Here is a 230686-nt window from a genome sequence, read left to right on the forward strand (position 1 = left end):
ACGTCGATAAATTTAAGCAAATCGCTCCTACTGTCACTTATACATATGGCAAGGTGGATTTCTTAACCCAGCAACGTGAAATCGGAAAATTGTTGAATAAAGAAAAAGAAGCACAAGCCTGGGCCGATGATTTTACAGCCCGTGCTCAAAAAGCCGGAAAAGAAATCAAGGCGAAAATCGGTGCAGATGCGACGGTTTCCGTTATCGAAACATTCAATAAGCAACTCTATGTCTATGGCGATAACTTTGGCCGCGGAACCGAAATTCTCTATCAGGAGTTCGGACTCGCCATGCCGAAGAAAGTCAAGGAGGCGACCCAGAAAGAAGGCTATCTTGCCTTATCGACGGAGGTTATGAAAGATTACCTAGGTGACTATGTCATTTTTAGTAAAAACGCGGATGAGGATAATTCGTTCCAGAATACCGAAACGTACAAGAATATTCCCGCTGTCAAGAATCAACGTGTCTTCGAGGCCGACGCGAAGGCGTTCTACTTTAACGATCCACTGAGTATGGAATACCAATTGAAATTTTTCATTCAACATTTTCTCGGTCAGTAAGAGTTGATTCCTATTTCGGGACTGCAACGCTTAGGGTCGCCTACGATTCAAATCATGGCAACGATTCGTCTTTCGTTGTAAACCAATTTACCCGATGCGAAGGAACTTGTTAACCAACAGTTTCTTCGCATATTTCATTAAAGAAGAGATGAGAGTCCGATGAAGATTAAACAACATGCTTTTCCCTTTGCATATAAGCTTCTTGGCAGCGTGCTGGCGCTCATTTTGTGTTTCATCATTTCAATGATATTCGGTGCAGCGGAAACGACGCTCCACGACCTGTGGCTTGCTCTCACCTCGGGTACCAAGGATGACAAGATTCTCATCCTGCGTGAGATTCGGCTACCCCGCGAGCTGGCGGCGATGCTGGTTGGTGCCGCTTTTGCTGTGTCCGGTGCTATTATGCAGGGAGTTACCCGCAATCCACTGGCTGATCCAGGCTTGCTGGGCCTGACTTCCGGCGCCAATATGGCACTCGCATTGGCTTTCGTATTCATCCCCGGGATCAACTACTTCGGTATCATGGTTGCCTGCTTTCTCGGTGCTGCTCTGGGAGCAGTGTTAGTCATTGTCCTTGGCTCAATGCGCCGAGGACACCTGTCCCCGATCCGAATCGTTCTGGCGGGAGCGGCTGTCTCTGCGTTTTTGTATGCCATCTCGGATGGCGTCAGCATCGCTTTCAAGATTTCAAAGGACGTATCCATGTGGACCGCCGGGGGCCTGATTGGAACGACATGGGGGCAAATACAGGCCATTGCGCCAGTGATCCTTATCGGAATTGTGGCAGCTCTGATACTCTCCAACCAATTGAGTATTCTCAGCCTGAGCGATGAGGTGGCGGCAGGATTAGGGCAAAATCTGTTAAGGATCAAATTCATCCTGTTCGTTCTTGTTATTGTGATTACGGGCGCATCGGTCGCGCTTGTTGGAAACATGGCATTTGTGGGGCTGATGATTCCTCACATCGTCCGCAAAATGGTTGGTACCGATTATCGGTATATCCTGCCTTTCTCGATTTTTGTAGGAGCTACGTTCTTGCTGCTTGCAGATACGCTGGGGCGCACGATTAATGCACCTTACGAGACTCCGGTGGCGGCCATCGTGGCGATGCTGGGCTTGCCCTTCTTTCTGCTCGTCGTGCGTAGAGGAGGTAAAGCTTTCTTATGATCCTATCCGCCCTTGTTCGAAAACAACGCCTGATTCTGCTCATCAGTTTAGGGCTAATCGTTCTAACCGCTATAGCCAGCATGGCTTGCGGGTATTCTTCATTATCGTTTGACAGGCTGATCCCTGTTTTGTTCGGTCAAGGCACCTTCAAAGAAGAGTTTGTTCTGTTCTCCGTCCGACTGCCACGGATTTTTATTACGTTGTTGTCGGGTATGGCGCTTGCGTTATCTGGTTCTATTCTACAAAGTATCACCCGTAACGATTTGGCTGACCCAGGCATCATCGGCATTAATTCTGGCGCGGGCGTAGCGATTGCGTGCTTCTTTCTGTATTTCCCGATTGATGTCGGATCTTTCGTCTATGTTCTGCCACTTGTCGCTTTTATGGGCGCATTAATAACAGCAGCTTTGATCTATGTTTTCTCGTATAGCCGAGCGAACGGACTTGATCCCATTCGGCTGGTGTTGGTCGGGGTTGGTTTCTCACTCGCGTTGTCGGGAATTATGATCGTAATCATCTCCTCGACGGAACGCTCGAAGGTTGATTTTATCGCAAAATGGATTGCGGGCAATATATGGGGCACGGACTGGCCGTTCATTTGGGCACTGCTTCCCTGGCTGATCCTGCTTATACCGTTTACCTTGTACAAATCTCAACGTCTCAATCTTCTTGCTTTGAGCGAACCGTCGGCGATTGGCGTCGGTCTGAGGCTTGAACGGGAACGCCTCGTTCTTATTCTGACGGCGGTCGCCGCGGCTGCATCTGCGGTATCCGTCACAGGCGGTATCGCGTTTATCGGGTTGATGGCCCCGCACATGGCCAAGTCACTGGTCGGCCCTCGTAATCAGTTGTTCATTCCCGTCGCGGTTCTGCTTGGCGGCTGGCTGCTCTTAACCGCGGACACGATTGGTCGCAATCTCACAGATCCCGACGGTATTCCAGCGGGCATCATGGTGTCGTTAATCGGTGTGCCTTATTTTGCTTATTTGCTGCTTAAAAAATAGCTCGCATTATTAAAAAGAAGGAGGAGGGATATCTCTAAACATTAAGAACTATCGCTGATAAGCATCAGGTCAAGGCTTTCATTCATGGTAATCCATATGTGTAGTCCGGGAGGGGAGCAGATCTGGGACTACACATGTGGATTATTTTATTTTCCTTTTCTCTAAATGGGGAAACATTTTAACGCCGAATGACGTAATCAGCAAGGATTTTTAGATACTCATCATTCACCAATTTTCGGGGGGCAAATACGGCAGTTAAGAAAGTGAGAGACTTGGAATGCGCGATTTTTTCATTCATCATGGAATGATCGGCTTCAGGTAAATGGATGACGGATAGCAACTGCGAAGGCACCTTCTGTCGATACACTCGTTCGGTATCTTTGACATCAACATTTATATCTTTACCAGCTAGAACCAATAGTACTGGAGAATGGAAGTAACCTAATTCTTCAGTAGAGTCAGACTGATAATTCTCACCTATAAAATACCATCTTTCTCTGGAAATTAAATTGTCAGAGTTAGCTATTTTCAGGTATTCTTCGTAAGAAGCATGTTTTTGCAGTAACTGCAAAATATGTTGATTATAGTCCAATCTCTTTGTAATTTCTTGCGGAGTAGCCCCAGCTTGTTCCATCTCTTTTCTGGTGTTAAATTGCCCTTGTGTAATCCAGTTCACTGCTGGTGATACTAGGATGCTGAAAGCAATGTTATGCTCCTCTTTCACGATCTTCGGAATGACCCAGCCTGCTTGACTTGCTCCCCATAGGCCGATTTTCTGCTTATCGATCATCGGCAAGGTTCTCGCCCAGGCTATTGCATATCGGATATCCTGTGCCCGGTCCTCCATGCTTTGGTCCAGCCAATTTCCAGGAGCGCCATTAATACCGGGCTTGTTCAGTGACAAAGAGGCATAACCCTTGGAAGCGAACCTTTCCCACAGTGGTTTGTATCCATCATCGTATGTGTCATTGATCGGACCATCTCCATGGACAAAAACAACCAGTCCAACCTTTCCTGAGTAGTCCTTAGGCAAAGCTAATGTACCCGTTAATATCCCTTTAGGAGTCTCAATTTGTACCTTTTCTTCCGTCATCTTGTAGGAATTTTGATATAAAATAAACAATATTAAGGCAGCGGCCAGAACTGCCGCAATACCAAGAGTAAGTGTTAATGTTTTTTTCAATGATGTTCTCTCCTCGAATGCAGTGTAGCTCCTTTCCAGCTCATCAGATGCCATACAGGCTCCTTAAACCAAAAATGCCGCAAACCATTATATTTGGATTGTTCTACTTCAAACGCTAGTTTGTGATACAAACGGATAGCCCCTTGATTCTTATACGCTACATGAAGCGTCAACACATCAAAACCGGATTCAACCGTAAATTGCTGTGCGAAAGTTAGAAAACGTCGTCCTATCCCCTGATTACGATGACTTGCGCGAATCGCCAAATGATCGATGTAACACTCATCTGGGGCAGGCTTATATTCCAACGCATGCATACCTGTCAAAAATTTAAATACATTGAAGCAGCCAAACTGTTTTATGAGCGGAACCCAAGAAATAGGTATTGTTTTAGGAAGCGAAGAGGAAGGTGCTTTCCATGTGAGGGAGAGGACACCGACAACTTCTTTGTTCTCTTTAACTACAAATTGCTTCATCGTTGAAGGATGAGGGTCTTGAACCCAGACCTTCATGAGTAGCTGCTGCATATCCTGATCCTCCAGTGTAACAAGAGCTTGAAATTTAGTTTTAAATGATTCCACTAAGAGCTTACATACAGCTTCATAGTCTTGTTTTTGATAAGCAACAATATCAATTGACTCTGGACTCATGTAACGGCCTCCCGCACTCCAAAAAGTTTATTTTACTTCAACTTGAATCTCATAATACAACCTGTTGTTGTCGAACATGGAAAGATAGGATTTTTCCACCAGAATAAATTTACTTTGGCACTTATATTGGTGCTGAGCAACATAGCGCTCCAGCTGTTGGATTTCATATTCAATCTCAGCGTCTTCAGTGACGGAAAAAGGCTTATAAAGATAGCTGCCTTCTTCCAGAATATAGTCAGCTGTATCTGTTATTTCTGTCGTTTCATAACATAGCTTCACCTGTCCAGAATCAGCTAGATAATGCAGATCATTTTCAAATAACTGGGGTGGAGCGGGCCGCTGTTCGAATAGATCTCTGGCAGTTAGCTCTTGACCCTCCTCCAATTCAAACCACAGCTTTAAATATCGGGGGCCAAGCAGCCTGATCTGATATCCATGGCCCTGCTGGGTGAGGTTATGATGTTCTTTTAGCACTTTGTGAATAAACTGCTCAAGCTGCTTCAAGTTAGCTATTTCATCCTGTACTTTCTGCAACGAATGCTCTAAAAGATGGTTATAGTCATCGGATGAGTAGGAAGTCATGCATTCTTCAATCTGACCCACAGAGACATTTAATTTACGTAGCATTAAAATATGGGAAAGCTGATAAATCTCATGAAGACCATACATTCGATATTGATTTTTTTCTGTGTATGACGGATACAGAATCCCCTTTTCTTCAAAATATCGCAGTTGATGTACAGATACATTCATAAGCTGTGAAAGCTGGCTGATCGTAATGTATTCTTTCAATGACAGGACTCCTTCTGTGTTGTTGAATAACACTACTATAAACCTTAGGTCTGACCTAAGGTCAATAGCAAATGGAGGACAGCAGAAGATGCGCAAGTGAACGAACATAAATGATTTACCTGTCCGCGATAACCCGGTATAATCATAGGAATTAGATTAATGAGCATAATAAGATGTTCAGGATGAAGATTAGAATGGGGAAATCATGTTGAAGACTTTTAAAAAGGTATATATTGAAATTACAAGTATCTGCAATCTCGCTTGCAGCTTTTGCCCTCAGACGCAGCGTGTGAAAAAATTTATTGATCCTGAAATCTTTCGGAATGTTCTTGATCAGGTCAAGCCGCATACGGATTTCATTTATTTGCATGTAAAAGGAGAGCCGTTGCTTCATCCGAAAATTGACCTTTTGCTGGAGAGCGCTCATGAAAAAGGGTTGAAGGTGAATATTACCACCAACGGCACTTTGCTGCCGAAAACCGGACATAAGCTGTTGGGTCAGCCTGCGCTACGACAGATGAATTTTTCGCTTCACAGCTTTGACGGGCATGAAGGCTCGGTAGACCGTGAAGGATATTTGGGCAATATTTTTACGTTTGCAAGAGAAGCTGTCAAGCATAATGTTATTATTTCGTTTCGTCTCTGGAACCTGACTCAAGATAATTTGACAAATGTGCAGCGTCAGCGCAATCGGGAGACACTTGAGCGATTGGAGCAAGAATTTGAGTTAGACTACCGGATTGAGGAAAAAGTGATACCGGGCAGTGGGGTCAAAATCGCACCAAACGTTTATTTAAATCAGGATCACGAATTTGAATGGCCAAGTCTCAGTGCCCCGGAGGATGATGGAAAAGGCTTTTGTCATGCGCTTCGCAGTCAGGCTGCGGTATTGGTCGATGGAACAGTCGTCCCTTGCTGTCTTGATGGGGAAGGCGTTATAAATTTAGGTAACGTGCATGAGCAATCTTTTACCGACATTGTTGAAGGGGAACGTGCAAATCGCTTGTACTTCGGATTCTCCAAGAGAGAAGCGGTGGAAGAGCTGTGCCGCAAGTGCGGGTACCGTAAACGATTTGGAACCTAACAGAGATTGGGCGGGTGGGACATGCAATCTCTGACAAATTGCCGTTCCCATATTGAGTTTAAACCCATAGGAAAAAGCCGCTAAATACCAAGGATTGATTGGTGTTTAGCGGCTTTTTTGCGTACGTGAAACATGTTCACATTCAACTGTTAGCCAGCGCTTTGGCGTATTGTTTGCCTGCCGAGAGAAGGCTGTCGCTCAGTTCAGGATCATTAACTGAACGTGCAAGCACTAGAGAACCGACCATACTGCTGAACAACGCGCTACCTTTGGACAGATCCATTCCCGCCATATAGGAGATAAACGTAATCATTCGTGTCAGCTCCTGCGTGAATATCTGCCGGATTTCTTCAGAAGAACGGGCTATGTCTACGGAAAGAGCAGGAATAATACAGCCCATTTCTGTTTGATCACGGTGATGGGTGCTTAAATAGTAGTCGATGATAACATTAATTTTGGGATCTTGCGATTCTTGGTCAACAGCCTTCTGAAGCAGTGCGAGGGTATCACTGACAGCATAGCGACAGGCTTCAGCGACTAGCTGTTCTTTGTTCTCAAAGTGTGAATAAAATCCGCCGTGAGTTAATCCAGCCCCTTTCATAATAAAGGGCACACTTACATCGTGGATACCGTTGGCGCGAAAAGCCTGGGCAGCACTTTCAACGATCTTGCTCCGTACTTTAATCTTGTGGCCTTTTGGATAAGGCATTGTAATCACTCCACGGCTTCATAATGCTAACTTCAAAATATTATAGTCATCATAATAAAACGTGTCAATTGGTCTTCTTGCAACGACAACTTCAGCATGGCTGATCACGACTATTGACGTATTTTAAATATGATGACTATAATATATTATGATCATCATATTTAAATCGGGCAATTTCAAAGGGAGGCATCAGGTATGAGCAAGCTTGAATCTGTAGATACACTGGTCATTGGATCAGGTCCAGGAGGTTATGTGGCGGCAGGGCGTTCTGCTCAGCTTGGAATGAAGACAGCCATTGTCGAACGCAGTCAGCTAGGTGGAGTCTGTACGCATGTGGGCTGCATTCCATCCAAAGCTTTGATTGCCGAAGCACATCGCTATGAGGTACTCAGGCAGTTCAATCAGGCCGATACAGCAGCGTCATTCGTGAATGCTCAAGCCTTCAAGCAGGGGATTGTGAACAAGCAGGCAGGCGGAGTCGGATATTTAATGAAAGCGGGAGGTGTGAGTATTCTGGAAGGGGAGGCAAGCCTGGTTGATGAGCATACAGCTATCATCAAGCAAAATGGAGCGGAACAAACGATATCCTTTAAGCATGCCATATTGGCAACCGGTTCCCGCCCAATCGAGCTGAAAGCATTTCCGTTTGGCGGACGTATTTTGTCCTCTACAGATGCGCTTTCGCTTCCAGAGGCTCCGACCAGTCTGGTCGTGATAGGCGGTGGATATATCGGCATCGAGCTTGGACAGATGTATGCCAAATTTGGAACTAAGGTAACAATTCTGGAGGGAGGGGAACGGATATTGCCGGGATTTGAGGCGGATCTTGTGGCCCCTGTTGTCAAGCAGTTGAAGACAGATGGCGTAAACATCGTAACTGGTGCGACAGCCGAAAAAGCCGTGCAGAATACGGATGCCATTACGCTGCATTATTCAAAAGATCAGGAGCAGCATCATGTTACCGCAGAGTTTGTATTAGTTACTGTAGGCAGAAAGCCCAATACAGATGGCACGTTAGGACTGGAGCACATTGGCTTGCCAGTGACGAGCAGAGGGCTGATTGAGACAGACGAGCAGTGTAGAACGGCTATACCCCATATTTTTGCCATTGGAGATATTACGGCGGGTCCAGCTCTTGCCCACAAAGCTTCCTATGAAGCGAAGATTGCGGCAGAAGCGATTGCAGGTCAAGCTGCCAAAGTGGATTATAAAGCCATACCGCTGGTTGTTTTTTCTGAACCGGAGCTGGCTAGTGTTGGCCTAAGTGAAACCGAAGCCAAGGAACAAGCATTACCGATTGTCATTGGCAGAGCCTCGTTTGGGATTAACGGCAGAGCACTGGCACTAAGGGCAGCAGACGGATATATCAAAATCGTAGCAAAAAAAGATTCGGGAATCGTACTGGGGGCGCAAATCGTGGGTGTTGAAGCCTCAACACTCATTTCGGAGCTTGCTCTAGCTATCGAGATGGGCGCAACCGTAGAAGACTTGGCTCTAACCATTCATCCCCATCCCACATTGGGAGAAGTAATTATGGAGGCTGCGGAGAACGCGGTCAAAAAAATGGACAGTGCAAAGTAGAGGCTCCGTACGAAATCAATTCATTGCCTGTGAGAATGATTATCAACTATAATATATTATAGTTGAATGTGAATGCGATCAGGTACGTGGATGGTTTGGATCGGGGGCTGGACAAAAGCAATGAAATTAAATGATCACATCTTGCTCTGGAATCATGTTTTTATACAAGTGTTGGATGTTCGTCATAAGAAAATGGGTAAAGAGGAGGAGTTGCGGAGCTATAGACTTCCGGCTAGTGCGTTCTTGTTTACTCTGCGCGGTAGTGCGCGAGTGCGGCTGGACGACAGCATTCATAGGGTGGAGCGTTTTCATGTGCTGCATGGGGGAAAAGGAATGTGCCTGAGCGTCATTACGGATGATGTGCTTGAATATTACATCATCCTGTACAAGGCAACGTTGGCCCTGACCTGTCGCAAGGAGATTGCACAATTGTTGGAAAAGGAAAATCCTTTTCAGAATCAGTATGCCTTCGCACCTCATTACCCGCTGCCCCTGTATGATAAAGTAAAGCTGTTGGAGCAAGAATGGCGTAAAGCTTCCGGACTTGGAAAACTGCATGTCAAAGTCTTATTTCAACAATTTGTATATGAGCTGTTGCAGCAGTTGTATCGACAAGGCATTGAACCCCTTAAGCCCGACCTGGTAGTGCAGGCTGTAGCATATATTCGTGAGTACTCCAGCCGCTCTATGACACTTGAGTCCATTGCAGAGGAACTGCAGTGTAGCACCGGGCATCTATCAAGGCTGTTCAAGAATAAAATGCATACCAGTCCGATTCATTATTTGGGTCAGGTACGGATAGATCGAGCAGCTCAGCTTTTAATGGAGACGGACGCCACTTTACAGGAAATTGCGGAGATTGTGGGGTATCTGGATGCTCATTCATTAAGCCGCAGCTTTAAGAAATATAAAGGACTTTCTCCTGTACGATTTAAAAATGAACGGCAGCATCATGTCAGGAAGCAAGATCAGGATATGCCCCAAAAGATGCTAACATATGCCCTTCAGCAGACTTCTTCCACACGTTATACTGATATTGATTATCAATATCAGTATAACGTGGAAGGAGATTTATTCATGCACGGAAGAGTCAAAATAACCGCCATGATGATTATGCTGTGTTTATCATTGATGCTGGGAGCTTGTTCAGCTCCTGCCAATACAAATGGAAGCTCGCAATCAGAGGCTAATTCTACAACGACAGCATCCAATGGCGATGGACAAGCGACAGTGCAAGCAAAGACAAGAACAGTATCGACACTAAAAGGAGATGTAGAAGTACCTGCAAACCCGAAACGAGTTGCATCTGATCAGTATATGGGTCATCTTTTGAAACTGGGAATTATTCCGGTAGGGGTCAGAAGCTTTATGCTGAATGAGGCCTGGATTGATAAATCAGGATATCCCAAAGAGAAGTTGGTCGGAATCAAGGATCTCGGCGAATTTCCTATGAATCTGGAGAAACTGACGGTTCTGCAACCGGATTTAATCATAGGTTCGATAGAAAAAAACATCGACAGCTACCAAAAGGTTGGAACAACTGTGTTCCTGCCATATTGGGAGGGCGAATCTACACCGGGGCCGCTGGATAAATTCCGAAGAATTAGTGAAATCTTTGGTAAGGAGAAAGAAGCCGAGCAGTGGATCACTGAATATGAGAATAAAGTCGCAGAGGCCAGAAAGAAAATTGACGGTATCGTTAAGGACGGAGAGACAGTTTCGATCGTGCAGGTTGCGAACAAATCAGTATATGTTTTAGCGGCAGAAGGCGGAAATTACGGAAGTCCAACCATTTATCAGATGTTAAAGCTGCCACCTACGAAGAAAGCATTGCGCATGAAAGAAGGATTTGAAAATATTTCGCTTGAGGTTTTGCCTGAGTATACAGGGGATCATATCTTTGTGTACGGTTCGGAAGATGATGGGGCCAATCAAGTTCTAAATAGTGAGCTATGGAAAGGCCTTCCGGCTGTAAAAAAAGGACAGGTTTATATGTACGGTTCATTCAGCGAAAAGGGCGATGAGTTTGTCATGGAAGATCCTTATTCGCTGGAGCTTCAACTTGACACGATTGTTAATATCTTATTAGCTCACAAAAAATAAAGTTTTATATAACTTTTAACAATCGGCTCTTGGCCTGATTCGTGCAGAACGTGTAACATACATTTCCGATAAATCATTTGGTCCAAAGAGAAATAAACCGCTAAATACGAGGGAAAACCCTGTGTTTGGCGGTTTTTGTATGATGAATTCCTCCATTCCTAATATTCCAGATATATCTCATAGTTTATGTGTATCATCTGGATAAGGATTGGATAGGGAAGAGTCTCTAATTACTGATTTTTTATCAAGCTTCTTGTGGCTCGGGTCACTATTCGTTTGGTTTCCTTCGTATCCGAAGTCTCCAGCCACGCATCACAAACTTGAAGCACCCATTCCGGCTTGGTTTTACTGGCATCATTCAGCCAATTACCTACCGAGTCCTGAACATATTTGGTCGAGTCGGATTGAACAGCTTCCAAAAGTGGAAGTGCCAGCTCTGGGTGTTCTTTCAATTCAGGAATGTGCTTGGCCCAGACACCTTGTGGCCGGGTCAATTCGATGGCAAAACGACGTATATTAGCATCCTGATCCCGTACCCAATCGTTTAAAAGTATGAGCGATTCCAGCAGTTGCATGGCTACGGGCCGTCTTACAGCCATCCAGGCAATTTCACGCACCCCAAAATGTGAATCCGCTGCAAAAGGGCGAATGCTCGCCAATTTCTGTTCTACACTTAAACGGGGATCAATCCCGATGATGTAGGCAGCCCAGCAGCGAATGCTGTCTGAAGGATGAGAGGCCATCGCATCAAAGATTCGAGTACGTTCTTGATGTGTTTGTTGCTCGAACAAGTTCAGCCATGCTTGGGCAATCGCGGGGATTATTTTCATGATCCTTTTTTCCCTCAGATGATCCAATTCGGACAAGAAGATTTCGGATGATCGCTGCAATCCAAACTCATCAAGTGCATTTTGTAGCAGTAAAGCATGATCGACAGCTAGCCATTCGGTGAGATTCACCGTCTGAAGCTGTCCCTGCTGTAGCAGGTGAAGCACATCATCAGGAATATCTGTTCCCTTGCGAGCCCCTTTTCGTTGTAATATCGAATCTGGAATTAAGAATTGTTTTTTAGGATTCATATATTGCCCCCATCAGTGCAGATAGATAAGAATTATTTTTTAATGGTAATTCTAGAGAGAGCGTAGAACTTGTAATACGTCAGCAGGCTCCATACGTTTTTTATAATCAGCATCAGCATATCCTGCACGAATGATACCTTCTTTATCAATTACATAGGTAGCGGGTACGGGGAGTTCCCAGGCACTGTTACCATGAAAAGTATCCAGAGAAATGTCTAATGATTTGTAAAGCTCATGTGCATATTCAGGAAGTTTGAATTTGAGATTGTATTTTTCTGCTATTTGATTATGCAGGTCACTTAAAACATGAAAGCTCAATTCATTCTTCTGTTGCATACTCATTGAATGTTCGGGAGTTTGCGGACTCACGGCAATCAGCTGAGCATGGAGCGACGTTATCTCATTCATGTACCGTTGGTAGGCTTGGAGCTCCAGATTGCAGAACGGACACCAGTGCCCTCTGTAAAAGATAAGAACAACAGGTCCCTTTGTCGTTTCTTCAGATAGTGTTATAACTTGGCCTGTATAATCGGGTAAGCTAAAATCAGGCGCTTTGGTTCCAAGGCTTAATCCATAAGTGGCATTCAAATTGCGAATATCCTGGATCGTCTTATCAAATATATCCAGTACTTCTGAAGGAAGCATTTTTTCCATGTCTGCTTTGGCTGCTTCCAGATCACTTTGTAATTTTTGATATTCCATTGCGTTCACTCCATATCGTATGTTTTTTCTGGTAGCTATACGATACTTCTTTTCTCTGAACTATAGATGTAATGTAGCTTACAACTTCGGCAGCTTTTCGCGATGGATATAAATGGTTTTAAATCCGGTCTTAATGACCTTTTCTTTTACAAGCTCCTGTAAAGCAGCAGTTACAGCTTCTCGGGTTGCACCGACCAAATGAGCGATTTCTTGATGGGATAGCGGGAAATTGATTTTATAATACTCATCTTCACTTTGGAGGGCGAACTGATCGGACAGTTTTATAAGAACATATAAAATTTTATCCTGTAAATTCCCCAAAGCCAGATGTTGGGCCAAACGGCTCATACCTGAGATTCGATCGCTTAACACTTTGATCAAGTTCATCATGAACCGGGGATGTTGGATTAAAAAATGCTCAAAACGGTCTTTGTCCATCCGGCAGATATCGCATTCTTCTATCGTTTCTATATACATATCCCTTGTCCCTAGTGAAATCATATCCATTTCACCAAATACATTCCCCTCGCTGAGGATATCCAAAGTAAATTGCTTTCCGTCAGCGTTTAGCTTATAAAGACGTACTTTTCCCTTCTTTACAAAATAAAGCCCTTCGGAAAAGGTATCCGGGGTTTGAATAAACGTATTTTTCGGTAGGGTCGTAATGGAAGTCATTTGATCCATTTCAACTAAATCCTCTAATGAGAGACTATCAAGCAGATTGAATTGGGATAGGTATTGAATGCTATTCATATGTTCTCCTTATGGTTGCTGGTGGTGTACAGAATCATAATACAATTATAGCTTGTCTAAGGAACTTTGGTCTCTTCTATTACTCACAGCCAGAAGTCTATCTGGAGAAGATTATGGAGGGGGGCTTCATTAATCTCCCCCTCAGGAGTTGCTGCGGATGAGCTGAATAAGGTTCAGGGCAGCGGCAGATAGAGGTTCATTTTTGCGGGTACAGATAGCGATTGAATTTTGAAGCTGGATGTCTTCGACGTATACCCGGCACAGCTCGCCGCGTTCTACATATTCGCGTACGACCAACGAAGACACAAAGTTCGCACCGTATCCGGCAATAACTGCGGTAATGGCCTCATGCAATCCCGTGAAGTTCAGGGTGATCTGGGGAACTGGAGCATTGTAGGTTCGACATAAGGAAAACAATCGCTCCCGTGTCGAGCTTCCCTTTTCACGCATAACAAAGGGTTCATGCATCATCTCTAATAAAGTGACCTGCTGATTAGCGTATCGGTGATCCGGTGCGACGACAAACCATAGCTCATCACGAAACAATTCTTCTGTCTCAATCGTATCCGGGTGTTGCTCTGGCAGTCCCCCATAGACGGCAAAGTCCACTTCTATATTTAATAGCTGCTTCAATGCATCATTGGAATTGGTTGTGTTAATCGTCATTTCAACGTGTTCATATTGTTGCTTGAACTTCGCAATCCAGGTCGGAATTAGAAAATGAGCCGGTAAATAAGTAGCAGCCAGCCGGATATGCCCATGGGTTCCATCACGATAATCCTGTGAAAATTGTTCGATTTGCTGTTCAACGGCAAAGAGCCGTTTGGCGAGTAAAGCAAGCTTTTCACCAGCATCGGTCAAGGCAATTCCTCTTCCCAGCGGCATGAGCAGTGTGAGGGATATTTCTTTTTCGAATTTTTTAATTTGAGCGGTAATAGCAGGTTGGCTGATATTTAATAGTTCAGAGGCTCGTGTCACACTTCCGGTGGAGGCGACCACATGGAATAAACGTAACGCATGCAGGTTCATTGTAGAACTCTCCTTTTTCGATTATTCATATATTTAGATTATAAATAACGCAAAAACATATATTATTTTTATAATAATAATTCATTTACAATCAAAGTGTAAGTTAATACAAAGGAGAGTGGAGCAAATGAATCAAACGAATCAAACGAACACATGGGATCAAGTAGACCAGTATATTTCGGATCGTCTCATTCCGCATGATGCTATTCTGGAACAGGTACTGGCTGCTAATCAAAAAGCGGGATTGCCTCCGTATGATGTATCACCCAATCAGGGAAAACTGTTAAATATCTTTGCTCAAATGCAAGGTGCACAACGCGTGCTGGAGATCGGTACTTTGGGAGGATATAGTACAATCTGGCTGGGAAGGGCGTTGCCGAAGGACGGAAAAATTGTTACGCTGGAAGCCAATCCGCTTCATGCTGAAACAGCCCGGTCCAACATAGCGTTGGCCCAATTGGATGGAATGGTCGAACTTCGTGAGGGAGACGCATTAAAACAGTTAGCACAGATGGAGGAAGAACGCGTTGCCCCTTTTGATCTAATCTTTATTGATGCAGATAAACCGAATAATCCATTGTATCTAGCTTGGGCACTCCGTTTGTCGCATCCTGGCACGGTGATTATTGGCGATAACGTCATTCGTGAAGGAGAAGTCATTCAAGCCTTAAGCACAGACCCTCGTATACAGGGGGTAAGAAAATTTTATGATTTGCTGGCTGAAGAATCGAGGATTACAGCTACAGCCATTCAGACGGTAGGAAGCAAAGGCTATGATGGTTTCGTCATCGGAATCGTAAATGGTTAAATGGCCGAAATCTGCTAAGCACAGAGGGGACCAACCCAGGTGTTTAGCTTTTTTGTTGTGGTAAAATGGTGCTGATGGAAGCAGTAGAACGTTTTTGAACGTTTACTGCTGAATTCCTATGTAAGAAGAATGTATTTACATAAAAATGGATGCCATTCCCTTTCAATGTAAACGCAACCATGGCGTTGGGGCTTGGAATTCACCATTTTGTAAAAAAATGAAGTTGGGATGAAGTTTTTTGAATCTTTTTGAATAAAAATGATTGTTTTTTGTGAGGTTTATGGTACGATATGAATAGTTGGGGGAATGAAGATGCTGACGGAAGAAAGATACAAGTTAATAATACAGCGCTTACAAGAGCGTGGTGTTGTAAAGTTGCAGGAATTGGTCGATCTGTTGGGCGCTTCTGAATCAACGATTCGACGTGATTTAATCGATCTTGAAGCCCGTCAGTTGCTAAAGCGGATTCATGGCGGGGCAGCCTTGCTGAATCAGAAAAGTCAAGAACCTGGCATGGAAGAAAAAGCATTCAAAAACGTTCAACAGAAAAACGCAGTCGCTCGTATGGCCGCCAAAGAAATTTTGGATGGCGAATGTATTTATCTGGATGCGGGAACAACAACGATGGCGATGATTCCTTACATTGAAGCTAAAGACGTGACGGTCGTGACAAATGGCCTATCCCACGTAGAAGCACTGGTAAGCAAACGAATCAGAAGCTATCTACTGGGAGGGATGATGAAAATTCATACCAAGGCCGTAATCGGGAGTATTGCCCTGCAGAATATGGATAATTTTCGGTTCGACAAATGCTTTTTAGGAACGAACGGTGTCGATGTGGAAATGGGATATACAACTCCTGATCCCGAAGAAGCGTTGGTTAAACGGCGTGCCCATCAGCTATCCGGCAAAACCTATGTGTTGGCCGATTCCAGCAAAATTGGTGAAGTTACCTTTGCGAAGCTGTTCGAACTGAAGGAAGCTATCCTTATTACAGAATCGGTGCCTGAACGCTCACGCCGATCTATTGCTCAGAAAACTAAGATAATCGAGGGATAACGATGATATATACAGTAACGCTTAACCCTTCCATTGATTATATCGTGGAAGTTGACGACTTGAAGCTTGGTGATTTGAACCGGATGAAACGTGATTTGAAACTGCCGGGCGGCAAAGGTATTAATGTATCGCGTTTGTTGAATCAGTTGGGAGCAGACAGCACGGCGATTGGTTTTCTCGGAGGATTCACAGGCAGGTTTATCAACGATACATTGCGGGAGGAATCCATCAAAACTGATTTTGTAATCATCGAAGATGATACACGGATCAACATTAAGCTCAAGCATGGTGATGAAACGGAAATTAACGGCTTGGGACCTGCTATACGTGAGCAAGAGGCAGATGCGCTGGTGCAAAAGCTGTCGGGTCTCCAGAAAAATGACATTGTCGTCTTGTCTGGAAGCATCCCGCCATCACTTGGGGGGGACTTCTATGATCGGCTGATTAACGTGTGCCAGCAGACTGGGGCTGAATTCGTCATTGATACCACAGGTGAAGCGCTGATGAAGTCACTCGTTCATAAGCCGCTGCTCGTCAAGCCGAATCACCATGAGTTGGCGGAGTTGTTTGGCGTAACCATTCATTCAAAGGAGGAAATCGTCACTTACGGCCGCAAGCTGCTGGAAACAGGCGCAAAAAATGTTCTGGTTTCCATGGCAGGAGATGGAGCTTTGCTCATTACGGCAGACGAAGTGTACCACGCAAATGTACCGGCAGGAACGGTTAAAAATTCTGTAGGCGCAGGTGATTCCATGATTGCTGGATTCGTGGGTACGTTAGCTCTTGTTGGCGATCCGATCGAAGCATTCCGTGCAGGAGTGGCATCCGGAAGTGCAACCGCGTTCTCTGATGATCTGGCTACCAGAGAGAAAATTGAACAATTACGGCCGCAAGTCACGATTACAAAATGGTAATTCCGCTGCATCATGAGCTTATTAGGCGTGTGTTGACACGCTGATCGAACATAGGAGAGTGAGAAAAATGAGAATAACAGACCTGATGATTAAAGAAACGATGATCATGGACTTGCAGGCAACGACAAAAGACGGGGCGATTGAGGAACTCATCGCCAGTCTCGAAGCCAGCGGACGCATTAATGACCGGGCATTGTTCAAAGAAATGATTTACAAACGCGAAGCAGAATCCAGCACCGGAATCGGCGGCGGCATTGCGATGCCGCATGCCAAGACCAAAGCTGTGAATGAAGCGACTGTTGTTTTTGCAAAAAGCAGTAAAGGCGTAGATTTCGAATCGTTGGACGGTGAGCCGGCGAAAGTCTTTTTCATGATTGCGGCTCCAGAAGGAGCAGCGAATACGCATCTTCGCACACTGGCGGCGCTTTCCCGGTTATTAATTGATACCGATTTCATCGGTAAACTTATGAATACGCAAACACCGGGTGAAGTATCCGAGCTGTTTGATACCAAGCAGGCGGAAGTAGAAGCAGCCAAGCAAGCAAAAGAGGCGAAGGAAGAAGCTGCCAAGGCACAGCAAACACCAGACGTTATCGTTGGCAACCCGGATTCTGACGAGTTTGTGGTTGCGGTTACCGCTTGCCCTACAGGTATCGCACACACGTTTATGGCTGAAGACGCTCTCATTAAGAAAGCGAAAGATATGGGTGTAAATATCCGGGTAGAAACGAACGGCTCGGAAGGTGCACAAAACGTACTGACCCCGGATGAAATTCGTCGTGCCAAAGGTGTAATCGTCGCAGCCGACAAGAAGGTCGAAATGGCCCGCTTCGACGGCAAGCCTGTATTGCAAAGACCGGTAAGTGACGGTATTCGTAAATCTGAAGAACTGATCCGCAAAGCGCTAAACGGCGATGCTCCAATTTACCGCAGCGAAGGTAAGGGGAACGCGGAGGAGACGAAAGCAGAAAAAACCAGCGTCGGCAGCAAAATTTACAAGGATCTAATGAACGGTATCTCTCATATGTTGCCGTTTGTTGTAGGCGGCGGGATTTTGCTGGCTATCTCCTTCCTGTTCGAACAGATAGCGGGAGCGGAGAATCCGATTGTCAAGCTGTTACAAACGATTGGTGGCGGAACAGGTGCGTTCCACTTCCTGATTCCGATACTGGCCGGATTTATCGCGATGAGTATTGGGGATCGTCCGGCATTGATGCCAGGTATGGTTGGTGGTCTGATGGCTGTAAACTCTAATGCAGGTTTCCTTGGCGGTCTGGCAGCAGGTTTCATGGCTGGTTATGTGGTTATCTTCCTGCGTAAAGCTTTTAAAGGTCTGCCGAAAGCGCTGGATGGTTTAAAACCAATCTTGTTATACCCGGTATTTGGACTCCTAATTACAGGTGCGATTATGTTCTACCTGTTCGATCCGATTTTCGGTGGTATTAATACGTGGCTTGTCAATGTTCTGAACAATTTGGGTACAGGTAATGCAGTGATTCTGGGTCTGATTCTTGGTGGAATGATGTCGATTGACATGGGTGGACCTTTCAACAAAGCGGCTTATGCATTTTCAATCGGTGTCTTTACTTCCAGTGGTAACACGAACGGGGCTATGATGGCTGCTGTTATGGCGGGCGGTATGGTACCTCCGCTGGCGATCGCATTGGCTTCGACGTTCTTCAAAAATAAATTTACTGAGCAGGAGCGTAAGTCTGGTTTGACGAACTATGTACTCGGTTTGTCCTTTATTACAGAAGGAGCAATCCCATTCGCAGCTGCTGACCCTCTGCGCGTCTTAACCTCTTGTATTGTAGGTTCAGCGATTGCTGGTGGTCTGACACAGTTCTGGAAAATCAATCTTCCAGCTCCACATGGCGGAATTTTTGTAGCAGCTCTTGCCAATCATGCTTTGCTGTTCTTGCTTGCGGTGGCGATTGGTTCTGTGATTTCCGCGCTCATTCTGGGACTGTGGAAAAAACCGCTCGAAACGAAATAACTGGCGTCACTTCCTCCAGTCTCCATAATAGTAAAGCCGCTAAACACTAGGTTTATGAGTGTTTGGCGGCTTTTTCTTTATGCAAAGGTGTCGGCTTGCGAACTAAAACGATTTGCGCCTAGCCTGAGCTATCGCCTACAAAGCTCCTTAACCAGTTGCATAAACAGTTTTCGGGCTGAGGACATATATTGCTGATGCTGGTTGCTCTGTAATAGTCCAATAGGAATATTAGGGTCTGTTAGCTGGAGGGGTAAGGTGACTAAATCATCCGGCAGAGGCAATGACGATAGAACCACTCCAACCGAAGGAATCGTTTTTACAAATAAAGGTATAGACGAGATTTGGCTTACGGTATAAAAAAACGGCATCGACGGAAAGCGGGAAAGCTCTTTTTCCAGCCGGATATGGTACAGGCAGTTCTTCCCTCCAACGATAAGCGGGTACTCATACAGATCTTCGAGATGAAGCTCGCTTTTTGCAGCGAAGGGATGATCACGGGATACAATAAAGGCGATTTGTTCGTGATACACAGGTTCAAAGTGCAGGGCGGGAACGGAGTGAGATTCCCCGCAAATTGCAAAATCAAGCGTGTTGTCCAGCAAAGCGTGCGAGAGCGTATCCGTGTTTCCAACTGTAAAATGGCACGTCATATTCGGTTTATGCTCCCGAAACTGAAGCAGAACCGCAGGTAGTACGGAAGCCGCCACCGTTTCGATCACACCGATGTGGAGGGTGCCGATTTCCTCCTTTTTCAGAGAGTTGGCCTGATCTAATACATAACTCCAATGCTGAATAAGCCCATTTACCTCGTCTGCATACACTTTTCCTGAGGCCGTTAATTCTGCATCCCATCCCCTTTTAAAAAGCTGAAATCCCAGCTCCTTCTCCAGTCGCTGAACTTGGCTGGTTACTGTAGACTGTGCGTAGTTTAATTTGGCGGCAGCCTTTGAGAAGGTTCCTTCTTCAATAATGGTACGAAACGTGGTTAGCTCTTTCAGATCCATGAACACTCATCTCCATCGATAAAAATGAATATATTTATGTTTATTTTCAATTATATAGATGAAAATAGATGGAGTACAATTAATTTATCCCAACGGACAGGAGAGATGAACATGCCATTTGTACGAGTAGGTTACATGGAGGATCAATACACAGAGAAGGAGCTGCCTTTAATTAGCCGCTGTATCCTGGACGCTTTGATCGAGCATTTTCAGGTACCGGAAAAGGACTACTTTCAGGTTTTTCATGCTCATAAGCAAAGCGAGTTTTATTATAGTCCGGATTATTTGGATATACCCAGAACAGATAAGCTGCTGTATATCCAAATTACGATGGGATTAGGTAGAACTACGGAGCAAAAAAAGAGCTTCTACCAAAGGTTATCCGAACTCTTATCCACCGAATGTAAGATCAGGCCGGAGGATGTATTTGTCACACTGGTGGAAACGGAATTTGAGGATTGGTCCTTTGGCAACGGACTTGCCCAGATGATTCTGTAGCTGGAAACTGCACATCTGCATACGATCTGCATAACTGCACATCAGGGACGAAGGGAAGTGTTGAATGAATGAAGCATAAATTAATCACGTCGAGTGTACGGGAAAAGGTTGGAGATTTTGCGCCCGCTTTTGTGAACTATACGGAGGATGTTCTTTTTGGGGATGTATGGAGAAGAAGTGAGCTATCTCTCAGAGAACGGAGTCTCATAACCGTTTCCGCATTGGTAGCGGGTGAGCATGGGGGGCAGCTTACCTATCATCTGAATTTGGCTAAGGATAACGGATTATCGGAAGAAGAACTGGTTGAGGTCATCACTCAGCTTGCCTTTTATGTAGGATGGCCCCGAGCCGCCTCAGCGATTCAAATCGCCAAAGACGTATTTAGGGAAGGAAAAGAGAGTTAGGCGTTCGATCATTCACGAATTTTATACCCAAAAGACCGCTAAGCACAAGGACTCCAAGTGTTTAGCGGTTTTTTGGCATGGCATAGAAATGGATAATAGAAAAGCCTATCTGATCAGATGCAGACAAAAATCCAAATCCGCTTGAAGATGCTCCTTCATCAGCCGTTCTGCCGTGTCACCATCATGCGCCCGAATCGCTTCGCAAATGTGCTGATGCTCGTCAATCAGAAAGGGGCGATGATAGTAAACGACCGTATGACGGAATAAATAAATGACGGATTGCATCCGGTCAAATAAATCAATCATCATCGAATTATTGCTGGCGCTCATAATGATTTCGTGAAACTCTTTATTCGCTTGCATCACCTCATCCAGCGAGCCGGAGCGCCCAATTTCCACACATTGCTCCAAAGCCAGCAGCTCTGTCTCGGACAGATAGGCCGCTGCACTTCGCGCCGCATGTCCTTCAAGCAGCATACGCAGCTCAAAGGTATTACGCAGGTCGGTTTCAGAGAGCTTGACTACACGCTTATTGACGATAAGCCCCTCCTGCTCCAATTTGCGGATGGATTCACGGATAGGTGTCCGGCTCACACCGAGCTGCGTAGCAAGCTTTTCCTCGACCAGCTTGGTTCCCTGAGGAATCGTTCCGTTCAGAATCATATCACGCAGCGTTTCATAGGATTGCTGGTGCGCCGTTCGGGAGTTATTGCTGCTGTACTGCATGTCATTCACCTCTACGTCTACTTTAGCGAAAAGACGGAGGTTAAACAACGTTTATCCTATGTGTTCGATAAAAATTGATACAAATTTTAATTTTTTGTATACAAAAATGAATTTATTGTGTACAATTTCAAATGTAAAGACAAATTAATAGCGCTTACATGTGATAAAAAGCGTTTACAAATGGATTTTTATAAAAATCCTGAATAGGAAATCGAATTTGAAAAGCTACGGAGGGACTTTAACATGGCAAAGAAAATTGGATTTATTGGATTAGGTATTATGGGTCGTCCGATGTCGTTGAATCTTTTGAAAGCAGATTACGAGCTAACCGTATTTGATATTAATCAGGAGGCAGTCGCTGCTTTGGTGGCATCAGGGGCGCATGCAGCCGCATCTCCCAAGGAAGTTGCCGAGGGCAGTGAGATTATTTTCACGATGCTGCCGAATTCCAACCATGTGAAGGAAGTGGTTTTGGGCGAGAACGGGATTTTAAAAGGGGCTAGTGTTGGAAGCGTTATTGTGGATATGAGTTCCATTTCCCCCGTTGTCTCCAAAGAGCTGTCGGTGAAAGCTGCTGACGCTGGTCTGCATATGCTGGATGCACCTGTTAGCGGTGGGGAGCCGAAAGCAATTGATGGGACATTGGCGATTATGGTTGGCGGCAGTGAGTTCGTGTTCGAGCAAGTTTCGGATGTTCTGCATGTGCTGGGTCAGGACGTCACCCTGGTTGGGGATAACGGCTGCGGTGCAACGGCAAAGCTTGCTAATCAGATTATGGTTAATCTGAACATCGCAGCCATGTCCGAAGCGCTCGTATTTGCAGCCAAGGCGGGTATTAATATCGAAAAAATGTACCAGGCTATTCGTGGTGGATTAGCAGGCAGTGCGGTACTGGACGCCAAAGTTCCTCTGATTTTGGAACGTAATTTTGTAGCTGGCGGACGGATAGATATTAATCTCAAGGACATCACGAATGTTATGGAAACGGCTCATGATATCGGGGCACCTTTGCCACTTAGCAGCCAACTGCTGGAGATATTTCACGCACTGAAAGTGGACGGAAAAGCGGCAGACGATCATGGTGGAATCGTGCAGTATTTTGAAAAACTTGCAGGTGTACAGGTAAAAGCAGAGTAGGTAGAGCATGCTAATCCAGAATTTGAATAAGGTGGAGATTACATGAATGTAAAAGCAGGATATACTTCGTTGTCAGCCCTTCAGGCAGAACTGCCTTCCGAATGGGAAAACAAAGGGATGCGTCAGGAGATTCAACGGATAAATGACTCCAGAGGCCGGAAAATTATCGTTTTGGACGATGACCCAACAGGTGTACAAACAGTTCATGATATCGACGTTTTGACGCAGTGGGATGAAGAATTGCTTCGTGAAGCGTTTGATTCCCCGGAAACACTCTTTTATATCCTGACCAATACTCGTGGGTTTGATGCGCAGACCGCAGAACGAATTAACCGCGAGATTGCTTGCAATGTGCAGGCTGTTGCATCCGAAAAGGGAAAATCATTTACCTTTGTGAGCCGTAGTGATTCCATGCTGCGTGGATATTACCCGCTGGAAACGGATGTACTGGTAGAAGAAATTTCACGCCAGAGCGGACGGAGCTACGATGGTCATCTGATCATTCCGGCCTTTTTCGAAGCTGGGCGCGTGACCGGAGGCAACACCCATTATATGGTGGAGGACGACACGCTGATTCCCGTACATGAGTCAGAGTTTGCCAAGGATAAAGTATTCGGCTATGAAAACGGTGATTTGACAGCATGGGTGGAAGAGAAGACAGAAGGCCGTATTCAAGCCTCGAAATGTCTCGTCATTTCACTGGAACAGATTCGCAAGGGACCGGACGCTGTTCAAGAGATATTGCTGCAAGCCAAAGATAATGTGCCGATCATCGTTAACGTGCTTTCGTATGCAGATATGGATGTGTTGTCAATGGGACTGCTGAAAGCAGAGGAGCAGGGGAAATCGTTCATTTTCCGTACAGCCGCTTCCTTTGTCAAATCATATGCCGGGATATCAGACCGGGATTACTTGCCTAAAGAACGTCTGATTGCAAGTGGACAGGAAGGCCATGGCGGTATTGTCGTCGTTGGCTCCTATGTTCAAAAAACAACACGCCAACTGGAGCAGCTACTGACGTATCCGGGTATTGTGGGTCTGGAAATTGATGTAGAGCGGGTGCTTGAGCCTGCGGGCTACAAACAGGAATTAAGCCGCGTCATAGAAGAAGCCAACAAACAATTGGCTGCGGGCAGTAATGTGGTTGTATACAGTAGCCGCAAGCTGATCGTAGTGAATAACAAAGCCGACAATTTCAAGATTAGCCAAACGGTATCCGGCGCATTGGTCGAGATCGTACAGTCGCTTGACATTGTGCCCAAGTTTATCATTGCCAAGGGCGGCATCACTTCCAGTGATGTAGCGACCAAGGGCCTTGCCATCCGCAAAGCGCGTGTACTTGGTCAGGTAACGGCAGGTATCCCGGTGTGGTTGACCGGAGACGAAGCCAAATTCAGCGGTATTCCGTATATCGTGTTCCCCGGGAATGTGGGCGGAGAACGGACATTGCTGGAAACCGTAGAGAAAATCGAAAACTAGCAGGGGGAACCCCTGTATTTTAACAACATAGAGAGCGCTTACTTAACTAAGGGGGTTATGTGATGTATTCCGTATTTGGACTCAGTCATGACGCAAGTTTGTTGTTGTATGCACTTATTTCTATTATCGGATTGATTGTACTGATTGCTAAAGTCAAAATGAACCCTTTTGTCGCGCTCATTGTCGGTGCTGTATTTATGGGTCTTATCGCAGGCATGCCGCTGAAAAGCATCGTAACGGCCTTTCAGGAGGGCGTAGCCAGTGTCCTAGGTTTTATTGCGATTGTGCTCGGTCTGGGTACGATGCTCGGTAAGCTGATGGCTGAGTCTGGTGGCGCGGAGCAGATTGCCAAAACGATGGTTCGGGTGTTCGGTGAGAAAAACGTCCATTGGGCCATGATGGTTGTCGCTGTTATCTGCGGTATCCCTGTGTTCATTCAGGTGGGTATCGTGCTGTTGTTCCCGCTTGTATTCGTGATTGCCAAGCATACGGGAACGTCGCTGATCAAAATCGGGATTTCCCTTGTAGCTGGATTGGCAGTCGTGCACAGTCTGATTCCACCACATCCGGCGGCGATGCTGGCCGTAGGTATTTTTAACGCCAACATCGGTAAAACGATCTTCCTTGCGCTCATCGTAGCGCTTCCTTCCGCAGCCATTGCGGGTCCGATCTACGGAAGCTGGATTTCCAAACGTATCAAGGTGGAAACCTCCAGTGAATTGATGGAGCAATTTACAGAAACGAGAGAAAGAAAGCTGCCAGGCTTCGGTATTACACTTTTCACCATTATGCTGCCTGTTATTCTGATGCTCATGGCGACGATTGTTGATCTGATTTTGCCAGAAGCCAACGGCTTTAGACAGGTCATTGATTTTATCGGCAGTCCGATCATTGCGTTGCTGCTTGCCTTGTTGTTCTCGCTCTACTCTTTTGGTTATGCACGTAATTTCGACAGCAAACAGCTATTGAAATTTACGAACGATTGTCTCGGTCCGGTTGCTTCCATTATCTTGCTGATCGGCGCGGGCGGCGGTTTCAACAAGATTTTGACCGCCAGTGGCGTGGGTGACGCGATTGCAGGTTTTGCCCAGCATGCACATTTATCACCGCTTGTGCTTGCCTTCGTCATTGCGGGTCTGATCCGTGCAGCCGTCGGTTCTGCCACGGTAGCCATGACGACAGCGGCGGGTATTGTTGCCCCGATTGCGGTCACCATGCCGGGGGTAAGCCCGGAACTGCTGGTACTGGCTACAGGGGCAGGCTCGATCATTTTGTCCCATGTCAATGACTCCGGCTTCTGGATTGTCAAAGAATACATGAACCTGTCCGTACCGCAAACCCTGAAAACGTGGACGGTGATGGAAACCATTCTCGGGTTCAGTGCTTTCGGTATCGTGATGGTACTGAGTATCTTTATCTGACTTATATCATAATCTATATTTACCAAACGACTTTTAATCACGATTGTATTGTTATTCTGGTTTGAAAGCGTTATAGTAAAAGTAATTGAATGAAGGGGCAAGTAACCTTCGGGATTGTTACTGGTTAGCAGGCGATACCCAAATAATGACTAATTATTTAGTCGTTATTTGGTTTTTTTTGTTATTACAAACTTTGTCATTACATCAATGAGGTGAGTAGATATATGATCATCCGGCAAATATTTAACAACAATGTTATTCGGGCCGAAAATCAGGTTGGTCATGAATTTGTTGTCATAGGGAATGGTCTGGGCTTTAAAAAGAAAAATGGTCAGAGGGTCGATGAGGAAAAAATAGAAAAAACTTTTGTATTAAAGTCCGATAAAATTCCGCAAAAATTAATTGATCTCATTGGAGAAACATCTGTAGAGTATTTAAAGGTGGCGGATGAAATTGTAGGGAACGCGAAAAAGGAAATGGGAGATATTTTTAGTGATAACATTTATATCTCTTTAATTGATCATATTCAATTTGCTATCTCTCGGTACAGGAAATCCGTGGGACTAAAAAATTCACTTTTGTGGCAAATTAAAAAATTTTACAAAAAAGAATTTATGATTGGTATGAATGCACTGGATATGATCCACGCTCAATTTGGTATTCACATGGACGAGCATGAAGCAAGCTTTATTGCCATGCATTTTGTCAATGCAAGGCAAGACGGTCAGGGAATGAAGCAAACAGTTGAGATTACGGAGGTCATTGATGACATTTTCAACATTGTAACCGATTACTATCAGCTGGCATTGGATGAAACTTCATTCAACTATTCCCGGTTTATTACTCATTTACAATACTTTGCTCAAAGAATGCTGAGTAACGAACAAGAGCAACGAGCTTCAGGCGACAACTTCTTGTATGAGCAGGTCAAAGATAAATACACGAAGGCTTTTCAATGTACCCATTTGATTAATCAATACCTGGAAAGCAAGCATGAAAGCGCTATGTCGATTGATGAAAAGGTGTACTTGACGATTCATATACAGCGTGTGACTTCCAGAACCGATATGGCTGGTTCCTAGAAAAAAAAGCTTGCAAACGATTTCTGAGTGATTTATAGTAGGCTCACAACTTAAATATAAGGATTGTTACTGGTTAAGCAGGCGATACCTAAATGAATGGCAGTGATCATTTTCTTTGATTACACAGGCCTTTCGTTTAGGTATTTTTTTGTTTTCAGACAATCTGCCCAGAAGGAGAATGAACATGGACCATAAGAAAATGGGCGATGACATCGTACGCCTCGTTGGAGGAGAAGAAAATATTAACGGGCTTGTGCATTGTGCGACACGGCTCAGATTTGACCTGAAAGATTCAAGAAAAGCCGAAAGAGAAACGCTAGAGAAGCATGAGGGCATCATCACTGTTGTCGAAAGCGGAGGGCAGTTTCAAGTGGTTATCGGGAGCCACGTTGCCTATGTATATACGGAGATCATGAAAAACAGGGATTTTGGATCGGACTCTCCTGCGGCTGGTGAATCAAGCGGAAAGAAGAGATCGGTCATATCTACAATCTTTGAAGTTATTTCCGGCAGTTTCTCTCCGTTGATTCCGGTGATGGCGGGCTCGGGTATGCTGAAAGCACTCCTGACGGTTTTGACCTTGCTGGGGTGGATGTCTGCGACAAGTGATACCTATCTGATCCTGTCCGCTGCGGGGAATGCTGTGTTTTACTTCTTGCCGATTTTGCTAGGGATCACGCTCGGTATAAAGCTGAAGGCGAATCCTTATGTAGCCGGTGTCATCGGTGCGGCCCTCATGGAACCCAACTTTACGGGGCTGATGGACAAAGGCTCTGATGTATCGTTTTTAGGAATACCGGTGGTCATGATGAACTACTCGGCCAGTGTTTTCCCGGTTTTCATATCCATCAGCATATATGCGTTGGTGGACAAGTTTTTGAAGAAGATCATTCTTAAGGATCTACAGCTTTTTTTAGTTCCGATGCTGGCTTTAATGATTATGGTTCCGCTATCTGCGATCGCATTCGGACCTTTCGGTACAGGGGTAGGAGATTGGATTTCTTCAGGTGTGACATGGTTAATCGGTGTAAGTGGCATTTTGTCAGGGATTGTTCTTGGCGGTTTTATGACCTTTATGGTCGTCTTCGGACTTCACTGGGGGTTTACACCCATCACGATTCAAAATATCGGTGTTGGCGGTGATCCGATTGAGGCGATGGCTGCAGCAGCAGTATTTGCTCAAATTGGTGTCGCATTTGGTATTTTCCTGAAGGCGAAAAAAGATAAAACACTTAGAACTCTTGCCGGTTCCACGAGTATTACAGGATTGCTGGCTGGTGTGACAGAACCGATTGTGTATGGTCTGGTGCTTCGCTTTAAACGTGTCATTCCCATTGTCATTATCGCAGGGGCTATAGGCGGAGCCATCAATGGACACTTTGGGGTAAAAATGACGGCTTATGTTTTTCATAATATTTTTGCTATTCCAGTGTATACGCCAACCTTGATTTACGTGATTGCCATTTCATGTTCATTTATAGTTGCAACGGTACTGACCCTTATTTTTGGGTATGAAAGTAAGGTTAAGGGGGGGACCCCGGAAATGGATGAATCCGTGAAAACAGAAGAACCCGTGGCCGTCGACATCAAGAAAGAAACGATATACAGCCCGATCACAGGCAAGACTATACCACTGAGCCAAGTGAATGATTCTGCATTTTCTACAGAGGCCATGGGAAAAGGGTTAGCCATTGAACCGTCTGTCGGTGAGGTCGTAGCGCCGATAGATGGAGTCGTAACCTCGCTGTTCCCCACAGGACACGCGATAGGCTTGACTTCAAATGGGGGTACAGAGATATTGATTCATATCGGAATTAACACGGTTGCGCTGAAAGGGAAGCATTTTAATCCAGTGGTTAAAGAGGGCGACAGTGTGAAACAAGGCGAATTGTTAATCCAATTCGACAGGGAACAGATTATAGAGGCAGGATACGAAATCGTGACGCCTGTCATCGTTACACTTACTAAAAATAAAGTGGACGTATTCGAGACAAATCAGGAGCAGATTCAGAAAAACGAAGTATTGTTAACTTTGGTTGTATGATATAGGAAAGCGTCATCATCACATACATGGATTGCGAACATCAGAAGGATATAACTATAACTGGAGGGACTATATCATGAAACATGATCAATTGAAGGCATTTCCCGAAGATTTTTTCTGGGGAGGTTCAACTTCCGCTTATCAAGTGGAGGGGGCATGGGACGAAGATGGAAAAGGCCCCTCTGTCATTGACATGGCTAATCACGTCGAAGGGGTCACTGATTTTAAGGTAACCAGTGATCACTACCATATGTTCAAAGAAGACGTAGCTTTGATGGCTGAAATGGGCTTTAAAGCGTACCGTTTCTCGATTGCCTGGACACGTATTTATCCACAGGGCGCAGGTGAAGTTAATCAGAAGGGAATCGCGTTTTACAGCTCATTAATTGACGAACTCATTAAATATGGTATTGAACCTATTGTTACCATGTATCATTTTGATCTGCCATATGCTCTTGAAAAACAAGGCGGATGGTCGAAGAGGGAGACGATTGACGCCTTCGAGCAGTATGCCAAAACGTTGTATGAGAACTTTGGAGATAGGGTGAAATACTGGTTAACCATCAATGAGCAAAATATGCTGATTCTCCATCCCGGCTCCATCGGAACTTTAGATACAAGCCTGGAAAATCCGCAAAAGGTACTGTACCAACAAAATCATCATATGTTAGTAGCGCAGGCGAAAGCGATGGTTTTGTGCCATGAGATGCTGCCTGATGCGAAAATAGGACCTGCGCCGAATATTGGGGTCATATATCCGGCCAGTTCCAAGCCAGAAGATATGCTGGCGGCTGATAACTATGCAGCCATTCGCAACTGGCTCTATCTGGATATGGCGGTATTTGGTCGATACAATCACATTGCCTGGAGCTATTTGATCGAAAAAGGATATGAGCCTGTCATTGAAGAAGGCGATATGGACATATTAGCGAAGGGAAATCCGGACTTTATCGCTTTTAATTATTACACCTCTCAAACCGTAGGAGAAAGCTTGGATGACGGAAATGATTTTTCACATACAGGAGATCAGCATGAAATTGTGGGTGAGCCTGGAGCATACAGAGGCTCGGTGAATCCCAATTTGCAAACGACGGAGTTTGGATGGGAGATTGATCCGGTCGGTTTTAGATCCACGTTACGCCAAATTTATTCTCGCTATCATTTACCTTTAATCGTGACAGAGAATGGCTTGGGAGCTTTTGACAAGCTTGAAGAAGGTGATGTCGTGAATGATCCTTATCGGATTGACTTTTTCAAGAAACATATTGATCAGATTCAACTGGCTATTACAGATGGCGTAGACATATTCGGCTTCTGTCCGTGGTCTGCGATTGATCTTGTCAGTACCCACCAAGGCTCCAGTAAGCGGTATGGGTTTATCTATGTGGATCGGGAAGAGTTTGATCTCAAAGATTTGCGCCGTATTCGTAAACAAAGCTTCTATTGGTATCAAAAACTGATCGCCACGAATGGTGAAGCCCGTTAATTAAAGCAATAATACAAGAGCACCTCCCTGAAATGGATATTACCATTTTGAGGAGGTGTTATTTTGGGTTTAGGGGTTTCTTAAACAGCAGTGTTATCATATGCTATATATATAGAAGAAACACAAACGGAAAGGACACCATGCATTGACCTTACAACAATTAAAATATGTCATCGAGGTTGCCAATCGTGGCTCCATGAATGAGGCGGCAAAGCGGTTGTTTATTTCCCAGCCCAGTCTGTCGAACGCGATTCGGGATCTGGAGGAAGAAATTCATATCACGATTTTTGATCGTACCAATAAGGGTATTTCTTTGTCCAAGGAGGGTGTGGAGTTTCTCGGTTATGCGCGTCAGGTCGTCGAACAGGCGGAGCTGCTGGAAAGTCGCTATCTGGATGCCAAGCCTTCACCGCAGCATTTTTCCGTATCCACGCAGCATTATGCTTTTGCTGTAAATGCATTTGTGAATCTGGTGAATCAATATGGACAGGACGAGTATGAGCTGGCTTTGCGGGAGACGAAAACCCATGAAATCATACAGGATGTCAAAAGCTTGCGCAGCGAAATCGGAATTTTATATCTGAACGAATTTAACGCCAAGGTCATTAACAAGCTGCTAAAGGATGCGAACCTGCAATTTAACAGCCTGTTTACCGCCAAGCCGCATATTTTTATCAGCACGAATAATCCGTTATCCCGGCAGTCCAGCGTGACCATCGACCAGCTTCATCCCTATCCGTATCTGTCCTTTGAGCAAGGGGAGTACAATTCCTTTCACTTCTCCGAGGAAATTCTCAGTACGTTGTCGCATCCCAAAAGCATTCGTGTCAATGACCGGGCAACTCTTTTCAATCTGCTGATTGGCCTGAATGGGTATACCATTTCTACCGGGGTGATCAGCGCGGACTTGAATGGTAATGAGATTATTTCCGTGCCTTTGGAATGTGAGGAATCTATTAATGTGGGATGGATTTGTCATAAAAATGCTTCGCTCTCCAAGCTGGCTTCCGTCTATGTAGAAGCGCTGCATGAGGCGATAGGCGAGTAAAAAGATTGGTATAGCTTTAGGCTATAACTAGCTATAGTTTATTGGATTTACATTATAACTGAAAATGTGTGTTATCTTTCTTACAAGAACTTCACTACAGAAGCGAAAAAGGAGATAACCCTAATGAGCAGCATCCTTGACAATGCATCCCAACGAAAAGTGACCCCTTTCAGACATGATATGGTCGGCAGCTTTCTGCGTCCACAAGCAATCAAAGACGCCAGAATCAAATTTCAAAACAACGAAATCTCTGCGGATGAACTGAGAAAGATTGAAGACAACGAAATTACAAAGCTGGTAGAAAAGCAAAAATCCGTAGGACTTAAAGCTGTGACAGACGGCGAATTCAGACGCTCTTGGTGGCATCTTGATTTTATGTGGGGGCTGGACGGCGTGGAAAAGGTACAGCTTTCGAACGGCTACCAATTCCAAGGTGTGGAAACAAGAGCGGAAACTGCACGCCTGACTGGTAAAATCGGTCACTCCCGTCACCCTTTCATTGAAGACTTCAAATTCTTGAAGCAAGTAGCAGGTGAGGATGCCATTGCACGTCAAACCATTCCGGCACCTGCGCAATTCCTGGCCGAGCTGCTGCGTGGAGAAAATAAAGAAACAACCGATACCTATTACAGTAATCTGGATGAGCTGGTGACGGATATTGCCAAAGCTTACAAATCCGTGATTCAAGCCTTGTATAATGAGGGCTGCCGCAGCTTGCAGCTGGATGATTGCACATGGGGCATGCTCTGCGATAAAAACTATTGGGAAGCCAGACAGCATGCGGGTGAGAATGTGGAAGATACCAAAAAGCTGTTCGCCCGCGTGAATCAGGAAACCGTAAATGATCTTCCAGCCGATTTGGTCGTTACAACCCACGTATGCCGTGGTAACTACCATTCCACCTGGGCATCCTCGGGTGGCTATGAGCCAGTTGCCGAAACTCTGTTCGGCATCGACAACATCGACGGCTACTACCTCGAATTTGATACTGACCGTGCAGGCGATTTCACACCGCTGAAGCATCTGAAAGGCCAGCAGCAGATCGTCCTGGGCCTCGTTTCCTCGAAAATAGGTGAGCTGGAAGATAAGCAGACGGTCATTAACCGCATTAAGGAAGCGACTCAATTCGTCGACATCAACCACATCTGCCTTAGCCCACAATGCGGCTTCGCTTCGACAGAAGAGGGCAATATTTTGACAGAAGAGCAGCAGTGGAAAAAGCTTGCCTTCATTAAAGAGATTGCGGACGAGATTTGGAAGTAAGGGTTTAGGGGAATTGATTGGGTAGGTTCTTTAAACTAAAGATCCCGTTATCATATAAAACACGCCACATGGGGCGTGTTTTTTTTATTATGGCTTTAGCCAGTTGAGTGCGTGAAACGCGCGAAACAAAAAACCACCCGCTATGCGGGTGGAGGAATCGAGGGTTTCACCACTAAGACCATTCCAATAAAATTGAGATGTTCAGGCTCAAAAGAAAGGAATGGTCTTAGATGGCAAACAAGAGCTACAGCCTAGCTCACACAAAGTGGATGTGCAAATACCACATTGTATTCACCCCGAAGTATAGACGGAAAGAAATCTATAATCAAGTGAGAAAAGATTTAATCGAAATCTTCAGACGTTTATGTAAGTACAAGGGAGTAGAAATTATAGAAGGTCACATGATGCTCGATCATGTTCACATGTGGGTAGCGATTCCACCGAAAATTGCTGTCTCAACGTTCATGGGATATCTAAAGGGAAAAAGTTCGCTAATGATATTCGAGAAGCATGCTCAGCTCAAGTATAAATACGGAAATCGAAAGTTTTGGGCAGAAGGGTATTATGTAAGTACAGTGGGCCTAAATGAAGCAACGGTAAGAAAGTATATTCGTGAACAAGAAGCACATGATCAAGCACTAGATAAGCTGAGTGTAAAAGAATACGAAGATCCATTTAGCAGTAACAAGAGCAAAAAGAAGTAAAACCAGTTTAACTGGTAAGTGAAAGTGACAAATAACACTGAGCCTGAACAGTTTTTCGGTCAGGCTAGCGTCTTTAGGCGCAGTTTGGTAACAGGGGGTTATACCCCAAGAGCAAACCACCCGTTGGACGGGTGGTCATGATTTGGCGTGTGACTTAGCTTGCGTTTGAGCGCACCCTGTAGAGGGCATACCTGTTTTGTAGAATTATTGCCTTCCCCTCTACAAGTCACGCTATTGATTTTACAGGAGCCTCTTGCCTTTCGCATGTAAGTAAAGGATGACATTTCAGTCCAATACACCTGCCAACATCACAACAAAGATTGGATTCAACAGCTATGATATGGCTCATAATTTTCATTTATAATAAGCACAAGGAGGCTCATAAGATGTTTGACCACAAGTCATTGCAATTGCTAACTCAGATGGTTAACTATCCGAAGTTGTCAATTCCGGAGTTGAGACTTCAATTGAATTTATCGCCTCGACAGTTTGAATATACGCTGAATAAATTAAATGCCGGACTAATTGAGTTGGAATTACCGAAGATTGAAGTAATTGAAATGGGGTTTAAGATTGACGAAAGAGTTAAGAAATACTGGAAAAATGAGGAGTTATCACTTGGTCGCAAGCAACTGGTTTTTCAAGAGAATGAACGACTGTATTTGATTTATTTATACACGTATATTCGGCGGGAGCCGATTTCGATCGTTCATTATCAGTCTTTGCTCCAGGTAAGCAGGAATACGGCCTTGGCAGATGTCAAAAAGCTACGTGCGCTTTGTCAGGGAGAAGGTGTCAAATTAGATTATAACCGAACGGACGGTTTTAAATTGGAGGGAGAAGAGCGTCACAAGCGGCGATTTGCATCGGTATGTATTGGGACACTATTACAGTTGCCGATGGGACGCCCGGGTATCAAGCAGGTGATGGATAGTTGGAAATATGAAGATGCGAGTACAACGATCAAGCAGCAATTAATCGATATGGCTCATGAGTATCAGGTCGTCTTTGTGGGCAACAGGCTGGATCAACTTATTTATGAGCTGTTGTTTCTGCAATTCCGCTATGGGCGTAATGAACTGTTTTTGCCCGTTAAGCAAACAGAGTTAATACAACAACAACCACTCTTTCTAATGGGTAAGAAATTATCCGCTTATTTGTTTAATGAAGTGCATGAGATGGAGATCGTATATCTAACGATTCAATTATTGTCAGCTACGCAGGGCGTGCCCCATATTTATCCCAGTGAAGAGCTGAATTATGTATCTGACGAAATTATCAGGGAAGTAGAACGCCTGACCCTAGTACCCTTTAAAGAAAAACCTATTTTGCAATCGATCTTGTACAAGCATCTGGTACCAGCTTACTTTAGGATTATGTGTGAAGTGCCTTTATCTAATCCTTTAATTGACACTATCAAAGCAGAACATGATGCCCTGTTCAAACTGGTCAAGCAAGCGTTGAAGCCATTGTCTGATTTTACAGGGGAGTGGATCTCGGATGAAGAGGTTGGATACTTTACCATTTTGTTTGGGGGGCATGTCCGCAGATTAGAACTTGAACCTAAAGTATACCGGGCTACAATTGTATGTCCAAACGGGATCAGTTCCTCCATGATGTTACGGACGCAATTGTGTCAGCTATTTCCGGGCGTGCATTTTACGGAATCACATTCGGTTGCAGAATTAAAAAAGATATCTCCGGATAGCTATGACATGATTTTTTCTACTATTTATTTGGAATCATCCAAACCTGTTTACTTGACTCGCCCATTATTAACCGCATTAGAAGAAGATTATTTGCAACAAGCTGTTGCTGCTGATTTTGATCTGCCCGTACCTTCTGCGGTGCCCATAGATGAATTAATGGCTACCATACGGAAACATGCCACGATTAAAAGCGAAAAAGCACTTTATACAGATTTAACAAATCATTTACGACAGATGCGTTCAATTGAAAGGAGTCATTCCCCTATGTTGTCCGAGCTTTTAACTGTAGATAAAATTCGATTCACGGATGCTCCCCTGGATTGGAAGGAAGCGATTCAACTAGCAGCCAAACCATTAGAGGAACAGAACTATATTACACCTGACTACACACAGGCAATGATTAACAGAGTTTTGGAAATCGGTGCTTTTATTCATGTCGGCAAAGGAATTGCTATCCCACATGCAAGGCCGGAACAAGGTGTGCAGAAATTGGGGATGTCGCTGTTGCGAGTGAAAAAACCGGTGTTGCTGCTTGATCAGCCGGAGCATGCGATTGATATGTTTATTTGCCTAGCGGCGATTGACAATAAGTTGCACTTAAAGGCGCTGACGGAATTGACTTCGTTTCTGGTCAACGACGATTCGTTAAACCGTTTGAAAGAAGCTACAACGGCGGACGAAATTATAGCCATGATGCAAAAAAAAGGAGACGATAAAAAATGAAAATTTTAACAGTTTGTGGTTCTGGTCTGGGAACAAGCTTTATGGTGGAAATGAATATTAAGCAGCTATTGAATGAGATGGGCGTAGAGGGTGTGGAAGTAGATCATTCCGATCTGGGTTCCGCTACGCCTGGGAGCGCAGATGTGTTTTTTCTTGCCAGAGACATTGCTGAAGGCGGAGCGAGCCTGGGTGATGTGGTCGTTCTGGAAAACATTATCGATCTTGAGGAATTACGCACAAAACTAACAGCAGTCTTACAAGATAAAAATCTATTGTAAGGAGAATTGGCCCATATGAATAAAGCTTTGAATATACTGATTAACGTTTTGAGTGAGCCTTCTGTGCTAGTTGCGTTGATTGCTTTGGTAGGGTTGCTGGCTCAGCGGAAAAATCTCTCGGATATCCTGAAGGGAACGACCAAAACGTTTGTAGGATTTCTTGTCATCAGCGCAGGCGCAGGTGTTTTGCAGCAAGCTCTTGCCCCTTTTGGCGATATGTTTAAAGCAGCGTTTCATGTAAGCGGTATCGTTCCAAATAATGAAGCTATTGTGGCTATTGCCGTGAGTAAGTATGGTTCCTCCACCGCATTGATTATGTTTTTTGGTATGATTGTGAACCTGTTGATTGCTCGTTTTACACGATTTAAGTACATTTTTTTAACAGGTCATATTACGCTATATATGTCATGTATGATTGCTATCATTTTATCAGTGAGTGGTTTCACATCCGTCTCCCTTATCCTTTTTGGAGCGCTGACTGTAGGTATTTTCATGTCGCTTTCTCCAGCCGTTGTGCAGCCATTTGTCCGTAAATTAACGGGCAATGACAATGTGGCTTTGGGGCATTCTGGCGCGGTCGGCTTTGCTATTGGCGGGCTGGTAGGTATGGCAGTGAAAGGCAAGAAAGACATTGTATCCACTGAACAAATCAATTTCCCTAAAGGACTCGGCTTTCTGCGGGACAGTACGGTCAGTATTGCGTTAACGATGGCGGTCTTCTACATCATTGTAGCCCTTTTTGCAGGTCCGGCTTATGTCGAAAGTCACTTGAGTAACGGGAAAAACTATATTTTATTTGCGCTACTTCAGGCAGGGTTGTTTTCTGCAGGCGTGTTTATCATCTTGTCGGGTGTACGTCTGGTCTTGGCTGAAATTGTACCGGCATTTAAAGGGATTTCCTCGAAAATTGTACCGAATTCCAAACCGGCGCTGGATGTCCCTATTGTTTATACCTATGCTCCGAACGCGGTACTGATAGGCTTTTTCTCCAGTTTTGTGGGGGGGATTGTCAGCATGCTCATTCTGGTTTTATCCGGCGGGACTGTTATTTTACCTGGGGTTGTCCCGCACTTCTTCACAGGAGCAGCAGCAGGAGTGTTTGGAAATACCATGGGCGGTGTGCGTGGCGCCATTTTAGGCGCATTTGTGAACGGAGTGCTCATCAGTTTCATGCCCATTCTATTAATACCTGTTTTAGGGGATCTCGGGTTAGCCAACGCAACCTTCTCCGATTCCGACTTTGGTGTAGTGGGGCTGTTCTTGAGCGGGCTAAACCAGATGGGTGGAAAAACGATAACGATGATCGGGATCGGTGTGGTGCTGCTCATTATGATTTTGGTAAGCCTGAAAAAGCCGAAAAGCAGTGCGCAATAAACAATATAAATGAACACTATAAAAAACGAGGATCAGGAAGAGAGGACAAACTTTATGAGATTTGACCAGCAAGACCTTCAAGCCGTTATGGCCATCCGAGCATTATCTTTAGACGCGATTGATGAAGCAAACTCCGGGCATCCCGGATTACCTTTAGGAGCAGCACCTATGGCTTATGCTCTTTGGTCACAGGCATTACTTGTAAATCCCAAAAATTCGCGATGGGAAAATCGGGATCGGTTCGTTCTGTCTGCTGGCCATGGATCCATGCTCCTTTACAGTTTGCTTCACTTATCCGGTTTTAATGTGACGATTGACGATTTGAAGAAATTTCGCCAGCTAGGTTCCCGAACGCCCGGGCATCCAGAAGTCGGACACACCGACGGTGTGGAAGCGACGACGGGACCCTTGGGACAAGGGGTGGCGATGGCTGTTGGCATGGCATTGGCAGAACGGCATTTAGCAGGTTTATATAATAAGGAGTCATTTCCGATTGTGGATCACTACACATATTGTTTGTGCGGAGATGGTGATTTAATGGAGGGCGTGGCTAATGAAGCGATCTCTCATGCCGGCCATGAGCAATTGGATAAATTAATCATGCTATACGATTCCAATGACATATCGCTGGATGGAGAACTGAGTCACTCTTTCTCAGAAAATATAAAACAGCGGTTTGAATCCAGTGGGTGGCAACATATCCTGGTTACAGAGGGCAATGATCTTACCGAGATTACTGCAGCGATTGACTTGGCACGAGAAAATCATACACAACCTACAATTATTGAAGTGAAGACTGTGATCGGGTATGGCTCACCGCATGCCGGTACGCATAAAGTTCATGGTTCACCTCTGGGAGAAGCAGGAACGGCTGCGGCAAAATTGAGCTATCAATGGGGACTACCGGCTTTTACCGTATCAGAGGAAGTATATACCCTTTTTCGTGAAAAAGTAGCAGCTCGTGGTGCCAAAGCCGAGGCTGAATGGCAGGCTCTAATGGTGAATTATACGGAAAGTTATCCAGAACTGGCTAAACAGTTTCATGACAGCTTTACCAATACACTGCCCGTAGATTGGGGAAAACCATTGGCTGATTACGAAGCAAGCTCAAGTAAAGCAGGACGAGATACCGGCAGTGACATCTTGAACTTGATTGCACAGCGGATCCCTTATTTCTTTGGAGGTTCAGCTGACTTAGCGAGCTCCAATAAGACATTAATTGCAGGAGATGAACGTTTTTCTAAAACAGCCCCAGCAGCACGTAACATTTGGTTTGGTGTACGTGAATTTGCGATGGCAGCTGAAATGAATGGCATAGCACTGCACGGTGGGTTAAAGATTTATGGAGGAACTTTCTTTGTATTTTCCGATTATTTAAAAGCAGCTATACGCTTGGCGGCCATTCAGCAACTTCCGGTGATTTACGTACTAACCCATGACTCTATTATCGTAGGAGAAGACGGACCTACCCATGAGCCGATTGAGCAACTGGCAGGATTGCGTGCGATGCCGAATTTAAATGTAATCCGTCCCGCAGACGGCAATGAAGTGATCGCTGCCTGGCATGTGGCGATCTCATCAGTTTCAACACCGACAGCACTTGTCCTTACACGTCAGGCTCTGCCGATCCTTGCAGGCAGCTCTGAAAAGGCGTTGGAAGGTGTGAAAAAAGGCGGATATGTTTTAGCGCCTGCTTTCAAAGAAGTACCAGATTTGCTGTTAATCGCAAGTGGTTCAGAGGTGAGGCTGGCTGTCGAAGCACAGAGTATCTTGGAAAACGAAGGCATTTCAGCATCTGTCGTAAGCTTGCCGAACACATCTGTTTTTGATCAGCAGGACGAAGCTTACAAAGAAAGAGTCTTGCCCAAAGCAATACGTGCCCGCGTTGGCATTGAAATGGGGGCAAGCTTTGGCTGGGAACGCTATATCGGACTGGACGGAAAGATGTTAGCCATTGATCGTTTTGGCGCATCCGGTAAAGGAACCGAAGTTGTAGAAGCCTTTGGCTTTAACGCACCCAATATTGTTGCTTTAGCGAAAGAGGTACTTGCTGAATTAAGGAAATGATAAGAAATTAGAAACACTGAAAAGACGTAAACACGCTACTAATCAGTACGCAAAAAAGTCGTTCATTAGATCAATCTGATGAGCGGCTTTTTTGATATGTTTCTACACGATGTAACTGAACCACGTATGCGTGCGTGTCATTATTCATTGTTTAAAATCTCTTTAACAATATTTTTCGCTAGCTTAATTTTTTGAGGGTTTGACTTTCTAAGCAATGTTAGTATTTCATTTAGTTCGGCTTCATGCTTTGTAACCTTAATTTCCTCATTTACATAAGCAAAAAGCTGAATCAAATTAACATCCAGTGCATCTGCAATTTTAGCTATATTCAATAACGATACGTTCTTTTCCCCACGTTCAATCTGCCCTATGTATGAAAAATGAAATCCATCTTTTTCTCCAAGCGATTCCTGAGACAAGCCCTTTTCTTTTCGCAAAGCACGTATCCTAGCACCCACTAATTTGAGAACTTCTTTATCGTCCATCTTCTACACCTCACTTATTCTAAAAGTGTAGACAAGATATCTAAAGGAAAACATTAAATGATGAATACAATAAACATTAATGATATCTATAAGTATTATTTTGGGGCATAATGAGACTAATATTGAAATTCTCTGGAGGAATAGATATGAAAAAAGAAGAAGTCCTACCATGCCAAATAAACGTTGCCAATGCGCCCTGTCGTAACCCGTTTTTCTTCATACGATAAGAGTATGCTTTAAAGCAAGGAGGGATTCAGACATGGGTGAAGTTGGTTACGGTGGAGCATGGACATCCACAGGCGCAATTCTGGTATTGTTTATTTTATTGGTTATTATTACTAAATCTTTTATGATCTAACAGCAGGTTAGCGTCGCTTAAATTCACAAAGCAGCCTTCTTTCACTATATAGTGAAAGAAGGCTTTTTTTGTGTAGAACGGATGCTAACCTAAGCATGTTGTCTGTCCCTGCAAGCATTGCTATACTTTATATACTGGGAAAATTCCCCTTAGCAATGTGACATACATGGATACGCAGAATACGCGAAAAAAACGGAGATTCGTTGACCAAAATCAAGAGGATTACACAATGAACGTAGCATGGCGAAGGCAGTAATAGCTTTACAAGTCTGATTCGATTGTAAAGACAGGATGAACCCTGTAACGACCCGGACAAGCCGCTTGAATATGCGGAAACCCTGAACAGGTGCAAACCTGAACTTATGAAAATGGAAAAAAGGCTACCCGCACGGCGTACACATCCGCGAAGACAGCCTTAAAATCTATTGATATTTTACAATTATTGCATTGCTGATCTGGCGGCCGGGTGTGGTGAGATAGGAACCGTTGTAATACAGCCCACTGGAAGCACCGCCATCCAAATTCATGGCCTGATAAGCACCAGCCTGCTTCATGATTTGAGCAAGCTGTGGAATAGTGGCTCCGCTTGTGGTCAGGAGAATTAGCTTATGATCCCGTGTAATCCCGAGGGCGCTTCTGGCCCCGCCGCCTGTTAATATTTTAGGGTCCTTGAAGCCTTCGGCTTTTATATTCAGGGAAACCTTTCCGTTCGTCACTAAACGAGGTCCGGCTTGAAGGGCGCCTTCGACGTTGCCTTGGCTTAAACGCTGCTCAAAGGCAGGACCTGAAACCAGCTCGGCCAAATGGTTAGCATCGTACGTGAAGACGGTTCGTTGGTCGCCAGAGCTTTTTTTCAACAATTTCCCGTGGCTGGCCAGGTAGCCATAAGGCGTTTTGTAGGAGTTTTTGGTATAGGCGTCAAAGTAGGTACCGTTGATAGCTACAACCGCTTGATTGCGTTTGGCGAGACCGCTTAAGTTCTCCACCTTGCCGATGCTATTCCCTGCCAGCGCCACGTCCAGACTCACCTTGGGATGAAGCATGGAGATGGTGACCACCTTAGCGGAGAAGGTGCGTGATCCGACCTTGAAGCTTTTATGAGCCTTCGTGATCGGTGTGGTACTGCCGGGCAGCTTGCCTGTGAGTACCGGAAGCGAGACAGACGCTGTGCCTTGACTGATATGTACCGATGAGGCTTCCTTTTGCCATGAGACTTGCAGGTTTAGATGCTGACTGATGAACTTCAGGGGAACGTAGGTGGAACCATTATCGGTAAAAGGAGCCTTTTGCAAACGGATCGTTTGATCATTAGCTTTGGCCACAGACTGTCCTGCAAATAACGTGAGCCGGGTATCGCCCTGGGCAATCTCAATCTTTTTGTCCTTAGTCGTCTTGTTGATGGTGACCCCTTCATAGCTGTTCAGGAGACGGAGTGGGATAAAAGAATGGTTACTCTGATCCACATAAACCAGCATGGGTACTGGTGCAGCAGCATAGATCGGGGTTACAAGGATCAGCAGGAACAAGATAACAAGTGCGGTAATTTTTTTCATGAATAGATCAATCTCCTTATGTAGTCTTGACACTTTACGAGGTGCTTGTACTTATATCGGTTTTATAAGCTATAAATGTATGTATCCATGAGCTTTGGACCATCTGGGTAACCATGAGCCTCTGCGCTGGTAATACTAATATTTTAAAAACGATGATAAAAGCAAAATCTGTTAAGCTGAACTTGAAAAAATGTTTAATGGCACATGATGCAGATCTGATATAGAAAGGAAAGAGGTGCGGGGACATGGACAAGAAGGCGGATATTCGCACATCCATGAAGGAGTTATTTGCACATATGGATGAGGCTTTTTTTATGGACTTGGTAGAAAATGTACCCTTCGAGATGCGTGACGGCAATGCCGATGAGGAAGGCTGGATCAAGTGGAAGCCTCTTCCTTCGCAGATCACAGAGCAGGAGGTTCGGGATCTTGAGGAAACCTATCATTTCGAGCTTCCTCCCTTGCTGAGAAGTTTCATCATGTCCTATCATTATGTGGCTTTGCAATTCGATAACGAATTCATTCCTGGAATATACTGGAGCGATTGTGCCTTTATTGAGTTTCCGCGACTGCCTGTGGGTCAAGGCTTGAAGGGATTTCACGATTTGCTCCGCGAATGGTCGCCCTTGCTATCGGCAGGCTATATTCCCTTTGCAATTGCAGAGGACGACCAGGGTCCCGTTTGTCTGAATGCAGGAAGCAGACATAAGGATGGGGACTATCCTGTCGTATGGTTCTTTCATGAGGATTTGAAGCATCTGGACGCGGATGAGTTGCGCATCAGGGATAACCTGATTCCCCATGTACAAGGGCTGTTTCCCTCTTCTGTCGAGATGTTTAACGTGATGTTTAAGCAGATCAGGCACTAACAATTTCGGAATTGGGACTGTATCATGCATCCATCGTATTGACATAAAAAATGAGGAATGTTATAAAAAAAGGTAGGCTGGCACTCAAATGAGGGGAGTGCTAACAGACTTTCCAGTTTGGACGGTTCCCCATGTGCAGCCTTACCTTACATAAGGTTCATATTCGAAAGGAGATATCAGAATGGAGAAAAAACAGTTTCAGGCTGAGTCCAAGCGTCTGCTCGAAATGATGATTAACTCGATTTACACGCAAAAGGAAATTTTTCTAAGAGAGCTGATCTCCAACGCAAGTGATGCAATTGACAAAATTTATTACAAAGCGTTGACGGATGATCAACTGGTCTTTGACAAAGAAAATTACTATATCAAAGTAACAGCCGACAAGGAGAACAGAACGCTCACTCTTCGTGATACCGGGATTGGTATGACCAAGGAAGAACTGGAAAACAATCTGGGTGTCATTGCTAAAAGCGGCTCGCTGGCGTTCAAAAATGAAAATGAATCCAAGGATGGACATGACATCATTGGACAATTCGGGGTCGGTTTCTATTCGGCATTTATGGTTGCGGATGTTGTTACAGTGACTACAAAGGCACTGGGCAGCGATACCGCTTATAAGTGGGAATCCACAGGTGCAGATGGATATACCATTGAACCGGCTGAAAAAGACGAGGTCGGATCTGTGATTGTTTTGAAAATCAAAGAAAACACCGAGGATGAGTCCTACGACGAATATTTGGACGAGTATCGTTTAAAAGCACTGATCAAGAAATACTCCGACTTTATCCGTTATCCGATCAAGATGGATGTTACAGGCAAACGTTTGAAAGAGGGCAGTGACAACGAGTTCGAAGATTACGAAGAAGAACAGCATATTAACAGTATGGTTCCTATCTGGAGAAAGAACAAAAGCGAGCTGACCGACGAGGATTATCAAAATTTTTATGCGGAAAAACGCTATGGCTACGACAAGCCACTCCAGCATATCCATGTCAGCGCGGACGGCGCGGTGGTGTACCAGGCTATTTTGTTTATTCCAGAAAATATCCCGTTTGATTTCTATTCCAAGGAGTATGAAAAAGGACTGGAGCTGTACGCTAACGGCGTGCTGATTATGGAAAAATCGCCTGACCTGCTGCCGGATTATTTCAGCTTTGTCAAAGGTATGGTGGACTCCGAAAGCTTATCGCTGAACATTTCCAGAGAAATGTTGCAGCATGACCGCCAGTTGAAGCTGATTGCCAAAAATATCGAAAGCAAAATCAAAGGCCAACTGCTGACCCTGCTCAAAAATGACCGGGAAAAGTACGATCAATTCTACAAATCATTTGGCAGACAATTGAAATTTGGTGTCTACAACAATTATGGCAGCCATAAAGAAACACTTCAGGACCTGCTGATGTTCTACTCTTCTACGGAGAAAAAGCAGGTTACACTGGACGAATATGTATCTCGTATGCCTGAGGATCAGAAGTATATTTACTATGCTTCCGGAGAGTCCAACGAGCGTATTGAGAAGCTGCCGCAGACCGAAATGGTGGCTGACAAGGGCTACGAAATTCTGTACTTCACCGATGATATTGATGAGTTCGCTATTAAAATGCTCATAAGCTACAAGGAGAAAGAATTCAAATCCGTATCCAGTGGCGATCTGGGCATTGAGGCTGACGAGAATGAGAAGGAAACAGAAGCGGAACAAAACGACAACAAAGAGCTGTTCGAGTACATGAAGGGCTTGCTGGAAGGCAAGGTATCCAGTGTTAAAGCCTCCAAGCGCTTGAAGACGCATCCGGTGTGTCTGTCCGCAGACGGCGAAGTGACGATTGAAATGGAGAAAATCTTAAATGCCATGCCGAACAACGCCGATGTCAAAGCGAATAAAGTGCTGGAAATCAACATCAACCATGCGGTGTTCAACTCTTTGAAAGAGGCTTTTGCCGAGGACAAGGAGAAGGTCAATCTCTATACGGCATTGCTGTATAATCAAGCTCTATTGATCGAAGGCTTGCCACTGCAAGACCCGGTTGAATTCACCAACGATATTTGCAAAATCATGGTTTAATAAGCTTTAATACTGTACAGAGCCGTTCCCGCATCGGGGGCGGCTTTATTCATGGATAAACAATCCTACAGTACCAGCCAATCATTTTCCCCCCTCTGAATCTTCTTCATAGGAAATAGCGGGTGGCCTTTTTACTAGAAATAAGATAATATTAGCTCTTTAAGGCTGTTTACTTTGAGTGCGAAAAAACTTCCTTTAAACGTGCACTGACTTCCCTGGAACGCCTTCGGAAGAGCTATTGTTTTCTTTATTTTATGGTGTTTTCATGCCTGAATTTGGGATTTGTAAAATTTTTGTGACATAGTGGTGTGAATTTTTACACTGCAAATTATCGTTTTTCTTGATTATTTGGTGGGATGTCATTATAATCATTTTGTTTGCAAGAATGATTAGCGATTAGCGTATGGAATAAGGAGGTTATTTATTTTGGGAAAAGCATTGATTATTGGCGCCGGTGGCGTGGCCAGCGTTGTGGTGCATAAATGTTGCCAAAACCCAGATGTATTTGAAGAAATTTGTATCGCGAGCAGAACTGTTGAGAAATGCGATGCGCTTAAAGAAAAGCTGGGTGGAGGCCGTACGAAGATACAAACGGCTCAGCTGGATGCTGACAACACCGACATGGTCATTGACCTGATTCGAAGCTTTCAACCGGATGTAGTTATCAATGTGGCTCTCCCTTATCAGGATTTGACGATTATGGATGCTTGCCTTGAGACAGGCGTTCATTACGTTGATACGGCGAATTATGAACCGCCGGATACGCCGAAGTTTGAATACAGCTGGCAATGGGCCTACAAAGAAAGATTTGAAAAAGCGGGCATTACAGCTCTGCTGGGCAGCGGTTTTGATCCAGGCGTGACTGGAGTATTTACGGCTTATGCTCAAAAGCATTATTTTGATGAAATTCATACAATTGATATTGTAGATGCGAATGCAGGGGACCACGGATACCCTTTTGCCACTAACTTTAATCCGGAAATTAATATTCGGGAAATTACGGCGAAGGGCCGTTACTTTGAAAATGGAGAGTGGATTGAAACTGAGCCCCTTTCCGAGAAAAAGGTATACGACCTTCCTGAAATCGGACCGAAAAATATATATCTTTTGTACCATGAAGAACTGGAATCTCTTGCAGTGAACATTAAAGGTGTGAAAAAAATCCGTTTCTGGATGACTTTCTCGGACAATTACCTGAATCATTTGAACGTGCTTCAAAACGTAGGCATGACTTCCATTGAGCCTATTGATTACGAAGGACAGCAAATCATTCCATTGCAATTCCTGAAAGCCATTTTGCCAGACCCGGCTTCCCTGGGACCTAGAACCAAGGGTAAAACGAACATTGGATGTATCATCCAAGGCGTTAAAGACGGAAAACCGAAAACGTATTATGTATACAATGTGTGTGATCATGAGGAATGTTATGCAGAGGTTGGCTCTCAAGCCATTTCCTACACGACAGGCGTTCCTGCCATGATTGGCGCAATGCTTATCATTAAAGGCATCTGGAAAAAACCAGGCGTATACAACGTTGAGGAATTTGATCCAGATCCATTCATGGAAGCACTGAATAAACACGGATTGCCATGGCAAGAGAGCTTCACGCCAACGTTGCTTGATTGAGGCCTGTGATGAATATTGATATTAGCGGACTTCCATCACCTTGTTACCTTGTTGACGAAAGACTTCTTGTGAAAAACCTTGAGGTTTTAAATTCTGTTCAAGAGCGAACAGGCTGCAAAATTTTGCTTGCTCTTAAGGGATTTTCGATGTTTTCGACATTTCCTCTGGTTGGTAAATATTTAAAAGGCGTAACTTCCAGTTCATTGTTTGAGGCGAGACTGGGTCGCGAAAAAATGGACAAGGAGGTTCACGTATACGCACCAGCTTATGTTGACAGTGAATTTGACGAGCTGCTGGAGTATGTTGACCACATCGTTTTCAACTCCTTCGATCAATTGAAACGGTTCAAAAGTAAGGTGCAAGGCGTGACTTCCAAAAAGATAGACATTGGAATTCGGGTGAATCCGGAATATTCGGAAATCGAAACTCCGCTGTATGATCCTTGCTACAACAACTCCAGAATGGGTGTGACCTTGGCTAACTTTAGACCTGAGGATCTGGATGGCGTGGATGGTATTCATTTTCATACGATGTGTGAACAGAATTCCGACACGCTGGAGCGCACCATTAAAGTCGTGGATGAGAAGTTCGGGCCATACATTAAGCAAATGAAATGGCTTAATTTTGGCGGCGGTCATCATATCACCAGAGAAGACTATGATCTGGACACGCTGGTACGCTGCATCCAATATTTTCAGGATAAATATGGTGTACAGGTTTACCTGGAGCCGGGCGAAGCTATCGCTTTGAATACCGGTTATCTGGTTGCTACAGTCCTGGATACGATGAAAAACGGAATGGATATTGCGATTCTGGATACTTCGGCTGAATGTCATATGCCTGATGTACTGGCTATGCCTTATCGTCCGAATATCATTGATGCAGGCAAGCCTGGTGAGTATGCGTACACCTACAGACTCGGTGGCCTTACTTGCCTAGCAGGAGATGTGATTGGCGACTATTCCTTTAAAGAGCCATTGAAGCCGGGAGACAAGCTTGTATTCTGCGACATGGCCCATTACACGATGGTCAAAAACCACATGTTTAACGGAGTCAACCTGCCAGCCATCGCCAGCTACAATGACGAAGAAGGCATTAAGGTAATCCGTCAATTCTCCTACGAGGACTTTAGCTCGCGTTTGTCGTAAGACTTACACAGGGGTAAAAGAACTGAGTGCACCGAATAGAATGACTGAACTACAAAAGCCTCGCCCCTTGAGATAGGGTCGAGGCTCTTGGTGTAGTTAGAGTTTTTTGATTTTTGTACGCGCCTTTTGTATGTATCCAACACAACAGCAGGCAGTAAATAATAATTTAACTATTTGGAAAGTTACATAAATTTATTTAGGCTACCTTATAACTTCAGTAGAGATTTTATAGTAAAATACGTTTCCTCCAGGTTGAAGTCCTGGTACATCGACAGCTAGGTAGTATTCCTTACCTTTTTCAAGATCAGCATTTAAAGAATATTGGGCGTTTTTTGAACGTTTAATTCGTTTACCATTACTATCGTAAAGAGTTAGTTCCATCCAAGAATCAGGGTATTTGTTGCCTTCAATTATAAACTGAACTTCGTTCGATCTAAAAGCCTTAATTTTAAATACATCGTAGGCTTCCCAGCCTCCTTGAACCTCTTTACCAAGGGTTCCGATGACAGCATCACCTATAAAAAAATAGTTAGCTTGTTCAAAACTATCATTTGGCTCCTGTTCATTATATTCAAGTACAGAGGTTAGAGTTGATTCCTTTGCTACTGGTACAGGATTTGCTTCTTCGGCCAAAGCGACACTGGCAGAAGTACTTAACATAAGTGTCAGACCTAATGAAGCTAACAACGTTTTTTTCATGAATAAACGACCTCTCTTTTTGGGATTTATATTCATTTATATGAATATATTAGTAATAGAACTCAGATTAATTTTATACTATTTACCAGTGAATTGGAACAATAAAAAGGAATATTTATCAATAAAATAAATATAATAGAACATTTTGTTACAAAGGTGTATTTTTTCATCCCTCAGAAGTAAAATCTAAGGAAGTTCTGTAGAAAAGGAAATGAAATATGTACTAACAGTTCAAAATGGAAAATATAATCAGAGCTTTTTTGCTGGAAATTCGGTGAATTTCTTGGCGGCCAACATTTATGATATACTCATTGGATTGGAAACCTATTGGAGTGTTAAATGTATGAAGCATATGGAATGACAGGCAGAGGTGAATTGAACATGTTTGACCCGACGGTTTTTGATAATTTAAAAGTAGCTATGGAAAATGCAGTATATGATCTGGATAATCTGGATTCACGTATTGAAATCACGCAACGGATCGACCGATTGGAAATGTCCGTGATGTCGCGTGAGTTCGCTATACAGTTTAGGCTGACGGAACGACCCGGTGTGACGGCAGAAATTCGCTTGAATGCAGATTTAAACAACCTGGCTGCGGAAATTTTGGGAATTGAAGATCAAATCCCCGGATGCGTGCTGCTGCTCAGCTTCTATATGGAGATTCGTGAGATTGAAACACAGTGCAGTCAGATTGAAGATTTATTGACGCAAATTTGGAAGCCGGATCTTAGGCCGCTCCAAACGCTCAGTTTTGTTTACGGGGAGAAGGCAGCTACATACCAAAACAAGATTGATCTTCGATTTTCCAGACAAATTAATGAAGATCAGATGGAGGATATCCCGGAGCTATTGGAGCATATTTTGCTGACGCTTACGGAATTACACAAGGTATGAAATAACATAATCATTAAAGGAGCAGGGAATATAAAATGAATGAACTTGAATTCTCACAAGTGTATGCGATTATGGAAGCCTCTTTTCCTGAAACGGAATGTAGAATCTTTGCGTCGCAAAAGGCTCTGCTTACTCATCCTTCTTATCGCTTAATCACTGAAAAGGATGAGCAAGGGCATACGATCGCTTTTCTGGCAGGCTGGGAATTTACACATTTTCGGTTTGTAGAGCATATTGCGGTAGATCAGGCTATACGTGGTGGCGGGTTAGGTAAAAAGCTCATGAGCAGATTTATTTCACAGTCCGATAAACTGGTAGTGCTGGAGGTTGAGCCACCTGAGGATGAATGGACTCGGAGAAGAATTGGTTTTTATGAACGTTTGGGATTCCATCTCAACGATTTTGAGTATGTACAGCCACCTTTGAGGGCAGGGCAGACCGATCTGAGGCTTCAAATTATGAGCTATCCGTATGCGCTGACAGAGCAGGATTTTGCGCCGTTTAGACAAATTCTATATACCGAGGTTTACGGGCTGGAATGAGAGAATATATATATTAGCGCAGGTAAAATATAAAAGGCTCTGCTTTTACCGTATTTATACGGGAGCAGAGCCTTTGACTTCATTGAGATAATATAACTTAATGTTACATGTGCTTTGTCCAAACCATTATAAATTCCTTTTCACGGGTTGCTGGATCAACGGATTCCTCTTGAATGATAAAGCCATTTTTGGTATAAAAGTTAAATGCCTTCGTGTTGGACTGGTATACTTTCAATTGGATCTGATCATATTGCTTCTTAACCCAATCTAGTAGTAACTTGCCATACCCTTTTCGTTGGGAATCTACTCGTATAAACAAGGCCGCTAAATATCCATCTATCATAGAAACGAAGCCACCAATAGTGTGATCGTCCTGTATAATAACGTAGTTTTGAGCTAGAGGAAGGTATTTGTCTTCCATTTCGCCAACCTGTGATGTCCAATATTGTGGATCAATAAAATGATGGGCCTCTATGGAAGCTTCCAGCCATATAGTTGCTAAATCTTTAAACTCTTCCACATTCCCCGGTCGAATAGACATAGAATGACCTCTTTTCCCAGTATGTAATCTTGTTACGATAGTGTGGTGTTTAACATAAAAAAGACCGTCCGAGGACGGTCTTTTTACCCGTAGCGCTTAATTAAAGCTTTGATCCGTATCCCGCGCCTCCGTCAACTCTGTAAATTAGAGAATAACGGACCGGGTAAGGGATACGCTCAACATATAATTATTAATGTTGACGCACCTCCTTTCCTGATGTACCCATTTTACCATATATGGTCTGTGATATCCAGTGATTTTCTTGTATTTATAGTAATGATTCATAGATATTATAATATAAAATTGGCTTTATTTTATGTTCAATGGGAGATACAATCCTAATCAACTAGCTCCTAGATTTGTCCTTGTGGCGATTTAGGAGTTTTTTTTGCATAAGGGATTTACAATGTATTGCCCTATCACTTGAGCCGAAGAAATTTTTGAGCTGTATTCAAGATGAACATAGATGTTGGTGGTCGTGGAATAATGACTATTCCCAAACTGTACCCGACTTTAATAATTAATCTTTTATAAGGCTAATTCATATACTTGATTAGAAATAAAGTATTGATAAATAGGTATTATTTACCAATACTTTATATTCCAATCCCCTCAAGCCCCCTTTTTTTCTACAAATATTTAATTTTTACAAAGACGAAAAAGGATAAATATGCCATACTATGGATGAACAAGGTAGAATCTGCAAGATCGTAGATAAACATAATCCGAAAGAGGGGAGGTTATTGTTTAGAAATTCAAAGGTACTGTTTAATGATAATGGGAATTTGCAAATAAGCGATTTGGAAACAGCAGAATGGTCGGAGAATGCCATAGTTTATATTGAAAACGGTTGCAAAATTACCGCTGATTTCAAAGGCTCCTCCAGCAATGCCAGCCGCATCCGGCTTTTGCCAGATAGAAGCAACTGGTGGCGGACAAGGAGCAGAAGGGGGAAGCAGACAACTTGTAGAGCCTATGACTAAGGCTACGAGGAGCGCACTTTCATGCTGGAGCCGGTAAAGGGAATGTAGAAGGTTACGTTCATATTTTTGCCAGGCTCTAATTTCGACTTCGGTTGGTTCTGGTTTAGTTGATTGTACTCCAGGGAGTAATGGTGTGTTCAAACACGCTCCTCACCAGCAGCATTGTCCTTATCCAACAATAAAAAGTAAAAGGAGACATTTCCATGAATGACAGTTTTTCAGGACTTACGCAGCAGGATGAGATGGAAGGCCCCAAGGCGCCTAAAGACCCGGTGACAAGACGAAGTGGATTTTCCGTTATGTATGAAACCATGATCGAGGGAACCGCTCGGCCAGACGGAAGCTTTGCCCAGGAGATTTATTTGGAGGGGAGGCTGGCTGATAAGGCCAAGTATACGGGAGGAGTTGGAGATGAGGACATACTGGAGCTACTAACCAATTGCGAAGGCTTGCGCCGATTGGTCCATAGTATCGGGATTACCGTGAAGGCGCATAATCCGGAAGTAGCTGACGTTCGGTTTGTGTACCATAACTGGGGTAAAACCAGCAAGTACGAATCCGGCACCCGCCTTGAGCTTATTTGTCCGGCAGATGGCTCTGAAACTATGCTGGTTATGGAGGAATACGACTGGTCTTTGGATGATGATGTTCCAGGAAGCTTCGTCTTTCTCTTCGACCGGGTGGGAGAACTGGCTACAGTCAACATTACGTTCTACCTGCACGACGGGTTCCATGTTCCCGAAGTTTCCATGGAGGAACCGGTGGATTTCGATTCGCAAGCCTATCGCGAGATGATCGCTAAATCAATTTTGAATAAAGGCAATAACAAAAGGCTCAAGGCTGCAATTGAAAAGGCCAAAAGAGGAGAACAGGTGACTGTGGCCTATATTGGAGGCTCCATTACACAGGGGGCCGGGGCCGTTCCGATTCATGAAAATTGCTATGCATACCAGTCCTATGCTCTTTTTAAGCAAAAATTCGGCAAAGACGGTGGGGAATCGGTTCAACTGGTAAAAGCAGGCGTAGGCGGTACCCCATCGGAATTGGGTATTGTCCGCTATGACCGGGATGTGCTTCGGGGAGGAACGGTAGAGCCGGATATTGTGGTAATCGAATTTGCCGTGAATGACGCGGGTGATGAGACAAAGGGAAATTGTTATGAAAGCCTGACATTGAAGGCCTTGAACGCATCCAATAAACCTGCGGTTATTTTACTGTTTAGTGTGTTTGTCAATGACTGGAACCTGCAGGAACGGCTGTCACCTGTGGGCTGGCATTATGATCTTCCTATGGTCAGCGTAAAGGATGCTGTAGAGGGGCAGTTTCGGCTTTCCAAGGCAAGAGGAAATGTGATTTCCAAACGACAGTTTTTCTTTGACATCTACCATCCGGCCAATGCCGGGCACCGGGTAATGGCTGATTGTTTGGGATGGCTGTTCGACATAGCAGATGAGGCATCACTCGATCAGACGGATGTGGATACCAGTAAGCCTCCTGTCATTGGTTGTGATTTTGCCGAAACAAAGCTGCTTGATCGCAGTAATTCGGAGCAAATTGCCACAATCAATATGGGTAGTTTCACCGAAACTGATACAGACCTGCAAATGGTGGAAATGGATGATCACCCGTACAGCTCTCCCCAGTTTCCTTATAACTGGATGAATAATCCAGAAAATGGTGTCTCCGAATTTAAAATAACCATTTGTTGCAAACGTCTTATCCTGGTGTTCAAGGACTCGGGGAATAGCGATTTTGGATGCGCGGATATTTGGGTGGATGAAAAATATATCAAGACAGCCGATCCCCATGAGAACAATTGGACACATTGCAATGCCGTAATATTGTACAACGAGCAGGTGTCCAAGGAGCATACGGTGGTGATCCGCATGGCTCCCGGACATGAAACAAAACGCTTTACTATACTTGGATTCGGATATATTTAAGAATTTTTCTATTTCAAAGTTCCTATTTTTTTCTTACTGAGGATGGTGAGTAACCCCTCATCATTTTAAACAGATTGCTGAAATAAGAAATATCGTGAAAGCCGCAGCGCTCGGCTGTTTCCGAAACGTTGAAGTCGCCTGAGGACAACATCATCTCCGCATTGTTGATGCGGATGCGATTGAGGTATTCCTTGCAGGTTGAGCCGGTGGTTTCTTTGAACAGCTTGCCAAAGTAAACCGTATTTAGATTTGCCTGTTCAGCCAGGATGCCAACTGTTATATTGTCCGAATAGTGCTCGTTAATGTAGTAGGTTGCGTTTTTGATTCTCGGATCAATTGTGGTCGCTGATAGCAGGTGATAATCGGAGAGCAGTCGGTGAAGAATCAATTCAAACAATGCACGGGTCTCGAAGGTGTAGAGCGGCTTCCTGTTCATCCATGCTTGTTTGAATTCACGAATATAGTCAAGGATCTCTTTAGTAATCATTTTCTTGCTTACGTATTCCAATGGAAGATGGACGTCATTATGCGGAGCAGCCCAATGAAAGTTAAAGGGATAGCAATGCATGGGCAACTCCTTGAAGGTATGAGCTTCCCGGGTGCAGCCTTCCGGAATGTACAACAAATCGCCTGCTTCAACGATGACCTCTTCATCATTGATGTAATAGCAGGCTTTTCCGCTAATAACGAAGGTGAGATCATGAAAGTCTATTTTTGCTTTTCTAATCGACCAATCTGCAAAGCATTTGCGGTCTACAAACAGGAATACTTGGGGGATCAGATGCTCGTGATAAGCCAAATTCAAATAATCTCCTCCTCATATGATGAAAGCGGTATCTTTGTATGGCATGTCAGAAGCGCATAACCAAGGTAGATTATGAACTAGAAAATGAAACGAAGGTGCTGTGATTATGAACGATACAAAGCAATACTCAAAGGAAGCGGCCGTTCTCGTACAGAAGGGCAAGGCGACCCCCATATACACCGATGCGAAGGGAAACGACTATGACGGTATTCGGCGCGTCTCGTTATCACTGGTCAAGGACATTGAGCTGGTTACCACCGTTTTGCCCAAGCTGATTACAGACAGGGCGCAGTTAAGCGGGATCGCGGTCATCGTCGGCTCCGCCGGACATAATGATATCATTGATTCCCTGATTGCGGAATACAGGCTTGATGTTTCAGATTTGCAGAATCGCCGGGAGACCTATATGATCCGGGTTTTAGAGCGTCCATGCCCGGAATTGGATAAAGCCATTGTTATTGTGGGCAGTGATAAGCGGGGAACGCTGTATGGGCTGTACCATATTTCGGAACTGATTGGAGTCAGTCCCTGGGTGTATTGGGCCGATGTACATCCCCCGAGGCGGCAGGAACTGGTCTTTACCAAGGAACAATTGGAATACACTTCTAAAGAGCCCTCCATTCGTTACCGAGGTTTTTTCCTGAACGACGAATGGCCTTCACTGGGATCATGGTCGAGGGATCATTGCGGGGGTTTTAACGAAGGGATGTATGAGAAAATATTCGAACTATTGCTGCGGCTGAAGGGCAACTATCTATGGCCGGCCATGTGGAGCGCTGTTTTCAGCGAGGATGGGAAAAGTCATCCACTGGCTAATGCTGAGCTTGCCGAGGCATACGGCATTGTGATGGGTACCTCCCACCATGAGCCCATGTTTCGAGCCGGCGAGGAATGGAGAAAGATTAATCAATATTATGGGGATAGCTGCTTGTGGGATTATTGGGCTAATACAGAGGCCATTACGAAATTTTGGGAGGATGGTGTCATCCGTAATAAGCATTTGTCCAATATGATTACGCTGGGAATGCGCGGCGAACAGGATTCGGCTCTTGGTGGCACCCTGGAGCAGAATATTCAGCGGCTGAAGGACATCATTTTGACCCAGAAGGCTTTGTTACACAAGCATGGCCTGGACAATGCACCGCAAGCATTGACGATCTACAAGGAAGTGGAGACATTCTGGCATGGGACAGATACGGTTCAGGGTCTGAAGCATTGGGAGGTGTTGGATGATGTGACCATCATTTTGTCTGATGATAACTTCGGCAATATGCGGAAGCTTCCTGAAGCCCCGGATCGGAAACGCAAAGCTGGCTGGGGGATGTACTACCATTTTGATTACCATGGTGGCCCCCGGTCTTATGAATGGGTTAATACGGTTCCGCTTGAGAAAACATGGGAGCAGATGTCTCTGGCCTATGACTATGGAATCCGAGACCTCTGGATTGTGAATGTCGGCGACTTGAAGCCGATGGAACTGCCCATTTCCTATTTCATGGAGCTAGCCTATGATTTCGAGACCTGGGGAACAGGAAATCCCAATCGTACGAGAGAATTTTTGCAGACATGGACGGAGCGACAGTTTGGTCATGCTGCTGATGAAGAGACCACCGAGGGCATTGCTCGGGTTTTGGCGGACTATACAAAAATGAACGGGAGCCGCAAGCCGGAAGTGACCTATGCTGACACATACAGCTTGCTTCACTACAACGAAGCGCAGCGGGTGTTAGAGAAAGCGATCCGGTTGGAGAAGGACGCCAAGGCATATTATGAGCTTGTGCAAAAAGAGCAGAAGGATGCCTACTATCAGCTTGTGTATTATCCGGCCGTAGCATCGGCCAATGTGACCAAAATGCAGATATACGCGAGCTTAAATCACAAATATAGCGGATTCCAACCTCAGAGCGTTCTTGCCAATCATTATGCGGCTTTGGTGGAGGAAGCCATTGCCAAAGATGTACAAATGCAAGAGGACTACAATAACAAAATTTCCAGCGGCAAATGGGAGGGAATGATGTCCTCTGCCCATATCGGCTATGTAAACTGGAATGACGAAGGCTGGCAGTATCCAGAGTTCAAGTATATCGAGCCTAAGGAAAAAGCGATGATGATTGTTGATGTAGAAGGGACAGACGGAGGGTTTACCGCTGGAACGGTAGCGCTCCCGCCATTCACTAGCTTGCAAAAGGAACGCTACCGTATAACCGTCAGCAATGCCGGAAAACAAGCGTTTGCTTATCATCTGGAGACTGACGCCGACTGGATCAAGACTGATCCAACGCATGGAAGCGTTTTGACCGGGGAAACCATTGAGGTGCATGTCGATTGGGGACGGCTTGACGCATCGGCAACGGGGGAAATTATGATTGTCTGCGGCGATCAGACGGTAAAGGCAACGGTCGTCGCAGAGGTTGTACACACCGATAATTTGCCCGATCTGACCTTTGCTGAAGCACATGGTGTGATTGCAATTGAAGCAGAGCACACTTGTGGCCGGGAAGCTGCTGGGGAGCTTCGTTGGGAGATAATCAAGGGATATGGACGCTCCTTGTCCTCCATGAAGCTGTTCCCCACAACAGCTCTTTTTGAGCGGATCGAAGACGCTCCATATCTGGAATATCGTATCTGCACCGCGGAAGAACAGATCTATAGCTTAACGGTTTATGCGGCCCCGACTAATCCTCTGGGGGAGGGTAGACGGCTGAAATATGCGGTGGCTTTTGATGGTCATCAACCGGTTTTGACAGATATGCTGCCTCTGGAGTTTGCTGCGGGCGAATCCCGGCATTGGTCTGAGTCCGTTATGAATAATATCCATACTTCCACAACGCAGCATTCATTGACCGCCGGCATGCACACCCTACGATTGTATGTGCTGGATGCGGGTCTGGTGCTACAGAAGCTGGTCTTGTCCCGCGAGCCGCTTCTCTGCTCCTATTTTGGCCCCGAGGAGAGCTTCTGTAAGGAAGATTAGTATCAATACCTATTTCTTCGTAAGCGGTATTGCCGACAGGCATACCGGAAAATATACAGCTGATCGGCTAAATGCTCTGCATTAAACGGTGGGAACGCTAGGCCGGGGACACTTCTACCCGTGGGGCAAATTTGATATCTGAACCGTAAATTGTAATTGCGCTTTCATGTATACAAGGCAAGGTTCATTTAACGAAGGGGGCGAAGGATAGATGATGAATGTGCTGTTGGTAGACGATGAACCGTGGGTTCTTGAGGGCTTGCGCACAATTGTGAACTGGGACAAATATGGCTTCCGGGTCTGTGGAGAGGCCTCGAACGGCAGCGCCGCCTGGTCTCTGATAGAGCGGCTTCAGCCCGAACTGGTGTTTACCGATATTCAAATGCCTTCCGTCAGCGGTCTGGAGCTGATCGACCGCTCACAGCATAAGCTGGCAAAGCCGCCGCGGTTTGTCATATTGAGCGGGTACAATAACTTCGAGTATGCAGTGACGGCGCTTGACCAACGTGTCGATGATTATCTGCTCAAGCCGATTGACGAGGATGAGATCGAGGCGGTGTTGGACCAGATGAGTCGCAAGATTCGGGAAGAGACGGCCCAAGAGGAGCTCCGCCGCCGCGACCGATCCCTGTACGTCAATAGTCTGCTCAATCGGCTGATTCAGGGCGAGGCGGGCACCGAGCTTGAAAAAGAAGCCGCGGCCTTGTTGAATATCGGAAGCAGTGAGGAGATCGGCTGCCTGCTGGTTGAAACGGAAATGAGCGAAGAAGAGTTGAAGCGTCAGATACCGGAGCTTGCCGGGCCGGAACCGCCGGAGCTGTTCACGGATCCCGAAGGAAGAGTGGGGCTGGTCGCTTCCGGGAAACCGCACGCTGCAGATCGGCTTGAGGCTCTTGGGCGTCGGCTGTGTGAAGAGTGGCCGGGCGAGGCTCCCTCTCCCGCAATTGCGGCGCTGAGTTATGGTACGGGAGGGGCGTCCGCACTTCGGCCTATTTACGAAAAAGCGCTGGCAGCGCTCAAATGGAAGCGCTATCACAATGAGGGAGGCATTATCGCCTGCAACGAGCTTCCGCGGAACGAACGCATGAAGGGAGTGAACAAAGCGGCCCTGGCTTCCTTGATCGAACGGGTCTCCTCGGACAGTCCCGAAGAGATTGAGGCTGCGGCGGACGCCCTGCTTGCTGCACCGCCCCCCGGGCTACCGGATATCGAATATGTGCGGATTCAGCTGTCCGCCCTCGAAATGGGCATCTCCAAGAAGCTGAAGGAGCTGGGTGGAGACGCCGATGCCTTCATGCGGGGCATACAGGGAGAGTTCGGTACGCTGACGGAGACAACCACTTTTCCGGCTTTTCGCCGGTATGCCCTGGCGCTATGCCTGAGCGGAGCGGCTGCCCTCCGCGAGCAGCGTGAACGCAGCGAGTGCCGCACGATCTTCCGGGTGGTGCAGCATGTGGACCAGGAATTTCGGAAGAAGCTGCAGCTTCAGGAGCTTGCCCAGATGTTCCATATGAATCCTATCTATTTGGGACAGCTGTTCAAGCAGCAGACCGGCAAGTCGTTCCGGGAATATCTGAACGACAAGCGGGTTGAAGAGGCGAAGCGGCTTCTGCGACAAGGCCGGCTGAGCATCGCCGAAGTGGCGGCGAATTCCGGTTATCCCAACACTGATTATTTTATAAGCCAGTTCAAACGGATAACAGGGATAGCGCCGTCTGCTTTCAGACGGCGGGAATAGAGACGGCTCAGGCCGAAAGAATGTTCAATGGGAGATGGTGGTGGAAGCCATGATTAGAAAGTTCAGATTTCGCAGTATAGTGAACGATATCCCGCTGAATTACAAATTCATGCTGATTTATGTAATCGGCATTTTGCTGCCTATTGTCATAATCAATTATTTGTTTATGGACCGGATGTCCGGGCTGATCAAGGAGCGGGAAGAGCAGAATCTGCAAATCTCGTTGGAGCGGGCGAGAAAGGATATCCACGGCATGATTGATGGCGGAGTTGCGGTCAGTCATGCCCTGATTACAGATAAGCTGCTGTACGAGACCCTGGACCGTGATTATAAGGATTCGCTGGATTTCTATAATACGTTCAACGAACAGCTCCGTCATCGGGTCACATCCTATATTCCGGTGAACAATCAGATCCAGCGGATCGGCATTTACACGGACAATCCGACGATCGTGCCCGGCAGCGACTATTATTACTTGAATGAATCGGTTTTTGCCAGCCCCTGGTATCAGGAGTGGAAGTCGTTCAACGGAACCGTGCTGGTGTCTGCGTATCTGGACATGGGGGCCAAACCCCCCGCAACTGCCACGCCTTATCTCAGCGTCGTTGAGAAAATGGATAATTACGACGTCAACAACTCTTACCAGAAGCTGGTGCGGATCGATTTCGATCTCAGCCGCTTTTACGATGTCATCGCCCGCGAGCGGGATTACCTGGATCTCTATCTGGTTAACGACCAGAACGAGATCATCGTATCTATGGACAGCGGATACCAGCGCGAGAATACCCCCAGTTTTCCTTTGTTCAAAATGGATAATGAGGCGGACAACGATCTGCACACCTTGCCAATTGGTAACGCCAGCTATGTGCGAGGGTGGAAGCTGATCGGCGTGCCCCAGGGGACGCGCGTTAGCAAGGCTATGCTGGATATGCGGATTTATTTTAGTATACTGGTCGGCCTGATTACATTGTTTACCTCGGTGTTCATTTACGTCATGCTGCGCTCGTATAATCATCGAGTCAAGCGCCTGGCCCGGCACATGCAAAAGGTAAGGAACGAGAAGTTCGACTTGATCAAAATGGATGAGGGGCGTGACGAAATTGGGCATCTGATCCGCAACTTTAACATGATGACCTCTCAGATCCATTCTTTGATTAATAATGTGTATAAGCTGGAGATTCAGCAAAAAAGCCAGGAAGCCGAGCGCGTCCGAGCTGAGCTCAATCTGCTTCAGAGTCAGATGAATCCCCATTTCCTGTTCAATACGCTGAATGCGCTTCTTGTGGTCAGTACCAAAAACAATTACACAGATGTTAAAGACATTATCAAGGATTTATCGAAGCTACTCCGCCGCTTGCTGAACTGGAAGGACGATCTAGTGCTGCTGGAGGAAGAGATAAATTTTACCGTGATGTATCTCGGCATCGAGAAATTCCGCTTCCAGGACAAATTCGAGTATTCCATCGAGATCACCGAGGAAGTGCGTCACTACAAGATACCGAAGATGAGTATTCAACAACTCGCGGAGAATGCCTGCAAGTATGGAATACAGGCTATTGAGGGGCTTGGAGTTGTCAAAATCCGCGTCGAAGTAGCCGATGAGCAGTTGCGCGTGGTTGTATCGGATAATGGCAAAGGTATTGACGAGGAGCGTTTAAAGGAGGTTTTGTACAACATGCGCAGCGAAAAGGAGACTATAGGAGGTAATATCGGTATCCGTAATGTATACCGACGGCTGGAGTTGTACTACAACGACAGGGTTAGTTTTAACCTGACTAGCAAGGTGGGAGAAGGTACCGAGGTGTCCTTCGAAATTCCGATGCAGTTGTTGAAATGTCAGGATGGAGAAGGAGGGAAGGGGAATGGGGTTTAAAGTGCTGCTGATTGACGATGAGCCTTGGGCACTGGAGGGCATGCAGATTTGTATAGATTGGGGAGAGATGGGCTTTGAGGTGTGTGGTATCTGCGGCAACGGAATGGATGGTTTGAGGCTAATGGAGGAATTGAGCCCAGACCTGGTGATGGTGGATATCCATATGCCGATAATGGATGGTTTGGAAATGATAAAGCAATGGCGGCAAAGAGGGAATGTCTCCACGAAATTTATCATTCTTACCGGGTACAGCGAATTTGATTACGCTCGAAAGGCTCTCAAATACAGAGTCTCCCGGTATTTGCTGAAGCCTTTGGATGAGGAGCAGACTGAACTGGAGATTCGGGCAATCCAGCGCGAATTGTTGGAGGAACAGGAGCTCATTTACATCGGGCAGATTGCTCGTCGGGAAGAGGTGCTGCAGATGATTAAGGAGGCACTACTGGGCAAATCGATGTCCGCGGAGGGTAACGATTTCATGGAATCTGTGTCCCAATCCGCCGATTTATGGAATGTATGTCTGGTGCAAGCGCATCGGGACCAGTCCGGACGACTGGGCGAGTTTGCACTTGAATTACTCGATGACTTAGAGACAGTATATTTGGTGCATCTGTCCATGGAACATTTCGTCATTGTGTTCGGCGACTCGGCGTATCAAGGTGATGGGCTCAGTGCTGAGAAGACTATAGAAGCACTGGCCCGTCGCTTGGCGGGTTTTCGTGCCTTCATGGCTGTTGGTGCCCCGGTAGGCTCATTAACTGGCATTGGAACCGCCTACAAAACGGCGTCCAAGGCGCTGCTGCATGCGTTTTATGAGTCGGAAAATAATGGAATTATTCACTATGACATAATTAAAGACAGCGTGTTTCAACATTGCTACAATCAGGTGGAACTTTTGGAACGCATATTGGAGACATTTGAAATCATCGACTATGCTGGCTATCGGTCAATTGTCGATTCGATGGAGCAAATGTTTTGGGAGACGCGAGTGTATCCTGATGAGGTCCAAAAATTTGTCGTCTTTATCCTTCACGAAATCAGGGCGTATATGAGTGTGCATTTTGCCGATGACAGGGAGCCTTCCGACTATCTGTTCGATATTCCCAATATGGACGAGGCATTGCTGACCTTTGACGATATGATTGGGATACTACGCTCTTGTGGACAGGTTTGCTTTGAACTTCTTCTCAAACAGAGCATGATTGAGCCTCAGGGGATCGTGCAGGATATCAATGACTACATCCGTAGTTATTTCCGGGAAAGTCTGACCATTAAACAGCTGGCAGAGCAATTTTTTCTGCATCCTACCTATCTGGGACAATTGTTGATACGCAAAAACGGTATCGGGTTCAATGAATTGCTCCATGATCTGAGGATTGAAGAGGCAAGTCGCCTGCTTCGTATGAACCAATATAAAAATAGCGAGCTATCAGAAATGGTAGGATATACTAATTATAACCATTTTCTGAAGCAATTTGAGAAGCGCTTAGGTATGTCACCAAACGAATATAAGAAAATCAAAGCTTTTCATGTGAAAAGCTTTAATTCGAATATAGTTTCCGATCAGATATAAATTTAAACTAAAATTAATTAAATGTAAGGGCTTTCATTGTTGGTATTACAAAACTATCGGAGGTGTCTTATGGGGGACAGAAAAAAATCGTTACTTCGTATTGGAGCGGTAGCACTTTTGTCACTGAGCGTTGTTCTGTCTGGCTGCTCAATCAGCGGCAGCAGCAAAGGTGGAAATTCCAATGCGGACAATGTCAACAGCGGAGAGGTTGGAGCGGCAAGTCCAATTGAAATCTCAGTCTTCTTGAATGAAGCTGGACAGCAGCCGACAGCGGACAACAAGCTTTACAAAATGATGAAGGATGAGCTTGGTGTTACCTTCAAATTTGAATTTCTTGCGGGCGATAAGAACCAGAAGCTCGGCGTTATGATTGCTGGCGGGGACTACCCGGACCTGATCTCGGCAGACACAAAGCTGACCGCTGCGGGAGGCGTCATCCCGTTGGAAGATTTGATCGAGAAACATGCGCCTAATCTGAAGAAACACTATGCAAAGTATTGGAACCAAATGAAGGACCCTAATGATGGACATATTTACTATTTGCCAAACTATGGTGTCTATAATGGTGAAGTTGCTGATACCTATTACGGTGGTCCTGCCTTCTGGATTCAAAAGGCTGTCCTCAAGGAGTTCAACTATCCGACTCCTAAAACATTGGATGAATACTTCGATCTGATTAAAAAGTACAAAGATAAATATCCAACGATTGATGGCAGCCCGACCCTTGGTTTTGAAGTCCTGAACTATGACTGGAAAACCTGGGGATTGCTGAATCCTCCACAACATTTGATTGGTCATCCAAACGATGGCGGTGTAGTTGTAAACAAAGGCGTGGCAGAAATTTTTGCTGATAAAGATTACGCTAAGAAGTACTACCAGAAGCTGAATGAAATTAATGCTCAAGACTTACTCGATAAGGAAACGTTTACACAGAACTATGATCAGTACTTGGCGAAGTTGTCTAACGGTAATGTTCTGGGGATGTTCGATCAGCACTGGAACTTTCTCAAAGCTGAGGATTCACTGAAGACGCAGAAGAAGCTGGAGCGGACATATGTAGGCTTCCCTCTGGTATATGATTCCAGCATTAAGGATTACTATCGGGACCGTCCAGCGCTTAATCTGAATAATGGTTTTGGTATTACTGTTAACGCTAAGGATCCGGTAAAAATCCTCAAAGTACTCGATAAACTAATGGATGAAAAATGGCAAAAGCTATTTACTTGGGGTGTTGAAGGCGAGGATTATTATGTTAATAAGCAAGGTCGCTTTATGAAAACACCAGAGCAGCGTACTAACGCTGATGATGCTGCCTGGAAGCTCGCCAATAAGGCAGAAGCTTTATACAATACCGCACCGAAGCTGGAGGGTTATTTTAGCGATGGCAACGCCACCTCGGCAACCAATCAGCCTGAAGAGTATCAAGCAAGCTTGAAGCCTTACGATAAGGAAGTTCTAAAGGCATACGGGTTTAATAGCTACGTTGACTTCTTCAGTGCTCCTCCTGAGAACCCGGTCTATTACCCGGCTTGGTCCGCCGATATCGTGGATGGTTCTCCGGCCAAGATTGCCAGCACAAAGCTGAACGAGCTTTCTACAAAGTATCTGCCTAAAGCAATCCTGTCGAGTCCGTCTAGCTTCGACTCCGTATGGAACGAATACACCTCCGAGATTCATAAGCTTGACATCAAGGCCTATGAAGACAAAATAAACGAAGTGCTGAAGTGGAGAATTGAGAATTGGACTGCTAAATAGAACTATTTCTAAACCGGAAAGGGAGCACTCCTCCCTTTCCGAAAAATATAAGAATGGATAGGGAGTTTGATACTATGGAGGAGATTGCAATTGGCGCCAAGTCAGTTAAACAGGCAGACCCGAAGAAGAAACGCAGCGACAAACGCGTGACCTGGGCTATTATCAAGGATCAGAGACAACTTATCTATATGTCAGTTCCTCTGCTTGCTTATATAGTCTTATTTGCTTATGTGCCGATCTGGGGCTGGTCGATGGCATTTCAAGATTACAAGCCCGCACGAAGCTTTGATGAACAAACTTGGGTTGGCTTCAAGCATTTTAAGTTCCTGTTTACAGATGATAATTTTTTACGTGTCCTTCGTAATACACTTGCTATGAGTATGATCAACCTGATTTTTGGGTTTGTCACTGCCATTATTTTGGCATTGCTGCTTAATGAAATTAAAAAGATTATCTGGAAGAGAGCCGTTCAGACCATTTCGTATTTGCCACACTTTTTGTCATGGATTATCGTTACGGGAATTGTTGCCACTTCTCTTGCCTCTGACGGCATTGTCAACGAAATGTTGATGAAGCTGCATTTGGTTGATAAACCAATTTTATGGTTGAGTGAAGGAAAGTATTTTTGGGGAGTAGTGGGAGCCTCACACGTTTGGAAAGAAGTTGGCTGGAATACAATTATTTATTTGGCCGCCATAGCCTCTATTGATCCGGCTTTGTATGAAGCCGCTGATATTGACGGGGCCAACAGATATCAAAAAATGTGGAGCGTTACTTTGCCAGGCATTAAGCCAACTATTGTTATTCTGTTGATTATGTCAATTGGACATATTTTAGAAGCTGGTTTTGAAGTACAGTATTTGCTAGGCAACGGACTTGTTGTGGATTGGTCAGAAACGATTGATATTTTCGTTCTTAAATATGGTATTGCGCAAAGTAACTATTCCTTGGCCACTGCGGGAGGCATATTCAAGACCATTGTCAGTATTACAATGTTGCTGCTCGCAAACTGGACAGCAAAGCGGCTTGGGGAAGAGAGGTTATTATAGTGATGAAGAAAACTCAGATGTCTGGCCTAGAGAGTACAATTGCAATCTCCAGACGCCGTCCAGGAAGCAGGGGATTAGAGCCGTTTGTTTTCAACACACTTAATACAATATTTATGATTATCCTGGTCATTGTTACCTTATATCCGTTCCTAAATACAATTGTAGTGTCGTTTAATGCGGGGAACGACACGATCAGAGGCGGTCTCTATCTGTGGCCTCGGCAGTTCACGTTGCAGAATTATAAAGCGGTATTCGTTTCGGGCACTATTTATAATGCATTCCTGATTTCGGTTGCACGTACCGTGCTTTCGACCTTGCTGAATATTTTCTTGACCACAATGCTGGCTTATGCACTTAGTCGGCGGAATTTTGTGTTCCGCAAGCCTATTACTACAGTTTTTGTCCTGACCATGTATTTTAATGCAGGTTTGATTCCTGGCTACTTCTTGATGAAGGACCTGAATTTAATTAATAATTTCTTCGTATATGTACTGCCGTCAATGATCAGCGCATTTAACCTAATTGTTATCCGTACCTATATCTATACAATTCCAGAGAGCTTGGTGGAATCGGCTAAAATAGATGGGGCAGGGGATTTTAAGATTTTTTGGAGAATTATTTTACCGCTCTGTAAGCCTGTGCTGGCTACTATTGCGTTGTTTGTTGCGGTAGGTGCCTGGAACTCTTGGTTCGACGCTTTTTTGTATACCTCGTCCCAACAGGAACTGAGCACACTGCAATATGAGTTAATGAAGCTGCTCTCCTCTAGTATGAACGCCAACAGCAATCCATCAGTGTCCAATGGTGTTGGAATGCAAAATGCTACCCAGGTTACACCCATTTCAATTCGCGCTGCTGTCACTGTAGTAGCTTCTATTCCAATCCTGGTAGTGTATCCGTTCATGCAAAAATATTTTGTTGTTGGGCTTAACGTTGGGAGTGTGAAGGAATAAATGAATAATCAATTGGTATCGCAAACCATTCGTTACTCAAATCCCATACTTCCCGGCTTTTATCCTGATCCTAGCATTACTAGAGCGGGAGAATACTTTTATTTGATTTGCAGTTCGTTTGAATATTTTCCCGGTGTTCCTATCTTCCGGAGTCGGGATCTGATTCAATGGGAACAAGTGGGTCATGTGCTGAACCGGCCCAATCAGCTTGATCTGACGGATCGCAAGAGCTCTGACGGCATTTATGCACCATCAATTCGTTATTTCGAGGGCACCTTCTACATGATTACAACCGATGTAGGAGGGATCGGGAATTTTTATGTTACAGCGACCGATCCGGCCGGACCTTGGTCGAATCCGATCCATGTTCCTTACGGTGGGATTGATCCTTCACTGTTTTTTGACGATGACGGCAAGGTGTACGTCACCGCGCAGCAGGGAGCAGACTACGACTCCCATGCCATCCAGTATGAAATTAATATTGTGACTGGAGAAGCGCTTTCGGAGCCGCAGGTGGTTTGGTACGGTGATGGAGGTCCATGGACAGAAGGTCCTCATCTATACAAGATTAATGGAATGTATTATATGATGTCCGCCTCTGGCGGAACAGCGAAGGAACACAGGGAGATTATCGGACGGAGCAACAATCCTTATGGTCCGTTTGAACGTTATCCGGAGCCGATCCTGACGCATCGGGGGGTTGATCATCCGATTCAATATTTGGGCCATGCCGACCTGGTAGAAGATGTACAAGGGAATTGGTGGGCTGTTTTTCTCGGCGTTCGGTTGACTGAGGATGGTTACAGCGTACTTGGTCGTGAAACCTTTCTGGCTCCGGTCATCTGGAAGGACGAATGGCCGTATATCGACAATAACGAGGGCTGTGTCAAGCTGAAAATGTCGGTTGCGCGTCTGCCCGCAGCGACACCCAACGCTACGGGCGTCACTGTGGGCGAAGGCCGGGACGATTTTGCCGCAGACCATCTCGGACCCGAGTGGATCTTTGTGCGAAATCCGGCCGAGGGTAGTTATTCGCTAGATGAAGCTCCTGGGTCTTTGACATTGCATGGACAGGCGACTGGACTCGGGGATGCCGGCCGGATTACTTTTGCAGGCAAAAGACAGCAGCATAAGCAGGCAAGCTTCACCACTTGCATGTCGTTTGCGCCAACCGCTGAAGGTGAAGAGGCCGGATTATGTGCACGCCGGGATGAGGATGCCCATTATGAGATCGGGGTGTTGCGTTCTGGTAACCGCAACCGAGTCATGGTCCGTCTGACCATTCGCGGAGAATCCCAGATCGTCTATGGGGCTGAGACAGAATCGGAGCGAGTTTTGCTAAGAATTGAAGCGGCTGAGGATGAATATGCTCTTTCATATTCGGAGGATGGCGAGAACTGGTCCAGTATAGCTACAGGTCCGGCACGGGCGTTGTCTCCGGAGGATTTTGTGAATAAAATGTGCTTCACTGGGGTAGTCATTGGGCTGTACGCAACAGGAAATGGCCGCTTAAGTGGGGTACCTGCGCACTTCGATTGGTTTAAGTATCAGGCTAAGTAGCAGTAAGTGTTTGCCGATAGCCTGCACAAGGAGGAAAAGGATGAATTTATCGACTCGGCAAGAAGCTTCACTAAAAGAATTATACAAAAACGATTTCCAGATCGGAGCGGCGGTCAATCCTCTAACCATTGAGATTCAGAAATCGTTACTTGCTTACCACTTTAACAGTATTACAGCGGAAAATGAAATGAAGTTCTCAAGCTTGCATCCAGAGGAGGAGGTGTATACCTTCGAGAATGCCGACCGACTAGCTGCATTTGCCAAGGAGCATGGGATGGCAATGCGCGGTCACACCCTGGTCTGGCATAATCAAACGCCAGATTGGCTGTTTGAGAATGAACAAGGCGGTCCAGCGGATCGTGTCTTGCTGCTGGAGCGGCTCCGTTCGCATATCCAAACGGTAGTTGGACGGTATAAGGATACTGTATACTGCTGGGATGTGGTGAATGAGGTCATCTCGGACGAGGAGTCAGACAAGGAGGAGTTCCTTCGCCCGTCGAAATGGCTGGACATCGTCGGACCTGATTTTATCGCCAAGGCTTTTGAATATGCGCATGAAGCAGATCCTAAGGCTCTGCTATTCTACAACGACTATAATGAGTCCCATCCTTATAAGCGGGATCGTATCTATCGGCTGGTCAGGTCGCTGCTGGACCAGGGAGTGCCGATTCACGGCGTGGGTCTTCAGGCGCATTGGAATTTGTTCGATCCTTCCCTAAACGACATTCGCGCAGCCATCGAAAAATATGCAGAGCTGGGACTTCAGCTCCAGCTAACTGAACTGGATCTGTCAGTTTTTCGCTTTGATGACAGACGTACCGACCTGCTTCATCCTTCGGAGGAAATGCTGGAACGGCAAGCGGAGCTTTACGAAGCGGTTTTCCGTCTCCTGCGGGAATACCGCAACTGTATCAGTGCAGTCACATTCTGGGGGGCTGCCGACGATTATACCTGGCTGGACGGCTTTCCGGTCAGAGGCCGGAAGAACTGGCCTTTGTTATTCGATCAATCGCACCGTCCGAAGCTGGCTTATGAGCGTGTTGCTGCGCTGGTGATTCAGCCATAGTCAAGCCACTCAAATAGATGTACAAAGATAAAGTTCTCTGTCTTAATAGTTGAAATATTTAAGCTTTAATGCAATAGCTCCTGAATTTGTCCTTGTGGCGATCAGGAGCTTTTTTGATATCATCGGAAATTGGAATGTATTGCTCTTCACCTGAGCACTTGGCGGGGATCATTTTCCCAAAGCTCCTCCTTATACGAGAGGTGAGTGGTTGTAACGTTCCGGTTGTCCTACCTCTTGTTGCAGTTGTAGTAAACAATTCCATTTAATTGGAAGAGGATTTAGGCGTGCTGAATATCCGGATAAGCTCTAAACAGCTTTGAATCAGGCGTAGAACAATGTAGAAACAAGGACTGGTTAGGTCTTTGTAGACAATATCCTTTTGAGAAAAAGAGAACCCGAGTCTTGGAAAAGACCCGGGTTCTTGAGTTTTTCGCCTGAATGCACCTACTCGGCTGAGACGCTTATACTTTCTATATTCGGTCCTTCCGCACCGGTAGTTACCACTTTAAAAGTATTGTTTCCGCTATTCATAGGTACCTGAATCGTTTTTTCGCCCCAGGTTGCCCAGCTACCGGTTGCTGTAAAGGCAGCATCGCTGATCACTTTCGTTCCGTTAACATAAACATCTAGATTTCGAGCCCCTGACTCCAGTGCATATCGGAATTTCACATTTTTAGTTCCAGAAACAGCGCAGTAGATTCTATTCCACTGTACGGTTGCATTTGTTGCAGCATTAAAGTTGACATATTGGATAGTGTCATCACCCGAATAGGTGGCTTCTACTACGGAGTGGGTCAATGTTGTATCCGCTTCCCCTCCATAAGTCGTGTTGCTGATGGTCTTGCCACCCAATTCACCTACAAAAGTTGTAACACTTTGGGCAGGGAGCTGGGCTGTAAAGGCACCGCCAGACAGATTAATGGCCGATCCTGCTGCCAGATTTCTGCTGCCGTCCGTTACCCATGAAGATACTCTCGATGCAGTCCCGTTCTGTAGGGCGAACCTTTGGTTTACTGCTGAAGTACCTCGATTAATTGCAACAATAACTACCTTGTTGTCACCTTTATATGCAGAGGTGTAGATGTTTGTATTTGGATTCTTCGTTGCATCTACTCGTACATATCCGGGACGAACAAATTTCGAGAAATGAGCCATATTATAACCACGTTTGCTTATTGTACCGTCCTCATTCATAGGACCGTATTGTCTACGAATGTACCACCATACATATGTCTGAAAATCTCCCTCTACCATAGCATTGTGCATATGATATGAAACATCCAATGCCTCGGGCCAGCGATCTGCCGAGTTATTGTCGCTATTTGGATAGTATACTTCCGTCATCCAAAGCTCTTTTCCCGCTCCTTTTTGTTTGAAAAGAGGATAAAGGAAATCACTAAATTTAGTACCATAAGTATGAGCACCAAGAATATCCATATTAGCAAGAGCCTGCGGATCGTTTAGAATTGGGTCTGACATATTTTTTAAGTATGAAAATGACTCAGGAGCGATAACTCTGCAGTTAATAGATCCAGCATTTTCTTTCATAAAACGAAGCATTTCTTGTGGAGTCCACCATGTCCAAGTATGTGCATAATCAGGTTCATTTTGAACGGAGATAGCATACAGATCCACGCCATTATTCTTCATGTAAGAAACGAAATCGTTAAGATGCTGCGCATATGCAGCGTACTTATCGTATTTAAGGCGTTTTGCTTTTGTATCACCTTCATGATTAAAGGTCTCAGTCATGTCACTTGGAGGATTCCATGGTGAAGCAAAAACGATTCCTCCGCTTTGAATTGCACGTTTTGCAGTTGGTATTTCTTTGTACCAGTTATTTTTATTGTCGTCTACATAAATTCTTAACACTGAAAAACCTAACTGATTATTTCCATTACCAAAAGCTGTTTCTCTTTGAGATGCTGTCAAATCTCCAATCCAAGCCGGATGGTTTATTCCTCCAAAACCGCGAATCACCTGTTTTTGTGCCGATAAGTTAATGGTTACATCACTTGCTGCTGAAACTTCTGCAGGTGCTGACATGCTGAACATGAGCGGCAGTGCAGTTACAAATGCCAATAATACGCAAATTGATTTTTTTACACGTGAAATCATTCTTTCATCTCCTAATAAAAATAATAATTTCCTAATCCTGTAGCTGTGGAAATATAATTTCTATTTTACGAATGTTCAAACGATCAGTCTATTCTGATCACCCCCTTTCGTATTGTGGAGCACAGGGTCACCCATTTCTTACCTTGTTTCATTGAAGTCCCCCATAAATGAGGTTTCGCTTGGAACTTATCCTACAAGATCAGCCCTCAAAGGACAGGTTTAGTCCAAGGGCAGCAAATAATAATAGTTAAAATAGATCTTTAATCATTGAGAGCGCTTTATAATTGATATAAAAGCACTTTAATCACAATCTCATCTGGATGTTGGATATTGAAGGGAATGGTCTTTATTTCCGAAAGGAAGCGTTTATTCGGTCTGATTGCGTAAAATCCTGGGGGCTTACTAATAAGGAGAATTGCTACTGTTCTGGTTGTTTTGCCCGAGATAACGTTCTAGCTCTTAAACACGAGTGGTGAGGCATTGAATTTAGTCTATTAAACAGATAATAAACTGTTATTTCATCTTATTTATATCATGAATTTGTTTTTTTGTGAATTTTTTTATTCACTAAAAATTATGATTATACACATATTTCGGTTTTTTTGTTAGGAGTATAAAGAGGCTCTTCGACATCTGCTGAACACCTAAATGGTTACGCCTGTTAATGACGGGCGAATTCATTATTACGGCTTGCATGGTAGTGCTATTGTCTCATAATATAATGAGATGCTAATTTTGTTGTTAGTGATATTTCATATGCTGTAGTCTAGGTTGAGCCGCAAGCTGATTTACTATATAGTTATGACTGGACAACGATTCCATCCATATTAAATGAATGCCAAAATAGGGGGACCCTTGCAATGATTATTAAACCGAAAATCCGTGGTTTCATATGTACGACTGCACATCCTGTAGGATGTGCGGCTCATGTTAATACTCAGATCAACTACATCAAAAACAGCACATCACTACAAGGAGCTAAAAAGGTACTTGTCATTGGGGCATCTACTGGATATGGGCTGGCTTCTCGTATTGCTGCGAGCTTCGGTATGGGAGCGGACACCATAGGTGTATCTTATGAACGTCCCGCATCAGAGGGGCGCACGGCTTCAGCAGGCTGGTATAATACCGTAGCCTTTGAAAGAGCAGCCAGAGCGGCTGGCTACATAGCAGAAAGCATTAATGGAGACGCTTTTTCCCATGAAATCAAGCAGGAGACGTTGAAACTGGTTAAGGAAAAGCTGGGTAAGGTAGATCTGATTGTGTATAGTGTTGCCTCACCACGACGGACGCATCCCGATACGGGTGAAACCTTCAACTCCGTTCTCAAGCCCATCGGGCAGCCCTTTTCTGATAAAACGGTGAATACCAATACTGGTGTCGTATCGGAGATTACGCTGGAACCGGCTACAGAGGAGGAAATCGAAAATACGATAACGGTAATGGGGGGCGAAGATTGGTCCTTATGGCTAAAAGCGCTGGAAGAAGCTGATCTGCTGGCTGAAGGGGTAACCACACTGGCTTACTCGTATATTGGTCCAGAGATCACAGAGGCCATTTACCGTAAAGGAACCATTGGCCAAGCCAAAAATGACTTGGAGGCCACAGCGCATACCTTAACGAAGCAACTGGAGCGTTATGATGGAAAAGCCTACGTTTCTGTAAATAAAGCTTTGGTTACACAGTCCAGCTCGGCTATTCCAGTTGTACCTCTGTATATTTCTTTGCTGTTTAAGGTTATGAAGGAAAAGGGTTTGCATGAGGGCTGTATCGAGCAAGCGCAGCGTCTGTTCGGGAAGCTATATAGTGGAGCGACAGTGGAAACCGATGAGGAAGGGCGCATTCGTCTGGACAACTGGGAAATGAGAGCCGATGTGCAGCAGGCTGTCCAAGAGGCTTGGTCCGGAATCACTACAGAAAATGTGTCTGAACGGGGCGACCTTGAACAATATCGTCTCGATTTCCTTCAGTTGTTTGGATTCGGGTTTGATGAAATTGATTATGAATTGGATGTAAATCCAGATATTCAGTAGCATCGTAGTCGATCCGAATTGTATGGCAAACATAATAAAAACGGGCTTTACAAGCGAAATAAATCGCTTGTGAGGCCCGCTTTTTTATATCAGGATTTTGAAAAATCCCTCATATGCTAGGCAAATGTATAGTGCTCTCATTTCAGTAGCTGAGACTATCGGGGATCTGACGTAGATACCGATTTGTGATGAAGCAGACGAAAAACAGCGATGGTAATCATGATCCCGGCAACGCCGAAGACAGCAACGGAGGTTAGAGCCTGGTAGGCTTGCCAGCCGAATAAAAAAGCAATACCACTGCCAAAGGTTGTGCCTGCCAGTAAACCGAGTGCGCAAGCGATGTCTGTTCTGAATTTCATAAGCATTTTTCCTTTCGGAATCAGTATTTGCAAAGCAACTTGTACTTTTCATCTGGACTTGGACAGGAACTTGTGCGTACAATTAAATAGAAATCGTTTTCAAAGAGAATCTTTTTAACAGTATGGATCATTCTTGTGCAAATTATTCCTTTTCTGGAGGTAGATGAAATGAATATGAATGAGCAGATCAAGCAGTGGAACGAAGAGGCACAAGCGAACAACACCGATCACCCTTATCGAAAGGTAGAATTGTTTATTGAGGTGCGTGATGGAGCACTTGAAGCCGTCGTCCCTTATTTGAAGCAACAGAATTACCATCATGTGACGCTGGTAGAGGATGAATACACTTCTGCGGCGGCAGGGAAAAAGGTGACGCAACGGATACGTGATGCAGGTTTGGTGGTCGATGTGGTTCGGTTGCCTCCCAATGCTGTGGGGGATGTGATTGCAGATGAAGGCTATATCGTAAAGGTGTTGTTGGGCGTGGCAGATGAGAGTCAGGCTGTACTGGCCGTAGGCTCCGGCACTATTCATGATCTGGTTCGCTTCGCATGCTATAAAATGAATCGTCCGTTTCTGTCGGTGCCGACGGCCGCTTCTGTGGATGGATTCACATCGGCAGGCGCGCCGTTGATTGTGGGCGGCAGCAAGCAGACATTCCAGGCTGTTCCGCCGGAAGCGATCTTTGCTGATCTATCCGTACTGGCGAATGCGCCACAAGCGATGACTGCCGCAGGCTTTGGCGATATGCTCGGCAAATTCACCTCATTAGCCGATTGGCAGGTGTCCAGAGATTTGGGGGGCGAGCCCTATTCGCCTCTAGCTAACCGAATCACGGAAGAGGCGCTGCGGGCCTGTGTAGAGCATGTTGATGAGATTGCGGCGGGTAGCCAGGCAGGTGTCGAAGTGCTGATGAACGCGCTGATCGCATCAGGCATTTCCATGCTGATGATTGATCATTCCCGTCCAGCATCGGGGGGAGAGCACCACATTTCTCACCGAATTGAAATGGATTTTATTGCAGAGGGGCGCAAGCAAGTTTTGCATGGTGCCAAAGTGGGCGTAGCTTCAACTTTACTGGCGGACTTGTACAGGGACCTGGCTGCGAGCCAAGCTGTGGATGCTTTGGAGGTATATCGAACCTTGCCAACGTCAGAGCAGATGCGTGCATGGCTGACTCAGGTCGGCGGTCCATCTACGATTGCCGAGCTGGGCGTAAGCGAGGAGCAGCTTGCGCGTGCACTTCGTACGGCTCATACTCTGCGTAATCGCTATACAGGGCTCAAGTATATGAACGATCATCAATTGCTTCGCTCATAAAATGCACATTTACAGAAGCGATATTTATACAGGATAACTAAGCACTTGTAACATGGAAGGGATTAGCGAATGGGTTTACGCCTCCGGCAGCTATACAACGATATCCTGCTCCTGTGACATTTGTATGTACAAATGAACGATATGCTATAATCGTGAAATACAAAAGGGTACACGATATTGCAAGTGACGGAGGAAATTATGGCGCCCAAATATATACAAGTTAAACAGGAAATTTTGTCATGGATTCATTCATCCAGGCTGGAGCCTCAAAGCCAGCTTCCATCTGAGCATGAAATGTCTGAGCAATTTGCGGTTAGTCGGCAAACCGTGCGTCAGGCGTTAGGTGAGCTGGTGCAGGAAGGTTGGCTGTTTCGCATGCAGGGCAAGGGGACCTTTGTCGCCACACGGGATAGCAAGCAGCCCGAGGACCCACGGACGATCGGGGTCGTTACGACCTATATATCCGATTATATTTTTCCGTCGATAGTGCAGGGAATTGAGTCCAAATTAAGTCGTCAGGGCTATAAGCTACTGCTGTCAAGCACAGGCAATGACCCCGAGCAGGAACGGCAGTGTTTGGAAATGCTGTTAAGTCAGCCCTTGAGCGGGATTATTATTGAGCCGACGAAAAGTGGGGAGCGCAATCCTAATCTGAATTATTACCTGACCTTGGAAAATCGCCAAATTCCTTATTTAATGATCAATGCGCGGTATGAGGAAATGGATGCGCCATGTCTGCGTGTAGATGATGAGAAGGGTGGATTTTTAGCGGCTGAGCATCTGATTAAGCTGGGACATCGGCGGTTAGCCGGGTTTTTCAAGACAGATGATATGCAGGGAATTCTTCGTATGAAGGGATTTGTGGCCGCCCACCGTAAATATGGGGTTACGCTGCATCCGAATGCAGTGACCACCTACCGGACAGAAGAAAAAAATGAGGTTCCGTTACAGCGTGCGTCTGCACTGTTGAGTATGGAGCCGGAAGAGCGCCCTACTGGATGGGTAACCTATAATGACGAGCTGGCTGTGCGTTTGTTGGACATTGTGCGTTCGGCGGGTCTGAGCATTCCGGGCGATTTGTCGCTGGTGGGGTTTGATGACTCTTTTTTGGCAACGGCAACGGAAATCAAGCTAACTACAATCCGCCATCCCAAAGAAGAACTGGGATTTCGCGCTGCTGATACAATATTGTCGATGATCGAAGAAAAGGGCTTCCGCGAAGAGGATCGCCAGTGGATTATTCCACCAGAGCTGATTATCCGTGAATCGACGGGTCCTGTTGCCAGTGACGTATAAGAACCCAATAAATATGGTCGAGTTTTTATTTGGATACATGTAAGGACAAGTTGGAGTAAATGTAGTTCTGACACCTCATAGCGTTTCGGCTTACCTACGTGCCTTATCGTACAGCCTGTTTTCTGTATTGCAGAAAATAGGCTGTTTTTGCTATATTTTTTCTGAAAACATAGACAGTTACGCAGTGAAAAAACGTATAAAAAAACACTGGCTAAGTTGTACGTACAAGTGTATAATGAAAGCGGAACCAAGGATAAGGGACGTTATGATCCTCTTGTGGTTTTCCATTTGAAGCTAGGTTTAGCACTTCCATTTCAGATTTCAGAAATGATAGTAAAAGGAGTGTCTTATACATGTTAGAACAATTAAAACAGGAAGTATGGGAGGCCAATCTGGCTCTTCCCAAGCATGGTCTGGTTACTTTTACGTGGGGAAATGTAAGCGGTATCGACCGTGAGCAGGGGCTGGTTGTAATTAAGCCAAGTGGTGTGGCCTATGAGGAGCTGAAAGCAGAGCAATTGGTCGTACTCAATTTGCAAGGCGATATTGTCGAAGGGGACCTTCGTCCTTCATCGGATACACCAACACATCTGGCACTGTACCGTGCTTTTCCACAAATAGGCGGTATTGTACACACGCATTCCTCTTGGGCCACAAGCTGGGCGCAGGCAGGACGCGCGATTCCTGCATTAGGGACAACACAGGGTGATTATTTTTATGGAGCGATTCCGTGTACTCGCGCGATGACTTCAGAGGAAATTGCCGGAGAGTATGAGCTGGAGACGGGACATGTGATCATTGAGACGTTTCAGGATATTAGTCCGGCGGATATTCCAGGTGTACTCGTTAATCAGCACGCACCGTTCGCTTGGGGGAAAAATGCCGATGATGCCGTTCATAATGCGGTGGTGCTGGAGGAAGTAGCCAAGATGGCGTACCGTTCCTTCGCGCTGAACCCGGAATTAACTTCCATGGATCAGGCGCTGCTGGATAAGCATTTTCTGCGCAAGCATGGAGCGAACGCTTACTACGGTCAAACGAAAAAGGAGGAGACACACAAATGAGCAAGTATACCATTGGTGTCGATTATGGAACAGAGTCCGGGCGTGCAGTCATTGTTGATCTATCTAACGGAGCTGAAATTGCCACACACGTAACACCTTATCGCCATGGGGTTATTGATGAAGTGCTACCTGGCAGCGGACGTAAGCTGGAAATGGACTGGGCGCTGGAGCATCCGGCTGACTATATTGAAGTGCTGACATCTTCTGTACCTGCTGTCATGAAGGAGACGGGAATTTCTCCGGACGACATCATCGGGATCGGCATTGATTTTACGGCATGTACGATGCTGCCAATCGATGCAGAAGGACAACCCTTGTGCTTTGACGAGAAGCTGAAGGATAACCCGCATAGCTGGGTAAAACTGTGGAAGCACCATGCAGCCCAGGATGAAGCGGATCGTCTGAATGAAATTGCCACACAACGTGGAGAGGCATTCCAGCCCCGTTATGGTGGTAAAATTTCATCTGAATGGATGATCGCAAAAATCTGGCAAATTCTGAACGAAGCGCCGGATATTTATGATCAGACAGATCGCTTTGTAGAAGCGACCGACTGGGTTATTTCCCAGCTTAGTGGAGAGCTGAGACGCAATCAATGTACAGCAGGCTACAAGTCCATTTACCATCATCGTGACGGTTATCCGGACCGTGAGTTTTTCAAAGCGCTCGATCCTCGTCTGGAAAATCTGACGGATACGAAGCTGCGTGGTGAGATTTATGACTTGGGTAGCCGTGCAGGTGGATTAACAGAGGACATGGCTGCAAAACTCGGGTTGAATCCGGGAACTGCGGTAGCCGTAGGTAACGTGGATGCACATGCGGCTGTTCCGGCGGTAGGTGTCGTGACACCAGGGAAGCTGGTTATGGCGATGGGAACCTCTATTTGTCATATGCTGCTCGGTGAGGAAGAAAAAGAAGTCGAAGGTATGTGCGGTGTTGTAGAAAACGGAATTATTCCGGGCTATTACGGCTATGAGGCTGGTCAGTCGGCGGTAGGAGATATTTTCGCATGGTTCGTTGAGCATGCTGTTCCCGGCGAGGTGAAGGAGCAGGCTGCGGCAGAAGGCGTGAACGTTCATGTGTGGCTGGAGCGCAAAGCGGCTGCGTACAAACCGGGCGAAACCGGATTGCTTGCACTGGATTGGTGGAACGGCAACCGTTCTGTGCTGGTGGATACGAACCTGACGGGTCTTATTGTCGGCTATACGCTGCTGACGAAGCCAGAGGAAGTGTATCGTACATTGCTGGAAGCAACAGCGTTCGGCACACGTAAAATCGTCGATGCGTTCCATCACAACGGCGTGCCGGTAGATGTATTGTACGCATGCGGTGGATTACCGCAGAAAAACCGTCTTTTGATGCAAATTTATGCGGATGTAACTGGACGGGAGATCAAAGTGGCGGCTTCTACTCAAACCCCTGCGCTGGGCGCAGCGATGTTCGCGGCAGTGGCTGCGGGAGCAGAAGCCGGAGGGTATGACGATATCGTCGAAGCAGCGCGCCATATGGCTCGTGTACGGGACGAGAGCTTCAAGCCGATCCCAGAGAACGCGGCCGTCTATGATAAGCTGTACGAGGAATACAGCCGTCTTCACGACTACTTTGGACGTGGAGGCAATCCGGTGATGAAGAAGCTGAAGGCGATTAAGGAAGAAGCCGGACGTTCTACACAAGCGGCAAGAACTCATTCTTAAAGAGATAAGATATCTAAAAAAGCACAGTGTGCCGAGAAAACGGCAGACTGTGCTTTCTTTGTTCTTATATTCCGTGATTTGCAGCAAGCGAAAGTCTTATGAAATGAAAGATGGTAATGCGTTCCTTTCATAGACTTTCAGGTAAAGTACAAAAGTTTAGTTTTAACGGACATTCTCACTTTTTCAGCATGGCATCAGCAAACAAAATGGATTTCGGAATACGGAAAAACTGTTCCGCCTGATCCTGGAAGGTTTGAGAAGGAACGGTACCCTGGTGCAACCATTTTCGGAATGTGCCGGGATGAACGCCAATCCAATGACTGACATCGGTCACCGAAATATCATGGACCATACATAGACCCGCCAAAATCCGGTTTTTGACCGGGGAACGAGTCACAGTCCGTTTCATAAAACGGGACGGTGATGGCTGACAGATGAGCGGTGAACGCCGGACAACCTCTTCATTAAACAGAATATGGTGTGGATACCCAAGTGTGTTACACGTTTTTTCCAGATTAGTGTTGCCGGGAATACGGCCCTCATATACCCACGCGCTGACGCTACGTGAGGAAATGGAAAGCTCCTCGGCAAGCTGAGACAGTTTAATGTCATTAGCCATCAAAACGGCTAGCAGAACACGGTTTCGTACTTGACAGCGTGTCGGCTTGCGAAAACGTTTGACGCGCACACCTTTTCCCAAATATTTGCGATTGATCAGAGACCACGCCTGAATGGAATGTTTATCTTGTTGTTTAGGCATATATCCTCCGATTTTTTTTAACCACATACTACTATACCCGAAGGGGGCTTTGCAAGTGACTCCCCTCCTGATTTTCTTTTAATCCCATGGGCTTAACCGGTTTATGGAAAATAAGGTCCATTTGACCTATGAAAAGAGGCGTTTAAGGGACCGATATATTAAATTATTATATTTATTGTGGAAATGGAGGAAATATGTTCTTTTTTTATGATTGTAAGGTTTATAAGAGAGAAATGGATAACTGTACTTCGCCCTTTGGAAAATATTTGATATACTATATATGTAATATGCTGTTGAAATCTATACATTACTGTGGAAGAACCGCGAAATGGAGAGACAGAACACATGGCTTATATGGTACCGGAGTATATACCGAAGAATGCGACAGCAGGAGAGCGACTTCTGTTTGAAACCTTAAAGAGATATTTACCTAGTGATTATATTGTTTATTATGAACCGGAAATTCGGGGACGACGACCTGATTTTGTTATTATCGGCCCGGATCTTGGACTCGTTGTTCTTGAAGTAAAGGATTATACGAAAAGCACGTTGCATCAAATTAATCAGGACGAATGGATGCTACATACCTCAGCCGGTGAGACACGAACGGTGAAAAGTCCGCTGAAACAGGCGCGGGACAATGCCCGACTTATTTCGGACCAATTGAAAAAAGACAAAAACTTACTTCAAGGTTTATCTGGTTATCTAAAGTTTTCCTATGGATACGGTACGGTATTTACACGTTTGAAGCAAGAGGATTTCATTAAATTAGGACTATACAATGTAATAGATCCTTCTTTTGTGCTGTGCAGAGATGAGATTGATACAGAAGACGAAGGATTTTCCAGCGAAACTTTGATGGAAAAGCTGTTTGGTATGTTCACGATTCAAAGCAAACGTCGTTATACCCTTACAGATGAGGACATTCAGGCTATCCGGTTTCATTTATTTCCCGAAGTACGGATTAGCGCAGAGTTCAAGGAACCTGTACCTTATCAGGATCAGTTGTTGCTATCTCTTCATAATATCAAAACCATGGATCTGCACCAGGAGAATATGGCTAAACAATTGGGAGACAGACATCGTCTTATTCGTGGCGTGGCAGGTAGTGGAAAAACGCTGGTTCTTGTCAGTCGGGCTAAGATGCTGGCTCAAGCCCATCCTGATTGGAAAATTCTTGTTCTTTGCTATGGTATCCCCCTATCTCGGACTCTCAAGCAGTGGATTGGCCAAAAAATGAGGGAGCCGGAAGATTTATTTGGTTTTGCTAATGCAGAATGTGAATGGGAATCTTCTAATATTGAAGTATATAACTTTCATGAATGGCTTGGTAGTCATATGCGGATCAAGGATAGTGCGATACCTGAGTTGCTAGAGAAATTGGACAAATCTGAAGCCATTGTTCCGATCTACGATGCCATACTCATTGATGAAGGACAGGACTTTGAACCAGATTGGTTGCGTTTGGTCAGTCATTGTCTCAATCCTGATACGAAGTCCCTACTGTTAGTAGAGGATCGGGCGCAATCTATTTTCAAAAGGAAGAATAGTCTTGTACAGGAAACGGGTCTCGATTTTCGGGGGAGATCGAAAATCCTTTCTATTAACTACCGAAATACGGCCCAAATTGTACAATTTGCTTGGGATTTTTATCGCAGCCATTCACAACTACAGAACAAGGTGCAAAGCGGCTCACTTGAAGGAGTTGAAATTATTCCCCCACAGTCAACCAAGCGCAAGGGACCTGAACCTATCTTCCGTAGATGCCGAAATATTCGCGAGGAGATGGATTTTATTATTAAATCTATTACATTTCTGCGTCAAGAAAAGGCTATTCCGCTTAATGATATAGCTATTTTATATAGGGTGCAGAACAGTTACAAAATCTCTTATATTAATGAGATCAAAAGCAGCTTACAGAAGCATCAGGTACCGTATACCTGGATGACTGAAAGCCGTGAATCCAAACGTAATTTTATAAGAGAAGAAGAGACGGTAAAAATATCTACTCTCGACAGTGCTAAAGGTCTGGATTTTCGTGCTGTCTTTATTGTGGCGATTGAGAACATGCCATTTAAGAGGGAAGAGGTTGAAGAAAGAGAGGTCTCTCTGCTATATATTGGCATGACCCGTGCGCTCGAATGGTTGTTTCTTACATATAGCGGAGAGTCCAAATATACCTTGTATCTGGATGAGATGTATAAGAGGAAAACGAAGAAAATCGCACCCAAGCAATCAGGTTGATGGGTCTCCAATTTATTCACAACTTTGTAACCTCGATGGTCGGGGAGATTGCGAGATTGTTGTCGAATTGTTTCACTATATTTACATACTATACTCTGGTAATCTATTAATATATATAGGTGGGACGGAAAGGCGTTCCGATTCAATCGGTTGAGATGCGTTTATGTTCTATATGTTTAGTGAATGTCTATATTGCCATGTCTATACCGTCATGTCTGTATAACTTCATAGACAAGCTAGAGATAGCTCCCGCACAATATAAAATACAGCACAGGATGGTGTAAGTAATGAAGTTTTTGAATGTAAAATGGATGGCTGTATGTTTGATGGCAATCTGTTGTTTGGGTCTGTTGGGCGTACATACGAATACGGCAAGTGCGCAAGCGAAGGCTCCTTTGCTGGGGGTCAATGATGTATTACTGGATTCGAATACGATTCGGCCAGTGATGGAAAATGACAAATTGTATGTACCTATCGTTACATTAGGTCAAAAGATGGGGATTTCCACTTCGGTCAGCGGTCGTACATTGCAGTTGACGGGACATAATCGCAGCTTTACGCTGGATCTGACCAAGGGTGATGTTTTTGAGCGCGGAGGACGTACGATGGTGCCGATTCGCACCTTGGCGGATGCCTTCGGTTTTACCATCACGATACCTTCAAGCAATCTATACCGAATTCAGAATGCGAATGCAAGCTTGTCTGATACACAATTTTTGAACAAATTTGCCGCAGAAATTAAACAGTATGTTGCTGTGAAGCCAGGGAAATCTGGCAATACAGGAACTAAGGGGAACGCTTCCCCATCAAGCCGTACGATTTATTTGAGCTTCGATGACGGTCCTACGGCACATACCTCACAACTGCTAGATATCTTGGATAAATATAATGCCAAGGCGACTTTCTTTATGTTGGGACCGGAAATTCGTCAACATAGTGCAGTTATGAAGAGAATGGTAGAAGCGGGTCATGGTTTGGGCTTGCACGGCATGACGCACCAGGTGAAGAAAATCTATGCTTCTCCGGCAGCGGCGCTTGGAGAAATGAATCAGGATAATGAGATTTTATTCCAGGCAACAGGACAACGCACTTCTTTAATTCGTACGCCTTATGGCAGCAAACCGTATTTGAATAAAGCATTTCGTGATCAACTGACGGGTGCAGGCTATCATATTTGGGATTGGAATGTAGATTCCAACGATTGGCGTTATACCAAAAATCCAGAGCATTTTGAACAGAGCGTTCTGCGTGATATTAAAAGATTGAAAAAACAAGGCAGAACACCTGTCGTTCTTATGCATGATAAGCCATCTACGATCAAGGTTCTTCCACAGATCATGGCAGCTTTGCAGAAAGAAGGCTATTCGTTCGAACCGTTAAATGGCAATTTGACTCCACTTAATTTTTGGAATGATCATCGTTAATTGAATAGCTGTCAGAAAAACAGGCTACCCTACTTTATTTTTTGAAGAGGGGGGTCTGTTTTTTTTCGTGTTTGCACAGAAAATCATGAGGTTTAACAGCTTGTTTTATATGAATCTATGAATTCTTATCCCTGTTCAGGTCATATGACTTTACGGGTTGCCACGTCGCTGCATATATTGCAGTAACCGTCCCGAGAGGAGGAACAGGTATGAATATTAACCCGGCAATGTTTAGTATGTTTTGTGCTACCACAGGTGCCATTATTACATTTGCATTTGGCGGCTGGAATCAGTTGATGGTGCTGTTCACAGTTGCGATGGCTGTTGATTATGTGACAGGAGTTGCCGCAGCGATTAAGACAGGACAAGGCTTGAGCAGCAAAGCCGGTTTTTGGGGGTTGATGAGAAAGGCTTTGATGCTGATGGTGATTTCTTTGGCACATCATATGGATCTTCTGATGGGCACCGAAATCATGAAAGGGGCGGCGACGTATTTTTATTTATCCAACGAATTAATCTCTATTACAGAAAACTGCTCACGCATGGGCTTGCCGCTTCCACCAAAGCTCAAGAATTTTTTTGCTTTGCTGAAGGACAAGGAGTCTGGTGGGAAAGATGGTGGGAAAGATCGCTAGAATTATAAAGCTTCTTTCCGTATGTGGGGCGTTATGATAAAATTTTGAAGAGAACATTTTAAAAGATAAGGAGCCTATACGTATGATTAAACATATTGTTTTGTTCAAATTGAAAGACCGCTCCCCTGAAAGCATTGAGCATACGGCATCCATTTTGCGGAGCATGAACGGTAAAATCAAAGAACTTCTGTCACTCGAAATAGGTACGGATGTGATTCGTTCGGAACGATCTTATGATATTTCCCTTACGGCTGTTGTCGAAACACTGGAGGACTTGCAAACGTATCAGGTACACCCTGTGCATCAGGAGATCATTGTACACATGAATGAAGTGAAGGATGTATCGATCGCAGTAGATTATGAAATTTGAAGCGGTTACGGGAGGTGCAGGACCTTGTATTATGTCAACCGGGAGCAAATTGAGCTTCGACTCGGTGCCGTTCCCGACATTGTTGCAGGACTCCGCCGCATAACGGCCGCTTGGAACGGAGATTTGTTGCAGGGGCTGGTGCAGGAGCGCTGTCTACATCTGGCGATTGAAACGGTAACAGATGTAGGGAGCTATATCATTGACGGATTTATTATGCGTGATGCGAGCAGCTATGAGGATATTATCGGTATCATTCATGAAGAGGGCGTGCTGAATGATACCGTGTTTAATCCGCTGTTGGAACTGGTAGCTTTGCGGAAACCCTTGGTGCAGGAGTATTTCGATTGGGACCGGACGAGCCTTCATCCGCTTACACCTGAGCTGCCTGAGCTATTGGAGTGTTTTGTATCCAGTGTGCATGACTATTTAAATAAGGAATTGGGTCCGCAGCCCGAGGGAGTGTAAAGGCTAAAGTGAGGGATAAGCATATCGTACCCGAAATGCCCACCAGGCGCATGATTATGACATTGTTGAAAACGAAGGGACCTGTGGGTGTCGGAAGCTTGGCGGCTCAATTGGGCATTACCGAAATGGGGGTGCGCAGACACCTCAAATTGATGGAGCAGGATGGTCTCATCGTCGCTACAGTAGTGCGGCAGGCGATGGGACGTCCGACGTTTTTATACAGTCTGAGTGAGCAGGGAAGTGAGCAGTTTCCTCGGAATTATGATCATTTGTTGCTGGAACTACTGGAGGAACTGGATGAAGAGCAGGGAATGGAAGCCGTTTACTCTCTGTTTGACGGTAGAAAACGCAAAATGATGAAGCGTTACGCTCCTCAGATCGAAAGTGAGACCACGCTGGCTTCACGTGTGGAAAAGCTTTCCGGTATTCAGAACGCCTCCGGTTATATGGCGGAGTGGCGGGAAGAAGAGGACGGGAGCTACTCTATTGTGGAATACAATTGTCCGATTTCTCAAATTGCAGGCCGTTACCGCAAGGCTTGTGAATGTGAGCAGCAAATGTTCGAGGAGCTGCTTGATGCCGAGGTTGTCCGTGAGGATTGCCTAGCGGATGGAGGACGTTGCTGCCTGTACCGTATCCGGTCCCGAAAAATGTAGGAACTTTCACGGCTTGTTCGCTGTGTCATGACAAGCTCCCCGTGCTTATAATGCATTAACAGATGGGCATTCGCCCGGGCACAAAGGGAGAGATGATGATGAAAGAAACCCACAAAAGCTTTATCCGTGGTGCGGTGGCAGGTAGCATTGTCGGTTCGCTGGCTGCGCTGCTGTTTGCCCCCAAGTCAGGTCGTGATCTGCGTCAGGACATAACGGAGCAGGCACGTCTTGTCAGTGATAAGGGGCAGGAACTGGCCGGTAAAATTACAGATGTCTCTATTGAGTATACGGATAAAATTAAGGATACGGCCTCAGCGGTCATTCATGAAATCGGGCAATTTCGCAAAAAAGGCGAAGTTCTTCCTGAGGTCAGCATTTCATCCGCCCCTGTTCAAGAAGATACGAAAAAGGATTCTCTGTAAGCAGCTTCTAAATGAATACATTATAACTGAATATGGATTCGCTTTGAGGCTTCTCCTGTTGGGATGGAGCCTCTTTGTTGATCGCTTTATCTTTTTCGGGTAATATTTGGGGGTACCTTTTTCTTGATTACAACATAAGGTAAGTAGCAACGGATCGCTTCCCGAGAGGGAACGACTCATACTTGAACAAAAAAGGAAGCGGTATGTACGTGCAGCAAGCGATTGCAATATTGGATTCCGGTGTAGGAGGTTTGACGGTTGTTAAAGAAGTTATGCGGCAGCTTCCACGGGAAAAAATCATTTATTTTGGAGACACTGCGCGCACCCCGTATGGACCTCGGCCATCGGAAGAAGTTAAGAAATTTACAGAGCAAATGGTTGATTTCCTGATTCAATTTGATCCGAAAGTCATTATTATTGCCTGCAACACGGCAACAGCCGCGGCATTGGATTATATTAGCCAAAAGGTATCCATTCCGGTGATCGGAGTGATCCACCCCGGGGCACGTGCTGCAATCAGCGCAACAGCCACCGGGCATGTCGGGGTGATTGGGACTGTCGGTACGATTCGAAGCGGAGCCTATACGGCTGCGCTGAAGCAACTATCCCCCTATGTAGACGTGGTGAGTCATGCTTGCCCTTCGCTTGTTCCTTTGGTGGAACAGGGATTGTTCCGTTCAGAGACAACAACAGAGGTTGTAGAGGAGACATTGAGACCGATTCAAGCGTACCCGATTGATTGTCTGATTCTTGGTTGTACGCATTATCCTTTTTTGAAGGAAACGATTCAGGAAGTGATGGGCCCCAACGTGAAGCTGATTAGCTCCGCAGACGAAACGGCTCGTGAGACGAGTACGATTTTGTATAACAAGGGCAAGTTGGAAGCCGGGGATGAGACACCAGTGCATCAGCTTTTTTGTTCTGGTGATCCAGAATTGTTCCAGAGTATTGCAGCACAGTGGCTCGGGGAGCAAATTCGTCAAACGCCTGTTGTTTGGCAGGTCACCCATCTGGATTGATGATACAGCCGATTTTTTTGTCATGGGACAAAAGAATCGGCTGTTTTGGTATTCGTTACATCAAGACACGCCGCGTCTGCATAACATGCAGTAAGACAGATGGAAGGGGCGTAGAAGATGAGGGAATATATCGTACAAAAAGGAGATACTTTGCACCGGGTCGCCTCGGCTTTTAAATTATCGGCAGATACATTGATGGCAGACAATCCGTGGGCTGCCGCGCAACCCTATCTGATTTGTGGTCAAGTGCTGTACATTCGTCCGCCAATGGATCGTAAATACGTTATTCAGCCCGATGAGCATGTCAGACAGATTGCCAAGCAGTTTGGTGTGGAGCTTGATGAACTGCGGCAGGCCAATCCCGAGCTTGCGGAGCATGATTTTGTGGAAGGAAAAACCATTATTATACCTGACAACCATCAGGATCAGATTGTACGCTTGCGTGGAGAGTATGGATACGAGGACTTGAGAGAAGATCTTGCGGCCCTGGCTCAAAGGTATCCGTTTATTGAAGTGGGTAGCATCGGCACCAGTGTCATGGGAAAAGATATCCCCTATGTACGCATTGGACAGGGACCGTTGAAAATTCACGCCAACGCCTCCGTACATGCCAATGAATGGCTGACGACGCCATGTTTGCTGCGTTTTGTTGAGCGATATGCGCAAGGGGTCGACAGTATGAATGGAAATGAAGGGGGGGAGCATCATGATGAACGAGAGGATCCAGGCGAGGCTCCTCTATGGATATATGGAGTTTCTCCACAGACTTGGCTAAACCGTACCTCCTTATGGGTAGTTCCCATGGTTAATCCGGACGGGGTGGAACTGGTTCAACAAGGTGTCCTTCCGTCTCATCCCCTGTACCATGACTTAAGAAAGTGGAATGAAGGCCGTGCTGATTATCGTGGATGGAAGGCTAACATTCGCGGTGTGGACCTTAACGATCAGTTTCCGGCGTATTGGGAGGAAGAGGTACGCAGACGTGGTAAAACAAGCCCGTCCAGAAGGGATTATGCGGGCCCTGCGCCTTTGTCTGAGCCGGAGGCTAAAGCGCTTGTCGATCTGACGGAGCGGGAACGGTTTGATATGGTGTTGTCCATACACAGTCAGGGACAGGAAATCTATTGGAATTACCGGGATTTGGAGCCAAAGGAGAGCCGGGACTGGGCATCACGGCTGGCGGCTGCGACAGGATACCGGGCGGTAAAGCTGGGGGGCAGTGATGCTGGGTATAAGGACTGGTTTATACAGCGCTTTGGTAAACCTGGTTTTACCGTTGAAGTCGGGCTTGGTGTAAATCCGCTGCCTATGCGTGATTACGACGATATTGCGGCAGAGGTGGGCATGTTAATGGCAACGGTACTGTCGTGGTAAAAGGGTCGACCTGAAACGCCATGGTTTATCAGTACGTATTAGGAGGAGCACGCACGTGTTTTTACAAGTGTTCCTCTTACATGTCCCTTTATTGGGGGATATATACTTAGGAGCATTGGAAATGGAGTGAACAACCTATGAAGTGGAAAAGATTACTGTCTCTCCGTCAATGGTCACATGTGTTTCGTCGCATGCCCCGATTGATTACTTCGTCGAAGATTCCAATAAGTGAAAAATTGCTGTTTTCCATCCCTGTATTGCTCTATTGGGTGTTGCCAGATGTCATGCCCTTTATGCCTATTGACGACATTGGGGTGACGCTGCTGCTGATGAACTGGTTTGTGACCCGCGCTGAACGTAAATATCCCGACGTGCTTGAGAAGCAGCACGTACGTGTCCGGTAGGAATAAAAGCTTATGAATTTCGTGATTGCGATTTTTCGCATTTTTCTTTACAATAGGAATATTGCCTTTCTAATATATAGAGGCTATTTTGTAGTTTATAGTTGTTGAATTTACCTGTTAATTGGTGTGGCACGGATATTCATACTCCAATGGACCACACTTCATTTGATTAATATCAAGGAGATGATAGTTGATGAATTGCAAAATTACTCGCAACGCAGCTAAAGTATTGAAGCTTGAATTGGATAAAGAAGAAAACCAAGGGAAGAGCCTGCGCGTTGTCATTACTCATTCCCATGGAGACCATGCTCATTACGGGCTGGATTTGGACACGCCTAAAGAAACGGATACCGTCGTATCAACGGATAAAGGCATTGATGTTATTTTGGAAAACGGCCAGCCGTTGCTGGATGGTGTAAAAATTGATTACTTGTACTTCCCCGAAGAAGGCTTTGTCATTACTAACCCTTCCCAAGGTAATCACGGCGATCACTAAGCCGGAGCACGGAGGGATGACAGATGGCCAATGATATTCGCGTATGTGATGAATGCAATCATATTCGCTTGAAAACGATCTTGCCCAAGCTGCAAAAGATGGCACCGGATGCGGAGATCAAAATCGGTTGCAAATCGTATTGCGGTCCTTGTGGAAAGCGGGCGTTTGTATATGTGAACGGACGTTATATAAGTGCAGCTACAGAGGATGAAGTATTGGAGAAGGCTGCGCGTTTTATAAAATAATTCCAGTGCGCAGCATTCACAGCTTTGTATAGTTCCCCTTCTTCTGATCCATGCTAATGGATGCAGACCACTGCCCAGAAGGAGGAGTGACTCATGGCCCAATATGATTCCAATCTCGACAATCACAGTGTCGAGGCCCAAACGCAAAACTCGGTGGACAAGCTTCACCATGCCGTATCACAGGCATTGTCACATCCGGCTGAGCAACTGATTGAGCAGGCGGAGCAGTCCCGTACTCATGCGGAGCATGCCATAGAGCAGGCGAAGGACAGCCTTGGCGACGATGCGGTAGAGGTTGCCGAGGAAATGCTTGGTGAAGAGACACAACGGCTGGAGCAAGCCAAAAAAGCGTTGCGCCCATAAGCATTCGTAAATGTAAATGAGCGCGGTTTACTAGCTCAAGAATACAAAAAGCCCGATCATCAGCATATTGCTGCTTGATCGGGCTTTTCTTGTTGGTATTAACTTTCCGGGAATCTGGGAAGAGTGCTGTGTAAACAACCTTCCTCAGAAAATTTAGTTGGATGTCGAAGGAGTCGCAGTGACTTCTTTGATTTCCGGTTCCCATTGGCGAATGAGATCATACGTGATCACCTGATCGGAAATGTTCAACCGATTGAGAGCTTCAGTATACCCCGGTCCGCAGGCGTTCACATCCGTAGGCTGGCCTGAGGTGAGGTTGTAACAGGTTCCTTTGGAGAATGTACCGTCCTCGGAAGGAATATAGTATAAACGACCATCAGTGAAAGCACCACTGCGCAGCACGACCATACGAGGCTTCCCGCTGAACAGATCATTTCCCATAAAGTGATACGGCTTCGTTGAAATGCCAAGCAGATGCATCACTGACGGTGTCAGATCAAGCTGTCCTGCCGGTTCGGTGTAAGTTCCCGCGTGGCTTCCATCGGGAAGATGCACAAGCAGCGGCACCTGGTTCATGATTTTCTGCATATCAAGATCTGTGAGTGGTTTACCCAAAAATTTCTCATACAGTGCCTTATCTTTAATAGAATTGTCATGATCCCCGTAGAACATGAGGATTGTATTATCCCACAATCCGTCTTTCTTCATTTGATCGACCAGCTCGCCCAGTGCTTCGTCCACATAATGGACGGATTTCAGATAGTCTCCGAACATGGTCCCTTCAAACTCACCAACGTCCAAATCCACGGCGTCTGGTGGCAGATTGTACGGGTGGTGGCTCGAAATTCCGACCATATAGGCGTAGAACGGCTGTTTGACCTCAGTGGTGAGATCATTGAGCGTTTGACGAAAGAAGGATTTGTCTCCCAGTGACCAGCCCAATGGCTCATCTATTTCAAAATCCTTTTTACTGTAGAACTTGTCATAGTTCATTGCCTTATACATTGTATAGCGATTCCAGAAGCTGCTGTCGTATACGTGAAATGCATTAGGGCTGTAGCCAGTATCTTTTAGAATAGAAGGCAACGTATCGAATTTATGGTCCGCATAACGGATGAAAACCGAGCCTGTAGGGAGCGGATGCAGAGAAGCATGTGTAGAGAAATCCGCATCCGAGGTACGACCCTGTGCAGTCTGGTGATAATAATTGTTAAAATACATGCTTTCCTTCGTCAGCTTGTCAAAGTTAGGCGTAATAGCCTGACCGTTGATTTTTTTGCCGATGAAAAAGTTCATATACGCTTCAGCTTGAATGACCATCACATTTTTGCCTTTATACTTGCCGGACAGGTCATTTTTCACCTGAAGCAGCTTTTGATGCTGATTAAACCATTCCTTATCCTTATCGGACTCTGCCTGAGCCAGCGTAGGCTGGGATCCCAGATGGTCCTGACTATAGCGGTAAATGTCGTACCCGTGAAATCCGATCAGCCCGGTTACATTGTACAGGGCCATCGACCACCAGTTACCGACGAAAATGCCGGTTGCCCACGTGGACGTATAATATTTAATCGGTCCAAAGGTAAAAATGTAGCCGATCAGGAAGGCCAGCGCGCCTTTGGAGAAGCGAAGCAGAAAGCTTTTAGTGAATGAGCGGCGGGACGTTTTAGAGTAAGGATCATTCGTTACATACCGACGCCGTAAGGAAGCTACGAACAGCACATACGGAATGAACAGAATCCAGTCTGCAAAAAAGAAAAGATCCCACCAATACATCAGAGATACGATACTTCCACCCAAGGAATCAACTTGTCCAGCTTGAAGCAAGACGGGGATCGTAATGAAATCCTGAAAGTACCGATAATAAACCATGTCAGAATAAATGAGAGCGGTAAGCAAAATATCGAGCACTACAAGAGCGACCAAGCGTCCGCGCCTTGACAGCCATAAGGTCCAAAAACTCACAAGCAAGAGCGAACCGATAGCGATGACATAATCAAGTATATTCATGTCAATATTTTGGGCATGCAGGTTATGGTGGATCAGAACGAGCTTGCCAATCATAAGTACAAAAAACAGACCAAACCCAAAATATCGGGACAGCAGCATTCTGCTGAACATGTTTCCAGTGCGATTTGCACCGGCCGTGCGAATAACCAACACTTTACCCCCTTCGGCATAAATATTCGGCTAGTTTAAACTACATATTAACTACATATTAACGTAATGTTAAAACCGAAATCGCCTTTAATTATTATAGCGCTCATCCCGCGCATTTCAATGATTAAGTAAAGAAAATACAGCATTTTCCTCCAGTACAACAGGGGAAAGCTACATTTTTATCCTATGAACAGCACAAATCAGGCCAGAAGGCGAACGGATGGTTCGCTTCCTGGCCTGAGCATCATCTATTTAAGACTGCGACGGCGGAGTATCTTTGCGGCGCGGAGGCAGAGGGCCCAGATACTGATAGTATTGGCACTCGATCCGTCCGTTAAACAGCTTGCGTCTCTTATCGGCTTTGCGTCCCCAATAGTGCTCGAATTGCTTGGTGGAGCTGATCGCAAAGAAGGACCATGTCTTCATTTCCGCTGCCGTGCGTGCGATTGACCGGATCAACTTCTCCACCTCGGCTTGCTCACTCAATCTTTCACCATAAGGTGGATTGGTAATCATCACACCATATTGGCCTTCAAGTCTGACTTTCGTTACAGGCATCACCTTTAATGAGATATCTTTAGCGAAGCCAGCTGCCTTTACAGCAGCCTCTGCGACTTCGATGGCACCCGGGTCAATATCGCTGCCTGCAATCTCGAAAGGAATGTCATCGCGGGTCAAATCCATCGCTTCGTCGCGAGCTTGATCCCATAGCTTGCGACCAATGACAGGCCAGTCTTCCGAGTTAAAGGTACGTCTCAATCCCGGGGCAATATTCCATGCCTGCATTGCTGCTTCTACCAGTAGAGTACCGGAACCGCAGCACGGGTCATAGAATGGTCGATCCGGGGTCCAGCGGCTAAGCTGAATAAGAGCCGAAGCCATAGTCTCTTTGAGAGGGGCCTCTGTCACGAGCTTGCGGTAGCCGCGCTTGTGCAGCCCCGGACCTGTCGTATCGAGCGTTAGCAATGCACGATCGTTTAAGAGAATGACCTCTATTACGTAACGAGGGCCATCCTCCTCAAACCAATCCGTGTGGTAAGTTTCCTTGAGCTTTTCTACAATTGCCTTCTTGACGATTCCCTGACTGGCTGGTACGCTACTAAGCTGTGATTTGTGCGAGCGTCCCTCTACAGGAAATTCACCATCCACAGGAATCCAATCCTGCCAAGGCAATGCTTTGGTGCCCTCGAACAGCTCGTCGAAGGTTGTGGCTGCAAATTCACCCATTTTAATAAGAACGCGGTCTGATGTGCGCAGCCACAGGTTACACCGGCATATATCCATATAATCCCCTGTAAAAACGACACGGCCATTCTCGACGGTCAGGTCCTCGTATCCGAGTTCTCTAAGCTCCCGAGCCACGATGGCTTCAAGTCCCATCGGCGCAGTTGCAATTAGTTGCAGTTGAGTCATTAAACGTATTCACTCCGTCCCCATAATCATATAAGCTTGGTTCAATCCCTATAGTATAGGTCATTGTACACCAAGAGACAAATCATTAAGCCAAATAATTTACGAAGGACACCGCGTCCAACCTGCGTTATGATAAAGCGAGAAGGAGAGATGAAACGTGGAAATTACACCCAATATGACACCTGAACAATATGTAGACCAACTGGTACAGGAAGATGAAGCGCTACGCGGCATCAGGGAGGCCATAGTTGCAGAGGGAATGCCTGAGGTATCGGTGGCTCATCCTTACGGGAAGCTGCTGACCTTTCTGATTGAGGTATCCGGCGCGCAGCAGGTACTGGAGATTGGCGTATTAGGCGGATACAGTGGATTATGTCTGGCCCGTGGGCTGGGAGAAAAGGGGCGCATTGTGTCACTGGAGCTGAAGGAAGCGTATGCGGCGCTGGCACATCGACATATGGAGGAAAACGGCTACGGTGACCGTGTCGAATATCGTATCGGACCCGCAGCGGACAGCCTGAAGAAGCTTCAGGAAGAGGGGAGAACATTCGATTTTTTCTTCATCGATGCGGATAAGGAAAATTACCCGGTGTATCTGGAATATGCGATTGCTCTGGCAAATCCAGGTGCCATTATTGCGGGAGATAACTGTTTCCTTCGTGGACGGACGCTGAATACGAACAAGAACGGTCCCGCCGTACAGGCCGTGAGACGCTTTAACGAAACGATAGCTACGGATCCACGGCTGGTCAGTACGCTTTTGCCAGCCTATGACGGATTGGCGTTGGCCCGAGTAAAATAGGCTGTAATGCCACTGATATAGTTTAAAAAAAGTAGCGATACAAAAAAGAACCTCCTTGTCCACAAAATTGTGGATCGGAGGTTCTTGTCTGATCTGGAAGGCTGACCTTACCAGAGGACTAGCTTACCTGAAATCAGGCGCAGGCTTACGATCGTAGAGCTTCATACGTACCCAGAATATGTTGACGATCAGCAGGACACCTGACATAATGAATAGTCCTTCGATGCCGATAAATCCGGACAGCACCCCGCCAATGACAGCGCCCAGCATATTCCCCAGTGCCAGCGAGCTGGTATTGAAGCCGAACGAACGGCTTTCCATGCCTTCCGGTGTATACGTGCGAATCAGCGCATTAACGCTCGGCAGCAGACCGCCCATAAACACGCCCATGAAAAAACGAATCGTGGCGAGCTGCCACACCTGATTGACAAAAGCTTGCGGAATGAGCATAAGTGCTGTTCCAAGCAGAGCGAGGGTCAAAATGCGGTGTGCCCCGATCTTGTCACTCAATCTTCCAAGCAGCGGCGCGGCGACCATATTGGATACGCCGGTAATAGCTGTAACAAAGCCAGCAATGAGCGCAATTCCTTCTGCAGACCCATACAGCTTTTGCACATATAACGGCAACAAAGATACCGTACTGATCATGGCAAACTGGAGCAGGAACGTTACGGTAAACAGAGCCGGAAGCTGGGGCGTATGGCTTAGCTCCTTTAATCCGGCAAGAACCGAAATTTGAGGTATTCGTGCAGCTTCGGCTTTGCTGAAATCTTCCTTAACCAGAAGCATTGCGATGAGAGAGGCTACAAGAATAAGAGCGCCTGTAATGTAGAAGATCGGTCTGAATCCAACCCAGTCAGCCAAAAAACCGCCCATTAGAGGGCCGAGAATCGTACCCGCCATCTGACCGGATTGCATAATCCCCATAGCGAAACCGGTCCGTTCTTTGGGTGTGGTACCCGACACCAGAGAAATCGAAGCTGGATTGAAGCCCGAAATCGTACCATTCAGCAGACGAAGCGCCAACAATTGCCACGGATGGGTGACCAAACCCATGCAGCCGATCACCAGAGCCATACCGAAACCCGAGCGAAGCAGCATTGCTTTGCGCCCATATCGGTCAGCCAGCTTGCCCCATAGAGGCTGGAACATAAATGAAGTCAAAAAGTTTGCGGCAAAAATAACTCCGGCCCACAGCCCGATATCATGTTCTCCCTTCACATGAAGGTCTTGAGCCAGATAGAGGGCGAGGAATGGAGTAATCATCGTAATACCCGCATTGACCAGAAACTGACCGAACCAAAGCACAATGAGATTGACTTTCCACGTCTCCCACGTTTTCAATGTGCTTTCACTTCCTTTCTGTCATTTCTTGCTGATGCAAAACTACTTATTCATGTAGAACTTCCCGGAGCTTTAAAAAAGCCATTTCTTTAGTATAGCACATTTCATTGAAACTTTATCCAAATGTCATGGGTTTGTCATGGATTGTCCGCCAGCGGCGGTTGTTACGACTCCTGAAAAAGGGCATAATAAAAAATAGTAGTTACGATTCGAACTGGAGGCTGAAGTCATGACCTACAACGATACCTTTATCCGCGCCTGCCGCAAGCAGGCTGTGGATCATATTCCCGTATGGTACATGCGGCAGGCCGGAAGGTATGATCCTGAATATCGCAAAATTAAAGAGAAATACACGTTGCTTGAAATTTGTCGTCAGCCCGAGCTGGCCGCAGAAGTGACCTTAATGCCCGTACGCAAGCTCGGGGTGGACGCTGCTATTTTATATTCTGATATTATGAATCCGGTAGCCTCGCTGGGGGTTGATTTTGATATTGTCAAAAATATTGGTCCGGTTATTGAACATCCGATTCGTACAGCGGCGGACGTGGACAAGCTGCGCCCGATTGATGTAGAACGAGATCTGGGCCATATTTTGGAAACGATCCGTATTTTAGACCGTGAGCTGGAAGTACCGCTGATTACGTTCGCCGGAGCTCCTTTTACAATTGCTAGTTATTTAATAGAAGGCAGACCGTCCAAGGGATATATCCGCACTAAGGCCATGATGTACGGAGAGCCTGAATTATGGCGTCGGCTGATGGACAAGCTTGGAGACATGGTTATTACATACGTGCGTGCCCATATCGCTAACGGTGGCAAGGCATTTCAACTGTTTGACAGCTGGGTAGGGGCGCTTTCGCCTCGTGATTTCCAAACGTTTGTGTTGCCGACGATTACACGTATTTTCCATGAGCTGTCCGATCTGGACGTACCGAAAATTTATTTTCCAGGTGTAAGCTCGGGTGAGTTGCTTCCGCTGCTGGGCGGGATAAAAGCCGATGTGATCGGACTGGACTGGCGGGTGAGTATACCTGAAGGACGCCGTCGTTTGGGTAATGCTTTTGGTGTGCAGGGAAATCTGGACCCTTATGTGCTCACAGCGCCGATAGATGTAATTAAACAGTATGCGAAAACGATTGTGGATGAAGGAATTTTGGAGCCAGGATATATTTTTAATCTGGGTCATGGTTTATTTCCAGAGGCTTCGTTAGATAAGCTGAGAGAGCTTACAGAGTATGTGCACGAGTATTCCCGATCCGTTTTGACAAAAAAGTAATCAATCCAAAATGTTAAGAGGTGTTGTGCTGATGAAAACCAAAGTGGGTGTACTGGTTATGTCCTACGGGACACCGGAAAGTTTGGATCAGGTGGAAGCCTATTATACGCATATTCGTCGTGGTAACCCTCCTTCCCCGGAGCAATTGAAAGAATTAAAGGACCGTTATGAAGCTATTGTGGGCGGTGTATTCCCGCTACGTCAAAATACGGATCGTCAGGTTCAAAATCTGCAAGAAACCTTAAATCGGGAAAATCGTAATCCAGATATTGAATTTATCTGCTATCAAGGACTCAAACATGCCAAGCCGTTCATCGAGGATGGCGTGGAGGCTATGGTGCAGGAAGGTATCCATACAGCGGTAGGTGTCGTACTGGCTCCGCATTATTCCGTGATGAGTGTAGGCACTTATATCAAGCGCGCACAGGCCAAGGCACAGGAATTGGATCTGGCTATATCGTTTGTGGAGAGCTATCATCTTCATCCAAAGCTGATCAAGACGTTAACTGAGCGTGTGAATACAAAACTGGCGCTTTTCGAAGAGGCAGGGGCGAATCGAGAAGAGGTACGTGTATTGTTCAGTGCGCACAGCTTGCCTGAGCGGATTTTGGCGATGGGTGATCCTTATGTAGAGCAATTGATGGCTACTTCGCAAGCAATTGCGGATAAGGCAGGAATTACCAACTGGCAGTTTACGTGGCAAAGTGCAGGCCGAACAGCAGAGCCTTGGCTCGGCCCTGACATCCTGGATACCATGCATAGTCTCAAGGAAGACCAGGTTGAATATGTGCTGGCTGCGCCAGTCGGCTTCGTTTCCGATCATCTGGAAGTACTGTACGATCTGGATATTGAGGGGCAGGCTTTGGCGAAAGAACTGGATATGCGTTTCCAGCGGATTGATTCGCTTAACAGTGATCCATTGTACATGGAGACGCTTAGCGATGTCATCATAGACCAATGGAAAAAGGAATGAGGACATAATGGAGCAAAAATTACGCAACATTGTGATTGTAGGCGGAGGATTGACCGGACTGAGCGCAGCTTTTTATACACGTAAAATGTACAAAGAAGCAGGCTACACACCACGGATTACGTTGGTGGAGAAGGCCCCGGTGCTGGGCGGGAAAATCGAAACGTTGCATAAAGACGGGTTTGTGATTGAAAAAGGGCCCGATTCCTTTCTGGCCCGTAAAACGGCTATGATCGATCTGGCGAAAGAGCTGGAGCTGGATCATGAGCTGGTAAGCACAAATCCTGAGGCAAAAAAAACATACATTTTGCATGAAGGACAGCTTCATCCGATGCCCCCCGGCCTGGTACTGGGGATTCCGACGGAGCTGAAACCGTTTCTGCAAAGCGGATTGATCTCGTTGGGCGGCAAGCTGCGGGCCATGATGGATTTTGTTATTCAACCCCGTCGTGTACCGGGGGATGAAGCCTTGGGTGATTTTATTGAACGCCGATTGGGCAAAGAAGTGCTGGAGAATGTAACCGAGCCGCTGCTGGCTGGCATATATGCTGCCAATATGAAGACGCTGAGCTTGCAAGCGACCTTCCCGCAATTTGCTGAAGTAGAGCAGCAATATGGGAGCCTCATTCACGGGATGATGACCGGAAGGAAGCCGGCAGAGACGCATACAGGTACGAAAAAAAGCGCCTTCTTGACCTTCCGTCAAGGGCTGCAAAGTTTGGTGCATGCGTTGCTGAATGATTTGCATGACTGTGATTTGCGCACGGGAATTGCTGTTACCGAATTCACAAAGACAGCAGACGGTGAAGGAAGCGTCTACCATGTTGTACTGGATAATGGGGAGACGTTGGAGGCGGACGATCTATTTGTCACGACTCCAAATTTTGCCGCTGCGCCGCTGTTGCGGGGACATGTGAATGTGGCAGCACTGGAAGCCGTTAATTATGTGTCCGTGGCAAATGTGGTCATGGCCTTTAATAAAAAAGACATCGAGAATGTCTTTGATGGTTCCGGTTTTCTGGTTCCGCGTAAAGAGGGACGCAGTGTGACGGCATGTACGTGGACGTCCGCTAAGTGGCTACATACCAGTCCAGACGATAAGGTACTGCTGCGCTGCTACGTGGGGCGTGCCGGAGCCGAAGAAACAGTAGAGCTACCCGATGATGGACTGACTGCGCTGGTACGCAAGGATTTGCAGGACATGATGGGCGTTACGGCGACTCCTCTATTTACGGAAATTACCCGTCTTCGCCACTCCATGCCGCAATATCCGGTAGGACACCCGCAGGCTATTGCTGATCTGCGTGAAGAACTGCGTACAACGATGCCGGGAGTGTATGTTTTGGGTGCTGGCTATGATGCCATCGGCTTGCCGGATTGTATCCGCCAAGCCAAGGAATGGGCCTCTGTCGCCGTCCAAGCTGCGGAACGGGAAGCGGTCGAGGTACAGGTATAATTAAATGAATGGAGCTACTTGAATAACGAACCCTTCGCGATCCCAAGCGAGGGGTTCTATTTATACCGAAATTTGATATATAATGGAGAGGGTGTCAAAATCGCCGGATCATTCAAGAATGTAATGCATATGCAATAGCATAGAAGGAGTGAAGAATGTACCCTCCCAGATCACAGAAAAATGAAGGTCGAAAGAAAGCAAGGAAGCGAAAAATAGGCAAGGCCTGGATTATTACAAATCTTGTCCTGCTGCTTATGATCGTAGGTCTTTTTGGATATTATTACATATTTGAACACAGGGAGAGCAGCTCTCTTGTGGAAAACGCCGGACTATTGCAACAGGAGAACAAGGCCAAAACGGATTCTGCGGGTGGAGGACAGTCTTCTAGTCCGATAAGGGAGAACGTTACAGCCGTTTCAAATGAACAACTGGACAATAACCCCAATGGCGACGAACAAGCTGCTGACGATAAAACGGAGCATCCTTCTGATACTACTAAAGACACAGCCCGCCCGCCCGCGACAACGTCTGACACAAATGTTGCCGAAGGCAACTCGTCAGAATCAGGAGAATCTTCGGAGAACACTGGGCAATCACCGGACAGATCTTCAAATAAGGATGTATCGAACAGTGGAAATTCTACTGACCCCAACGAATCGGAGCAGGGAAAGAACGTGGCATCGGATGGAACAGCTTCACAGACAGTCACCCTCCATTTTGTAGGGGATGTGCAGTTTTCCGGTAAGGTTGAGCAGCGGTTGGAAAAGAACGGATTTGATTTTCCATATCAATATCTCGGAAATCTGTTTCGCAAGGACGATCTGACGATAGCCAATCTGGAAACGCCGGTTACAAACGGGGGCGTGGGTGCGTTGAATAAAACGTATGTTTATAAGTCATCTCCCAAGGCGTTGACTGCGTTGGCTGCGGCAGGGATAGACGCTGTAAATTTGGCCAACAATCATATTTTGGATCAGGGCACAGCGGGATTACTGGATACGCTGAAATATTTGAAAGAAAATGATATAGCGTATACCGGAGCCGGACGCAATGCAAAAGAAGCGTATGCTCCGCACTATTTGGAACGTAAAGGGTTTAAAATTGCGTTGTTGGGGGCTACACGGGTTATGCCCGAGGCCCACTGGAATGCAGGCACCAAGCAGCCCGGTGTTGCAGGAGCCTACGATTCGACTGCAATCGTGAAGTCGATTCGCGAGGCGCGCAAGCAGGCTGATTTGGTTATTGTCATTGCCCATTGGGGCAAGGAGCGCGTGACTGTATTGGAGCCTCATCAAACCGAGCTATCGCACGCTTTTATTGATGCAGGGGCAGATCTCGTAATTGGAGGTCATCCGCATGTGCTACAGGGGATGGAGCAGTATAAAGGCAAATGGATTGCATACAGCACAGGTAATTTTATTTTTTCTAAATCTACAGTACCAGCCACCTGGGATACAGCGATATTTCAGGCAACCTGTACCCGGGCCGGGGCTTGCAGCATGAAGCTGACTCCTTACCGGGCGGAACTGGGTCAACCAGTTCCGATGAAGGATGCGGAGGCCAGCAAAATTTTGCAAGGAGTAGCGGCGATGTCACCGGCTAATGTTTCAGTAGGCGCAGACGGAACAGTAACCGCCCGATAATTGTGAAGAAAAGCTTTTACACGAGGCTGGTCTGTATGGAGGCTACCACTTGGGATGGAGAGGGATAACCGGAATGGATCATTTGTGCGTGGCTCACCGTGGTTTTTCAGGAATTGCTCCCGAGAACACGTTGGCGGCCTTTAAGCTTGCGATCGATCAGCCGTTTGTGCGCTGGATTGAGCTGGATGTGCAATTGTCGAAGGACGGCGTTCCGGTGGTCATTCATGATTTCACGCTGGAACGCACGACCAACGGCACAGGTAAAGTAAAGGATACGGACTGGAACGAGCTGAAGTGTCTGGATGCAGGTGGCTGGAAAGGTGTGGAATACCAAGGAGAAAGGATTCCTGCTCTCGCACAGGTGCTGGATTTGTGTCGTGGCCGCGTATCGCTCAATATTGAGCTAAAAACCGCAGGGGATATGTATCCGGGGCTGGAGAAGGCCGTACTCCGTGAAATTGTGGCGCGGGATATGGAGAATGAGGTGGTATTGACCTCTTTTGAGCGTTCGGCTTTACGTCGGGCCAAAGAGCTGGCGCCAGGTATCCGTACCGGACTGATTATCGATGCTCGTCCGGATGATCTGACAAAGCAGCTGGAAGGACTGCAATGCTCTTTTCTATCCATGGGCTACCCGCGTTTGGATCGAAAGCTGATGAAAGACTTGACCGGACGCGGTATCACTGTCATGGCGTGGACGGTGGATGACCGCAGCATAATGCGAAGATTGGCCTCGTTGCATCCTGAATTGATGATTTGTACCAATTGGCCGGATCGCTGGGAGCAGGTTTTTTTGCATTCCAAGCATCGGATGTGGCACTATATACGTAATCTATTTATTAAATAATTGGACTACACATGAGGGAAGGGTGACGGGGCGTAATGAACGTGGAAATTCGTAATGTTTACTGTGTCGGGCGCAATTATAAGCTGCATGCCGAGGAACTGGGAAATGAGGTTCCTACAGAACCGATGATTTTTTTAAAGCCTTCCCATGCGGTAGTACCGCTGGATGGAGAAACACTGGAGCTTCCTAAAGATCAAGGAGACATTCACTATGAGGTAGAGCTGGTTGTGGCGGTAGGCCGTAATTACGAACCGGGCATGTCTGCGGAAATGATTCTGAATGCATTTGCCTTTGGTATTGATTTTACCCTGCGTGATGTACAAAGCGTGCTCAAGAAAAAAGGTCATCCATGGACGGCGGCTAAAGGTTTCAAATTTTCTGCTCCCGTTACACCGTTCTTGCCTTTAGAAAAACTGGACACGCTGGAGCAGCAGGATTTTTCATTGCTCAAAAATGGACAGGAAGTACAGCGCGGCCATATCAAGGATATGATTTTTTCCATCGAGCATATCATTGACTACATAGGGAGCCATTATGGACTGGGTGAAGGCGATATTATTTTTACAGGCACTCCGGCAGGTGTAGGGCCTACAACAAGTGGAGATCGCTTCGAGCTATTTTGGGGAACTGACCGTCAAGGAAGCTGCACAATAGGTTAAGTTGATCCGTGTGATTGCATCAATTAAGTTGATTAAAAAGGGAGTTCTCTTGGCAGTTGGGCAGTATGGAGGGATTCCCACAGGCAAGAACGTAAGGGCCGTGTCCTGTGCCATATAGCATGGGACACGGCTTTTATATAAGTGTAGAGCGTTGTACAATAAAATACGAACTGAAAAATGAAAAACGAGAGATTCATTCAAAGTGGGGGTATATCATGGATTGGATCATCGGATTGCTTGGCGCTGGTATAGTGGCGGGAGCTGCTTTTTATAAAAAATCCTTAACCTTATCGGGCTTTGCGGCGGCTGTGCTGATGGGAATCGTGTATTATGGTGCAGGCAACCTGTTTTGGTTCGGGACCTTGCTTCTGTTCTTTATTACATCGACCTTGCTGTCGAGGTTCAAAAAGGAGCGCAAGGCAGAGCTTGAAAAATCATATGCCAAAACCGGAAATCGGGATGCTGGTCAGGTATGGGCCAACGGGGGATTAGGTATGCTGTTATGCCTGGGCTATGCAATCTGGCCTCATGTTGCCTGGCAGTTGGCTTTTGTTGGCGTCATGGCTACAGTCACGTCGGATACGTGGGCAACGGAATTTGGCAGCCTGAGCCGCAAGCCGCCCCGCTCAATACTGAATGGCAAGGTGCTGGCACCTGGAACCTCGGGAGGTGTATCTGTTTTGGGGACAGCTGCGGCCTTGGCTGGGGGAGTGCTGATTGGAATAGGCGCATGGGTCTTTGGATACGCCATAGGAATGCCAGGCTTGTCGCTATGGCTGTGGGCACTGATCGGAGGGGTATCTGGTAGTGCTGGGGCCTTTGTCGATTCCTATCTTGGTGCTACAGTGCAAATGATGCGTTCCTGCATGGTTTGCGGCCGAGAAGTAGAGGTAGACTCGCACTGTGGACAACCGACGGTTGATGTGCGGGGCTGGCGTTGGATGAGCAATGATAGAGTGAATAGCATCAGTTCGATTTTCGGGGGGCTGGTCGCTCTGGCAGGCATTCTGTTTATACTCTAGTACAGGGAGGTGCGAAGATGGGCGGTATACATGGAGATAAATATGAGGCCATTTTGGACGCCGCTTACACAGTCTTCGGCACCAAAGGCTTTTATGAAAGCAAAATTTCCGTGAATACGATGTGGATCAGACGGCTGGATTTGCGGCTAACTTGTTTATGTACGGCTGTAAGGCCGGGAGCGGGATACGCAGACCGTGATATTGTAAAGCCAGAAACCGTACTGACTTCGTTCAGATTACGGTTTTTTTAATCATTTGGTGTGACTGTGTTAAAATAAACAAGATGCATCACAAAATAGGGGAAGAGTAGGGAATCCGTATGAATATTATGACCATTGAACATATAACGAAAAGCTATGGCGAAAAAATGCTGTTTGAGGATGCTTCCTTTGGCATGGATGAACGTGACAAAATAGGAGTGGTCGGTGTGAACGGCACCGGGAAATCTACTTTTTTACGCGTGATTTCCGGCTTGGAGCCACCGGATGATGGTAATATTGCGGTCAACAACGATGTACGTATTCAATATTTAGCGCAAAATCCGGAGTTTGACCCCGAGGTGAAGGTACTCCAGCATATTTTCCACGGCAACCAGCCTGAAATGAAGGCAGTGCGCGAATATACGGAAACGATGGAGATGCTGGAGCTGAATCCGGGTAGCGAGGAGCTTCAAAACCGCCTGTTGCGGGCAAGCCAGCAGATGGATACGCTCCAGGCATGGCAACTGGAGAGTGAGGCCAAAAACGTGTTGACCCGACTGGGTATCACACAGTTTGAAGCACGTATGGGTGTGCTCTCTGGGGGACAGCGCAAGCGGGTTGCTTTGGCAGCAGCCTTGATCCAGCCCTGTGAGCTGCTCATTCTGGACGAGCCTACTAACCATATTGATAATGAGTCGGTGGAATGGCTGGAGCAGTATTTGCAGAAAAGACGCGGCGCGTTGCTGATGATTACGCATGATCGCTATTTTCTGGATAGAGTGGCGAATGTCATGCTGGAGCTGGATCATGGTCGACTTTTCCGGTATGAAGCTAACTATACTCGTTTTCTGGAGCTAAAGGCGGAACGCGAGGAACGGGAAGCGTCTTCGGAGCAGAAACGGCAAAACCTGTTGCGCAATGAACTAGCCTGGATTCGCCGGGGGGCAAAAGCCCGTTCGACCAAGCAGAAAGCGCGTATTGAACGATTTGAACAGCTTAAGGATCAGCAGCCGGAAGCCCGTTCCGGGTCTGTAGACATGTCGGTAGCCTCCACGCGTCTGGGTAAAAAAATACTGGAGCTGGAGCATCTGTCCAAATCGGTAGATTCCCGCAAGCTGATACAGGATTTGAGCTATATTGCTGTGCCCGGTGACCGAGTCGGGATTGTGGGTCCCAACGGTAGCGGAAAATCGACCCTGCTCCAAATGATTGCGCAGCGCGTAGAACCGGACTCAGGCAGCGTGGTATTGGGACCGACCGTGAAGCTCGGTTATTTTACCCAGGAACATCAGGAGATGAACGAATCGCTGCGTGTCATCGAGTATATTAAGGAAGAAGCAGAAGTCATCCGGACAGCAGATGGCTCGGCTATTACAGCCGCACAAATGCTAGAGCGGTTTCTGTTTGCGCCAAGCGCGCAATGGACGGTCATTTCCCGGTTGTCAGGGGGCGAGAAACGGCGCTTGTACCTGCTGCGCGTCCTGATGTCCGCACCGAATGTATTGTTACTGGATGAACCAACGAATGATCTGGATATTCAGACTCTTTCCGTGCTGGAGGACTATCTGGATGAATTTCCGGGTGTTGTTTTTATCGTTTCCCATGACCGGTATTTCCTGGACCGCACGATAGACAAGGTACTGGCATTTGAAGGAGAAGGTCAGGTACGTGTGCATGTGGGCGATTACAGCGAGTATGCAGAATGGATCAGTAAAAATGCTCCATCCGCTGCGAATTCGTCTGTCTCGGCGGGTACTTCTTCTGCTCAGTCTTCCACGTCTAAGTCTGCGGATGCTTTGGATTCAGTCAAGGAGACTACCAAAACCAAGCTTAAATTCACCTTTAAGGAACAGCGGGAATATGAGCAAATTGACGAATTGATCGAACAGGCTGAAGAGAAGTTGGCTAGCATCCAGCGACAGATGGAAGAGTCTTTCAATGATTCCGCACGACTACAAGAGCTTATGGCTGAGCAAACAAAGGCCGAACAGCATTTGGAGCATCAAATGGAGCGCTGGACCTATCTGAACGAGCTGGCCGAGCAAATCGAACAAAGTAAATCTTAAAATACGAAATAAGTATGATGCGTGAATCGTTTTTCCGTTGTTACTTAAACAAGCAGGTCTCCGTTAAGCACTGGAGACTTGCTTTTTCGTATTTATTCCAGTACATCGGTTGTGGAAATAACTCATATCCGGACTTGGAGACTCGAAGCTACCTATCATTATGCAAATGTATGAATTTATTAATATGTTTTTCATATTAATAATCAGTTTATTATATATTTCTAATATTAAAATTTGCTTGCTATAATCAAATTTATATGGAAGGGAGGCATTCAAAATGGAATATCGTAAACTTGGAAAAAGCGGTTTGAGGGTAAGCGAGATAGCATTGGGGAACTGGATAACCCACGGTGCACAAGTGGATGACACCACAGCGAAAGCATGTGTCCATGCTGCATTAGATTCAGGAATCACAACGTTTGATACTGCTGATGTTTATTCAGAAACGATGGCGGAAACGGTTTTAGGTCATTCTTTAAAGGGAATACGACGTGAAAGTATTGAACTTTGTACAAAGGTTTTTCATCCAACAGGTACCGGACAGAATGATAAAGGGCTATCCCGCAAGCATATTATGGAGGCCTGCCATGCTTCCCTTCGACGCTTGCAGACGGATTATATTGATGTTTATTATGCACATCGTTTTGATCCAAACGTATCGCTAGAAGAGACATTTTTGGCATTATCCGATTTGGTTCGTCAGGGGAAGGTTTTGTATGTAGGGGTGAGCGAGTGGACAGCAGACCAGATAAAGCAAGCTGCGGATTTAGCGAGAGAGCTAAAGATCCCCTTCGTGGCAAGTCAACCCCAATATTCCATGCTCTGGCGTATTATTGAAGCTGAAGTGATTCCCGCTTGCGAGCAGGAAGGAATTGGACAGGTCGTTTGGTCACCTCTGGCACAGGGTATTCTTTCTGGCAAATATGCAGCAGACAAGCCGCTTCCCGAGGGTTCACGTGCTTCTACGACAGCAGGTTCACCATTTTTCGAACGCTTGGCCGGGCAATGGTTGCGTAAAGAGGTCCTTCACGCAGTGGAGCAGATCCGACCAATTGCACAAGAAAATGGTTTGACGTTACCACAGCTTGCAGTGGCATGGGTTTTACAAAACCCGCAGGTGTCCTCAGCTATTATCGGTGCTTCCAAGCCAGAGCAGGTGAAAGAGAACGTAAAAGCTGCGGGTGTCCGTCTCGATGAAGAGGTTATGAGACAAATGGACAGTATTTTAAACGGTGTTGTTGAACTCGATCCGAGTAAAACGGGTTAAGACTAAGCATTGATGGTAGTTTACATGTCTAATGGCTCACTACAAGCTGTTTCTTCAACCACCTCCAGAAAATGAGTCAGAACAGCGTCATTCGCATCTGTTTTCCATGCAGCGTAAAGTGGGATGGACGGAGAATCTTCGTGAAAAGAACGAAATACGACATCATTACGTTGGAAAACAGAAACGGAAGAGGGAACAATGGAGATGCCTATACCAGCAGCTACCAAGTTAACGATTGTATACATTTGAACGGCTTCCTGTACGATTTGGGGATGGAAGCCGTATTGTCTGCAAAAGTCTAATATGAGGTCATGAAAAGACGCTCCCATATGAGGCGGAGACAGGATAAAAGATTCTTCCGCTAAAGAACGTAAAGACAAGGTTGGGTGGTGGGCTAGTGGATGTGTTGCGGAAAGCACGGCGATGAGTGATTCGTTGCTGTAGAGCTGGGAGGTGATATGTATAGATGGATCTGCCCAGCGCAGGAAGCCCACATGAACTTTACCGTCGTGTATGGCTTTCAGTTGTTGAACAGATGTCATTTCAAACAACGTGAGCTTCACGTCAGGAAAACGCTCCCGGAATTTCTTTAAGGCGTTAACCATCAGACCGCCAGATGCCGAATCAACAAAAGCGATGGATAAATGTCCGAATTTCCCCTGACTTGCAAGCTGTGTCGTTTTAATGGATTTTTCCAATTGAGAAACCATATTTCTGGATTCTTCTAAAAAGATGGCTCCTGCGGACGTAAGTCGAACTTGCCTTTTGGTTCGTTCCAATAGTTTCACGCCAAGCTCTTCCTCAAGGCTTTGGATTTGTTGGCTCAAGGGGGGCTGGGTGATATTCAGTTTTTTTGCAGCACGATTAAAATGTAGTTCTTCTGCGACTGCGATAAAATAACGTAGTTTCTTCAGATCCATAGTTGTGATTTCCTTTCGCCAAGCCTTCGCCGACCTATTCTCAGTGGAACGGGCCGGTCGTCATCGTTCGGATTAAACCGTCACATAAGCGGCAAGCAGACGAGCAGTGTTCACCACAGCCAGCTTGTGCGTACGCTCCATCGCATGGGAGGCGTGTACGCCAGGGCCGATCAGCGCAGCACGGATATTGTTGCCTGCTTTCAGCGCAGCCGAAGCGTCAGAACCATAGTGCGGATAAATATCAACCGCATACGGGATATTCAGCTCCTTGGCCAGCTCAATCAGACGAGTCGTCATGTCATAATCATAAGGCCCGGAAGAATCCTTGGCACAAATGGATACATCCGTCTCCTTGCAGCTCAGATCCTCGCCTATGCAACCCATATCGACAGCAATCATCTCGCTGACCCCTTCAGGGATGTAAGCAGCCCCGTGACCGACTTCCTCATAGTTGGAGATGAGCAGCTTAACAGTATGACGGGGCTTCCAGTCTTCGCGTACAGCGGATTCCAATAAACCAAACAGCGCAGCTACGCTGGCTTTATCATCCAGATGCCGCGACTTGATAAAGCCGCTGGGTGTCACGACCGGACGGGCGTCGAACGAAATAAAATCGCCTACCGCAATGCCGAGCTGGAGCACATCTTCTTTGGATTCAACAAGCTCGTCGATCCGCACCTCCATATGGCTTTCCTTGCGTTCAAAGCTGCGTGCATCATCATAGACATGCACAGACGGATGGCTCGACAAAATCGTGCCTGTATACGTTTGTCCGCTTCTGGTATGAATAAGGCAGTATTCGTTTTCGATGCTGTTCATCATGAAACCGCCGACAGATGTCAGCCGCAAGGTGCCGTGACTGGTAATCGAGCGTATCATTGCGCCTAATGTATCCACATGCGCGCTCAGTGCAATTGTAGGGCCTTTTTCATGGCCCTCCAGGGTCAAGATGGCACCGCCTTTGGCGTTCCATTCTATGGGCATCCCAAGGCTTGCGGCTTCCTTACGGATCAGTTCCATCACATGATGTGTGTAGCCGCTGGGACTAGGGGTGTTCAATAGTTGATTCAGAAAGCTCATTATATAATTCTCATTCAGGTGAATCGTCATGTTGTTGCTCCTCCTCATTTGGACAACCGGTCAGGCTCAGAGGACGTTTGCTCTGTAACCTTGTCGGATGTAGACACCACACTGGACGAACCAGACGTGTTATAGACGGTATCCGCATATGCTTCCACAGCGGGTGTGTGCTCTTCTTGTAGTGTATGAAGCTGGGTGGTCAGACGTTTGATTTCTCTCTGAAGCTTATATTGACGGAAAATACCGAAGGAACCGACGATAAGCCCTCCAAGAAGAGTGCAGCCGAGAATAAGTAAAATCAAAGGAACGTTGACCGTACGAAATAGTAGATTTACTTGGACCGATTTCACGTTAATGACAGCGAATACAGCCGTTAACAAAGCAATAACAAGAGCTGCAATCAAAGACCATTGTGTTTTCAAAATGCCACCTCCTTCCGCTACATTATAAAATCCCTTGCCCGTCATGGACAAGGGATTTATCCGTGCATCGTTTCAATGCCGGATTCTAATCGTGTATGGTTTTACTTTCCGGCGGTCAGCTTTTCCATTTCCGTAATAACTTCCTCGAATACGCTCATCGCTTCGCGAATGGGTTGTGGAGAAGACATATCCACGCCGGCCTTCTTCAAAATATTAATCGAATAATCGCTGCCGCCGCTCTTCAGGAATCCTAAATAACGGTCAACGGCTGGCTGGCCTTCTTCCAGAATCTGTTTCGAGAAGCTGGTTGCCGCAGAGAAGCCGGTAGCATATTTGTAGACATAAAAGCTGTTATAAAAATGGGGGATACGCGCCCATTCCATTTCAATGTCTTTGTCTACTTTCATGCCAGGGCCGTGATATTTCACATTCAGATCATAATAAATCTCTGATAGAAGCTGCGGTGTAAGGGACTCTCCCTGTTCTGCGCGTTCATGTACGATTTTCTCGAACTCCGCAAACATCGTTTGACGGAATACCGTCGTGCGGAATTGGTCCGCATAGTAGGTAAGGAGGTACATTTTCTCTTTTGCATCGGTAGATTTTTTCAGCAAGTAGTCCATCAGCAACGCTTCATTCGTTGTCGATGCTACTTCAGCCAGGAAAATGGTGTACTGGGCATCCCGATACTTTAACGCATTATCCGAGTAATACGAATGCAGCGCGTGTCCCATCTCGTGAGCGAGCGTGAACATGCTGTTCAGATTATCTTTATGGTTCAGCAGCACATAAGGGTGAGTGCCGTAAGCGCCCCAGCTGTATGCACCTGTACGTTTATTTTCATTTTCGTACACATCAATCCAGCGGTCATCGTAGCCTTTTTGCAACGAAGCCAGGTAGTCCTTGCCCAACGGCTTTAGACCTTCCTTCGTTTGCTTTTTAGCATCTTCAAATGAAATATCGAGCTTGTATTCGTCCACAAGCGGAGCGAACAGGTCATACATATGAAGCTCATCCACACCCAGCAGCTTTTTACGTAGCTTGATATAACGGTGCAGCAAAGGCAAGCTCTCGTGAATGGTATCAATCAGATTGGTGTACACTTCCTTCGGAATATTGTCACCGTATAATGACATTTCCAGTACGGAAGGGTACTTGCGAACACGAGAATAAAAAACATTTTTGTTCACATTGGCACTCAATGTGGAAGCAATCGTATTTTTATTTTTGGCATACGTATCATAGACCGCTTTAAAAGCACGCTCCCGTACTTCCCGGTGCGGGCTTTCAAGAAATTGAATATAGCTGCCATGTGTCAGCTCAGCCTCTTTGCCGTTTTCATCCTTGATTTTTGGGAATTTCATATCGGCATTGTTCAGCATACCGAAAATGGTTTGTGGTGCTTGAGCCAGGTTACCAACCTGTGCGAGCAGGGCTTCTTCCGACTTACCCAAAATATGCGCTTTCTCCCGTTTCATTTCTTGAAGCGTAAAGCGATAATCTGCCAGCTTCGGATCTCCAATCAATGCATCGAGCTGATTGTCGGGCAGCGCCAAAATTTCAGGTGTCACGAAAGACAGGGCTTCACTAACCTCAACGCCTAATTTTTTGGCTTTTTGTGAAAGGCCCTGATATGTAGGTTCAGCCGTATCCTCGTCATGATGTAGATGGGCGTATACGTATACACGCTCGGTTTTGAGTGATAGTTCATCTTCCAGCTTAAAGCAATTGACAATCACTTCGGCTGAATTGAGCTTGCCTTGGAATTGTGTAGCCTTTTTGGCTAATTGTTTGACTTCTTCGTACTCTTGATCCCATGCTTTACCGTCTGGAAACAGATCATCAAGCTTCCAGGTATTTTCCACAGGCGCATCTGCGCGTTTTACGATTTCACTCATGGAGAGCCTCCTCTTATCGAACGAAATGTGGGGTGGGGCTGCGGCGGAACGGGGCGGCTGCCAAAATGAAGAAACCGCCACGCTGACCGTGAGCAGCAGAGCAAGAGGTTTTGTGGCATGCATGAACGGCATATCCTCCTTATACCATGGCTTGTTATGCCATAGTATGACCTCTTGCGCCCAAAAGTATCATTTTCCTTACCTTGGGTCGGAACCTATATTTAATAAGCTGTATACAATAAGATAAAAGGCAAAGCAAACCATGATTACGGCAGTGAGGGCCATCCACTTTTTGAGAGGAGCCGGTAACGTATCACGTTTCATGATCAGCACTCCGCCCAGCGTAAAGGCCAGAATAATGAAGATGAGAAAGCTATTGGACACCATGAATGCGCTATACCTGTTTGAAAGCGTTCATGATCCGCTGCCACTCTTCCTCGTTATCTTGAAAGGACTGCTTGGGAAACCGATTTTGAGCCCAATGCATCAGCGCCGGACGGCTCAAAAACGTGTGGGCTTCTTCGCCCCAATCATCGGATATTTCCCGTAGAACGATGTAACGGCCCTGCACCTCGACAGTCATCATGTTCCAATTGTCTTTTTTGTATATTTCGTGTTTTTTCATCATATGCATGTCTCCGATTTTAAAGATGTTTTGGTTCATGATACCGCAGTTTCCGCGACAAAAGCAAATCATTCCAGCCTGTAAAAGCCCTCAAAACATCAATTGCATTGTGAAAAAGCATGAAGTATAATATGGATATTCGCCATAGATGGCGGTATTTTTAGGAGGTTGTTCACTTGAAAGGTACAGTAAAATGGTTTAACGCAGAAAAAGGTTATGGCTTCATCCAAGTGGATGGTGGCGAGGACGTATTTGTACATTTCTCCGCAATCCAAGGCGACGGCTTTAAGACTTTGGAAGAAGGTCAAGCGGTTGAATTCGAAATTACTGAAGGTAACCGTGGACCCCAAGCAGCTAACGTAAATAAACTGTAAGTGTAACTGAATTGTAAGAAATGTTCCGCTCATGCGGATGTCTTATATATTACGGTTAAACGATGAATTGAGAGCGCAGTTCCTTAAAATTTAAGGGACTGCGCTTTTTTGCGTAAAAAAGTTTATGATATGAGAAAGCTGAACTGGAATAGGGTATTATACCGTAATGGAAACAAAGCATTCGTTATTATTGAAGGAGTTGATAAGATGAGCGCAGCAGAGGCAAGTCGTAAACCTTCCTTGACCGAAGGTCCAATTGCCAAAACACTGTTTTTATTCTCCTTGCCAATGCTGTTCGGAAACGTGATACAGTCGCTGAATGGAACGATCAATTCGATCTGGGTCGGCAAGTTTCTGGGCGAGGCTGCATTGACCGCCGCTTCCAACGGAAACATTATTATGTTTTTTCTCATCAGCGCCATCTTTGGCGTCACCATGGCTGCCACCATCATGATCGGGCAGAAGATTGGTGCGGGAGATGTTGCTGAAACCAAGCGTATAGTAGGCACAAGTGCAGTCTTTTTTCTTGTACTTGCTCTGGCTGTGGGCATTATAGGATTTTTTGGATCTCCATGGATTCTTCGTGTGCTGAACACGCCCGCTGAGTCTGTGGATATGGCAATCACATATACGCGTATTATTTTTGCGGGTATGCCCTTTTTGTACGGTTATAACTATATTATGACCGTGATGAGAGGGGCGGGGGATTCCAAAACACCATTTTATTTTCTACTCATTTCTGTCGTACTGGATGTGCTGCTTAATCCATTGTTAATATTTGGATGGGGACCTATACCCGCGATGGGCATCGGGGGTTCTGCAGCGGCTACACTGATCGCTCAAGGGGTCAGCTTCGTGCTGATTCTCATTTATCTTTACCGTGTAAAATACTTTTTGCGTATTACATCCTCAGAGCTTCATTTGCTGAGATTTGATTGGGAAATTATTTGGGCCTTAATCCGTAAGGGAGTGCCTATGGGGCTGCAAATGATTGCTGTCTCCTCCAGTGCAATCGCGTTGATGAACCTGATTAACGGATACGGTACAGTGGCGGCAGCAGCTTATACTGCAGCAAATAACTTGTCCAGCTATGTGCAGATGCCAGCCATGGCACTAGGTGCTGCTGTGTCTTCCTTTGCGGCACAAAATATCGGGGCTGGGCGTTGGGATCGGGTGCGCAAGATTACATGGATTGGAATTGTGTACAATTTTGTACTGACTGGTGGATTAGTAGTATTGATTTACATCTTCAACCGGGAGGCCTTGCTGATGTTCCTTCCTTCTAGTGGCGGCGCTTTGGAACTGGGCATGCGGATTAATCTGATTACGTTGTGGTCTTTTGTCATATTCGGTATTACAAATGTCATTACAGGGGTTGTACGATCTACAGGTTCCGTAGTCGTACCACTTTTAATTACCATCATTTCATTATGGGGTATTCGTATTCCTCTGGCCTATGCGTTTGTCGATGAATACGGTCTGGATGCTGTATGGTGGAGCTTCCCTGTTGGTTTTGCCATCTCAGCAGTGGCAGTTATTTTCTATTATGCTTTTGGAAAATGGAAGCAGGCCAGCATGGATGGATTTCATGGCGTAAGGCCTGTAGAGGATGAGGGATAGGCAGGGCCTTAAGCCTATTTTAAATTAATAATTTTATCAGGGGAAATTTTGTTTAATTTCAATTTTTGTACATTTGATCAAGACAGGTAAAAAGATTTTTTATGAAAATGGTTCGTTTTTCTTAAATAATAAAGAAAAAGTGAGGTTGTTCATTTGTGCTAAAAGGACGATCATATTATAATGAGTATGGTTTGGATAGGTATAATTACGTAGACAACAATGTGGAGGCACCGTCATTTGAGTTATGTTGAGCAAGGACGTTATCAAGTTCCGAGAGGCCCCATAGGTCTAATGAGCCGAATGTACAAGCACATTCTCCCTGAAACGAAGCACGAATTGGCAAATTGGAAACATAAGGCTGAACAGATTCCGGATCCCGAGTTGAGAAGTCAGGCACTTGCAAGCATAGCAGAAAAGACATTTCACTGTGTAGGCGGAGCGGTGTATGCCGCAGGGAATATGTCTGCCCGGCAGACGTTAATTCCGCTTATTGTGGCGTATCAGACGATTAGCGATTATCTGGACAACCTGTGTGATCGCAGCACGTCCATGGATCCGGATGATTTCAGGCTGTTGCATCAGTCTATGCTGGATGCGGTCAACCCGGCAGCCAAGCCAGTGAATTATTACGCTTTGCGTCGTGAGCAGGAGGATGGCGGTTATTTGACCGGGCTGGTGACAACCTGTCAGTCTTGTATAAGCAGGCTTCCTGGCTATGAGGCGGCAATGCCTTACGTTCAGGATCTGGCGGGATTATACACGGATTTGCAAGTTTACAAGCATATTAAACCCGAATTGCGCGAACAAGCGCTACTGGATTGGTGGTCGGTTCATAAGGGCCGTACACCGGAGCTGCGCTGGAACGAATTTGCTGCTGCTACCGGTTCAACCCTGGGGGTATTTATGCTGTTTCTTGCTGCCAGCGACCGGCATCTCACGGATGCGGGGGCTGCCTCAATACATGCATCGTATTTTCCACATGTGTGCAGTCTTCATATTTTGCTGGATTATCTAATCGATCAAGACGAAGACCGGAAGGGCGGAGATCTTAACTTCTGCAATTATTATGAAGATACCGACATGATGCTGGACCGGATCGCCTATGTTGTGAATCGGGCGCGGGTTGATATTGCAGATGTCCCTGCCAGCTCCTTTCACCGGATGATTATCGAGGGATTGCTGGCGTTATATTTATCCGACCCCAAAGTTAGCGAGCAGCAGGAAGTGCGCTCGGTTTCGAAACGTTTAATGAAAAACAGTCCGCTCATGCGCTTGTTTTTCTTCTTAAACAGTCGATGGATAAGAAGGCTTTTATGAACATTTTGAGGAGGTCATAAATCATGACAGCAGTTAAGAAAATCGCAGTATTAACGAGTGGTGGAGATTCACAGGGGATGAACGCCGCAGTTCGCGCCGTTGTGCGCAGTGGCTTGTATTTTGGACTTGAAGTATTCGGGGTTCAACGCGGATATCAGGGCCTGTTGAATGATGATATTTTCCCGATGGATTTGAGAAGTGTCGGAGATATTATCCAACGTGGGGGTACTGTACTTCAATCTGCAAGATGCAAGGAATTTACGACTGAAGAAGGGCAGAAAAAAGGCGCACAAATTTTGCGTGACCGTGGAATTGATGGTGTAGTCGTGATTGGTGGAGACGGTTCCTATCAAGGGGCTAACAAACTGACCAAGCAAGGAATTAAAACCATGTGTCTTCCAGGTACGATTGACAATGACATTTCCTTCACTGACTACACGATTGGTTTTGATACGGCAGTTAGTATCGTAGTGGACGCCATCAACAAGCTGCGTGATACGATGTCATCGCATGAGCGTTCTTCTATTGTAGAAGTTATGGGACGTCATTGCGGCGATATTGCTTTGCATGCAGGTCTGGCTTCCGGTGCGGAAACGATTTTGGTACCCGAGGTAGAGTTTGACCTGAATGAAGTATCTGATCGGATGAAGCAAAACTTTAAGCACGGCAAACGCCATAGTATCATTATCGTTGCTGAAGGCGCAGGCAAAGGCGAGACCGTAGCACAGGTAATCCAGGAAAACTGTCCGGATTATGAGCCGCGTGTAACAGTGCTTGGGCACATTCAACGTGGAGGCACACCAACCGCATTTGACCGTAATCTGGCAAGCCGTTTGGGTGACTTTGCTGTTCGTCAATTGATTGAGGGCGTATCTGACAAGGCTTGTGGAACGATTGACGGCAAGCTGGTAGCCACAGATATTGACAAGGTCGTAAATACGAAAAAAGAATTCAATATGGAGCTTTACGAGCTGGCTTTGCGCTTGTCCCAGTAATGAAAGCTGTTTTATGTAACAAATTGATTCACATTTAGGAATTCTTAAATTCATGCGGATGACTCCAGTCATCCGCTTATTTTTTAACATTTAAAGCAGATCTGGAGGAAATAAACCATGTATTTGTTCAAAATCGAAGTGGACAGCTCGGAAGGAGCCTTAACGGTTATTCTCGTTGCGGAAAATGAGGAGCAGGCATTCCAGGCTGTGGATCAGCATGTGGAGAGACATTTTCTGTATCCTCCGAAACTGAACGAAGTAGCTATTGTGGAGAAAAAAAGAATAGCTTCGGGTACTGCCTATGTCATGGAAACACGCTGATACGCAAAGGCTAAACAGCCTCTGCGCGTCGTTTATTTTCGGTAAAACGTCGTTGTACAACCAGCAGGCGGAAGAGAAGTGCCACTGCTCCCGCGGCCAAACCTGTAATCAAGCCAATCCAGTAGCCGTAGGGACCAAATGATGTCCAACGTGCGATAATATACCCTACAGGAAGTCCGATAACCCAATAGGCCAGGAACGTAATCAGAAAGGCCGAATTGACATCCTTATACCCACGCAGTGCTCCTTGAGTAGGTGTAGCGATAGCGTCGGATATTTGAAAGAAAATCGCATAGAGCAGGAAATGTTGCGTTAACTGAATAACCTGTGGATCGGTGGAGTACAGCCGGGCGACCTGTTCGCCCCAGATCACAAGCACAACAGCCGTGATCAATGACAGACCAATCGCACTGCTGATCCCCATTACGCTGTATATTTTTGCATCCCGCGATCGTCCTGCCCCTGCCTCATACCCAACTAGAATCGTGAGTGCCATACAAATGCTGAGTGGAATCATGTACAGCGTGGATGCAAAGTTCATAGCTGCCTGATGAGCCCCAATTGTTGCCGTATTATAACTGCTCATGAAAAGGGTAACAGCTGAGAAGACAGCGGTCTCGAAAAAGATCGCAAAGCCGATGGGTACGCCGATTTTGATAAGCTCTTTCCAAGCGCTAGCAGCGATGCCGTATATCTTGCTGAAAACCCCGTACTCGGCAAATATCCTTCCCCAATGTACGGTGATGCCAGTAACAAGCATAACAATCCAGTACGTGGCGGCAGTTGCCACTCCGGAACCCACACCTCCCAGGCGCGGAAACCCCCAGTTTCCATAAATAAGTAAGTAATTCAACAAGACATTGATGGGCAACGACATCAGCGTGATGGTCATTGTAAACCGAGTTTGTCCCAGCGCATCCATAAAGCTCCGAAGGACCGTATAAGCAAAGAGCGGGGCAATGCCGAAGGCCATCGCACAAAGGTAGTACAAAGCCACATTATGAACCCTCAACTCCAGATTCATTCCGTGGAGAATGGGCTTAACGAGAAAAACACCTGCAATCAGAACAATCATGGATAGAGTGAGTGAAAGCCACAGCGCCTGAATGACATAGTAAGAAACCTTGTCCTTGCGCTGTGCTCCAACCAATTGCGATACAATAGGGGTAACGGCCATAAGTATTCCGTTTAGGCCTGTTTGCACGGGTACCCACAGACTCACACCGATGGCTACACCAGCCAAATCGGCAGAAGAAAAGTGTCCTGACATATTAGTATCAAAAAAAGTCATCGCGGATAGTGCAAGCTGTGTTACCAGAATAGGGAGCAAAATGTTAAAAAGCTGCTTCCATTTCTGGCTGTTAGTTAGAGTTGATTGCATTTTTATGTCCTCACTTACTTGGAGTTATCAATCGAATATATCATAACATGTCAAGTATTTATTGTAAGGGATGCGGCAGCATTTGAACAGCAACAAAAAAGACTGCACCCATGATCAAACGAATGGGGCAGCCTTCGAAACTTCTAAATCATTGAGTGTATTTCTTAAAAGTAATGATAAGACCGGGATATATGGATTATTTGTACGTTACTCCGCTCGTATAGCGGTTTGTAGCATTCCAGAGTAAATATTCATCCACTTTCATGTCCTTAAGCGCTCGAATTTGATCCTCAACCTGGGTTTTACCATATTTGGCATAATGGCCGCTTCCCAGCCAGCTTGCGGTAAAATCCTGAATCCATGGACGAATGATTGGTTTCAGCTTGCCTGTCGGGTCAAGCTTTTTGTGCGTATCTGCCATCGACCCTTTAATGGTCCGGTACGGATTTTTGTCAGGGTCCTTTACACCGAACCAGCCTGTTGTATAGTGACTTGGATAAACCATAGGAGAAATGACATCCACGTTTTCTGAAATTTTGGCGAAATCCTGTCCAATTCCTTCCGCAGCGGGAACGGATGCGGCATACCCGAAAATATCTACCGATACCCGCACACCCAGTGGAGCAAGCTCTTTACGGGCATATTGCACGAACTCAGCGACCGCATCCACACGTGATTGATCGGATTTGGTATATTTCAGCTTGTCCGCTCTTTTTTCAAAGCCTTCAGGGAAACGTACATAGTCAAACTGAATTTCCTTGAAGCCCAGCTTTGCCGCCTCCTTGGCGATAGCAATATTATAATCCCAAACTTCTTTATTATAGGGATTGACGAACCCATCGCCCTTGCCGTTTTTCCAGACAGAGCCGTCAGGATTGCGGAAGGACATTTCGGGATTTTTGTTGGCTAATACCGTATCTTTAAATACTACAATACGGGCAATCGGGTACACGTTGTGCTTTTTCAATCGGTCCATCAAACCGGAAATATCCCGAATGAATTTTTGCGGCTTGCCCAATTTCAGCAGCCCGGGATTGGTCGTTGGATAAGTAATGTAACCTGCATCATCTTTAATATCAATAACCATGGAATTGAGCTCTGTCTTGTCTAGCAGTTCAAGCAACTGGGTCATACGTGAACCGCCTGCGCTATAAGCCGTGACATAAATCCCCTTGATAGCAGGAGTCGTCGGCTGGGGGTCAATTTTAACTGGAGGATTGGATGCATCCACCTTCAGACCACTTTGTTGGGCCTGAATCATCGCGCTGTTGATTGTCGTTGCCACCGTATCTTTTACATTTGGGCCGTTGACTGATTGTGTCTCGTTTCCGCCCATTCCTATTGCCAATAGCATAATTGCCCAAATCATACTCATTTCTTAACTCTCTCCCTTATGTATGTCGCTTACCTGATTATACGTAAAGTTATGTATCGAAAAAACAACACGGTTGTAACCAATGCTGGAATCATCAGGGACAGTCTTACATGATTAACCCAACCCGTGTCCATTGAATCCGTAAAATGACATAAATAATGCCGCTTTCTTCGTGGCTGCGGACTGCAACCGGAAGGAGCGGCACTTGGTGGAGAGATTTAATGAAGATGTTTACTGAAGATACGTATTGTCCTGATGCTCACAAATACTGTACTGAATAATTTCGAGCGCATCCGTGGGCTTGAGAATGGCCATCCCGTCCCGAAGTACAATCATCGAGTTCAGCTCATTCTTTTTGAGAAACGGGAGCATTTCTGGATACCACCTCAAGACAATGTCGGACAGTTTTACCGTTTCCATTTCCACAAAAATCACCCTTTCCTGCTCGGAATCATTCCATCAGAATCATTCGGTACGAATCGGAAAAGCAAAGTGCCTGTGAAATAGCAGGTAAAGCTGGTCTTTATATAGTATGGGAACAGCGCACGTATAGTGTACCACAGAAACGACTTTTTGACACTTGGGTTCGTGCTTATCTTCGGCGGAAAGAGCCCATAACTCCTACTGTTTCCACGATATTAACGAAAGCAGAGGGATCCACTTGCTTAATAATGCGTTTCAGTTCTGCCAGCTCGTAGCGTGTTGTAACTGTCATCAGCATATCCTTTTCAGTATGAGAAAATGCACCTTCAATTTTAATTTTACTGACTCCACGTGGAGTCGTCAGCATTCGGCTGAGCAATTTCTCAGTATGCTCTGTGATGATGTAAACGGTTATTTTGGTGTGGCTCACATAAATCTGATCCAGCACCTTGCCGGTCACGAAAATGGATAACATGGATGCAAGGGCAATATTCCAGTCTTGATTCAGATATCCCGCTGCCAGAATAACCAGTCCATTCAAACCGACGATCACGGTCCCTACAGGGAAATCGCGGTAACGGGTGACAATGGAGCCGATAATGTCAAAGCCGCCAGTAGATCCTCCCACCCGAAAGGAGATCCCTGCTCCAACGCCAATCAACACTCCACCAAAAACGGAGGCAAGCAGCGTATCTTTAACGAGAGCTTGCACTGGAATCCAGGCCAAAATCCATGTTGTAGCGACAACAGATAAAATACTCATACTAATAAATCGCTTGCCTAAAATAAACCAGCCAGCAATAAGCATCGGGATGTTCAGAACAAAATACATCACGCTGATATCGAATTTTGTAAAGTAGCCAATTAACATGGAAAGCCCTGCTACTCCGCCGCTCAGCAGGTGGTGGGGCACGAGAAACAGATTAAAACCGCTTGCTATAGCAGCGGCCCCCAAAATGACAACAAAACAGTTTAACACTATTTTTAACAACGTTTTTTCACCTCATTTAAAATATACGGAAAGCAACTTGCTGGTATTCATGAATTGTTTTGTGCTATAATGCGATGTGGATATTCTTGAGTAGGGACCTTCTGTCCAGAGAAACACTTAAAATTTAAACTGTTTTAAAAAGGATAAATTCGTTTAAGATGTATCGGATAAGGTTACCCGAGTTTATACAGAATGATGCAGTTATAGGCCTAAATAAACTGTTACTGTATTGGGAAAACCTATACAATAATATCGCTACTTAAGAATACAGACAACATTGTGGATTGTCCACCACATCCACCATTATGAAGGAGTTTGAATAAATTTGACGACATTTGCAGAATTTAATCTTGAACCGAAAGTACTTGAGGCGATTACAGAGCTTGGTTTTGAAGAAGCGACGCCGATTCAATCCCAATCCATTCCTCTTGCGCTGCAAGGAAGAGACATGATTGGCCAAGCCCAAACAGGTACAGGTAAAACCGCAGCTTTTGGTATTCCATTGATCAGCAAAATCTCTAGAAACGATGACAAAATCAGAGCACTGATTATGGCACCTACACGTGAGCTTGCCATTCAGGTAGCTGAAGAAATCGAAAAGCTGTCCCGCTTCAAAGGCCTTCGCACCCTGCCGATCTATGGCGGTCAAGATATCGTGCGCCAGATTCGCGCTTTGAAAAAGAAACCTCAAATTATCATTGGTACACCAGGTCGCTTGCTCGACCATATTAACCGCAAAACCATCAAGCTGGAAGACGTAAACACCGTTGTTTTGGATGAAGCGGATGAAATGTTGGATATGGGCTTTATGGAAGATATCCAATCCATTCTGAAGCAGGTTCCGGACGAGCGTCAAACGATGCTTTTCTCGGCTACGATGCCTCCTAATATCAAAAGACTGGCTGAACAATTCCTCAAAAACCCTGAGCATGTTTCAGTTATCCCTAAACAAGTTAGTGCTCCACTGATTGATCAGGCCTACATTGAAGTTCCTGAACGTCAAAAATTCGAAGCTTTGAGCCGTTTGATCGACATGGAATCTCCAGAACTTGCTATCGTATTTGGTCGTACCAAGCGTCGGGTAGACGAGCTGGCTGAAGCTCTGCAAAAACGTGGATATTCCGCTGACGGTTTGCATGGTGACTTGTCTCAGAACCAACGTGATGCTGTAATGCGCAAATTCCGCGATGGAAGCATTGACGTGCTCGTAGCAACTGATGTAGCTGCCCGTGGTTTGGACGTTTCCGGTGTATCTCACGTTGTGAATTTTGACCTTCCGCAAGATCCGGAAAGCTATGTTCACCGTATTGGACGTACTGGACGTGCAGGTAAAGAAGGGGAAGCATGGTCTTTCGTAACGCCTCGTGAAATTGATCATTTGCATTTCATTGAACGCGTAACTCGTCACCGTATTGCGCGTAAGCCGCTTCCAACCTTGGCTGAAGCTTTGGAAGGCAAACAACGCATCATCGCAGAACGTCTCCTAGAGGCTGTAGAAAGCGGTGAGCTGAACGAATACAAAGGCTTGGCTATTCAAATGCTGGAGCAGTATGACTCCGTACAACTTCTCTCCGCAGCTTTGAAGCTGATGACTGGCGAGAAAAGAGAAGCGTCTATTGAACTGACTCCGGAAGATCCAATTCGTGCAAAACGTCGTAAACCGGATGTTCGTTCCGGCGGACGCAAGCCGTCTAACTACAGCGGACGCAGTAACGGTGGTTATAACTCCAATCGTACTGGCGGCAGCGGTAGCAAAGGTGGATATGGTGGCTACAACCGTGGCGGCAAAGAAGGCGGTAGCTACAACCGTGATTCCGCAAGCCGCAATAGCGGAGATCGCAGACCACGTCCAAGCAATAGCGGAGAAACTCGTCGTCCTGCAAGACGCGATGATTCCTCTTCTGAATAAGAATTGAATAACAGGAAAGCCGAAGTGAATTCTCGCTTCGGTTTTTTTGCTATGAACTCAAGGAGTATAAAATTTCTTAGCAATCTGCTTCGATTCCCGAAGTATTGATTTCACTGGCGCATTGGGGATGAAATACGGTATGATATAGTCAACAGCCGGAATTTACAGGCACAGCAACATGAGCCGTGGAACTGCCAAGGCTTGCGGAGGGAGAGGCTAACGTTGGAGTTTAAAGGAGCTATGGGTGGTATTTATCGCCTGACTGAATGGATTACCCGACTGGCGGCTACCAATTTGTTATGGGTGTTATGCTCGTCGCCTTTTATGTTCTGCCTCATACTCAAACTACTTGTGATGAATCAGAACTTGGTTAATGAATCTTTACAAATGAATTGGGCGATGGCTTTTTTGGCACCGCTTACTTTATTCCCGGCTACATCGGCCATGTTTAGCGTCGTTCGCAAATGGGTAATGGGCGATACGGATTTAGGTGTGTTTCGTACTTTTTTTAAAGGATACAAGGAAAACTACAAGCAGAGCCTGATTGGAGGCATCTTTTACACGCTGCTGTTTGTCATTATGTATGTGGATTATACCGTGTATATGACGCAGCTCAGCAATTTGCAAATTGTAGGCATTATCATGCTTATTCTCATCATTATTTTGCTCGTATCCATGTTTAACTTTTTCTCGATGGTTGCTCATTATCATATGTCCATCGGACAACTGATCAAAAATGCGGTCTTGCTGACGCTCATTCGACCGTTCCGCGTATTTTCTACTATGCTCGGTAGCGCGGTTGTTATCTTTATTGGGGCCAAATACCCTGTGCTGTTTTTGTTCTTCATTGGTAGTGTGGTGGCCTGGTTCGCATTCTTTAATTTTTATGGAACGTTCCTCAAAATGCAGGATCAGATGGAAAAGATGAAACAGAAAGACGAAGAGGAAGCAAGCACGAAAGACAAGAAAAGTGATAACCTCCAAAAATAAAACAGATTTCTCCTGGCATTTACTTTCCAAGTGAGAAGCGCTATAATAAGGTCACATCCTGCGATGCACGTTACGATCATTTGTTGTTTTGAACCAATGACAATGTCTAGGGAGATCAATACGGGTGGACAGCTGAAAAGCCCTGTCAATTTTGACAAGGGGACTTCAAAAGTTTGTCCTGCGGTCACCCACCTGCTAAAGCAGGTTCAGAAGACGCTATGGTCGGACGGCATCGGCGGGTACTCAATGACGTAATCAACACACCCTGATACTGCTCCGTGCAGAAATAGGGTGTTTTTTGTATGTAACAATGCTAAAATAAGAAATAAGGTACTCAATCGCATACTGCAAGTATGATCGGGTTCACTTTGTTGTTTTAACGTTTTTATAAAGCGCTTGCAGCAAAGGGGAGTCGGTGTGCTGTGTTCAGCAACGATTATCGTGAAGGAGGAAATGTCTTGTCGTTGAAGAGGACTCTGGTAGGGATTGTGCGCAGCCAAGAAAGTACAAGCGACCGGGTCAAAGACCCCCAAATGAAGACACGCTATTATAACTTATCGAGAGACAAGGCTTGGGAAGAGGTATCGTCCGTTTTAAAAAAAATTCCTGGTTACAAGGTGCTGCATGAGGTGCCATCCGTAGGTGAGATTACGCTTGAGAAGCGAACGGCATTCGGCAGAACTGTCGACATTACCGTTTCTATACTGTCCGTCTCGCCAGTTCGGAGTGCTGTGGATATTTATTCCGCATCACGTGGATCGCTGGGGGATCTGGGTGCAAATTATCGCATTATTTTGCAGTTGTTCGCTATGATTGACAAGAAACTGTCCGCTCATAAGGTTGTACAGTGATTGCAGCGTGTGAGCAGCAAAGTGGCAGATAAACGTCAAAAAAGCGAGGAAGGCAACCCTTCACTCGCTTTTTTAGTATTTGAATCAGTCCTTAACGCAAGCAGCGTGAATTAGACGAGCTTCTTCACTGCTGCAATCGCTTGGTCATAGTCAGGATGCTCGGACATTTCACTCAAGTATTCTACGTAAGCGATTTTATCGTTTTGATCAATAACGAAAATAGCGCGATGATCCAGATGGAATTCCTTAATGAACACGCCGTAGGACTCACCAAAGGAATGGTCCTTGTAATCGGATAGTGTCAATACACGGTCAATGCCCGCAGCGCCGCACCAACGAGCTTGGGCGAACGGCAGATCGACGCTGACAGTCAGTATCACGACTTGATCCCCAAGAGAATCCGCTTCTTGATTAAAACGACGGGTTTGTGCGTCACATACGCCTGTATCGAGAGAAGGAACAACGCTGATTAGCTTGACTTTACCTGCAAAGTCTTGAAGCGTAGTAGCTTCCAGTAGATTTTTTTGCAATTTAAAATCAGGTGCCTGATCACCAACTTTCAGTTCAGGACCCACGAGAGTCAAAGGATTGCCTTTAAAAGTAGCAACTTCTTTACGTTCTTGTGCCATATGTAATAGCCTCCTTGGTTTTTAGCATTGGTTATCGGTGCTGAAATCTATTATAATCTTTTATAAAAGACATTGTCCAATTTGAATAAGGTGGAGACACCTATGAAGGAAGGATTACATTGATTTTTTTACGTTATGAGAACTGGAAAAGTTATTTGCGTTTTTACCCGGTAACCTGTTTGATTTTATTTATCAATATCGTGATGTTTATTGTGCTGACTGTACATGGTGGATCGGAAAATAGTTTGACACTGATCCGGTATGGAGCCCTGATCAATGAGGAGCCCTTTACCGACCAGTTATGGCGGTATGTGTCAGCTATGTTTTTACACGCGGGGTTTGATCATCTTTTCTTTAATTCCTTTGCGATTCTCGTATTTGCTCCGCCGCTGGAACGTCTGCTCGGGTCCCTTCGCTACGTACTGTTGTACCTCGCTACAGGCATTGTAGGAAACTTACTATCCATTGCGCATTACAACATGGTGGCGGAAACCACAGTCTCTGTAGGGGCCTCAGGAGCGATATATGGCATCTACGGTGCATTTTTGTACGTTGCCCTGTTCCAGCGGACGCTTATGGATGAGGCCTCGCGCAAAACGTTGTACACGCTGCTCGGCTTTGGTATCCTGTTTTCGTTTGCTGTGGCGAACATTAACTGGACCGCCCATTTTGGAGGACTGCTCAGCGGGTTTTTCCTGTATGGATTAATGATCAGATTGACTGGCCAACGTAAACGTCACTAAAGACAGCTTTACCGTCAGTCAGCAGAGCGAGAAAGAGGGAGGGGTTCATCTAACCTCTTCTTCCTGATGTTGAAAAATAGATTGGAGCGAATAACGGAGTGGAACTACGACAGTTGCAATACTTCATGAAGGTAGCGCAAAAGGAACATGTCACTCAGGCAGCCGAGGAGATGCATGTGGCGCAATCTGCGGTCAGTCGGCAAATTCATCAGCTTGAAGAGGAGCTGGGGGTGAACCTTTTTATGCAGAAGGGTCGCAACTTGCAGCTTACACCGGTGGGGCAGTTATTTTGCAAGCGGGTTGAAACGATTATAAAGGATTTGGAGCGGGCTGTTCTGGAGGTCCATGAGTTTTTAGACCCCGAGGGTGGAGAAATTCGAATAGGCTTCCCGCATAGTTTAGGCATTCATCTTATTCCTACGGTTGTAGCTGAATTTCGCAAACGGTATCCGAATGTTAAATTCAGATTTAAACAGGGGATGTATCCGAGCCTGATCCGTGATGTGTTAGCGGGTGAGGTGGATTTGGCTTTTGTATCCCCTTTTCCAGATCGTCATGATCATGTCGAGGGAGATGTGGTGCTGACTGAGGAACTGTTTGCGGTACTACCTCCTAATCATCCCTTGGCTTCAGCCGGGCATATCACGCTGGATCAGCTTAAAGGAGAAAAGTTCATTCTGTTCAGAGATGGTTACTCCCTGCGCCCGATTGTCTGGCAGGCTTGTCTTGAGGCTGGATTTACGCCGGACATCGCTTTTGAAGGTGAGGAGACGGATACGATCCGCGGATTAGTTGCCGCAGGTATGGGGGTCAGCCTTTTACCGGAGATGGCGCTGTTCCAAACCAATCCGCTCCAACCTGCGAGAGTGTCGATTGTTGATCCCGAAGTGACGCGAACCATTGGCTTAATTCACCGTAGAGATGACAAGCTTCCATTAGTTGCCAAATCGTTCCGTACTTTTTTGTTGCAATATTTCGGCCTTCAAGGTAGCAGTACTGTGATGGATGGAAGTGTTAAAGCGGACTGACGGACAGGCGAGTATAGAGAATTGGATAGAACATAAAAAGGTTGTTCCTCTACCATCATCATGGCGGAGGAACAACCTTTTTTGCTACAAAAGCGATTAGTCACGGCTGTTGAAGATACCGATCAGGCGAATCAGCTCCAGCAAGGAAACGAGAGCGGCGGCCACGTATGTTAATGCAGCGGCATTCAATACTTTAGCTACACCTCGTTCTTCATCACTGCGGATAAATCCTTCAGACACCATAATTTCACGGGCGCGGTTGGAAGCATTAAATTCGACTGGCAATGTAATTAATTGAAAAGCGACAGTAGCCGAGAAAAAGATAATGCCCAAGCCGATCAGGTTAGTGTAGCTGAACAGGAACCCGGCAATCAGCAGAAACGGTGCAATACCGGATGCGAAGTTGACAATCGGGAAAATCCGGTGACGTAGGGCGAGCATAGGATAATGCTCTTTATGCTGAATCGCATGACCAACCTCGTGACAAGCCACAGCAACTGCGGAAATAGATTTTTCATAATATACAGGTTCGGACAAGCGTACTACGCGTTGCATCGGATCATAGTGGTCAGATAACGCACCGGGTACGGGTTCAATGGGCACATCATGCAAACCGTTGCGATCCAGCATGTGCCGGGCGGCATCGTAGCCTGTCATGCCGTTTTCATTGGGCACATCAGACCATTTGTTAAAGGTACCTTTAACGCGAAATTGCGCCCATAGGGATAAGCCGAACGCAAGAATAATCAATATATACATTCCCATCATAAAGCAACCCTCCATTATTATTTCATCATACAGCCCGGAAATCTACATCATGGAGCTATGCTCAAGCAAATACTTCAGAGCTTCGATACAAGCGGCGCTTTGTGGTAGTAGACCCGTAAGCAGCTTACGCGCTTGAACGGGCTTGAGCTGCCCCAAAAGAGGTTGTAGCTCATTGACTTCCCGCTCCAGGCGCTGCATGTGCATCTCCAGACTTGTCAGCTTGTCGGTGACGTGCTCTTCACCAGAAACCGAATTCCACTTCATTAAGGTCTGTTTGATTTCCTCAAGGCTATACTTCTCCTGTTTCATTTGGTTAATACGTTCAAGCCTTTTTAAAGTTTCATCATTGTATAGCCGATAATTTTTCAAAGACCGTTCTTCAGGTGTGATCAAACCAAGCTTCGTATAATAATCAATGGTCCGTTCGCTGACACCAGCCGTCTTGGCTAGCTCGCCAATTCGGTATAGCTTCATATCCCCATCTGTCCTCACCTCGCGCTCTTCATTCAGCCTTTCATATTACGCATCTGCAAACAGAGTGCTTATAAAAATATTTTACATGATTCCCAACCGTACAGTCAAACGTCATGCTTTTTTAAGGGTGAGAAACAAGCTACTTTTATAGTTAGTAAATATGACATATAAAGTTCGTAATTGATTTTTTTTCAGATAATAAAAAAAATCTTGTCAATTTTCATGTATTCTGATTATAATGACAATAAGAATTTCATGAAATGTAAAGAAACTTAACATTAGAGGGAGTGGGCTTCATGAGAAAAAAGTGGTTTGTTGCATTACTGGCCATGCTGACGGTACTGGCTTTTCCGGTAGGGGCGTTCGCTGCTGATGGTCCGACAAATATTCAGCTTCAAGCAGGATTAAACACGGTATTTACCTTCTTGGCATTTATTCTTGTGTTTTTCATGCAGGCGGGATTTGCGTTGCTGGAGGCTGGCTCCACACGAATGAAGAATGCAGGGCATGTCGCTGGTAAAACGATACTCACCACGGGCGTTGCTGCATTGTCTTTCTGGGCTCTCGGGTTCGGGCTAGGCTTTGGTAACGATGGCGGCAACGGATTTATGGGGCTAACGGGTTTCTTTATGAGCGGCACGGATGCTGCTGTATCTTTTGACTCCCTTTCAAGTCTGGATGTTCCGATTACAATCATGTTTTTGTTCCACTTTGCTTTTGCGGCGGTATCTCTTTCTATCGCATGCGGGGGAATGGCAGAGCGTGCAAAATTAAGTGTATACATCATTTTCGGTATTTTGTTCTCCATCGTAATCTATCCGGTTGTAGCTCACTGGGTATGGGGCGGCGGCTGGCTTAGCAAGCTGGGCATGCAGGATTATGCCGGCTCGACGGTAGTCCACCTGACAGGAGCTACGGCGGCACTTGTCGCTACATTGCTGCTGAAACCGAGACTGGGCAAGTTCAACAAGGACGGCAAGCCGAACAGTATACCTGGACATAATCAGGTATACTCCATTCTGGGGGTTATTATTCTCTGGTTTGGTTGGTTTGGATTTAACCCGGGTAGTGCTGTATCGGCTATGAATGACGGATTTTTCGGATATGTGGCATTGACTACGAATATTGCGGCTGCAGCAGGCGGAGTTTTCGCTCTACTCGTATCCTGGATGGTATATGGAAAAGCAGATATTCCGGCTATGCTGAATGGTGTGCTGGCGGCTTTGGTTGCCATTACTGGCTCTTGTGCTTTTGTAGCTCCTTGGGCTGCTCTGGTCATCGGTGCGGTAGCAGGGATTGTCACCTTCTTCACAGCACAATGGTTTGAGCGTGCAAGAGTAGATGATCCTGTATATGCATTCTCCGTGCATGGTGTTGCGGGGATGTGGGGTGCAGTATCCACGGGATTGTTCGCTACTCCTGAGCTGGTGAAAATAACAGGTGTCGGTCAAGCGGGGCTGTTCTATGGTGGTGGATTTACGCAATTGGGAGTGCAGCTGCTAGGCCTGATAGGCACTTTGGCTTTCGTGTTCGTCATTTCCTTCATTATTCTGGGTTCGATGAAAGCCATTATGGGTATTCGTGTTACAGAAGAGGAAGAAACGATGGGACTGGATATCAGCGAGCATGGTACGTACGGCTACCCTGAGCAAATGAAGTTGGTTGCCGAGGCTGAGAAGCGTTCTGGGACTGTAAGCTAATATGTAAAATATAAAAGCCAGTATGGATGAGCGGAGGAGATGGAAGTATGGAATTACAAAATACGGCACCTTGGGTGAGTTCAGCCGAAGCGATTGATCATGCAGATACGCCTGAATCGCTAAGGCTGGCCAGGGTCGATTCTCAGAAATGGCTGCTGGCTTCCCAAGCCTCCGCTCCGTTATCAGACTGGTTACAAACGGTGAATGATATGCATGACCGCATTGCGGCCAGTGCTGTGCAAATGTGCGAAAAAGGGATGGTTGAGGATGGCTTCGGCCCTCCTCCCGTCCCTTACGCATTTATTGCCTTCGGCAGCATGGCACGCTCGGAGTCGACGCTGTGGAGTGACCAGGATAACGGTATGATTATCAGTGATGCTGCATCTGCCGGGAAAGAAACATATTTTATGGAGTTCGGCCGGAGGGTGTCAGCAATGTTGGAATATTTGGGATATCCGAAATGTGAAGGGAAGGTGATGTGTTCAGAGCCGCTATGGCGACAAACATTATCTGAATGGCAGGAGCAGCTGGCAAAATGGTCGGATGATTTTGCCTGGGAGCCGATTCGGTATCTGATTATCTCGTCTGACATGAAGCATATCGCTGGAGATGAGCGATTGTCAGTACAATGGAAACGAAACTTTTATGCGTTGCTGCGCAAGCATCCCGATTTGCCGTCCGCGGTACTTAGGAACACCGTAAGGCATAAAGCGACACTTAATATTTTGGGTCAGATCGTTACCGAGCGCTTCGGGGAGCACGCGGGTGATTTTGATGTGAAATACGGTTTGTACATCCCGTTGGTAAATGCAGTACGGTTTTGGGCTTTGCAGCACGGGGTGGAGGAGACCTCTACGTTGAAAAGGCTCAGGCGGCTCGCGCTGCTGGAAGCAGCACCGTCTCCTTTGCTGGATGCTTGCGAGCGGGCCTTTCGGATCGCGCTTCAGCTTCGGATGGCTACTCCGGTTCAGGAGAAGAACGGACTCTTGGTTAGCAAGGGTTATCTTTCTGTCAAACCGTTGAAGCAAGGTAAGGGCTGGCATGAACTGCGCGAGGCGCTTTCAACGGTGCGACGGCTGCATCGTGCGCTGCAAAGACAGTTGCGGTTTACGGAAGGGAGAAGGTCATGAAGGAACCAGCGCAGGGAGGCGGCTTTTGGAACGCTCTTCGCAGAGGAGGGGTGCCGTCTGCCATCGCCTCTGTGATGGGAGCTCCTACGGCTCAGCAGATGGCCTTTATACGTTCCTTGACCCGGGAGCAACGGCGCTCTGAAGTATTACGGACCCCATTGGAGCGTTTGGAGACGGTTGTTTTTGATTTGGAAACCACGGGATTTTCAGCGCAGCACGGAGATGAGATTTTATCGTTCGGTGCGATTCGGGTTGTCGGGGATACGATTATGGAAAAAGAGCAATTTTACACGCTTGTCAATCCACGTACGGCAATTCCTGAACACATTACGGAGCTTACCGGAATTACCCGGGAAATGACAGATGAGGCTTTGCCGCTTATGGATGGGCTGCATGACTTTATGTCCTTTGTAGGAGGACGGGTGCTTGTAGCGCATGCCAGCGCTCATGACAAGGCTTTTTTGAATGCTGCGTTATGGAAAACATCTAAAGTGCAACTGACCCATCGTATTCTGGATACGATGATGCTCGCCAAATGGCTGGAGCCGCAGCAGCACCAAACGTATAGTTTGGATGAGTTGCTGACCTATCAGGGCATACAGATTCAGGGACGGCATCATGCGTTAGAGGACGCGAAAATGACGGCAAAGCTGTGGGTGGCGTACGTTCAGGAAATGCTGAAGCGTAATGTGACCAATTTGGCAGATGTGTATGCTCATTTAAGCCATGCCTGATTCAGTACAAGGCACAAGCTTCAATATAGAACAATATTACAGCAAGTCTGCGATCATTCGTGGGTTTGCTGTTTTTTGCCTCTGTATAGATTGGAAGGGTTAGAGGTGGGAGCAGAAGGGGCAACATATGGATAGGGTGAGAGTAATCCAGATGAAAGCCAGGGTGATTGGACTGTGAAAAAACTTGTTTTTATTAAATTCCTAATGGTTATGCTGGGTGTAGGAGTAGCTTCATGGGGAGTAGAAACAAACATGACTTATACTTATGCGACAAGCGTACCAGCTAAAAATGTGCAAACTCAGGAGGAAAATGAGGACGGAGAAAGACTTGAAGCTGGCAAAGGGGGAGATACAGAGTTAGATACTATAGAAGTGATGCAAAAGATACAGCCTGGTCAACCGCTTCCTTCCATGATTTTAAAAGGTTTGGACGGCAAATCCTACAATATGGGAGTCAAGCGCAACAAAGCGCTGATAATAAGCTTCTGGGCCTCATGGTGCGATCCGTGCCGTTTGGAGGCACCTGTACTGAATGAGCTATATAGCAAATACAAGCACGATGTGGACGTATATGGTATTAATGTAACACGCTATGATCGGTTGGAGGATGTGAAAAAGTTTTCCCGCTCGCTAAACCTTCAATTTCCGGTTTTGCTGGATGAGCAAGGGGCGCTGTTTGAACGGTTTGGGAGTGCTGCATTTCCGACGAATGTTATGGTTGACCGTGATGGTCAGGTGCGTGAAATCATAATCGGGATGATTAGCGAACGGGAACTGGAACGAAAAATCGAGTTACTGCAAAAAAAGACGGTGTCTTTAGGGGCCGAATAGACCGCAAAAGACACCGCTTATTAAATAAAAAGCATACATCAAAGAGCGACCATCCAATCAGTGATTTACCAGTCCTTGGGGCGATAGTTCGTTCTGCTGATTTTTCGGAGACGGAGCTTCCAGCAACGCATAGCGGAAGCTGTCCACCAGTGCTTCCCAACTGGCTTCAATTACATTTTCGGATACGCCCACGTTACTCCAGACGTCCTCGTAATTTTTGGATTCAATGAGCACGCGTACCTTGGCGGCGGTGGCATCCTTTTCGTCAAGTACACGTACTTTATAGTCGGCCAGATGCATGTCGCGCAGTGCCGGAAAATATTGAGAAAGAGCTTTACGCAGTGCGTTATCTAGCGCGTTGACCGGACCGTTGCCTTCAGCGGCAGTATAAACGCTTGTGCCTGCAACATTCAGCTTCAAGAACGCTTCGGATACAACCGGACGCCCCGCTGTTTTCTCCACCAGCACCTTGAAGGACTCAAATGTGAACATTTCCTTCACTTCGCCGCCTGCTTCACGAATGAGCAACTCCAGCGAAGCATCGGCCCCTTCAAACTGGTAGCCCTGATGCTCCAGCTCCTTGATGCGGCTAATGACCCCACGTGCCTCATTGCTGGACGGATCAAAGGTTATGCCCAGCTCCTGCGCCTTGGACACAACATTGCTTTGCCCGGCAAGTTCAGAGACAAGTACCCGTTGCTTGTTGCCTACCAGTTCGGGAGCGATGTGCTCATAGGTTCGCGAGTCGCGCAGAATAGCTGACACGTGGATACCACCTTTGTGGGCAAAGGCAGCATTGCCGACATAAGGCTGGTTCACTGGCAAATTCACGTTGGCAACTTCGCTGACAAAGCGGGCCGTGTTGTGAAGCTGCTTTAACTTGTCGGAGTCCAAACACCCGTAGCCGAGCTTGAGCTGCAAATTTGGAATGACGGAGCATAAATTAGCATTACCACAACGTTCGCCGTATCCGTTAATCGTACCTTGGATTTGTCTCGCGCCTGCTTGCACTGCACTCAGTGTATTGGCTACAGCCAATTCACAGTCATTGTGTGTGTGAATGCCCAGCTTTGACCTTGTGAGCTGGCTATGCAGTGTGGTGACAATTTCCTGTATCTCATGCGGCATGGTGCCGCCATTGGTATCGCACATGACAAGCCAGTCTGCGCCTGCTTCTTCCGCTTTTTTCATGACGGCGAGGGCATATTCGGGATTGTTTTTATATCCGTCAAAAAAATGCTCGGCATCAAAAATAACCTCCATACCCCCTTGCTTTAAAAAGGCGATAGAGTCGTAAATCATGGACAGATTTTCTTCGAGTGTCGTCTGTAAGGCTGTGTGTACATGAAAATCCCATGATTTGCCGACGAGAGTAGCCGCTTGGGCGCCGGATTCCAGAATCCGTTGTAGGTTGGCATCCTGTGCCGCTATGCTATCTTTACGGCGTGTGCTGCCAAAGGCAACAATCTTGGCCTTGAGTCCCAGTTCTTGCACCCGTTTAAAAAATTCGATATCCTTGCTGTTGCTCCCGGGAATCCCGCCTTCAATATAATGGACACCGAGATCATCGAGTTTTTTGGCGATTTTCAATTTGTCGTCAGCAGACAAGCTAATTCCTTCTCCTTGAGTTCCGTCGCGCAGTGTTGTATCGAAGATAGAGATAGCGGTGGACATGAGGACTCCTCCTTCGCGGATTGCATAGATTGGCAATGCTTTGCTTTTTTAAGCAGCTCATTTAATGATTTAACGCGTGAAAATAGAAAAGTGTCAACCTGCCTTGATTCGTATGATTTTTGATTATATCAACTTATGACTTCAAATGTAATATATAAATATCATTTTTGACCGCAAAACTTTTAATTTCATGTAAAATAGGGCATAGAATCATTTTATAATTTATAGTTAAAAGAAGGGTTGAGCGTGAGAGATGTCAGTGCTTATTATCCGGTTGGTGGGCGGGTTATTCTGCATGTCGATATGAACGCATTTTATTGTTCTGTTCATGCAGCAGAGGAACCGGAGAAATACAAGGGATTGCCTACTGCCGTCGCGGGCAGCAGTGAGCTGCGCAGAGGTGTAATCGTAACCTGCTCCTATGAAGCCCGGCGATTGGGCATCTCAACAGGGATGGTCGTCCAGCAAGCCCGGCGGATTTGTCCGCAGCTTATCGTGATTCAGCCTGATTTTCATCTGTATCGTAGCTATTCCAAAGCTTTTATGAGCATTGCTTATTCGTATACGCCTATGTTGGAGGCAACTTCAATTGATGAATGTTATCTGGACATTACAGGTTCCAAGCAGTTTGGAACACCCATGGAGATTGCGGAGGAAATTCAGCGCAGGGTAGCGGACGAATTGGGACTGCCCTGCTCTATCGGAGTGGCGCCCAACAAGCTGCTGGCCAAAATGGCCTCTGACCTGAAAAAGCCGAGCGGGATATCTGTTTTGCGCTTGCGTGATGTGCCAAAAATTTTGTGGAGTCTTCCCTGTGGTCAATTGTTTGGTGTGGGACGAAAAACGGCCGACAAGCTTCGGCAAATGAACATTCGCACCATTGGCCAATTGGCCAAGGCGGACGAGCATATGCTGATCGGCGTATTTGGCGTGACTGGCTCGTGGTTAAAGCTGGCTGCTAACGGGATTAATCATTCTCCAGTCAATACCGAGCGGGAGCCGAACAAGTCCATCGGACACACCACCACCTTGCCCTTGGATGTGGTGAAGCTGGAGGAAGTCCAACGGGTGCTTCTCAATATCAGTGATCAGGTAGCCCGCCGGCTTCGACGGCATGGCATGCTGGCAGGAGGTATCCAATTGACAATTCGGACGCCGGAGATGAAGACCTTTACGCGTTCTCAGGTAAGGAGTATTCCTACGGAAAGCGCAGAGGACATATATAAGGAAGCTTGTGCGCTGTATCGGCGGCATTGGGGAGAGGGCAAGCCTGTTCGCTTGCTGGGAATTACGCTTCAGCAGCTAATCCCGAAGGAAGAAGCTGCAGTTCAAATGGATCTATTTGAATACAAGGACCAGCCCAAAAAGGAAAGCTTGCTAAGAACGATGGATGCATTACGAGACAAGTTTGGCGAAAATGCAGTTCTGACCGCCGGGATGCTGGGAGATGACCCTTCGGTACTTCTTCGGAACTCCAAACTGCGCGGAACTTCGCTACAAAAAGACAATCTCCAGACGCCGGAATAAACTTTTTGGCGAGTTTATGTAAAGCAGCGGAGACGTACGCTATAAGTATTTTTTGCATAAAGGATCAATGAAAATAATTTGTAATAATTTTTTGTTTGTATTAATATGTGAATAGAATGCAAAAGCTGGTTTGTTTGATTGTATAGGAGGCAGAGAAAAGATATGGCTAAATACACTTGGGTAGAAAAAGATACATGCATCGCGTGCGGAGCTTGTGGTGCTACAGCACCGGACATTTATGATTATGACGATGAGGGCTTGGCTGAAGTGATCTTTGATGGAGATGGAAACCAAGGCATCAAAGCAATTTCAGACGACCTGTTTGATGATATGCAGGATGCTTGCGATGGTTGCCCTACAGACTCTATTAAAGTTGCAGACGAGCCTTTCAATAAAGAAGGTTAATTCTACTTGGATAGGTACAGCGCCGACAGCACTCTTTGCCGTACAACGGTAAGAAGGTGCTATCGGTGCTTTTTTTTTTCATGTGCTATCCATATGGCCTATTTTGGCCGATATACATAGTAAAGAATAGGGCAAGACTACACGATCAGGAGGATCCGATGAATCATTCGCCTCATCTTAAATCGTATGTAAAAATGCACCCTGATAATAAAATGGCTTGGTATTTGCTCGGCAAAGAGTATGAGAGCAGCGGTCAGGAGGGCAAAGCAAATTATTGCTTCAATCGTGCGGGGGAAGTGTTCGAGGCCTTCGAGCATAAACAGATTCCGGCAGACGTATGGATGGAGTATCAGGATAAACTGGTTCAGATGTCTAAGGAGAAGGCGCGGAGAACGGCCCGAACGCGTTATTTGCTAACTACGTTGATGGTACTTCTTCTGATATGGGTGCCTTCAGCCAATTCGCCGGGCCATTCGAGGGAAAGTACATCTTTTCCGTCAGGAACAGAGCGTGTGACAGCCGACAATGTCCAAGTGGCAGGAGTACAGATTTCTGACCCGAATGAAGTGGCTCAGATCGGTGGGCCTGGTGCTGGTGGTGTGTTTACGGCCCAAGCGCGCACAGGCAGTTCAGCAGGAACGGTACTTGCAGATATGTTGGCAAAGGCTAATCGTCTACCCGCCGAGACTACAGTGCTGGGCATGGAGCAAAGCGGTTCTTGGCTGCTCTGGAGAGATCGTATACAGCCGCTGCTTAGCTTGCAAAACAAAGGTAATGGTGGTTTGGCCGTCCAGTCTTACGACGCAGCAGCGTGTGCTTGTAAGCCGTCTGATCGTGAAACGCTTCGAAAAGCAGGTCTGCAATGGGCTACGGGACAGGAAGAACTGGCTGTGCTGAATAGCTCCATGCGTGCTTTTCGTACGCAGCATCAACGTCTCCCTCGAAGTCTCGATGAGCTGACCGGAAGCTTTCCAGATAATATGATGTACGGTACGACAGACGGAATGAAGAAGGCTTTTACACCTATGCGTAATTTACTCGTATCACAGGGGCAGAGGGCTAAAGGAGCAGCAAGTCAACAAGCTGGCTCGTCAGTTGAAAGCAGTCCTTTGCTGGCGTCGTCGCTGTATGGCCGGCCTTTTCTGGGGCAGCCGCTGCGGATTGTGGTAGACAAGTCAAAGCACCGGCTCGGGTTGGTGAGCGGCAATGTGCTGATCCGCAATTATCCTGTCGGATTGGGCGGAGAGCGAACCCCGGAAGGGAAGTTTGTGATTACGGATAAAGTCGTAAATCCGAACGGCAAGTCCAACGGTGAGTTTGGCAGCCGTGGTATGCAACTGTCTGCAACGAATTATGCCATCCACGGGACGAACGAGTCGGACAGCATTGGCAAAAATGAGTCACTTGGCTGCGTTCGCATGGGCAAAGAGGATGTGGAGGAGTTATTTGCTCTCGTACCTTCAGGTACGGAGGTGGTCATTGGTACCGGAGGACTGCCTGATCAAGTGCTTGTGCCTGGATCCCGATTTACGACTGAGCCGCAGCACGACCAGACCAATCCCCGCAAAACCTATCACTGGCTAAATTAGCTTTAGATGCCATTGCTACATGAAGCTTAACGATTTCCTGCTTGCGCCAAAACAACGACCAGAACAATTACAATGATGAGGAGAACAAAACTGATGGCGGTCCATACAATCGCCTTCTTGTTCACCTCGTCCTTTTTCTTTTGCAGACTTGGCGGCTTGCGCTTGGTCTTCATATCAGCACTCCCTCTTTTCTGACGGGCTATAACCCTGTCTTACTATGTCCATTGTAAATGGTTTGATTATACATTTTCAATGACATCTCCATGACAACCGAATTGTTCCTGATACTGCACCTCGCAAATTACTTTCTTTTTGGTATGGAAAAAGCTAAACTATTTTGTAGAGATGTTTTTTTAGGATTGCGCAAGGGCATAGAACGGAGTGGATGAATCGTGTTGTATCGAAGGATTGTGAAACCTGTTTTTTTCAAAATGAGTCCAGAGACGGCCCATCATGTCGTCATTGATGGCTTGAAGTATGCGGGCGCGCTTCCCGGTGGAGCAGCAACGCTGCGGGGAATGTACGGAGTCAAGGAAACGGAGGATCTTGCGGTTGATCTGTTCGGCCTTCATTTTCCCAACCCGATTGGACTTGCTGCGGGATTGGATAAAAATGCGGAAGCAGTTGCCGGCTTTTCCTCGATCGGGTTTGGGTTTATGGAAGTAGGCACGGTGACACCTGTGGGGCAGCCCGGCAATGACCGTCCTCGTTTGTTCCGGTTGCCTCCCGATGAGGCGTTAGTGAATCGGATGGGTTTTAACAATCTGGGGGCGGAAAGCATGGCTAAACGTCTGGCTGCGCTAAAACATCGACTTGTCCCGGTCGCTGTTAATATTGGTAAAAACAAAAACACGCCTAATGAGGATGCTCATAAGGATTATGAGAAGTGCATTTCTGCGCTGTACCCGTATGCGGACTTTTTTGTAGTGAATATTAGTTCACCGAATACGCCGGATTTACGAAAGCTCCAGCATGGCAGTGAGCTGAAATCGCTGCTGGAAGCTGTTCGAGCAGAGATGGGAGTGCAGGCGACGAAGTATGGCGGAGCCAAGTCTGTACTGGTCAAAATTGCGCCGGACGTATCAGATGAGGAACTGGAATATATGACAGATGCGATTGCGGCCAGTGGAGTAGACGGTATCATCGCGACGAATACGACAATTTCGAGGGCTGGCCTGACGCACCGAAATGCCAGTGAGACGGGCGGGCTGAGCGGTAAGCCGCTGCGTGACCGTTCTACAGAGGTCATCGGACGAGTGTATCGCCAAACAGATGGCAAGCTGCCGATTATCGGATCGGGTGGCATTTTCAGCAGTCGTGATGCTTACGACAAAATTAAAGCAGGTGCAAGCCTGATTGAAATTTATACATCATTGATCTATGAGGGACCGGAAGTGAACCGGACATTACATGCCGGTCTGCGTGAGCTGCTGCGAAAGGACGGCTTTAGACACATTACCGAGGCTGTTGGTGCAGATCACAGATAAAAAAGTGTTGTCGAAAGAGACAGGAGGTATGGGGATGGACGGAAGAGACTGGGGAACATTTTTGCTGCCATATGATCAGGCGGTGGAGGAGCTTAAGGTCAAGTTCAAAACAATGCGTGCGGAGCTGAAAAAGCGCGAGGAATACGCTCCTATCGAATTCGTAACCGGACGGGTGAAAAAAATATCAAGCATCCTCGATAAAGCGAAGAGATTACAGGTCCCTTCTGATCAACTGGAGACGGGAATCGAGGATATTGCAGGAATCCGCATCATGTGCCAATTTGTTGAGGATATCCGGCGGGTAGCAGAGTATATTCGAAGACGCAAGGATTTGACTGTACTGTATGAAAAGGACTATATCACCAATTATAAAGATAGCGGATATCGCAGCTTTCATATGATTGTGGAATATCCAGTGCAGACAGCGCTTGGATTAAAAATTGTGCTGGCAGAAATTCAGATTCGTACCTTGGCTATGAATTTTTGGGCAACCATCGAACATTCCCTCAGTTATAAGTATCGGGAAAGCTTGCCGGATAATATGCGGACACGGTTGAAAAAGGCAGCTGAGGCGGCCTTTGTACTGGATAATGAAATGTCTTCGATGCGTCTTGAAATATTGGAAGCGCAGAAGAAGTTCGAGGATGAAGCGAATATCGTATCCAAGGTGCTGACGGGTATGCACCGTCTGTATTTCTACCATAAGATCAGTGAAACGATTGATGCGCAGCGCAGGTTCAATGAGCTGTGGGAACGGCACGACATGGAAGGGATCAAGCTGCTCCATGATGAAGTCAGGGAATTGTTGGCAGCTTCTACCAAGGAAGACGACAGGGATGAGTATTAAATGGTGAACGTTTCCTATGAACCGTTATACGTGGCTTATTTGGTATATTTCAATCGGGATCGGGATTATTTTGAATGTCACGAGGTACTGGAAGAGCTGTGGATAAAGCTGGACCGTGACCCTGTATATAAAGGTTTGCTGCAAATTGCTGTAGGGCTGTATCATTTTCGCAACGGGAATTTCCGCGGCGGACATATGATGCTGGACAGCGCGGTACACAAGCTGGAGCATGCGTCTCCGCAGGCGCTGGGCATTAACATGGCGAAACTGGTGGACGAGGCGCGCGCTTGCGCCCGCCAGCTTGTCGAGGCCGTTGTAGCTGGCTCGGCAGATCTCCAGCGCCAGCCGCCGGGTTTTCGGGATTTGACGATTGAAATCGTCGATCCCGGGCTGCGCCAGGCTGTGGAGGACGCATCGCCGTCCATAGCAGCCAACATCCCGCAGCAGAGAGGCCCGCGGCGTGGGGAAAAGCATGAGCAGCGTCAGCAGGCGCTTGAGACTTCTGTGAGGCGCAGACAGGCGACTGACAGCTCCTGCTCTGCCTCGCCCGGTACGAAGGGCACGACGTAATCTGAGGCGTGTCCATGAAAGCAAGCAGCCCGATCCGTTTCAGGGGATCGGGCTGCTTTATCGTTCAGTAGCCTAAACCGTGTGAACGTCATTTAGGAGGTTGTTTAGGAAGTTACGTTCTTTTTATATTTTTCAAAAAAGGCTTTGAAATCGTCGAGTGTATAGCCGTTGTCGGAAGGGCTTTCCTTCAAACCACCCACCATACGCTCTTTTTCCACGCCTTTTTCGTAATAGATGAGCGTAGGGGTGTACTCAATTTTGTATTTGTCCCAGCCGTCCTCATACTCACGCAGGTTAAATTCGTGCATGGTGATGTTCTCCTGCTTGCTCAAAGGCATTAGCTTGGGGGTGGTGGCGCGGCAATGCACACAGTCGGATGCAAAATGATAGACGAAAAAGTTTTCCTTTTTGTCAATTTTGCTTTGCAGATCCTCCGGTTTAATAATCTGCTGATAGTTTGGATCATTCAGCAGCTCTTGGGTGGCAGGCTTTAACGAGGCTGTGGAAACGCCATACAGCTTGTTTTTAGTGCCTGAATTCAAAGCGAGCAGCACGCCAAGCAAAATGACGAGCACAACAAAAAAGCCAATGACAGGTATAAGCTTTTTTTTGTTGGATTTTTGGGTGTTCAATGCAATCTCTCCCATCAAAATACAAAATATGTAGCTACGAATCTCATTATTATACAACATTACAGCTTGTAGTGAAAGTTTGTAAATCACATGGATGTTGCAGCTTGACAGGTTGATTATGGTACAATGAATTTTATTTTAACAGGACAGGATGATTACATTTATGGGTGTACAGCTCCCTACTGCATTTGTGAAGCGCATGGAGCAACTGCTCGGTGACGAGTTTGAGGCTTTTATGGCTGCTTATGATCATACGCCTCATACCGGAATACGCGTCAATACGTTAAAAATTTCGGTGGAGGCGTTTAAGGCGATTTCGCCGTTTGAACTGCGGCCGATTCCTTGGTGTGATACAGGTTTTTATGTTCCGTACGGCACCAAGCCGGGGTTGCATCCTTATTATCACGCAGGACTGTACTATGTGCAGGAACCAAGTGCAATGTCTCCGGTAGAATTGCTGAATGTTGCTCAGGGTGAGGCTGTATTGGACTTGTGTGCTGCACCGGGCGGGAAATCGACCCAAATCGCGGCCAAGCTGCAAGGAAGCGGTCTGCTTGTGACGAATGATATTAGCGCAGATCGAACCAAGGCGTTGGCTAAAAATGTGGAATTATACGGTGTGCGAAATGCTGTGGTGCTGAATGAGAGCCCGGATCGGATCGCAGATGCCTTCCCTCATTTTTTTGACAAAATATTAATTGACGCACCTTGCTCGGGGGAAGGGATGTTTCGCAAGGATGAGGATATGGCGAAGCAATGGGAAAACCATTCGGTGGACAAATGTGTAGTTATGCAGCGGGATATTTTGCGAGTGGCAGCATCTATGTTAAGTGACGGAGGAAGAATTGTTTATTCGACCTGTACCTTTGCACCGGAAGAAAATGAAGGGATGATCGCGGAGTTCCTGGAGGCACATCCTGATTTTGACGTTGTTCCTGTTCCTTCAGGAACGGGCTTTGCTTCAGGTCACCCGGAATGGGTGAGTGAAGCGGTCGCGGAAGCCCATCCAGAGCTGCGTGGAACGGCACGCCTTTGGCCCCATCTTATAGAGGGTGAGGGTCATTTTATCGCTGTGTTGCAGCATCAAGGCAGTCGCACAGCTACAGCGGATAATCAGCAGGGAACAGTCGGTTCCTTTGAAATGGATGGGTCTGCCGACAGGGACGAAAGGGCTTTAAACATAGGTTCGGATCGTGCCCGTAAGAAGCAGCGGTTGTCCATCCAGGAAGCGCCAATGGCAAACGGACAGGGCAGGTCTGCAACTGGGGATCACAAACGGAATGGAAAAGGGATGCACGGGAAATCGAGTAAAGGAATGAATGCACGCGGTTTCGAGAACAACAAGTCTCGTTCTGGTAAAGATGCGGCAAAAAGAGATGGATGCGAACAACTTGATGTACTGGAGTCCTATCGCTCTTTTGTACAGGAGCAGCTTGAGGATGCATTTGCAGGCCATACAGTAGTCTACGGAGATCGGATTTATCAGTCGCCGCTGGAATCCTATCGTCTGGACGGGCTTAAGGTGGTCCGTCCGGGCTGGTTTATGGGAACTGACAAGAATGGTCGGTTTGTACCTTCGCATCCGCTGGCGGTGGCTTTGCGCCCTTCTGAGGCGGTCAGGAGCATAAACCTCTCCAGTTCAGACATAGAGGCCATTCGTTATTTGAAAGGTGAAACGTTATCCATCCCGGGCCAGCGAATAGCGCTGAGGAACGAAGCACAGCCCAAAGGCTACGCTCTCGTATGCATTGACGGATATTCTGCCGGATGGGGCAAATGGCAGGATGGTATGCTCAAAAATGAATACCCTGCAGGCTGGAGGTGGACATCGGTATGAGTGGAAAGGGAAGACAGACACAGCGTTTGGACAAGGTTCTGACCCATATGGGTTATGGTTCACGCAGTGATATCAAGAGACAGGTAAAGCAAGGGATAATTACCGTGAACGGTCGAACCACCAAGGATAGCGGCCTGCAGGTTCATCCGTACCACGATCAGATAGAAGTGAACGGGGAACGGGTTGTTTTTCGAGAATACATTTATATCATGTTGCATAAGCCGCCGGGCGTTATATCCGCAACCGAGGATACAAGGGAACGAACGGTGCTGGATTTGCTGAGTGCGGAGGAACGGCATTTTGAGCCTTTCCCGGTCGGACGACTGGATAAGGATACGGAAGGACTGCTATTGTTAACGAACGATGGCAAGCTGGCGCATGAACTTTTGTCTCCACGGCGACATGTTCCCAAAACGTATGAGGCTACGGTGTCGGGACATGTCACGGAGGAGGATATACGTCAATTTGCAGCAGGGGTGGAGTTGGATGACGGCTATGTTACCCTTTCGGCCCAATTGACCATTCTTCATCATGAAAAAGCGCAAGGGGCAGATGAAGAAGTCATTTCATACATTTCACTTGTGATCCATGAAGGAAAGTTTCATCAGGTGAAGCGTATGTTTGAGGCGGTTGGCAAAAAGGTTACGTATTTGAAAAGAACGGCGATGGGTCCGTTAACGCTGGATAATCAGCTACCCTTGGGCAGCTATCGTGAGCTGACAAACGAGGAACTGGCATGGATCGGCCGGGATTTGGCATCTGCAACGTCAGAGGCTTGATGGATAAGTAAATCACAGCAAGCATGCTAAAAATGTTAAGTATTTTCCGATAAAAATATCAATGACGCACAGGCTCATATGGGAGTTCCCTGTGCGTCATTTTTACTTTACAGACTATGATTTACAGCTAACATATGGCAGACTGCATGTTTATTGTGCGCGTGCTGCACGGCTTTTTTTCACTTCTGCTGCCATATAAGCTGTGACCTTGTTTTTGCCCGTTGTTTTGGATAGGTACATAGCCTGATCGGCCTGTTTAACCAATTCATCCGGGTTCATTTCCTTCTTTAACGTGCTGTGCCCGACGCTGATGGTTACGATGCTTTCATCGGCGACCCGTTCACGGATTCGTTCCGCGACCTGTCCGACCTTGGCCCGGCGATCAACGACCATCGCGACCAGCTCCTCGCCGCCGTATCTTCCGGTCAGCCCGATTTCATCCAGTTCTTCTTCCATAATCTGTGCAACTTGTTTAAGCACATCATCCGCGCGGGCATGGCCCTGTGTATCATTCAGCTTTTTGAAATTATCAATATCGCAAAAAATGACCGACACGCGGATTCCCTGCTCCATATATCGCCGCAATCGCCCCGAAAAGTATTTACGGTTATACAGGCCAGTCAAACCATCAGTAATGGAGGAACGGTAAATCCGTTGAAGCAGCTCCACAATCCGTTCGAACAGGATTAGAAACAACGTAGTGTAATACAGCAATGGCAAAAATGACATCCATAGGACTGTGCTTGTTGCACCTTTTTCTGCCGGAATGTCGCTTTGCAGCCACAGACATCCAAGCCAAAGTAAATAGAACAGTAAGCCCAGTGCAAACTTTTTGGGCTGACCGATTCGTGGGATGATGAACACAAGGCTTACAGTAAGCACAATGAGTCGATAAAGCAGGGTGAACCCGACGAGATTTGCTGCGTTGATCCAACTGGGGAGTATTCCGGCAGCCCATGCCCCAACCGGCAATATCAGTAGCGCTCCCAGCAACAGCAAAGACCATGCTCCTGAACGTTTTAGCTTCCGGTAGAGCTGAAATACGGCGGCATTGGTAAGCACAAAGGCAGCAGCCTCCAGCGTATTTTGCCACACGGTGCCTTGTAGCGGCATTCTGCCGCCACCTGCCGAATAGAGATTCATGGCTTCATATGTCATAATAAAAATAGCGGCAACCGAAAAAAGGATATAGGCTTTTTTTCGTTGTCTGCTATATATGATCACGCACATCAGCGCCATCATGAGTATAATATACAAACCGCAGGCGGCACTTACAGCCCCGGCCAGAGATGGGAAACCAAAAGTTCCCGATAAGGACAACACCGTCACCGTCACCGACTCCATCTGCATAGATAGTCAGTCTATTGAACGGGAATTATGCTTCCCATACAACAGACAGGATTTTTTCCTTTTAAGATGTTATAATTTTCTTTTGAACTTAACAATTATTCTCAATATATCATTTTTCAGAAAATCCGGAAACCTATACATACAACCTGTGTTCCGGGCAGTACAACGCTTGAAAGGGGAAGCACGTCATGAAATTGCTACAGGCTCTCTTTTTCCCACCCGAGCAACCGGGCGGCGTTTCATCTATGATTCCATATCTGCAAGAGCGATTTATGTCCCCTCGTTGGGAAATGGAGCTATTTTCAATCCCTAAACGGATTCGCAACAAGGGCAGGGAAGAAGTCATATTTGATACCTTTGACTGGACGCAATATGAACAATATCCGATTGTCCAAAAATATATACAGACGTACCGCGACTATTTGTGGTGGACCCGGCTGCGTATTCAGAAGCCCTTTGATCTCATTCATGCTCATCACCCGATTGCCGGGATTGCTATGAAAACTGTTTTTCCCGACATCCCGCTCGTTCAGACGATTCACTCTTCTTATGAGAGAGAGCTAATTCTAAACGATAAAATCGAGGAGAACGGGCCTGAGCATCAATTTCTGGTGTCCTTGTATCGGGAGTTGGAGCATAAGGCGGATCGCCTGATTGCAGTATCTCATTCTTTCCAGCATTACTTGACGCCTTATGTACAAAATCCGCAAGATATTGTGGTCATTCCGAATGGATATGATGAGAAGCGTTTTAAGCCCATACCACATGAAAATGAAGTGACGCAGCTTATAACTGTCTGTCGCCTTGTCCCTGCCAAAGGGCTGGATACTTTGTTACAGGCCTGTGCCGAGCTGAAAAAGAGAAATCAGAATTATGTGCTGCACATTATCGGAGATGGCCCCATTCGACCCGAGCTTGAAGAGATGGCAAGACAGTTGGATATTTACCATGAAACGATCTTTTATGGATACACCCTTCATCCGGAAGAATTTATGCCTTTCTTTGATGTGTTTGTTTTGCCTTCACGAGCGGAAGCCTTTGGTTCCGTATTTGCGGAGGCGGCTTTGAGTTGTTTAGCTTTGGTGGGTACAGAGGTCGGAGGAATACCGGAGCAAATTGAGGATGGGGTAAATGGTCTGCTTGTGCCACCCGACAGTCCGAGGGCACTGGCAGACGCATTGGAAAAGGTCATCGCAGACCCTGCCTATCGTTATGAGTTGGCGCGATCTGCCTGCGACAAGGCTAAATCGAGCTATTCCCTGAGCAGGGCTGTTAATGAGCTAAAGAAAATGTATTTGAAATTCCAGCACTAACCATGGCGTGTATCACCTGATTTCGAATCAGAATGTCGGAAGCTGGAGCGAGGACGCGAGGAACGAAAGGGTCCGCCACGTCCTGCCATGATCAGCTTGCCCACCCACACCAGACTAAGCATCCCGAAGATGGGATATAGAACAGACAGCAGTGAGCTGAAACCAAACTGACTGATTAAAAAACATGTGAGCATAATGAATAGTGTGATGAGTCTGGGCGAAATTTGGATATGCTGGCGGATTTGCAGACTGACACCGTAAATGTCGGCCACGAAGGTACTGAAAATTTCCATGAAAATGAGAAAAATATAAATGATTTCGACCAAGGCCCCCAGACGGTAAGCAATGCTTCCCATCGGGATCTCAAATTGCCGAATTCCCGGCATATGTGCCGACATGGCAAAGTGAGCAGACATCAGCATAAACCCGACGCCGATCCCGCCCAAAATCCCGCCCCAGCGGATCGTTTTGCGGGAGAAGGTTTGGCTGCCGAGTGGTACAAGCACAGCTTGGGCCATTGCCAGATTGAAGGAAGTATACAGCAGCGGAGAAATCCATGCTCGCAGCATGTTATGATCGGACGTATTTGTAATAAAGCTCTGCGGGTTTGGCATGGAGAGTGTACTGTGAATGAGCAGGATAGACATAATCATCATCATAGGGACAACAATGGTGTTCATATGCAGGATAGCCTTGATGCCTTTACTTAGGAGCAGATACGTTCCAATGAGTGTAATGAGCAGTCCAGTCTGGTAATGCAGGTGAAGGCGTTCCACGAAAACGGAGCCGGCGCCTGCCAGCATGACGCTGTTGACGCAGATTAATACAATGAGCGTGAACCAACTGATCCATTTTCCAACTTTGGTTCCAAAAAGGTGTCTGTTCAGATCCTCATAGGACCGGGCCGAAATATCATGAGCGATCAGCATCATTTTCGTACCCAACCATACAAATATGAGTGTGGACAGCATGATGGTGAGTGTAGCCCAACGTCCATACTGTGTAAAGAACTGTAATATTTCTTGTCCGGTAGCAAATCCGGCACCGACGACTGTTCCGATGTATGTAAAAGCAATCTGCAAAACATGAATATTACGTTTCATCCCCAGTCCCTCCTTGCCTGCTTGAATAACGCTGTAGCGAGCATATAATACAAACTATGTTTAACTGAAATGGGACATGACTCGATGAGACTGAAAATAATTATAGTGAGTTTAACGAATAGCTTGACGGGAGCGTAATTTATGGGTCAAATCCTTGCATGGATACTGGAATACGGATATTTGGCAATGTTCGGCTTGCTTGCCCTTGGAGTAGCTGGTATGCCGATCCCCGACGAAGTGCTGATGATCGCCTTCGGTGGGCTCGTGTCACAAGGACACTACAACTTTATTGCTGCGCTGGCGGTTACATTTTCCGGAAGTATGACGGGCATGATGGTCAGCTACACGCTAGGTCGTCTGCTGGGTAAGCCGCTGTTGTACCGATACGGTAAATGGGTGAGGCTTACACCCTCAAGAATCGCCTCTTCTGAAAATTGGTTCGGGCGCTATGGCACCTGGGGGATACTGTTCGGTTATTTTGTTCCCGGCTTGAGACATGTGTCCTCATATCTGGCAGGTACAACCCGTCTAGGTGTTTTTCGCTATATCATTTATGCATCAGCAGGAGCACTGCTGTGGTGCAGTACGTTTCTGGGGATTGGACATGCGGTGGGTATGCGCTGGGAACAGGTCGCAAGGCTGATGGAAAAGGTGACGCATCGGGTAGGGCTGGCGGTTATTCTTCTGATTATTTTGGGAGGAATCGTCGCGTGGTTTTGGAATAAGCGCAAAAAAAATGTCACATGACCGTATCGGAAAGCAAGCTATGGCTTGAAAGCGTCAGGTGATGTATGGTACTTTTACCGCATAGGATTGCCGTGGGAGGTCATGGAATGGAAGTATTAAAGGAACGAATTTTAAAAGAAGGCGTCGTTGCGTCGGATCAGGTGTTGAAGCTGGATGGTTTACTTAATCACCAGGTGGATCCGGAGTTGACGATGGAAATGGGACGAGAGTTCGCAGTCCGTTTCCGGGAAGAGAATATTACGAGAGTGGTAACCGTGGAATCCTCAGGTATTGCCATAGGATTCGCAACCGCATTGGAGCTGGGTGTACCGCTGGTGTTTGCCCGCCGCAAAAAGACTTTATTGGCCGACCCGGACGCATTATGCGAACGTGTACCTTCCTTTACGAAAGGCATTGTCACGGACATTATGCTGTCCCGTCAATTTATTCATGAGCATGACCGTGTTCTGTTCATTGATGATATTATCGCCAATGGTGATGCTGCAAGAGGTATGGTCAAAATCATTCAACGCTCCGGTGCGGAGTTGGTCGGATTCGGGGTGGCCGTGGAAAAATGTTTCCAAGCCGGGGCGAGAACGATCCGTGAGCAGGGGATACGGGTAGAGTCGCTTGTCAGAATTTCATCGTTAACTGACGGCAAGATCGAGTTTGCCGAATAGTAACAATTCAGAAAACGCTGCTCCTTATTTCTAATAATAACCTTTGCATGAGCTTCGATTTCGCTTATAATATAGATAAGGTTTTGGGAGAGGAGGCAGCAACATGGGGAAAGAGCAATTGACCGAACAGTTTTTTCTGGAAAAACTGGCAGCGGCTAAAGTACATTTTGAACGTGCCTTGGATTGTAAGCATACGGAATTTGACGATTTGTATCCCTATATGATTGAACATCCTCAGTTTTTTTGGTACAAACGCTATGTGGCCTGGTCTGAGTTGTTGACGTTGGTTAACTTATGCGAAGAATTGTCCTTCTCTTGGCAAGAAGAATTTACAGCCCACCAAGTGGAATACGTAGATCAGCGAGTGTTGTCTGCACAAGTGCTGGACTTTTGGTATGAGAAGAACGATACAAAAGAACATGATCACAGTGTAAATCAGTCGGGATAATTTGTCGCTCTGTTGGCAATCCATATAAGTAGTAAGCGGGAAGAGACCTAAATGATTTCGTTTAGGTCTCTTTTTAAACTTTTTAATGTGCATAAATGATAGCCACCGTGTTAGAAAAGATTGTATAAGGGGGGACAGGGATGATTAATGATGAAGAATTAGACGCCTATCGGCTCTCCGGTGAGAAGGTGCGTGTTGTGCGGGATGGGCTGGAGTCTAACGATGTGGTTGGCATTGTACTGGCGTGGGACGAGGAACAGGTGCTTATCCGCCGCCAGAATCGGCGTGTGGTCAAGCTGGATCGCAGCTATACATATCAGCCTTTCAGCGAGCCGCGTTACAATCCGGTAGAACTGGATTAGAGGCATGGGCTTCGGGTGAGCTCAGATAAAATATTTTGGTGCTCCATCAGGCATACAGAAACTCCAAACCGGACACAGTAATGAAGTAGAACTCAACTTGAGAGGACGTGCGTGTCAATGACGGTTATGGATGAAAAAATACATGCCTACAAGGATCAAATCAGCCATTTGGAAGATAAGTTGCCGGAGGTAGTTCATGCCTATCATCGTTTCACCGGAGAGTGCTTTCAAGCCGGGAGCTTAGACGAGAAAACCAAGCAACTGATTGCACTTGGCATTGGCTTATTTGCCAATAATGAGGTATGTACGTTTTATCATGTGGACGAGGCCCGATCCAAAGGAGCCAGTGATCAAGAGATTATGGAGACCATTGCTGTAGCTGCAGCGGTAGGCGGAGGACACGCTCTTAGCCAAGGGGTTACACGTGTACAGAAGGCACTGCGATAAAGCGAATTATTAATGAATATGCTTCATACTCCTTTCATAGCGGGTATTGATGGATATGTTAAAGAAGCTTCCGAGCACGGTTGGTGTCTGCGGAAGCTTCTTTAGTTTGCGGACTGTGCGGGGATTACGCACTTCCGCTTGCGGCAGAAGCAGCAGGGCGAAGCGATTTACGCTTATAGGCCGAGGAGGATGTAACCAGGCTTCGTTCAACAAACCGTAGGGGCTTGGAAGCTGAGCGGATGTTTGGTAACTCGGAACGTAAATTTTCGGGTAAAGGGAAGGAAGCTGTATGAGGCATAGAAGTAGAAAGCCCCAAATAGGCGCGCATACGTTCATACATTTCTTTGCGGAATGCAGGCATAGCCATACTGAACTGCTCTTTATTTCCTTTACTTATATAGGTGGCGTGAACGCTTGAGTGGTTTTGTTGTATGTCCAAAACACGAATATGACACTTATTGAATTCATGTTTTATTTCAGATAGTAAGATTCCGGTACGATCTACTCCTGCGTTAACCATTTCGACATAAAGCTCAGGCGTTTTCAGCATACCGCTTTCTTCAAAAATAAGACTGTCTCGCTCAAATACCTTTTGAATAAAGATAAGGAGCAGATAACTTTTCACAAGAGACAATTCATTCTGAGTAGTAACTGAAGAGATCATAACCATTCACCGCCTTAGGAAAATGTGATGATAATCCATATCTGATTGAACGAAGAGAATAAGCGTTCTCAAGAACCTATGTTCTTATTTTAGTGTGTTATTCCTAATTTATCAAGAGAGAATAAAAATATAAAAGGTTTGACTTCTTCTTATAAGCATGGTATGATCTATCTTGTCGCCAAGAGAGATTGATCTTTCGAGGACAAACGACAACATATATGCGGTCGTGGCGGAATTGGCAGACGCGCACGGTTCAGGTCCGTGTGGGCTAACCCCCGTGGAGGTTCGAGTCCTCTCGACCGCATCATCTTAAACAATGAACGCTCTTGAATTTCCTCCTGTGGAGATTCAGGAGCTTTTTGTATATTCGGGATATGCAAAATTTCCTGCTAAGATTTTTGGTGTTTAATGTTAACTGTCAGACGGACAGCAAGCGGCACATCATTTCCTTATATCGTCGTTCATATAATCTCTATCATGACGTGATATGGAGGTACAGGAAATGGGCGATGTACAGAGCGTGATCGATGAGGGGATCAGGAAGCTGAGAGACTTTTTTATACGACAGCAGCATCAAGACGGATCATGGCATTTTTGCTTTGAGAACGGGGTGACGATAGATGCTTATGTCATGATCCTCTTTCGGATATTGGATATACAGAATGAAGAGCTGATCCGGCGTCTGCATGATCGTATCCTTGCGGAGCAGCAGCCGGAAGGCTGTTGGCGTTGGTACCGGGACGAGCAAGAAGGTAATCTATCCGTTTCCATTGATGCCTATTATGCCCTGCTTTATTCCGGGTACAGTGAACCGACGGACGCGTCGATGGAGCGGGCCAGACGTTACATCCAGTCGCAAGGCGGACCGGGGAAATCGACCAGCATTCTGACAAAGGTGATTCTCGCTGCAACGGGGCAGCGCAAATGGCCAGCATCGATCTCGTTCATACCGCTGGAGATCATCCTTTTTCCTGCCTATATGCCTATCAATCTGTATGAATTCTCAGGTTATTCCCGTATCCATCTAATCCCTATGCTGATCATGGCGGACCGGAATTTCTCTATATCAACGGATAAGGCTCCCATTATGTCAGATTTGTTCGATTCACGCTATGATGACGATGAGCCGCAACCCCAGGAGCACCGGGAGATCGCGGAAAGCATACGTATCGGTCTCAGCAGACTTCTCGGAACTCCCAGATATATCCATGAAGCAGCTCTAAACAAGGCGGAGCAGTTTATGCTGGATCGAATCGAATCGGATGGCACCCTATACAGTTATGCGAGCAGCACCATTCTCATGGTTTTTGCCCTGCTTGCACTGGGCTATGATAAACGGCATCCGCTTATTTTAAAGGCCGTTCAAGGGTTGACAGAGATGCAGTACCGCTTTGACGGTAAAGCTACCATTCAGAATTCGCCCTCAACGATCTGGGATACGGCCTTGATCTCCTATGCGCTACAGGAGTCCGGCGTCCCCGGGGACCATGAGGCCATGCAGCGGTCGGCAGCCTATCTCTTATCCAGACAACAGGACAAAGCGGCAGATTGGAGTGTTCATAATCCGGATACGGTTCCTGGCGGCTGGGGATTCTCCGAGACCAATACCTTAAATCCCGATGTAGACGACACAACAGCCGCTTTAAGAGCGATTCATAGCCTGTCCCTTACGGATCCTAAATATCGTGACTCATCCACTCGGGGACTAAACTGGGTTATGTCCATGCAAAATAAGGACGGCGGTTGGCCTGCATTCGAAAAAAACACCAATAAGAAAATGCTCACATGGCTAGCCATAGACGGTGCCAAGTCCGCCGCCATCGACCCTTCGGGGGCCGACCTTACTGGACGCACATTGGATTACCTAGGAAATTGTTGCGGACTAGACACGAGGCACGATTTCATCAAACGGGGGGTCAACTGGTTGATCTCCCATCAGGAGAAAGATGGATCATGGTACGGAAGATGGGGGATTTGTTACATTTATGGCACTTGGGCGGCACTGACTGGTTTAGAGGCTTCCGGGCTCCCGGCAGACCATACTTCGATTCAAAAAGGAGCGGAATGGCTCTTGCAGATTCAGAATTCGGATGGGGGCTGGGGTGAATCCTGCACCAGCGACCGGGCGATGCAATACATGCCCTTAGGAGAAAGCACGCCATCCCAAACTGCGTGGGCACTCGATGCACTCATCGCGGTTCAGCCGCAGCCGTCTGCTGCCGTCAATAGAGGAATATACAAGTTGATGGAATTGCTGCAAAATGCCGATTGGCCGACCGCATATTCCACGGGCGCCGGGCTCCCGGGTAACTTCTATTCTCATTATCATAGCTATCGTTACATCTGGCCGCTTCTGACCCTAAGCCATTATAAGAAGAAATACGGGGGATAAGGAGCTACGATGCATCATGTGGCAAAGATGGTTATGGTGTGAGGGCTTAGCTCGTAAAGGATGATTTTGATCTTAAAGCGACTTCGGATGGCTAGATATGCTAAAATTAGCACACTTATAATGATGCTATTGAAAGGTTGGATGAAATGGAGAAGGCTACTTTTGCAGGTGGATGCTTCTGGTGTATGGTGACTCCGTTTGAGGAGCAGCCAGGCATTCATGGCATTGTCTCAGGATATATCGGAGGGACGGTTCCCAACCCGACCTACGAACAAGTCAAAACGGGGACTACAGGCCATTATGAGGTGGTGCAGATTACGTTTGGGCCTAAGTTGTTTCCTTACGAAAAGCTGCTGGAGTTGTATTGGCCCCAAACGGACCCCACAGACGGGGAAGGCCAATTTCAGGATCGGGGCACACAGTACAAACCCGCTATTTTTTACCACACGGAGCAGCAACGGGAACTCGCACTGCAATCCAAGGAACAATTGGCACAAAGCGGACGCTTTGATAAGCCCATCATGACAGAAATTCTTCCGGCCACCATATTTTATCCGGCAGAGGATTACCATCAGGATTACCACAAAAAGAACGTGAAGCATTATAAGGAAGACCGCGCCCAATCGGGTCGTGATGAGTTTATAAATCAGAACTGGTAAGCAAGTTCAGCATACGTTTTGCGTACGTAAGGCAGATCAGGGATGACCTCTTGGGTCTGCCCATACATATTTAGGCGACGTTACTCACACAATGAAGGGACAGAGAAGGAGGCTGACCTGTAATGAGTAAACGAATGAAACTGCATCTGAGAAACGTCATAAAGAAGGCTATACAGGCTACTCGCAGCCGTAAAGAGCCAAGCTGTGCACAGGTGGTTTGCCAAAATCCGAGAATGAAAAAAAACTTAGCTGCGTGTATTGTGGTGGGTCTTGTGTTTACGGTATGCGGTAATGTCTGGAGCATGGATGTAGCGAGCGCTACGGGTAAGCAGGATCAGCACCAAAAGATGGTGGCCGTCATTATTGACGACTTGGGCAACAACATGAAAGGGACAGAGCAAATTTTAAATTTACCTGTTAAAATTACGGTTGCCGTGATGCCGTTTTTGCCTTCCACCAAGCAGGATGCACTTGAAGCCCATAAGCGGGGTCATGATGTTATTGTGCATCTTCCAATGGAGCCAAAGCAGGGAAAACCCGAATGGCTTGGACCTGGAGCGATTAAGGCCAACATGTCGGATGAAGAAGTACGCGCCAAGGTGACAGCAGCCATTAAGGAAGTCCCTTTTGCGATAGGTATGAATAATCACATGGGCTCCAAGGTCACCTCAGACAAACGCATTATGTCCATTGTACTTGATGTTTGCAAGGAGCACGGACTATTTTTTGTCGACAGCCGTACGAACTATTGGTCTGTAGTGCCTGAGCTTGCTGTTGAAAAGGGAATGCCACCGGTGCGCAATGACATTTTTTTGGATGATACCCATACTCTCGCCCATGTGAATCGGCAACTGGCCAAGGTTGGAGAATGGCTGGATGAGCACGATACCTGTGTAACCATTGGCCATGTTGGTGTGGCTGGCATGCACACGTCCTCGGCACTTCATTCATCTGTTCCCGCGCTAAAAGATCGCGCCAAGTTTGTGGGCATTAGTGATTTGGTGCGTTCCGTATGGGGATGGAAGGGGGCTCCTACCACCCACACTACCATACCGTCAAATGAGCAATAATGCCTTCGGCTATTGCTTCTGCGACGTTTTTTTGACCGCGATCCCCGGAAAGAATGGCCCTGTCCTGTTCATTGCTGATGAATCCGGTTTCCACGATTACAGCGGGATGCTGGATTTTGTTCAGAAGATAGAAGGGCTTTCCGTAAACCGTTTCTCTATTCATGCAGAACAAGCGGTTCAATGAATGTTGAATCCGCTCTGCCAACAGATAGCTGCTGCCTTCATCCTGGTACAAAACAATTGGCCCCCGTTTTTCGGCACGTTTGGTCCAATTTACATGTAGACTGACGACCAAAGCGGTGGGCAGTTGTTCTGTCAGGCTCTTACGCTGGGCCAGGTCTTTCAGATGTCGGGATTTGGATTGCAGCCAACGGTTATCGTCGCTTAGAGCATAATCCTTGTCTCTGTTTAAGACCGCAGGATAGCCCTGTGAGCGTAAAATCAGGTATAGCTTTTGTCCAATTGCGAGATTGATATCTTTTTCCAAAAGTCCTTTGTGACTTGTTCCGCCATCCACACCTCCATGACCGACGTCTATGAGCACAACCGGTTTGGCAAAAGCGTGATAGGACGAATGTACGTTGGGTTGGCTTTTTGTGTCCTTGTTCGGGTTAGTGCTTGTTTCGCCAGGCTGGGCGTTTGCAAAGGCAAAGGAGGCAAATACAGCACTGCAAAGGATACTTAAACTCAATCCCATTCCTGTTAGCCATATAATGTTTAACTTTTCTTTTCGCACATCCCATTCCTCCAGTAGACGGATTGATTATTTGGTTACTCAGGTACTGCAAGACATAAATAACTATAACCAAAGCGGCATAGCTGCCTTAAAACTAAACAAGCAGCATAGCTGCCTTAAACAAAATTATTAGCCTTCAGGTAACGATTTTGTTTAAGATAGTATGTACCATTTAAGGGGAACCATGCATAGTTATTCCGCAGGGTTAGACTTCTTGGAAAATGAGCAAGCTAAGCTTATCTGCATCCAACGCGTGAATTTAATGTTTTCCTGCAATGCGAACAAAATATCAGGGATGCAGATTAAAGGAGGTCGCGGAGGATGGCCAAGGGTGACGAACTGGTGACCTACATTACGGAACAAATTGTTCGGTATATGGAAACGCCGCGCGATGTACGCCGTAGCCGCAAACAATCCAGAGAGCCATGGGTATACAAATGGTTCGGTATGCTGCCGCTCGCTTTGAATATGTGGATTAAATCTGCACGCAAAAGGCCAAAGGAACGTTAAACTCGCCAAAGAGACCACAAGAGGCATACGGAATGCCGTTTGAGGTCTCTTTTTGTGCTATACAGATCATTTAAAATGATTTCAAGAGTGGATACGATAAAATTCACCGCCAGATAACAGCCGGTCCAGTGGCACAAAGCGGAAAAGCCCGGTGCGGCAGGTTAACGCATACATAATAGGATGAGAGAGATCATGAGAAGGATTCCAGGATTGATATCCGTTAATAGCCAATGGGCCGCCAAAAGCGAAATTTATATCTGTAGCAGAAAATACGATACGTGATGATTCACTCAGTGTGTTGGTAAACTGCTGTACGTTATGGATGGAAAGCTTTTGGTTGGGTAGAAGCCAACTAAGATCGTCATAGGGGTCAAAAGGCTCAACCGAAAGGGTAATCGCCTGTGGCTCTGCTTTCAGAGAGAGAGCAGGTGAAGGGATTGTGCTGCTTTGGAGCTTGTTTTTCCAACTCCCATCAGCTACCTCCGCAGGCAATGGATCGCCCGTAAAAGCGTCGATGCACACTTCGCTGCCAGTGGAGGAACGCACCAGCCAGTAGGCTAATAGCGGTTCCTCATACATGGGGATAATTTGCAGCTTGTCGATGGATGAAAGTTTGGTTTCTGGGAGGGATTTAAGGGATTGATGGAGTAAATTCATACTGTACGGCCCGCCCGGTCCGTTACCGTATTCATTTAGCTGATAAGCGCCATTATGATCTGCCCCGATAATCAGGTAGCCAATATATTCACCTGCACGATTTACCTGCACGAGCCAGCTATGTGTTCCGGGACCGAGCGGGTGGTAGCTAAGCTCGGCATCTTTCCACTGGGCAAAAGGCGGCTGTGTGGATAGCGACTGCACCGTATCGGCGGAAACCCGCTTTACGTCCGTTGGCACCCCTTGCTCCTGAGCCGGAGGACTTTGGGAAGAGTTACCTGGAGACAGGGAAGGGCTTACAGGAATCGTCTCAAGTTGCCCCTGCTTCCCATCTTTGTTCTGATTCGTGGGTTCCGATGGGGAAACCAATGAACTTGCTTTGTAAAGGGAGGACGGGTTTGCATTGTGGTCTAGAGTTGCTGAGGGGGCTGCTTGAATGGAAGTAAATGGACAAACTGCGGACAGACCGATCAGAACAGCCGCAATCATACCAACACTATAATGCCCGGAATTTTTTTTCAATGGAATCCACCTTTCTGACGGCTAATGCACCGATGAAAGCTTTTTTTCAAGCATAAGGCTTGTCCGATAAAAAGACTGCTACACCTTGTCGGCACATCTGCCCTGACCGGGTTCGTTTTTTGCTGTCGATAAGTAGCGGCAGGCCTGGCAAAGCTTGTCGGTACAGCGATAAACCCGATATAGTCTGAAGCACGATGTTAAAAGCTGACGATACTTCTGCAACCAGCCTGCGAAGGAGCGTGAGATATTGGTTACCGCAGATGAAATATCCCGCAGTTAATGGCGGATACAAGCACCTTGGGTTCATATTGCCATACCATTTCTTTGCGGCGGGCTTGATGCTGCTCTTGTACGGCTTCTTTTTTTTCCTCTTCTTCTTTTTGTTCCTTGACCAAATCGTCGTAATAGTGATCAATAACCTCCAATTCCTCGCGCAGCCGTTCTCTGGCCTGCTCAGCCCACTCGTAATCCTGCTGGCTTAGCTGAACATTGAGGTAGTTTTCCAGCGAGGTAGAGGCCTCTGGAACAGATAGTTTTGCAGGCTGCACATGCATATTGCCTGCCAACAGCGGGCTGAGCAGCCGGGATTGGAGCATGCTGCCAAAGTCGGGTACGATGGTGCCGCTTTTGAGCGAAATTCCGAGCCAATGAAGCTCTTCCCGCTTCAAATCACAGGCAAATTCGATCTTGTAGCAGACGCCGAGCCAGGCTTCATACATTGCGGGAGAATGGGCGGATAATTGATGAGCATTGGGCTGCTCGAACAAATTGACATATTTTCCTCCATCCCGTGCTGCTTCAAAAATTTGATGCAGCCGACGACTCCCATAGCGAAGCTCCTCCTGCAAAATACGTCCAGGCCCCAGCTGTGGTAACGCTGGAACATGGCCGAAGTAACGGCCCATGACCTGATCCTGCGCCGGACTGCCGGACACTGGGGCTTGTTGTGGTCCTTGCCCCGGTTGTGCTTGTGACGGGGGGATCGACGTATTCTTGGTGGACGACATATTGTCCATTGAACTCTCCTGTGCTGTCCGGTAGGCTTCCCCATCGAAAATAAAGGTGAACGACATCGTTTGCGCCGGAACACCAGTACGCTCCACATAGCCCCAATAATAGGGGCGGTTTGTTAAGGCTTTATCCGCTTCAGGAGAAAGCTTGACGGTGACATGGTTTGGCGTTCTCTCGATCACGCTGCATCCGGTGGCTTCCAGATACGTGAGGACAAAGCGCTGTACCTGCTGTGAATTCATGGTCATATCAGCGGCCTCCTTTTGCGTCGCGTCGGGCTTTGGCTGGTGGAACAGCGCTGCCTGATAAGCCTAGCAAATCAGCGGTGCTTTGGCTTGTTCCCGTCAGGCGCCCGTTGATCTGATCTGTCTCAGAGGACATATCGATTGTCATGTTCGAAGTAGAGGGACTGTCCGTACGAAGCTGTTTCATTTCCTGCTTGATCGAATCCAGTGAATGGCCGAGCTTTTGCATTTTTTGGCGTATTTCATCGTCACTGCTGGATTCAAGCATGATTCTATACAGGCTCTTTTCAATGGATTCCTTCTTTTCAAGCCGTTCCAGAATGACGTCTAGCCCGCCAATGACCATTTCGAACATGTTGATTTTTTCATGCAGCAGATGGAGGATATGCTCTTCAATCGTTCCGGTTGTGGACAGGTTGAAAATATTGACATCATGCGTCTGTCCCAGCCGATGCACACGTCCAATCCGTTGTTCCACGCGCATGGGGTTCCATGGCAGGTCAAAGTTAATCATATGGTGGCAAAATTGCAAGTTAATGCCCTCGCCGCCCGCTTCGGTGGCAATCATCACCTGAATGCGTCCCCGGAACAAATCCATCATCCAATCCTTGCGTCCCCGGTTCATGCCGCCCCGGTAAGGAACAGCGGATAGCCCCCGGTCGCGAAAGTAGTTCAACAAATATTCCTGTGTAGCCCGGTATTCTGTAAAAATAATCACTTTTTCGTTCATTTGACGAATGAGTTCAAGCGCTTTTTCCGCCTTGGAATTGGCTTTAATCGCCTTGATGTGCGCGACCAATTCCCAGACGCGATCGCGTAGAGGGGAGTCGGGCGCCATCTTTTTAGATAAATTGACAAGTGTTACGAATACCGCATCCCGGCTGCTGCACACTTCCCGCTGAAGGGTAACGAGAGATAGCATACTGCTCAAATTCCCGCCATTCGCCTGGTATTGATCCTTGACAAAGGAAGTAACTCCATCGTATAGCGCTTGTTCTTCTGGCGAAAGTTCCAAGTGAATGTTGGAAACATTACGTTTGGTGAATTGGACCGGCCCTTCGCCGCGACGGTTGCGGATCATGACTTTGGACAGCTCATCCTTAAGCTGGTCCTCATTTTTGGGTAGACGTTTATCCACCACGAAGTTGGCTGAAAAATCCCCATGTCGTCCTAACTGACCAGGCTTGAGCAATGTAATGAGATTGAACAGCTCGGACAGATCGTTTTGGACAGGGGTGGCAGTCAGGAGCAAACAATATTTTTTACGCAGCTTCATAATAAACTGGTAGTTGGATGTTTTTTTATTTTTCAGCTTGTGCGCCTCGTCAATAATAAGCAGATCATAATCGGTGTCCAGCAGGATATTACTATGCGGTTCCCGCTTGGCCGTATCCATAGAGGCCACGACGACCTCGGACGACCAGGAATATGCCTTTTTCTGAGCGACAGCCGGAATGCCAAATTTGCTGTTCAGCTCACGGACCCATTGAAGCACCAGAGAAGCGGGGACAAGAATAAGCACTTTGGCGGCAAGCCCGCGAACCAGATATTCTTTTAGAATCATTCCGGCTTCGATCGTTTTACCCAAGCCGACTTCATCAGCGAGAATGGCGCGACCGGACATTTCAAACAATACCTTACGGGCCGTATCCAGCTGATGGGGTAGCGGAGTGAGGTCTTGCAAATGCTTCAGACATTGAAGCTCATCAAAGCTGGGGACCAGCTTGGCCTTTTCCGCCTCAATCGCCAACTGATAAAGACCCCAATCTCCCCAAGGGCCCCCTTTGCGGAGGCGCTGGTCCAGCTCATCCTGCCAGCTACGGTCAAATTGCACCGGAACAGGCAGTAGTGCCTGAGTTTGTGATTGTGAGGAACTTGTCGATTTGGCTTTCATGATGAATTCCCTCCCTCCTTTTTGCACAGATCGTAGATGTAGTATGGACGGAAAAAGGTATATTCATAACAGGAGGGGTGAAATCCTTTAGCTGTCTTCCATCAGCTTTTGGAGTTTGCTTTCTGTAGAGGTTTGTGCGTTCGGGGTGTAGATGCTGCAACGCAGATCGACGCTGCCTTGCACCTGGAGGGAGGTCAGGTCAAACAACATTTTGCCTGCCTTGGCATGACGAAATTCAATCAGCACCTCCGGCGCAGAGCTGACCTCACTCTGATTCCAAAGCTCATTAAACTCCGGATAAGCCCGGCTCATGTTCTGTATGAACTGTGCATACCAAGGGTCCGTCACATATTGTCCGTAATAAGCGCGGAAGATAGCTAGGAATCCTTTGACAAAATGCTCCCAGTTTACAGCGAGACTTTTAAACTCTTTTTTGGTAAACAGCAGCTCAATCATGTTGCGTTGTTCATGGGGCAGCTCAGCAAAATCCATAAACACATGAGCCGCGGCTGCATTCCAGCCGACAATATGGCAGCGCCGATCTGAAATAATAGCAGGGCAGTAGCGCAGCTCCTGTACTATTTTTTGCAGGGATGGGGAAATAACCGTTTGCTCTGCGAGAGCAGAAGGTGTGTGAAATCCGGTTTCAAGCGCTAAATCATACAAATACTTGCGTTCATCCGTGTTTAGCTGCAAGGCGGCGGCAATGGCATCCAGTACAGAGGCGGACACCTTGATATCGCGTCCCTGCTCCAGCCAGGTGTACCATGTGGTGCTGACACCTGCTAATTGAGCCACTTCTTCTCTGCGCAAGCCGGGTGTTCTGCGGCGTGATCCGTTCGGCAGACCGACCATATGCGGGTGTAAACGGGCTCTTTTGGTTTTGAGAAAAACAGATAGTGCTTCCAGACGTGCTTCCGGTTTCATAGTGAGTTCTCTCCATTCGATGGTGGATAAGTAATGAGCAGTTAAGGCTCTAACTATAGTAGTGTTCATTATACCAGGATAAACAAACACTTGTAATAGGATAATCTGAGGGTAAAATGAGGATTATAAGTAAGCAAACGAGCAGGAGGAATGAAGAGCGTATGCAAAGAGTTGTAATTACAGGTATGGGTGTGGTTTCGCCACTGGGCAATGACGTGGACACGCTGTGGAAGAATCTGCTGGAGGGTCGTTCAGGTATACGGAAAATAGACACGTTCGATGTGTCCGATTTGAAAGCACAGATCGCCGGACTGGTACAGGATTTTGATGCAGAAAAGCAATGGGGGCGTAAAGACGCCAGACGAATGGATCGCTTCACGCAGTTTGCGTTGTTTGCAGCAGAGCAAGCGCTGAAGAATTCCGGTCTGGAACTGGATAACACGAATCTGGAGCGTGTCGGTGTCTATGTAGGGTCAGGAGTCGGCGGTCTGGATACGTTGGTGGACAATGTGAATGTATTGCAGAATCGTGGGCCGGGCAGAGTTAGTCCGACACTGGTACCTATGATAATTTCAAATATGGCTGCGGCGCAAATTAGTATTGCGTTCGGAGCGATGGGGCCCACGCTTTCGCCGGTTACGGCCTGTTCCATTGGAAATACAGCGATTGGAGAGGCGTTTCGTACGATTCGCACAGGAGATGCGGATGTGATTTTTGCAGGTGGAGCGGAGGCAGCGGTGACCAGATTGGCCTTGGCGAGCTTCTCCAATGCAACGGCCTTATCGACTCGTAACGAGGCGCCTTCGATTGCGAGCCGACCGTTTGATAAGGACCGCGACGGCTTTGTTATGAGCGAAGGAGCGGGTATTCTGGTATTAGAGTCGCTGGAGCATGCTGTTCAGCGTGGCGCAGAAATAGTTGGCGAGGTCATCGGCTATGGGGCAAGCTCGGATGCCTACCATATGGTCGCACCGCACCCCGAAGGAACCGGTGCTTATCTGGCGATGAAAGCAGCCCTTCAATCCGCCCATATCACGCCTGAAGAGGTGGATGTAATCAGTGCGCATGCAACGAGTACGCCCCCAGGCGATCTGGCTGAGACTCTCGCGATACACAAACTGTTCGGTGAGCATGCCTATCAAATTCCGGTTACCGCGAATAAATCCATGCTTGGTCATATGCTGGGAGCCTCAGGTGGTGTCGAAGCCATTGCACTCGTACAGAGTCTAAGGGAAGGCATCATTCCGCCAACGGTTCATTTGGACAATCCGGACCCGGCCTGTGACCTGGATTATGTGCCTCACGAGGCACGCAAGTCCTCATTAAATATCGGGCTATCCAACTCCTTCGGCTTTGGCGGCCACAATGCGGTGATTGTGCTGAAGCGTTATGAGTCATAAGTGTAATAAGGAATTGAAACCTCAGGCATTCTATCCAGTTGGATGGGAACCTGAGGTTTTTTATTCGAGAAATAACAGATTCATTTTAGATAAGAGATAGAGTAAGATGGAGGAAAACATTCGGAGGCATAGGAAGTAATGATTGTAATCAGGAATATAGAATCAGCAGATGCTGAAACGTATTGGAATTTGAGGCTGGAAGCCCTTAAAATGAACCCGGAGGCTTTCGGAGCCTCTTATGAGGAATCTGTACGAATTCCGTTATCTGATATAGAGAAGCAGCTACAAAATGAGAGAGATCGTTACATACTTGGCGCGTTTACAAAGGATCATCAACTGGCGGGTATCACCGGATTTCAAAGAGAGCACAAAATAAAGACGCAGCATAAGGGGATGATTTGGGGAGTAGGGTGAGCATGTGGAAGCTTTGAAGCAATTGCACCTAAGTGTGGTTGCTACCAACCAAGCTGCTATTAAGCTGTACAGGAAATTAGGATTTGAAACCTATGGTATAGAGAAGAATGCTTTGGAGTATAACGGACAAGGGTATGATGAGGAGCTAATGGCTTATTTTTATTAATAGTGAAAGGTTTTGGAGAAATGAAAATTGATCGGTTGCTTTCTATCGTCATTTTGTTGTTGAAAAGAAATAGAATTCAGGCGAAGGAACTGGCAGATTTATATGAAGTTTCAATACGGACGATCTACAGAGATATCGAAGCGATTAGCCTGGCTGGTATTCCGGTGGTAACTTATCAGGGGGTGAACGGGGGAATCGGCCTGATGGATGGCTACCGTTTGGATCGAAGTGTGCTGACCGATGGCGATGTGAAGGACATTGTGATGGGCTTGCAGAGCTTGTCCTCGTCGTTAGGTGGACCGAATGTAACCCGGCTGCTCGATAAATTTGAAAGCATTATACCAGATTCGGGAAAAGCGAAATTCACTGTTAATACCACACAGTTCATCGTCGATCATTCGGGTTGGGGAAATCAGTCTGCGCAGGAGAGCAAGCTGCTGAAGGTGAAAGAGGCGCTGAGCCAATCGCGTACGATTGCTTTTACTTACAGGAATGCGCAGGGAGCCGTGACCACACGGAAGGTTGAACCGCACACACTCGTTTTGAAAGGACAGCAATGGTTTGTATATGCTTATTGTCTCGACAAGGAGCAATTTCGTCTGTTCAAACTATCCCGCATGAGTGATCCTGTCGTGATGGAGACGGCTTTCACTCGCCGGGACCTTTCCTATGAAGTGCTGCCATGGAATGAGGAACGGCTGGTGGCGGTCAGGGCGGTACAGCCTTTTACGCTGCAATTTAACCACAAATCCCGGCATCTGGCGGAAGACTGGTTTGGCGTGGAAGCATTGACTGAGCAGGAAGAAGGGGCGTATACAGTTTCGGTTCCTTTTCCCGAGGATGCGTGGATGTATGGATTTATTTTAAGTCTGGGGCCGGATGTGATCGTCAAGGAGCCCGCTCATTTACGGGAGAAGATTCGGGATATGGCGTTACGTATTGCATCCAATTATGGAGAGAGTCCTACAGAGAATCTTGAAAAACATAGCATATAACGAAACAAACCTGACTGATAGCTGTCAGGTTTGTTTCGTTATACTGGTGCCATACCAATCACGAAAGGGGATTTACGAAAATGGATAAAGCTTGTCAAAGTTGCGGGATGCCGCTGGAGCATGAGGAACAATACGGAACAGACGCACAACAGGTCAAAACAGATGAATATTGTAAGTATTGTTATAAGGAAGGTGCGTTTGTGCAGCCTGAGCTGACGATGGAGGAGATGATTCAGCAGTGCGCGCCTATTCTCGCAGAGCAAGGAATGCAAAAAGAAGAGGCCGTCGCGATGATGCGTAGTTATTTGCCGAATTTAAAACGCTGGCGTTCACAGGAGGATATGGGACATGAAGAAAATCTTGAGCCGATCCGGGAGGAAAGTCGGGGAGAGATTCGCCTGATCGGACTGGCAGCACGTACCAGCAACCGGAACGAACAAACATCCCAGGCGATCATTCCAGGCATGTGGGAACGTTTCTGGAGTGAGGGTGTGCCTGGACGGATAAGCGGGCATGAAGAACCCAGCTCTGTCTATGGTTGTTATACCAACTATGAAAATGGAGTTTTTGGCGACTATACCTTTTTTATCGGGAAGGAAGCTGCAGCAGATTTCCAGACTCCTGACGGTCTTGAACAACTCGTAATTCCAGCTGCGCGTTACGCTGTTTTTCAAGCTACATCCGAACCTTCCTCGGTCTTTCGGGTATGGCAAGCGATTTGGAACTGGGCTACCACGGGACAAGCAGAGCGGACGTACACAGGTGATTTTGAAGTGTATGGCAGTCCTGATGAGCCTGTGCTAATTTACATTGCAATCAAGTGATGATCTGCTTCATACTAGAAAAGATGAAACCTCTGTGTGCTACTCGGCATATAGAGGTTTTTTGCTGCTCCATCTTGAGAATTTCTTGATATTTCTGTTTTATAGTATAAAATGTCACAATTCAAAATAAGTAGGTGAATGACTATAAAAGTGTTATACGACCATACGGTCAGTTATGGTTCGTTTGCCGGTGTTGGAAAATCACAACGAGGTAGCTTCTTATGGTGGTGGGGGAGTACGCATCATAATACCCGTAAAAATAAACATGTCCTAAAAAATGGATATGTAGTCCGCTAAAAAGCGGACATTGTTTATCATGGAGCTGTTTTGGTTTTAGTGTGTGACAGTTGCTGATCTATAGATGCGTTACGGGTTACGGCCCAAAAAATAAGTGCCAAGGTGCTGACGCCAGCACCCAACAGACATACCCCATTCCAGCCGGCATAAGTGTACATATGAGTCGAGGCGATGGCTCCAGTGGCGCTGCCGATGGAATAAAATATCATATAGCCTGCGGTGAGTCGGCTACGCGCCTCAGGACGCACAGTGAAAATCATGCTCTGATTCGTCACATGCACAGCCTGTACCGCCAGATCCAGAAGGATGACGCCAAGGATCAAAGCAAACAGCGAGTGCTCGGTATAGCCGATAGGCAACCAGGATAGCAGCAGCAGAGCCAGCGCAATACCTGTCGTCCGCTGTCCTGAGCCTTGATCTGCAAGACGTCCTGCCCGCGCAGCCGCTAATGCTCCGGCGACTCCGGCCAGACCAAAGGCCCCGATGGCAGTGTGTGAAAGAGATAGCGGCGGGGCACTGAGAGGCAGTACCAGCGAAGTCCACAATATGCTGAACGCAGTAAAAATGAGCAAAGCCAGCACGGCTCGGACACGCAGAATCCGTTCTTGCACGAACAGGGTGAGAACCGAGCGAAGTAGCTGCGGATAGGATAGCGTTGCTCCTTTGGGTTCATTCTGTGGCAGTACCCGAAACAGCGCTACAGCCATGAATAGTGTCAATGCGGCGGAAATAAGGTATACCGAACGCCAACCTGCCAGATCGGTCAATATACCGGCAACGGTTCGTGCAAGCAGAATGCCGATAACGACTCCGCTGGTCACCAGACCTACGATACGTCCGCGTTCAGCCGGGGCGGCCAAGGTTGAGGCGAACGCGACAAGAGTCTGTGTGACGACAGCCAGCAGTCCAACCGCTGCCATGCCCATGAGCAGGATTGTACGCGTGGGGGCCAAGCTAACCGCGATTAACGCCAGCACGGATAACAGCATTTGTCCAGTAATCAGCCGCCGCCGATTCAAAAGATCGCCAAGCGGGACGAGCAGAAACAGTCCCAATGCATAACAAATCTGCGTGACTGTAATGACGATGCCCACCGATGAATGTGTGATGCCAAACTCGTGTGCCAGCGCGTCCAGTAATGGTTGCGCGTAATAAATGTTGGCGACAGCCAGCCCACAGGCGATGGCAAATAAGAGCGCTACAGACCGGGACATGGAATGAACGGGGGCTGTTTCGGCAGCGTTGGCTACAGTTTGATGGGGCAGGAGTACCGCTTTTTCTTCTGACGTCTTCATTTTCACATACCACATCACTTTCTGCGAGTTACATACCGATAAGTATAATATACCGATTGGTACGTAATGATTTTAGGTTAATATAACTTGCGTCCATAAGAGATGTCAAGAGTTTATCATGTACATATTTGACAGTTGCTTCTGATGATCATACAATCTTAATATACTGAACGATACGAAAAGAAGGGGTTATTTATGGTTCGACCACGGGAATTTGATGAGGAAAAGGCATTGGATGCAGCGATGCAACTTTTTTGGGAAAAAGGGTTCGAGGCTACGTCTTTAAGCAATTTAACCTCCAAAATGGGAATTCAGCGCCCCAGTATTTATGCTGCCTTTGGGGATAAAAAGCAATTATTCGAAGCCGCGCTGCGCAAATACACACAATCCCACGCTGCTAATGTACGGTCCAGACTGCTAAGTAGTGCTTCTGTCAAAGAAGCAATTTGCAGTTTTTTTGAAGGGGTAGTGGCAGAAGAATATGATGAAGGCCCTAACCTGGGGTGCTTTTGCATCAATACAATGGTAGAATTGGCCCCACATGATGAGAAGTTTGAAATTTTGACGAGGGAACATCAGATGTATCTTTCTACTGTATTTCAAGAAACCATCGAGCGTGGTATACGGTCAGGGGAGCTTGAGGCTACTACGGACGCGCGAGCTCTGGCTCATACGATGATCTCGTTGTTAATCGGGATTACCGTAATGATGAAGTCACGCCCGGAGCGATCTTTTGTAGATCATGCGGTTGCGACTACACTTATGTTATTGAAGTGATTTTATTCCTTTTAAATAAAATTATATTACCCAACGAGAGAGGGGGTTCTTCATTGCTTAATACAATGAAAGTTATTATAACAGGCGCTGCTTCCGGCATTGGAAAGGAAATTACTCAGCAATGTTTAAGGGAAGGTGCAAGTGTTATTGCGTGTGATATGAATAAACATTCTTTAAATGAACTTGAGGCTGAACTGAAATCACCAAGTTTGTACACCTATCTGATAGATATAAGTAACTATACGGAAGTAACTCATTTCTTTACATACATTAAGGAAGAACATACGGACATAACAGCTTTAGTCAATAATGCAGGTGTTTATAGAGGAAAGAGTATACTCGACTATCGTATGGAAGAAATAGAGCAGGTGCTGGACATAAATATTAAGGGATGTGTGTATTTCTCGCAATTTTTTGGAAAGTTCATGGTTGAGAAGAAACATAAGGGGATTATCGTAAATATGTCTTCTGTTTCTGGAATGGAAGGAAGCTCGGATGCGATCTATGGATTATCAAAAGCTGCAATATTGGGCTTTACTAAAAGCTGTGCCATGAATTTTTCACCTTATGTAAGAGTTAATGCTGTGGCACCAACGATGGTAAGTACTCCAATGATGGATCATATTCCTGAATGGAGAAAGGAGGAATATACAAATCATCAGCTAATTCCAGAGCCTTTAAATGCAGAAGATGTTGCTTATACTGTCCTGTTTCTGCTATCGGAAAGATCCAGACATTATACGGGAGCGACCTTTGATATTAATAATGGGTGTTATCTAAGATGATTTTTAATCGTAAACATAAATTTCAAAGAAGTAAGGATGGACTTTTTGTTTGTTTTGATGCGGATAATGCTCAGTTATACAGCCGTAAGTTGCAAGATGAAGTAAAGGATATTAAAAAAGATATGGTTGAATGAGAGAATGCATGAGTGGAGATAAGGAGGATAAGGTATGCATGAGGAGCAAAATCAGGAACATTGGCCGGTGTGGGCTACGGAGCCTGTAAAAATAGTGAATCCTGATCCTGACTGGTCAGAGCAGGGCTTGCAGGTTATTCACGAGTTGCGGGAGCTGCTACTGCCGTTTAAGGTGACGGAAATGGAGCACATAGGAAGCACGGCAATTCCCAATCTTTCCGCCAAGCCCATTATAGACATTATGGCAAAATTGGAATCCTGGGATAGGCTGGAACAGATTGTATTTGCTTTGCAACCAGCAGGTTGGAGCTATGTTCCGCCTGAGCTGGATGGTCGGGAATGGAGAAGATTTTTGGTTAAAGTGGAACAGGATCAAAGAAAGGGACATCTGCATCTCATGCTGAAACATGAGGAGCACTGGGATCAACAATTGTTGTTTCGGAACCGTCTTCGTGAACGGCCTGAGCTGGTTCAGCAATATGATGCATTAAAAAGGAAGCTGGCGATGGAAAATCAGCATGATCGTGAAGCGTACACGGACGCTAAAACCGATTTTGTGCACAACGTTCTGGATACCGGACCATCCTAAAGATTAGGACGGCCGAACATCCCGGGTTTTCACATTGTTACTATAGAAGGTAGAATCGCTGGATAGTTTATAAGAAGGGAACTTCTCGTCTGCATCAAGGCGCATGGATTCCTCAAAATAAATCGCCTGCTGCCCGCTAACGAGAAAAGGCAAGCTTCCCGCCTGTACTTCTATATCGCCGTTGTCCGGTGCGTTGACGATCTTTAGTACCGTAATACCATCACAGCCGCAGCCCTCTGTGTCGTAAAAAAGCTTGATATAGCCCGGTTGATCACCGAGAATTTGTGTAAGCCGCTGTTCAGCCAGTGGACTGATTTGAATGTTCATGATGTCATTTCGCTCCTTTGTGTATCGGGCGCAACACAAATTTCTGGTTGCTGTGTTGGGCATTTTTACGAATGATGCCGGGGAAGTGCTACTATTAAAGCACGTATACCGGAAGCAGCCGTGGGGGATTCCCGGTGGCTGGATGGAGCTGGAGCAGCCGGAAGCCGCACTGCGGCGTGAAGTCCGGGAAGAAACTGGGCTGGAGGTACAGATCACCTCACTGGCGCGAGCCAGATTTGGCCAGACGCCGAACCGTGTGATCTCATTTTTACAGGCCGGGTTATTCCCGGTATTTTCCAACCAAGCTCCGAAATCTCTGACATTTGTTATTGTCGTGTAGGGGAATGGCCGGAAGGTTTGCCAGCACACCAGAAAACGCTTATTCAGGAGCTGCTAAAGTAGTCATTATCCAGTGCTCGTTCATTTCACGATATGGAGAGCTGATTACAGACGTTTCAAGAATACGCTGATGCGCTCCAAGGCAATTTCCAGTTGTTCCTGCGACGATGCGTACGAGCAGCGGATAAAGCCCTCGCCGCCCGGTCCGAATGCGGAGCCGGGTACGGTAATGACACCCTCTTCTTCCAGCAATCGTTTGGCAAACTGCTCCGAGCTTAACCCCGTGTGCATAATGGAAGGAAAGGTGTAAAAGGCACCATTCGGTTCATGACAGGGGAGTCCGGTCTGACGCAAGCCTTCAACAAACCATTTTCTACGTTGATTGTACGATTCTATCATACGGTCTTTTTCCTCCAGCCCGTGGCGCAGGGACTCAATAGCGGCAATTTGCCCGATAATAGGAGCGCACATCACGGTATATTGATGGATTTTCAGCATGGCTGCAATTAGCTCCTGTGGACCGCATACATAGCCGACTCTCCAACCCGTCATCGCAAAGGCTTTGGAAAAGCCGCTGATGAGCAGGGTTCGTTCTTTCATGCCCGGCAACGAAGCGAAGCTTACATGCTTTTGCCCGTAGGTCAGTTCACCATAAATTTCATCGGAGATCACGACTAGATTATGCTCCTCCACCAAGCGGGCAATCGGTAGCCAGTCCTCATAGGTCATCACTCCACCTGTCGGGTTGTTCGGATAACAGAGAATAAGTACTTTGGATCGTGGAGTCAGCTTGGCTTTGAGCGCTTCAGCCGTCAGCTTGAACTGCTGATTAGCAGAGGTTTCAACCGTTCTGGTATGCCCTCCATTCAGGAACGTGATCGGTGAATACGAAATATAGCAGGGAGCCGGAATAAGAATTTCATCGTGTTCCGTAATCAGGGCACGAAGCGCCAAATCCAGTGCTTCACTGCTACCGATTGTTACCATGATTTCATTTGCCGGATTGTAGGACGTGTTAAAGTTGCTCTCCAGATACCCGGCAATCTCCTCACGCAGCTCGGGAAGGCCAGCATTCGGTGTGTACGAGGTCTTGCCATTTTCCAGTGCTTGGATACAAGCCTTTCTGACATGCTGAGGGGTCACAAAGTCCGGTTCACCGACACCAAGCGAAACGATATCTTTTCTGCCCGTACTATATTCAAAAAACTTACGGATGCCTGAAGGCGGCATTTCCCGTACAGCTGGAGTTAAAAAATCGCTTATAGATACTGTGGTCGATACGTTTGTCATATTGATTTCCTCCTTTTTGAAAAACAAAAAAACCCGCCCCTGTAAAGGGACGAGTTTATACCCGTGTTACCACCCTAGTTTCATTCCATAAGAAATGACACTCTGTTCACGTATCCATCAATACGTGTTCCGGTTAACGCTGGAAAGGCGGCAGAGCTTACTTCAGGTTCAGCCCGCTTCTCGGAGATGGCGTTCGGCTACCCTCGGAATGTTGGCTTTCACCTGCCCCAACTCTCTGCAAATCCGCTGTATAGCTTACTCGTTCTCGTCATTGAAATTTGTTGCCGTATCAAGTTAGGTGTAATTATAAGCACAACATTTCAGGATGGCAAGTCTTTTTTTATAAACTTTAAAGACAGGAGCTTCATCATTGACGACTGGAAGATAACGTATATAGTGGTATCAAGGGGGATTGTCCCCCAAATTTCACTGTGCTATTTGCACTATATTGGCTAGAGAGGGATGGTGTCTATATGAACGTATTTGAACGTTTTAGTGGTAAAGCTTTGCCTGCGGAATGGAGCTGGATGCATGAGCCGGCTGTATGGGGGACTGATGATTCTAATTTTTTACATGTGTCTGCACCACCACAGGCTGATTTTTTTAGAGATCCGTCCGGCGCAGCCATAAAATCGTCCGCTCCTTTTTTGCATACCACCCTTGAGGGAGATTTTACAATCTGGACAAGAGTTCGTGTCGATATGAAGCAGCCTTATGATTCAGGATGCCTGATGATTATGGCAGATGATGCTCATTGGGCCAAGGTGTGCTTTGAATATTTTGAAAACACTCCCTCTATCCTTAGTGTGGTCACACGGAATACGTCCGATGATTGTATATCTGGGACGATGGACGTTTCCAATCCGTATTTGCGAGTGGCAAGAGCCGGGAATTGCTTTGCCTTTCATTATTCATCAGACGGTCAGCATTGGAAGCTGGCGAGATATTTTGGCTTGGAAGTTCCAAAGGAGCTAAAGGTCGGGGTCGTTGCACAATCTCCGGTCGGAGAAGGTTGTGATGTTATTTTTGAAGCCCTGACTGTGGAGAATCATGTATCCGGGGACATACGAACTGTGTAATAAACGGGGTGAGCATTTCCATAAACAAGTATGGCAGCATAACAATTGTGAGCTTCATTTTTAACATGTGATATGATTATAAAAGGACGTATATACGTATATTCAGATGGAGGTTGTACGAGAGTTTGCTGTTTAAAGGGAAGAAATATAAGCTGCTCGGCTTATTGGGTGTGCTGCTTGTAGCTACGTTGGGCTGTTATGGATTGATTATGTATGTGCAGTCCACAAGTGGGACGAAAATGTATCAATTTTTGTACTGGGATATATTTCTGGCGTGGGTTCCAGTCTTCATTTCTCTGGGAATGATCATCTTATCCAGACTGGGAAACATCCAAGTGAGAAGAGGGCTTTTATTAATTGCCGGATTCGTATGGTTGTTTTTTCTGCCCAATGCACTCTATTTGCTGACTGAATTACTGCATGCGTTCCGTTTTTATGATGTGAAACCTGACTCGCTTTTTTGGCTGAATACTCAATTTTGGTTGATCTTATTTACGTCTTTTTCGGCAGCAGGGATGGGTCTTTTTCTTACTTCCATTTGTATATTTATGATCCACCATATGCTGAAAGAGGTTTGTTCCGGCTGGCTTGCGTGGGCTATCGTTTGTATGTTCCTGTGGCTGTCCAGTGTGGGTGTATATATCGGCAGATTTGCTCGCTGGAATAGCTGGGATATGGCGTTGCAACCCATAGTGATCGTGATGGAGGTTTGGAAATGGGTGGTACATGCCGGAGCAAGGCTTCATTTGTTGTCATTTAGCTGGCTGGTGTTTGGAATCGCGGTCATTTTTTATCTGTTGATCTATATCTCTTTAAGTGAGGAGAAGCACGCTTAGGCCGAGGATATGTATTCCATGAATACGGCTTCGGCCTTTTTACATATGGGGGAATCATTAGCTATCGTTGTCCTCCCCGGGCTCTTCATAAAGCACACGCACCAGCAGATCCTGATTGAAATTGCCAAATCCTTTGCCGAAAATGGTGAGCCCCCCTTTGTGCGGCGGCTGATCGGATACGGATACACGTAGTGTAATATCGCTTTTATAGTTAAGCCCGATATCGTCTATCGTGACTTCGGATATACGACATCCGTCAATGAAGCTTCCATGTTGATTGATGCGGATTAATTTGAGCATGCCATATTGGTTCAAATGTGGTGGCCACCAATCCGGATTTAGGACCCCGGAAACTTCTCCAAAGTCTCCGGCGCTGGTCCAGTGACCGATGGGAATGCCATTCACATGAAAACAAATATCGGACGGGTATTCCTCACAATAACCCGGTGCTTCCGAACCCAACTCTGCGGAAAATTGAATTTCGGTAAAGGATTGGTTCTCTTTCAGATAGTTGGGAATCCGATATTCCAGAAACCCGTCTGCCATCCATATCATTTCCGAGTCCAGCCGTCCGGGATCTGCAAAATAACGGGGATCATCAAAATCGCCAATAATGCTGTCTCTGGTCACCAAACCGCAGGTAGGTACTGCCTGATAGTTACTATAATGGCCGATGCGAATTTCAACCTCGTACACATTTTTCTGCTCTCTGCTGCGCAAGTCCACCATCAGCTTTTCCTTGTTCAGATAGCACATTTTTCGGGTTCCGTGCTTGCCGCTCACGGTATTGATCTCGACAAGTCCACATTCCTCCAGCTTGCGAATATGCATTGTAATTGTACCGTTGCTCAGATCAAGCTTATTAGCGATGTCATTCATACTTTGTCCTTGATGGGCGGCGAGTAATTCCAGAATTTGGATGCGGATTTCCGAACCGAGCGCTTTGAATATATCTAGCCCTGACATTAAGTCCTTAATATAAATCATATCTATATACCTTCCTTATCTATAAAAAATGTAATGTAAGCGCTTATATATTTGTTTTGACTTATGTTAAAATAAAATCAGAAAGAAGTAAACTACTTTGCTGTAAATTACTTTCACAACAATAAAAAAAGGAGTGAAATCAACCACAGGCTAGTATTTTCTTTTATTTAAAACGTGTTTAAGTTTTTTTATTGGGTTATATTGCTATAATGAACTTAAATACGATTCAATTTCGCTTTTTGTGCTATTTAAATCTATGCTTTATATTTGTTTAAAAAGATTTAGAAATACATTGACGAACCGCTAAACGGCATGCTATATTTTGTTTGTAAACGAATACATTATTGATAAAGAAAAATGTTAATTATATGGTGCATGAGAGGGATGATGATCACAGGCTGGAGTGAACAACAGGATGATGTACCGCACAGGTGAATAGAGGCCAAGTGGTATGAGTTTATTTTAACACTATATGTATGCGGTTTCATTTCAATTTTAGGAGGGGTCGCTTTGATGAAGAAAAAATGGTTTGCACTGACAATGGTTGTGCTGTTGTTGATGGTTGCTGCACTGGCTGGTTGTAGTGGAGGAAGCTCCAGTAGTGATGGAAGCAAGGAGCTGACATTCATGTTCCGTGGTGGAACGGATGAGCAGAAGGCTTATAAGGAGGTAATCAAGAAATTTGAAGAGGAGCATCCCGGCGTCAAGGTTAAAATGGTCGTGACGGCCGCGGATCAATATGCTACAAAGCTCAGAGCTGCGATCACAGGAAATAATCTTCCAGATGTCTTTTATTTTAACCCTGGAGATGTGAAAGCCTATGTAAACAGTGGGGTACTGAAGGACCTCACCCCTTACATTGAGAAGAACAAGGATATAAATCTGGATAACATTTGGAAATACGGTGTGGATTTGTATCGCTATGATGGCAAAATGGCCGGTCAAGGAGATATTTACGGTATGCCGAAGGACTTGGGTCCATTCGCACTCGGCTACAACAAGACAATGTTCGAAAAAGCGGGCGTTCCCTTGCCTGATAAAGACAAACCGTATACATGGGATGAATTCATCAAGGTCAGCCAAGAGTTGACCAAAGATACAAATGGTGACGGCAAGCCAGATCAATACGGTACAGGCTTTAACGTTCAGTGGGCATTACAAGCCTTTGTATGGAGCAATGGGGCAGATTGGCTGGATGAGAGCAAAACCAAAGTAACGATTGATGATCCGAAATTTGCGGAAGCGCTTCAGTACTTTGCTGATATGCAAAACAAATATAAAATTACACCTGGTATTGAACAATCACAAACACTGGATACCTATCAACGCTGGATGAAGGGCGAAATGGCATTCTTCCCGGTAGGTCCTTGGGATATGAGTACATTTGAAAAACTGCCATTTGAATATGATCTGTTGCCTTTCCCGGCAGGATCGACTGGCAAATCGGCAACTTGGATTGGTTCTCTGGGTATCGGTGTTTCCTCTAAAACAAAGTACCCGGATGAAGCTGTAGCTCTGGTCAACTATCTGACGACTTCCAAAGAAGGAATGAAGCAGCTCGTAGACGCAAAGGTACAAATTCCGAATCTGCTGGATATGGCGGATGAGTGGGCCAAAGATACGAAATCCAAGCCTGTTAACAAACAAGAATTTATTGATATTGTGAATGACTATGGTCGCTCGTTGCCAGGCAACTATACGTATAACGCCGAATGGTATGATATTTTCTTCACTGATATCCAGCCTGTGCTGGATGGTAAGATTACGGCAGCGGATTATGTGAAACAGGAACAACCAAAGATGCAGAAACTGCTGGATAAAGCGGTGGAGCAAGAAAAAAAATCACAGAAATAATGCGTAAATAGCGGATAAGGGATGATGTTAGTGGCTGATATCATGCTGCTGACATCATCTTCATTCCAAATTAGAAACAGAGGTGAGCCCTGTGATAACCAAATCTAATCTCTACCGCAAAGAGAAGATATATGGATACTTATTTATCCTTCCTCCTATTCTCGGTCTGCTAATCTTTACGTTGTTCCCGTTTCTCTATTCTTTATACGGCTCTTTTACAGATTGGGACGGATTGGGACAAATGAACTTTATTGGTCTCGACAATTTTAGGGATTTATTTAGCGATGAGCTCTTTTACAAATCTATGTACAATACTTTTTTCTTAATGCTTGGTATTCCGATTGGTCTAGTACTAGCTTTACTGCTGGCGCTGGGGTTGAATCGCAAGATTCCAGGCACGACGACATTTCGTGTGATCTACTATATTCCGGTTATTTCTTCGTTGGCTGCCGTTTCCATAATGTGGAATTGGGCATATAACGGAGACTATGGTCTGGTGAACCAATTCCTTGAACTGTTCGGCATTAAAGGTCCGAACTGGCTGATGGATAAGGATACAGTCAAGCCAGCTTTGATTCTCATGACAGTTTGGAAAGGACTTGGCTACACCATGTTGCTGTATCTGGCGGCATTGCAAAGTGTATCTCGCTCCTATTATGAAGCGGCAGAGCTGGATGGAGCCAGCGGATTCCAAATGTTCCGCAACATTACATGGCCAATGGTGAAGCCAGTAACTTTTTTCCTGGTCGTAACCAATATCATTGGCGGTTCGCAAATTTTTACCGAAATGAACATTATGACACCAACGGGTGGTCCAGAATACTCCTCCGCCTCAATTGTCTTCTATATTTGGGATAAGGCATTCAAAAACCTGCAAATGGGCTATGCCTCCGCGATGGCTATGATTCTCGGCATCTTCATTTTTATCGTAACGTTGATTCAATTCAAAATGAATGAAAAGTCATCCTTTGATGGGGATTGATTTTCGCGGAAAGGAGTGAGTCTGATTATGTCCCATAGTCAAAGAACAAAAGTAACCAATACGATTATCTTTATTGCCCTGGCCATTGGAGCTATCGTGATGATCGCACCGTTGCTCTGGATGCTGTCCACCTCGGTTAAGGAAAAGCAGGATGTTTTTGCTCTTCCGCCAGTGTGGATCCCAGAAGTGTTCCAGTTCAGTAAATACAAGGAGATTTGGGAAGCAGGGCCCTTGCTCAGCGGGATTAAAAACAGTGTGATTGTGGCTGTAAGTGTTACCGTTATTGGTACTTTTACATCCAGTGTGGCCGCTTTTGCTTTCGCAAAGCTGAGATTTCCTCATAAAAACAAGCTGTTTCTGGCCCTGATCGCATCCATGATGATTCCGTATCCGACGGTAATGATTCCACAGTTTATGATGTTTTCCAAGCTCGGTTGGGTAGACACGCTTCTGCCGCTGATTGTTCCGGGGCTGTTTGGGAATGTGGTCATGATCTTTTTCCTGCGGCAGTATTTACTTAGCATACCTGATGCCATTATCGAAGCTGCCAAAATTGACGGAAGCTCTTATTTCCGACTCTACTCGTCGATCACGTTCCCGCTCATTAAGCCAGCTATCGCCGCGCAGCTTATTTTATGGTTCATGGGGATTTGGAACGATTATCTGGCACCTATTATTTATTTGAATTCACCGGAAACGCAAACATTGCAGCTGGTCATAGCGAACTTTAATGCGACCTATGCCATTCAGACGGATTATCCGCTCATTATGGCAGCTTCTATAGTCGCTTTGTTACCTGTGCTGATTATATTCCTGATCTTCCAGAAACAGATTATTGAGTCGGTTGCTATTTCCGGTGTCAAAGGTTAAGTGTAGCCACTGGAGGGCACGGATGAATGATGCAAGGCAATCACAAATCTAAAGGAAGGAGGGAGATAACAGTTATGGTGATGCTGCTTATGCTGGGCCTATCCGGCTGTGAGAATAAAACCCCGGACCCTGTGTATCCGCAGGCTCCGCCTCCCGATCACTTGTATGATCCAAGTACGATAAATGATGAGCAGCGCTGGACGATTAACAATGCGCATGATCCTGCGATTATCAAAACAGATCAGGGCTATTATGTCTACTCCACGGATGTAAAGGCAGGCGGAGAGCTAAGACCGGGGGTCATGGTGCGTAAATCAACCGACCTGATCCACTGGAACTGGGTGCAGTATGCGCTGCCTGGCATTCCAAAAGAAGCAGAGGCATGGTCGTCAGCAACCAATCTGTGGGCACCGGACGTTATTAAAATGGGTGATATCTATCGGATGTATTATTCAGCTTCTACTTTTGGCAGCACACGGTCAGCCATCGGATTGCAGACATCAAGCTCGCCGGAAGGCCCGTGGAAGGATGAAGGGCTGGTCGTTAAAACGAAGGAGCATGACAAGCTGAATGCAATTGATGCCAATCCGGTGCTGGATGCGGAGGGGAATCCGTGGATGGTATACGGCTCGTTTTTTGGAGGCATTTATATTACGCCACTTGATCCCCAGACTGGAAAGCTGAAGGAGTCTAGCTACGGGAAAAATATTGCCGCCAGAGATCGAGCAACAGAGGATGGTGCTGTGGAAGGGCCATACATTGTGTACAATCCCGCATTCCGCAAATATTACTTGTTTGTCTCATATGATTCTTTGTTCGAGGACTATAATGTACGCGTTGCCCGCTCGGATTCGATTACAGGTCCGTATGTGGATATCAATGGACATGATATGGCAGATACCAGCTATTTGCCCCAATATGAGATCGGAAACAAGGTATTGGGTGGCTATCGGTTCAGCGAAGGAGAAGGCTGGGTTGCGCCAGGTCACAATTCCGTTCTGAAGGACGGAGAGGATTATTATATCGTGCATCATGCACGGGGAGAGACGGATAAGCGATGGCCGTATCTGCATGTACGTAAAATATCATGGACCGCTGAGGGCTGGCCTGTCGTATCGCCGGAACGGTATGCGGGCGAGCAGGAGCAGGATATACCTCAAAGATTATTATCCGGCAGTTGGGAACGCATCGTGATGAAGCAGGAAGTGGACGGTCAAGTGGAAGCTGAACCGCTTCGTCTGGAAGATGGAGGTCGGGCAACCAGCGGAATGCTTGAAGGCCAGTGGAGCTTTGACGGCAAGCGTACTTTAACAATGGATTGGAGCGATACGTCCGTTGGGACCAAGGAGCAACTGTTATTGCTTCCTTCATGGGACTGGGAGTTGGGTCGTCACACTCTAGTTTTTACAGGTATGGACGACAAGGGGATTTCCATTTGGGGTAAGCGTATCGGCGATTAATTGTATGAACTACATACTTATATATAGAGGAGAGAAGAACTATGAATCAACCTATACCTTTTATTAATCCGGTTATTGAGCAACGGGCAGACCCTTGGATTTACAAGCATAGTGACGGATATTATTACTTTACCGGGTCCGTACCCGAGTATGATCGTATTGAGGTTCGGCGGGCACTTACTATACAGGGACTAAATAAAGCAGAGCCTGTCGCCGTGTGGCATAAATATGAAACAGGTCCGTTAAGCGCCAACATTTGGGCACCGGAAATTCATTTTATTGATGGTAAATGGTACATTTATTTTGCAGCAGCTCGCACTACTGAAACGAAGGAAGGTCTGTTTGACCACCGTATGTTCGTGCTGGAAAATGCTTCGGCCAACCCACTGGAAGGAGAATGGGTGGAAAAGGGGCAGATCAAAACCCGTTGGGAAACATTCTCGCTTGATGGAACAGCCTTCCAGCATCATGGAGTTTTGTATTATGTATGGGCACAGAAGGACCCGGACATTGTCGGCAATTCCAATCTGTACATTTCTGAAATGAGCAATCCGTGGACGCTGCGCGGTGAGCAGGTAATGATCTCGACCCCTGAATATGATTGGGAAGTCATCGGTTTTAAGGTAAATGAAGGAGCGGCAGTTCTGAAACGGAACGGACGAATCTTTATCAGCTATTCAGCCAGCGCGACTGACTACAATTATTGCATGGGACTGCTGACTGCAGACGAGAATGCAGACCTGCTCGACCCGAAATCATGGGCGAAATCACCTGAGCCGGTATTCTGCACGAATGAGGAAACGGGCCAGTTTGGACCGGGTCATAACAGCTTTACGGTTGGGGCTGACGGTAATGATGTCATCGTGTATCATGCACGGAACTACAAGGAAATTACGGGTGACCCGCTATATGACCCGAATCGCCATACACGTGTACAGCCGTTGAATTGGCACGAGGATGGGACGCCTCATTTTGGCATTCCGGTATCGGATGGAGTTCCTGTCGGTAAATAAGCGATACGAATGTTACAGGAGTGGCGTGTTGTATAACAGCGACGCAGTTTTCTGAACAATGCAGGAAATGATAGATTCACTACGCATAACAAGGGTGATTAGATATCTTCTAAGCCGTAAGGCTGGGAGATATCTTTTTTTTCGTGGCAGCGGAAAAACCCTTTTCAAAAACTCGGTTTATGATTGTTAAAAAAGTTTAATATTTTCCACGGGATGTAAACAATAAATGTATGGTAAAGTGTATTTTATACAAGGCTCTTATCTACACGTATTTACCGAATCCGAATCAATCGAGGTGAGGAAAAATGCTGCAATCGTTAAAAGCCATTGCCAACTATCGGAAAGAAAACGATCTGGCCTGGGATACGCCGACTTGGCTCAAGCTGCTCGTTTCGGCTGAGGAGCGCATTGTGAACCTGGAACGAATCCACTCTATAGGGGAGTTAAAGGAAGCTAATCCTGTACTGGATTATGTGGAGCGTACGTTGCTTATTTTGGACGGGCTTCCATTGTCTTTCTGGATTAAGGAGCTACTGGAAGACGTGCTGGTATGGTCTGAGACGGCCAAAGGAGGCACAGTCCGCGAACGGCTGCGTTGGCAGCAGGAGGGCATCAATTTATTTGTGCATAATATTGGTTCCGCCCAGCTGTACGTCAGACAGGCTCAAGCGGAGAAACCGGTGTTCCCCCGCAACACTATGACTCGGATTCTGATAGAGACCCATGGATTAATCGGACAGTATATACGGGGTGAAATTCCTTTTGCGGAAAATCGGGCGCTGCTGGAAATTACCCGTAAGGGCTGGTTAAGCCACGAAGAACTGGAGCTTGCCTTACGTGCGCTAAATGAGTGCATTATCGCCGGGGTAGACCCTGAGTTATGGGAGCAGGTACGGAGTGAAGTGGAGCAACTGATTGGCTGGATCGCCTGGGATAACGCGCCTGTGGCCTGGAGTGTGAAGGAACGATTGGAGAGATTACGGTCGGTTTCTATTCATGAAGGGGAACCCTTCGAGCAGGCTTACGCCGAGCTGGAGCGCGAGTTGAATGTAGATAAGGCGTTGGCTCCGTTGGAGAATCGAACGCTTTGGTATGTGGAGTCGGCTTTACAGGATTTTTCGCTTCCGGAGCTGGTGAAGGTATTTTTACTTGCGTTACGGGATGGTACGGGACAGGAATTGCCTGCAACGGTGCGACATATCAGCTTTGAATCCCTCATGAACACGATGCATTATGACTATCGAGGTATCAAGAAAATTAATATATACAAAAAACGAATGATTGAGAAATATTTACATGCGCTATCCTGGCAGGATATCTTGCAAGGAAAACGGAAGCAGAATCCTCATTTGAATGTGATCGTGGAGCATAAAGAGGAACTGCCGAGTACCGTATTTTTCAATTTTCATTTTTCATCTGCGGCTGAGAAGCTGATCGACTTTTGCATCGAGGCGGAAAAAACGCCTTTGTATGACAAAGCTATATTATTACTGTTTGACCTGTTCGGCTTGCGTCGTGATGCTTATGATCGTTTTCACAATGAGGAAACATACCTTACGGATATGAATCAAACTGTGGATTACAAAAAGGTCATTCTGGATTATGTGACGGGGACTCGTGTACTGGATATCGGACCTGGCGGGGGGGTGCTGCTGGATCTGATTGAACAGGAGATACCGGACGTGAAGCCGCTGGGACTCGATATTTCTGTGAATGTTATTGAAGCACTCAAACGTAAAAAGCAATTGGAGGGCCACCGCTGGGATGTGATTAAAGGAGATGCTCTCCAACTGGAGGAATTTATAGAACCGGGGAGCATGGACACGGTCATTTTTTCTTCCATTCTCCACGAGCTGTATTCTTACATTGAACGGGATGGAGCCCGGTTCAATCTGCATACGGTGGAGGCTGCTTTGCAAAGCGCCTATCATGTGCTGGCACCGGGCGGACGTATCATTATCCGTGACGGCATTATGACCGAACCGGCAGAACAGCGCAGACGAATCCGGTTCCTGGAGCCGGACGGAATGGAATGGTTGCTGCGATATGCCGAGGATTTTGCAGGTCGCCACATTGAAGTCGAGCGTGTGAGTGAGCATGAGGCTATTTTGCCTGTGAACGATGCGATGGAATTTCTGTACACCTACACGTGGGGAGCGGAAGCCTATGTGCATGAAGTGCAGGAGCAGTTTGGGTATTTTACCCCTTCACAGTATGAAGAGTGTATTCGTCGCACGCTTGGATCGCAGGCAATAATCCGGGAGAGCCGTCATTATCTGCAGGAGGGCTATGCGGAAGCGCTGGCCGGGCGTATTGAATTTACCGATGAGCAGGGTCAGCCTGTTCCCCTGCCGGATAGCACCTGTCTGATTGTGATTGAGAAGCCGCAATAGAGTAGGTTAGTATGCTTTGTTTTGTTATCGAGTGAGACTGATAAAATGTAAGAAAGCCTTCTGATTTGCGTCTAATGCGGTCAGAAGGCTTTTTACATTTTATTAGACAATTGATTCATTTGTAAAAGAAACAGACATCCTGTCTGTTCGTTCACAAGTTACTTCCGATTTAATGTACCATAATTATGGAAAAAGTGATTTTGAAAATGATATACTAAGAGAGAACATTCTATGAATATTGGGTATACCTTTTTTTGCTACCAATGAAGGGAGGCGTGTTCGTGATGTCCTCGCATGTGGAGATATCGCAATATGACCCGCAGTGGGTAAAAGAGTATTCATATGAGCGGACAAAAATCGCAGAGACTCTCGGAGATATTAGTATGGGCATAGAGCATATTGGGAGCACATCCGTTCCTGGCCTTGGAGCCAAGGCGATTATTGATATTATGGTTGGGGTAGAAGATTTGGCAAGGGTTCAGTCCGAACATCGGGAGCGCTTGCTTCGTATTCAGTATGAATATGTACATAAGCCTGATTTTCCGGAGAGAGCTTTTTTTCGTCGTGGAGAATGGGGAGTAGGAACCCATCATTTACATATTTACAAGTATCAAGGGGAGCACTGGGTGAACCATCTATTGTTTCGGAATTACTTAAAAACGCACCCGGAGAGCTTGTCGGGGTATGATGCTCTGAAAAAAGAATTGGTGCAGCAGTTCAAATATGATCGTCAAGCGTATACCGAGGCCAAAGGGCCGTTCATTCGGCAGGTGATTAAGCAGGCGAAGCTTGAAAAATTTAAGAAGGAGGAATGACGAAAGAACTGGAGCAGCTTGGCGTATCGGTAGAAGAAAGATAACAAACAACTCTGTTTTCTTAACACTTTTTGCATATAATACAGGTGAAATGACAGGATAGCTTTAAAAATGAAGGAGTTGTGTTGAAAATGTCAAAACGTTTGATTCCTTACATCACGATGGATGGAAATGCAAAAGAAGCAATCGAATTTTATGAAAAGGCATTGGATGCCCAACTGCTTTTTATCCAAACCTTCGGTGAAATGCCTGAAAATCCGGAATTCCCCATTCCCGCAGAGGTCAAGGAACGTGTGGGACATGCCACTCTCAAAGTCGGTGAGACGGAGCTTATGTTTTCCGACACCTTTCCTGGTTCGCCGTTTAACAGCGGGAATCAGGTGAGCATCTGTATTACCACCGACAGTGTCGAGCAATCCCAAAAAATGTTTGACGCTCTCCAGCAAGGGGGACAGGTGGGGATGGCTTTGCAAGAAACCCATTTTAGTCCTGCTTATGGGAATGTAACAGACAAGTTTGGTATTACCTTTCAAATTTTCACGGAGGGTCGGCCTTAAACAATGGAAAACGGCCTGATTTCGCTACCTTGGCGATCTGGCTGTTTTTTGTATGAATCCTCGTTCAAGAGGTTTCTCCATTAACAGGCGAATGATTTCCGGTTGATCGTGATGATATGCAGCCATATGCAGACAAGTATGACCATCGCTATCCTGAATGGCGGTTCTGGCCTGGTGGGACACAAGGAGAAAGGATTTATCCCCTCGTTAGTTTTAAATAAAAATACTTATCGCTGAGTATATCAACAACAAACACATAATTAATCGAAATGACTTGTCATGTTTAGCAAAGAACTTTTGAAAATCGAGCCGAACCCTGACCATAAAAGTAACGCCAGCCATCCTAAAAAAATGGGCAAAGCCAAATAAAAAACGATGGATTCAAACGAATGATTAAACGGCAAGATAAAAGCACTCATGACCGTTAAAAAAAACAATGTGGAACCCTGTATGTTTAACTATCGTTTCCCGTTACTTGAATAATTCATTTCTGAATCTGACCATCGTCTGTTTGGAAAAATCCCCACAGAAAAAGCACCGGCTCACGATGTTATCATGAACCGGTGCTTATTCGATCATTTCTACATATACGTTCAAATGGAGTCTCTGTCAGGAAGCCCCGTTAATGGATGAAATGGAACTGCTTTAACAACCGTTCCAAGAGAACCGCCGCTTCCACCCGGGTCGTATGCGCCAAGGGTGCAAATTGATTAGCGATGCGTCCCTGGGCCTACTCAGCCCCATTGGACACCGCGGGACTCCGGCTGGTTGCTATTCAGGAAGCACGTGTTAATTGCGACGAGCTGTTCGCTCTATGCCATCAGCGATTACTTTGTACAGTTGGTGCGGCAGATCGTGTCCCATGCCGTCAACCAACATTAGCTCGGCGCCCGGGATGGCAGAAGCCGTGTCCTCGCCACATGCTGGGACGAACAGGGGATCGTCCACCCCATGAATGACAAGTGCTGGTACTTTTATGGTCGCCAGCCGCGGACGTCGGTCACCGGAGACAGCGATCGCAGCAATTTGTCGTCCGACACTGCCTGGATCGTAGGCTCGCTGGACTTCCTCCAGAATGAGCGCCCGATAAGCGTCCTCTTCAAACGGATAGCCGGTGCCGGCGATGCGTTTGGCAAAAGCGAGGCTGTGCGTCAAAAATCCTGCTTCATTCTCAAATGGGTTCGGCGCCGGTGTAGTCATCATCGCCATGACTTCCGGGGAAGATTGCGGAAGGGCAGCATTACCGGAACTGGACATGATGGAAGTGAGTGATAAAACCCGTTCAGGGTATTCACTGGCTGCAATCTGGGCGATCATTCCGCCCATCGACCTGCCAACGAAATGTGCCTGGTCAATTGAAAGGGCGTTTAGCAGTTCGATAGCGTCGTTGGACATGTCATCGAGAGTGTAAGGGATGTCCGGTCGCTGTCCCGACATGAGAGCAGTCGCCAGTGCGTCAAAATCTAGCGTCTGATAATGGCTAAAGTGCGTCGAGCAACCTACGTCGCGATTGTCAAAGCGAATCACGCGAAAGCCCCGCGCTGCTAATATCCGACAAAACGAAACCGTCCATCGGATCATCTGGGTTCCAAGCCCGGCGATTAGGATAATAGCCTCGTCATTTTCGTTACCGAAACTGTCATAGGCCAAATTGATGCCGTTTACTTTCAGGATGTTCATGATCGTCTTCTCCTCCAATTAATTCGATATCGGAAATTCTGTCATAGGCAGAAGGCGTGAATCTTCGACCGCTGCAGTCCGATGCCCGATACCAGCCAGGTAGTCTTGATGACTTGAAAAAGCAAGAAAAGACTGCGCGCTGCTCTGGCGGATCAGCATAACAAGATCCCATCTTTCGTCTTCGGGTCCGATAAGAAACTCTCCGCCATCGCCAAGAAACAGCACTTCACCTCCGCTTTCACGGAGAAATGGGAGGGTGTGCTCAATGTAGCGGTTGAAAGCTTCGGCACCGCTGATTGGGACCTCCGGTGTTAGTTCGGGATTGGCTGTGTAATCGGCAACATCACGAAAACGCAGCAGGTTCAACATGACGATGCTGCCCTCAATGCCTCGTTGCATAAACCTCATGCCAGCGCGTTGCGATGGTTCGATGTAACGAATAGATTCAAACTCTTTCATAGCGGCTCCTTTCGTAGTTCCTTTTTTAAATATTTACGCCTCCATATGCTCTCATTCATAAGTTCCCTTCAGGGAATGCATTAGCGGATAATTTTTTGACATGGTTTCTGATATCAGGTGCCCAGTCATCAATGAAGTGGTAAAAACGACCCAAATCACCAGCATACAGTGCCCGCAGAGCTTCTTCGTATTGATGGAAGTTCCCGGCCATAGCTGTCATGAAGTTATATGTTGCTTCTTGTGACTCTCGGATATTGCTCTGTTTTTCTCCAGCACGGCGAGCCTCATCAATGAGTTTTCGTAATGTTACCGACGCCCCTCCAGGTTGACTCTTGAGCCATTCCCAATGCCGTGGCAATAACGTAACCTCACCGGATACAACCCCCAGCTTGGGTCGACCGACCCGCCGTATAGGCTGGTGATTCACTTCCGTACCGGGTAGGTCACCTAACTGTTCTCCTAATCGTTTGAGCACATCATCTGTCTTCTCACGAAAATCAACATCTATTGGCTTCCCTGTGGAATCGTCAAATATAAGCAACTGTGTGAGGTCTCTGTCATCCAGAGCATCCTTCACTGTAGTAACAACGTGCTGTAACGAACCACTGGCGACGACTCCCACACCCAAAAATGCCGTGCAGTAAAAGTGCGTTAGGGCATTACTCATGCTGACCTCCTCTCTGATTGCCTCACCAATTATACCCGGGTAAAAATAAAAAATCAATATTACCCGGGTAATATTGATTTTGCCGTTCGTTATGGAGGAAATAAATGCAAAAGACGCGGCCTAAGAGGACCGCGCTGTTGAGGGCTAAGTGAAATACTGTTTTAATGCATAGCAATAAGTCTTTAGTGTGTTGTTGCTTTTACAGGAACAACTGAAACTCCTACCTCATCCAACATCATTAAGAATTACTTCTTGTACTCTCATAACGCCACTCCCAATGAAAAACTTTAAAGCTATAGTTAATATTTCTTTTAAACAAAAAATAGAGGAGATTAGTTCATATAATGAACTAACCATCCTCTATTTACGTTACTACAATTAACACGATCTAATTACCTACACTCCAAAATTAAAATCATCATCAGTCAGCGGCTCCACATTCATTGCACGCACGTAGCCGTTTCCTTTTTTAGAAAAGAAATCATGCTGCTTGGTGTGAGTGCTGATGCCGTTGATTACAATTGGATTGACTTCTTCTTCTTCAAACAGTGGATCAAAGCCCAGGTTCATCATAGCCTTATTGGCGTTGTAGCGTAAAAAGACTTTGACATCGTCCACCAGCCCGATGGGAGCATAAATTTGCTCGGTGTATTGTTCCTCGTTATTGTGCAAGTAGCGCAGCAACCCTACCAGCGTCTGGTACAGATCCCGTTGCTCTTCCTCGTCCAGCTCTGCATAAATCTCCTGTGCCAGCACACCCACATAAACACCGTGAATACTTTCGTCCCGTAAAATCAAGTCGATAATTTCTCCGCTGCATGTCATCTTGCCCTGACCCGCCAGATAGAGAGGATAGAAGAAGCCGCTATAAAATAAATAGCTTTCTAACAGCACAGACGCTGCCATAGCGAGATACAAGTCTTTTGGTGCATGAATATTCAAATAATACTGACGAATGGTTTCCGCCTTGGTCTGAAGATACGGATTTTCCTCTACCCAACGGAATATATCATCGATCTCTTCCGTAGAAGCTAGGGTTGTAAAAATGCTGCTGTACGACTTCGCATGAATTTGCTCCATCATCGCCATAAAGCTTAGTACAGCTTTGCGTTGCAGCCCGTCCACATGCTCCATAATTTGCGGCATACCTACGCCGCCTTGAATCGTATCCAGCAACGTTAAGCCGCCTAATACTTTCATATAGGCTTCTTTTTCAATATCACTGAGGGTTACCCAACTCATTTTATCGTCGGACAGCGGAATTTCATCATCCGTCCAAAATTGCATAATGTTCTGATTCCAGAACATCAGTGTAAAATCATCGTCCGAGCGATTCCAGTTTACAGCTTGTATACCTGTCATTGTTTAGCATTCTCCCTTCAGCTTCCGAGATTTCCTAGAGTCATAACGAAATGACATAGGCGAATCATCGTTTGCTTGACATACGGAAGCTGCATCCGCGAGGCCGTGTCCCAACCCATAAAGGGCAGAACATCACGCTGGATACAGCTTCTAATGAAAAGCATCGATATATATGAGGACTTCTAATGTTAATTTATGAGTACGGTCTTAGACCGAGCAGGTGAGGCACTCTTCTACAGACAGCTTTTTGGTACGTGTGTAGTACAACGATTTGAGTCCTTTGTGAGCAGCATACAGATAGCAACGTGCCAATTGGCGTGTAGTCACGTCACTGTTCACATGAAGCACGGTTGAAATTCCTTGATCCACGTGAGGCTGAATTTCTGCAATCAGGTCAAGCACTTTGAATTGATCCATTTGATACGCGGATTTATAAAAGAACACATTATCTCTTTGCAAGTAAGGCATTGGATAATAGGTCGTCGAGTTCGCATAGGTACGTGTTTCAATTTGTTCCACGATAGGCATTACGCTGGACGTCGCATTTTGAATATATGAAATGCTGGCCGTCGGCGCAATCGCCATACGGTACGCGTGATACAGGCCGTTCTTCTGCACATCTGCTTTCAGCTTGTCCCAATCCTCTGGAGAAGGAATATAAATACCGCCAAATAGCTCTTGTACGCGTTCCGTTGTCGGACGGTAATCGGTGTTCAGATAACGGTCAAAATACACCCCAGTCGCGTAATCCGATTCCTCAAAGCCATAAAAGCTTTGTCCGGCCGCTTGCGCGATCTCCATGCTCTTCTCCAGCGAGTGATAGTTCATCGTCATAAAGAAGGTACGGACAAAATCCTTCGCTTCGTTGCTTTCATAAGCAATTTTGTTCTTGGCAAGGTAGCCGTGCAGGTTCATGACACCCAGACCGACAGAATGCATCTCACGGTTTGCCTTGGCAACACCCGGCGCGTTTGCGACTTGAGTCATATCGCTGACCGAGGTCAGGGCAATCATTCCCTCGTGAACGGATTCGCGGATTTTGCCATGCTCCATCACATTTACAATGTTGAGAGAAGCCAGATTACAGCTGATATCCCGACGGATTGTATCCTGTTGGCCGTAATTTGTAATTTCAGAGGTTTCCTGTAATTGGAAAATTTCTGTGCACAGGTTCGACATTTTAACCTGACCTACGTTTTTAAGGGCATGTGCTTGATTCGCGTTACTTTTGTTCATCATGTATGGATAGCCGGATTCCAGCTGGATCATGGCAATTTTGGTCAACATGTCACGCGCGCTCATCGCAACCTTTTTCTTCACCCGGTCGTCAGCGAGCAATGTATCGTACATTTCATCCAGATCCATATCGTCCAGATGCGTACCGTAAGCCTTGTACACACTATAAGGAGCGAATACATGCAGCGGCTCATTATCCTGAGCCAGCTTATAAAAGCGGTTCGGAACAATCAGTCCGATGGAGAGTGTCTTGAGGCGTACTCTTTCGTCGGCATTGATTTTTTTACTATCCAGGAACTCCAGTACATCCCAACCGAAAATGTTGTAGTATGCAGCGCCGGAACCTTTACGTTGACCCATCTGATCCGCGTAGGAGAAGCCGTCCTCCATCAGTTTCAGCACAGGCATAATGCCTTTAGCCGCGCCCTCCACACCTTTAATCGCTTCGCCACGTGACCGCAGTTTCGACAGGTTGACCGCGACACCGCCGCCGATTTTGGACAACTGCATGCAAGTGTTCAGCACGTAGTTGATCGAGTTGAGAGAGTCGTCCATTTCGAGCAGGAAGCAGGATACCAATTCCCCACGACGGCTTTTGCCTGCATTCAGGAAGGTTGGTGTTGCCGGCTGGAGACGCTGCTCCATCATCGAGCGGGACAACAAGCGCGCTGTATCGGCGTTACCGCGTCCCAAATGCAGGGCGACGACCGCCACCCGGTCAGGATAGTGCTCCAGATAAACCTTACGGTCATTGCTTTTCACTGCATAATCCGTATAAAACTTGGATGCTGCCATATAGGAAGGGAATTTAAAATGATAACTATGAGTGATATGGAAAATATCCTTAATTTCGTCAGATGTATAGCTACTATAGAAATTTTCGTAATAATCATTCTCAATCATGTAGAGCACTTGAGCCGCTGTATCTGCAAACTTCAAGCTCCGTTCTTCGACTTCCTTCATAAATTCGTCTACAGCCTCTTGGTCCTTTTCCAATTGGAAAAAGCCATCTGTATCGCGTTTCATCAACATGTTGTTCAGTTCAATATGCCGCAACTCGGCTCACCCCCTGTTTGAAACGCTCTACATCGCCGAACGTTCCGGATAATTCAAATTTACTGATGACAGGCACGTTGTAATGGTCGGAGATCAAATCCGCGCTTTTGGCAAAGCTCTCGCCCCAATTACGGTTGCCGCTGGCAGCTACACCCACGAGGTTTTGAGCATTTTTTTGCAAAAAGGAAGATACCCTCTCAGGTATCTGTCCAAACCCCGTTGTATATGTAATGAGTACGTATGGTTCCTCTATAGTCATTTGCTCCTGGATTTGGACCGCCGGAAGCTTGAGCTTCCCGATAAATCTTTTTACATTGCCGGTCTTGGAATCATAGGCAATCAGCATTGTATTCATCCTCCTTGACATTTGGCAAAACAGCATCTGCCCAAGGCTCGAAATCCTGTAAAGATTTGCAACCCCTTGCTGGCTGTGCTTCGCCAAAATTTTCACGCCTATTTATATCGGTTCTTCCATATCTGTATTTTCAAGATATATGTGTAAAATACGCGTTGCACACTATATTTAGAGTACGATTTCTATTTTATATCTATATATAGGTGAGGTCAATCACTTTTAAAAGGTTGGGCACAAGGATTGGGGGCAAGTCCAAGCGGGGTGCGGGATAAGCAGAATAACTTTTTTTTTCGTGCGAATTTTACAAATGTACTGGAGTTTTGAGAGATGAAGATGTACGATTTGTCAATAGGAGATACAGCAGTAAATCTACCTTTTACTGTAGGGGGAATACGTATGATGGGTAATGGATTTATGGATTCAGGGTCGTTTGATGCTATATTAAGATACCATTACATAACCGAAGGGAAGATGTACTATGCCACATATTATTGGGGAACGCATCGTATTGAGGGAGTATCGTCAGGAGGATATACCGGAAATACGAAAATGGGTCAATGACCCGGATATTACACGCGGTTTGAGCGATGTTTTTACTTATCCTCATTCTCAGACGAATAGCGAAGCCTACGTACAGATGATGATCGATGGTAACTCCGAGATCAAGGGCTTTGTTATTGCACATAAAGACACACTGGACTATATTGGACAACTGGATTTATTTAAAATCAACTGGTTGAATCGGCACGCCACGCTCGGCATTGTGATTGGGCGCGATGATAACCTGGGCAAAGGCTACGGACGTGAAGCGATCCGGCTATTACAGAAATTTGTATTTCATACACTGAACCTGAATCGGCTGGAGCTGGAGGTCTATGCATACAACGAGCGTGCATATCGCTGCTATCTGGCCTGCGGCTTCAAGGAGGAAGGTCGGCTGCGGCAAAAGCTGTTCAGGGAAGGCCAATACTATGACATCATTCAAATGGGCATTTTACGAAGTGAGTATAAGGCTGCGGAGCAAACGACGGAATCTCGATAATGAAAGCACATAAGTTATTTTATTCCGTCAGCTTTCTTCAATTTTTTATGAGTGAGATTACAGGGACTACGCTCATCTTATTTCTCTTAGCCAAAGGACTTTCTCTGCAAAGTGCGAACTTCTTACTACAGGTGCGATTGCAGACAAGCGAATCATAGAAGCCCGCGAGATTGCGGGCTTTTGGGGTAGATACCTGACATATTGAACATTTTATTCGTAATATCCCTCGGTTGATTTGCGTAATTGTTTGAATTGAATAGCATCATGACCGAACCACACTTGAGAATTCGTCCGTGCAGCCAGAGTGCGGATTTTTTCCACCGTATCCCGGTAACCAAGCAGATCATAAATAACGCCTGGCGGCTTGACGGGTGGACCGTAGCTTTCCGCTGAATAAATAGCATCCGAAGCGAGGATGATCCCCCCTGTCTCCGGCAGTTCAATATGCAAGCCTATCATCCCCCAAGCATGCCCGCTACCAAAGTTGAGGACCTTGATGCCTTCAGCCAGTTCCAGGTTATCCTGATGGCGTTTGATTGTTTTCCACTGCAAGTGATTTTTGATCCATGCATCAATGTCCGCCCAGACATAAGCTCCTTCTTTTACATTACGGGCATAGCTCTGCAGCGCACCGTTCAACTCATCCTCATGTACGATAATGGTAGCGTTCGTGAACATTTCCAGGCACCCCGCGTGGTCCAAATGCAAATGAGAGGCAATGACGTACCTAATTTCCTCGGGTCTTACGTTCAACTGCTCCAGCCGGTTATGCAGGTAACATTCCTCACTGGCCACCCAAGGAGATGCCAATTGCGTTGATTCGGCCCAACGCCCTTCGCGGCCCATCGAGTTCGGATTACATGCTGTATCAAACAGAATCTTTCCCTCAGGATGGTCGATCAATACTGTATAAATGGGGAATTCTGCGAATTCTGTTGACGCATTAGGATTGTTAATCGTAGCCGGGTTATGCATCGCAATGATCCAGTTCTTGTCCATGCTCATTCGTCCGTTATCCATCACATACAGTTTAGGCCGCGGTTTAATAATATTTGGCATGTTTGTTTCCTCCCGATGAAGAGTAATTTACAAGTAGATCTCTGACTTCACTCGTGACGATTACGCTGCCGTAGCGGCAGGTATAGACATACCTTAATATAAAATCTAAACTTACATAAGGAGGCACTTTAATGTGTCCAGGGTACTTTTAAGTGCATAGGAGGGGATAGGATTTGACATCTTCAATCACCAAAAAACAACCCGACATCACGCTGGCGGGTTGTGGCTATAGCAGAGTTCTCGACATTATTTCCAACAAGTGGACGGCGCTCGTCATTTACGCATTGGAGAATGGGCGCATCAGATACGGGGATATTTCAAGAAGAGTCGAGGGCATCTCCAAAAAAATGCTGACACAAACGGTACGAAAGCTGGAGCGGGATGGGCTAGTCCAACGCCATATTACACCAACAGTACCTGCTACTGTGGAATATTCGCTAACCCCTTTAGGCGAAACCTTACTTCTACCGATGAAAGAATTAAGACAGTGGGGCAGAACGAATTATTCGCATGTAGAAGAGGCAAGAGTCAATTATGATCTGAAATACAGTAAGTGAAGATTTGGATTGTGCTTATCATCGGCTTGTTGATCAGCTTTTCGAACTCGGCGGGGAATACATTTCAACAGCCACGTCAGATCGGCCTTTCCGAACAAGGCATTTGGATCATGGAAATCATCAAGGCAGCCCTGTAATCTTTCATTATACAAGCCAAACTCGAACTATACTGAACTTGAAAAATAAACATCAAAACGGAGTAGGCGGAATGGTGCTGTACAAGCGAAGCGGTCGCTTTAAAAGCTTTCCGTAGGATAGCTGGCTTCGGAAGCATCACTTCCCCGGATTTTTACCTAGTTATATGATTATTCAAGAAATCCGGGGGAGGTGGCGATAGGAAGCACCATTCGACTGCGTAGTGGCACGATAAGTAACTTTTAAGTTCAGCCCCTTTGATCGTTATTTTTCCGCGTTCCACAGCTTAAGCCGATTTTGGATCAGTCCGGTGTAGATTTCTTCAGCCTTCGGCACACCTGCCTGATCCAGCTCTTGGAGCATGCGGTCATAGATAGCATCAAATTGATCGGGCTTGGCGAGTACAGCTTCGGGAATCCGTTTGCGCACAATGTCCTGCGACTTCTGATAAATGACATTGTAGTTTGTATTGGTCGGAACGGGCATGTTGTAGGCGGCGCCCCATTCTTTCACCGGAAAATCCTTTTCGTTCGGGAACAGGTCCTTCCACGTTCGAGCATTGTAGGCTTGCAGTGATTTTTTTTCGGCCCGGCTGTAATTTTCAGTAATCATCTCTGGATAGTTCGTCGTATAGTAGTTGCCGGAAGGGTCCTTGATGCCGTCACCGTAATGCGGCCCCCATATCCAGTACAAACCGATGCCCGACTCTCTCATAAAGGCGGAATTATCGGTGTTTTTACGTTGCTGCACATCGGGCGGAATAACCCGTTTGCCGTTCTCTACATTGTAATGCTGGCCTTCGATTCCCCAGTTGCGCAAAATCTGTCCTTCGTCGGAGGCCAGAAAATCCAGAAACTTGATGGCACGCACGGGATTTTTGCACGAGGTCGTAATTCCGATCCCGTATGCAGCATCAAAGCCGAGCGGCTGGAGGGAATGATCCTTGTATTTCTCGCTTAACGTAACCGGGAAATGCGCGTAGGTAAATTCATCCTTGCCCGACGCTTTGAGCGCGTTTTCGGCATCCTGATAGTTCCACTCCTGATCAATGAGTCCAATCACACGACCTGCGGCGATTTTGGACTTGTATTGATCGCTTTTTTGCACAAAAGTATCCTTATCCAGCAGTCCTTCGTTGTACATATGATTCAGCCAGCGAAAATATTCCCGTTCCTCCGGGCGTTTGTAGTGGAGAATGGCTTTACGTGTCTTGGGATCGATATAATACTCTCCATCGTCCGGTCCGCCTGTAGCGGTAACTGCCGGATTTGTTACGGTAATTTGAATTTTCCAATCTTCGGCATCCAGGGAGAGGGGGATGGTAGGTTGACCGTTAGTGGTGGGATATAGGGCTACATAGTCCTTGAGTGCTTTTTCAAAATCCTGAACTGTGCGAATTTTCGGATAGCCGAGCTTCTCCAGCGCCTGATGCTGGATTTCGAACCCGGCTTGTGCGTCAAATGCGATGTGATCTACGCCTAAATTTGTCGGAATGGTATAGATGGCAGGGTCGTCATGGCTATATTTTATACGGTTAAAATAGTCTCCGTACACTTTCTTGATATTGGGGCCGTATTTATCAATCAGGTCGGTTAAGTCAATGAGTGCCCCGGCATCGACCAGCTTACCGACATCGTTTTTGGGATAGACTAGGTCAGGATACTCTCCGCTGGCAGCCATCAAAGCAAACTTTTCCTCACTCCGGCCATTGACGGCATGTTCTCCGTTCAGTGTCACGCCCGTTTTTTTGATAATTTCCTGTCCAATTGCATCCTTCATGTTATTCCAATTCGAGCTGGCGTCACCACCAAAAAAAGTAAGTGTAACAGGACTGGTATCATCGGGATTTTCATTTTCTGCCGTACCGCCTGTTCCGTTTGCGCAGCCCGTCGTGACGAGCAGCAACAAAGCCAGGAGAAGGATGGAGCCTTGTCGTACCGACCTGATCTTGAACATCTGCAAAATCCCCCTTTATAAGTATGATTTACATAATGTAAGTGCTTTCAATAGTAAATTGTAGGAAATACCGAACCTTACGTCAAGTCATTTATGTTGATTTGTTATGTGTTTGTTTTTTTATTATGCAAACATATTTTGGTGGATGGTGTGGATTTGTGCAAATCTATCGTTTGATGATCTCAAACAAAGTGTGCTACGATGATACCAGTTTATGGGTACACCCATGCAATTGGAAAGGCAGAGGCAAAAAAAGATTCCGAATAGGGTTGGGTGAGAAGATGCGTGGAAAAGTAACGTTGCAGGAAATTGCGGATGCGGCTGGTGTTTCAAAGTTCGCTGTTTCGCGTGCATTGTCCGGCAAGCCCGGAGTAAGTGAGGAAACGAGGGCAGTGTTGGTCAAGCTGGCTGCCCAGATGGGCTATTTTCGCAATCATCCAAAGACAACGGGGGTGGAACCTCGGGACACGGATGCCGGGGAATGGTCGGGAACTGTGCTGGTGTTATTTCCAAATATACGGCACCAGAATAGAGAATCCAGGTATTGGGGTCCTGTGTTTGAAGGCATTTCTGAGCGCTTGAATGGAAAGGGAATGAACATGCTGACGTTAACGGAGCCTTCAACAGAGGATATGTTTGCTTTGCTGAATCCAGAAGCGATCAGGGGCATTATTACGGTAGGGTCGATTTCTACTTCTATATTGCTGAATATTTATCGGATGAGCATTCCGGTCGTTATGGTGGATCATTGGGATGCTGCGTTTTTAAGCGATACGGTGTTTACAGATAACCGCACATGTATGTCTGAGCTCATGAGAAATGTGCTGTGCAGGGGCTATACCCGCTTTCAATTTGTTGGAAATATCGACGATGCTCACAGCTTCTCTGAACGTTGGGAAGCTTTTCGCTCCACATTGGAGCTTGGAGGAATAGGATTAAAGCAAAATAGAGCCTTGCTCCACATGGGTGCGCAGAAGCTTGCCGAGGAATTGGACAAGCTGACCGAGGATGAATTGCCAGAGATGTTTGTATGTGTGAATGATGTGACTGCCGGGCACGTGGTGGATGCGCTCAAACGAAAGGGAATTGACGTCCCGAGGCGCTGTGGAGTGACCGGTTTTGACGATACGAGCGAGCAGATGCCGATTTATGCTACGGTTAGAGTGGATAAGGAGCTTTTGGGCATGCGTGCGGTGGATCAATTGCTATGGCGCATAACCAACCCGGATTCCCCCGTCGAGAAAAAGCTTCTGCACGCGGAACTGGTCGTACGAGAGGGGTATGCGCCGCGGCTCAGTCAGGGTAAGGATGATCATGAACACCCGATAAGTACAATCACATATAGTTGATGTCCAGATATAGATAGGTAGTTCCATACACGCGGACTGATAAAAAAGTCGCTTTTTAGCCTTTTGGGGCGAGGGCGGCTTCTCTTTGTTGTTTTGCAATTTTTTTTGTCACAAAAAACGATTTGACTATTTTGTTAGCTTAATGTTATTTTTGTTATGTTTATAGAGGAGTCCAGATGTTCCCAATCATCCTTATAGGGAGGCTTGCGACGATGTTCAATGTGACAGGGTTGGATAACTGGAGGTTTAGGAAAGCACCAGGTGATGAGTGGCTTAGCGCGAAAGTACCGGGATGTGTGCATACGGACCTTTTACGACATGGCAAAATTCCAGATCCTTTTATTGGAACGAACGAGGCGGAGGTACAATGGATTGACAAACAGGACTGGATATACGAAGCCTGTTTTGAAATGAATGTGGAACAGCTTCAGTGCCCGTGTGTAGAATTGGTGCTGGAGGGCTTGGATACGTATGCGGAGGTAAAAGTGAACGGGCACCCCGTTTTGTCGGCCAACAATATGTTTCGGATGTGGAGGAGGGATGTGAAGGCATGGGTTCAGCAGGGAGGGAATCGGCTGGAAATCAAGTTCCGTTCTCCGGTAGCTGAGGATCTGCCCAAGCTGGAGCAATTGGGTTACGCGCTTCCCGCGCCGAATGATCAGTCCGAAGCAGGTGGTTTGGCGGACAAAAAGGTAAGCGTTTTCGCACGTAAGGCTCCTTACCATTACGGTTGGGATTGGGGGCCGAGGCTGGTGACGAGCGGCATTTGGAGACAGGTACGGGTGGAGGCATGGTCTGGTCTGATCGTAAGAGACTTATTTATCCGGCAGGATGAAATCAGTGTAGACAGAGCCAGACTCACGGCTGTTGCAGAAATTGAAAATGCGGGTGAGATCAGAGAAGCCGATCTGCGTATTTCTGCTGACGGCAGGGAATGGCTGAAGCCTGTTCGTCTGTTGAAGGGAAGGCAAACGGTGGAGCTGGAGCTGTACATGGGGCAACCCAGGCTATGGTGGTGCCGGGGACTGGGAGAGCCGCATCTATATACGTTTGCAGCCGAGCTTGTGGAGCAGGATGAAGGAGCTGTAATCGCGGAAAAAACGGTGAAAACGGGCTTGCGTTCGATTCGTCTTGTGCGTGAACAGGATGCGGCGGGAGAGAGTTTTTATTTTGAACTGAACGGGGTTCCAGTGTTTGCGAAGGGAGCCAACCATATTCCGAATGACAGCTTTGCCCCTGAAGTGACACGAGAAAGGTATCGGCATGAGATTGCCAGCGCTGCGGCCTCTCATATGAATATGTTACGGGTCTGGGGCGGCGGTATTTATGAGGAATATATATTTTACGAGCTGTGTGATGAATACGGTTTATTGATATGGCAGGACTTTATGTTTGCGTGCAGCATGTACCCGGGCGATCCAGCTTTTTTGGACAATGTGTCTAAGGAAGCGGAGGACAACATCAAGCGTCTGCGTAATCATCCATGTATCGCGTTATGGTGCGGCAATAATGAGATTGATTCAGCTTGGGCGCATTATGAGGAGAACGGGGGCTGGGGCTGGAAAAAGGATTATTCGCCAGCGCAGCGAGAGCGCATGTGGTCTGATTATGAGACGCTCTTTCACGGGATTTTACCGGAAATGGTACACACCTGGTCCCCGCAGACGGCATATTGGCCCTCGTCTCCACTGATCGGCCTGTCTGGAGACCGAAATCAGCATGCTCATCCGTCTTCGACGGCGGGAGATGTTCATTACTGGGGCGTATGGCACGCATCTGAGCCTTTTGAGCATTACCATGTGCATGTGGGGCGCTTTATGAGTGAATATGGCTTTCAGTCCTTTCCCGAATACAGGTCCGTGCGCGCCTATGCGGAAGAGAACGATCTGGAACTGGAATCGGTAGTAATGCTGGCGCATCAGAAGAACGGGGCGGGCAATCGCCTGATTAAAGAATATATGGAGCGATACATGCGGGAGCCGAAGGATTTTAAAGCCTTTCTTCCCATGAGTCAGATTTTACAGGCGGAAGCGATGAAAATGGCCATTGAGGCGCATCGGCGTTGCAAGCCTTACTGTATGGGCACATTGTATTGGCAAATGAATGATTGCTGGCCCGTTGCCTCCTGGTCGAGCATGGATTATTTTGGTCGCTGGAAGGCGCTGCAATATACGGCTAAGCGCAGCTTTGCCGATGTGCTGCTGAGCGTAGCGGATACGGAGCAGGGGAATAAGGCGCTGCATATTGTCAACGATACGCTAAAGCCAGTTCAAGGCACGCTGCGGCTTACGCTTTTGCATATCCGGGGTAGCAAGGCCGTCCGTGAAGAGGACATTCAGGTAGAGCAGCAAGCTAATGCAGCGGGGCTGGTACATATACTGCCTGCCGACAAATGGCTGAATGGCCTGAACCCTGCAGAGCATATACTGGTCGCAGGTCTGATACAAAACGGTGAGCAGGTGGCTTCCTGTGAAGTTTATTTTGCAGACACAAAAGAGATGGATTGGCCGCAACCGAATATTGAAGTAACAGAGGTACAGGGAAGTGGAGGAAGCAGCTTTAGCCTTTGCTCGGATGTACTGGCGAGGCATGTATGGCTGTCGGCGGAGCGGGAAGGCATTTTTAGCGACAATCATCTGGATTTGGCTCCCGGTATTCCTAAAACGGTGGGATTTTTGGCTCTGGGCAGAGGGAGCTCGGCTTTTGAGGCAGCTTCTCCAGGCAAACTGACGGTATGCTCGTTGGTAGATTGGATACAGGGATAGAAAATAAACAGCTCAGGTTTATCCGTACTTCATGTAGGCGAAGCGGATAAGCCTTTTTGCTATCTAAAGCATTTTATGATGATATGTAGAGCGTTTTCATTATGTTAATATATTTAACAAAAATCACTTGGAAGAGGTGTGTGACCGTATCGTCTCCAAGGGCTATGATGTAGCAATTGGTATCGAAACGGGTTCACGCTGCTATCAGATGCCTACCTTACAGGAGGTCAAGACGATCATAGACGATTTGAAGGACGCGCCCGTATATCTATGGTATGACATTGGACACGGCATAGATGAAGCAGGGCATCACCAGCACATTTATCACAGCAGGCTGCATACGGATTTTGGCGCTCCAGTTGCTCGATATCAGCAGAAGGATACCAGCGCGACGCTCATGACCGAGGTTTCATCGTTCCTGTCGTTGCGGCATGGAGATGCGCGTCTGCTGGCGGTTCAGGCAGCTTCCTATTTCTCGCCAGGCTTTGTGCCTATGCAGGAGTTGACTGTCCATGAAACCGGCTGGACGCTATTGGGTCAGCAGGTCAAGGGATATTACGGGCCTGTTGCTGCCTCCGATCTGCCGCCTATCTCGCAGGAGGAGATCAGTCCGTGGTATCTGCTCCCGCATCACAAACGACCAACTAACCCATGAACATAAGCATGAAATCCGGGTGGATGTGGATCGTCAGGAGGATGTGTGGACGCTTCGTTTTCGTTCAGAAGGTCCGTTGGATTGCATGACACAGATTTTATTTGTTTTTGGGCGTGAGGGAAAATTCACTTGCGGGGAATATAGACTGGTTAATGGAGCGCTTCCATTGAGCTTGAAGCGATTGTGGTGTACACTGTCCAGAACAGGTGTAAATTGGAACGACAAAAGGCTGGACGGCTGTAAAGGAGGAAAAGACACACATGTATGCCCGTTTAAGATCGCTAAATTATCCTATAAAAGGGTATGTTTTTATCGTATTAGCTGTATGCTCAGTGATCAGCACTCTATGGATCATTAACGTGCAGCTGCCCTCGGGAGGACGCCCTTATCGCTTTATATGGTGGAATATGATGCTAGCCTGGATTCCCATGATCTTGACCTTGCTGCTGGACGTCGTTCATTGTTCCTGGAGAAGGGGGACGAGGACGTTTTTGTTGTGGATCACGGGAGCGGTATGGCTCTTTTTTTATCCCAATACTCCGTATTTAATCACAGATTTGCTGCATGTATTCGCAAGATATCCATTTCTTGGGGAGCAGCGCTTCTGGGGAGAGCCGTATTTCTGGAATCATGTACTGGGGATGCTGTTGGTCGCTGTCCTTGGGTTGACGATGGGATTTGTATCCCTCGAATCTGTGCGACAACTGGTACAACGTGCACGCGGCGGGTTTGTAAGCTGGCTGTTTGTGCTGGCGGTACTGCTGCTCAGCAGCTTGGGCATTTATATTGGCCGTTTCTTTCGAGGGAACACGTGGGACATTATTTCTGCACCTTCCCAGTTGTATGCGCAGGTGTCCTCCATATGGGCTGATACCCTACAGCGTACTCATTTTGTAGAGTTTAGCGGGATGGTATTTGCTATTTTGTTCATTAGTTATGTGTCCACAATGTGCGTGGTTTGGATCGGCAATAGCCGTCGGGATGAATGGCGTAACTGGTGATTTCGATGCGACCGAGTAGCTGAGTAGCCGAGTAGCTTCATAAGATTGAATAGAGAGGGGGGATAGAGACAATGAACGGACACAACCGATCAGATATTCGCGCAGGGCTTCAGGTGGATATTGTGCTTAAAAAAGATCAGCCTTCCGGAAAGTTGACGCGAGGAACGGTGAAGGACATTTTGACCAATTCTCCACGTCATCCGCATGGGATTAAAGTGCGTTTGGCAGACGGACAGGTTGGGCGTGTCAAGCATATCGTAGCTAATTAGAATAAAGCTGTAATGATAGTGGAGGGTGGTTATAGAATGCATGCTAAAGCATTTTCTAACCACCCTTTGATGTATCCTGAGATCCAGTTTCTGGGGCTATATATGCGTCATGGGACGGCTATTGAGATGTATGGTTGCGGCATCCATGTAGCTATCCAGCAGCCGTTCGAAAATGCGATCCCACGTCTGTTCCATGCTGTAGGCTCTACCCGCAACAGACATAGAATCACGAAATGGTCTGTCTTTGTACAACAGGTGCACAGCTTCGGCAAAGGCAGCGGCATCTCCGGCAGGACACAACAAGCCCGTCTTCCCATGGATGAGATTATCCTTTACCCCGCCTTCATCGGCACCGACCACGGGTGTTCCGCTCGCCATGGCTTCCAGCACGACATTGCCGAATGTTTCTGTAGTGGAGGGAAACAGGAATACATCCGCTGCGGCGTATAGCTCCGCTAATTCCTGCCCTTTCACAAAGCCAAGCCAATGGACTGCATGCTCTGGCACCCCCATGTCTGCCGCTGTTTTGACCTTGTACAGTGGACCGTCTCCTGCAATGACCAGCACAGATTCTGCCCGGACAACGTCCGGCAACTGGAGATAGGCATCCAGTAAGGTGTCTATTCCCTTCTCCAGTGCAAGTCTGCCAACATATAAAATAACGAATGCGTCTGCACGAATGCCCCATTTTTTCCATACTGCATAACGGTCCACTTTCGGTTGGAAACGTTGGGTATCAATGCCCCTGCCCCAGATTTCGAGCTGACTCATTCCTTTATTGCGCAATAGCTCCATGGTTGACCGAGAGGGTACGTATACTCTTTCACAATTTCTGTGAAACCAGAGCATGTATTTCCACAAGGCAGGTTCAAGCCAGCGAAGCTTGTAATATTCGAGGTATTTATCAAAGTGGGTATGATATGAGGCGACGAGTGGAACATGGTGTTTGACTGCGTAGCTTGTTCCGTACAGGCCAAGGTTAAACGGGGTAGCGACATGAATCAGGTGCGGGGAAAAGGCGGTCAAACGGTCGTTAATCTGTTTGGCGTTGGGAATCGCAAGTCTGCATTCCCGGTACAGCAAAAAAGGGATGCTCCGAAACCGTTCTACACCCGGCCCGGAGGGCAGATGATAGTCTGCCTCTGGTGCGAAGACAAGTGTAGATACCCCATGTTTCTCCAGATAGCCAATCCATCGTTCCAGTGTCAGGGCAGCGCCATTTACGTCAGGCGCATACGTGTCCGTAAATAATGCGACTCGAAGCATGCCTTCATTCCTCCTCCGCCATTCTCATTTATCCTATGACGTACCAAGGGAGTCCGCTTGGAGGCTCCGGCTTTTATTGTGCCATGATTTTGTTTACGGGCTTGCCGGGTTTTGTAAAAGCTGACCCGCGGACGGGCGGTTTTCTCGGAACATCCAATAGTAGACGAGGGAGGACAAAATATAAAGCACACCTGTCATGCTGAACGTGATGGCATAGCCCCAGTAATTGCCGTAGGTCGTAATCAGATAGGCTTGTACAGGTCCCATGCCTGCGGTTCCTAGCATCCAGGTCGTCTGGAGAACCGAGTTGGCAATACCCCGGTTTTTATCCGATACACGTTCCACCAGAATGGCGGTTTGCAGCGGATTGGCGGCATTCATCAACGCTTGCCTGAACAGAAAGCTGATGGAAGCAATCCAGAGGACATTCGTGAAGCCGGTAATCAGGAGAAACGGGAGCGAGAGCAATTGGAAGCCAACGACAGCCTTGACCAGTCCGATTCGGCTGCTAAGTGTAGGTCCGATCAGCATGGAGAGGATCGTCATCAGCTGACCGAGAGCAATCAGCAAGCTCATCGCACTGAGCGATACGGAAAAGCGGTTCGTAAAATACAAATTGAGATACGGGATGACCAGACCTGAGCCCAACCCGAGAAAAAACTGGGCAAGCACAAATTGTCCGATGACCCGGGTATCCGAAGAAGCAGCAGGAGCAGGTGATACTGGTAAAGCGGACGTGGATTCCGCCGTATTCGCTGATACCGGTTCAGGTGTCGATTTCGCAACGGCCGCTTCTTCTTCGACGTGAGTTGCTTTTGTCATGAACAATAATGGTATAAAAGCGGTTAATGTTGCCGTTCCCCCGAGGAACAGAGCAACCCGCAGACTGGAGAGCTGTGTGATCCCCCACGTTTGCAGCCCATCTGCAAGCACACCCCCGCCAAAGCTCCCCATGACCTGTGCTGCGAGTACAAGAGCCGAGTAATAGCTGAATATTTTCAAGCGTTGGGCTTTGCTGATGCTTTCCGCTAAAAAGGGTACAGCCAGCACCTGAATAAAGGCGGCGAATACGCCCGAAACGACGGCGAAAACCAGCATACTGCTGCTGGTATCTGTAAAGGTACGGATGAGAAAGGCAACACCGCTGAATAACGCACCGATGACCAGCATGTGTTTGCGGCTCCTCCGATCCCCCAAAAAACCGACCGGAATAAACAGCAAGGCTGTAGCCAGTGCTTGCATGCTCACCACTCGGCCATTCATGTCATCCCCAAAGCCAAGCCCCTGGATATACAGGTTATACAGAACGGAAAACATTCCCGTACCCATCTGGTACAGCAGATTGGCGATAAAAAATAATCGGATATTACGCGGCCACTTTCGAGGCTCGTCTAACATTTTGTTAATCCATGGCACGATGCGATCCTCCTGTGACGTTGATGCAGATCAGTAAATTGTATTGATATATATTCTAGCAGGATCTGTGCATTTCATAAATATTTCTTGTCTCCGATTTTTTTTGGGTAATAATAAAGCATGGACTTTACAATGAAATTTCATTATAGTAATTCGGTATGAATAAATTAGAAGGGTAAGCAGGAGGGATGGCTTTGGCTTTTGGAGCACGGGTGTTAAAAACGGGGATCGCAGTGACGCTCGCCCTTTTTCTGAGCATGCTTTTGAATACCCATTCGCCTGTGGGGGCAGCGATAGCCGCTATTTTTGCCATGCAACCGTCAATATACAGGTCGTGGCGTTATTTTCTGGATCAGCTCCAAACAAGCACATTAGGTGCAATCATGGCGTTGCTGGGCGGAATGGTATTTTCAAATGAACCGATTGCGGTCGGATTAGTATGTGTACTGGTACTAATGATATGTCTGAAAATAAATATGGCAGATACGGTAGGATTAACACTGGTAACCGTTGTTTCTGTCATGGAAGCCTCGGATGACTGGAAATTTGCCGTGACCCGTTTTGTGCTTACTTTAATAGGGATTGTTTCTGCTTTTGTTATTAATATTACGGTGTTTCCTCCGAAACCGAAAAGACAGTTTATCAATCAGATTCAAAGTGTATTTAACAGTATGTCCTTGCTGCTGCGCACCGCCATTTCCGATGAGATTAAAGAGTCTGTCTTTAAAGAGGAAAAAGGTAATCTGGAGGGAGCCATAAAATCGCTATCGGATAAATATCATTTGTTCGAGGAAGAGCAGAAGAAGCTCAAGCGCTCTCGGTTCAGTCAGACGAGACAGATGGTGGTATACAAGCAAATGCTCGGAAGTTTGCATAAAGGGTATGAGGTACTGGATGCGGTGGAAAGGCACTACTTCCAGTCTGTGCGACCGAAGGGAACGGATGCGTTTTTTGATGGTCATCTGGAACTGCTGATTCGGTTCCATGAACATGCGCTGCTGAAGTTTGAAGATAAGCTGAAACCGAACGAGGACGAAAGCGAAATGTTCCAGCATGCGAACGGTGAGTTTATGAAGCATGCGATTACCCGTTTTGACCACTGTCAGGAGGGGATGCTGAGACTCTCGATTGTGGCTGCTGCGATGTATGACTATGGTCATCAACTGGAGCGGTTGAGCAGACTGGCGGAACATATTCATCCTGTGGAAGAGAGCAAGTAGCGAATATATGAAAAAGCAAAAAGCGGCCGTGTTCATCTTACAGATGGACGACCGCTTTTTGCGTATATGAAAACATAAAAAAAGCCCGCTGGTTGCGAACAGGGGTTGAACTTGCTACAATAGAGGATGCTATGTTTATGGTAAAACCATGAATTTAAAGTCGTTAATTACACTTCTTATTACATTATAGCATGTTTCAAAGTGTAAGTCAATTTTCCCGGATCAGAGGGATGCCATGGGTATACCCAGGTCCATAATAGAGCATAGTTTAGCCCTGCGGTGGAGCAGGAGGAAACGGAACAGGAGTGATGTCAGTGACTACTGAGCAGCAATGGAACGAGGAACAACGGAGAGTAGAGGATGTGACTGCTGTCATTAGCGGGCGTATTCGGAAGCTGGAGACGGAGGTTGGCTCTGTACGTGGAGATGTCGTAGATATGCGTAAAGATTTTTGGGATGAGGTAACGATCAATTTCAGCGAGGCGGATGATGTGGGCGAGACCTCCACCAGCTTGCGTCAGCAATCCGAAATTTTGTCGGAAAGGGAGCGCAGGCACAAGCATTCCACTGAGGCACTGGGCCGTCTGAAAAAGCTGCTGGAATCACCGTATTTTGCACGTATTGATTTTGCTGAGGAAGGACAGCCCGCAGAGCGTGTTTATCTGGGGATCGCCTCCCTGCTGGATCATCAGGACGAGGAATTTCTGGTCTATGACTGGCGTGCGCCTATTTCCAATCTGTATTACGATCATATGCCGGGTCCCGCTTCCTATAAGTCTCCAGCAGGGGAAATGAAAGGAGAACTGACGCTCAAGCGCCAATTCTCGATCCGCGGTGGACAGATTCGTTTTATGTTCGATACAGGGGTAACGATTGGAGACGAGCTGCTCCAGGCGGTGCTGAGTCGCAGCTCGGATGCTCAGATGAAAAGTATCGTGGCAACCATCCAAAAGGAGCAGAATCGCATCATTCGTGATGATCGAAGCCGTATGCTTATCGTACAGGGGGCGGCGGGAAGTGGCAAAACCTCTGCTGCGCTCCAGAGAGTAGCCTATTTGCTGTATAAGTACCGTGACCGCTTACGCGCGGATCAGGTAGTGCTATTTTCGCCCAATCCGATGTTTAACAGCTATGTTTCAACGGTACTGCCAGAATTAGGTGAAGAAAACATGCTCCAGGCAACGCTTCAGGAGTATTTGGAGCGTCGGCTGGGCCGGGAGTTTCAATTGGAAGACCCTTTTGAGCAGCTGGAATATGTATTGTCGGCATCTTCACAGCCGGGGTATGAGGCCAGAATGGAAGGCATCCGCTTTAAGTCTTCCAAGACGTTTTTGCAAGCCATTACCGGATATAAGGCGTATTTGGAGCAGGAGGGTATGCGTTTTAAACCGATCCGGTTTCAAGGGCGCGAGGTGGTTCCATTGGAGGAAATGGTGCATAAGTTTTATGGGTTTGATGCTTCGGTTCGGCTGGCGAATCGGCTGGAGCTGCTGAGAGACTGGATGCTCAAGGAGCTGGCCCGTTTCGGTAAGGAGGAATGCTCCGCTCCATGGGTGGATCAGCAGATGGATCTGATGGAGCCGGAGGATTACCAGCGTGCTTATAATCGCATGCGGCGTAAATCCAAGAATAAGGGCCATACCTTCGACGATTTTACACGTGAACGTGAAATATTGGCGCGAATGGTGGTCAGTGATCGCTTGAAGCCTTTGCGTAAATGGATCAAAGCGCTTCGTTTTGTGGACACGACCCGCTTATACGGTGAGCTGTTTCAGAATGAGACGCTCCTGAGCCAACTGGCCGATCACGCCGAGCTGCCGGATAGCTGGAGCGAAATCAGCCGTCAAACGCTGGAACGGATGCAGGCCGGGGAACTGGCGTATGAGGACGTGACCCCCTTTTTATATCTGCGTGAGCTGATGTTGGGCTTCCGTTCCAATAGCCATATCCGTCATGTGTTTATTGATGAAGCACAGGACTATTCACCCTTCCAATTGGCTTTTTTCAAACGCTTGTTTCCACAGGCTAAAATGACCGCGCTGGGCGATTTTAATCAGGCGATCTATGCGCATGCTTCTGTGCTTCAGGATGCGGAGCCTCTCTATGAGCTGTATGGAGCGGAACAGACCGAGATGATTTCCCTGACACGCAGCTACCGCTCGACACAGGAAATTGTGGAGTTTACCCGGGGGATGGTGGCCGGGGGCGAGCATATTGTACCGTTTAACCGCAAGGGTGAGAAGCCTCGTGTTACGGAGGTACATTCGCATGAAACGCTGCACCGTCTGATCGTCGGGAACATCACGGAATTGCTGGCAGAAGGCTATGAATCCGTGGCAGTAATCTGCAAAAATGCTGGAGAAAGTGCAGCGGCTTTCGAAGCGCTCGAAGGGCAGTTGCCTGTGAAGCCAAGGCTGATCAAGAAGACAACTCCGGCTTTTGAAAAGGGAGTCCATATCATTCCGGCTTACCTGGCGAAAGGCGTAGAATTTGATGCGGTCCTGATCTATGACGGATCAGCGGAGCAATATCAGCGTGAAAGTGAGCGCAAGCTGTTCTACACTGCCTGTACACGGGCTATGCATTTGCTGCACATCTATACGATAGGCGAAATTACACCGTTCGTGAGTTCGCAGGAATCGGATACGTATACCTATAAGGTGGAAGAAAGTGATCCAGTTATGTAAGATTGGCATAATGGTGTGTATTCCAGTAACATAAGCAAATAAGTGAGGATTTTGCAAAAATCCTGAAGCAAAACAGGCAAGAAGCATAAACGGAGGTTACAAAACGTAATGAACATGAAGAGTGTATTTCAACGCCCGCCGCTGGCGGACTGTGTACCCGAGCTGGTAGCTACAGCCAGAGGGGAGCGCAAGGCATCGCTGGTTATCCGCGGAGGAACGCTGGTCAATGTGGTATCGGGCGAATTATTACCGGGAATGTCTATTGCTGTGCAGGGCTCCCGTATCGCATACGTCGGTCGGGACGTTAGCCATACCATCGGAGAAGACACAGTAATCATCGAAGCGGAAGGCCGCTATATGGCACCGGGATTACTGGACGGACATTGCCACATCGAAAGCACGCAGCTTACCGTAACGGAGTTTGCAAAAGCAGTGCTGCCGCTAGGCGTGACGGGAGGTTTTTTTGACCCGCATGAAATTTCCAATGTGCTCGGTCTGAAAGGGCTTCGCCTGATGCTTGATGAAGCACGTACGACACCGCTGGCTGCTTACTTGCAGGTGGCTTCTTGTGTTCCGTCCACAGGGCCGGAACTGGAAACGACAGGGGCCTCCTTCGGCCCTGCGGAAGTTGAGGAAGCCTTAAGCTGGGGCCCGGATATGATCGGGCTGGGCGAAGTCATGAATTTCCCGGGCGTCGTCTATGGAGACGATGTGATGATCGGGGAAATTCAGGCCACGCTGCGCGCGGGCAAGGTGGCGGACGGCCATTTTACATGGGCCTCCGACGATTGGCGGCTGCCGGTATATGCAGCCGCAGGGATTACGGGCGATCACGAATGTGTCACGCCCGAGGATGTAGCCGAGCGTATCCGGCTCGGCATGTATGCCAAAATGCGGCAGGGCTCCGCATGGCATGATGTGGCCGAGACCATCCGTGCCAGCACGGAAATGGGTCTCGACACGCGCCGCATGATGCTGGTGACGGATGACCGCAGTGCGGAATCCTTGCTCCATGAGGGTCAGATGGACTTCGTCGTCCGTCATGCTATTGCGCAGGGCGTCAAGCCCGTGACCGCGTTTCAGATGGCTACGCTGAATACGGCAGAGCGCTTCGGCGTAGCGCGGGATATCGGCTCGATCATTCCGGGGGCGATTGCCGATATTATTTTGCTCGATGGCCGTCTGGCCGAAGTGAACGTGACCGCTACAATTGCGGCGGGTCAACTGGTTGCCGAGCACGGCCAAATGGTCGCCGATTGGGATGGCTTCGCTTATCCGGCGGAAGTGATGGACACGGTCCGTCTGGGACGCGACCTGAGTGCTGCGGATTTCCGCATTGCGGCTCCCGTACAGGAGGGAGACGTGCCTGTACGTGTCATTCGTGTCACGGAAAATCATGTGGACACGAAGGAAGTGCGGATGACCGTTCCGGTCCGGGGTGGTGAGGTCACGGCAGATCCCGCGCAGGATCTGTGCAAAATAGCCGTCTTCGAGCGGCATCATGCCAGTGGCAGCCACGCGGTGGCACTCGTGACGGGCGTCGGTTTCACCGAGCCAGCCGCCATTGCCATGACCGTGGCGCATGACAGCCACAACCTGCTCGTCATTGGCAACGATGACGAGTTGATGATCCAGGCGGCGAAGCAGGCCGTGGCTATGCGCGGCGGCGTGGTGGTCGTGTCCGCCTCGGGCGAAACACGCTTCCCGCTGCCTATCGCCGGGCTGATGTCTCCTGCGCCGTTTGCAGAGGTGGCTGCGCAGTCCGAGAGCATCAGCCGGGCACTTCAGCAATCCGGCTGTGTGCTGAACAACGCGCTGATGACATTGTCGCTGCTGGCGCTGGTCGTTATCCCTGAAATCCGCCTGTCGGATCAGGGACTTGTTGTGATCGGAGCAGACGGTATCCGCAAGGTATCGCTCTTCGTGGAAGAGGATACTGCGGAAGCCTGATAGGCTAATAGCCCCTGTTTACTGCATTTAATATCAAAAATTTTCCTTCCAAGCAGGAATACGGGGAGCAATGAGCATATGCATCAGTATTATCGTTCATTAGAGCAGATGGTTTATCAGGCCTCGATTATAGAGCAGGATTGGAACAGATTTGTAGAACGAACCCATGTGAAGCATGTGCAACAGGGAACGTATCTGATCGAAACGGGTGAACCCGTGAATCATGCCTATTTTTGCTCAGAGGGATTATTCCGTTTATTCTACACTTTAGCAGATGGCAGGGAGTATAATGTTGGCTTTTCGCCAGCAGATGATTACGTAACCTCTTACGGAGCTATGGTCCAAGGAGAGCCGTCGACCTTTACCATTGAGGCTATGGAGGATTCGATAGTCATTGAAATCCCCTATGACGTACTGAAGGAGCTTATGGATACAAGCCATATGTGGGAAAGATTCGTACGCAAGAGTGTAGAGAGACTATACATTCGAAAAGAGGAACGGGAACGCGAATTACTGTATCTTTCCGCCAAGGAACGTTACCAAGCCTTTCTGCTCAAGTATCCCGGATTGGATAAACGAATTGCCCAGTATCATATCGCTTCGTACATCGGTGTATCCCCCGTTTCGCTTAGCCGATTGCTCCGCAGCGATCCGCATTAACATAGGTTAATGCAGCTTGGAGGACAAGCAGCATACAATAACGTTAGTCCATTCGAGCTTTATAAAAAAGGGGATAGGCATATGCGGTATATGATGATTGTATTGTTGGAATTTTATCCTTCCTGGCTGGCTTTGCCTCGGGAAGAGCGTCGAAAACATGCGGGGTCCTTGCAGGAGAGCATTCAAAAATATAGCGAGCATGTTCAAGTTCGCTTTTTTGATGCAGAGGCGCTTCCCGGCAAGGATTACACTGATTTCGTCGTATGCGAAACGGAGGATATGAGACAGTATCATTATATGTGGGAAGAAATTCGCGACTCGGAGCCATACACCAAGGGGTATATGAAGATAAAAGATGTGGTCATGGGCATGGAAAATGCATTTCAGTCCTATGAGTCAGAAATACTACAGATGGAAAAATAACATGGATACCCATGCAAAAGAAGGCGGATTCTTGAGCTGTTCATATTCAGCTTAGGAATTCGCCTTTTTCTTTTTGCCATCATTCAGCTTATATCTGTGACCAAGGGGGCTGCTGTAAGCATCTGCTCGGCTTCGTGCTGCTTGCGATATTGTGAAGGGGGCATGCCGTTCCATTTTTTAAAGGTTGCGATAAAATAACTCAGATTGTCAAAGCCAACCTCCAGCGCAATATCGACCACTTTGCGGTCACTTTGCTCCAGCAGTCTGCAAGCCTTCTGAACCCGGTGGTAATTGATGTATTCGACCGGGCTTTTTTGCACCATTTGCTTGAAGAAACGGCAAAAGTGTCCCTCACTCATACGAATCTCATCCGCGATATCCCGCAAACGAATGGGCTCATGAGCATGATTGTTGATATACGCCAGCGCTTTTTTGATCCGTTCGACCTTGCTGCGTTGACCTGCCATAATCACATCCTCTCCGTTAGCTGGGGTCATATGAGGATACATGCTGGCGATGATGCCATAGAGCTGTGCCTTGGTTGCCAGCTCACGGGCAGGTGCATTCTGCTCATGGCTGGTAATGATGCGGCGTAGCGAGGTCAGCACCTCCTGTTCCCAGGGCAGGACCCCGCGAATGTGAGGGGGAACGACGAGCTTTTTGCTGATAAAGGGGTCGATAAACTGCTCCTGCACCGTATCCTGTGTCCGGCTGTGCAGCAGATCGGGATGAAACACCACAGCAGAGAATACGCAGCTTGGAGCATTTTTTAAATATCCGGCGTGAAGCTCTCCGCTGTTGACAAAAAGAGCCTCACCTTCACTGACCTCGGTGTATTCCATATCCGTCTGAAAGACGGCGCTACCCTGCTCCACGACGATAAACTCCATTTCCTCATGCCAATGAGACTCCAGCACGCTGTTTCCGTTCAACTGCTCTACGCTCGGATACACGCTGACCGGATACATAGGGTTACCATGAATGCGGTTTTCCCGCAACATTTCCCGATTCATTTCACCCGCTCCCCTCCTGATTTTTGTTTTGTATAGAAAATATCAAAATATTGATACAATACGTCAAAATAAAAGAAGTAAACCCTTACATAAATCAATATTATTATAGTAAGGATTTCGAAAAAATCCAACCAGTGATTTTATCTGGGTTCAACAATATATAGATCGAAACGGAGGAAATAAACAGATGAAATTTACAGATGGCTATTGGATGATCCGCAAAGGCTATGAGATCCAAAACCCTGCCGAAATCCGTGATATTGTGACGGAAGATGCTTCCATGACGGTATATGCGGCGACCCACCGGATTGAGCATAAAGGAGACACCCTGAACGGGGCGTTGCTGAAAGCGACCTATAGCTCGCCGATGCCGAATGTCATTCGGGTACGCTTTAACCACCACAAGGGGCGGGTGCATCATGGACCGGATTTTGAAATTCGCACCTTGCCAACAGAGGTGGATATTACGGTAGGTGAGGACACAGCGGTTCTGAAAAGCGGCAATCTGAGTGTGCGCGTCGGCCGTGGAAAGAGCTGGGACGTAGGTTTTTATGTGGAGGATCGTAAAATCACGGGTAGCGGACATCGTGGGCCAGGATACATTACAGACCCGCAGGCTCAGCCTTTTTTCCGGGAGCAGCTGGAGTTGGGAATCGGGGAGTACATATACGGCCTCGGGGAACGCTTCACTCCATTTGTGAAAAATGGGCAGGTGGTCGATATCTGGAATGAGGACGGCGGCACGAGCAGTGAGCAGGCGTACAAAAACATTCCATTTTACCTTTCTAATAAAGGGTATGGTGTGTTTGTCAATCATCCGGAAAAGGTATCGTATGAAATTGCATCGGAAAATGTCTCGAAGGTGCAGTTTAGCGTCTCCGGCGAATCGTTAGAGTATTTTATAATTGGCGGAGCTAACCCTAAAGAAGTGCTGGACAATTACACCAAGCTGACGGGCAAGCCCGCGTTACCACCAGCCTGGACCTTTGGTTTGTGGCTGACGACCTCGTTTACGACCGATTATGATGAAGCGACGGTGAATCATTTTGTGGACGGGATGGCTGAGCGTGATTTGCCGCTCTCTGTATTCCATTTTGACTGCTTCTGGATGAAGGAATACCAATGGTGCGATTTCCAATGGGATCAAGATATGTTCCCGGATCCGGAAGGTATGCTACAGCGTTTGAAAGCGAAGGGACTCAAAATTTGCGCATGGATTAACCCGTATATTGCGGAAAAATCCATTTTGTTCGATGAAGGCATGGAGAACGGGTATCTGGTCAAAACCGCCGATGGCGGCGTGTGGCAATGGGATATGTGGCAGGCGGGTATGGGGCTGGTTGACTTTACCAATCCAGCTGCGGTGGCCTGGTATCAGGATAAGCTGAAGGTGCTGGTGGATCAAGGTGTGGATTGTTTTAAAACTGATTTTGGCGAGCGGATTCCTACGAATGTGGTGTATCATGACGGCTCTGATCCGGTGAAAATGCACAATTATTACACGCATTTGTACAACAAGGCTGTATTTGACGTGCTGGAGGAAAAACTGGGTAAAAATGAAGCGGCGTTATTCGCACGTTCCGCTACGGCGGGGGGACAGCAGTTCCCGGTTCACTGGGGCGGTGACTGCTCATCGACATATGAGTCGATGGCGGAATCACTGCGGGGCGGCTTATCGCTTGGCTTGAGCGGCTTTGGCTTCTGGAGCCATGATATTAGCGGCTTTGAATTAACGGCTGCGCCGGACGTGTACAAACGGTGGGTACAATTTGGACTATTGTCCTCCCACAGTCGTCTGCACGGAAATGAATCATACCGTGTGCCTTGGCTGTTCGATGAAGAATCGGTGGATGTGGTACGTAGCTTTACGAAGCTCAAATGTTCATTAATGCCGTATCTGTATCCGTCCGCTGTGGAATCCTCGGTGAAGGGTCTGCCGATGATGCGGGCTATGGTGCTGGAATTCCCGCAAGACCCGAGCTGTGCAACGCTGGATCTGCAATACATGCTGGGCGATTCCATTTTGGTGGCCCCGATCTTTAATAAGGAAGGCAACGTACAGTATTACGTACCGGAGGGCCAGTGGACGAATCTGTTGACGAATGAAACCGTGTCGGGTGGTCGCTGGGTTAACGAGCATCACGATTTTACAACCCTGCCCGTGCTGGTGAAGCCGAACACGCTGCTGGCGATCGGTCATGAGGACAGCCGTCCGGATTATGATTATGCAGAACAAGTGGCTTTTCACTTGTTCGAGCTGGGTGAAGGGCAGCAGGCTCGGACGGTTATCGTGAATACTTCTGGTGAAGAAGAGCTAACCGTTACTGCCAGTCGCAAGGCTGCTGTGATTACGGTGAAGGCAGAGGGTGCGGTTAAACCATGGTCACTGGTTCTGCGGGGTATTCACGAGGCTATTCAGGTCGAGGATGGCAGCATTCAAACGGGAGAGCAGGGTGTGATCATTACACCAGCCTCAAGCGGACAGCAGGAGCTTGTCATTCACTTGGGATAGATCATGTACACTCGCTCACAAGTAAAATTCGTCATTCTATAGTGTAGCAATGTATTGCAAAAAGGGGCTTGCCTGATCAAAACGGGCAGGCCCTTTTTTGCTTTGGAGTCGTAATGGAAATTTTCAACGTAGGTTTCAATTTTTGTTTACCCTTGCTGAACAAGCATCGGTACGATGAACTGCCTGAATATGTCCACAGGAGTCCGCTTCTTTTTGAACTTGTCAGCAGTAACAATAACCACTATGTCATAAGACGGGACGACAACAATGTATTGACCGCCAAAGCCGAGCGCGTAATAATAATCCGTTTCAGTGCTTTTCTCCGTTTCGTCTGAAAAGGAAGAAGCCCACCAGTGCCAGCCGTAAAAGGCTTTTTGGGGTTTGGCCGTAGGAAGGAGCGCACGAGTGGACTGCCGGATTGTCTCTGCCTGGATGAACTGACGGCCTTCCCGGCTTCCTTCGTTTAGGTAAAGCAGGCCAAATTGGAGCATGTCCATGGGTTTGAGATGCAGCCCAAAGCCACCCGTATGAGTGCCGTGAGGATCGGTTTCCCAGTGGTAGCTTTCAATACCCAGCGGTTGGAATAACTGCTGCTCGGCAAATTCAGCTACCGCTTGTCCAGAAGCTTGACGCAAAATGGTAGCCAGAAGCTGAGAACAGCCGGAGTTGTACTCCATTCGGGTACCTGGTACATCAGCGAGTGGCTGCGACAGCACAAATTGCACCCAGTCTGATGTTTTGCTCATCGTCGGAAATGAATTTTGCCCGCCAAATTCAGTCCAGCTAAAGCCCGCGGACATCGTTAACAGATGTTCAATCGTAATATCACGCTTTCGTATATCACTGTCCTTGGCAATCTGGGGAAAAAATTCGAGGATCGGTGTGTCTGGTTGCGGTACGATTTGCTGATCCATGGCGATGCTGACTAATGCGGCAAGCACGCTTTTGGTGCAGGAATTTATTTTATAGCGTTCATTCGCAAATTGAGGTTCACGGTAGTATTCCAGCGCCATGCTCCCATGCTGGAAGATCAGGCAGCTACGGATTTCCAGCTCGGTCAGCCCGCAAACAAGCGGTGTAAGTTCCAGACTGCTCAAGTAAGTCCCTCCTTGACATTTAAAGTACATAAATAAATAGTATATCATTTTTAAAGATCACCAATCTGACAAATCTCATGATCATCTAATAAGAGATGAATATAAGGATGGCGTTACTTTTTTTGTTTTTATTTCAGAAAAGAACATATTAATTCACCACATTGTCACAATTACATTGAAAAAACTATACACTTTTCTTGTTTCGTTCAAAAACTTCAGCGAATTAAACGATATATAGTAAGTTGACATTATATTCAGACATAACTGGGGGACCGATTCATGAATTTAACGATTAAGGCTAAAATGATTCTTAGTGCGCTGCTTATTCCAGGTGTAATTGCAGCTATGCTGCTGACAAACTACATTCTGAGCGTACAAAATGAGAATAAATACAAGGATGTTGTGAATCGTGAAGAGACCATTGTATATAATTCAAAGTCTCTTCAGTTTTTATTAAACGGGATATCTAATGACGAGCGAGGATACTTGCTAACTCGGGATGAACAATATGGAAAAGGGATTGAAAGCAAGCAGAGCGAAATTGTGAAGCTGCTTCAGCAAACGGAAGCTTTGCTCGATCTGAATGCAGGAGATACGAAGAAAACGATGGATGAATTGAAAATGGGAATCAACTCCTATTTCAACCGCGTTCATGGATTACTGAATACAGCGGGTTACCGGAGTACGAGCGATATGTTCCCACCGTTTTCGGATTTACTCGATACCTATGAAAATGAACGGGTTCAACGGAAACAGCTTGATGTGAAAATGATGGCGTTCGTTAAATCTCAGGAGGACATGGTAGCGGCGAAAGTACAACAAGCCCACCAAACCATGACCAACACGATCTGGATTACGAGCATTCTGGGCTGTCTTATTATCATTTACAGTATTGCACAATCGATCATTTTGATTCGCTCCATCCGGCCGTTGTACCATATGAATGAACAGTTGCTGGAGATGTCAGCGGGCGGCGGAGATTTACGTAGTCAACTCGATATTACGTCCAGGGACGAGATTGGCATGATTGCCAGCTCGTACAATAAGCTGATCGCGGGCTTTCGCAATATTATTGTAGATGCCCAGGACACGGCGCGTACCTTAACTGTGACTGCCGAGCGGGTAAGCCTGAGCGCTGAAGAAATGAATCAGGCCAATCGTCATACTTCCGGTGTGATGGAAGAGCTAGCGACTGGCATGGAGCATCAGGTCGATGACATCACACAGGCCACAGATGCAGTAAAAGAGCTTGCTCATGGACTGGAGCATATTGCGGTGACGAGCCAGCAGGTGTACAAGCTGTCGGATTCGGCTGCTAAGGACGCAGTAGCAGGAGAGCAATCCATCGGTCAAGCGATGAGACAGATGGAAAAGGTAAGCGAAAGTGTAGACAGCTCTGCTCGTGCTGTACGTCTGCTTAGTGAACAGGCTGAACAGATCGGAATGATCGGTTCAGTCATTACCGGCATTGCCAAGCAGACCGGGATGCTGGCGCTGAACGCGTCAATTGAAGCCGCCAGAGCAGGAGAACAGGGCAAAGGATTTGCTGTCGTAGCATCTGAGGTAAGAAGGCTGTCTGATCAGGTATCCGTCTCAGCAGCGGAAATTACACAATTTGTGCAGCATATTCAGGACCATGTTGGTCATGTCGCATCAACCATGCAAGCCGGAACAGTTGAAGTGCAGTCAGGTGTGAAGATCATGGAATCGGTCGAAACGGCATTTCGCCAGATTGGCAGCTCCATTCAACAGGTCAGCGAACAGATTCACAGTGTAAATCGGTCTGTGGAACAGATGTCCACCGGATCGGGGCAAATGGTGGGAGCCGTGGAGCGTATCCGTGAAGTAGCAGAACAGTCCGCTGGCGGAACCCAGAGCGTCAGCGCAGCGGCTGAGGAGCAGCTTGCTTCCATGGAGGATATCGCGTCATCCATTCATACGCTGGCCGAAATGTCGAAATTGCTGAATGCAAGCGTTGGAGGATTTAAGGTGTAGCTGTATAAATCCGCACTAATGTAAACACAATAACATTTGTTGAACCATTTTGGACAGCTATGTTATTACTTTTGCAAAGGTGGTAACGGGATGCAACAAAATAAAGGGAATCTGCTTGCACTAGGTTCCATCCCGCTGATGATGACGCTAGGCAATTCCATGCTGATTCCTGTTTTGCCGGAAATCGGACGTAAGCTGCATGTCAGCTCCTTTCGCATTAGCATGTTGATTACGGTATATGCGGTAGTTGCCATTTTACTGATTCCAATCGCGGGATATCTCTCCGACCGATTTGGTCGCAAGGCGGTGATTGTACCCTGCCTGATCCTGACAGTGATTGGCGGGGGAATTTCTGCGGTGGGGGCATGGCTGCTTCATGATCAGCCAGCCTACTGGACCATTATTGGGGGACGGTTGCTTCAGGGGGTCGGAGCGGCGGGTGCTTTTCCCATTGTCATACCGCTCGTGGGGGATTTGTATGAGAACGAGGAAGAAGCCAGCAAAAACCTGGGTATAGTCGAGACCTATAATACATTCGGTAAAGTGCTAAGCCCAATACTGGGTGCGGCACTCGGCGCAGTCCTTTGGTTTTTGCCATTGGCAGTGATTCCGGGCCTCTGTCTGATTTCGCTCATTTTGGTGCTTTGGCTGATTCATGCGCCCAAGCGTAAGAACCAACCGAGCACGTTTCGGGAGTTTGTAGGAAATGTGAAGCAGGTGCTTGCCGAAAAAGGACGCTGGCTATATGCTATTTTCGCGGTGGGTGGCATTTGTATGTTTGTCATTTTTGGCGTCCTGTTCTACTTGTCCGACATACTGGAAAGTCGTTACAACCTTCATGGGGTCTGGAAAGGATTCGTGCTGGCGATTCCGTTGGTTTCTCTCTGTCTGTGCTCTTATATCGGAGGAAAAATCATCGGCAAGCACAAAAAACGGATGAAATGGATCGGTTTTTCCGGTTTGGCAGTGTTGACGATCAGCTTTGGCATTCTTGGATTTTTTCAACATATTTATGCGGTGATCGGACTGTTTACATTGGGGGGAGCCGGAATTGGACTAGCACTGCCTTGTTTGGATGCCCTGATTACGAAAGGGATTGAAAAAGAGGAGCGCGGAACGATTACCAGCTTGTACAGTAGTATGCGCTTTGTCGGGGTGTCACTAGGTCCTCCGGTTGTATCCTTGCTGATCGGAAGCACTGGACATAGTTTGCTTTTTGGCGTGATGGCCGGAGTGGGCGGAATTGCGGCTCTGCTCATGCTGTTTGCGGTCAAACCGAAGCAAGATGAACCCTCAGACGAAAAATCCGGTGAACATATGAACACCACTGGGGGGCTGACAGACGTATCCCGGAAAAAGCCGCTTTCTTCCAAGCTGAGACGCAAAACCCCGGCCAAATAAGAGCGATATAAAACCAAAGAGCACCCGATTCCATGAAGCCATGGTGTTGGGTGCTCTTTTTGAAATATGCTTTACCCCTCGACAGGGACACGCGTTTTGGGCTTGCGACCTACAGCAAGCTGAATAATATAGATGAGCAGGAACAATACGATAAACAGCGAGGAAAGGCGATACATCCACGCATAATCGCTGGCTTTGGCGATAATACCAAGAATAAGCGCTCCGGCAGCGATTCCGAAATCAAGGGAGTTTAGAAACATACCGTTTGCCATGCCCCGTTGCTTGGGCGACACGACCTGAATCATCCACGTTTGCAAAGTCGGCTGCATGACGCCATAACCGATGCCATAGCAAAGGGCAGACAGATACATGAAGGCATCACTGTGCGCATAGGAAAGCAGGATAAGACCGCCAAACAGGAACAGGGAACCGGGGATGAGCAGCGCTTTTGCTCCTTTTTTATCATAGATACGGCCTGAGAAGGGACGTACGATCAGAACGGACAGCGCATTAAACAGGAAAAAATAGGCCGGGTGCGACAAATTGGCTTCATCTCCGTAAAGCGCCATAAAGCCGATCAATCCGCCGTACGTAATAGACATGAGCATGTTCAGCAAGGCGGGAATCCAGAGCTTGCGGTTAAATGCCGGTTTTCGTCCTTCTTCCACAGGAACCATCGGCGGCTCAACATGTCCTTTCGGCAGGGTGCGAATCAGCCAGTAGGCCAACGGGAAAATGAGGACAATGACAGCTGAGGTCGTATATACAAGCAGATTAAAACTGCCATATTGCAGCATCGAAATACCGATGGTCGGTCCAATCGACATCGCCAGGCTTGTGGACAAGCTGAAATACCCCATTCCTTCACCGAGACGCTTGGCAGGAATGATATTTGAGGCCATGGTTGGAAAGGCGGTACTACTCAAACCGAAGCCGATGCCAAACAGCATACGCATGAGTAGCAACACCGTGATCGTCGGTGAAACGCTGTATCCGAGCGTACTCGCTAATCCGAACAGCAGACCGATGAAAATCAGGGTATTGCGATGCCCTTTTTCCAGCATACGGGCTGAAAAAAGCCTTGCCACAATCGCGCTCAATGCGAATAGCGTAGTGACGAGGCTGACCTGAACGGAGCTGGCGTGGAATGTATTTTTAACATACGCAGGAATGGAAGATACGATCATCTGTAATTCCAGAAACAAAAAAAGATTAGATACGGTTAAAACGATAAATTCCTTGGTCCAAAGAGGCTGCTTGCCTTGTTGCATGTTAGTCGTTCTCTCCTTGTTTTTCCGATTGAGTCAGGTTAGCGTGGATTTGTAAAAGAGTTTGGTGGAACTGCTCCAGCTTAGCAGGGGAGATTCCATTCACAAAATCGTGGTTGGCACTGCGCTCGACCGGAAGAGTTACCTCCACGAGCTGTCGACCGGCTTCAGTCAAATGAAGCAAATAGGCTCGACGGTCCTGTGGGCTATTCACACGCTGCACCCAACCCTTTTTGTCCAACAAATCAATAATTCGAGTCGTAGTTGGCTGGTCCTTAACCGCCTTAGCTGCAATTTCCTTCTGATTCAGACCTTCTGCCTGGTAGATTTGATACAGAACCGACCATTGCTCAGGGGAAATATCATAAGGTTTAAGGCGATGCATAAGCTGCTGGCTCATCTTGCGATGGGTAATGCCGAGCAGCATGCCGATGGAGCAATCCGGGGGCAAGTTATTCATGAGTAGCTCCTTTCTGTTTTCCGTACATAAATTAATTGTTAAAACAATTATATGTAAAACAAGTTATTTTGTCAAAAAAAGTTGTTCACCAATCCAAAAAACAGCCCGCAATATGCGGGCTGTTCGGGTTAAAGCAATATAGTTTTGCCGTTTTGGGCTAATTAGGCTTTAGGTACAGTTTCCCAGTCCTTCAGGAAGCGTTCAATACCGCTGTCAGTCAGTGGGTGTTTCCACAGGGAAGGGAGCAGAGAGCCAGGAATGGTGGCAATATGCGCACCAGACAGAGCAGCATCTTCCACATGCTTGATGTTACGGATGGAGGCTGCAATGATTTCGGATTTCAGACCATAAATGTCCAAAATCTGTCTCAGATCACGAATCAGCTTCATACCATCAACAGCGATATCATCCAGACGTCCTACGAACGGGCTGATAAAAGTAGCGCCCGCTTTGGCAGCCATCAAACCTTGAGCCGCGGAGAAAATCAGCGTTACATTCGTTTTAATCCCGTTTTTAGTCAGCTCGTTACAAGCATACAAGCCGTCTTCAGTCATAGGCAGCTTGATAACAACGTTCGGTGCCCATTTGGCAATCTCATAAGCTTCCTTGAGCATATCCTCGGCTTTCAAGCCAATGACCTCAGCACTCACGGGACCTTCGACAATACCGCAAATCTCCTGAATGACTTCCTTGAACACCCGACCTTCCTTAGCGATCAGCGAAGGGTTCGTTGTTACACCATCAACCAGACCCAAACGTTCAATACGTTTGATTTCTTCAATGTTACCAGTATCCAAGAAAAATTTCATTTGATTTCCTCCTCAGGTTTTTTTAATTCATAATACATATCACACACATGTACATCAGCTAAATAAAAGGTAGCATATTGCACACGTTAAACTTATAATTAGTATGTATTACATACTTGATTGTGACACATTTTAAAATTGAAAACAAGCTGTCTTTGATTAAAATTTGATGAATTGTCGGAAAATGCGGAAATTTACCGATCTATGCTCATCTATAATGTATACTACCCCATTTCATAAGGAGGTAATCATTATTCAACTGTCTGAAAGACAGCGTGAAATTGTTGATATTGTCCAGCGTCTGGCGCCTGTTACGGGGGATAAAATTGCTGAGGAGTTGGGGCTGACGCGACCAACCCTTCGTTCCGATCTTGCGCTGCTCGTCATGCTCGGTCTGGTAGACGCCAAGCCGAAGGTAGGATATCTGCCAGGCCGTTACCCTAAATACGACAGTCATGTCGGCACGATGCTCAAAAAGCTGACCGTGGCTGATGTGCTCAGTGATCCGATTTTAATTTCCGGTGACGCTACAGCCTACGATGCAGTACTGATGCTGTTTCAGCAAAATACCGGTACGCTGATGGTCACGGGAGAGGATCAGGAGCTAATCGGAATTGTTACTCGCAAGGATCTGCTGAAGGTGACGCTGGGACATACCGATCTTCACGCCGTTCCGGTAACGATAGCAATGACGCGACGTGCACAAATGACGACACTCACTCCGGGGGATTCTCTGCTGGAGGCGATATCCAGACTCGTTCGTCATCAGGTCAATTGCCTTCCGGTCATGGACGAGCAACGTGTGGAGACCTCCTTCATTCAAGCCAATGGATTGGTGGGTCGGGTTACCAAAACGGACATCCTGAACGCTATTTTGAGCTTGACGGAAGAGAAGACGTAAAAGAAGAAAAGGGGGCCTTATATGTACTGGTTGGCCATGCTGACCATGCTGATTGATCATATCGGACTTGTATTTTTTCCGACTGATCCGGTCTGGAGAATTGCCGGCAGGCTTGCTTTTCCAATCTATGCATATGCGCTGTATATGGGATATGCCCGCACTCGGAATATGCGAAGCTATATGCTTCGCTTGCTCGGAATTGCCCTGATTTCTCAGGTGCCCTATATGCTGGCCTTTGATGTGTATAGGCCAAACGTGGTCTGGACGCTGTTGATCTCGTTGCTGGCGCTGGGTGCTGCGTCGCGATTGAAGAATTGGGCGGCTATAACAGGCTTATATGTGCTCACAGCTCTGGTCATGGAGTTTAGCCTGATGGATTACGGAGCTTATGGACTGCTGCTCGTCCTCATTTACCGTTATACCCGCTCCTATAGGATGGTTGCGGCACATTTTGCACTGAATGTCGTGTATGATATGGTGCATCACGCGAATCTCCAGCATTTTAGCCTGCTGTCCACTATTCTTATCGCATGCTTCGCATCCGGGGAGAGCGGATTTTATAGCCGGGTACCGCGCTGGTTGTGGCGCAGCTTTTATCCGGTGCATCTGGCTGTTATTGCTGTCATTCGTCTCTGGCTCTAATCATAAGCTCATCATCTTCAAAATCAGCAAAAGAACCTTCAAAACCACGGCATAGATGGTTTCAAAGGTTCTTTTTTATTCCAAAGTTTAGGACGCTTTGTTTGGACCTTGGGCAAATGGCAACGGTCGTTCCGGAGCGCCTTCCTTCATGTATTGCACCAATACTTCCGGAATATTGTGTATCCCACCTGCATTAACGCGATAGCCATTCGTTTGTCCAGGTGAGTTAATGCCACGCTTCACCGTGAAGGTAACGTCAATGCCCAAGGCGCGGCAAATTTCCAGCGTTTCCTTGGTATATCCTCCATACGGAAAGGCAAGGACGTTACGATCATTGTGAAGATGCTTGAACAGCTTCTTGTCGGCGGTGTCCAAATCGTTGTAAACCCGTTGCTTGAATTCATCCTCGGTTTCCATACGCCCCAGCTTTTTCGAATATACCGGGCCCATGAGAAGCGGTTTTTCCTTGGTGCGTGCTACATTTGTGTACCCATACGCGTGCTGATCATTGGTGTGATTGTAGAAATCAACACCTTCGGCATGCATGTGCTGGATTTGCTCCCACGTCAGCTTCTTAATACCGATGTGCTTGGGATTACTGATCGTGGATGTGATGAGAAAATTGGTTGCAGGTACACGGTACTTTTTCAACACGGGAAAGGTGTCTGTATAAAAAGATTCATAGCCGTCGTCGAAGGTCATAAGTACAGCATTATCGGGCACCTTGGCTTTATGCAGAATAAAGTCCGTATACTCTTTCATGGTAATCCAGTGGAAGCCGTTGGCTTTCATTTCATCCAGTTGCTTCGTAAAATTGCTGAGCTTGAGAGCGCCGGGATCGGGTGGAGTTTTGGTTACTTCATGATACATCAGGACAATAACCTTGTCCTGGTAATATACTTTATCCGGCGTTGGTGTCAGAGAGAACAGGTGTCGTACCAGTCGATCTGCATTTGCTGTGCGTGTACGGTGAGTCCCTTTAACAAGGGGGGGATGGTAGATGGTGCGTGCTTCGTACACCAAAATCCCTAAAATAGCTAGCATGCTCATAATAAGCATTGTTCTTTTAAATATGACGTGTTTCATATGAATGACATCCCCCGCATGCAGAAATTCTAAAAGTATAGATATGTAAACCCGATATCAACTAGCAAAACCTAGTTTATCATACCCAATACACGCGGGGAAAATATCACAACTTTGTTACCTCTGTGTTGTTTTTGTGGATACCGATGACGCGATAGGGAAATAACCGATTTCGACCGCATGCTGGATCATATTTCGAATAAACTCCAGATCGGTTGTCGGGCACTTAACGCCAGCCTGATCCAGTAGCGCGGCGGTCACAGGGCAGCCATATCGGTAAGCGGAATCCTTGGCCCCGTCACCTTCCAACTGTCCCATAGCAAGGTGCAGCGCATCCTCCTGAATACCGGAAGAGGGGTTCAGCAGCCAAGCGCTATAATCGTCAAAAGGCATCGTGTCTACTGCATATCCAAGTTGGTTGACCATAGCGATCAGCTCATCATATGGCAGTGGGTTCGGATTGCAGATATGGAAAATGCGGTTCGCGCTTTTTTGATGCACAGACAGCTCTACAATGGCGCGGCTCGCATAGTCAATCGGTGTAAAGTCCGTATGCCAATCAGCCTGTGGTGCTTTGCCCAGCAGCAGCATGGCCTTTATCATTCGATAGTAGGCGTTGCTGTCGATATTGCGCTGGAAGCGTCCGTTGGCCGAATGGGCCGTCAGATTGCCTGCACGGTAGATAGAGACAGGCGTGCCTGACTGAGCCGCTTGGAACAACAGCTTTTCCGCTGCGAGCTTACTGTTCGTGTACAGGTTGTCCACCTGTAGCTCGTCCGGGAAGGAGGACAGTTCCAATACGGATTCCCATTGTCCTTCATTCGCCAGATCCTCCGGTATGCCCATAGTTGAGACATGATGGAAGGATACACCTGGCTTGGCCTGAGCAATTTTCAGCAGTTCCAGTGTTCCGGTTACATTCGTACGGTCAAAGGCAGCCGAATCACCAAAATGGCGAACGTCAGCGGCGCTGTGAATAATGCCGTCAATTTGATGCTCCAGCATATGGCGGTCAACGGTAGAGAGACCAAGGTCTGCCTGCTCCAGATCACCGTACACGGCTTTGACCCGTCCTTCGATCAGGGCCGAGACATTTTGTCCAAAATATCCGGTCAGTACGGCCTGAATACGCTCGATGCCGGATGGCCCGTTCTGTGATGGACGTACCATCGCGTACACTTTGGCTTCTGTCCGTTGAAGCAGGTCATACAGAATGTGCGAACCGAGATAACCTGTAGCCCCGGTCAGTAAAACAACATTCATGTCGCGCAATTCGGCTACACCCGCAGTGCCTAACAGCTCGATAGGATGCTCATTCAGGTCTGTTTTTTCTTGTTGAACCGCTAGTGCTTTACGTTGCGGCGCTTGTTCCGTGCCCAGTTGCTCCACGTATTCAGCAAGCTCGCGAACGGTTTTGTAGCGGAAAAAGTCTCCAATGCGCAACGCGCCATAACGCGGCTTCAAAATAGCCAGCACATGAATGACACGAAGGGAGTCGCCACCGATCAGGAAGAAGTCATCCGTTGCGCCGATGTTGGCTTTGCCAAGCACCTGTGTCCATGCTTCGGCAATAAGCGTTTCAGTCCCTTCGCGGAGAGGTTCGCTGCCATAGGAGCTGTGGGAAGCCTCGGGCAGCGGCAGCAGGGCCAGCTTCTTGCGATCAATCTTGCCCGTCGGTGAAATCGGCATAGCTTCGAGATGAACGACATGGCTCGGAACAAAATAGGAAGGCAGCTTACCCGCAATATAAGATTGAATCACGTCTTGCGGAATAGACTGTCCGTCCGAAGTAGTGTAATAGCCGACCAGCATATTTTGATCCGTGTGATCTTTGACGGCTACGACAGACACGTCCTGAACACCAGGATGCTTGGAGAAATGATCTTCAATCTCTCCGATTTCGATCCGATTGCCCCGAATTTTGAGCTGTGAATCCTTCCGGCTTACATATTCAATCGTACCGTCTGGCAGCAGCTTGGCGATATCGCCTGAGCGGTACATTTTTTCACCCGGAACAAACGGGTTGTCCACAAACGATTGTGCTGTTCGCTCCGGCTGATGGAGGTAGCCATGAGCCAGTGCCGGTGTAGCAATGCATACTTCACCGGGAATGTTAATTGGGCATAGCTTGTTGTCATCGTTGACGATATAGACCTTGTAGTTGTAAATCGGCTTGCCGATTGGGATGTTGACGACGTGCTCAGGCACAGCACCACGAACCCGGTGTGTCGTGGTCGCTACGGTGCACTCGGTCGGTCCATATACGTTTACGATGTCTGTATTTGTGCCGAATTTGCTTTGGAACGCCCGAACTTGTGAGCCGTACAGCGCCTCGCCTGCCACGGTGACAATTCGTACCTTAGTCAATTTGCGGTAGCCCTCGTCCGACAAATACGTGGATAGCTGATTAAAGAACACGGTTGGCAAAATGGTAATGATCGTCGTGCCTGTGCGTGCGATGGCTTCTGCGAATTCTTCAACAGACACGCGTTCTTCGGAGGACAACAGGTACAGCTTGGCTCCGTAGAACAAGGCTCCAATCGTATCCCAAACAGATGCATCAAAGCTATAGGTGGCGAATTGCGTCAATACATCCTGAGGTGTAATATCGCAATCGCGCTGTACGACAGCACCCAGGTTGACGACGCCACGGTGAGCGATCAGGGCACCTTTGGGCTTGCCTGTCGAGCCGGATGTATAGATCACATAAGCTAGATCATCCGGACCTACGTTAACGTTTGGATTGCTTGCGGCATAACCTGCCAGTGGTCCGTTAATAGCTAAAATTTCTTTTACTGTATCAATGGAACCGCACAGTTCAGTCGCTTGCTCGATCAATGCTGAAGTCGTCAGGACGAAGGGAGAACGCGTATCCTCGACAATGTAGCTACTCCGGTCAGCGGGGTGGGCTGGATCGACTGGTACATATACCCCCCCGGCTTTCAGAATGCCGAGCAGGGAAATGACAGTTTCCAGGCTTCGTTCCATGAAAATAGTCACGAACTCGCCCTTGGCAAGACCTTTGGACAACAGCACACGTGCGACTTGATTGGCACGTTCATTAAGCTCACGGTACGTATATTCCCCGGCGTGGGAAGAGATGGCCGGACGATCAGGATATTGCGAAGCGGCTTCCTCGAACATTCCATGAATGGTCTGATGCTCAGGATACTTCACAACTGTATTATTTAAGGCTTCATGAGCTGCCTGATCTGCTTCGGATAAGATGTCAATCGAATTGACAAGGGCATGGCTGTTGGTGAGTGCGCCGCGCAGTAGCAATTCGAAGTATTCTGCATACCGGACAACCGTTGATTTCAGAAGAAGCGAATCATCATACCGAATATGGATATGGTAAGTGCCGTTGCTCTCGATGACAGCCCAGTCCATGATACAAGGCTCTGCGCCTTCATCTGCCAGCAGATTTGCCGAGAACGAGGTATCAGCTTGCGGGTCTGCCAGATAAGCATGTGGTTTATGGAGCATGTCCTGAAACAGGCCTGCCAGTTCATGGAAAGTAGTATTCTTTTCCATCGTCAGCGAAGCCGTGAGTAAACCGGATTGAGGCACCAAAGTAGAGAAGGAGACTTCTTCCTCTGCGGACAGACGGTACAGCCATGCTGCATACACAGACAGAAGCAAAGCATGTTGTTCTTCCGCCGACGTTTGCTGATGCAGCAGCTTTGAGAGGGATGGTTCTAACTCTGCCTGATAAGCAGAGTATGTATACTTGCGTTGCAGACGTGCAAAATCCAAAGGAACCAGGAATGGGGATGGCGCTGTTTGTGTACTGTTTTGTAGCAATGAAGTCATTACGCTAACCTCCTGAACGTATGATGTCGTAATATGATGCTAAAGTCAGTAAATGCCTCCGATCCCTTCAAAAGCATGAATAGGAGGGAGGCACTACCAAACGACTTACTTATGAAAATTATGATTTGGTGCGGCTAGGGTCCGCAATTTTAAAAAATGAAGTAATTTCCTGAAGCTCTTCAGACATGGTTGACAGCTTATGAGACGATTCAATGATGGAGTCCAGAGAAGCTTTTTGTTCATCAACTGTTTGTGCAATATGAATGCTGTTGTTAGCTGTTTTGCTTACAGTGGAAGAAAGATCATCTGCTGTCGCTGTCATTTCCTGCGTACCGGCGGATATTTCCTCGGTAGCACTGGATACTTCCTGAATCTGCCATGCTACTGTCTTGGTTGCTTGAAGTATGTTATTGAACAGCTCGCCCGCTTGTCCAGCTACGATGATTCCGTTCTGTGCCTCAACATTACCTTGTTCCATCGACTTCACAGCCTGTCCGATTTCGCTTTGGATCTCTTCAATCAGCGGTGTGATTTGTTTTGTTGCATCCGCTGTTTGTTCTGCCAGCTTGCGTACTTCACTGGCAACCACGGCAAAGCCTTTACCTTCCTCACCGACACGCGCTGCTTCAATAGAAGCATTCAGAGCGAGCAGGTTCGTCTGACTGGAAATGCCTGAAATCGTACCAATGATATTACCAATTTCCTGTGAACGGTCGTTCAGCAACTTGATAATGCGGGATGTATTCGTAACTGTGTCTGTAATCAAATGCATTTGTGAAGAAACCTTGCCTACGATTTCGTTGCCTTCATTAGAACGCTTTTCTACCGAATTGGCTTCCTCTGCAACGGTGGCGGAACTGGCGGCAATATTTTGGATGACCGAGGCCATTTCAGCCATGGCACGTGCGCTATCGCCCGTTGCTTTTTCCTGTGCACGGATATTATCCGTAATTTCATTAATGTTCTGATTAATGATGTTGGAATTGATTCCGTTTTGCTCGCAGATCGCGAGCAATTCCTTCGCCGATTCATTCACTTCATCAGTTGTCAGCTTCACTTTGGTCATAATGCTGTTAATATGGCTAACCATATCATTGAAGTTGCTATTCACAACACCCAGATCGTCTTGCCCAGCTTGAATCTGAACATCCAGATTTCCACGGCTTACTTCACTGATACCATACATCAGTTGTTTAATAGGGGACAGCGTACGCCTTACGACCCAATATTGGAGCGCCAAGCAGATGAGCAGGAAAGCAGCCAGAATTGTAGTACCGCTAATCAGCAGCTTAGTCAAACCCGCAGGTACAGCGCCTGCATCTGCATCGACAGCAAAATATGCAAAGATTTTGCCATTTGAATCTTTAAGTGGATACGTCAAGGTTGTCCACGTACCGAAGCTGTCATCATAGAAGCTGGTAAACGTCGGTTTTCCAGTATCCAGCATGTGGCTTACGCCTTCGACAACTACAGATGGTTGCTTATACATACCGCCGACACCCAATTTATCTTTTTCGAATGCTTCTCTAAGAGCGGTTGGCATCGCTACAACAGATGTCTTGTCACCGTCTTCCAGCTCGGTTCCGAAGATATAAGCTTGAGAGATATTCGGGTTCGTTGCTGTGATGTTATCCAGATAAGCGCGGAGTTTGGTCTGAACGGGACCATCATAACTTTTTTCCTGAATGGCTTGGGTTACTTCATTTACATTAATTCCCTCAGCCCACTTTAATGTGATTTTTTCCACTTGTCCATGCAGCTGGTCTATCAAAATCGTACGTTGGATCAAATAGCTGGACACGATGAGGACTAGCCCGATCAATACGATGTTGAAGAAGGATAATAATAAGTTCTTGGTGAAGAAAGATAAGCTACTCCACTTTTTCAAAATGTTCCACTCCCTGGTTGTAATTTTTGTACATGGTGTTGAACCGCTTATCGAATGAGATAATTAAGTCCCCCTTACAAACATAGTAATTAAGGAAATTGACCTCTTGAAATTTTTATAATAGGTCTTTAGTCCTTTTTAATTAAGTATGTATCCCTATATATATGTCGTACGATAAGCCCTTGAAATGAATACCTTGCCCAATAAAAATTTAATTTTTACCGGGTAATTCCTGTGTGTATCTCAGTATATTCCATTTTATACTTCAACTTGAAATTCAAACTCATTTCAGGCTTCAAGCAGGTATCCAACAGAAACCATCATACTTTATAATAGAGTCAAATGCACTTGTCAATTTGGAACGTTTTTCATATTTGGCGTTACAGATGCTTGATTTGCCGCGGTTTTTGCGGATTCCTTGCATAATGAGCCAATGTAGCTACACGACATAGGAGAGGGATGAAGAGAATGTCCAAGCTTACAATAGTAAAGGTTAAAAGCGATCATGCAGATCTGCATGAATTGATTCAAAGGCTGGATAAGGATTTGCTAGAAAGGTATCCTGCTGATGAAATTTACTTGGTTGATTTTTCCAATCCAAAAGTTAAAGAAATGATTTTCGCTGTTGTGTATTTGGATGCAGAACCGGTCGCTTGCGGTGGACTTAGGCCTATAGATGCGGAAGAGATGGAGCTTAAACGATTTTATGTCGATTCTTCTTATCGCAGGCAAGGTATTGCCGTCAGTCTGTTAGCTTTTCTGGAAGGTGAGGCCCGGAAACGAGGCACTGTAAGAATCAAGCTGGAGACAGGGGCTGCTCAACCTGAAGCCATTGCGCTTTATACGAAGCAGGGATATGAGCCTATTGAACGATTTGGTGAATATGAAGAGGATGAAAATAGTCTTTGTTACGGTAAAAACCTGACAGTGTCTTTATAAAACGTTTTC

The 230686-nt window shown here is 46.7% G+C and carries 209 protein-coding genes, 1 tRNA gene, 1 other RNA gene, 3 pseudogenes and 1 other annotated feature (1 of these 215 only partly in view); of the genes and pseudogenes, 144 read left to right on the plus strand and 70 right to left on the minus strand.

Going from position 1 to position 230686, the window contains the following annotated elements:
- The 3 genes from NST83_RS08575 to NST83_RS08585 form a co-directional block, all read left to right on the plus strand.
- On the plus strand, nt 1-560 hold the 3' portion of the coding sequence (locus NST83_RS08575; protein ID WP_342417304.1) for an iron-hydroxamate ABC transporter substrate-binding protein. The gene continues 391 nt to the left of window position 1, outside the view; 560 of the gene's 951 nt are visible here — the last part of the coding sequence; its start codon lies beyond the left edge, outside the window; it ends in the stop codon at nt 558-560.
- 159 nt (nt 561-719) lie between these two features.
- A complete protein-coding gene (locus tag NST83_RS08580; protein WP_342417305.1) occupies nt 720-1727 on the plus strand; it encodes an iron ABC transporter permease in 1008 nt (335 codons plus the stop codon).
- Entirely contained in the window at nt 1724-2731 is a 1008-nt protein-coding gene (locus tag NST83_RS08585; RefSeq protein ID WP_342417306.1) for an iron ABC transporter permease, read from the plus strand. Before NST83_RS08580 ends, NST83_RS08585 begins: the two co-directional genes overlap by 4 nt.
- Before the next feature lie 178 nt (nt 2732-2909).
- Here the strand turns inward: NST83_RS08585 and NST83_RS08590 are convergent, their stop codons facing one another.
- The 3 genes from NST83_RS08590 to NST83_RS08600 are packed head-to-tail and all read right to left on the minus strand — an operon-like array spanning nt 2910 to nt 5356.
- The gene (locus NST83_RS08590) at nt 2910-3914 is read right to left on the minus strand and encodes an alpha/beta hydrolase (protein ID WP_342417307.1); all 1005 of its coding nucleotides are present in this window, start codon (nt 3912-3914) and stop codon (nt 2910-2912) included.
- A complete protein-coding gene (locus tag NST83_RS08595; RefSeq protein WP_342417308.1) occupies nt 3911-4564 on the minus strand; it encodes an N-acetyltransferase in 654 nt (217 codons plus the stop codon). Before NST83_RS08595 ends, NST83_RS08590 begins: the two co-directional genes overlap by 4 nt.
- 27 nt (nt 4565-4591) lie before the next feature.
- Nucleotides 4592-5356 (minus strand): MerR family transcriptional regulator, encoded by a 765-nt coding sequence (locus NST83_RS08600; RefSeq protein WP_342417309.1) that lies wholly within the window; start codon nt 5354-5356, stop codon nt 4592-4594.
- A 205-nt stretch (nt 5357-5561) separates the two neighbouring features.
- On the opposite strand from NST83_RS08600, the gene NST83_RS08605 reads away from it, so the two are divergent.
- Nucleotides 5562-6440 (plus strand): radical SAM/SPASM domain-containing protein, encoded by an 879-nt coding sequence (locus NST83_RS08605; RefSeq protein WP_342417310.1) that lies wholly within the window; start codon nt 5562-5564, stop codon nt 6438-6440.
- 142 nt (nt 6441-6582) lie between these two features.
- On the opposite strand, the gene NST83_RS08610 is transcribed toward NST83_RS08605, so the two are convergent.
- Nucleotides 6583-7149, minus strand: coding sequence for a TetR/AcrR family transcriptional regulator (locus NST83_RS08610; RefSeq protein ID WP_342417311.1), 567 nt, complete (start codon nt 7147-7149; stop codon nt 6583-6585).
- A 195-nt stretch (nt 7150-7344) separates the two neighbouring features.
- Here NST83_RS08610 and lpdA point away from each other — a divergent pair, with 195 nt between their 5' ends.
- Together lpdA and NST83_RS08620 are read left to right on the plus strand one after the other, a co-directional pair.
- Complete coding sequence (gene lpdA, locus NST83_RS08615) at nt 7345-8730, plus strand: dihydrolipoyl dehydrogenase (protein ID WP_342417312.1); 1386 nt, start codon at nt 7345-7347, stop codon at nt 8728-8730.
- A gap of 120 nt (nt 8731-8850) precedes the next feature.
- Nucleotides 8851-10833, plus strand: coding sequence for an AraC family transcriptional regulator (locus tag NST83_RS08620; RefSeq protein WP_342417313.1), 1983 nt, complete (start codon nt 8851-8853; stop codon nt 10831-10833).
- Between the two features lie 230 nt (nt 10834-11063).
- Here NST83_RS08620 and NST83_RS08625 read toward each other — a convergent pair whose 3' ends face one another.
- The 4 genes from NST83_RS08625 to NST83_RS08640 all read right to left on the minus strand — a co-directional run bounded on the left by NST83_RS08625 (nt 11064) and on the right by NST83_RS08640 (nt 14396).
- A complete protein-coding gene (locus NST83_RS08625; RefSeq protein WP_342417905.1) occupies nt 11064-11876 on the minus strand; it encodes a DNA alkylation repair protein in 813 nt (270 codons plus the stop codon).
- An 87-nt stretch (nt 11877-11963) separates the two neighbouring features.
- Nucleotides 11964-12614: a peroxiredoxin-like family protein gene (locus NST83_RS08630; protein WP_342417314.1), complete on the minus strand. Its 651-nt coding sequence runs from the start codon at nt 12612-12614 to the stop codon at nt 11964-11966.
- Nucleotides 12615-12692: 78 nt separating this feature from the next.
- Complete coding sequence (locus NST83_RS08635) at nt 12693-13367, minus strand: Crp/Fnr family transcriptional regulator (RefSeq protein WP_342417315.1); 675 nt, start codon at nt 13365-13367, stop codon at nt 12693-12695.
- Nucleotides 13368-13508: 141 nt separating this feature from the next.
- The gene (locus NST83_RS08640; RefSeq protein ID WP_137062475.1) at nt 13509-14396 is read right to left on the minus strand and encodes a LysR family transcriptional regulator; all 888 of its coding nucleotides are present in this window, start codon (nt 14394-14396) and stop codon (nt 13509-13511) included.
- Between the two features lie 127 nt (nt 14397-14523).
- Between NST83_RS08640 and NST83_RS08645 the strand changes: the two genes are divergently transcribed.
- The 4 genes from NST83_RS08645 (at nt 14524) to NST83_RS08660 (ending at nt 19173) form a co-directional block, all read left to right on the plus strand.
- Entirely contained in the window at nt 14524-15204 is a 681-nt protein-coding gene (locus NST83_RS08645; protein ID WP_342417316.1) for an O-methyltransferase, read from the plus strand.
- A 312-nt stretch (nt 15205-15516) separates the two neighbouring features.
- Nucleotides 15517-16263 carry a DeoR/GlpR family DNA-binding transcription regulator gene (locus NST83_RS08650; protein WP_342417317.1) on the plus strand — a complete coding sequence of 249 codons (747 nt, stop codon included), beginning with the start codon at nt 15517-15519 and terminating at the stop codon, nt 16261-16263.
- A 2-nt stretch (nt 16264-16265) separates the two neighbouring features.
- Complete coding sequence (gene pfkB, locus NST83_RS08655; protein ID WP_137062478.1) at nt 16266-17177, plus strand: 1-phosphofructokinase; 912 nt, start codon at nt 16266-16268, stop codon at nt 17175-17177.
- Between the two features lie 67 nt (nt 17178-17244).
- Entirely contained in the window at nt 17245-19173 is a 1929-nt protein-coding gene (locus tag NST83_RS08660) for a fructose-specific PTS transporter subunit EIIC (protein ID WP_342417318.1), read from the plus strand.
- A 128-nt stretch (nt 19174-19301) separates the two neighbouring features.
- Here the strand turns inward: NST83_RS08660 and NST83_RS08665 are convergent, their stop codons facing one another.
- Nucleotides 19302-20177, minus strand: coding sequence for a LysR family transcriptional regulator (locus tag NST83_RS08665; protein WP_342417319.1), 876 nt, complete (start codon nt 20175-20177; stop codon nt 19302-19304).
- Nucleotides 20178-20288: 111 nt separating this feature from the next.
- Between NST83_RS08665 and NST83_RS08670 the strand changes: the two genes are divergently transcribed.
- Together NST83_RS08670 and NST83_RS08675 are read left to right on the plus strand one after the other, a co-directional pair.
- Nucleotides 20289-20675 carry a tautomerase family protein gene (locus NST83_RS08670; RefSeq protein WP_137062481.1) on the plus strand — a complete coding sequence of 129 codons (387 nt, stop codon included), beginning with the start codon at nt 20289-20291 and terminating at the stop codon, nt 20673-20675.
- Nucleotides 20676-20743: 68 nt separating this feature from the next.
- The gene (locus NST83_RS08675) at nt 20744-21079 is read left to right on the plus strand and encodes a carboxymuconolactone decarboxylase family protein (protein WP_342417320.1); all 336 of its coding nucleotides are present in this window, start codon (nt 20744-20746) and stop codon (nt 21077-21079) included.
- Between the two features lie 105 nt (nt 21080-21184).
- Here NST83_RS08675 and NST83_RS08680 read toward each other — a convergent pair whose 3' ends face one another.
- Nucleotides 21185-21805 carry a GntR family transcriptional regulator gene (locus NST83_RS08680; RefSeq protein ID WP_137062483.1) on the minus strand — a complete coding sequence of 207 codons (621 nt, stop codon included), beginning with the start codon at nt 21803-21805 and terminating at the stop codon, nt 21185-21187.
- Between the two features lie 243 nt (nt 21806-22048).
- Between NST83_RS08680 and garR the strand changes: the two genes are divergently transcribed.
- The 13 genes from garR (at nt 22049) to tkt (ending at nt 39620) form a co-directional block, all read left to right on the plus strand.
- Nucleotides 22049-22942 (plus strand): 2-hydroxy-3-oxopropionate reductase, encoded by an 894-nt coding sequence (garR, locus tag NST83_RS08685; protein WP_342417321.1) that lies wholly within the window; start codon nt 22049-22051, stop codon nt 22940-22942.
- Nucleotides 22943-22984: 42 nt separating this feature from the next.
- The gene (locus NST83_RS08690) at nt 22985-24421 is read left to right on the plus strand and encodes a four-carbon acid sugar kinase family protein (protein ID WP_342417322.1); all 1437 of its coding nucleotides are present in this window, start codon (nt 22985-22987) and stop codon (nt 24419-24421) included.
- A 62-nt stretch (nt 24422-24483) separates the two neighbouring features.
- A complete protein-coding gene (locus NST83_RS08695) occupies nt 24484-25842 on the plus strand; it encodes a GntP family permease (protein WP_342417323.1) in 1359 nt (452 codons plus the stop codon).
- Between the two features lie 224 nt (nt 25843-26066).
- Nucleotides 26067-26924, plus strand: a complete 858-nt coding sequence (locus tag NST83_RS08700) for a PRD domain-containing protein (RefSeq protein WP_137062487.1) — start codon at nt 26067-26069, stop codon at nt 26922-26924.
- A gap of 184 nt (nt 26925-27108) precedes the next feature.
- Complete coding sequence (locus NST83_RS08705) at nt 27109-28968, plus strand: beta-glucoside-specific PTS transporter subunit IIABC (RefSeq protein ID WP_342417324.1); 1860 nt, start codon at nt 27109-27111, stop codon at nt 28966-28968.
- A 76-nt stretch (nt 28969-29044) separates the two neighbouring features.
- Nucleotides 29045-30454: a glycoside hydrolase family 1 protein gene (locus NST83_RS08710; RefSeq protein WP_342417325.1), complete on the plus strand. Its 1410-nt coding sequence runs from the start codon at nt 29045-29047 to the stop codon at nt 30452-30454.
- 145 nt (nt 30455-30599) lie between these two features.
- Nucleotides 30600-31502, plus strand: a complete 903-nt coding sequence (locus NST83_RS08715) for a LysR family transcriptional regulator (RefSeq protein ID WP_137062490.1) — start codon at nt 30600-30602, stop codon at nt 31500-31502.
- A 123-nt stretch (nt 31503-31625) separates the two neighbouring features.
- Nucleotides 31626-32765 (plus strand): 5-methyltetrahydropteroyltriglutamate--homocysteine S-methyltransferase, encoded by a 1140-nt coding sequence (locus tag NST83_RS08720; RefSeq protein WP_342417326.1) that lies wholly within the window; start codon nt 31626-31628, stop codon nt 32763-32765.
- A 230-nt stretch (nt 32766-32995) separates the two neighbouring features.
- Nucleotides 32996-33469: an IS200/IS605 family transposase gene (tnpA, locus tag NST83_RS08725; RefSeq protein WP_342417327.1), complete on the plus strand. Its 474-nt coding sequence runs from the start codon at nt 32996-32998 to the stop codon at nt 33467-33469.
- Nucleotides 33470-33855: 386 nt separating this feature from the next.
- Complete coding sequence (locus NST83_RS08730) at nt 33856-35901, plus strand: BglG family transcription antiterminator (protein ID WP_342417328.1); 2046 nt, start codon at nt 33856-33858, stop codon at nt 35899-35901.
- Nucleotides 35898-36179 carry a PTS sugar transporter subunit IIB gene (locus NST83_RS08735; protein ID WP_044647107.1) on the plus strand — a complete coding sequence of 94 codons (282 nt, stop codon included), beginning with the start codon at nt 35898-35900 and terminating at the stop codon, nt 36177-36179. Before NST83_RS08730 ends, NST83_RS08735 begins: the two co-directional genes overlap by 4 nt.
- Before the next feature lie 15 nt (nt 36180-36194).
- On the plus strand, nt 36195-37553 hold the full coding sequence (locus NST83_RS08740) for a PTS ascorbate transporter subunit IIC (RefSeq protein WP_342417329.1): 1359 nt from the start codon (nt 36195-36197) through the stop codon (nt 37551-37553).
- Nucleotides 37554-37607: 54 nt separating this feature from the next.
- Nucleotides 37608-39620: a transketolase gene (gene tkt, locus NST83_RS08745; RefSeq protein ID WP_342417330.1), complete on the plus strand. Its 2013-nt coding sequence runs from the start codon at nt 37608-37610 to the stop codon at nt 39618-39620.
- Between the two features lie 140 nt (nt 39621-39760).
- Here the strand turns inward: tkt and NST83_RS08750 are convergent, their stop codons facing one another.
- Complete coding sequence (locus tag NST83_RS08750; RefSeq protein ID WP_342417331.1) at nt 39761-40105, minus strand: helix-turn-helix transcriptional regulator; 345 nt, start codon at nt 40103-40105, stop codon at nt 39761-39763.
- A 259-nt stretch (nt 40106-40364) separates the two neighbouring features.
- Between NST83_RS08750 and NST83_RS08755 the strand changes: the two genes are divergently transcribed.
- A complete protein-coding gene (locus tag NST83_RS08755; RefSeq protein ID WP_235332280.1) occupies nt 40365-40463 on the plus strand; it encodes a YjcZ family sporulation protein in 99 nt (32 codons plus the stop codon).
- 422 nt (nt 40464-40885) lie between these two features.
- Here NST83_RS08755 and NST83_RS08760 read toward each other — a convergent pair whose 3' ends face one another.
- Nucleotides 40886-42016 carry a phosphodiester glycosidase family protein gene (locus NST83_RS08760; protein WP_342417332.1) on the minus strand — a complete coding sequence of 377 codons (1131 nt, stop codon included), beginning with the start codon at nt 42014-42016 and terminating at the stop codon, nt 40886-40888.
- 245 nt (nt 42017-42261) lie between these two features.
- Here NST83_RS08760 and NST83_RS08765 point away from each other — a divergent pair, with 245 nt between their 5' ends.
- The 4 genes from NST83_RS08765 (at nt 42262) to nspC (ending at nt 47721) form a co-directional block, all read left to right on the plus strand.
- Entirely contained in the window at nt 42262-42885 is a 624-nt protein-coding gene (locus NST83_RS08765; RefSeq protein ID WP_342417333.1) for an SMI1/KNR4 family protein, read from the plus strand.
- A 181-nt stretch (nt 42886-43066) separates the two neighbouring features.
- On the plus strand, nt 43067-44947 hold the full coding sequence (gene htpG, locus NST83_RS08770) for a molecular chaperone HtpG (protein ID WP_342417334.1): 1881 nt from the start codon (nt 43067-43069) through the stop codon (nt 44945-44947).
- 426 nt (nt 44948-45373) lie between these two features.
- The gene (locus NST83_RS08775) at nt 45374-46573 is read left to right on the plus strand and encodes a saccharopine dehydrogenase family protein (RefSeq protein WP_137062499.1); all 1200 of its coding nucleotides are present in this window, start codon (nt 45374-45376) and stop codon (nt 46571-46573) included.
- A gap of 8 nt (nt 46574-46581) precedes the next feature.
- A complete protein-coding gene (gene nspC, locus NST83_RS08780) occupies nt 46582-47721 on the plus strand; it encodes a carboxynorspermidine decarboxylase (RefSeq protein WP_342417335.1) in 1140 nt (379 codons plus the stop codon).
- Between the two features lie 201 nt (nt 47722-47922).
- On the opposite strand, the gene NST83_RS08785 is transcribed toward nspC, so the two are convergent.
- A complete protein-coding gene (locus tag NST83_RS08785; RefSeq protein WP_342417336.1) occupies nt 47923-48420 on the minus strand; it encodes a hypothetical protein in 498 nt (165 codons plus the stop codon).
- A 381-nt stretch (nt 48421-48801) separates the two neighbouring features.
- Between NST83_RS08785 and NST83_RS08790 the strand changes: the two genes are divergently transcribed.
- Entirely contained in the window at nt 48802-49317 is a 516-nt protein-coding gene (locus tag NST83_RS08790; protein ID WP_342417906.1) for a hypothetical protein, read from the plus strand.
- Between the two features lie 35 nt (nt 49318-49352).
- The gene (locus NST83_RS08795; RefSeq protein WP_342417337.1) at nt 49353-49859 is read left to right on the plus strand and encodes a GNAT family N-acetyltransferase; all 507 of its coding nucleotides are present in this window, start codon (nt 49353-49355) and stop codon (nt 49857-49859) included.
- A gap of 103 nt (nt 49860-49962) precedes the next feature.
- Here the strand turns inward: NST83_RS08795 and NST83_RS08800 are convergent, their stop codons facing one another.
- Together NST83_RS08800 and NST83_RS08805 are read right to left on the minus strand one after the other, a co-directional pair.
- Nucleotides 49963-50400 carry an N-acetyltransferase gene (locus NST83_RS08800; protein WP_342417338.1) on the minus strand — a complete coding sequence of 146 codons (438 nt, stop codon included), beginning with the start codon at nt 50398-50400 and terminating at the stop codon, nt 49963-49965.
- A 755-nt stretch (nt 50401-51155) separates the two neighbouring features.
- Nucleotides 51156-51524: a hypothetical protein gene (locus NST83_RS08805; protein WP_342417339.1), complete on the minus strand. Its 369-nt coding sequence runs from the start codon at nt 51522-51524 to the stop codon at nt 51156-51158.
- A gap of 62 nt (nt 51525-51586) precedes the next feature.
- Here NST83_RS08805 and NST83_RS08810 point away from each other — a divergent pair, with 62 nt between their 5' ends.
- Nucleotides 51587-53326, plus strand: a complete 1740-nt coding sequence (locus NST83_RS08810; protein ID WP_342417340.1) for an SGNH/GDSL hydrolase family protein — start codon at nt 51587-51589, stop codon at nt 53324-53326.
- A 22-nt stretch (nt 53327-53348) separates the two neighbouring features.
- Here the strand turns inward: NST83_RS08810 and NST83_RS08815 are convergent, their stop codons facing one another.
- Nucleotides 53349-54131 carry an AraC family transcriptional regulator gene (locus NST83_RS08815; protein ID WP_342417341.1) on the minus strand — a complete coding sequence of 261 codons (783 nt, stop codon included), beginning with the start codon at nt 54129-54131 and terminating at the stop codon, nt 53349-53351.
- Between the two features lie 106 nt (nt 54132-54237).
- Between NST83_RS08815 and NST83_RS08820 the strand changes: the two genes are divergently transcribed.
- From NST83_RS08820 to NST83_RS08860, 9 genes are all read left to right on the plus strand, one after another.
- The gene (locus tag NST83_RS08820; protein WP_342417342.1) at nt 54238-57105 is read left to right on the plus strand and encodes a glycosyl hydrolase 115 family protein; all 2868 of its coding nucleotides are present in this window, start codon (nt 54238-54240) and stop codon (nt 57103-57105) included.
- A gap of 211 nt (nt 57106-57316) precedes the next feature.
- Nucleotides 57317-58843 carry a helix-turn-helix domain-containing protein gene (locus NST83_RS08825; RefSeq protein WP_342417343.1) on the plus strand — a complete coding sequence of 509 codons (1527 nt, stop codon included), beginning with the start codon at nt 57317-57319 and terminating at the stop codon, nt 58841-58843.
- A 49-nt stretch (nt 58844-58892) separates the two neighbouring features.
- Nucleotides 58893-60716, plus strand: coding sequence for a sensor histidine kinase (locus NST83_RS08830; protein ID WP_342417344.1), 1824 nt, complete (start codon nt 58893-58895; stop codon nt 60714-60716).
- On the plus strand, nt 60706-62289 hold the full coding sequence (locus NST83_RS08835; RefSeq protein ID WP_342417345.1) for a response regulator: 1584 nt from the start codon (nt 60706-60708) through the stop codon (nt 62287-62289). The genes NST83_RS08830 and NST83_RS08835 overlap by 11 nt, the downstream gene beginning before the upstream one ends.
- Nucleotides 62290-62358: 69 nt before the next feature.
- Nucleotides 62359-64044, plus strand: coding sequence for a sugar ABC transporter substrate-binding protein (locus NST83_RS08840; RefSeq protein ID WP_342417346.1), 1686 nt, complete (start codon nt 62359-62361; stop codon nt 64042-64044).
- Nucleotides 64045-64118: 74 nt separating this feature from the next.
- Nucleotides 64119-65093: an ABC transporter permease subunit gene (locus tag NST83_RS08845; protein ID WP_137062815.1), complete on the plus strand. Its 975-nt coding sequence runs from the start codon at nt 64119-64121 to the stop codon at nt 65091-65093.
- Nucleotides 65094-65110: 17 nt separating this feature from the next.
- Nucleotides 65111-66046, plus strand: a complete 936-nt coding sequence (locus NST83_RS08850; RefSeq protein WP_342417907.1) for a carbohydrate ABC transporter permease — start codon at nt 65111-65113, stop codon at nt 66044-66046.
- Nucleotides 66047-67606 carry a glycoside hydrolase family 43 protein gene (locus tag NST83_RS08855; RefSeq protein WP_342417347.1) on the plus strand — a complete coding sequence of 520 codons (1560 nt, stop codon included), beginning with the start codon at nt 66047-66049 and terminating at the stop codon, nt 67604-67606.
- Nucleotides 67607-67646: 40 nt separating this feature from the next.
- Nucleotides 67647-68672: an endo-1,4-beta-xylanase gene (locus tag NST83_RS08860; protein WP_342417348.1), complete on the plus strand. Its 1026-nt coding sequence runs from the start codon at nt 67647-67649 to the stop codon at nt 68670-68672.
- Between the two features lie 444 nt (nt 68673-69116).
- On the opposite strand, the gene NST83_RS08865 is transcribed toward NST83_RS08860, so the two are convergent.
- Entirely contained in the window at nt 69117-69524 is a 408-nt protein-coding gene (locus NST83_RS08865) for a carbohydrate-binding protein (RefSeq protein WP_252361750.1), read from the minus strand.
- A gap of 6 nt (nt 69525-69530) precedes the next feature.
- Nucleotides 69531-70790, minus strand: a pseudogene (locus tag NST83_RS08870) (glycoside hydrolase family 30 beta sandwich domain-containing protein); the annotation flags it as partial.
- Nucleotides 70791-71650: 860 nt separating this feature from the next.
- On the opposite strand from NST83_RS08870, the gene fabV reads away from it, so the two are divergent.
- The gene (fabV, locus tag NST83_RS08875; RefSeq protein ID WP_342417349.1) at nt 71651-72823 is read left to right on the plus strand and encodes an enoyl-ACP reductase FabV; all 1173 of its coding nucleotides are present in this window, start codon (nt 71651-71653) and stop codon (nt 72821-72823) included.
- Nucleotides 72824-72978: 155 nt separating this feature from the next.
- Here fabV and NST83_RS08880 read toward each other — a convergent pair whose 3' ends face one another.
- Complete coding sequence (locus NST83_RS08880) at nt 72979-73182, minus strand: hypothetical protein (RefSeq protein ID WP_342417350.1); 204 nt, start codon at nt 73180-73182, stop codon at nt 72979-72981.
- Between the two features lie 168 nt (nt 73183-73350).
- Here NST83_RS08880 and NST83_RS08885 point away from each other — a divergent pair, with 168 nt between their 5' ends.
- The 4 genes from NST83_RS08885 to NST83_RS08900 all read left to right on the plus strand — a co-directional run bounded on the left by NST83_RS08885 (nt 73351) and on the right by NST83_RS08900 (nt 78556).
- Nucleotides 73351-74502: a sn-glycerol-1-phosphate dehydrogenase gene (locus tag NST83_RS08885; RefSeq protein WP_137062515.1), complete on the plus strand. Its 1152-nt coding sequence runs from the start codon at nt 73351-73353 to the stop codon at nt 74500-74502.
- Nucleotides 74503-74700: 198 nt separating this feature from the next.
- Nucleotides 74701-75798: a GntR family transcriptional regulator gene (locus NST83_RS08890; RefSeq protein ID WP_137062516.1), complete on the plus strand. Its 1098-nt coding sequence runs from the start codon at nt 74701-74703 to the stop codon at nt 75796-75798.
- Nucleotides 75799-76151: 353 nt separating this feature from the next.
- The gene (gene araD / locus NST83_RS08895) at nt 76152-76862 is read left to right on the plus strand and encodes an L-ribulose-5-phosphate 4-epimerase (RefSeq protein WP_137062517.1); all 711 of its coding nucleotides are present in this window, start codon (nt 76152-76154) and stop codon (nt 76860-76862) included.
- Nucleotides 76859-78556, plus strand: a complete 1698-nt coding sequence (locus NST83_RS08900; RefSeq protein ID WP_342417351.1) for a ribulokinase — start codon at nt 76859-76861, stop codon at nt 78554-78556. Before araD ends, NST83_RS08900 begins: the two co-directional genes overlap by 4 nt.
- 175 nt (nt 78557-78731) lie before the next feature.
- Here NST83_RS08900 and NST83_RS08905 read toward each other — a convergent pair whose 3' ends face one another.
- Nucleotides 78732-79316: a helix-turn-helix transcriptional regulator gene (locus NST83_RS08905; RefSeq protein ID WP_013370447.1), complete on the minus strand. Its 585-nt coding sequence runs from the start codon at nt 79314-79316 to the stop codon at nt 78732-78734.
- Nucleotides 79317-79661: 345 nt separating this feature from the next.
- Between NST83_RS08905 and NST83_RS08910 the strand changes: the two genes are divergently transcribed.
- The 13 genes from NST83_RS08910 to NST83_RS08970 all read left to right on the plus strand — a co-directional run bounded on the left by NST83_RS08910 (nt 79662) and on the right by NST83_RS08970 (nt 89433).
- Nucleotides 79662-81560, plus strand: a complete 1899-nt coding sequence (locus tag NST83_RS08910) for a nuclease-related domain-containing DEAD/DEAH box helicase (protein ID WP_137062519.1) — start codon at nt 79662-79664, stop codon at nt 81558-81560.
- A 287-nt stretch (nt 81561-81847) separates the two neighbouring features.
- Entirely contained in the window at nt 81848-82984 is a 1137-nt protein-coding gene (locus tag NST83_RS08915; protein ID WP_342417352.1) for a polysaccharide deacetylase family protein, read from the plus strand.
- Between the two features lie 209 nt (nt 82985-83193).
- Nucleotides 83194-83619 (plus strand): phage holin family protein, encoded by a 426-nt coding sequence (locus NST83_RS08920; RefSeq protein WP_342417353.1) that lies wholly within the window; start codon nt 83194-83196, stop codon nt 83617-83619.
- Between the two features lie 82 nt (nt 83620-83701).
- Nucleotides 83702-83989, plus strand: coding sequence for a Dabb family protein (locus NST83_RS08925; protein ID WP_250267997.1), 288 nt, complete (start codon nt 83702-83704; stop codon nt 83987-83989).
- Between the two features lie 24 nt (nt 83990-84013).
- Nucleotides 84014-84454, plus strand: a complete 441-nt coding sequence (locus tag NST83_RS08930) for a HepT-like ribonuclease domain-containing protein (RefSeq protein WP_342417354.1) — start codon at nt 84014-84016, stop codon at nt 84452-84454.
- Nucleotides 84455-84462: 8 nt separating this feature from the next.
- Complete coding sequence (locus NST83_RS08935; RefSeq protein ID WP_342417355.1) at nt 84463-85110, plus strand: metalloregulator ArsR/SmtB family transcription factor; 648 nt, start codon at nt 84463-84465, stop codon at nt 85108-85110.
- A 98-nt stretch (nt 85111-85208) separates the two neighbouring features.
- Nucleotides 85209-85532, plus strand: coding sequence for a YtxH domain-containing protein (locus NST83_RS08940; RefSeq protein ID WP_342417908.1), 324 nt, complete (start codon nt 85209-85211; stop codon nt 85530-85532).
- A gap of 203 nt (nt 85533-85735) precedes the next feature.
- On the plus strand, nt 85736-86551 hold the full coding sequence (gene racE / locus NST83_RS08945; RefSeq protein WP_342417909.1) for a glutamate racemase: 816 nt from the start codon (nt 85736-85738) through the stop codon (nt 86549-86551).
- A 117-nt stretch (nt 86552-86668) separates the two neighbouring features.
- Nucleotides 86669-87925, plus strand: coding sequence for a M14 family metallopeptidase (locus NST83_RS08950; protein ID WP_342417356.1), 1257 nt, complete (start codon nt 86669-86671; stop codon nt 87923-87925).
- Between the two features lie 137 nt (nt 87926-88062).
- Nucleotides 88063-88329 carry a hypothetical protein gene (locus NST83_RS08955; RefSeq protein WP_342417357.1) on the plus strand — a complete coding sequence of 89 codons (267 nt, stop codon included), beginning with the start codon at nt 88063-88065 and terminating at the stop codon, nt 88327-88329.
- Nucleotides 88330-88522: 193 nt separating this feature from the next.
- Nucleotides 88523-88825 (plus strand): heme biosynthesis protein HemY, encoded by a 303-nt coding sequence (locus NST83_RS08960; RefSeq protein WP_014280825.1) that lies wholly within the window; start codon nt 88523-88525, stop codon nt 88823-88825.
- Nucleotides 88826-88848: 23 nt separating this feature from the next.
- Entirely contained in the window at nt 88849-89070 is a 222-nt protein-coding gene (locus NST83_RS08965) for a DUF1450 domain-containing protein (protein WP_014280826.1), read from the plus strand.
- A 93-nt stretch (nt 89071-89163) separates the two neighbouring features.
- Nucleotides 89164-89433 (plus strand): hypothetical protein, encoded by a 270-nt coding sequence (locus tag NST83_RS08970; RefSeq protein WP_134910338.1) that lies wholly within the window; start codon nt 89164-89166, stop codon nt 89431-89433.
- Nucleotides 89434-89586: 153 nt separating this feature from the next.
- On the opposite strand, the gene NST83_RS08975 is transcribed toward NST83_RS08970, so the two are convergent.
- Nucleotides 89587-91596: an LTA synthase family protein gene (locus NST83_RS08975; protein WP_342417358.1), complete on the minus strand. Its 2010-nt coding sequence runs from the start codon at nt 91594-91596 to the stop codon at nt 89587-89589.
- Nucleotides 91597-91845: 249 nt separating this feature from the next.
- Nucleotides 91846-93006, minus strand: a complete 1161-nt coding sequence (locus NST83_RS08980) for a class I SAM-dependent RNA methyltransferase (protein ID WP_342417359.1) — start codon at nt 93004-93006, stop codon at nt 91846-91848.
- Nucleotides 93007-93163: 157 nt separating this feature from the next.
- On the opposite strand from NST83_RS08980, the gene NST83_RS08985 reads away from it, so the two are divergent.
- On the plus strand, nt 93164-93808 hold the full coding sequence (locus NST83_RS08985) for an O-methyltransferase (protein ID WP_137062530.1): 645 nt from the start codon (nt 93164-93166) through the stop codon (nt 93806-93808).
- A 123-nt stretch (nt 93809-93931) separates the two neighbouring features.
- Here the strand turns inward: NST83_RS08985 and NST83_RS08990 are convergent, their stop codons facing one another.
- On the minus strand, nt 93932-95152 hold the full coding sequence (locus NST83_RS08990) for an MFS transporter (RefSeq protein ID WP_137062531.1): 1221 nt from the start codon (nt 95150-95152) through the stop codon (nt 93932-93934).
- 229 nt (nt 95153-95381) lie between these two features.
- On the opposite strand from NST83_RS08990, the gene hemE reads away from it, so the two are divergent.
- From hemE to NST83_RS09040, 10 genes and pseudogenes are all read left to right on the plus strand, one after another.
- Nucleotides 95382-96428 (plus strand): uroporphyrinogen decarboxylase, encoded by a 1047-nt coding sequence (gene hemE, locus NST83_RS08995; RefSeq protein WP_342417360.1) that lies wholly within the window; start codon nt 95382-95384, stop codon nt 96426-96428.
- 31 nt (nt 96429-96459) lie between these two features.
- Nucleotides 96460-97401, plus strand: a complete 942-nt coding sequence (gene hemH, locus NST83_RS09000; protein WP_342417361.1) for a ferrochelatase — start codon at nt 96460-96462, stop codon at nt 97399-97401.
- 7 nt (nt 97402-97408) lie between these two features.
- Nucleotides 97409-98854, plus strand: coding sequence for a protoporphyrinogen oxidase (gene hemG / locus NST83_RS09005; RefSeq protein WP_342417362.1), 1446 nt, complete (start codon nt 97409-97411; stop codon nt 98852-98854).
- A 155-nt stretch (nt 98855-99009) separates the two neighbouring features.
- Complete coding sequence (locus NST83_RS09010; RefSeq protein WP_342417363.1) at nt 99010-100497, plus strand: CapA family protein; 1488 nt, start codon at nt 99010-99012, stop codon at nt 100495-100497.
- A 73-nt stretch (nt 100498-100570) separates the two neighbouring features.
- Nucleotides 100571-101344, plus strand: a complete 774-nt coding sequence (locus tag NST83_RS09015) for a glycerophosphodiester phosphodiesterase family protein (protein ID WP_342417910.1) — start codon at nt 100571-100573, stop codon at nt 101342-101344.
- 35 nt (nt 101345-101379) lie between these two features.
- Nucleotides 101380-102003, plus strand: a complete 624-nt coding sequence (locus tag NST83_RS09020) for a fumarylacetoacetate hydrolase family protein (RefSeq protein ID WP_342417364.1) — start codon at nt 101380-101382, stop codon at nt 102001-102003.
- Nucleotides 102004-102218: 215 nt separating this feature from the next.
- Entirely contained in the window at nt 102219-103025 is an 807-nt protein-coding gene (locus tag NST83_RS09025) for a DUF92 domain-containing protein (protein ID WP_342417365.1), read from the plus strand.
- Nucleotides 103026-103042: 17 nt separating this feature from the next.
- Nucleotides 103043-103170: pseudogene (locus NST83_RS09030) on the plus strand (TetR family transcriptional regulator); the annotation flags it as partial.
- Between the two features lie 174 nt (nt 103171-103344).
- The gene (locus NST83_RS09035; protein ID WP_342417366.1) at nt 103345-105291 is read left to right on the plus strand and encodes an ABC-F family ATP-binding cassette domain-containing protein; all 1947 of its coding nucleotides are present in this window, start codon (nt 103345-103347) and stop codon (nt 105289-105291) included.
- Nucleotides 105292-105568: 277 nt separating this feature from the next.
- The gene (locus tag NST83_RS09040; protein WP_342417367.1) at nt 105569-106558 is read left to right on the plus strand and encodes an aldo/keto reductase family protein; all 990 of its coding nucleotides are present in this window, start codon (nt 105569-105571) and stop codon (nt 106556-106558) included.
- A 20-nt stretch (nt 106559-106578) separates the two neighbouring features.
- Here NST83_RS09040 and NST83_RS09045 read toward each other — a convergent pair whose 3' ends face one another.
- The 6 genes from NST83_RS09045 to NST83_RS09070 all read right to left on the minus strand — a co-directional run bounded on the left by NST83_RS09045 (nt 106579) and on the right by NST83_RS09070 (nt 111506).
- Nucleotides 106579-107478, minus strand: coding sequence for a LysR family transcriptional regulator (locus NST83_RS09045; RefSeq protein ID WP_342417368.1), 900 nt, complete (start codon nt 107476-107478; stop codon nt 106579-106581).
- A gap of 72 nt (nt 107479-107550) precedes the next feature.
- Nucleotides 107551-108588, minus strand: coding sequence for a M42 family metallopeptidase (locus NST83_RS09050; protein ID WP_137062542.1), 1038 nt, complete (start codon nt 108586-108588; stop codon nt 107551-107553).
- A gap of 14 nt (nt 108589-108602) precedes the next feature.
- Complete coding sequence (locus NST83_RS09055) at nt 108603-109025, minus strand: lipopolysaccharide assembly protein LapA domain-containing protein (protein WP_137062543.1); 423 nt, start codon at nt 109023-109025, stop codon at nt 108603-108605.
- A gap of 56 nt (nt 109026-109081) precedes the next feature.
- Entirely contained in the window at nt 109082-110878 is a 1797-nt protein-coding gene (gene pepF / locus NST83_RS09060; RefSeq protein WP_342417911.1) for an oligoendopeptidase F, read from the minus strand.
- A 198-nt stretch (nt 110879-111076) separates the two neighbouring features.
- Nucleotides 111077-111265, minus strand: a complete 189-nt coding sequence (locus NST83_RS09065) for a hypothetical protein (RefSeq protein ID WP_025686450.1) — start codon at nt 111263-111265, stop codon at nt 111077-111079.
- A gap of 7 nt (nt 111266-111272) precedes the next feature.
- On the minus strand, nt 111273-111506 hold the full coding sequence (locus tag NST83_RS09070) for a hypothetical protein (protein WP_013309704.1): 234 nt from the start codon (nt 111504-111506) through the stop codon (nt 111273-111275).
- A gap of 173 nt (nt 111507-111679) precedes the next feature.
- Between NST83_RS09070 and NST83_RS09075 the strand changes: the two genes are divergently transcribed.
- From NST83_RS09075 to NST83_RS09095, 5 genes are all read left to right on the plus strand, one after another.
- Nucleotides 111680-111877, plus strand: a complete 198-nt coding sequence (locus tag NST83_RS09075) for a cold shock domain-containing protein (RefSeq protein WP_010348936.1) — start codon at nt 111680-111682, stop codon at nt 111875-111877.
- 207 nt (nt 111878-112084) lie between these two features.
- A complete protein-coding gene (locus tag NST83_RS09080; protein WP_342417369.1) occupies nt 112085-113497 on the plus strand; it encodes an MATE family efflux transporter in 1413 nt (470 codons plus the stop codon).
- A 237-nt stretch (nt 113498-113734) separates the two neighbouring features.
- Nucleotides 113735-114814, plus strand: coding sequence for a tetraprenyl-beta-curcumene synthase family protein (locus NST83_RS09085; protein ID WP_137062545.1), 1080 nt, complete (start codon nt 113735-113737; stop codon nt 114812-114814).
- A gap of 23 nt (nt 114815-114837) precedes the next feature.
- Nucleotides 114838-115809 carry a 6-phosphofructokinase gene (pfkA, locus tag NST83_RS09090; protein ID WP_342417370.1) on the plus strand — a complete coding sequence of 324 codons (972 nt, stop codon included), beginning with the start codon at nt 114838-114840 and terminating at the stop codon, nt 115807-115809.
- Between the two features lie 117 nt (nt 115810-115926).
- Nucleotides 115927-116130, plus strand: coding sequence for a DUF3906 family protein (locus NST83_RS09095; RefSeq protein WP_137062547.1), 204 nt, complete (start codon nt 115927-115929; stop codon nt 116128-116130).
- A gap of 10 nt (nt 116131-116140) precedes the next feature.
- Here the strand turns inward: NST83_RS09095 and NST83_RS09100 are convergent, their stop codons facing one another.
- The 4 genes from NST83_RS09100 to NST83_RS09115 all read right to left on the minus strand — a co-directional run bounded on the left by NST83_RS09100 (nt 116141) and on the right by NST83_RS09115 (nt 120300).
- Nucleotides 116141-117511: an MATE family efflux transporter gene (locus NST83_RS09100; protein ID WP_342417371.1), complete on the minus strand. Its 1371-nt coding sequence runs from the start codon at nt 117509-117511 to the stop codon at nt 116141-116143.
- Between the two features lie 196 nt (nt 117512-117707).
- Nucleotides 117708-118886: a putative glycoside hydrolase gene (locus NST83_RS09105; protein ID WP_342417372.1), complete on the minus strand. Its 1179-nt coding sequence runs from the start codon at nt 118884-118886 to the stop codon at nt 117708-117710.
- Nucleotides 118887-119117: 231 nt separating this feature from the next.
- Nucleotides 119118-119306, minus strand: a complete 189-nt coding sequence (locus NST83_RS09110) for a hypothetical protein (RefSeq protein WP_082067170.1) — start codon at nt 119304-119306, stop codon at nt 119118-119120.
- A gap of 172 nt (nt 119307-119478) precedes the next feature.
- The gene (locus NST83_RS09115) at nt 119479-120300 is read right to left on the minus strand and encodes a YitT family protein (RefSeq protein ID WP_137062550.1); all 822 of its coding nucleotides are present in this window, start codon (nt 120298-120300) and stop codon (nt 119479-119481) included.
- Nucleotides 120301-120625: 325 nt separating this feature from the next.
- Between NST83_RS09115 and NST83_RS09120 the strand changes: the two genes are divergently transcribed.
- From NST83_RS09120 to NST83_RS09135, 4 genes are all read left to right on the plus strand, one after another.
- Nucleotides 120626-122209, plus strand: a complete 1584-nt coding sequence (locus NST83_RS09120) for a DEAD/DEAH box helicase (protein WP_342417373.1) — start codon at nt 120626-120628, stop codon at nt 122207-122209.
- Nucleotides 122210-122431: 222 nt separating this feature from the next.
- Complete coding sequence (locus NST83_RS09125) at nt 122432-123199, plus strand: DUF624 domain-containing protein (protein ID WP_137062552.1); 768 nt, start codon at nt 122432-122434, stop codon at nt 123197-123199.
- Nucleotides 123200-123251: 52 nt separating this feature from the next.
- A non-coding RNA gene (gene ssrS / locus NST83_RS09130) (6S RNA) lies at nt 123252-123445 on the plus strand.
- Between the two features lie 212 nt (nt 123446-123657).
- Nucleotides 123658-124050, plus strand: a complete 393-nt coding sequence (locus tag NST83_RS09135; protein ID WP_137062553.1) for a DUF1499 domain-containing protein — start codon at nt 123658-123660, stop codon at nt 124048-124050.
- 110 nt (nt 124051-124160) lie between these two features.
- Here the strand turns inward: NST83_RS09135 and tpx are convergent, their stop codons facing one another.
- Entirely contained in the window at nt 124161-124679 is a 519-nt protein-coding gene (gene tpx / locus NST83_RS09140; protein ID WP_342417374.1) for a thiol peroxidase, read from the minus strand.
- Nucleotides 124680-124798: 119 nt separating this feature from the next.
- Here tpx and NST83_RS09145 point away from each other — a divergent pair, with 119 nt between their 5' ends.
- Together NST83_RS09145 and NST83_RS09150 are read left to right on the plus strand one after the other, a co-directional pair.
- Nucleotides 124799-125422, plus strand: coding sequence for a rhomboid family intramembrane serine protease (locus tag NST83_RS09145; RefSeq protein ID WP_342417375.1), 624 nt, complete (start codon nt 124799-124801; stop codon nt 125420-125422).
- 98 nt (nt 125423-125520) lie between these two features.
- Nucleotides 125521-126450, plus strand: a complete 930-nt coding sequence (locus tag NST83_RS09150; RefSeq protein ID WP_137062556.1) for a LysR family transcriptional regulator — start codon at nt 125521-125523, stop codon at nt 126448-126450.
- Between the two features lie 96 nt (nt 126451-126546).
- Here the strand turns inward: NST83_RS09150 and NST83_RS09155 are convergent, their stop codons facing one another.
- Together NST83_RS09155 and NST83_RS09160 are read right to left on the minus strand one after the other, a co-directional pair.
- Complete coding sequence (locus tag NST83_RS09155; protein ID WP_342417376.1) at nt 126547-127218, minus strand: zinc metallopeptidase; 672 nt, start codon at nt 127216-127218, stop codon at nt 126547-126549.
- 42 nt (nt 127219-127260) lie between these two features.
- Nucleotides 127261-127692 (minus strand): MerR family transcriptional regulator, encoded by a 432-nt coding sequence (locus tag NST83_RS09160; protein ID WP_014280862.1) that lies wholly within the window; start codon nt 127690-127692, stop codon nt 127261-127263.
- A 296-nt stretch (nt 127693-127988) separates the two neighbouring features.
- Between NST83_RS09160 and NST83_RS09165 the strand changes: the two genes are divergently transcribed.
- From NST83_RS09165 to NST83_RS09180, 4 genes are all read left to right on the plus strand, one after another.
- Nucleotides 127989-129392: an ammonium transporter gene (locus tag NST83_RS09165; RefSeq protein ID WP_342417377.1), complete on the plus strand. Its 1404-nt coding sequence runs from the start codon at nt 127989-127991 to the stop codon at nt 129390-129392.
- Between the two features lie 47 nt (nt 129393-129439).
- Entirely contained in the window at nt 129440-130522 is a 1083-nt protein-coding gene (locus tag NST83_RS09170; protein WP_342417378.1) for a DUF294 nucleotidyltransferase-like domain-containing protein, read from the plus strand.
- Complete coding sequence (locus tag NST83_RS09175) at nt 130519-131256, plus strand: exonuclease domain-containing protein (protein WP_342417379.1); 738 nt, start codon at nt 130519-130521, stop codon at nt 131254-131256. Before NST83_RS09170 ends, NST83_RS09175 begins: the two co-directional genes overlap by 4 nt.
- A 174-nt stretch (nt 131257-131430) precedes the next feature.
- The gene (locus NST83_RS09180; protein WP_342417380.1) at nt 131431-132087 is read left to right on the plus strand and encodes a TlpA disulfide reductase family protein; all 657 of its coding nucleotides are present in this window, start codon (nt 131431-131433) and stop codon (nt 132085-132087) included.
- A 57-nt stretch (nt 132088-132144) separates the two neighbouring features.
- On the opposite strand, the gene cimA is transcribed toward NST83_RS09180, so the two are convergent.
- The gene (gene cimA / locus NST83_RS09185) at nt 132145-133761 is read right to left on the minus strand and encodes a citramalate synthase (RefSeq protein ID WP_137062562.1); all 1617 of its coding nucleotides are present in this window, start codon (nt 133759-133761) and stop codon (nt 132145-132147) included.
- Between the two features lie 246 nt (nt 133762-134007).
- On the opposite strand from cimA, the gene NST83_RS09190 reads away from it, so the two are divergent.
- The 3 genes from NST83_RS09190 to NST83_RS09200 all read left to right on the plus strand — a co-directional run bounded on the left by NST83_RS09190 (nt 134008) and on the right by NST83_RS09200 (nt 137282).
- A complete protein-coding gene (locus tag NST83_RS09190; RefSeq protein ID WP_137062563.1) occupies nt 134008-135288 on the plus strand; it encodes a DNA polymerase IV in 1281 nt (426 codons plus the stop codon).
- 162 nt (nt 135289-135450) lie between these two features.
- Nucleotides 135451-135693 (plus strand): ferredoxin, encoded by a 243-nt coding sequence (locus tag NST83_RS09195; RefSeq protein ID WP_014280869.1) that lies wholly within the window; start codon nt 135451-135453, stop codon nt 135691-135693.
- A gap of 158 nt (nt 135694-135851) precedes the next feature.
- Nucleotides 135852-137282 carry a L,D-transpeptidase gene (locus NST83_RS09200; protein ID WP_137062564.1) on the plus strand — a complete coding sequence of 477 codons (1431 nt, stop codon included), beginning with the start codon at nt 135852-135854 and terminating at the stop codon, nt 137280-137282.
- Nucleotides 137283-137308: 26 nt separating this feature from the next.
- Here the strand turns inward: NST83_RS09200 and NST83_RS09205 are convergent, their stop codons facing one another.
- The gene (locus NST83_RS09205) at nt 137309-137455 is read right to left on the minus strand and encodes a hypothetical protein (protein WP_170970826.1); all 147 of its coding nucleotides are present in this window, start codon (nt 137453-137455) and stop codon (nt 137309-137311) included.
- A gap of 219 nt (nt 137456-137674) precedes the next feature.
- Here NST83_RS09205 and NST83_RS09210 point away from each other — a divergent pair, with 219 nt between their 5' ends.
- The 3 genes from NST83_RS09210 to NST83_RS09220 are packed head-to-tail and all read left to right on the plus strand — an operon-like array spanning nt 137675 to nt 140186.
- On the plus strand, nt 137675-138769 hold the full coding sequence (locus NST83_RS09210; protein ID WP_137062565.1) for a quinone-dependent dihydroorotate dehydrogenase: 1095 nt from the start codon (nt 137675-137677) through the stop codon (nt 138767-138769).
- A gap of 34 nt (nt 138770-138803) precedes the next feature.
- Complete coding sequence (locus tag NST83_RS09215) at nt 138804-139616, plus strand: GTP pyrophosphokinase family protein (RefSeq protein ID WP_342417381.1); 813 nt, start codon at nt 138804-138806, stop codon at nt 139614-139616.
- Nucleotides 139617-140186 carry a DUF309 domain-containing protein gene (locus tag NST83_RS09220; protein ID WP_342417382.1) on the plus strand — a complete coding sequence of 190 codons (570 nt, stop codon included), beginning with the start codon at nt 139617-139619 and terminating at the stop codon, nt 140184-140186.
- Nucleotides 140187-140290: 104 nt separating this feature from the next.
- Here the strand turns inward: NST83_RS09220 and NST83_RS09225 are convergent, their stop codons facing one another.
- A complete protein-coding gene (locus NST83_RS09225) occupies nt 140291-140818 on the minus strand; it encodes a thioredoxin family protein (protein ID WP_044646358.1) in 528 nt (175 codons plus the stop codon).
- A gap of 163 nt (nt 140819-140981) precedes the next feature.
- Here NST83_RS09225 and NST83_RS09230 point away from each other — a divergent pair, with 163 nt between their 5' ends.
- Nucleotides 140982-142655, plus strand: a complete 1674-nt coding sequence (locus NST83_RS09230; RefSeq protein WP_342417383.1) for an RsmB/NOP family class I SAM-dependent RNA methyltransferase — start codon at nt 140982-140984, stop codon at nt 142653-142655.
- Complete coding sequence (locus NST83_RS09235) at nt 142652-143434, plus strand: pseudouridine synthase (protein ID WP_342417384.1); 783 nt, start codon at nt 142652-142654, stop codon at nt 143432-143434. Before NST83_RS09230 ends, NST83_RS09235 begins: the two co-directional genes overlap by 4 nt.
- Nucleotides 143435-143584: 150 nt before the next feature.
- On the opposite strand, the gene NST83_RS09240 is transcribed toward NST83_RS09235, so the two are convergent.
- A complete protein-coding gene (locus NST83_RS09240; protein WP_342417385.1) occupies nt 143585-144763 on the minus strand; it encodes a GGDEF domain-containing protein in 1179 nt (392 codons plus the stop codon).
- A gap of 209 nt (nt 144764-144972) precedes the next feature.
- Here NST83_RS09240 and NST83_RS09245 point away from each other — a divergent pair, with 209 nt between their 5' ends.
- Entirely contained in the window at nt 144973-146097 is a 1125-nt protein-coding gene (locus NST83_RS09245) for a glycosyltransferase family 4 protein (RefSeq protein ID WP_137062569.1), read from the plus strand.
- Here NST83_RS09245 and NST83_RS09250 read toward each other — a convergent pair.
- Nucleotides 146094-147200 carry a hypothetical protein gene (locus tag NST83_RS09250; protein ID WP_137062570.1) on the minus strand — a complete coding sequence of 369 codons (1107 nt, stop codon included), beginning with the start codon at nt 147198-147200 and terminating at the stop codon, nt 146094-146096. The two genes, NST83_RS09245 and NST83_RS09250, sit on opposite strands and share 4 nt — an antisense overlap.
- Before the next feature lie 141 nt (nt 147201-147341).
- Between NST83_RS09250 and NST83_RS09255 the strand changes: the two genes are divergently transcribed.
- From NST83_RS09255 to NST83_RS09275, 5 genes are all read left to right on the plus strand, one after another.
- A complete protein-coding gene (locus tag NST83_RS09255; RefSeq protein WP_137062571.1) occupies nt 147342-147947 on the plus strand; it encodes a DedA family protein in 606 nt (201 codons plus the stop codon).
- Nucleotides 147948-148033: 86 nt separating this feature from the next.
- On the plus strand, nt 148034-148606 hold the full coding sequence (locus NST83_RS09260) for a xanthine phosphoribosyltransferase (RefSeq protein ID WP_137062572.1): 573 nt from the start codon (nt 148034-148036) through the stop codon (nt 148604-148606).
- Nucleotides 148607-148709: 103 nt separating this feature from the next.
- Nucleotides 148710-149054, plus strand: coding sequence for a hypothetical protein (locus NST83_RS09265; protein WP_137062573.1), 345 nt, complete (start codon nt 148710-148712; stop codon nt 149052-149054).
- A gap of 140 nt (nt 149055-149194) precedes the next feature.
- Nucleotides 149195-149416, plus strand: coding sequence for a hypothetical protein (locus NST83_RS09270; protein WP_137062574.1), 222 nt, complete (start codon nt 149195-149197; stop codon nt 149414-149416).
- A gap of 117 nt (nt 149417-149533) precedes the next feature.
- Nucleotides 149534-149863, plus strand: coding sequence for a carboxymuconolactone decarboxylase family protein (locus tag NST83_RS09275; RefSeq protein WP_342417386.1), 330 nt, complete (start codon nt 149534-149536; stop codon nt 149861-149863).
- Nucleotides 149864-149987: 124 nt separating this feature from the next.
- On the opposite strand, the gene NST83_RS09280 is transcribed toward NST83_RS09275, so the two are convergent.
- Nucleotides 149988-150527: a hypothetical protein gene (locus tag NST83_RS09280; protein ID WP_342417387.1), complete on the minus strand. Its 540-nt coding sequence runs from the start codon at nt 150525-150527 to the stop codon at nt 149988-149990.
- A 220-nt stretch (nt 150528-150747) separates the two neighbouring features.
- On the opposite strand from NST83_RS09280, the gene NST83_RS09285 reads away from it, so the two are divergent.
- The 4 genes from NST83_RS09285 to NST83_RS09300 all read left to right on the plus strand — a co-directional run bounded on the left by NST83_RS09285 (nt 150748) and on the right by NST83_RS09300 (nt 154648).
- Nucleotides 150748-150831: transfer RNA gene (locus NST83_RS09285), tRNA-Leu, on the plus strand.
- A gap of 198 nt (nt 150832-151029) precedes the next feature.
- Complete coding sequence (shc, locus tag NST83_RS09290; protein WP_342417388.1) at nt 151030-152919, plus strand: squalene--hopene cyclase; 1890 nt, start codon at nt 151030-151032, stop codon at nt 152917-152919.
- Nucleotides 152920-153065: 146 nt separating this feature from the next.
- The gene (msrA, locus tag NST83_RS09295) at nt 153066-153578 is read left to right on the plus strand and encodes a peptide-methionine (S)-S-oxide reductase MsrA (RefSeq protein ID WP_342417389.1); all 513 of its coding nucleotides are present in this window, start codon (nt 153066-153068) and stop codon (nt 153576-153578) included.
- 122 nt (nt 153579-153700) lie between these two features.
- Complete coding sequence (locus NST83_RS09300) at nt 153701-154648, plus strand: divergent polysaccharide deacetylase family protein (protein ID WP_342417390.1); 948 nt, start codon at nt 153701-153703, stop codon at nt 154646-154648.
- Here the strand turns inward: NST83_RS09300 and NST83_RS09305 are convergent.
- A complete protein-coding gene (locus NST83_RS09305) occupies nt 154623-155384 on the minus strand; it encodes an N-acetylmuramoyl-L-alanine amidase (protein WP_342417391.1) in 762 nt (253 codons plus the stop codon). The two genes, NST83_RS09300 and NST83_RS09305, sit on opposite strands and share 26 nt — an antisense overlap.
- Before the next feature lie 321 nt (nt 155385-155705).
- Between NST83_RS09305 and NST83_RS09310 the strand changes: the two genes are divergently transcribed.
- Complete coding sequence (locus NST83_RS09310) at nt 155706-155894, plus strand: YqzE family protein (protein WP_342417392.1); 189 nt, start codon at nt 155706-155708, stop codon at nt 155892-155894.
- A gap of 81 nt (nt 155895-155975) precedes the next feature.
- Here NST83_RS09310 and NST83_RS09315 read toward each other — a convergent pair whose 3' ends face one another.
- The 4 genes from NST83_RS09315 to NST83_RS09330 all read right to left on the minus strand — a co-directional run bounded on the left by NST83_RS09315 (nt 155976) and on the right by NST83_RS09330 (nt 161150).
- A complete protein-coding gene (locus NST83_RS09315) occupies nt 155976-157073 on the minus strand; it encodes a hypothetical protein (RefSeq protein WP_342417393.1) in 1098 nt (365 codons plus the stop codon).
- A 251-nt stretch (nt 157074-157324) separates the two neighbouring features.
- On the minus strand, nt 157325-158332 hold the full coding sequence (locus tag NST83_RS09320; RefSeq protein WP_342417394.1) for a YqhG family protein: 1008 nt from the start codon (nt 158330-158332) through the stop codon (nt 157325-157327).
- Between the two features lies 1 nt (nt 158333).
- Nucleotides 158334-160223: an SNF2-related protein gene (locus NST83_RS09325; protein ID WP_342417395.1), complete on the minus strand. Its 1890-nt coding sequence runs from the start codon at nt 160221-160223 to the stop codon at nt 158334-158336.
- Nucleotides 160224-160310: 87 nt separating this feature from the next.
- Nucleotides 160311-161150 (minus strand): helix-turn-helix transcriptional regulator, encoded by an 840-nt coding sequence (locus tag NST83_RS09330; RefSeq protein ID WP_342417396.1) that lies wholly within the window; start codon nt 161148-161150, stop codon nt 160311-160313.
- A gap of 161 nt (nt 161151-161311) precedes the next feature.
- On the opposite strand from NST83_RS09330, the gene fabF reads away from it, so the two are divergent.
- The 5 genes from fabF to NST83_RS09355 all read left to right on the plus strand — a co-directional run bounded on the left by fabF (nt 161312) and on the right by NST83_RS09355 (nt 164949).
- Nucleotides 161312-162550, plus strand: a complete 1239-nt coding sequence (gene fabF, locus NST83_RS09335; RefSeq protein ID WP_342417397.1) for a beta-ketoacyl-ACP synthase II — start codon at nt 161312-161314, stop codon at nt 162548-162550.
- Nucleotides 162551-162688: 138 nt separating this feature from the next.
- The gene (locus tag NST83_RS09340) at nt 162689-162964 is read left to right on the plus strand and encodes a histone acetyltransferase (RefSeq protein WP_342417398.1); all 276 of its coding nucleotides are present in this window, start codon (nt 162689-162691) and stop codon (nt 162962-162964) included.
- Between the two features lie 4 nt (nt 162965-162968).
- The gene (locus NST83_RS09345) at nt 162969-163130 is read left to right on the plus strand and encodes a GNAT family protein (RefSeq protein WP_252361736.1); all 162 of its coding nucleotides are present in this window, start codon (nt 162969-162971) and stop codon (nt 163128-163130) included.
- Between the two features lie 20 nt (nt 163131-163150).
- On the plus strand, nt 163151-164125 hold the full coding sequence (locus NST83_RS09350) for a YafY family protein (RefSeq protein WP_342417399.1): 975 nt from the start codon (nt 163151-163153) through the stop codon (nt 164123-164125).
- Nucleotides 164126-164205: 80 nt separating this feature from the next.
- Nucleotides 164206-164949 carry a zinc ribbon domain-containing protein gene (locus NST83_RS09355; RefSeq protein ID WP_342417400.1) on the plus strand — a complete coding sequence of 248 codons (744 nt, stop codon included), beginning with the start codon at nt 164206-164208 and terminating at the stop codon, nt 164947-164949.
- A 314-nt stretch (nt 164950-165263) separates the two neighbouring features.
- Here the strand turns inward: NST83_RS09355 and NST83_RS09360 are convergent, their stop codons facing one another.
- Nucleotides 165264-166541 carry an MFS transporter gene (locus NST83_RS09360; protein WP_342417401.1) on the minus strand — a complete coding sequence of 426 codons (1278 nt, stop codon included), beginning with the start codon at nt 166539-166541 and terminating at the stop codon, nt 165264-165266.
- A gap of 195 nt (nt 166542-166736) precedes the next feature.
- On the opposite strand from NST83_RS09360, the gene NST83_RS09365 reads away from it, so the two are divergent.
- The 4 genes from NST83_RS09365 to NST83_RS09380 are packed head-to-tail and all read left to right on the plus strand — an operon-like array spanning nt 166737 to nt 168826.
- Nucleotides 166737-167318 (plus strand): TetR/AcrR family transcriptional regulator, encoded by a 582-nt coding sequence (locus tag NST83_RS09365; protein WP_342417402.1) that lies wholly within the window; start codon nt 166737-166739, stop codon nt 167316-167318.
- 53 nt (nt 167319-167371) lie between these two features.
- Nucleotides 167372-168103, plus strand: a complete 732-nt coding sequence (locus NST83_RS09370; RefSeq protein ID WP_342417403.1) for an SDR family oxidoreductase — start codon at nt 167372-167374, stop codon at nt 168101-168103.
- Nucleotides 168100-168237 (plus strand): hypothetical protein, encoded by a 138-nt coding sequence (locus NST83_RS09375; protein ID WP_342417404.1) that lies wholly within the window; start codon nt 168100-168102, stop codon nt 168235-168237. Before NST83_RS09370 ends, NST83_RS09375 begins: the two co-directional genes overlap by 4 nt.
- A gap of 34 nt (nt 168238-168271) precedes the next feature.
- Nucleotides 168272-168826: a GrpB family protein gene (locus tag NST83_RS09380; protein WP_342417405.1), complete on the plus strand. Its 555-nt coding sequence runs from the start codon at nt 168272-168274 to the stop codon at nt 168824-168826.
- 3 nt (nt 168827-168829) lie between these two features.
- Here the strand turns inward: NST83_RS09380 and NST83_RS09385 are convergent, their stop codons facing one another.
- Nucleotides 168830-169153 (minus strand): iron-sulfur cluster biosynthesis family protein, encoded by a 324-nt coding sequence (locus NST83_RS09385; RefSeq protein ID WP_137062594.1) that lies wholly within the window; start codon nt 169151-169153, stop codon nt 168830-168832.
- Between NST83_RS09385 and NST83_RS09390 the strand changes: the two genes are divergently transcribed.
- The gene (locus NST83_RS09390) at nt 169146-169493 is read left to right on the plus strand and encodes an NUDIX hydrolase (RefSeq protein WP_342417406.1); all 348 of its coding nucleotides are present in this window, start codon (nt 169146-169148) and stop codon (nt 169491-169493) included. The two genes, NST83_RS09385 and NST83_RS09390, sit on opposite strands and share 8 nt — an antisense overlap.
- A gap of 104 nt (nt 169494-169597) precedes the next feature.
- Here the strand turns inward: NST83_RS09390 and NST83_RS09395 are convergent, their stop codons facing one another.
- Nucleotides 169598-170782: an aminotransferase class I/II-fold pyridoxal phosphate-dependent enzyme gene (locus tag NST83_RS09395; protein ID WP_342417407.1), complete on the minus strand. Its 1185-nt coding sequence runs from the start codon at nt 170780-170782 to the stop codon at nt 169598-169600.
- A gap of 42 nt (nt 170783-170824) precedes the next feature.
- Nucleotides 170825-171063, minus strand: a binding site (T-box leader).
- A 192-nt stretch (nt 171064-171255) separates the two neighbouring features.
- On the opposite strand from NST83_RS09395, the gene NST83_RS09400 reads away from it, so the two are divergent.
- Complete coding sequence (locus tag NST83_RS09400) at nt 171256-171861, plus strand: DUF1349 domain-containing protein (protein ID WP_342417408.1); 606 nt, start codon at nt 171256-171258, stop codon at nt 171859-171861.
- A 125-nt stretch (nt 171862-171986) separates the two neighbouring features.
- Nucleotides 171987-172697: a DUF1361 domain-containing protein gene (locus NST83_RS09405; protein WP_342417409.1), complete on the plus strand. Its 711-nt coding sequence runs from the start codon at nt 171987-171989 to the stop codon at nt 172695-172697.
- A 57-nt stretch (nt 172698-172754) separates the two neighbouring features.
- Here the strand turns inward: NST83_RS09405 and NST83_RS09410 are convergent, their stop codons facing one another.
- On the minus strand, nt 172755-173684 hold the full coding sequence (locus NST83_RS09410; RefSeq protein WP_342417410.1) for a winged helix-turn-helix transcriptional regulator: 930 nt from the start codon (nt 173682-173684) through the stop codon (nt 172755-172757).
- Nucleotides 173685-174194: 510 nt separating this feature from the next.
- On the opposite strand from NST83_RS09410, the gene NST83_RS09415 reads away from it, so the two are divergent.
- The 8 genes from NST83_RS09415 (at nt 174195) to NST83_RS09450 (ending at nt 183628) form a co-directional block, all read left to right on the plus strand.
- Nucleotides 174195-175538 (plus strand): sugar ABC transporter substrate-binding protein, encoded by a 1344-nt coding sequence (locus NST83_RS09415; RefSeq protein ID WP_342417411.1) that lies wholly within the window; start codon nt 174195-174197, stop codon nt 175536-175538.
- A 91-nt stretch (nt 175539-175629) separates the two neighbouring features.
- The gene (locus tag NST83_RS09420) at nt 175630-176520 is read left to right on the plus strand and encodes a sugar ABC transporter permease (RefSeq protein WP_025685473.1); all 891 of its coding nucleotides are present in this window, start codon (nt 175630-175632) and stop codon (nt 176518-176520) included.
- A 27-nt stretch (nt 176521-176547) separates the two neighbouring features.
- On the plus strand, nt 176548-177390 hold the full coding sequence (locus NST83_RS09425; protein WP_025685474.1) for a carbohydrate ABC transporter permease: 843 nt from the start codon (nt 176548-176550) through the stop codon (nt 177388-177390).
- 74 nt (nt 177391-177464) lie between these two features.
- Complete coding sequence (locus tag NST83_RS09430; RefSeq protein WP_342417412.1) at nt 177465-178850, plus strand: arabinan endo-1,5-alpha-L-arabinosidase; 1386 nt, start codon at nt 177465-177467, stop codon at nt 178848-178850.
- 41 nt (nt 178851-178891) lie between these two features.
- Nucleotides 178892-179863, plus strand: a complete 972-nt coding sequence (locus NST83_RS09435) for a family 43 glycosylhydrolase (RefSeq protein WP_342417413.1) — start codon at nt 178892-178894, stop codon at nt 179861-179863.
- 305 nt (nt 179864-180168) lie between these two features.
- Entirely contained in the window at nt 180169-182256 is a 2088-nt protein-coding gene (locus NST83_RS09440; RefSeq protein ID WP_342417414.1) for a class I SAM-dependent methyltransferase, read from the plus strand.
- A 284-nt stretch (nt 182257-182540) separates the two neighbouring features.
- The gene (locus NST83_RS09445; RefSeq protein WP_342417912.1) at nt 182541-183071 is read left to right on the plus strand and encodes a GrpB family protein; all 531 of its coding nucleotides are present in this window, start codon (nt 182541-182543) and stop codon (nt 183069-183071) included.
- Between the two features lie 131 nt (nt 183072-183202).
- Complete coding sequence (locus NST83_RS09450; RefSeq protein ID WP_342417415.1) at nt 183203-183628, plus strand: VOC family protein; 426 nt, start codon at nt 183203-183205, stop codon at nt 183626-183628.
- Nucleotides 183629-183652: 24 nt separating this feature from the next.
- Here NST83_RS09450 and NST83_RS09455 read toward each other — a convergent pair whose 3' ends face one another.
- The 7 genes from NST83_RS09455 to nrdI all read right to left on the minus strand — a co-directional run bounded on the left by NST83_RS09455 (nt 183653) and on the right by nrdI (nt 190434).
- Nucleotides 183653-183811 (minus strand): ankyrin repeat domain-containing protein, encoded by a 159-nt coding sequence (locus tag NST83_RS09455; RefSeq protein ID WP_342417416.1) that lies wholly within the window; start codon nt 183809-183811, stop codon nt 183653-183655.
- A gap of 606 nt (nt 183812-184417) precedes the next feature.
- On the minus strand, nt 184418-185308 hold the full coding sequence (locus tag NST83_RS09460; RefSeq protein WP_342417417.1) for an alpha/beta hydrolase: 891 nt from the start codon (nt 185306-185308) through the stop codon (nt 184418-184420).
- Between the two features lie 18 nt (nt 185309-185326).
- Nucleotides 185327-185767, minus strand: coding sequence for a DUF1330 domain-containing protein (locus tag NST83_RS09465; protein WP_342417418.1), 441 nt, complete (start codon nt 185765-185767; stop codon nt 185327-185329).
- A 55-nt stretch (nt 185768-185822) separates the two neighbouring features.
- Complete coding sequence (locus tag NST83_RS09470) at nt 185823-186434, minus strand: DUF2239 family protein (protein WP_342417419.1); 612 nt, start codon at nt 186432-186434, stop codon at nt 185823-185825.
- 396 nt (nt 186435-186830) lie between these two features.
- Nucleotides 186831-187796: a class 1b ribonucleoside-diphosphate reductase subunit beta gene (nrdF, locus tag NST83_RS09475; protein ID WP_342417420.1), complete on the minus strand. Its 966-nt coding sequence runs from the start codon at nt 187794-187796 to the stop codon at nt 186831-186833.
- Between the two features lie 207 nt (nt 187797-188003).
- Complete coding sequence (gene nrdE, locus NST83_RS09480) at nt 188004-190088, minus strand: class 1b ribonucleoside-diphosphate reductase subunit alpha (protein WP_342417421.1); 2085 nt, start codon at nt 190086-190088, stop codon at nt 188004-188006.
- Nucleotides 190075-190434 carry a class Ib ribonucleoside-diphosphate reductase assembly flavoprotein NrdI gene (gene nrdI / locus NST83_RS09485; protein ID WP_137062615.1) on the minus strand — a complete coding sequence of 120 codons (360 nt, stop codon included), beginning with the start codon at nt 190432-190434 and terminating at the stop codon, nt 190075-190077. Before nrdI ends, nrdE begins: the two co-directional genes overlap by 14 nt.
- A 487-nt stretch (nt 190435-190921) precedes the next feature.
- Between nrdI and NST83_RS09490 the strand changes: the two genes are divergently transcribed.
- Entirely contained in the window at nt 190922-191485 is a 564-nt protein-coding gene (locus NST83_RS09490) for a GNAT family protein (protein ID WP_342417422.1), read from the plus strand.
- A 210-nt stretch (nt 191486-191695) separates the two neighbouring features.
- Here NST83_RS09490 and NST83_RS09495 read toward each other — a convergent pair whose 3' ends face one another.
- The gene (locus tag NST83_RS09495) at nt 191696-192544 is read right to left on the minus strand and encodes an N-acyl homoserine lactonase family protein (RefSeq protein WP_342417423.1); all 849 of its coding nucleotides are present in this window, start codon (nt 192542-192544) and stop codon (nt 191696-191698) included.
- Nucleotides 192545-192717: 173 nt separating this feature from the next.
- Here NST83_RS09495 and NST83_RS09500 point away from each other — a divergent pair, with 173 nt between their 5' ends.
- A complete protein-coding gene (locus NST83_RS09500; RefSeq protein WP_137062618.1) occupies nt 192718-193101 on the plus strand; it encodes a helix-turn-helix domain-containing protein in 384 nt (127 codons plus the stop codon).
- Nucleotides 193098-193238: a hypothetical protein gene (locus NST83_RS09505; protein ID WP_342417424.1), complete on the plus strand. Its 141-nt coding sequence runs from the start codon at nt 193098-193100 to the stop codon at nt 193236-193238. The genes NST83_RS09500 and NST83_RS09505 overlap by 4 nt, the downstream gene beginning before the upstream one ends.
- A gap of 262 nt (nt 193239-193500) precedes the next feature.
- Here the strand turns inward: NST83_RS09505 and NST83_RS09510 are convergent, their stop codons facing one another.
- On the minus strand, nt 193501-195192 hold the full coding sequence (locus NST83_RS09510; RefSeq protein WP_342417425.1) for an ABC transporter substrate-binding protein: 1692 nt from the start codon (nt 195190-195192) through the stop codon (nt 193501-193503).
- A 281-nt stretch (nt 195193-195473) separates the two neighbouring features.
- Here NST83_RS09510 and NST83_RS09515 point away from each other — a divergent pair, with 281 nt between their 5' ends.
- From NST83_RS09515 to NST83_RS09535, 5 genes and pseudogenes are all read left to right on the plus strand, one after another.
- Complete coding sequence (locus NST83_RS09515) at nt 195474-196541, plus strand: LacI family DNA-binding transcriptional regulator (protein ID WP_137062620.1); 1068 nt, start codon at nt 195474-195476, stop codon at nt 196539-196541.
- 212 nt (nt 196542-196753) lie between these two features.
- Nucleotides 196754-199306, plus strand: coding sequence for a glycoside hydrolase family 2 protein (locus NST83_RS09520; protein ID WP_342417426.1), 2553 nt, complete (start codon nt 196754-196756; stop codon nt 199304-199306).
- Nucleotides 199307-199424: 118 nt separating this feature from the next.
- Nucleotides 199425-199598, plus strand: a pseudogene (locus NST83_RS09525) (sugar phosphate isomerase/epimerase); the annotation flags it as partial.
- A gap of 623 nt (nt 199599-200221) precedes the next feature.
- Nucleotides 200222-200962 carry a DUF1361 domain-containing protein gene (locus NST83_RS09530; RefSeq protein WP_342417427.1) on the plus strand — a complete coding sequence of 247 codons (741 nt, stop codon included), beginning with the start codon at nt 200222-200224 and terminating at the stop codon, nt 200960-200962.
- Between the two features lie 71 nt (nt 200963-201033).
- Nucleotides 201034-201231 (plus strand): YwbE family protein, encoded by a 198-nt coding sequence (locus NST83_RS09535; protein WP_342417428.1) that lies wholly within the window; start codon nt 201034-201036, stop codon nt 201229-201231.
- Between the two features lie 96 nt (nt 201232-201327).
- On the opposite strand, the gene NST83_RS09540 is transcribed toward NST83_RS09535, so the two are convergent.
- Both NST83_RS09540 and NST83_RS09545 read right to left on the minus strand, forming a co-directional pair.
- Nucleotides 201328-202497 carry a glycosyltransferase family 1 protein gene (locus tag NST83_RS09540; RefSeq protein WP_342417429.1) on the minus strand — a complete coding sequence of 390 codons (1170 nt, stop codon included), beginning with the start codon at nt 202495-202497 and terminating at the stop codon, nt 201328-201330.
- A gap of 93 nt (nt 202498-202590) precedes the next feature.
- Nucleotides 202591-203895 (minus strand): MFS transporter, encoded by a 1305-nt coding sequence (locus NST83_RS09545; protein ID WP_342417913.1) that lies wholly within the window; start codon nt 203893-203895, stop codon nt 202591-202593.
- A gap of 206 nt (nt 203896-204101) precedes the next feature.
- On the opposite strand from NST83_RS09545, the gene NST83_RS09550 reads away from it, so the two are divergent.
- The 5 genes from NST83_RS09550 to NST83_RS09570 all read left to right on the plus strand — a co-directional run bounded on the left by NST83_RS09550 (nt 204102) and on the right by NST83_RS09570 (nt 210853).
- Complete coding sequence (locus NST83_RS09550; RefSeq protein ID WP_170970828.1) at nt 204102-205133, plus strand: aromatic acid exporter family protein; 1032 nt, start codon at nt 204102-204104, stop codon at nt 205131-205133.
- Between the two features lie 308 nt (nt 205134-205441).
- Nucleotides 205442-207820, plus strand: a complete 2379-nt coding sequence (gene helD / locus NST83_RS09555; RefSeq protein WP_342417914.1) for an RNA polymerase recycling motor HelD — start codon at nt 205442-205444, stop codon at nt 207818-207820.
- A 108-nt stretch (nt 207821-207928) separates the two neighbouring features.
- On the plus strand, nt 207929-209770 hold the full coding sequence (locus tag NST83_RS09560) for an adenine deaminase C-terminal domain-containing protein (protein WP_342417430.1): 1842 nt from the start codon (nt 207929-207931) through the stop codon (nt 209768-209770).
- A 78-nt stretch (nt 209771-209848) separates the two neighbouring features.
- Nucleotides 209849-210430, plus strand: a complete 582-nt coding sequence (locus NST83_RS09565) for a Crp/Fnr family transcriptional regulator (RefSeq protein WP_137062627.1) — start codon at nt 209849-209851, stop codon at nt 210428-210430.
- 81 nt (nt 210431-210511) lie between these two features.
- Nucleotides 210512-210853 carry a darcynin family protein gene (locus NST83_RS09570; protein WP_342417431.1) on the plus strand — a complete coding sequence of 114 codons (342 nt, stop codon included), beginning with the start codon at nt 210512-210514 and terminating at the stop codon, nt 210851-210853.
- A gap of 83 nt (nt 210854-210936) precedes the next feature.
- Here NST83_RS09570 and NST83_RS09575 read toward each other — a convergent pair whose 3' ends face one another.
- Nucleotides 210937-211866, minus strand: a complete 930-nt coding sequence (locus tag NST83_RS09575) for an AraC family transcriptional regulator (protein WP_342417432.1) — start codon at nt 211864-211866, stop codon at nt 210937-210939.
- Nucleotides 211867-212053: 187 nt separating this feature from the next.
- On the opposite strand from NST83_RS09575, the gene yicI reads away from it, so the two are divergent.
- Complete coding sequence (gene yicI, locus NST83_RS09580) at nt 212054-214378, plus strand: alpha-xylosidase (protein ID WP_342417433.1); 2325 nt, start codon at nt 212054-212056, stop codon at nt 214376-214378.
- A 146-nt stretch (nt 214379-214524) separates the two neighbouring features.
- Here the strand turns inward: yicI and NST83_RS09585 are convergent, their stop codons facing one another.
- On the minus strand, nt 214525-215475 hold the full coding sequence (locus tag NST83_RS09585) for a serine hydrolase (protein WP_342417434.1): 951 nt from the start codon (nt 215473-215475) through the stop codon (nt 214525-214527).
- A gap of 279 nt (nt 215476-215754) precedes the next feature.
- Between NST83_RS09585 and NST83_RS09590 the strand changes: the two genes are divergently transcribed.
- On the plus strand, nt 215755-217470 hold the full coding sequence (locus tag NST83_RS09590) for a methyl-accepting chemotaxis protein (protein ID WP_342417435.1): 1716 nt from the start codon (nt 215755-215757) through the stop codon (nt 217468-217470).
- Between the two features lie 90 nt (nt 217471-217560).
- Nucleotides 217561-218871 (plus strand): MFS transporter, encoded by a 1311-nt coding sequence (locus tag NST83_RS09595; RefSeq protein WP_342417436.1) that lies wholly within the window; start codon nt 217561-217563, stop codon nt 218869-218871.
- A gap of 71 nt (nt 218872-218942) precedes the next feature.
- Here the strand turns inward: NST83_RS09595 and NST83_RS09600 are convergent, their stop codons facing one another.
- The 3 genes from NST83_RS09600 to fsa all read right to left on the minus strand — a co-directional run bounded on the left by NST83_RS09600 (nt 218943) and on the right by fsa (nt 221408).
- Nucleotides 218943-220142, minus strand: a complete 1200-nt coding sequence (locus tag NST83_RS09600) for an MFS transporter (protein ID WP_342417437.1) — start codon at nt 220140-220142, stop codon at nt 218943-218945.
- A gap of 1 nt (nt 220143) precedes the next feature.
- On the minus strand, nt 220144-220599 hold the full coding sequence (locus NST83_RS09605) for a MarR family transcriptional regulator (RefSeq protein ID WP_342417438.1): 456 nt from the start codon (nt 220597-220599) through the stop codon (nt 220144-220146).
- Nucleotides 220600-220760: 161 nt separating this feature from the next.
- Nucleotides 220761-221408 (minus strand): fructose-6-phosphate aldolase, encoded by a 648-nt coding sequence (gene fsa, locus NST83_RS09610; protein ID WP_342417439.1) that lies wholly within the window; start codon nt 221406-221408, stop codon nt 220761-220763.
- 184 nt (nt 221409-221592) lie between these two features.
- On the opposite strand from fsa, the gene NST83_RS09615 reads away from it, so the two are divergent.
- Together NST83_RS09615 and NST83_RS09620 are read left to right on the plus strand one after the other, a co-directional pair.
- Nucleotides 221593-222309, plus strand: coding sequence for a CBS domain-containing protein (locus NST83_RS09615; protein WP_342417440.1), 717 nt, complete (start codon nt 221593-221595; stop codon nt 222307-222309).
- Between the two features lie 21 nt (nt 222310-222330).
- The gene (locus NST83_RS09620; RefSeq protein WP_342417441.1) at nt 222331-222951 is read left to right on the plus strand and encodes a TraX family protein; all 621 of its coding nucleotides are present in this window, start codon (nt 222331-222333) and stop codon (nt 222949-222951) included.
- A gap of 87 nt (nt 222952-223038) precedes the next feature.
- Here NST83_RS09620 and NST83_RS09625 read toward each other — a convergent pair whose 3' ends face one another.
- From NST83_RS09625 to NST83_RS09635, 3 genes are all read right to left on the minus strand, one after another.
- A complete protein-coding gene (locus NST83_RS09625) occupies nt 223039-224037 on the minus strand; it encodes a polysaccharide deacetylase family protein (protein ID WP_342417442.1) in 999 nt (332 codons plus the stop codon).
- Between the two features lie 117 nt (nt 224038-224154).
- On the minus strand, nt 224155-227850 hold the full coding sequence (locus NST83_RS09630) for an amino acid adenylation domain-containing protein (RefSeq protein ID WP_342417443.1): 3696 nt from the start codon (nt 227848-227850) through the stop codon (nt 224155-224157).
- Between the two features lie 118 nt (nt 227851-227968).
- Nucleotides 227969-229738 carry a methyl-accepting chemotaxis protein gene (locus NST83_RS09635; RefSeq protein ID WP_137062639.1) on the minus strand — a complete coding sequence of 590 codons (1770 nt, stop codon included), beginning with the start codon at nt 229736-229738 and terminating at the stop codon, nt 227969-227971.
- A 468-nt stretch (nt 229739-230206) separates the two neighbouring features.
- Here NST83_RS09635 and NST83_RS09640 point away from each other — a divergent pair, with 468 nt between their 5' ends.
- A complete protein-coding gene (locus tag NST83_RS09640) occupies nt 230207-230677 on the plus strand; it encodes a GNAT family N-acetyltransferase (RefSeq protein ID WP_137062640.1) in 471 nt (156 codons plus the stop codon).
- Nucleotides 230678-230686 lie beyond the last annotated feature (9 nt).

The organism is Paenibacillus sp. FSL R10-2782 (assembly GCF_038592985.1).
Classification (GTDB): Bacteria; Bacillota; Bacilli; order Paenibacillales; family Paenibacillaceae; genus Paenibacillus; species Paenibacillus terrae_C.

Coding starts and splice junctions, on each gene's coding strand:
- NST83_RS08580 (WP_342417305.1), top strand. CDS start 720: ATGAAGATTAAACAACATGCTTTTCCCTTTGCATATAAGCTTCTTGGC.
- NST83_RS08585 (WP_342417306.1), top strand. CDS start 1,724: ATGATCCTATCCGCCCTTGTTCGAAAACAACGCCTGATTCTGCTCATC.
- NST83_RS08595 (WP_342417308.1), bottom strand. CDS start 4,564: ATGAGTCCAGAGTCAATTGATATTGTTGCTTATCAAAAACAAGACTAT.
- NST83_RS08605 (WP_342417310.1), top strand. CDS start 5,562: ATGTTGAAGACTTTTAAAAAGGTATATATTGAAATTACAAGTATCTGC.
- NST83_RS08610 (WP_342417311.1), bottom strand. CDS start 7,149: ATGCCTTATCCAAAAGGCCACAAGATTAAAGTACGGAGCAAGATCGTT.
- lpdA (WP_342417312.1), top strand. CDS start 7,345: ATGAGCAAGCTTGAATCTGTAGATACACTGGTCATTGGATCAGGTCCA.
- NST83_RS08620 (WP_342417313.1), top strand. CDS start 8,851: ATGAAATTAAATGATCACATCTTGCTCTGGAATCATGTTTTTATACAA.
- NST83_RS08630 (WP_342417314.1), bottom strand. CDS start 12,614: ATGGAATATCAAAAATTACAAAGTGATCTGGAAGCAGCCAAAGCAGAC.
- NST83_RS08635 (WP_342417315.1), bottom strand. CDS start 13,367: ATGAATAGCATTCAATACCTATCCCAATTCAATCTGCTTGATAGTCTC.
- NST83_RS08640 (WP_137062475.1), bottom strand. CDS start 14,396: ATGAACCTGCATGCGTTACGTTTATTCCATGTGGTCGCCTCCACCGGA.
- NST83_RS08645 (WP_342417316.1), top strand. CDS start 14,524: ATGAATCAAACGAATCAAACGAACACATGGGATCAAGTAGACCAGTAT.
- NST83_RS08650 (WP_342417317.1), top strand. CDS start 15,517: ATGCTGACGGAAGAAAGATACAAGTTAATAATACAGCGCTTACAAGAG.
- pfkB (WP_137062478.1), top strand. CDS start 16,266: ATGATATATACAGTAACGCTTAACCCTTCCATTGATTATATCGTGGAA.
- NST83_RS08660 (WP_342417318.1), top strand. CDS start 17,245: ATGAGAATAACAGACCTGATGATTAAAGAAACGATGATCATGGACTTG.
- NST83_RS08665 (WP_342417319.1), bottom strand. CDS start 20,177: ATGGATCTGAAAGAGCTAACCACGTTTCGTACCATTATTGAAGAAGGA.
- NST83_RS08670 (WP_137062481.1), top strand. CDS start 20,289: ATGCCATTTGTACGAGTAGGTTACATGGAGGATCAATACACAGAGAAG.
- NST83_RS08675 (WP_342417320.1), top strand. CDS start 20,744: ATGAAGCATAAATTAATCACGTCGAGTGTACGGGAAAAGGTTGGAGAT.
- NST83_RS08680 (WP_137062483.1), bottom strand. CDS start 21,805: ATGCAGTACAGCAGCAATAACTCCCGAACGGCGCACCAGCAATCCTAT.
- garR (WP_342417321.1), top strand. CDS start 22,049: ATGGCAAAGAAAATTGGATTTATTGGATTAGGTATTATGGGTCGTCCG.
- NST83_RS08690 (WP_342417322.1), top strand. CDS start 22,985: ATGAATGTAAAAGCAGGATATACTTCGTTGTCAGCCCTTCAGGCAGAA.
- NST83_RS08695 (WP_342417323.1), top strand. CDS start 24,484: ATGTATTCCGTATTTGGACTCAGTCATGACGCAAGTTTGTTGTTGTAT.
- NST83_RS08700 (WP_137062487.1), top strand. CDS start 26,067: ATGATCATCCGGCAAATATTTAACAACAATGTTATTCGGGCCGAAAAT.
- NST83_RS08705 (WP_342417324.1), top strand. CDS start 27,109: ATGGACCATAAGAAAATGGGCGATGACATCGTACGCCTCGTTGGAGGA.
- NST83_RS08710 (WP_342417325.1), top strand. CDS start 29,045: ATGAAACATGATCAATTGAAGGCATTTCCCGAAGATTTTTTCTGGGGA.
- NST83_RS08720 (WP_342417326.1), top strand. CDS start 31,626: ATGAGCAGCATCCTTGACAATGCATCCCAACGAAAAGTGACCCCTTTC.
- tnpA (WP_342417327.1), top strand. CDS start 32,996: ATGGCAAACAAGAGCTACAGCCTAGCTCACACAAAGTGGATGTGCAAA.
- NST83_RS08730 (WP_342417328.1), top strand. CDS start 33,856: ATGTTTGACCACAAGTCATTGCAATTGCTAACTCAGATGGTTAACTAT.
- NST83_RS08735 (WP_044647107.1), top strand. CDS start 35,898: ATGAAAATTTTAACAGTTTGTGGTTCTGGTCTGGGAACAAGCTTTATG.
- NST83_RS08740 (WP_342417329.1), top strand. CDS start 36,195: ATGAATAAAGCTTTGAATATACTGATTAACGTTTTGAGTGAGCCTTCT.
- tkt (WP_342417330.1), top strand. CDS start 37,608: ATGAGATTTGACCAGCAAGACCTTCAAGCCGTTATGGCCATCCGAGCA.
- NST83_RS08750 (WP_342417331.1), bottom strand. CDS start 40,105: ATGGACGATAAAGAAGTTCTCAAATTAGTGGGTGCTAGGATACGTGCT.
- NST83_RS08755 (WP_235332280.1), top strand. CDS start 40,365: ATGGGTGAAGTTGGTTACGGTGGAGCATGGACATCCACAGGCGCAATT.
- NST83_RS08760 (WP_342417332.1), bottom strand. CDS start 42,016: ATGAAAAAAATTACCGCACTTGTTATCTTGTTCCTGCTGATCCTTGTA.
- NST83_RS08765 (WP_342417333.1), top strand. CDS start 42,262: ATGGACAAGAAGGCGGATATTCGCACATCCATGAAGGAGTTATTTGCA.
- htpG (WP_342417334.1), top strand. CDS start 43,067: ATGGAGAAAAAACAGTTTCAGGCTGAGTCCAAGCGTCTGCTCGAAATG.
- nspC (WP_342417335.1), top strand. CDS start 46,582: ATGAATATTGATATTAGCGGACTTCCATCACCTTGTTACCTTGTTGAC.
- NST83_RS08785 (WP_342417336.1), bottom strand. CDS start 48,420: ATGAAAAAAACGTTGTTAGCTTCATTAGGTCTGACACTTATGTTAAGT.
- NST83_RS08790 (WP_342417906.1), top strand. CDS start 48,802: ATGTTTGACCCGACGGTTTTTGATAATTTAAAAGTAGCTATGGAAAAT.
- NST83_RS08795 (WP_342417337.1), top strand. CDS start 49,353: ATGAATGAACTTGAATTCTCACAAGTGTATGCGATTATGGAAGCCTCT.
- NST83_RS08800 (WP_342417338.1), bottom strand. CDS start 50,400: ATGTCTATTCGACCGGGGAATGTGGAAGAGTTTAAAGATTTAGCAACT.
- NST83_RS08810 (WP_342417340.1), top strand. CDS start 51,587: ATGAATGACAGTTTTTCAGGACTTACGCAGCAGGATGAGATGGAAGGC.
- NST83_RS08820 (WP_342417342.1), top strand. CDS start 54,238: ATGAACGATACAAAGCAATACTCAAAGGAAGCGGCCGTTCTCGTACAG.
- NST83_RS08825 (WP_342417343.1), top strand. CDS start 57,317: ATGATGAATGTGCTGTTGGTAGACGATGAACCGTGGGTTCTTGAGGGC.
- NST83_RS08830 (WP_342417344.1), top strand. CDS start 58,893: ATGATTAGAAAGTTCAGATTTCGCAGTATAGTGAACGATATCCCGCTG.
- NST83_RS08835 (WP_342417345.1), top strand. CDS start 60,706: ATGGGGTTTAAAGTGCTGCTGATTGACGATGAGCCTTGGGCACTGGAG.
- NST83_RS08840 (WP_342417346.1), top strand. CDS start 62,359: ATGGGGGACAGAAAAAAATCGTTACTTCGTATTGGAGCGGTAGCACTT.
- NST83_RS08845 (WP_137062815.1), top strand. CDS start 64,119: ATGGAGGAGATTGCAATTGGCGCCAAGTCAGTTAAACAGGCAGACCCG.
- NST83_RS08850 (WP_342417907.1), top strand. CDS start 65,111: ATGTCTGGCCTAGAGAGTACAATTGCAATCTCCAGACGCCGTCCAGGA.
- NST83_RS08855 (WP_342417347.1), top strand. CDS start 66,047: ATGAATAATCAATTGGTATCGCAAACCATTCGTTACTCAAATCCCATA.
- NST83_RS08860 (WP_342417348.1), top strand. CDS start 67,647: ATGAATTTATCGACTCGGCAAGAAGCTTCACTAAAAGAATTATACAAA.
- fabV (WP_342417349.1), top strand. CDS start 71,651: ATGATTATTAAACCGAAAATCCGTGGTTTCATATGTACGACTGCACAT.
- NST83_RS08880 (WP_342417350.1), bottom strand. CDS start 73,182: ATGAAATTCAGAACAGACATCGCTTGCGCACTCGGTTTACTGGCAGGC.
- NST83_RS08885 (WP_137062515.1), top strand. CDS start 73,351: ATGAATATGAATGAGCAGATCAAGCAGTGGAACGAAGAGGCACAAGCG.
- NST83_RS08890 (WP_137062516.1), top strand. CDS start 74,701: ATGGCGCCCAAATATATACAAGTTAAACAGGAAATTTTGTCATGGATT.
- araD (WP_137062517.1), top strand. CDS start 76,152: ATGTTAGAACAATTAAAACAGGAAGTATGGGAGGCCAATCTGGCTCTT.
- NST83_RS08900 (WP_342417351.1), top strand. CDS start 76,859: ATGAGCAAGTATACCATTGGTGTCGATTATGGAACAGAGTCCGGGCGT.
- NST83_RS08905 (WP_013370447.1), bottom strand. CDS start 79,316: ATGCCTAAACAACAAGATAAACATTCCATTCAGGCGTGGTCTCTGATC.
- NST83_RS08910 (WP_137062519.1), top strand. CDS start 79,662: ATGGCTTATATGGTACCGGAGTATATACCGAAGAATGCGACAGCAGGA.
- NST83_RS08915 (WP_342417352.1), top strand. CDS start 81,848: ATGAAGTTTTTGAATGTAAAATGGATGGCTGTATGTTTGATGGCAATC.
- NST83_RS08920 (WP_342417353.1), top strand. CDS start 83,194: ATGAATATTAACCCGGCAATGTTTAGTATGTTTTGTGCTACCACAGGT.
- NST83_RS08925 (WP_250267997.1), top strand. CDS start 83,702: ATGATTAAACATATTGTTTTGTTCAAATTGAAAGACCGCTCCCCTGAA.
- NST83_RS08940 (WP_342417908.1), top strand. CDS start 85,209: ATGAAAGAAACCCACAAAAGCTTTATCCGTGGTGCGGTGGCAGGTAGC.
- racE (WP_342417909.1), top strand. CDS start 85,736: ATGTACGTGCAGCAAGCGATTGCAATATTGGATTCCGGTGTAGGAGGT.
- NST83_RS08950 (WP_342417356.1), top strand. CDS start 86,669: ATGAGGGAATATATCGTACAAAAAGGAGATACTTTGCACCGGGTCGCC.
- NST83_RS08955 (WP_342417357.1), top strand. CDS start 88,063: ATGAAGTGGAAAAGATTACTGTCTCTCCGTCAATGGTCACATGTGTTT.
- NST83_RS08960 (WP_014280825.1), top strand. CDS start 88,523: ATGAATTGCAAAATTACTCGCAACGCAGCTAAAGTATTGAAGCTTGAA.
- NST83_RS08965 (WP_014280826.1), top strand. CDS start 88,849: ATGGCCAATGATATTCGCGTATGTGATGAATGCAATCATATTCGCTTG.
- NST83_RS08970 (WP_134910338.1), top strand. CDS start 89,164: ATGGCCCAATATGATTCCAATCTCGACAATCACAGTGTCGAGGCCCAA.
- NST83_RS08980 (WP_342417359.1), bottom strand. CDS start 93,006: ATGACTCAACTGCAACTAATTGCAACTGCGCCGATGGGACTTGAAGCC.
- hemE (WP_342417360.1), top strand. CDS start 95,382: ATGACCTACAACGATACCTTTATCCGCGCCTGCCGCAAGCAGGCTGTG.
- hemH (WP_342417361.1), top strand. CDS start 96,460: ATGAAAACCAAAGTGGGTGTACTGGTTATGTCCTACGGGACACCGGAA.
- hemG (WP_342417362.1), top strand. CDS start 97,409: ATGGAGCAAAAATTACGCAACATTGTGATTGTAGGCGGAGGATTGACC.
- NST83_RS09010 (WP_342417363.1), top strand. CDS start 99,010: ATGTACCCTCCCAGATCACAGAAAAATGAAGGTCGAAAGAAAGCAAGG.
- NST83_RS09015 (WP_342417910.1), top strand. CDS start 100,571: ATGGATCATTTGTGCGTGGCTCACCGTGGTTTTTCAGGAATTGCTCCC.
- NST83_RS09020 (WP_342417364.1), top strand. CDS start 101,380: ATGAACGTGGAAATTCGTAATGTTTACTGTGTCGGGCGCAATTATAAG.
- NST83_RS09025 (WP_342417365.1), top strand. CDS start 102,219: ATGGATTGGATCATCGGATTGCTTGGCGCTGGTATAGTGGCGGGAGCT.
- NST83_RS09035 (WP_342417366.1), top strand. CDS start 103,345: ATGAATATTATGACCATTGAACATATAACGAAAAGCTATGGCGAAAAA.
- NST83_RS09040 (WP_342417367.1), top strand. CDS start 105,569: ATGGAATATCGTAAACTTGGAAAAAGCGGTTTGAGGGTAAGCGAGATA.
- NST83_RS09045 (WP_342417368.1), bottom strand. CDS start 107,478: ATGGATCTGAAGAAACTACGTTATTTTATCGCAGTCGCAGAAGAACTA.
- NST83_RS09050 (WP_137062542.1), bottom strand. CDS start 108,588: ATGACGATTCACCTGAATGAGAATTATATAATGAGCTTTCTGAATCAA.
- NST83_RS09055 (WP_137062543.1), bottom strand. CDS start 109,025: ATGACGGGCAAGGGATTTTATAATGTAGCGGAAGGAGGTGGCATTTTG.
- pepF (WP_342417911.1), bottom strand. CDS start 110,878: ATGAGTGAAATCGTAAAACGCGCAGATGCGCCTGTGGAAAATACCTGG.
- NST83_RS09065 (WP_025686450.1), bottom strand. CDS start 111,265: ATGGTGTCCAATAGCTTTCTCATCTTCATTATTCTGGCCTTTACGCTG.
- NST83_RS09070 (WP_013309704.1), bottom strand. CDS start 111,506: ATGATGAAAAAACACGAAATATACAAAAAAGACAATTGGAACATGATG.
- NST83_RS09080 (WP_342417369.1), top strand. CDS start 112,085: ATGAGCGCAGCAGAGGCAAGTCGTAAACCTTCCTTGACCGAAGGTCCA.
- pfkA (WP_342417370.1), top strand. CDS start 114,838: ATGACAGCAGTTAAGAAAATCGCAGTATTAACGAGTGGTGGAGATTCA.
- NST83_RS09095 (WP_137062547.1), top strand. CDS start 115,927: ATGTATTTGTTCAAAATCGAAGTGGACAGCTCGGAAGGAGCCTTAACG.
- NST83_RS09100 (WP_342417371.1), bottom strand. CDS start 117,511: ATGCAATCAACTCTAACTAACAGCCAGAAATGGAAGCAGCTTTTTAAC.
- NST83_RS09105 (WP_342417372.1), bottom strand. CDS start 118,886: ATGAGTATGATTTGGGCAATTATGCTATTGGCAATAGGAATGGGCGGA.
- NST83_RS09110 (WP_082067170.1), bottom strand. CDS start 119,306: ATGGAAACGGTAAAACTGTCCGACATTGTCTTGAGGTGGTATCCAGAA.
- tpx (WP_342417374.1), bottom strand. CDS start 124,679: ATGGCACAAGAACGTAAAGAAGTTGCTACTTTTAAAGGCAATCCTTTG.
- NST83_RS09155 (WP_342417376.1), bottom strand. CDS start 127,218: ATGATGGGAATGTATATATTGATTATTCTTGCGTTCGGCTTATCCCTA.
- NST83_RS09160 (WP_014280862.1), bottom strand. CDS start 127,692: ATGAAGCTATACCGAATTGGCGAGCTAGCCAAGACGGCTGGTGTCAGC.
- NST83_RS09165 (WP_342417377.1), top strand. CDS start 127,989: ATGAGAAAAAAGTGGTTTGTTGCATTACTGGCCATGCTGACGGTACTG.
- NST83_RS09170 (WP_342417378.1), top strand. CDS start 129,440: ATGGAATTACAAAATACGGCACCTTGGGTGAGTTCAGCCGAAGCGATT.
- NST83_RS09175 (WP_342417379.1), top strand. CDS start 130,519: ATGAAGGAACCAGCGCAGGGAGGCGGCTTTTGGAACGCTCTTCGCAGA.
- cimA (WP_137062562.1), bottom strand. CDS start 133,761: ATGTCCACCGCTATCTCTATCTTCGATACAACACTGCGCGACGGAACT.
- NST83_RS09195 (WP_014280869.1), top strand. CDS start 135,451: ATGGCTAAATACACTTGGGTAGAAAAAGATACATGCATCGCGTGCGGA.
- NST83_RS09200 (WP_137062564.1), top strand. CDS start 135,852: ATGAATCATTCGCCTCATCTTAAATCGTATGTAAAAATGCACCCTGAT.
- NST83_RS09205 (WP_170970826.1), bottom strand. CDS start 137,455: ATGAAGACCAAGCGCAAGCCGCCAAGTCTGCAAAAGAAAAAGGACGAG.
- NST83_RS09215 (WP_342417381.1), top strand. CDS start 138,804: ATGGACGGAAGAGACTGGGGAACATTTTTGCTGCCATATGATCAGGCG.
- NST83_RS09220 (WP_342417382.1), top strand. CDS start 139,617: ATGGTGAACGTTTCCTATGAACCGTTATACGTGGCTTATTTGGTATAT.
- NST83_RS09230 (WP_342417383.1), top strand. CDS start 140,982: ATGGGTGTACAGCTCCCTACTGCATTTGTGAAGCGCATGGAGCAACTG.
- NST83_RS09235 (WP_342417384.1), top strand. CDS start 142,652: ATGAGTGGAAAGGGAAGACAGACACAGCGTTTGGACAAGGTTCTGACC.
- NST83_RS09245 (WP_137062569.1), top strand. CDS start 144,973: ATGAAATTGCTACAGGCTCTCTTTTTCCCACCCGAGCAACCGGGCGGC.
- NST83_RS09250 (WP_137062570.1), bottom strand. CDS start 147,200: ATGAAACGTAATATTCATGTTTTGCAGATTGCTTTTACATACATCGGA.
- NST83_RS09255 (WP_137062571.1), top strand. CDS start 147,342: ATGGGTCAAATCCTTGCATGGATACTGGAATACGGATATTTGGCAATG.
- NST83_RS09260 (WP_137062572.1), top strand. CDS start 148,034: ATGGAAGTATTAAAGGAACGAATTTTAAAAGAAGGCGTCGTTGCGTCG.
- NST83_RS09265 (WP_137062573.1), top strand. CDS start 148,710: ATGGGGAAAGAGCAATTGACCGAACAGTTTTTTCTGGAAAAACTGGCA.
- NST83_RS09270 (WP_137062574.1), top strand. CDS start 149,195: ATGATTAATGATGAAGAATTAGACGCCTATCGGCTCTCCGGTGAGAAG.
- NST83_RS09275 (WP_342417386.1), top strand. CDS start 149,534: ATGACGGTTATGGATGAAAAAATACATGCCTACAAGGATCAAATCAGC.
- NST83_RS09280 (WP_342417387.1), bottom strand. CDS start 150,527: ATGATCTCTTCAGTTACTACTCAGAATGAATTGTCTCTTGTGAAAAGT.
- shc (WP_342417388.1), top strand. CDS start 151,030: ATGGGCGATGTACAGAGCGTGATCGATGAGGGGATCAGGAAGCTGAGA.
- msrA (WP_342417389.1), top strand. CDS start 153,066: ATGGAGAAGGCTACTTTTGCAGGTGGATGCTTCTGGTGTATGGTGACT.
- NST83_RS09300 (WP_342417390.1), top strand. CDS start 153,701: ATGAGTAAACGAATGAAACTGCATCTGAGAAACGTCATAAAGAAGGCT.
- NST83_RS09310 (WP_342417392.1), top strand. CDS start 155,706: ATGGCCAAGGGTGACGAACTGGTGACCTACATTACGGAACAAATTGTT.
- NST83_RS09320 (WP_342417394.1), bottom strand. CDS start 158,332: ATGACCATGAATTCACAGCAGGTACAGCGCTTTGTCCTCACGTATCTG.
- NST83_RS09325 (WP_342417395.1), bottom strand. CDS start 160,223: ATGAAAGCCAAATCGACAAGTTCCTCACAATCACAAACTCAGGCACTA.
- NST83_RS09330 (WP_342417396.1), bottom strand. CDS start 161,150: ATGAAACCGGAAGCACGTCTGGAAGCACTATCTGTTTTTCTCAAAACC.
- fabF (WP_342417397.1), top strand. CDS start 161,312: ATGCAAAGAGTTGTAATTACAGGTATGGGTGTGGTTTCGCCACTGGGC.
- NST83_RS09340 (WP_342417398.1), top strand. CDS start 162,689: ATGATTGTAATCAGGAATATAGAATCAGCAGATGCTGAAACGTATTGG.
- NST83_RS09350 (WP_342417399.1), top strand. CDS start 163,151: ATGAAAATTGATCGGTTGCTTTCTATCGTCATTTTGTTGTTGAAAAGA.
- NST83_RS09355 (WP_342417400.1), top strand. CDS start 164,206: ATGGATAAAGCTTGTCAAAGTTGCGGGATGCCGCTGGAGCATGAGGAA.
- NST83_RS09360 (WP_342417401.1), bottom strand. CDS start 166,541: ATGAAGACGTCAGAAGAAAAAGCGGTACTCCTGCCCCATCAAACTGTA.
- NST83_RS09365 (WP_342417402.1), top strand. CDS start 166,737: ATGGTTCGACCACGGGAATTTGATGAGGAAAAGGCATTGGATGCAGCG.
- NST83_RS09375 (WP_342417404.1), top strand. CDS start 168,100: ATGATTTTTAATCGTAAACATAAATTTCAAAGAAGTAAGGATGGACTT.
- NST83_RS09380 (WP_342417405.1), top strand. CDS start 168,272: ATGCATGAGGAGCAAAATCAGGAACATTGGCCGGTGTGGGCTACGGAG.
- NST83_RS09390 (WP_342417406.1), top strand. CDS start 169,146: ATGTTCATGATGTCATTTCGCTCCTTTGTGTATCGGGCGCAACACAAA.
- NST83_RS09385 (WP_137062594.1), bottom strand. CDS start 169,153: ATGAACATTCAAATCAGTCCACTGGCTGAACAGCGGCTTACACAAATT.
- NST83_RS09395 (WP_342417407.1), bottom strand. CDS start 170,782: ATGACAAACGTATCGACCACAGTATCTATAAGCGATTTTTTAACTCCA.
- NST83_RS09400 (WP_342417408.1), top strand. CDS start 171,256: ATGAACGTATTTGAACGTTTTAGTGGTAAAGCTTTGCCTGCGGAATGG.
- NST83_RS09410 (WP_342417410.1), bottom strand. CDS start 173,684: ATGATTTATATTAAGGACTTAATGTCAGGGCTAGATATATTCAAAGCG.
- NST83_RS09425 (WP_025685474.1), top strand. CDS start 176,548: ATGTCCCATAGTCAAAGAACAAAAGTAACCAATACGATTATCTTTATT.
- NST83_RS09430 (WP_342417412.1), top strand. CDS start 177,465: ATGGTGATGCTGCTTATGCTGGGCCTATCCGGCTGTGAGAATAAAACC.
- NST83_RS09435 (WP_342417413.1), top strand. CDS start 178,892: ATGAATCAACCTATACCTTTTATTAATCCGGTTATTGAGCAACGGGCA.
- NST83_RS09440 (WP_342417414.1), top strand. CDS start 180,169: ATGCTGCAATCGTTAAAAGCCATTGCCAACTATCGGAAAGAAAACGAT.
- NST83_RS09445 (WP_342417912.1), top strand. CDS start 182,541: ATGTCCTCGCATGTGGAGATATCGCAATATGACCCGCAGTGGGTAAAA.
- NST83_RS09450 (WP_342417415.1), top strand. CDS start 183,203: ATGTCAAAACGTTTGATTCCTTACATCACGATGGATGGAAATGCAAAA.
- NST83_RS09460 (WP_342417417.1), bottom strand. CDS start 185,308: ATGAACATCCTGAAAGTAAACGGCATCAATTTGGCCTATGACAGTTTC.
- NST83_RS09465 (WP_342417418.1), bottom strand. CDS start 185,767: ATGAAAGAGTTTGAATCTATTCGTTACATCGAACCATCGCAACGCGCT.
- NST83_RS09470 (WP_342417419.1), bottom strand. CDS start 186,434: ATGAGTAATGCCCTAACGCACTTTTACTGCACGGCATTTTTGGGTGTG.
- nrdF (WP_342417420.1), bottom strand. CDS start 187,796: ATGACAGGTATACAAGCTGTAAACTGGAATCGCTCGGACGATGATTTT.
- nrdI (WP_137062615.1), bottom strand. CDS start 190,434: ATGCTGATTGCCTATGATTCCAAGACCGGCAATGTAAAAAGATTTATC.
- NST83_RS09490 (WP_342417422.1), top strand. CDS start 190,922: ATGCCACATATTATTGGGGAACGCATCGTATTGAGGGAGTATCGTCAG.
- NST83_RS09495 (WP_342417423.1), bottom strand. CDS start 192,544: ATGCCAAATATTATTAAACCGCGGCCTAAACTGTATGTGATGGATAAC.
- NST83_RS09510 (WP_342417425.1), bottom strand. CDS start 195,192: ATGTTCAAGATCAGGTCGGTACGACAAGGCTCCATCCTTCTCCTGGCT.
- NST83_RS09515 (WP_137062620.1), top strand. CDS start 195,474: ATGCGTGGAAAAGTAACGTTGCAGGAAATTGCGGATGCGGCTGGTGTT.
- NST83_RS09520 (WP_342417426.1), top strand. CDS start 196,754: ATGTTCAATGTGACAGGGTTGGATAACTGGAGGTTTAGGAAAGCACCA.
- NST83_RS09530 (WP_342417427.1), top strand. CDS start 200,222: ATGTATGCCCGTTTAAGATCGCTAAATTATCCTATAAAAGGGTATGTT.
- NST83_RS09535 (WP_342417428.1), top strand. CDS start 201,034: ATGAACGGACACAACCGATCAGATATTCGCGCAGGGCTTCAGGTGGAT.
- NST83_RS09540 (WP_342417429.1), bottom strand. CDS start 202,497: ATGCTTCGAGTCGCATTATTTACGGACACGTATGCGCCTGACGTAAAT.
- NST83_RS09545 (WP_342417913.1), bottom strand. CDS start 203,895: ATGTTAGACGAGCCTCGAAAGTGGCCGCGTAATATCCGATTATTTTTT.
- NST83_RS09550 (WP_170970828.1), top strand. CDS start 204,102: ATGGCTTTGGCTTTTGGAGCACGGGTGTTAAAAACGGGGATCGCAGTG.
- helD (WP_342417914.1), top strand. CDS start 205,442: ATGTCAGTGACTACTGAGCAGCAATGGAACGAGGAACAACGGAGAGTA.
- NST83_RS09560 (WP_342417430.1), top strand. CDS start 207,929: ATGAACATGAAGAGTGTATTTCAACGCCCGCCGCTGGCGGACTGTGTA.
- NST83_RS09565 (WP_137062627.1), top strand. CDS start 209,849: ATGCATCAGTATTATCGTTCATTAGAGCAGATGGTTTATCAGGCCTCG.
- NST83_RS09570 (WP_342417431.1), top strand. CDS start 210,512: ATGCGGTATATGATGATTGTATTGTTGGAATTTTATCCTTCCTGGCTG.
- NST83_RS09575 (WP_342417432.1), bottom strand. CDS start 211,866: ATGAATCGGGAAATGTTGCGGGAAAACCGCATTCATGGTAACCCTATG.
- yicI (WP_342417433.1), top strand. CDS start 212,054: ATGAAATTTACAGATGGCTATTGGATGATCCGCAAAGGCTATGAGATC.
- NST83_RS09590 (WP_342417435.1), top strand. CDS start 215,755: ATGAATTTAACGATTAAGGCTAAAATGATTCTTAGTGCGCTGCTTATT.
- NST83_RS09595 (WP_342417436.1), top strand. CDS start 217,561: ATGCAACAAAATAAAGGGAATCTGCTTGCACTAGGTTCCATCCCGCTG.
- NST83_RS09600 (WP_342417437.1), bottom strand. CDS start 220,142: ATGCAACAAGGCAAGCAGCCTCTTTGGACCAAGGAATTTATCGTTTTA.
- NST83_RS09605 (WP_342417438.1), bottom strand. CDS start 220,599: ATGAATAACTTGCCCCCGGATTGCTCCATCGGCATGCTGCTCGGCATT.
- fsa (WP_342417439.1), bottom strand. CDS start 221,408: ATGAAATTTTTCTTGGATACTGGTAACATTGAAGAAATCAAACGTATT.
- NST83_RS09615 (WP_342417440.1), top strand. CDS start 221,593: ATGCGGAAATTTACCGATCTATGCTCATCTATAATGTATACTACCCCA.
- NST83_RS09620 (WP_342417441.1), top strand. CDS start 222,331: ATGTACTGGTTGGCCATGCTGACCATGCTGATTGATCATATCGGACTT.
- NST83_RS09625 (WP_342417442.1), bottom strand. CDS start 224,037: ATGAAACACGTCATATTTAAAAGAACAATGCTTATTATGAGCATGCTA.
- NST83_RS09630 (WP_342417443.1), bottom strand. CDS start 227,850: ATGACTTCATTGCTACAAAACAGTACACAAACAGCGCCATCCCCATTC.
- NST83_RS09640 (WP_137062640.1), top strand. CDS start 230,207: ATGTCCAAGCTTACAATAGTAAAGGTTAAAAGCGATCATGCAGATCTG.